At 66.6% G+C, this 219,012-nt stretch carries 242 protein-coding genes and 5 tRNA genes (2 of these 247 only partly in view); 147 read left to right on the top strand and 100 right to left on the bottom strand.

Annotated elements, in window-relative coordinates; genetic code table 11:
- Together VJ162_RS04710 and VJ162_RS04705 are read right to left on the bottom strand one after the other, a co-directional pair.
- A protein-coding gene (locus tag VJ162_RS04710; RefSeq protein ID WP_324662733.1) for a phospholipase D-like domain-containing protein crosses the window boundary here: on the bottom strand, positions 1-1,522 show its 5' portion. The gene continues 113 nt to the left of window position 1, outside the view; 1,522 of the gene's 1,635 nt are visible here — the first part of the coding sequence; it begins with the start codon at positions 1,520-1,522; the stop codon falls past the left edge of the window.
- Positions 1,523-1,559: 37 nt separating this feature from the next.
- Entirely contained in the window at positions 1,560-2,837 is a 1,278-nt protein-coding gene (locus tag VJ162_RS04705) for a HEAT repeat domain-containing protein (protein WP_324662732.1), read from the bottom strand.
- A 301-nt stretch (positions 2,838-3,138) separates the two neighbouring features.
- Between VJ162_RS04705 and VJ162_RS04700 the strand changes: the two genes are divergently transcribed.
- The 14 genes from VJ162_RS04700 (at position 3,139) to VJ162_RS04635 (ending at position 16,795) form a co-directional block, all read left to right on the top strand.
- On the top strand, positions 3,139-4,785 hold the full coding sequence (locus tag VJ162_RS04700) for a uracil-xanthine permease family protein (RefSeq protein ID WP_324662731.1): 1,647 nt from the start codon (positions 3,139-3,141) through the stop codon (positions 4,783-4,785).
- A 3-nt stretch (positions 4,786-4,788) separates the two neighbouring features.
- Positions 4,789-5,181 (top strand): hypothetical protein, encoded by a 393-nt coding sequence (locus VJ162_RS04695; protein WP_324662730.1) that lies wholly within the window; start codon positions 4,789-4,791, stop codon positions 5,179-5,181.
- A 49-nt stretch (positions 5,182-5,230) separates the two neighbouring features.
- On the top strand, positions 5,231-5,890 hold the full coding sequence (locus VJ162_RS04690; RefSeq protein ID WP_324662729.1) for an AIR carboxylase family protein: 660 nt from the start codon (positions 5,231-5,233) through the stop codon (positions 5,888-5,890).
- A gap of 146 nt (positions 5,891-6,036) precedes the next feature.
- The gene (locus VJ162_RS04685) at positions 6,037-6,450 is read left to right on the top strand and encodes an NADH-quinone oxidoreductase subunit A (protein WP_324662727.1); all 414 of its coding nucleotides are present in this window, start codon (positions 6,037-6,039) and stop codon (positions 6,448-6,450) included.
- Positions 6,443-7,135, top strand: a complete 693-nt coding sequence (locus VJ162_RS04680; protein WP_324662726.1) for an NADH-quinone oxidoreductase subunit B — start codon at positions 6,443-6,445, stop codon at positions 7,133-7,135. The genes VJ162_RS04685 and VJ162_RS04680 overlap by 8 nt, the downstream gene beginning before the upstream one ends.
- Complete coding sequence (locus VJ162_RS04675) at positions 7,132-8,808, top strand: NADH-quinone oxidoreductase subunit D (RefSeq protein ID WP_324662725.1); 1,677 nt, start codon at positions 7,132-7,134, stop codon at positions 8,806-8,808. The genes VJ162_RS04680 and VJ162_RS04675 overlap by 4 nt, the downstream gene beginning before the upstream one ends.
- Positions 8,808-9,848, top strand: a complete 1,041-nt coding sequence (locus VJ162_RS04670; RefSeq protein WP_324662724.1) for a complex I subunit 1/NuoH family protein — start codon at positions 8,808-8,810, stop codon at positions 9,846-9,848. The genes VJ162_RS04675 and VJ162_RS04670 overlap by 1 nt, the downstream gene beginning before the upstream one ends.
- Positions 9,849-9,885: 37 nt before the next feature.
- On the top strand, positions 9,886-10,347 hold the full coding sequence (locus tag VJ162_RS04665; RefSeq protein ID WP_262178297.1) for a NuoI/complex I 23 kDa subunit family protein: 462 nt from the start codon (positions 9,886-9,888) through the stop codon (positions 10,345-10,347).
- A gap of 255 nt (positions 10,348-10,602) precedes the next feature.
- Positions 10,603-10,872, top strand: a complete 270-nt coding sequence (locus tag VJ162_RS04660; protein ID WP_262178295.1) for an NADH-quinone oxidoreductase subunit J — start codon at positions 10,603-10,605, stop codon at positions 10,870-10,872.
- Positions 10,869-11,291 (top strand): proton-conducting membrane transporter, encoded by a 423-nt coding sequence (locus VJ162_RS04655; RefSeq protein ID WP_324662723.1) that lies wholly within the window; start codon positions 10,869-10,871, stop codon positions 11,289-11,291. The genes VJ162_RS04660 and VJ162_RS04655 overlap by 4 nt, the downstream gene beginning before the upstream one ends.
- Positions 11,291-11,596 carry an NADH-quinone oxidoreductase subunit NuoK gene (nuoK, locus tag VJ162_RS04650; RefSeq protein ID WP_324662722.1) on the top strand — a complete coding sequence of 102 codons (306 nt, stop codon included), beginning with the start codon at positions 11,291-11,293 and terminating at the stop codon, positions 11,594-11,596. The genes VJ162_RS04655 and nuoK overlap by 1 nt, the downstream gene beginning before the upstream one ends.
- A gap of 3 nt (positions 11,597-11,599) precedes the next feature.
- The gene (nuoL, locus tag VJ162_RS04645) at positions 11,600-13,705 is read left to right on the top strand and encodes an NADH-quinone oxidoreductase subunit L (protein ID WP_324662721.1); all 2,106 of its coding nucleotides are present in this window, start codon (positions 11,600-11,602) and stop codon (positions 13,703-13,705) included.
- Positions 13,706-15,235, top strand: a complete 1,530-nt coding sequence (locus tag VJ162_RS04640) for a complex I subunit 4 family protein (RefSeq protein ID WP_324662720.1) — start codon at positions 13,706-13,708, stop codon at positions 15,233-15,235.
- Complete coding sequence (locus VJ162_RS04635) at positions 15,236-16,795, top strand: NADH-quinone oxidoreductase subunit N (RefSeq protein WP_324662719.1); 1,560 nt, start codon at positions 15,236-15,238, stop codon at positions 16,793-16,795.
- Here the strand turns inward: VJ162_RS04635 and VJ162_RS04630 are convergent.
- Complete coding sequence (locus VJ162_RS04630; RefSeq protein ID WP_324662718.1) at positions 16,787-17,737, bottom strand: MBL fold metallo-hydrolase; 951 nt, start codon at positions 17,735-17,737, stop codon at positions 16,787-16,789. The two genes, VJ162_RS04635 and VJ162_RS04630, sit on opposite strands and share 9 nt — an antisense overlap.
- A gap of 267 nt (positions 17,738-18,004) precedes the next feature.
- On the opposite strand from VJ162_RS04630, the gene VJ162_RS04625 reads away from it, so the two are divergent.
- The 3 genes from VJ162_RS04625 (at position 18,005) to VJ162_RS04615 (ending at position 19,189) form a co-directional block, all read left to right on the top strand.
- Entirely contained in the window at positions 18,005-18,274 is a 270-nt protein-coding gene (locus tag VJ162_RS04625) for a DUF7553 family protein (RefSeq protein WP_324662717.1), read from the top strand.
- Between the two features lie 46 nt (positions 18,275-18,320).
- Positions 18,321-18,395, top strand: a tRNA-Val gene (locus VJ162_RS04620).
- 230 nt (positions 18,396-18,625) lie between these two features.
- On the top strand, positions 18,626-19,189 hold the full coding sequence (locus VJ162_RS04615; protein WP_324662715.1) for a hypothetical protein: 564 nt from the start codon (positions 18,626-18,628) through the stop codon (positions 19,187-19,189).
- Here the strand turns inward: VJ162_RS04615 and VJ162_RS04610 are convergent.
- The 3 genes from VJ162_RS04610 to VJ162_RS04600 all read right to left on the bottom strand — a co-directional run bounded on the left by VJ162_RS04610 (position 19,186) and on the right by VJ162_RS04600 (position 21,076).
- The gene (locus VJ162_RS04610; protein ID WP_324662713.1) at positions 19,186-19,536 is read right to left on the bottom strand and encodes a TRAM domain-containing protein; all 351 of its coding nucleotides are present in this window, start codon (positions 19,534-19,536) and stop codon (positions 19,186-19,188) included. The genes VJ162_RS04615 and VJ162_RS04610 overlap by 4 nt on opposite strands.
- 38 nt (positions 19,537-19,574) lie before the next feature.
- The gene (locus tag VJ162_RS04605; RefSeq protein ID WP_324662712.1) at positions 19,575-19,949 is read right to left on the bottom strand and encodes a hypothetical protein; all 375 of its coding nucleotides are present in this window, start codon (positions 19,947-19,949) and stop codon (positions 19,575-19,577) included.
- Positions 19,950-20,029: 80 nt separating this feature from the next.
- Entirely contained in the window at positions 20,030-21,076 is a 1,047-nt protein-coding gene (locus tag VJ162_RS04600) for a phytoene/squalene synthase family protein (RefSeq protein ID WP_324662711.1), read from the bottom strand.
- A gap of 163 nt (positions 21,077-21,239) precedes the next feature.
- Here VJ162_RS04600 and VJ162_RS04595 point away from each other — a divergent pair, with 163 nt between their 5' ends.
- Both VJ162_RS04595 and VJ162_RS04590 read left to right on the top strand, forming a co-directional pair.
- Positions 21,240-21,473 (top strand): hypothetical protein, encoded by a 234-nt coding sequence (locus tag VJ162_RS04595; RefSeq protein ID WP_324662709.1) that lies wholly within the window; start codon positions 21,240-21,242, stop codon positions 21,471-21,473.
- 138 nt (positions 21,474-21,611) lie between these two features.
- Positions 21,612-22,517: a hypothetical protein gene (locus VJ162_RS04590; RefSeq protein ID WP_324662706.1), complete on the top strand. Its 906-nt coding sequence runs from the start codon at positions 21,612-21,614 to the stop codon at positions 22,515-22,517.
- Positions 22,518-22,565: 48 nt separating this feature from the next.
- Here VJ162_RS04590 and VJ162_RS04585 read toward each other — a convergent pair whose 3' ends face one another.
- The gene (locus VJ162_RS04585) at positions 22,566-22,700 is read right to left on the bottom strand and encodes a hypothetical protein (protein ID WP_324662705.1); all 135 of its coding nucleotides are present in this window, start codon (positions 22,698-22,700) and stop codon (positions 22,566-22,568) included.
- A 138-nt stretch (positions 22,701-22,838) separates the two neighbouring features.
- On the opposite strand from VJ162_RS04585, the gene VJ162_RS04580 reads away from it, so the two are divergent.
- Positions 22,839-23,012 (top strand): hypothetical protein, encoded by a 174-nt coding sequence (locus tag VJ162_RS04580; protein ID WP_324662704.1) that lies wholly within the window; start codon positions 22,839-22,841, stop codon positions 23,010-23,012.
- Between the two features lie 43 nt (positions 23,013-23,055).
- Here the strand turns inward: VJ162_RS04580 and VJ162_RS04575 are convergent, their stop codons facing one another.
- On the bottom strand, positions 23,056-24,156 hold the full coding sequence (locus VJ162_RS04575) for a hypothetical protein (RefSeq protein ID WP_324662703.1): 1,101 nt from the start codon (positions 24,154-24,156) through the stop codon (positions 23,056-23,058).
- A gap of 81 nt (positions 24,157-24,237) precedes the next feature.
- The gene (locus VJ162_RS04570; protein WP_324662702.1) at positions 24,238-24,735 is read right to left on the bottom strand and encodes a FlaD/FlaE family flagellar protein; all 498 of its coding nucleotides are present in this window, start codon (positions 24,733-24,735) and stop codon (positions 24,238-24,240) included.
- A gap of 165 nt (positions 24,736-24,900) precedes the next feature.
- Between VJ162_RS04570 and VJ162_RS04565 the strand changes: the two genes are divergently transcribed.
- The 5 genes from VJ162_RS04565 (at position 24,901) to VJ162_RS04545 (ending at position 28,165) form a co-directional block, all read left to right on the top strand.
- Positions 24,901-25,794, top strand: a complete 894-nt coding sequence (locus VJ162_RS04565) for a ParA family protein (protein ID WP_324662701.1) — start codon at positions 24,901-24,903, stop codon at positions 25,792-25,794.
- Positions 25,791-26,810: a chemotaxis protein CheW gene (locus tag VJ162_RS04560; RefSeq protein WP_324662700.1), complete on the top strand. Its 1,020-nt coding sequence runs from the start codon at positions 25,791-25,793 to the stop codon at positions 26,808-26,810. The genes VJ162_RS04565 and VJ162_RS04560 overlap by 4 nt, the downstream gene beginning before the upstream one ends.
- Before the next feature lie 78 nt (positions 26,811-26,888).
- Entirely contained in the window at positions 26,889-27,722 is an 834-nt protein-coding gene (locus tag VJ162_RS04555; protein WP_324662699.1) for an ion transporter, read from the top strand.
- Positions 27,723-27,764: 42 nt separating this feature from the next.
- Positions 27,765-27,920: a hypothetical protein gene (locus VJ162_RS04550; protein ID WP_324662698.1), complete on the top strand. Its 156-nt coding sequence runs from the start codon at positions 27,765-27,767 to the stop codon at positions 27,918-27,920.
- Complete coding sequence (locus VJ162_RS04545) at positions 27,920-28,165, top strand: DUF7861 family protein (RefSeq protein WP_324662696.1); 246 nt, start codon at positions 27,920-27,922, stop codon at positions 28,163-28,165. Before VJ162_RS04550 ends, VJ162_RS04545 begins: the two co-directional genes overlap by 1 nt.
- On the opposite strand, the gene VJ162_RS04540 is transcribed toward VJ162_RS04545, so the two are convergent.
- Complete coding sequence (locus tag VJ162_RS04540) at positions 28,166-28,693, bottom strand: Rrf2 family transcriptional regulator (RefSeq protein WP_324662695.1); 528 nt, start codon at positions 28,691-28,693, stop codon at positions 28,166-28,168.
- 92 nt (positions 28,694-28,785) lie between these two features.
- Here VJ162_RS04540 and VJ162_RS04535 point away from each other — a divergent pair, with 92 nt between their 5' ends.
- The 3 genes from VJ162_RS04535 to VJ162_RS04525 all read left to right on the top strand — a co-directional run bounded on the left by VJ162_RS04535 (position 28,786) and on the right by VJ162_RS04525 (position 31,675).
- Positions 28,786-29,142: a DUF5658 family protein gene (locus VJ162_RS04535; protein WP_407066826.1), complete on the top strand. Its 357-nt coding sequence runs from the start codon at positions 28,786-28,788 to the stop codon at positions 29,140-29,142.
- A 67-nt stretch (positions 29,143-29,209) separates the two neighbouring features.
- Positions 29,210-31,009 (top strand): L-aspartate oxidase, encoded by a 1,800-nt coding sequence (locus tag VJ162_RS04530; RefSeq protein ID WP_324662694.1) that lies wholly within the window; start codon positions 29,210-29,212, stop codon positions 31,007-31,009.
- 54 nt (positions 31,010-31,063) lie between these two features.
- Entirely contained in the window at positions 31,064-31,675 is a 612-nt protein-coding gene (locus VJ162_RS04525; protein ID WP_324662692.1) for a translation initiation factor IF-2 subunit beta, read from the top strand.
- Between the two features lie 17 nt (positions 31,676-31,692).
- Here VJ162_RS04525 and VJ162_RS04520 read toward each other — a convergent pair whose 3' ends face one another.
- Entirely contained in the window at positions 31,693-32,391 is a 699-nt protein-coding gene (locus VJ162_RS04520) for an SOS response-associated peptidase (protein ID WP_324662690.1), read from the bottom strand.
- Between the two features lie 83 nt (positions 32,392-32,474).
- Here VJ162_RS04520 and VJ162_RS04515 point away from each other — a divergent pair, with 83 nt between their 5' ends.
- Positions 32,475-32,858 (top strand): hypothetical protein, encoded by a 384-nt coding sequence (locus tag VJ162_RS04515; protein ID WP_324662688.1) that lies wholly within the window; start codon positions 32,475-32,477, stop codon positions 32,856-32,858.
- Between the two features lie 65 nt (positions 32,859-32,923).
- Here VJ162_RS04515 and VJ162_RS04510 read toward each other — a convergent pair whose 3' ends face one another.
- A complete protein-coding gene (locus VJ162_RS04510) occupies positions 32,924-33,670 on the bottom strand; it encodes a pirin family protein (protein WP_324662686.1) in 747 nt (248 codons plus the stop codon).
- A gap of 78 nt (positions 33,671-33,748) precedes the next feature.
- Positions 33,749-34,672: an LLM class oxidoreductase gene (locus VJ162_RS04505; RefSeq protein WP_324662685.1), complete on the bottom strand. Its 924-nt coding sequence runs from the start codon at positions 34,670-34,672 to the stop codon at positions 33,749-33,751.
- 107 nt (positions 34,673-34,779) lie between these two features.
- Here VJ162_RS04505 and VJ162_RS04500 point away from each other — a divergent pair, with 107 nt between their 5' ends.
- From VJ162_RS04500 to VJ162_RS04490, 3 genes are all read left to right on the top strand, one after another.
- Positions 34,780-36,132: a hypothetical protein gene (locus VJ162_RS04500; protein WP_324662684.1), complete on the top strand. Its 1,353-nt coding sequence runs from the start codon at positions 34,780-34,782 to the stop codon at positions 36,130-36,132.
- A 174-nt stretch (positions 36,133-36,306) separates the two neighbouring features.
- The gene (locus tag VJ162_RS04495; RefSeq protein ID WP_324662683.1) at positions 36,307-37,536 is read left to right on the top strand and encodes an ornithine cyclodeaminase, nickel-pincer nucleotide-dependent; all 1,230 of its coding nucleotides are present in this window, start codon (positions 36,307-36,309) and stop codon (positions 37,534-37,536) included.
- A 110-nt stretch (positions 37,537-37,646) separates the two neighbouring features.
- Entirely contained in the window at positions 37,647-38,774 is a 1,128-nt protein-coding gene (locus VJ162_RS04490) for a YihY/virulence factor BrkB family protein (protein WP_324662682.1), read from the top strand.
- Here the strand turns inward: VJ162_RS04490 and VJ162_RS04485 are convergent.
- Complete coding sequence (locus VJ162_RS04485) at positions 38,771-39,043, bottom strand: DUF7553 family protein (RefSeq protein ID WP_324662681.1); 273 nt, start codon at positions 39,041-39,043, stop codon at positions 38,771-38,773. The genes VJ162_RS04490 and VJ162_RS04485 overlap by 4 nt on opposite strands.
- Before the next feature lie 111 nt (positions 39,044-39,154).
- Between VJ162_RS04485 and VJ162_RS04480 the strand changes: the two genes are divergently transcribed.
- The 3 genes from VJ162_RS04480 to VJ162_RS04470 all read left to right on the top strand — a co-directional run bounded on the left by VJ162_RS04480 (position 39,155) and on the right by VJ162_RS04470 (position 42,212).
- On the top strand, positions 39,155-40,471 hold the full coding sequence (locus VJ162_RS04480) for a phosphoribosylamine--glycine ligase (RefSeq protein WP_324662679.1): 1,317 nt from the start codon (positions 39,155-39,157) through the stop codon (positions 40,469-40,471).
- A gap of 418 nt (positions 40,472-40,889) precedes the next feature.
- Positions 40,890-41,135, top strand: coding sequence for a DUF7127 family protein (locus VJ162_RS04475; protein WP_324662678.1), 246 nt, complete (start codon positions 40,890-40,892; stop codon positions 41,133-41,135).
- Positions 41,136-41,216: 81 nt separating this feature from the next.
- Positions 41,217-42,212 (top strand): DUF368 domain-containing protein, encoded by a 996-nt coding sequence (locus VJ162_RS04470; RefSeq protein WP_324662677.1) that lies wholly within the window; start codon positions 41,217-41,219, stop codon positions 42,210-42,212.
- Positions 42,213-42,214: 2 nt separating this feature from the next.
- Here VJ162_RS04470 and VJ162_RS04465 read toward each other — a convergent pair whose 3' ends face one another.
- The 4 genes from VJ162_RS04465 to crtD are packed head-to-tail and all read right to left on the bottom strand — an operon-like array spanning position 42,215 to position 46,590.
- Entirely contained in the window at positions 42,215-43,318 is a 1,104-nt protein-coding gene (locus tag VJ162_RS04465) for an NADH:flavin oxidoreductase/NADH oxidase (RefSeq protein ID WP_324662676.1), read from the bottom strand.
- Between the two features lie 53 nt (positions 43,319-43,371).
- The gene (gene cruF, locus VJ162_RS04460) at positions 43,372-44,232 is read right to left on the bottom strand and encodes a bisanhydrobacterioruberin hydratase (protein WP_324662675.1); all 861 of its coding nucleotides are present in this window, start codon (positions 44,230-44,232) and stop codon (positions 43,372-43,374) included.
- A complete protein-coding gene (locus VJ162_RS04455; RefSeq protein ID WP_324662674.1) occupies positions 44,225-45,106 on the bottom strand; it encodes a prenyltransferase in 882 nt (293 codons plus the stop codon). Before VJ162_RS04455 ends, cruF begins: the two co-directional genes overlap by 8 nt.
- Entirely contained in the window at positions 45,103-46,590 is a 1,488-nt protein-coding gene (crtD, locus tag VJ162_RS04450; RefSeq protein WP_324662673.1) for a carotenoid 3,4-desaturase, read from the bottom strand. Before crtD ends, VJ162_RS04455 begins: the two co-directional genes overlap by 4 nt.
- A 208-nt stretch (positions 46,591-46,798) precedes the next feature.
- Between crtD and VJ162_RS04445 the strand changes: the two genes are divergently transcribed.
- Positions 46,799-47,671, top strand: a complete 873-nt coding sequence (locus VJ162_RS04445) for a ZIP family metal transporter (protein ID WP_324662672.1) — start codon at positions 46,799-46,801, stop codon at positions 47,669-47,671.
- 30 nt (positions 47,672-47,701) lie between these two features.
- Here the strand turns inward: VJ162_RS04445 and VJ162_RS04440 are convergent, their stop codons facing one another.
- The 7 genes from VJ162_RS04440 to VJ162_RS04410 form a co-directional block, all read right to left on the bottom strand.
- Entirely contained in the window at positions 47,702-47,944 is a 243-nt protein-coding gene (locus tag VJ162_RS04440; RefSeq protein WP_324662671.1) for a hypothetical protein, read from the bottom strand.
- Positions 47,945-48,214: 270 nt separating this feature from the next.
- Positions 48,215-49,036: a hypothetical protein gene (locus VJ162_RS04435; RefSeq protein WP_324662670.1), complete on the bottom strand. Its 822-nt coding sequence runs from the start codon at positions 49,034-49,036 to the stop codon at positions 48,215-48,217.
- A gap of 258 nt (positions 49,037-49,294) precedes the next feature.
- Entirely contained in the window at positions 49,295-49,612 is a 318-nt protein-coding gene (locus tag VJ162_RS04430) for a transcription factor S (RefSeq protein ID WP_324662668.1), read from the bottom strand.
- A gap of 32 nt (positions 49,613-49,644) precedes the next feature.
- Entirely contained in the window at positions 49,645-50,283 is a 639-nt protein-coding gene (locus VJ162_RS04425) for a hypothetical protein (RefSeq protein WP_324662667.1), read from the bottom strand.
- Positions 50,276-51,175 carry a hypothetical protein gene (locus tag VJ162_RS04420; protein WP_324662666.1) on the bottom strand — a complete coding sequence of 300 codons (900 nt, stop codon included), beginning with the start codon at positions 51,173-51,175 and terminating at the stop codon, positions 50,276-50,278. Before VJ162_RS04420 ends, VJ162_RS04425 begins: the two co-directional genes overlap by 8 nt.
- A 66-nt stretch (positions 51,176-51,241) precedes the next feature.
- Positions 51,242-52,078, bottom strand: coding sequence for an RAD55 family ATPase (locus tag VJ162_RS04415; protein WP_324662665.1), 837 nt, complete (start codon positions 52,076-52,078; stop codon positions 51,242-51,244).
- A 53-nt stretch (positions 52,079-52,131) separates the two neighbouring features.
- A complete protein-coding gene (locus VJ162_RS04410) occupies positions 52,132-53,097 on the bottom strand; it encodes a beta-ribofuranosylaminobenzene 5'-phosphate synthase family protein (protein ID WP_324662664.1) in 966 nt (321 codons plus the stop codon).
- Positions 53,098-53,330: 233 nt separating this feature from the next.
- On the opposite strand from VJ162_RS04410, the gene VJ162_RS04405 reads away from it, so the two are divergent.
- From VJ162_RS04405 to VJ162_RS04390, 4 genes are all read left to right on the top strand, one after another.
- Positions 53,331-53,699, top strand: coding sequence for a DUF7344 domain-containing protein (locus VJ162_RS04405; RefSeq protein WP_324662663.1), 369 nt, complete (start codon positions 53,331-53,333; stop codon positions 53,697-53,699).
- 10 nt (positions 53,700-53,709) lie between these two features.
- Positions 53,710-54,414, top strand: coding sequence for a DICT sensory domain-containing protein (locus VJ162_RS04400; RefSeq protein WP_324662662.1), 705 nt, complete (start codon positions 53,710-53,712; stop codon positions 54,412-54,414).
- A gap of 83 nt (positions 54,415-54,497) precedes the next feature.
- Entirely contained in the window at positions 54,498-56,225 is a 1,728-nt protein-coding gene (ilvD, locus tag VJ162_RS04395; protein WP_324662661.1) for a dihydroxy-acid dehydratase, read from the top strand.
- Between the two features lie 142 nt (positions 56,226-56,367).
- Complete coding sequence (locus VJ162_RS04390) at positions 56,368-56,610, top strand: hypothetical protein (RefSeq protein ID WP_324662659.1); 243 nt, start codon at positions 56,368-56,370, stop codon at positions 56,608-56,610.
- Between the two features lie 7 nt (positions 56,611-56,617).
- Here VJ162_RS04390 and VJ162_RS04385 read toward each other — a convergent pair whose 3' ends face one another.
- Positions 56,618-57,730, bottom strand: coding sequence for a glutamate-cysteine ligase family protein (locus VJ162_RS04385; protein WP_324662658.1), 1,113 nt, complete (start codon positions 57,728-57,730; stop codon positions 56,618-56,620).
- A gap of 356 nt (positions 57,731-58,086) precedes the next feature.
- Between VJ162_RS04385 and VJ162_RS04380 the strand changes: the two genes are divergently transcribed.
- Both VJ162_RS04380 and VJ162_RS04375 read left to right on the top strand, forming a co-directional pair.
- The gene (locus VJ162_RS04380) at positions 58,087-58,545 is read left to right on the top strand and encodes a hypothetical protein (protein WP_324662656.1); all 459 of its coding nucleotides are present in this window, start codon (positions 58,087-58,089) and stop codon (positions 58,543-58,545) included.
- Between the two features lie 88 nt (positions 58,546-58,633).
- Positions 58,634-59,299 carry a 2,5-diamino-6-(ribosylamino)-4(3H)-pyrimidinone 5'-phosphate reductase gene (locus VJ162_RS04375; RefSeq protein WP_324662655.1) on the top strand — a complete coding sequence of 222 codons (666 nt, stop codon included), beginning with the start codon at positions 58,634-58,636 and terminating at the stop codon, positions 59,297-59,299.
- Here VJ162_RS04375 and VJ162_RS04370 read toward each other — a convergent pair.
- From VJ162_RS04370 to VJ162_RS04335, 8 genes are all read right to left on the bottom strand, one after another.
- Positions 59,296-59,580, bottom strand: a complete 285-nt coding sequence (locus VJ162_RS04370) for a DUF7545 family protein (protein WP_324662653.1) — start codon at positions 59,578-59,580, stop codon at positions 59,296-59,298. The genes VJ162_RS04375 and VJ162_RS04370 overlap by 4 nt on opposite strands.
- Before the next feature lie 106 nt (positions 59,581-59,686).
- Positions 59,687-60,583 carry a DMT family transporter gene (locus VJ162_RS04365; protein WP_324662652.1) on the bottom strand — a complete coding sequence of 299 codons (897 nt, stop codon included), beginning with the start codon at positions 60,581-60,583 and terminating at the stop codon, positions 59,687-59,689.
- Between the two features lie 25 nt (positions 60,584-60,608).
- The gene (locus VJ162_RS04360) at positions 60,609-61,550 is read right to left on the bottom strand and encodes a DMT family transporter (protein WP_324662650.1); all 942 of its coding nucleotides are present in this window, start codon (positions 61,548-61,550) and stop codon (positions 60,609-60,611) included.
- A gap of 28 nt (positions 61,551-61,578) precedes the next feature.
- Entirely contained in the window at positions 61,579-62,331 is a 753-nt protein-coding gene (locus VJ162_RS04355; RefSeq protein ID WP_324662648.1) for an ABC transporter ATP-binding protein, read from the bottom strand.
- A gap of 2 nt (positions 62,332-62,333) precedes the next feature.
- The gene (locus VJ162_RS04350; RefSeq protein ID WP_324662646.1) at positions 62,334-63,134 is read right to left on the bottom strand and encodes an ABC transporter ATP-binding protein; all 801 of its coding nucleotides are present in this window, start codon (positions 63,132-63,134) and stop codon (positions 62,334-62,336) included.
- The gene (locus VJ162_RS04345) at positions 63,131-64,282 is read right to left on the bottom strand and encodes a branched-chain amino acid ABC transporter permease (RefSeq protein ID WP_324662645.1); all 1,152 of its coding nucleotides are present in this window, start codon (positions 64,280-64,282) and stop codon (positions 63,131-63,133) included. The genes VJ162_RS04350 and VJ162_RS04345 overlap by 4 nt, the downstream gene beginning before the upstream one ends.
- Before the next feature lies 1 nt (position 64,283).
- Positions 64,284-65,192 (bottom strand): branched-chain amino acid ABC transporter permease, encoded by a 909-nt coding sequence (locus tag VJ162_RS04340; RefSeq protein WP_324662644.1) that lies wholly within the window; start codon positions 65,190-65,192, stop codon positions 64,284-64,286.
- Between the two features lie 8 nt (positions 65,193-65,200).
- Complete coding sequence (locus VJ162_RS04335; RefSeq protein ID WP_407066825.1) at positions 65,201-66,424, bottom strand: ABC transporter substrate-binding protein; 1,224 nt, start codon at positions 66,422-66,424, stop codon at positions 65,201-65,203.
- Positions 66,425-66,592: 168 nt separating this feature from the next.
- On the opposite strand from VJ162_RS04335, the gene VJ162_RS04330 reads away from it, so the two are divergent.
- The gene (locus VJ162_RS04330; RefSeq protein ID WP_324662641.1) at positions 66,593-67,417 is read left to right on the top strand and encodes a proline dehydrogenase family protein; all 825 of its coding nucleotides are present in this window, start codon (positions 66,593-66,595) and stop codon (positions 67,415-67,417) included.
- Here the strand turns inward: VJ162_RS04330 and VJ162_RS04325 are convergent.
- Entirely contained in the window at positions 67,414-68,136 is a 723-nt protein-coding gene (locus VJ162_RS04325; protein ID WP_324662639.1) for a helix-turn-helix domain-containing protein, read from the bottom strand. The genes VJ162_RS04330 and VJ162_RS04325 overlap by 4 nt on opposite strands.
- A 167-nt stretch (positions 68,137-68,303) precedes the next feature.
- Between VJ162_RS04325 and VJ162_RS04320 the strand changes: the two genes are divergently transcribed.
- Entirely contained in the window at positions 68,304-69,827 is a 1,524-nt protein-coding gene (locus tag VJ162_RS04320) for an aldehyde dehydrogenase family protein (RefSeq protein ID WP_324662637.1), read from the top strand.
- A gap of 229 nt (positions 69,828-70,056) precedes the next feature.
- Here the strand turns inward: VJ162_RS04320 and VJ162_RS04315 are convergent, their stop codons facing one another.
- On the bottom strand, positions 70,057-70,407 hold the full coding sequence (locus tag VJ162_RS04315; protein WP_324662635.1) for a type II toxin-antitoxin system PemK/MazF family toxin: 351 nt from the start codon (positions 70,405-70,407) through the stop codon (positions 70,057-70,059).
- A gap of 15 nt (positions 70,408-70,422) precedes the next feature.
- Positions 70,423-70,692, bottom strand: coding sequence for an AbrB/MazE/SpoVT family DNA-binding domain-containing protein (locus VJ162_RS04310; protein WP_324662632.1), 270 nt, complete (start codon positions 70,690-70,692; stop codon positions 70,423-70,425).
- Between the two features lie 222 nt (positions 70,693-70,914).
- On the opposite strand from VJ162_RS04310, the gene VJ162_RS04305 reads away from it, so the two are divergent.
- Entirely contained in the window at positions 70,915-72,330 is a 1,416-nt protein-coding gene (locus VJ162_RS04305) for an FG-GAP repeat protein (protein WP_324662630.1), read from the top strand.
- A 30-nt stretch (positions 72,331-72,360) separates the two neighbouring features.
- On the opposite strand, the gene VJ162_RS04300 is transcribed toward VJ162_RS04305, so the two are convergent.
- Positions 72,361-73,407: an NAD(P)/FAD-dependent oxidoreductase gene (locus VJ162_RS04300; protein WP_324662627.1), complete on the bottom strand. Its 1,047-nt coding sequence runs from the start codon at positions 73,405-73,407 to the stop codon at positions 72,361-72,363.
- A 102-nt stretch (positions 73,408-73,509) separates the two neighbouring features.
- Between VJ162_RS04300 and VJ162_RS04295 the strand changes: the two genes are divergently transcribed.
- The 3 genes from VJ162_RS04295 to VJ162_RS04285 all read left to right on the top strand — a co-directional run bounded on the left by VJ162_RS04295 (position 73,510) and on the right by VJ162_RS04285 (position 75,149).
- Entirely contained in the window at positions 73,510-73,794 is a 285-nt protein-coding gene (locus tag VJ162_RS04295; protein WP_324662624.1) for a DUF357 domain-containing protein, read from the top strand.
- Positions 73,795-73,939: 145 nt separating this feature from the next.
- Positions 73,940-74,923, top strand: a complete 984-nt coding sequence (locus tag VJ162_RS04290) for a transcription initiation factor IIB (RefSeq protein ID WP_324662621.1) — start codon at positions 73,940-73,942, stop codon at positions 74,921-74,923.
- 46 nt (positions 74,924-74,969) lie between these two features.
- Positions 74,970-75,149, top strand: a complete 180-nt coding sequence (locus VJ162_RS04285; protein ID WP_324662619.1) for a DUF7836 family putative zinc-binding protein — start codon at positions 74,970-74,972, stop codon at positions 75,147-75,149.
- A gap of 1 nt (position 75,150) precedes the next feature.
- Here the strand turns inward: VJ162_RS04285 and VJ162_RS04280 are convergent, their stop codons facing one another.
- Positions 75,151-75,561 carry a translation initiation factor IF-2 subunit beta gene (locus VJ162_RS04280; RefSeq protein ID WP_324662618.1) on the bottom strand — a complete coding sequence of 137 codons (411 nt, stop codon included), beginning with the start codon at positions 75,559-75,561 and terminating at the stop codon, positions 75,151-75,153.
- A gap of 175 nt (positions 75,562-75,736) precedes the next feature.
- On the opposite strand from VJ162_RS04280, the gene VJ162_RS04275 reads away from it, so the two are divergent.
- Positions 75,737-75,973: a UPF0058 family protein gene (locus VJ162_RS04275; RefSeq protein ID WP_324662616.1), complete on the top strand. Its 237-nt coding sequence runs from the start codon at positions 75,737-75,739 to the stop codon at positions 75,971-75,973.
- A gap of 43 nt (positions 75,974-76,016) precedes the next feature.
- Here VJ162_RS04275 and VJ162_RS04270 read toward each other — a convergent pair whose 3' ends face one another.
- The gene (locus tag VJ162_RS04270; protein WP_324662613.1) at positions 76,017-76,445 is read right to left on the bottom strand and encodes a DUF555 domain-containing protein; all 429 of its coding nucleotides are present in this window, start codon (positions 76,443-76,445) and stop codon (positions 76,017-76,019) included.
- A 45-nt stretch (positions 76,446-76,490) separates the two neighbouring features.
- Entirely contained in the window at positions 76,491-77,432 is a 942-nt protein-coding gene (locus VJ162_RS04265; RefSeq protein WP_324662611.1) for a DMT family transporter, read from the bottom strand.
- A gap of 225 nt (positions 77,433-77,657) precedes the next feature.
- Between VJ162_RS04265 and VJ162_RS04260 the strand changes: the two genes are divergently transcribed.
- Complete coding sequence (locus tag VJ162_RS04260; protein WP_324662610.1) at positions 77,658-78,446, top strand: helix-turn-helix transcriptional regulator; 789 nt, start codon at positions 77,658-77,660, stop codon at positions 78,444-78,446.
- A 257-nt stretch (positions 78,447-78,703) separates the two neighbouring features.
- On the top strand, positions 78,704-79,213 hold the full coding sequence (locus tag VJ162_RS04255; protein WP_324662609.1) for a universal stress protein: 510 nt from the start codon (positions 78,704-78,706) through the stop codon (positions 79,211-79,213).
- Between the two features lie 257 nt (positions 79,214-79,470).
- On the opposite strand, the gene VJ162_RS04250 is transcribed toward VJ162_RS04255, so the two are convergent.
- A complete protein-coding gene (locus VJ162_RS04250; RefSeq protein ID WP_324662608.1) occupies positions 79,471-80,094 on the bottom strand; it encodes a uracil-DNA glycosylase family protein in 624 nt (207 codons plus the stop codon).
- 143 nt (positions 80,095-80,237) lie between these two features.
- Between VJ162_RS04250 and VJ162_RS04245 the strand changes: the two genes are divergently transcribed.
- From VJ162_RS04245 to VJ162_RS04230, 4 genes are all read left to right on the top strand, one after another.
- On the top strand, positions 80,238-81,788 hold the full coding sequence (locus tag VJ162_RS04245) for an acyl-CoA carboxylase subunit beta (RefSeq protein ID WP_324662605.1): 1,551 nt from the start codon (positions 80,238-80,240) through the stop codon (positions 81,786-81,788).
- A gap of 93 nt (positions 81,789-81,881) precedes the next feature.
- Entirely contained in the window at positions 81,882-83,732 is a 1,851-nt protein-coding gene (locus tag VJ162_RS04240) for an acetyl-CoA carboxylase biotin carboxylase subunit (protein ID WP_324662604.1), read from the top strand.
- 85 nt (positions 83,733-83,817) lie between these two features.
- Positions 83,818-84,456 (top strand): DUF6517 family protein, encoded by a 639-nt coding sequence (locus VJ162_RS04235; RefSeq protein WP_324662601.1) that lies wholly within the window; start codon positions 83,818-83,820, stop codon positions 84,454-84,456.
- Positions 84,457-84,511: 55 nt separating this feature from the next.
- The gene (locus VJ162_RS04230) at positions 84,512-85,453 is read left to right on the top strand and encodes a biotin--[acetyl-CoA-carboxylase] ligase (protein ID WP_324662599.1); all 942 of its coding nucleotides are present in this window, start codon (positions 84,512-84,514) and stop codon (positions 85,451-85,453) included.
- On the opposite strand, the gene VJ162_RS04225 is transcribed toward VJ162_RS04230, so the two are convergent.
- From VJ162_RS04225 to VJ162_RS04210, 4 genes are read right to left on the bottom strand one after another with little or no spacing between them, the layout of a single operon-like run.
- On the bottom strand, positions 85,448-85,906 hold the full coding sequence (locus VJ162_RS04225; RefSeq protein WP_324662598.1) for a universal stress protein: 459 nt from the start codon (positions 85,904-85,906) through the stop codon (positions 85,448-85,450). The two genes, VJ162_RS04230 and VJ162_RS04225, sit on opposite strands and share 6 nt — an antisense overlap.
- 59 nt (positions 85,907-85,965) lie before the next feature.
- Positions 85,966-86,985: an amidohydrolase family protein gene (locus VJ162_RS04220; RefSeq protein ID WP_324662596.1), complete on the bottom strand. Its 1,020-nt coding sequence runs from the start codon at positions 86,983-86,985 to the stop codon at positions 85,966-85,968.
- A gap of 21 nt (positions 86,986-87,006) precedes the next feature.
- Positions 87,007-88,230 carry an HD domain-containing protein gene (locus VJ162_RS04215; protein WP_324662594.1) on the bottom strand — a complete coding sequence of 408 codons (1,224 nt, stop codon included), beginning with the start codon at positions 88,228-88,230 and terminating at the stop codon, positions 87,007-87,009.
- 48 nt (positions 88,231-88,278) lie between these two features.
- On the bottom strand, positions 88,279-88,809 hold the full coding sequence (locus VJ162_RS04210; RefSeq protein ID WP_324662591.1) for a protein-tyrosine phosphatase family protein: 531 nt from the start codon (positions 88,807-88,809) through the stop codon (positions 88,279-88,281).
- Positions 88,810-88,954: 145 nt separating this feature from the next.
- On the opposite strand from VJ162_RS04210, the gene cofD reads away from it, so the two are divergent.
- From cofD to VJ162_RS04180, 6 genes are read left to right on the top strand one after another with little or no spacing between them, the layout of a single operon-like run.
- Complete coding sequence (gene cofD / locus VJ162_RS04205) at positions 88,955-89,947, top strand: 2-phospho-L-lactate transferase (protein ID WP_324662590.1); 993 nt, start codon at positions 88,955-88,957, stop codon at positions 89,945-89,947.
- Positions 89,947-90,693: a tRNA-dihydrouridine synthase gene (locus tag VJ162_RS04200; protein ID WP_324662587.1), complete on the top strand. Its 747-nt coding sequence runs from the start codon at positions 89,947-89,949 to the stop codon at positions 90,691-90,693. Before cofD ends, VJ162_RS04200 begins: the two co-directional genes overlap by 1 nt.
- On the top strand, positions 90,690-91,529 hold the full coding sequence (locus VJ162_RS04195) for a triphosphoribosyl-dephospho-CoA synthase (protein WP_324662585.1): 840 nt from the start codon (positions 90,690-90,692) through the stop codon (positions 91,527-91,529). Before VJ162_RS04200 ends, VJ162_RS04195 begins: the two co-directional genes overlap by 4 nt.
- Positions 91,526-92,113 carry a DUF447 domain-containing protein gene (locus VJ162_RS04190; protein WP_324662583.1) on the top strand — a complete coding sequence of 196 codons (588 nt, stop codon included), beginning with the start codon at positions 91,526-91,528 and terminating at the stop codon, positions 92,111-92,113. Before VJ162_RS04195 ends, VJ162_RS04190 begins: the two co-directional genes overlap by 4 nt.
- A gap of 50 nt (positions 92,114-92,163) precedes the next feature.
- Positions 92,164-92,664: a hypothetical protein gene (locus VJ162_RS04185; RefSeq protein ID WP_324662581.1), complete on the top strand. Its 501-nt coding sequence runs from the start codon at positions 92,164-92,166 to the stop codon at positions 92,662-92,664.
- Between the two features lie 60 nt (positions 92,665-92,724).
- Positions 92,725-92,916, top strand: a complete 192-nt coding sequence (locus tag VJ162_RS04180) for a 30S ribosomal protein S17e (RefSeq protein WP_220587714.1) — start codon at positions 92,725-92,727, stop codon at positions 92,914-92,916.
- A 40-nt stretch (positions 92,917-92,956) separates the two neighbouring features.
- On the opposite strand, the gene VJ162_RS04175 is transcribed toward VJ162_RS04180, so the two are convergent.
- On the bottom strand, positions 92,957-94,054 hold the full coding sequence (locus VJ162_RS04175; RefSeq protein ID WP_324662579.1) for an Mrp/NBP35 family ATP-binding protein: 1,098 nt from the start codon (positions 94,052-94,054) through the stop codon (positions 92,957-92,959).
- 297 nt (positions 94,055-94,351) lie between these two features.
- Between VJ162_RS04175 and moaA the strand changes: the two genes are divergently transcribed.
- Positions 94,352-95,353 (top strand): GTP 3',8-cyclase MoaA, encoded by a 1,002-nt coding sequence (moaA, locus tag VJ162_RS04170; RefSeq protein WP_324662577.1) that lies wholly within the window; start codon positions 94,352-94,354, stop codon positions 95,351-95,353.
- Positions 95,354-95,442: 89 nt separating this feature from the next.
- On the opposite strand, the gene VJ162_RS04165 is transcribed toward moaA, so the two are convergent.
- Positions 95,443-95,748, bottom strand: coding sequence for a hypothetical protein (locus VJ162_RS04165; protein ID WP_324662574.1), 306 nt, complete (start codon positions 95,746-95,748; stop codon positions 95,443-95,445).
- Between the two features lie 177 nt (positions 95,749-95,925).
- On the opposite strand from VJ162_RS04165, the gene VJ162_RS04160 reads away from it, so the two are divergent.
- The 15 genes from VJ162_RS04160 to VJ162_RS04090 all read left to right on the top strand — a co-directional run bounded on the left by VJ162_RS04160 (position 95,926) and on the right by VJ162_RS04090 (position 102,947).
- Positions 95,926-96,010 (top strand) — tRNA-Ser (locus tag VJ162_RS04160).
- 18 nt (positions 96,011-96,028) lie between these two features.
- Positions 96,029-96,556, top strand: a complete 528-nt coding sequence (locus VJ162_RS04155) for a 30S ribosomal protein S13 (RefSeq protein ID WP_262178101.1) — start codon at positions 96,029-96,031, stop codon at positions 96,554-96,556.
- The gene (locus VJ162_RS04150; protein ID WP_324662571.1) at positions 96,556-97,071 is read left to right on the top strand and encodes a 30S ribosomal protein S4; all 516 of its coding nucleotides are present in this window, start codon (positions 96,556-96,558) and stop codon (positions 97,069-97,071) included. The genes VJ162_RS04155 and VJ162_RS04150 overlap by 1 nt, the downstream gene beginning before the upstream one ends.
- On the top strand, positions 97,068-97,457 hold the full coding sequence (locus VJ162_RS04145; protein WP_262178096.1) for a 30S ribosomal protein S11: 390 nt from the start codon (positions 97,068-97,070) through the stop codon (positions 97,455-97,457). The genes VJ162_RS04150 and VJ162_RS04145 overlap by 4 nt, the downstream gene beginning before the upstream one ends.
- Positions 97,458-97,460: 3 nt before the next feature.
- Positions 97,461-98,243, top strand: coding sequence for a DNA-directed RNA polymerase subunit D (locus VJ162_RS04140; RefSeq protein ID WP_324662568.1), 783 nt, complete (start codon positions 97,461-97,463; stop codon positions 98,241-98,243).
- Positions 98,244-98,345: 102 nt separating this feature from the next.
- Positions 98,346-98,430 (top strand) — tRNA-Leu (locus tag VJ162_RS04135).
- A 24-nt stretch (positions 98,431-98,454) separates the two neighbouring features.
- Entirely contained in the window at positions 98,455-98,805 is a 351-nt protein-coding gene (locus tag VJ162_RS04130; protein ID WP_324662565.1) for a 50S ribosomal protein L18e, read from the top strand.
- On the top strand, positions 98,802-99,239 hold the full coding sequence (locus VJ162_RS04125; RefSeq protein ID WP_324662564.1) for a 50S ribosomal protein L13: 438 nt from the start codon (positions 98,802-98,804) through the stop codon (positions 99,237-99,239). Before VJ162_RS04130 ends, VJ162_RS04125 begins: the two co-directional genes overlap by 4 nt.
- On the top strand, positions 99,233-99,631 hold the full coding sequence (locus VJ162_RS04120; RefSeq protein WP_324662563.1) for a 30S ribosomal protein S9: 399 nt from the start codon (positions 99,233-99,235) through the stop codon (positions 99,629-99,631). The genes VJ162_RS04125 and VJ162_RS04120 overlap by 7 nt, the downstream gene beginning before the upstream one ends.
- A gap of 12 nt (positions 99,632-99,643) precedes the next feature.
- A complete protein-coding gene (locus VJ162_RS04115; RefSeq protein WP_166970841.1) occupies positions 99,644-99,844 on the top strand; it encodes a DNA-directed RNA polymerase subunit N in 201 nt (66 codons plus the stop codon).
- A complete protein-coding gene (locus VJ162_RS04110) occupies positions 99,841-100,020 on the top strand; it encodes a DNA-directed RNA polymerase subunit K (protein WP_324662560.1) in 180 nt (59 codons plus the stop codon). The genes VJ162_RS04115 and VJ162_RS04110 overlap by 4 nt, the downstream gene beginning before the upstream one ends.
- The gene (gene eno / locus VJ162_RS04105; RefSeq protein WP_324662558.1) at positions 100,017-101,222 is read left to right on the top strand and encodes a phosphopyruvate hydratase; all 1,206 of its coding nucleotides are present in this window, start codon (positions 100,017-100,019) and stop codon (positions 101,220-101,222) included. Before VJ162_RS04110 ends, eno begins: the two co-directional genes overlap by 4 nt.
- Positions 101,219-102,010, top strand: a complete 792-nt coding sequence (gene rpsB / locus VJ162_RS04100; RefSeq protein WP_324662557.1) for a 30S ribosomal protein S2 — start codon at positions 101,219-101,221, stop codon at positions 102,008-102,010. The genes eno and rpsB overlap by 4 nt, the downstream gene beginning before the upstream one ends.
- A 145-nt stretch (positions 102,011-102,155) precedes the next feature.
- A complete protein-coding gene (locus VJ162_RS04095; protein ID WP_324662556.1) occupies positions 102,156-102,527 on the top strand; it encodes a DUF5518 domain-containing protein in 372 nt (123 codons plus the stop codon).
- Between the two features lie 39 nt (positions 102,528-102,566).
- Entirely contained in the window at positions 102,567-102,947 is a 381-nt protein-coding gene (locus tag VJ162_RS04090; protein ID WP_324662553.1) for a DUF5518 domain-containing protein, read from the top strand.
- Positions 102,948-103,015: 68 nt separating this feature from the next.
- Here the strand turns inward: VJ162_RS04090 and VJ162_RS04085 are convergent, their stop codons facing one another.
- From VJ162_RS04085 to mvk, 3 genes are read right to left on the bottom strand one after another with little or no spacing between them, the layout of a single operon-like run.
- Positions 103,016-104,194, bottom strand: a complete 1,179-nt coding sequence (locus tag VJ162_RS04085) for a hypothetical protein (protein WP_324662552.1) — start codon at positions 104,192-104,194, stop codon at positions 103,016-103,018.
- A gap of 32 nt (positions 104,195-104,226) precedes the next feature.
- Positions 104,227-104,982, bottom strand: a complete 756-nt coding sequence (locus tag VJ162_RS04080) for an isopentenyl phosphate kinase (RefSeq protein WP_324662551.1) — start codon at positions 104,980-104,982, stop codon at positions 104,227-104,229.
- A complete protein-coding gene (mvk, locus tag VJ162_RS04075) occupies positions 104,979-105,962 on the bottom strand; it encodes a mevalonate kinase (protein ID WP_324662550.1) in 984 nt (327 codons plus the stop codon). The genes VJ162_RS04080 and mvk overlap by 4 nt, the downstream gene beginning before the upstream one ends.
- Positions 105,963-106,074: 112 nt before the next feature.
- On the opposite strand from mvk, the gene VJ162_RS04070 reads away from it, so the two are divergent.
- Positions 106,075-106,905 carry a hypothetical protein gene (locus VJ162_RS04070; protein ID WP_324662549.1) on the top strand — a complete coding sequence of 277 codons (831 nt, stop codon included), beginning with the start codon at positions 106,075-106,077 and terminating at the stop codon, positions 106,903-106,905.
- A 36-nt stretch (positions 106,906-106,941) separates the two neighbouring features.
- On the opposite strand, the gene VJ162_RS04065 is transcribed toward VJ162_RS04070, so the two are convergent.
- Both VJ162_RS04065 and VJ162_RS04060 read right to left on the bottom strand, forming a co-directional pair.
- A complete protein-coding gene (locus tag VJ162_RS04065; protein ID WP_324662548.1) occupies positions 106,942-107,316 on the bottom strand; it encodes a ribbon-helix-helix domain-containing protein in 375 nt (124 codons plus the stop codon).
- Between the two features lie 78 nt (positions 107,317-107,394).
- The gene (locus tag VJ162_RS04060) at positions 107,395-108,732 is read right to left on the bottom strand and encodes a cytochrome P450 (protein WP_324662547.1); all 1,338 of its coding nucleotides are present in this window, start codon (positions 108,730-108,732) and stop codon (positions 107,395-107,397) included.
- 387 nt (positions 108,733-109,119) lie between these two features.
- Between VJ162_RS04060 and VJ162_RS04055 the strand changes: the two genes are divergently transcribed.
- The 6 genes from VJ162_RS04055 to VJ162_RS04030 all read left to right on the top strand — a co-directional run bounded on the left by VJ162_RS04055 (position 109,120) and on the right by VJ162_RS04030 (position 115,693).
- Positions 109,120-110,466, top strand: a complete 1,347-nt coding sequence (locus VJ162_RS04055) for an RNase J family beta-CASP ribonuclease (RefSeq protein WP_324662545.1) — start codon at positions 109,120-109,122, stop codon at positions 110,464-110,466.
- Between the two features lies 1 nt (position 110,467).
- Complete coding sequence (idsA3, locus tag VJ162_RS04050; RefSeq protein WP_324662544.1) at positions 110,468-111,508, top strand: geranylfarnesyl diphosphate synthase; 1,041 nt, start codon at positions 110,468-110,470, stop codon at positions 111,506-111,508.
- An 82-nt stretch (positions 111,509-111,590) separates the two neighbouring features.
- On the top strand, positions 111,591-112,802 hold the full coding sequence (locus tag VJ162_RS04045; RefSeq protein ID WP_324662542.1) for a LolA family protein: 1,212 nt from the start codon (positions 111,591-111,593) through the stop codon (positions 112,800-112,802).
- A 397-nt stretch (positions 112,803-113,199) separates the two neighbouring features.
- Entirely contained in the window at positions 113,200-113,571 is a 372-nt protein-coding gene (locus tag VJ162_RS04040; protein ID WP_407066824.1) for an ArsR/SmtB family transcription factor, read from the top strand.
- 1 nt (position 113,572) lies between these two features.
- Positions 113,573-113,884 carry a DUF7521 family protein gene (locus VJ162_RS04035; protein ID WP_324662540.1) on the top strand — a complete coding sequence of 104 codons (312 nt, stop codon included), beginning with the start codon at positions 113,573-113,575 and terminating at the stop codon, positions 113,882-113,884.
- Positions 113,885-113,962: 78 nt separating this feature from the next.
- Complete coding sequence (locus tag VJ162_RS04030) at positions 113,963-115,693, top strand: glutamate--tRNA ligase (RefSeq protein ID WP_324662538.1); 1,731 nt, start codon at positions 113,963-113,965, stop codon at positions 115,691-115,693.
- Here VJ162_RS04030 and VJ162_RS04025 read toward each other — a convergent pair.
- Positions 115,675-118,038 (bottom strand): PAS domain S-box protein, encoded by a 2,364-nt coding sequence (locus VJ162_RS04025; RefSeq protein WP_324662537.1) that lies wholly within the window; start codon positions 118,036-118,038, stop codon positions 115,675-115,677. The genes VJ162_RS04030 and VJ162_RS04025 overlap by 19 nt on opposite strands.
- 205 nt (positions 118,039-118,243) lie before the next feature.
- Here VJ162_RS04025 and VJ162_RS04020 point away from each other — a divergent pair, with 205 nt between their 5' ends.
- Together VJ162_RS04020 and VJ162_RS04015 are read left to right on the top strand one after the other, a co-directional pair.
- A complete protein-coding gene (locus VJ162_RS04020; protein ID WP_407066823.1) occupies positions 118,244-118,615 on the top strand; it encodes an Hsp20/alpha crystallin family protein in 372 nt (123 codons plus the stop codon).
- 81 nt (positions 118,616-118,696) lie between these two features.
- Positions 118,697-119,572, top strand: coding sequence for an alpha/beta hydrolase (locus VJ162_RS04015; protein ID WP_324662534.1), 876 nt, complete (start codon positions 118,697-118,699; stop codon positions 119,570-119,572).
- Between the two features lie 9 nt (positions 119,573-119,581).
- Here the strand turns inward: VJ162_RS04015 and VJ162_RS04010 are convergent, their stop codons facing one another.
- Complete coding sequence (locus VJ162_RS04010; RefSeq protein ID WP_324662533.1) at positions 119,582-120,634, bottom strand: ATP-binding protein; 1,053 nt, start codon at positions 120,632-120,634, stop codon at positions 119,582-119,584.
- Positions 120,635-120,708: 74 nt separating this feature from the next.
- Here VJ162_RS04010 and VJ162_RS04005 point away from each other — a divergent pair, with 74 nt between their 5' ends.
- From VJ162_RS04005 to VJ162_RS03985, 5 genes are all read left to right on the top strand, one after another.
- On the top strand, positions 120,709-121,401 hold the full coding sequence (locus VJ162_RS04005) for a competence/damage-inducible protein A (RefSeq protein ID WP_324662532.1): 693 nt from the start codon (positions 120,709-120,711) through the stop codon (positions 121,399-121,401).
- Between the two features lie 200 nt (positions 121,402-121,601).
- Positions 121,602-122,675, top strand: coding sequence for an ATP-NAD kinase family protein (locus VJ162_RS04000; protein WP_324662530.1), 1,074 nt, complete (start codon positions 121,602-121,604; stop codon positions 122,673-122,675).
- Between the two features lie 110 nt (positions 122,676-122,785).
- Positions 122,786-123,820, top strand: coding sequence for a phosphate uptake regulator PhoU (locus VJ162_RS03995; protein WP_324662528.1), 1,035 nt, complete (start codon positions 122,786-122,788; stop codon positions 123,818-123,820).
- A gap of 64 nt (positions 123,821-123,884) precedes the next feature.
- Positions 123,885-125,246 carry an NAD-dependent succinate-semialdehyde dehydrogenase gene (locus VJ162_RS03990; protein WP_324662527.1) on the top strand — a complete coding sequence of 454 codons (1,362 nt, stop codon included), beginning with the start codon at positions 123,885-123,887 and terminating at the stop codon, positions 125,244-125,246.
- The gene (locus tag VJ162_RS03985) at positions 125,234-125,518 is read left to right on the top strand and encodes a thiamine pyrophosphate-dependent enzyme (protein ID WP_324662526.1); all 285 of its coding nucleotides are present in this window, start codon (positions 125,234-125,236) and stop codon (positions 125,516-125,518) included. Before VJ162_RS03990 ends, VJ162_RS03985 begins: the two co-directional genes overlap by 13 nt.
- 4 nt (positions 125,519-125,522) lie before the next feature.
- Here VJ162_RS03985 and VJ162_RS03980 read toward each other — a convergent pair whose 3' ends face one another.
- Complete coding sequence (locus tag VJ162_RS03980) at positions 125,523-126,641, bottom strand: LEA type 2 family protein (protein WP_324662525.1); 1,119 nt, start codon at positions 126,639-126,641, stop codon at positions 125,523-125,525.
- An 82-nt stretch (positions 126,642-126,723) separates the two neighbouring features.
- Here VJ162_RS03980 and VJ162_RS03975 point away from each other — a divergent pair, with 82 nt between their 5' ends.
- Genes VJ162_RS03975 through VJ162_RS03960 form a run of 4 tightly spaced genes read left to right on the top strand, consistent with a single transcriptional unit; the run spans position 126,724 to position 128,508 of the window.
- A complete protein-coding gene (locus VJ162_RS03975; protein ID WP_324662524.1) occupies positions 126,724-126,951 on the top strand; it encodes a hypothetical protein in 228 nt (75 codons plus the stop codon).
- A 45-nt stretch (positions 126,952-126,996) separates the two neighbouring features.
- Positions 126,997-127,221, top strand: a complete 225-nt coding sequence (locus VJ162_RS03970; RefSeq protein WP_166970245.1) for a DUF7123 family protein — start codon at positions 126,997-126,999, stop codon at positions 127,219-127,221.
- A gap of 52 nt (positions 127,222-127,273) precedes the next feature.
- The gene (locus VJ162_RS03965; protein ID WP_324662521.1) at positions 127,274-127,705 is read left to right on the top strand and encodes an SRPBCC family protein; all 432 of its coding nucleotides are present in this window, start codon (positions 127,274-127,276) and stop codon (positions 127,703-127,705) included.
- The gene (locus VJ162_RS03960; protein WP_324662520.1) at positions 127,702-128,508 is read left to right on the top strand and encodes a carbon-nitrogen family hydrolase; all 807 of its coding nucleotides are present in this window, start codon (positions 127,702-127,704) and stop codon (positions 128,506-128,508) included. Before VJ162_RS03965 ends, VJ162_RS03960 begins: the two co-directional genes overlap by 4 nt.
- A 261-nt stretch (positions 128,509-128,769) precedes the next feature.
- Here the strand turns inward: VJ162_RS03960 and VJ162_RS03955 are convergent, their stop codons facing one another.
- Positions 128,770-130,977, bottom strand: a complete 2,208-nt coding sequence (locus VJ162_RS03955) for an AAA family ATPase (RefSeq protein ID WP_324662518.1) — start codon at positions 130,975-130,977, stop codon at positions 128,770-128,772.
- 137 nt (positions 130,978-131,114) lie between these two features.
- On the opposite strand from VJ162_RS03955, the gene VJ162_RS03950 reads away from it, so the two are divergent.
- Entirely contained in the window at positions 131,115-131,249 is a 135-nt protein-coding gene (locus tag VJ162_RS03950; RefSeq protein ID WP_324662516.1) for a DUF7128 family protein, read from the top strand.
- A gap of 219 nt (positions 131,250-131,468) precedes the next feature.
- On the opposite strand, the gene VJ162_RS03945 is transcribed toward VJ162_RS03950, so the two are convergent.
- The 3 genes from VJ162_RS03945 to VJ162_RS03935 are packed head-to-tail and all read right to left on the bottom strand — an operon-like array spanning position 131,469 to position 134,065.
- On the bottom strand, positions 131,469-131,900 hold the full coding sequence (locus tag VJ162_RS03945; protein ID WP_324662514.1) for a DUF5796 family protein: 432 nt from the start codon (positions 131,898-131,900) through the stop codon (positions 131,469-131,471).
- 51 nt (positions 131,901-131,951) lie between these two features.
- Positions 131,952-132,641, bottom strand: a complete 690-nt coding sequence (locus tag VJ162_RS03940; RefSeq protein ID WP_324662513.1) for a universal stress protein — start codon at positions 132,639-132,641, stop codon at positions 131,952-131,954.
- Positions 132,641-134,065 carry an APC family permease gene (locus tag VJ162_RS03935; protein ID WP_324662511.1) on the bottom strand — a complete coding sequence of 475 codons (1,425 nt, stop codon included), beginning with the start codon at positions 134,063-134,065 and terminating at the stop codon, positions 132,641-132,643. Before VJ162_RS03935 ends, VJ162_RS03940 begins: the two co-directional genes overlap by 1 nt.
- 209 nt (positions 134,066-134,274) lie before the next feature.
- On the opposite strand from VJ162_RS03935, the gene VJ162_RS03930 reads away from it, so the two are divergent.
- Together VJ162_RS03930 and VJ162_RS03925 are read left to right on the top strand one after the other, a co-directional pair.
- A complete protein-coding gene (locus tag VJ162_RS03930) occupies positions 134,275-135,147 on the top strand; it encodes a shikimate kinase (protein ID WP_324662510.1) in 873 nt (290 codons plus the stop codon).
- Positions 135,144-135,431: a chorismate mutase gene (locus tag VJ162_RS03925; protein ID WP_324662507.1), complete on the top strand. Its 288-nt coding sequence runs from the start codon at positions 135,144-135,146 to the stop codon at positions 135,429-135,431. The genes VJ162_RS03930 and VJ162_RS03925 overlap by 4 nt, the downstream gene beginning before the upstream one ends.
- Before the next feature lie 341 nt (positions 135,432-135,772).
- Here the strand turns inward: VJ162_RS03925 and VJ162_RS03920 are convergent, their stop codons facing one another.
- Complete coding sequence (locus VJ162_RS03920) at positions 135,773-136,048, bottom strand: amphi-Trp domain-containing protein (protein ID WP_324662506.1); 276 nt, start codon at positions 136,046-136,048, stop codon at positions 135,773-135,775.
- 211 nt (positions 136,049-136,259) lie between these two features.
- Between VJ162_RS03920 and VJ162_RS03915 the strand changes: the two genes are divergently transcribed.
- A complete protein-coding gene (locus VJ162_RS03915) occupies positions 136,260-136,547 on the top strand; it encodes a PadR family transcriptional regulator (RefSeq protein WP_324662505.1) in 288 nt (95 codons plus the stop codon).
- Here the strand turns inward: VJ162_RS03915 and VJ162_RS03910 are convergent.
- Positions 136,544-137,806 (bottom strand): AI-2E family transporter, encoded by a 1,263-nt coding sequence (locus tag VJ162_RS03910; protein WP_324662504.1) that lies wholly within the window; start codon positions 137,804-137,806, stop codon positions 136,544-136,546. The genes VJ162_RS03915 and VJ162_RS03910 overlap by 4 nt on opposite strands.
- A 147-nt stretch (positions 137,807-137,953) precedes the next feature.
- Between VJ162_RS03910 and VJ162_RS03905 the strand changes: the two genes are divergently transcribed.
- The gene (locus VJ162_RS03905) at positions 137,954-139,219 is read left to right on the top strand and encodes an MgtC/SapB family protein (RefSeq protein WP_324662503.1); all 1,266 of its coding nucleotides are present in this window, start codon (positions 137,954-137,956) and stop codon (positions 139,217-139,219) included.
- On the opposite strand, the gene VJ162_RS03900 is transcribed toward VJ162_RS03905, so the two are convergent.
- Positions 139,216-139,545 (bottom strand): hypothetical protein, encoded by a 330-nt coding sequence (locus tag VJ162_RS03900; RefSeq protein WP_324662502.1) that lies wholly within the window; start codon positions 139,543-139,545, stop codon positions 139,216-139,218. The two genes, VJ162_RS03905 and VJ162_RS03900, sit on opposite strands and share 4 nt — an antisense overlap.
- A gap of 81 nt (positions 139,546-139,626) precedes the next feature.
- Between VJ162_RS03900 and VJ162_RS03895 the strand changes: the two genes are divergently transcribed.
- A complete protein-coding gene (locus VJ162_RS03895) occupies positions 139,627-140,553 on the top strand; it encodes an A/G-specific adenine glycosylase (RefSeq protein WP_324662501.1) in 927 nt (308 codons plus the stop codon).
- Positions 140,554-140,575: 22 nt separating this feature from the next.
- On the opposite strand, the gene VJ162_RS03890 is transcribed toward VJ162_RS03895, so the two are convergent.
- Positions 140,576-141,115 carry a hypothetical protein gene (locus VJ162_RS03890; protein ID WP_324662499.1) on the bottom strand — a complete coding sequence of 180 codons (540 nt, stop codon included), beginning with the start codon at positions 141,113-141,115 and terminating at the stop codon, positions 140,576-140,578.
- A 106-nt stretch (positions 141,116-141,221) separates the two neighbouring features.
- Here VJ162_RS03890 and VJ162_RS03885 point away from each other — a divergent pair, with 106 nt between their 5' ends.
- The 5 genes from VJ162_RS03885 to VJ162_RS03865 all read left to right on the top strand — a co-directional run bounded on the left by VJ162_RS03885 (position 141,222) and on the right by VJ162_RS03865 (position 145,630).
- Positions 141,222-141,800: an NADPH-dependent FMN reductase gene (locus VJ162_RS03885; RefSeq protein ID WP_324662498.1), complete on the top strand. Its 579-nt coding sequence runs from the start codon at positions 141,222-141,224 to the stop codon at positions 141,798-141,800.
- 103 nt (positions 141,801-141,903) lie between these two features.
- On the top strand, positions 141,904-142,536 hold the full coding sequence (locus VJ162_RS03880; protein WP_324662497.1) for a YIP1 family protein: 633 nt from the start codon (positions 141,904-141,906) through the stop codon (positions 142,534-142,536).
- A 21-nt stretch (positions 142,537-142,557) separates the two neighbouring features.
- Positions 142,558-142,821 carry a hypothetical protein gene (locus tag VJ162_RS03875; protein WP_324662496.1) on the top strand — a complete coding sequence of 88 codons (264 nt, stop codon included), beginning with the start codon at positions 142,558-142,560 and terminating at the stop codon, positions 142,819-142,821.
- 64 nt (positions 142,822-142,885) lie between these two features.
- Positions 142,886-145,102, top strand: a complete 2,217-nt coding sequence (locus VJ162_RS03870) for a DHH family phosphoesterase (protein ID WP_324662495.1) — start codon at positions 142,886-142,888, stop codon at positions 145,100-145,102.
- Positions 145,103-145,141: 39 nt separating this feature from the next.
- Positions 145,142-145,630, top strand: coding sequence for a cupin domain-containing protein (locus VJ162_RS03865; RefSeq protein ID WP_324662494.1), 489 nt, complete (start codon positions 145,142-145,144; stop codon positions 145,628-145,630).
- Here the strand turns inward: VJ162_RS03865 and VJ162_RS03860 are convergent.
- Positions 145,615-145,755 carry a hypothetical protein gene (locus tag VJ162_RS03860; protein WP_324662492.1) on the bottom strand — a complete coding sequence of 47 codons (141 nt, stop codon included), beginning with the start codon at positions 145,753-145,755 and terminating at the stop codon, positions 145,615-145,617. The genes VJ162_RS03865 and VJ162_RS03860 overlap by 16 nt on opposite strands.
- Before the next feature lie 107 nt (positions 145,756-145,862).
- Here VJ162_RS03860 and VJ162_RS03855 point away from each other — a divergent pair, with 107 nt between their 5' ends.
- The 4 genes from VJ162_RS03855 to VJ162_RS03840 all read left to right on the top strand — a co-directional run bounded on the left by VJ162_RS03855 (position 145,863) and on the right by VJ162_RS03840 (position 149,850).
- Positions 145,863-147,521 carry a tRNA uridine(34) 5-carboxymethylaminomethyl modification radical SAM/GNAT enzyme Elp3 gene (locus VJ162_RS03855; protein ID WP_324662490.1) on the top strand — a complete coding sequence of 553 codons (1,659 nt, stop codon included), beginning with the start codon at positions 145,863-145,865 and terminating at the stop codon, positions 147,519-147,521.
- A 4-nt stretch (positions 147,522-147,525) separates the two neighbouring features.
- Positions 147,526-147,987 (top strand): SRPBCC family protein, encoded by a 462-nt coding sequence (locus VJ162_RS03850; protein ID WP_324662488.1) that lies wholly within the window; start codon positions 147,526-147,528, stop codon positions 147,985-147,987.
- 53 nt (positions 147,988-148,040) lie between these two features.
- Positions 148,041-148,754, top strand: a complete 714-nt coding sequence (locus tag VJ162_RS03845) for an MBL fold metallo-hydrolase (protein ID WP_324662486.1) — start codon at positions 148,041-148,043, stop codon at positions 148,752-148,754.
- Between the two features lie 61 nt (positions 148,755-148,815).
- Entirely contained in the window at positions 148,816-149,850 is a 1,035-nt protein-coding gene (locus VJ162_RS03840) for an NAD(P)/FAD-dependent oxidoreductase (RefSeq protein WP_324662485.1), read from the top strand.
- A 10-nt stretch (positions 149,851-149,860) separates the two neighbouring features.
- Here the strand turns inward: VJ162_RS03840 and VJ162_RS03835 are convergent, their stop codons facing one another.
- Positions 149,861-150,238 (bottom strand): truncated hemoglobin, encoded by a 378-nt coding sequence (locus VJ162_RS03835; RefSeq protein WP_324662484.1) that lies wholly within the window; start codon positions 150,236-150,238, stop codon positions 149,861-149,863.
- A 98-nt stretch (positions 150,239-150,336) separates the two neighbouring features.
- Between VJ162_RS03835 and rqcH the strand changes: the two genes are divergently transcribed.
- The 5 genes from rqcH (at position 150,337) to VJ162_RS03810 (ending at position 156,610) form a co-directional block, all read left to right on the top strand.
- The gene (rqcH, locus tag VJ162_RS03830; RefSeq protein WP_324662482.1) at positions 150,337-152,475 is read left to right on the top strand and encodes a ribosome rescue protein RqcH; all 2,139 of its coding nucleotides are present in this window, start codon (positions 150,337-150,339) and stop codon (positions 152,473-152,475) included.
- A gap of 106 nt (positions 152,476-152,581) precedes the next feature.
- Positions 152,582-153,283, top strand: coding sequence for a DUF4013 domain-containing protein (locus VJ162_RS03825; protein WP_324662481.1), 702 nt, complete (start codon positions 152,582-152,584; stop codon positions 153,281-153,283).
- Positions 153,284-153,407: 124 nt separating this feature from the next.
- Positions 153,408-154,124 (top strand): DUF4013 domain-containing protein, encoded by a 717-nt coding sequence (locus VJ162_RS03820; RefSeq protein ID WP_324662480.1) that lies wholly within the window; start codon positions 153,408-153,410, stop codon positions 154,122-154,124.
- Positions 154,125-154,231: 107 nt separating this feature from the next.
- Positions 154,232-155,299 (top strand): mRNA surveillance protein pelota, encoded by a 1,068-nt coding sequence (locus tag VJ162_RS03815; protein ID WP_324662479.1) that lies wholly within the window; start codon positions 154,232-154,234, stop codon positions 155,297-155,299.
- A gap of 153 nt (positions 155,300-155,452) precedes the next feature.
- Positions 155,453-156,610, top strand: coding sequence for a sensor histidine kinase (locus VJ162_RS03810; protein WP_324662478.1), 1,158 nt, complete (start codon positions 155,453-155,455; stop codon positions 156,608-156,610).
- Positions 156,611-156,628: 18 nt separating this feature from the next.
- On the opposite strand, the gene VJ162_RS03805 is transcribed toward VJ162_RS03810, so the two are convergent.
- Together VJ162_RS03805 and VJ162_RS03800 are read right to left on the bottom strand one after the other, a co-directional pair.
- A complete protein-coding gene (locus tag VJ162_RS03805; RefSeq protein ID WP_324662477.1) occupies positions 156,629-157,390 on the bottom strand; it encodes an MBL fold metallo-hydrolase in 762 nt (253 codons plus the stop codon).
- Positions 157,391-157,559: 169 nt separating this feature from the next.
- Entirely contained in the window at positions 157,560-158,339 is a 780-nt protein-coding gene (locus VJ162_RS03800; RefSeq protein ID WP_324662476.1) for an ArsR/SmtB family transcription factor, read from the bottom strand.
- A 231-nt stretch (positions 158,340-158,570) separates the two neighbouring features.
- On the opposite strand from VJ162_RS03800, the gene VJ162_RS03795 reads away from it, so the two are divergent.
- The 4 genes from VJ162_RS03795 (at position 158,571) to VJ162_RS03780 (ending at position 164,084) form a co-directional block, all read left to right on the top strand.
- On the top strand, positions 158,571-161,327 hold the full coding sequence (locus VJ162_RS03795) for an ATP-dependent helicase (RefSeq protein WP_324662475.1): 2,757 nt from the start codon (positions 158,571-158,573) through the stop codon (positions 161,325-161,327).
- A 17-nt stretch (positions 161,328-161,344) separates the two neighbouring features.
- A complete protein-coding gene (locus VJ162_RS03790; protein WP_324662474.1) occupies positions 161,345-161,968 on the top strand; it encodes a beta-class carbonic anhydrase in 624 nt (207 codons plus the stop codon).
- 68 nt (positions 161,969-162,036) lie between these two features.
- Positions 162,037-162,498 (top strand): PH domain-containing protein, encoded by a 462-nt coding sequence (locus tag VJ162_RS03785; RefSeq protein WP_324662473.1) that lies wholly within the window; start codon positions 162,037-162,039, stop codon positions 162,496-162,498.
- On the top strand, positions 162,495-164,084 hold the full coding sequence (locus tag VJ162_RS03780; RefSeq protein ID WP_324662471.1) for a PH domain-containing protein: 1,590 nt from the start codon (positions 162,495-162,497) through the stop codon (positions 164,082-164,084). Before VJ162_RS03785 ends, VJ162_RS03780 begins: the two co-directional genes overlap by 4 nt.
- A gap of 4 nt (positions 164,085-164,088) precedes the next feature.
- Here the strand turns inward: VJ162_RS03780 and VJ162_RS03775 are convergent, their stop codons facing one another.
- From VJ162_RS03775 to VJ162_RS03745, 7 genes are all read right to left on the bottom strand, one after another.
- Positions 164,089-166,905, bottom strand: a complete 2,817-nt coding sequence (locus tag VJ162_RS03775; protein ID WP_407066822.1) for an AAA domain-containing protein — start codon at positions 166,903-166,905, stop codon at positions 164,089-164,091.
- Positions 166,906-166,951: 46 nt separating this feature from the next.
- Positions 166,952-167,323 carry a DUF2237 family protein gene (locus VJ162_RS03770; RefSeq protein WP_324662469.1) on the bottom strand — a complete coding sequence of 124 codons (372 nt, stop codon included), beginning with the start codon at positions 167,321-167,323 and terminating at the stop codon, positions 166,952-166,954.
- Between the two features lie 31 nt (positions 167,324-167,354).
- Positions 167,355-168,440, bottom strand: a complete 1,086-nt coding sequence (locus VJ162_RS03765; RefSeq protein WP_324662467.1) for an AAA family ATPase — start codon at positions 168,438-168,440, stop codon at positions 167,355-167,357.
- An 89-nt stretch (positions 168,441-168,529) separates the two neighbouring features.
- Positions 168,530-169,975, bottom strand: a complete 1,446-nt coding sequence (locus VJ162_RS03760) for a DUF7519 family protein (RefSeq protein WP_324662466.1) — start codon at positions 169,973-169,975, stop codon at positions 168,530-168,532.
- Positions 169,976-171,283, bottom strand: coding sequence for a DUF58 domain-containing protein (locus tag VJ162_RS03755; RefSeq protein ID WP_324662465.1), 1,308 nt, complete (start codon positions 171,281-171,283; stop codon positions 169,976-169,978).
- Positions 171,283-172,176: a DUF7269 family protein gene (locus VJ162_RS03750; RefSeq protein ID WP_324662464.1), complete on the bottom strand. Its 894-nt coding sequence runs from the start codon at positions 172,174-172,176 to the stop codon at positions 171,283-171,285. The genes VJ162_RS03755 and VJ162_RS03750 overlap by 1 nt, the downstream gene beginning before the upstream one ends.
- The gene (locus VJ162_RS03745) at positions 172,173-174,254 is read right to left on the bottom strand and encodes a DUF4129 domain-containing protein (RefSeq protein ID WP_324662463.1); all 2,082 of its coding nucleotides are present in this window, start codon (positions 174,252-174,254) and stop codon (positions 172,173-172,175) included. Before VJ162_RS03745 ends, VJ162_RS03750 begins: the two co-directional genes overlap by 4 nt.
- Positions 174,255-174,385: 131 nt before the next feature.
- Between VJ162_RS03745 and VJ162_RS03740 the strand changes: the two genes are divergently transcribed.
- The 5 genes from VJ162_RS03740 to VJ162_RS03720 all read left to right on the top strand — a co-directional run bounded on the left by VJ162_RS03740 (position 174,386) and on the right by VJ162_RS03720 (position 179,597).
- The gene (locus VJ162_RS03740) at positions 174,386-174,931 is read left to right on the top strand and encodes a hypothetical protein (protein ID WP_324662462.1); all 546 of its coding nucleotides are present in this window, start codon (positions 174,386-174,388) and stop codon (positions 174,929-174,931) included.
- A 13-nt stretch (positions 174,932-174,944) separates the two neighbouring features.
- Entirely contained in the window at positions 174,945-175,268 is a 324-nt protein-coding gene (locus tag VJ162_RS03735) for a hypothetical protein (protein ID WP_324662461.1), read from the top strand.
- A 189-nt stretch (positions 175,269-175,457) separates the two neighbouring features.
- Positions 175,458-175,580 (top strand): hypothetical protein, encoded by a 123-nt coding sequence (locus tag VJ162_RS03730; protein WP_324662460.1) that lies wholly within the window; start codon positions 175,458-175,460, stop codon positions 175,578-175,580.
- 346 nt (positions 175,581-175,926) lie between these two features.
- A complete protein-coding gene (locus VJ162_RS03725) occupies positions 175,927-178,878 on the top strand; it encodes a LamG-like jellyroll fold domain-containing protein (RefSeq protein ID WP_324662459.1) in 2,952 nt (983 codons plus the stop codon).
- Positions 178,878-179,597, top strand: coding sequence for a hypothetical protein (locus VJ162_RS03720; protein WP_324662458.1), 720 nt, complete (start codon positions 178,878-178,880; stop codon positions 179,595-179,597). The genes VJ162_RS03725 and VJ162_RS03720 overlap by 1 nt, the downstream gene beginning before the upstream one ends.
- A 51-nt stretch (positions 179,598-179,648) precedes the next feature.
- Here the strand turns inward: VJ162_RS03720 and VJ162_RS03715 are convergent, their stop codons facing one another.
- Together VJ162_RS03715 and VJ162_RS03710 are read right to left on the bottom strand one after the other, a co-directional pair.
- Positions 179,649-180,599 carry a zinc-dependent metalloprotease gene (locus VJ162_RS03715; RefSeq protein ID WP_324662457.1) on the bottom strand — a complete coding sequence of 317 codons (951 nt, stop codon included), beginning with the start codon at positions 180,597-180,599 and terminating at the stop codon, positions 179,649-179,651.
- 43 nt (positions 180,600-180,642) lie between these two features.
- Positions 180,643-180,870 (bottom strand): hypothetical protein, encoded by a 228-nt coding sequence (locus tag VJ162_RS03710; protein WP_324662456.1) that lies wholly within the window; start codon positions 180,868-180,870, stop codon positions 180,643-180,645.
- Between the two features lie 77 nt (positions 180,871-180,947).
- On the opposite strand from VJ162_RS03710, the gene VJ162_RS03705 reads away from it, so the two are divergent.
- The 5 genes from VJ162_RS03705 (at position 180,948) to purF (ending at position 185,174) form a co-directional block, all read left to right on the top strand.
- Positions 180,948-182,006, top strand: a complete 1,059-nt coding sequence (locus tag VJ162_RS03705) for a zinc-binding metallopeptidase family protein (protein WP_324662455.1) — start codon at positions 180,948-180,950, stop codon at positions 182,004-182,006.
- A gap of 149 nt (positions 182,007-182,155) precedes the next feature.
- Positions 182,156-183,298 (top strand): AI-2E family transporter, encoded by a 1,143-nt coding sequence (locus VJ162_RS03700; RefSeq protein WP_324662454.1) that lies wholly within the window; start codon positions 182,156-182,158, stop codon positions 183,296-183,298.
- 71 nt (positions 183,299-183,369) lie between these two features.
- A complete protein-coding gene (locus VJ162_RS03695) occupies positions 183,370-183,552 on the top strand; it encodes an LSM domain-containing protein (RefSeq protein WP_324662453.1) in 183 nt (60 codons plus the stop codon).
- The gene (locus VJ162_RS03690; protein WP_220587618.1) at positions 183,549-183,722 is read left to right on the top strand and encodes a 50S ribosomal protein L37e; all 174 of its coding nucleotides are present in this window, start codon (positions 183,549-183,551) and stop codon (positions 183,720-183,722) included. The genes VJ162_RS03695 and VJ162_RS03690 overlap by 4 nt, the downstream gene beginning before the upstream one ends.
- Positions 183,723-183,731: 9 nt before the next feature.
- Entirely contained in the window at positions 183,732-185,174 is a 1,443-nt protein-coding gene (gene purF / locus VJ162_RS03685) for an amidophosphoribosyltransferase (protein WP_324662452.1), read from the top strand.
- A gap of 64 nt (positions 185,175-185,238) precedes the next feature.
- On the opposite strand, the gene VJ162_RS03680 is transcribed toward purF, so the two are convergent.
- Positions 185,239-185,796, bottom strand: coding sequence for a DUF420 domain-containing protein (locus VJ162_RS03680; RefSeq protein WP_324662451.1), 558 nt, complete (start codon positions 185,794-185,796; stop codon positions 185,239-185,241).
- Positions 185,797-185,904: 108 nt separating this feature from the next.
- Positions 185,905-186,675 (bottom strand): cytochrome c oxidase subunit II, encoded by a 771-nt coding sequence (coxB, locus tag VJ162_RS03675; protein ID WP_324662450.1) that lies wholly within the window; start codon positions 186,673-186,675, stop codon positions 185,905-185,907.
- A 172-nt stretch (positions 186,676-186,847) separates the two neighbouring features.
- On the opposite strand from coxB, the gene VJ162_RS03670 reads away from it, so the two are divergent.
- Positions 186,848-189,115: a DUF6789 family protein gene (locus VJ162_RS03670; RefSeq protein WP_324662449.1), complete on the top strand. Its 2,268-nt coding sequence runs from the start codon at positions 186,848-186,850 to the stop codon at positions 189,113-189,115.
- A gap of 1 nt (position 189,116) precedes the next feature.
- On the top strand, positions 189,117-189,638 hold the full coding sequence (locus VJ162_RS03665; RefSeq protein ID WP_324662448.1) for a hypothetical protein: 522 nt from the start codon (positions 189,117-189,119) through the stop codon (positions 189,636-189,638).
- A gap of 8 nt (positions 189,639-189,646) precedes the next feature.
- Here the strand turns inward: VJ162_RS03665 and VJ162_RS03660 are convergent, their stop codons facing one another.
- From VJ162_RS03660 to VJ162_RS03645, 4 genes are all read right to left on the bottom strand, one after another.
- Complete coding sequence (locus tag VJ162_RS03660) at positions 189,647-190,462, bottom strand: cytochrome c oxidase subunit 3 (protein ID WP_324662447.1); 816 nt, start codon at positions 190,460-190,462, stop codon at positions 189,647-189,649.
- A 405-nt stretch (positions 190,463-190,867) separates the two neighbouring features.
- Complete coding sequence (locus VJ162_RS03655; RefSeq protein ID WP_324662445.1) at positions 190,868-193,129, bottom strand: CDC48 family AAA ATPase; 2,262 nt, start codon at positions 193,127-193,129, stop codon at positions 190,868-190,870.
- Positions 193,130-193,375 carry an Hsp20/alpha crystallin family protein gene (locus VJ162_RS03650; RefSeq protein ID WP_324662444.1) on the bottom strand — a complete coding sequence of 82 codons (246 nt, stop codon included), beginning with the start codon at positions 193,373-193,375 and terminating at the stop codon, positions 193,130-193,132. It abuts the gene before it with no gap.
- A gap of 242 nt (positions 193,376-193,617) precedes the next feature.
- The gene (locus tag VJ162_RS03645) at positions 193,618-194,304 is read right to left on the bottom strand and encodes a protein sorting system archaetidylserine synthase (protein ID WP_324662443.1); all 687 of its coding nucleotides are present in this window, start codon (positions 194,302-194,304) and stop codon (positions 193,618-193,620) included.
- 175 nt (positions 194,305-194,479) lie between these two features.
- Between VJ162_RS03645 and VJ162_RS03640 the strand changes: the two genes are divergently transcribed.
- The gene (locus tag VJ162_RS03640; RefSeq protein WP_324662442.1) at positions 194,480-195,004 is read left to right on the top strand and encodes a DUF7504 family protein; all 525 of its coding nucleotides are present in this window, start codon (positions 194,480-194,482) and stop codon (positions 195,002-195,004) included.
- A 69-nt stretch (positions 195,005-195,073) separates the two neighbouring features.
- Here VJ162_RS03640 and VJ162_RS03635 read toward each other — a convergent pair whose 3' ends face one another.
- A complete protein-coding gene (locus VJ162_RS03635; protein WP_324662441.1) occupies positions 195,074-195,514 on the bottom strand; it encodes an SRPBCC domain-containing protein in 441 nt (146 codons plus the stop codon).
- Between the two features lie 113 nt (positions 195,515-195,627).
- Between VJ162_RS03635 and VJ162_RS03630 the strand changes: the two genes are divergently transcribed.
- Positions 195,628-195,933 (top strand): PRC-barrel domain-containing protein, encoded by a 306-nt coding sequence (locus tag VJ162_RS03630; protein ID WP_324662439.1) that lies wholly within the window; start codon positions 195,628-195,630, stop codon positions 195,931-195,933.
- On the opposite strand, the gene VJ162_RS03625 is transcribed toward VJ162_RS03630, so the two are convergent.
- A complete protein-coding gene (locus VJ162_RS03625) occupies positions 195,930-197,384 on the bottom strand; it encodes a DHH family phosphoesterase (RefSeq protein WP_324662437.1) in 1,455 nt (484 codons plus the stop codon). The genes VJ162_RS03630 and VJ162_RS03625 overlap by 4 nt on opposite strands.
- Positions 197,385-197,543: 159 nt before the next feature.
- On the opposite strand from VJ162_RS03625, the gene VJ162_RS03620 reads away from it, so the two are divergent.
- Together VJ162_RS03620 and VJ162_RS03615 are read left to right on the top strand one after the other, a co-directional pair.
- The gene (locus VJ162_RS03620) at positions 197,544-198,572 is read left to right on the top strand and encodes a hypothetical protein (RefSeq protein WP_324662436.1); all 1,029 of its coding nucleotides are present in this window, start codon (positions 197,544-197,546) and stop codon (positions 198,570-198,572) included.
- Between the two features lie 122 nt (positions 198,573-198,694).
- Positions 198,695-198,768, top strand: a tRNA-Lys gene (locus tag VJ162_RS03615).
- 221 nt (positions 198,769-198,989) lie between these two features.
- On the opposite strand, the gene VJ162_RS03610 is transcribed toward VJ162_RS03615, so the two are convergent.
- Positions 198,990-199,430: a GNAT family N-acetyltransferase gene (locus VJ162_RS03610; protein WP_324662435.1), complete on the bottom strand. Its 441-nt coding sequence runs from the start codon at positions 199,428-199,430 to the stop codon at positions 198,990-198,992.
- Positions 199,431-199,533: 103 nt separating this feature from the next.
- The gene (guaB, locus tag VJ162_RS03605) at positions 199,534-201,018 is read right to left on the bottom strand and encodes an IMP dehydrogenase (RefSeq protein ID WP_324662433.1); all 1,485 of its coding nucleotides are present in this window, start codon (positions 201,016-201,018) and stop codon (positions 199,534-199,536) included.
- A gap of 237 nt (positions 201,019-201,255) precedes the next feature.
- Here guaB and VJ162_RS03600 point away from each other — a divergent pair, with 237 nt between their 5' ends.
- The 12 genes from VJ162_RS03600 to VJ162_RS03550 all read left to right on the top strand — a co-directional run bounded on the left by VJ162_RS03600 (position 201,256) and on the right by VJ162_RS03550 (position 208,428).
- Entirely contained in the window at positions 201,256-201,420 is a 165-nt protein-coding gene (locus VJ162_RS03600; RefSeq protein WP_324662432.1) for a hypothetical protein, read from the top strand.
- Between the two features lie 6 nt (positions 201,421-201,426).
- Positions 201,427-202,314, top strand: coding sequence for a DUF5794 domain-containing protein (locus VJ162_RS03595; RefSeq protein WP_324662431.1), 888 nt, complete (start codon positions 201,427-201,429; stop codon positions 202,312-202,314).
- A gap of 283 nt (positions 202,315-202,597) precedes the next feature.
- Entirely contained in the window at positions 202,598-202,825 is a 228-nt protein-coding gene (locus tag VJ162_RS03590; protein ID WP_324662430.1) for a DUF5795 family protein, read from the top strand.
- 162 nt (positions 202,826-202,987) lie between these two features.
- Positions 202,988-203,167: transfer RNA gene (locus VJ162_RS03585), tRNA-Trp, on the top strand.
- Between the two features lie 86 nt (positions 203,168-203,253).
- Positions 203,254-203,376 carry a hypothetical protein gene (locus VJ162_RS03580; RefSeq protein ID WP_324662429.1) on the top strand — a complete coding sequence of 41 codons (123 nt, stop codon included), beginning with the start codon at positions 203,254-203,256 and terminating at the stop codon, positions 203,374-203,376.
- Positions 203,376-203,582, top strand: a complete 207-nt coding sequence (locus VJ162_RS18585; protein WP_455429315.1) for a DUF7563 family protein — start codon at positions 203,376-203,378, stop codon at positions 203,580-203,582. Before VJ162_RS03580 ends, VJ162_RS18585 begins: the two co-directional genes overlap by 1 nt.
- Positions 203,579-204,685, top strand: a complete 1,107-nt coding sequence (locus VJ162_RS03575; RefSeq protein ID WP_324662428.1) for a hypothetical protein — start codon at positions 203,579-203,581, stop codon at positions 204,683-204,685. Before VJ162_RS18585 ends, VJ162_RS03575 begins: the two co-directional genes overlap by 4 nt.
- Positions 204,682-205,407: a DUF6884 domain-containing protein gene (locus VJ162_RS03570; protein ID WP_324662427.1), complete on the top strand. Its 726-nt coding sequence runs from the start codon at positions 204,682-204,684 to the stop codon at positions 205,405-205,407. The genes VJ162_RS03575 and VJ162_RS03570 overlap by 4 nt, the downstream gene beginning before the upstream one ends.
- A 103-nt stretch (positions 205,408-205,510) precedes the next feature.
- Positions 205,511-205,765 carry a hypothetical protein gene (locus VJ162_RS03565; protein WP_324662426.1) on the top strand — a complete coding sequence of 85 codons (255 nt, stop codon included), beginning with the start codon at positions 205,511-205,513 and terminating at the stop codon, positions 205,763-205,765.
- Complete coding sequence (locus VJ162_RS03560; RefSeq protein WP_324662425.1) at positions 205,758-206,264, top strand: hypothetical protein; 507 nt, start codon at positions 205,758-205,760, stop codon at positions 206,262-206,264. Before VJ162_RS03565 ends, VJ162_RS03560 begins: the two co-directional genes overlap by 8 nt.
- On the top strand, positions 206,264-206,794 hold the full coding sequence (locus VJ162_RS03555) for a hypothetical protein (RefSeq protein ID WP_324662424.1): 531 nt from the start codon (positions 206,264-206,266) through the stop codon (positions 206,792-206,794). The genes VJ162_RS03560 and VJ162_RS03555 overlap by 1 nt, the downstream gene beginning before the upstream one ends.
- Positions 206,791-208,428: a DUF7845 domain-containing protein gene (locus VJ162_RS03550; RefSeq protein ID WP_324662423.1), complete on the top strand. Its 1,638-nt coding sequence runs from the start codon at positions 206,791-206,793 to the stop codon at positions 208,426-208,428. The genes VJ162_RS03555 and VJ162_RS03550 overlap by 4 nt, the downstream gene beginning before the upstream one ends.
- 448 nt (positions 208,429-208,876) lie before the next feature.
- Here VJ162_RS03550 and VJ162_RS03545 read toward each other — a convergent pair whose 3' ends face one another.
- From VJ162_RS03545 to VJ162_RS03485, 13 genes are all read right to left on the bottom strand, one after another.
- Positions 208,877-211,231: a hypothetical protein gene (locus VJ162_RS03545; RefSeq protein ID WP_324662421.1), complete on the bottom strand. Its 2,355-nt coding sequence runs from the start codon at positions 211,229-211,231 to the stop codon at positions 208,877-208,879.
- Entirely contained in the window at positions 211,228-211,500 is a 273-nt protein-coding gene (locus VJ162_RS03540; RefSeq protein ID WP_324662420.1) for a hypothetical protein, read from the bottom strand. Before VJ162_RS03540 ends, VJ162_RS03545 begins: the two co-directional genes overlap by 4 nt.
- Positions 211,497-212,957, bottom strand: coding sequence for a hypothetical protein (locus VJ162_RS03535; RefSeq protein ID WP_324662418.1), 1,461 nt, complete (start codon positions 212,955-212,957; stop codon positions 211,497-211,499). The genes VJ162_RS03540 and VJ162_RS03535 overlap by 4 nt, the downstream gene beginning before the upstream one ends.
- Positions 212,958-213,136: 179 nt before the next feature.
- On the bottom strand, positions 213,137-214,420 hold the full coding sequence (locus VJ162_RS03530; protein WP_324662417.1) for a hypothetical protein: 1,284 nt from the start codon (positions 214,418-214,420) through the stop codon (positions 213,137-213,139).
- Positions 214,417-215,427 (bottom strand): hypothetical protein, encoded by a 1,011-nt coding sequence (locus VJ162_RS03525; RefSeq protein WP_324662416.1) that lies wholly within the window; start codon positions 215,425-215,427, stop codon positions 214,417-214,419. Before VJ162_RS03525 ends, VJ162_RS03530 begins: the two co-directional genes overlap by 4 nt.
- The gene (locus VJ162_RS03520) at positions 215,427-216,017 is read right to left on the bottom strand and encodes a hypothetical protein (protein ID WP_324662414.1); all 591 of its coding nucleotides are present in this window, start codon (positions 216,015-216,017) and stop codon (positions 215,427-215,429) included. Before VJ162_RS03520 ends, VJ162_RS03525 begins: the two co-directional genes overlap by 1 nt.
- 9 nt (positions 216,018-216,026) lie before the next feature.
- The gene (locus VJ162_RS03515) at positions 216,027-216,263 is read right to left on the bottom strand and encodes a hypothetical protein (RefSeq protein WP_324662413.1); all 237 of its coding nucleotides are present in this window, start codon (positions 216,261-216,263) and stop codon (positions 216,027-216,029) included.
- Positions 216,264-216,357: 94 nt separating this feature from the next.
- Positions 216,358-216,639 (bottom strand): hypothetical protein, encoded by a 282-nt coding sequence (locus VJ162_RS03510; protein ID WP_324662412.1) that lies wholly within the window; start codon positions 216,637-216,639, stop codon positions 216,358-216,360.
- A complete protein-coding gene (locus VJ162_RS03505; RefSeq protein ID WP_324662411.1) occupies positions 216,639-216,875 on the bottom strand; it encodes a hypothetical protein in 237 nt (78 codons plus the stop codon). The genes VJ162_RS03510 and VJ162_RS03505 overlap by 1 nt, the downstream gene beginning before the upstream one ends.
- Complete coding sequence (locus VJ162_RS03500) at positions 216,872-217,750, bottom strand: hypothetical protein (protein WP_324662409.1); 879 nt, start codon at positions 217,748-217,750, stop codon at positions 216,872-216,874. The genes VJ162_RS03505 and VJ162_RS03500 overlap by 4 nt, the downstream gene beginning before the upstream one ends.
- Positions 217,747-218,049 (bottom strand): hypothetical protein, encoded by a 303-nt coding sequence (locus VJ162_RS03495; protein ID WP_324662408.1) that lies wholly within the window; start codon positions 218,047-218,049, stop codon positions 217,747-217,749. Before VJ162_RS03495 ends, VJ162_RS03500 begins: the two co-directional genes overlap by 4 nt.
- 3 nt (positions 218,050-218,052) lie before the next feature.
- Positions 218,053-218,601, bottom strand: a complete 549-nt coding sequence (locus tag VJ162_RS03490) for a hypothetical protein (RefSeq protein ID WP_324662407.1) — start codon at positions 218,599-218,601, stop codon at positions 218,053-218,055.
- A gap of 2 nt (positions 218,602-218,603) precedes the next feature.
- Positions 218,604-219,012, bottom strand: partial view of a hypothetical protein gene (locus VJ162_RS03485; RefSeq protein WP_324662406.1) — the 3' portion only. 221 nt of this gene lie beyond the right edge of the window; the window shows 409 of its 630 coding nt (coding positions 222-630); the start codon falls outside the window, past its right edge; the stop codon is at positions 218,604-218,606.

The following is a 219,012-nucleotide window of genomic DNA, read 5'->3' as shown; positions in this document are numbered from 1 at the left end:
CGAACACCCGCCCGAAGTAGTCCGCGACCGCCGTACCGTACAGGAGGAGTACTACCTCCCGGTTGGTCGTGGCGGCCTGTTCGTTCCAGTTGAGGCTCCCGACTATCACCCGGTCGCCGTCGAGTATGGCCCCCTTGGCGTGTATCTTCCCGTAGCGGTCGCCGGGGTCGGCCAGTTTCGCCGTCAGGGGCGAGCCGGTCCGGTCGGCCCACGCGTTGAACCGCTTGACTTTCCCTCGGTTCTCCTCGCGGGCGTACCACGCCGAACTCAGGAGGAGACGGACCTCGACGCCGCGTTTCGCGGCCCGCCGGAGCGCCCGCACAAGCGGCTCGTCCCAGCCGCCGACGGTCGGCTGCACCACGTCGATAGAGTCGTTCGCGGCGTCGAGTTCGGTGACGAGCGCGGGCTGGGCGTTGTCGGGTGTCACCAGCAGTTCGGTCCGCTTGACCGGGACGGTCGTCGCGTCGAACGTCGAGGGATAGCTGGTGTTGGCCGCCTCGCCGCGCTGGAACGACCGGCCCTCGCGGAAGTCGCCCCACGCCACCGCGTCGCGCCAGCCGGCGTCCGCGCGGAAGGTTTCGGTCAGTCCCGAGACGACCCGGGACTGGCTCGTCGCGACACCCCACCCGCGGCTGCTCTGTCCGCCCGTCCCCGCCGGCTTCCAGTTCTCGGTCATGACCACCGCTCGGTCGTCCGCGACGGCGTACTTCGCGTGGTGATAGCGGTACCGCGCCCGGGGGCCGGCGACGACGCGGACCTCGATACCCGCCTCGCGTAGGCGGTCGAGAGTCGTCGCCTCAGTGCGGGTCCGTCCGCCGACGGGCTCGCCCTCCAGCAGGACGCGCACCTCGGCCCCGCGTCGCTGGGCGGCGACCAGCGCGTCGGCGACGCGGGCCGAGGAGAGCGTGTAGCCGGCCAGATACACCCGGGACGTTGCGTTCCGTATCGGCGCGAGCGGCGCGCCCGGGGCGTCGGGGAGAGTGAAAGCCCGGGCCTCGCCGGGGCCGCCGGTGACGACGGGTCGGTCGGTCGCGCCGAGCGGGTGCCAGCGAATCGTCGACCCCGCGATAACGCCCAGTTCACCCTCTTCGGTGTCGCTGTAGCGGACGCGTGCCACGGTACTGCCGTTTCGCTTGAGCCGGACGCTGTCGCCCCCGTTGGCCAGCGCCGGGGCGCTGTCCAGCCCGACGACCGGGTAGTCGGTGAGATTCCTGACGCTCTCGGGGGCGTCGGTCACGGCGACCCGACCGCCCGCCGTCCGGTTCGGCAGGGCGGCCGTCGTGTCGCCGTCGGTGACGGCGTAGTGGCCCAGCGCGGTCCCGTTTGGCAGCGCGAGCACGACGAACTCGCCGCGGTCGCCGCCCCGGACCGGGTCCGGGTAGATGGCGTGGATGGCCGGCCGGTCGCGTGGCCGGTCCACCGACTCCGGCGCGGCGTCGGCCGCCGGTAGCTGGCCGGCGAACCCGGCGGTGACGGTGGTACAGAGTACGAGCGAGACGACGAGCAGACGCCGGAATCGCATCGGCGGGGCTGGCCCCGCCTTCGTACAAAAGAGTTCGCTACGCGCCGGCGGCCTTCTCGGCTTCGGACTGGACGAGATACGCGCGGTCGTCGGTGTACTTCGCGGCCTCGGCCAGCGCGTTCTCGGTCCCTATCTGGCGCAGCGCCCAGGCGGCGGAGGCCCGGACCTCGTCGCTGTCGTCGGTCTCCAGTATGTCCGCGAGCGGCTCGACGGCGCGGGTGTCACCGAGCAGCCCCAGCGTCCGGGCCGCGACCGAGCGGACCTCGTCGCTGTCGGCGGCCAGCCGGTTCGCGACGGGCTGGACGGATTCGGGGCTCCCGATGGCGCCCAGCGCGCGCAGCGTTACCTTCTGGAGCGCGGGGTCGCCATCGCCCTCGATGAACTCGTGGAGAGTCTCGCAGGCGCGGTCGTCGCCGATCTTCCCGAGCACCTTGATCGGGCCCTTGTTGCGTTTCTGGGCGAGCTCGTGCATCTTCTCGAAGGCCGGCTCCGCGTCGCTGCCGAGGTGATAGAAGATGTCGAGGAAGTACTCCTCCATGAAATCGGAGCCCAGCTTGTCGAACGCGTAGAGGACGAGGTCGAGGTTCCCCGCTTTGGCGTGGAGCTTCGCCGCGTTCCACTCCGGCGGGAAGTCCTTGCGGTTCTCGTTTGTCAGGATGTCGTAGAACCCCTTCGCGTCGAGTTGTTCCTGGACGGTGAGGTCGCTCCAGACCTCCGCCGATTCGAGGTCCGATTCCAGCGTCTCGGCGGCCGAAAGCAGGTCCGCGATAGTGTCTTCGTCCGCGTCGGCGTCGAGACCGGCCTCGGAGACGGCACCGGCCACCGAGCCGACCGCGTCGGCGGCCACACTCAGGTCGTCCCCGACGTCGACGTCGCGGTCGAGATAGTCGGCGACCTCCGCGAGGAACGTTTCGACGGCGGCGAGGGCGTCTTCCTCGCCGTCGTCAGTCCACTCGCTGTCGGTCAGCGTCGTCCGTGCGTCTTCGAGAACCCCGACGACGTCCTCGGCGTAGGGCCCCCGCTGTGCTTCGAGGTCGTCCCGGAGGTCGGAGAGCCGGGACTCGATTGCCTCGGCGGGGTCCTCCGCCTCTTCGTCGTCTTCGTCGGGCTCCGGGAGCGCTTCCAGGTCGCTCTCGACGCTGTCGAGGCGCTCTTCGACGCCGTCGAGGGCAGCCTCCGTCTCGGCTGCCTCCAGTTCCGCTTCGGCCTCGTCGAGGCGGTCCTGTAGGTCCTCGGCGGTGACCGTCGTGTCAGGCACGTCGCTTGTTTCCTCGTCGGCGGTGTCGTCCGCCGGCTCGTCGTCCCCGTTGCTCATGTACGCAGGTGTGTGTGTCCGGGCTAAGAGCGTTTTCCTTTCCGGTCCGGTGTCCTCGTCGCTCCGGACGCGTGACGGGCTCCGGCGCCGGCCAGCTTCCGGCCGAGTCTCGCCGTTCCGCTCGAACCCGGGACGCTGTCGTCGGTGCGTGGCACTCCTCGTCCCTCCACGCTCCGGGGCCGCTATCCGGACCGACGAAAACGTCTGTCAAGTGAACTGTCGTACCGGTGAAGAACTGGCGAATGTCGCGCCAACAGGCAAGTGATTTGTGGCGTCGTGGCTACCCCCATCGTAGTTAGGAATGAGTCCCGACGATTCGGACGACTTCGAGAACGCGGAGAGCGATTTCACGCCGGAAGGGTCGGATGGCCCGGGCGACCCCTCAGCCGCCGGGTTCGTGGAGTACGGCATCGAGGACAGACCGCCGAGAGGCGAATCGATTCTGCTCGGCGTGCAACACTATCTGACGATGATCGGCGCCTCCGTCGCGATTCCGCTGGGGCTTGCGGGCGCGATGGGGATGTTCGAGGCGGCGCCGGGACAGGTCGGGCGCCTCATCGGCACGTTCTTCGTCGTCTCGGGCATCGCGACGCTGGCCCAGACGACTATCGGGAACCGCTACCCCATCGTCCAGGGCGGGACGTTCTCGATGCTCGCTCCGGGACTGGCCATCATCGGGGTGCTGGCTCAGCAAGGGGCCGACTGGCAGACGATGCTCGTCGAGTTACAGGGGGCGGTCATCGTCGCCGGTATCGTCGAGCTGGCCATCGGCTACACCGGCGTGATGGGGAAGCTCAAGCGGTACATGGGCCCGGTCGTCATCGCGCCCGTCATCGCGCTTATCGGGCTCGCGCTGTTCAACGTCCCCCAGATCGCGAACCCGAACTTCGAGGCGCCCGGGACCGGGCAGAACTGGTGGCTGCTCGGCCTGACGATGCTCTCGATCGTCGTCTTCTCGCAGTATCTCGACCGGCGCCACCGGGCGTTCAAACTGTTCCCGGTCCTGCTGGGCATCTCGTTCGCGTGGGGTGTCGCCGCAGTCCTCTCCGTGACGGGCGTCTTCGCCGAGGGGTCGGTGAGCTACGTCGCCCTCGGGAGCGTCACGAGCGCGCCCTTGGTCCAGCCCATTTACCCGTTCCAGTGGGGCCTGCCGCAGTTCACGCCCGGGTTCATCGTCGGCATGATGGCGGGGATGCTCGCCTCGGTCGTCGAGAGCTTCGGGGACTACCACTCCGTCGCCCGCATCGCCGGGAAGGGCGCCCCGAGCGCGAAGCGCATCGACCACGGCATCGGGATGGAAGGAGTCGGCAACGTCTTCGCCGGCATCATGGGCACCGGTAACGGCTGTACCTCCTACACCGAGAACGTCGGCGCCATCGCCATCACGGGCGTCGCCTCCCGCTATGTCGTCCAGATCGGGGCCGCGGTGATGATTCTCGTCGGCTACTTCGGCCCGATGGGGGAGCTGTTTGCGACCATCCCCGCGCCCATCATCGGCGGTCTCTACATGGTCATGTTCGGACAGATAGCCGCCGTCGGCCTCTCGCAGCTGAAGTACGTCGACCTCGACGCCAACCGCAACGTCTTCATCGTCGGCTTCGCGCTGTTTGCCGGCCTCGCCGTCCCCGAGTACATGAGCCAGGTCGGACAGGGGCTTGAGGCAAGCGGCTCGGCGGCGCTCCAGCAGGGCCTCGCCGGTGTGCCGGTTCTGGGTGTCGTGCTCGGCACCGACGTCGTGGCGACGACCCTGTTCGTCGTCGGCGGTACCGGGATGGTCGTCGGGGGTATCGTGGCCTTCGTCCTCGACAACACCATCCCCGGCACCCGCGAGGAACGCGGCCTCAGCGCGTGGGCGGCGCTGACCGAGGACGACGACGAGTTCGTCTCCTCCTTTGACCGCCTGCGCGGTCGCGGCGGGGACCGACCGCCGACCTCCGGCGACGACTGACGGATGCCGGACGACCGCGAGACAGTGTACGACGGCGCGTTGCGACGCGGTGGCCGGATCACCGTCACCGACGACCGGGTGCTGGTCGACCGCCCCGACGACGAGTCGGTGACGGTCCCCGTGACGGGCATCGTCGACGTGACGCTGCAGGACATCGACTGGTTTCTGGTCGTGATGAGCCTCGGCCTCGTCGGGTTCGGCCTCGCCTCCATCGGCCGCAGTCTCCCCCTCGCGGCCGGCTTCGTCGTCGCCGGGCTCGCCAGTACCGCCTTCACCTACCGCAAGCGCGGAGCACTCAGAATCAGCGTCGCCGGCGAGACGCGCCCGATACGGTGTTTCCCGGCCGACGCGACGGCGTGTTACGACGCGCTCGAAGCGGTGCTGAGTGAGCCCTGACGGGGCCGAACCGCCTACACTTACACCCCCGCAGGTCGGACACTCGGCCATGACAGCGGACAGCGTCCAGTCGATAATCGACCAGCTCCACGAGGAAGCCGAGATGGACCTCCCGGACGACGAGACGCCCGAGGTGGGCATCGTCATGGGGTCGGACTCGGACCTGCCGACGATGGCGGGCGGGAACGGGAAACGCCCGGGCGCATACGAGGCGCTGGCGACGGAACTCGGGTTCGTCGAACAGACCGACTACACCGACGCGCCCGACGCCCGATTTACCTTCGAGACGTTCGTCTGTTCGGCCCACCGGACGCCGGACCTGATGTACGCCTACGCGGAGACGGCCGAAGCGCGCGGTGTCGACGTCATCATCGCCGGCGCGGGCGGGAAGTCGGCCGACCTCCCCAACATGACTGCGAGCATCGCCTACCCGCTGCCGGTCATCGGCGTCCCGGTCCAGGAGAAGTCCGTCGACAGCGTCATCGGGATGCCACAGGGCGCGCCCATCACCGCCGTCGACGCCGGGAAGTCGTTCAACGCGGCGCTGACTGCCGCCCAGATTCTTTCCCGGGAACACGACGAACTCCGGGACCGCCTCGTCGACTACCACGAGGGGCTACAGGCGGGAGTCGGCGAGGTCTCCCGGGACCTCCACGAACTCGGGACGCCGGGCTTCAAAGACCGGTACTGGGACGACGACGACGAATAACGGTACCGCCTCACCACTGCGGTCCCGATATCCGGCTGTCGCATCGCTGACGGAACGCTCCCCAGACGCCCGAATTCCGGCGCCGTGGTGGTTATCAACCCTTATATGCGAGTACTCCTAACCGTCGCACGATAGGAGATTCCGGAATGAGTAATCCATGGATTGCCATCGGTGCGCTCGCCGTCGTCGCTCTCGCGATACCCATCGCAATGATGGTCGTCTCGAGCCTGCTGCGACCGAGCGTACCCGAGCAAGGCAAAACCGCCACCTACGAGTCCGGTGAGGTCCCGACTGGCAGCAGCCAGAAGATCAAGTTCAATATCCAGTACTACATGGTCGCGCTGCTGTTTGTCGTCTTCGACATCGAGACCGTCCTCATCTTCCCGTGGACGGTCATCTACCGCGACGCCGTCGGCGCGGTCGGGATGCCGAAGATACTCCTGCCGATGGTCGGGTTCATCGGTATCCTCGCCGTCGGACTCGGCTGGGCATGGCGCAACGGCGCGGTCAAGTGGGTGCGCAGTCCGCGCGCCACAAAGGGGGCAGACACGTATGAGTAGTGACCAGACACCACCGGCAGTGCAGGACGTATCGACCCAAGAGGCCCGGATGGGCGAGGGTGCAGACGACCGGTTCAACTCGAAGCTGCGTGAGGCGTTCGGTTCGACGCCGTTCATCCTCACAAAGTTCGACAAGTTCATGAACTGGGTCCGGGGCTCCTCGATGTTCATGCTGCAGTTCGGTATCGCCTGCTGTAGCATCGAGATGATCCACACCTACGCGATCAAACACGACCTGGACCGCTTCCACGCGGGGGTCCCGCGCGCCTCCCCGCGCCAGGCGGACGTGATCATCGTCCCGGGGACTATCGTCTCGAAGTTCGCCCCGCGGATGAAGCGTGTCTACGACCAGATGCCCGAGCCCAAGTTCGTGGTCTCGATGGGGTCGTGTACTATCTCCGGGGGGCCGTTCCAGGAGGGGTACAACGTCATCAAGGGCGCCGAAGAGGTCATTCCGGTCGACATCCACGTGCCGGGTTGTCCGCCGCGCCCGGAGGCTCTCATCTACGGCGTCGCCAAGCTCCAGGAGCGAATCGCCAACGGCGAGTCGTCGCCGGTGACGGTCAAGCCCTACGAGCTCGAACAGTTCGGCGACCTAGAGCGGGACGAACTCGTCCAGCATCTCGCCGACGAGATAGACGAAGACGACCTCGTGATGCGGTACAACTGGGACGATTCGCCATGAGTTTAGAGAAACCCTCCACACCGACCGAAATCGGCGTCACCGAGGACGGACTAGACTATGACGCGCTCGCGGAGCTGCTCGGCGGGCACGTGCTGGAGCGCGAACAGCACGTCAACGCCGAGGGGTTCGTCATCCGTCCCGACGAGGTGCAAGAAGTCCTCTCGACGCTGAAAGAGGAGGCCGGCTTCGACCACTGCGCCTGTGTCACCGCACAGGAGTACGACGACCGGTACGAATCGATCTACCACCTTCGGAAGTACAACGACCCGACACAGGAGCTGTCGGTCATCGTCCCCTCGCCGAAGGACGATCCGCACAACGAGTCGGGCGCTCGCGTCTACGACACCGCCGACTGGCACGAGCGGGAGGCCTATGACCTGGTCGGCATCGACTACGACGACCACCCGGACCTGCGTCGCATCCTCCTGCCCGAGACCTGGCAGGGCCACCCGCTGAGCCAGGACTACAACCAGGACCAGCCACAGATCGTCTCGCTGAGCGAACACGCGAACCCGCTTGAGGACGACAAGCGAAGCGAGGACGACCCGGACACGATGTTCGTCAACATCGGGCCCCACCATCCGGCCACCCACGGCGTGCTCCACGTCGAGACGGTGCTGGACGGCGAGGAGATCGTCGACCTCGAACCCGACATCGGCTACCTCCACCGCTGTGAGGAGCAGATGTGCCAGCAGGGCACCTACCGCCACCAGATAATGCCCTACCCGGACCGCTGGGACTACATCTCGGCCGGGATTCTCAACGAGTGGGCGTACGCGCGCGCCGCGGAGGACCTCGCAGACATCGAGGTGCCCGAGTACGCACAGGTCATCCGGACGATGTCGGCGGAGATGTGCCGGATCGCCTCGCACATGCTCGCGCTGTCGACGTTCGCCCTGGACGTGTTCGGTGACTTCACCGCTACCTTCCAGTACGGTATCCGCGACCGCGAGATCGTCCAGAACCTGCTGGAGGACCTGACCGGCCAGCGCCTGATGTTCAACTATCTGCGCCTTGGCGGAGTCGCGTGGGACCTCCCCGAGCCCCGCGAGGAGTACTTCGAGAAGATCCGTGACTTCCTCGATGACCTCCCGCACAAGCTCGAAGAGGTACACGACCTCGTCACCGGCAACGAGATATTCCAGATGCGGTGTGTTGATACCGGCGTCCTCTCGCCCGAGCAGGTCAAACAGTACGGCGCTACCGGTCCCGTGGCGCGCGGTTCGGGCGTCGACTACGACATCCGGCGAGACGACCCCTACGGCTACTACGACGAACTCGACTGGAACGTCGTCACCGAGGACGGCTGTGACAACTTCAGCCGCGTCCTCGTGCGCCTTCGCGAGGTCGAGGAGTCCGCCCGTATCATCGAGCAGTGTGTCGACCTGCTGGAGCAGTGGCCCGAAGACGACCGCGAGATTCAGGCCAACGTCCCGCGGACGCTCCGCCCCGAGCCCGACAAGGAGATCTACCGCTCCGTCGAGGGTGCCAAAGGCGAACTCGGCATCTACATCCGCTCGGACGGGACGGACAAACCCGCCCGGTTCAAGATCCGCAGCCCGTGTTTCTCGAACCTGCAGACGCTGCCGGAGATGTCCCAGGGCGAGTACATCCCCGACATGATCGCCTCGCTCGGTAGCCTCGACATCGTGCTGGGGGAGGTGGACCGGTAATGCAGTCCGCTCCGCTGCCGGAGACGCTCGCCGATCTCGCTGGCCTCGACCCGAACAGCACGCCGGTGATGATCGTGATGAGCCTGATCGGCGGGGCCCTGATCGGGACGATAATGATGACGAACACGGCGCTTGCCGGCCCGTGGGCAAAGCGGAAGATCACCGCCGCGTTCACCGACCGGATCGCCGTCAACCGCATCGGCCCGTTCGGCCTGGGTACGATCGTTGTCGACGCGGTCCGGCTCCTCTCGAAGGAGCTCATCGTTCCCGAGGGCGTCGACCGCCCGGCCTGGGACCTCGCGCCGCTGCTCATCGCTAGCTCGGCGCTGCTCGGTTTCGCCGTCATCCCGATGGGCAACGGGCTCCATTTGGCCGACCCCGAAGTCGGGCTCGCCTACGTGTTCGCGACGGCCTCGATGGCCTCTATTGGCCTCGTGATGGCCGGCTACGCCTCGAACAACAAGTACTCGTTCCTCGGCGGGCTGCGCGCCGTCGCACAGAACCTGGCCTACGAGATCCCCCTGATTCTGACGGGGGCCTCCGTCGTCATCTTTGCCGGCTCACTCCAGATGAGCGAGATCGTCGCGGCCCAGAGCGCGACGCTCATCGGCCCGATTCCGTCGTGGTACGCCTTCGTCAACCCCTTCGCCTTCGTCCTGTTCATGATAGCGAACCTGGCGGAGGTCGGTCGCAACCCCTTCGACATCCCGGAGGCGCCGACCGAAATCGTCGCGGGCTACCAGACCGAGTACTCCTCGGTGTACTTCGTGCTCATCTACCTGGGCGAGTTCATCCACATCTTCCTCGGTGGCGCCATCATCGCCACCATCTTCTTGGGCGGGCCGGCCGGACCGGTGCTGCCGGGCATCGTCTGGTTCCTGATCAAGATCTGGGCCGTCTTCTTTTTCACCCAGTGGGCCCGCTCGGCCATCCCGCGTGTGCGTATCGACCAGCTCATCGAAATCGGCTGGAAAGGGATGCTCGTGCTCTCGCTCGCGAACCTGCTGTTGACCGCGGCCATCGTCGGGGTGGTCGTCTGATGACTCCCGTACCCGCTACCGCTGGAGGCAGTTACCAATGATTGGCATCATGAAATCCATGGCGACGACGATGAAACACGCCCTCGATGGGGAGACGTTCACGGTGGAGTATCCCGAAGTCGCCCCCGAGGTGAGCCCCCGCTTCCGCGGCGTCCACAAGTTCAGCCAGGAGCGGTGTATCTGGTGTCGGCAGTGTGAGAACGTCTGTCCGAACAACACCATCCAGATCGTCCAGGACGACCAGCGCAACGGCGAGCAGTACAACCTCCACATCGGGCAGTGTATCTACTGCCGGCTCTGTGAGGAAGTCTGTCCCGTCGACGCCATCCTGCTGACCCAGAACTTCGAGTTCACCGCGGACACGAAAGACGAGTTCGCCTACGATAAAGAGCAACTCAAGAACGTGCCGTGGTACAAAGACATCGACCCGCTGGAGTCCCGAGAGCCGGACCGAGGTGCCTGGATCGGCGAGGGCGACGGCGAAGTCGACTATCAGTAACGCGGAATCGGTTTTTCGGTCACGTCTTTCGGCCGGCGTACGTCGACTGCCCGTCAGTGGGCGTTCCGTTCCGGAGAAACGATTCTCCGACTGCCAGACGTACGCGCGACGACACGGGACTGCAGTTACTGTCTGTGAAGTAATTATCACCCATCGATAGCCACGTTTCCGGCAAACGGTGCGGTTTCACGCGCTCGCTCGCGCGAGACGAAAGAGGAATCTTCAAAGGGCCGCCGCCAAGACTCTCCAAGTAAGATGGCACTGTACGAGTCAATCGCGTTCGCGCTGTTCGCTCTGGTGACGGTGGGCAGTGCGGCCGGCGTCGTGTTAGTCCGGGACGTCTGGCACTCGGCGCTGTTACTGGGCGTCTCGTTGGTCAGCGTCGCCGTGTTCTACGTGTTGAACCAAGCGGCGTTCGTCGCAACGATGCAAATCCTCGTGTACGTGGGCGGCGTCCTCATCCTCATCACGTTCGCCGTGATGCTGACCCGTGAGGACGAGTCCGTCGTCGAGGTGACGCCATGACGAACCGACCGCGTCTCAACACCGAGGGGAGCCTGGTGGCCGGACTCGCCGCCGTCGGGCTGTTCGTCGTCCTCGGCGGCGTGTTCCTGACCGCCTCTTTCCCCGTCCCGACGGGGTTTCCCGACGGCGCGGCGATAACGAAGAGCCTGGGTGCGGCGATGTTCGACATCGCACCCGGACAGCTGATGGGCGAGGGGGAGGCGGCCGTCCCGGCTGAGGGCTTCCTCGTCGCGTTTCTCCTGATCGGCGTCCTCCTGGACGCCGCACTGGACGGTGCGGTGATGCTCGCAAAGCGCGAGGAGGACGGCGAAAACGTCGGTCTGGGCTCCGGGACGGACGCCCCCGAGGACGCCGTCGCGGCCGACGGTGGCCCACAGACCGACGGCGGCGCCTCGTCGGCCGACGGGGGTGAGAACTGATGGCGGTTCCGGCCCAGTACTACCTGCTGCTCTCGGCCGCGATATTCTGTATCGGCCTCTTCGGCGTGTTGACGCGGCGCAACGCGCTCATCTTCCTGATGTCGATCGAGCTAATGTTGAACGCGGCGAACATCAACTTCGTCGCGTTCTCGCTCCAGCACGGCAACCTCACCGGACAGGTCTTTGCCCTGTTCGGGATGGCCATCGCGGCCGCCGAGGTCGCCGTCGGTATCGGCATCATCCTCGTCCTGTACCGCAACTTCAGTGACGTGGACGTGACCAAAGCGACGACGATGAGGTGGTAACCGATGGCTGCATTCACATACGCTCCGGCGATTGTCCTGCTCCCGTTCGTATCGTTCCTGGTCGCCCTGTTCCTGGGCGACCGGATGCCGAAAGGCGGCGCCCTCGCCGGTATCGGGGCGACCGGGCTCTCGCTCGCGCTTTCCATCTGGGTCGCGCTCGACGTGGCCGGGTTCGTCGGGTCGACGACGGCCTACAACGAGTTCATCTACACGTGGGTCGCCGGCGTGGGCTCTATCTCGCTGCGCTTTGGCCTGTTGCTCGACCCGCTGTCGGCGCTCATGCTGCTCATCGTCACCCTCATCGCTTTCCTGGTCCACGTCTTCTCGCTGGGCTATATGAACGATGAGGGCGAGACCGGTCTGCCGCGTTACTACGCCGGCCTCGGTCTCTTCACGGCGAGTATGCTCGGCTTCGTCGTGGCCAACAACCTGCTGATGGCCTTCATGTTCTTCGAGCTGGTGGGGCTGTGTTCCTACCTGCTGATCGGGTTCTGGTTCCGCGAGGACGGCCCGCCAAGCGCCGCGAAGAAGGCGTTCCTGGTCACCCGCTTCGGTGACTACTTCTTCCTCATCGGCGTCGTGGGTATCATCGCGACGTTCGGGACGGGTCTGTTCGCGCCCATCCGCGAGGGCGGGGAAGTCGTCGCCGAGAGCTTCCCGGCGCTGGCCGAGGAGGCGGTAGTCAACGGCGCGACCGAACACATCGCCATGCTCGACACCGTTGGCATGGGTCCCCAGGCCTGGTTCACGGTGCTGGGACTGCTCGTGCTGGGCGGGGTCATCGGGAAGTCCGCGCAGTTCCCGCTGCACACGTGGCTCCCCGACGCGATGGAGGGCCCGACGCCGGTCTCGGCGCTCATCCACGCCGCGACGATGGTCGCGGCCGGTGTCTATCTGGTCGCGCGGATGTACGGCTTCTACGCCATCTCCCCGACGGCGCTCGCGGTCATCGCCCTGGTCGGCGGCTTCACCGCCCTCTTTGCGGCGACGATGGGCGTCGTCAAACAGGAGATAAAACAGGTGCTCGCGTACTCCACCATCTCCCAGTACGGCTACATGATGCTCGCGCTGGGGTCGGGCGGCTACGTCGCCGCCGTCTTCCACCTGACGACCCACGCCGTGTTCAAGGCGCTCCTGTTCCTGGGCGCGGGGTCGGTCATCATCGCCATGCACCACAACGAGAACATGTGGGACATGGGCGGCCTGAAAGACCGGATGCCGGTGACCTACTGGACGTTCCTCTCGGGGTCGCTGGCACTGGCCGGCATCGTCCCCTTCGCGGGCTTCTGGTCCAAAGACGAGGTGCTCTACGAGGCGCTAATCCACGGCCTGGGCAGCTCGGGCGGGCTCGGGCCGGTCTACCTCCTCGCGTACGCGATGGGGCTGCTTGCCGTCTTCATGACCGGCTTCTACACCTTCCGCATGGTGTATCTCACCTTCCACGGCGAACCGCGGACCGACATCGCCCGTGACCCACACGAGGTGGGCTGGAACGTCAAGGGACCGCTCTCGGTCCTCGGCGTGCTCGCGGCGACGGTCGGGCTCATCAACATGAAACCGGTCGCCGAGCTCACCGGCGCCCACATCGACTTCCTGCACGCGTGGCTCCACGGCCCCGACAGCGGCGGCTGGCCCGCCCAGCTCGGGACCGGGCTGGTCCGCTACGAGGAGCTGCTCCACGACGTGGCCGGCGTCTCGGCGGGCGAGCCGCTCGGTGCCATCGGGACGCTGCTGGCCTCGGCGGCCCTCTCGCTCGCGCTGGCACTGGCCGGCCTGCTCGTCGCCCGCTCGCTGTACAGCGGGCCCGAGCCGGTCGAACACACGGACAAGCTGGGTGGTGCAAAGACCATACTCATGCACAACTACTATCAGGACGAGTATCAGGTGTGGCTCGCGACCGGACTCACGTACCCGGTCGCCCGCGCGATGGACAAGTTCGACCAGGGCGTCGTCGACGGCGTCGTCAACGGCGTCTCCAGCGTGAGCCTCTTCGGCGGGAGCCGGATTCGGCGCATCCAGTCGGGCGTCGTCAGCAACTACGCGACGCTGCTGACGCTGGGGCTCGTGCTCTTGCTCGTCGTCTTCGGCGTCGCCGGGGGGTGGTTCTGAATGCTGGTCGAGACCCTCCTGCTGGTGACGCTGCTCGGTGCCGGCATCGTCATGCTGGCGCCGGACCGCTACGCCGGGAAGCTCGCGGCCGGCATCAGCGTCATCCCGGTCGCGCTGACGACCTACATGTACTACGTGTTCCTGACCGACTACAACGGCGCCGGGAACGCCCTGCTCTCGCCCGGTGAGGTCGCCTTCGGGACGCAGGTCCCGTGGCTCAACCTGGGCGAGTACACCGTCCAGTACTACGTCGGGCTCGACGGCATCAGCATGCCGCTGCTGGCGCTGACGACCATCCTGACCACGCTGGCCATCGTCTCGGCGTGGACGCCCATCGACGAGCGCCAGTCCCAGTTCTACGGGCTGATGTTACTGATGGAAGTGAGCCTCATCGGCGTCTTCACGGCGCTGGATTTCTTCCTCTGGTTCGTCTTTTGGGAGGGCGTGCTCATCCCGATGTACTTCCTCATCGGCGTCTGGGGCGGCCCGCGCCGGAAGTACGCCGCGATCAAGTTCTTCGTCTACACGAACGTCGCCTCGCTGGTGATGTTCGCGGGGCTCTTTGCCCTCGTGTTCGCGACGGACCTGACGACGCTGTCCCTGCCCGCGATGGCGACGACGTTCCGGGCGGCGACCGGGCTGCCGACCATCGCCGGCTACAGTCTGGCGACGATATCGTTCGTCCTGATGTTCGTCGGCTTCGCGGTGAAGGTGCCCGTCTTCCCGCTGCACACGTGGCTGCCTGACGCCCACGTCGAGGCGCCGACGCCGGTGTCGGTGATGCTTGCCGGCGTCCTCCTGAAAATGGGGACCTACGCGCTGCTTCGGTTCAACTTCACGATGCTGGAGGCCACCGCTCGACAGCTCGCCGTCCCGCTTGCCATCGTCGGCGTCGTCTCGGTCATCTACGGCGCGATGCTGGCACTGGCTCAGCGTGACCTCAAACGTATCGTCGCGTACTCCTCGATCTCGTCGATGGGCTATGTCATCCTGGGGCTGGTGGCTTTCACCCCGCTCGGGATGGGCGGTGCGACCTTCCAGATGGTCGCCCACGGCCTCATCTCCGGGCTGATGTTCATGACCGTCGGCGTCATCTACAACACGACTCACACGCGCATGGTCGGCGACATGTCCGGGCTCGCAGACCGGATGCCCTGGACGGTCGGCATCTTCGTCGCCGCCGCGTTCGGCTACATGGGGCTGCCGCTGATGGCCGGCTTCGCCGCCGAGTTCTTCATCTTCCAGGGCGCGTTCGACGCCGCGACGCTGGGCGCGAGCGCCCCGGTACTGACCTCGCTGGCGATGTTCGGCATCGTCATCGTCGCCGGCTACCTGCTGTGGGCGATGCAGCGGACCCTCTTTGGCGGCTTCAAGCTGGAGACCGACTACGAGGTCGGTCGCGCGGCGTTCCACGACGTGGCGCCGCTTGCGGTCTTGCTCTTGCTCGTCATCGCGCTGGGTGTCGCTCCCGACCTCTCGCTGGACATGATACAACACGCTATCGCCCCGCTCACTGGAGGTGGTGCATAGATGGTCGACCCGACGTGGCTGGCCACCGCGCCCGCACTCGCGTTCGGCGCCGCCGCGCTCGTGCTGTTGCTCGCAGACAGCGTCGACCCCGATACGACGAACACGACGGTGCTGGGCGGTATCGCCGTCGCCGGCTCGCTCGGCTCGCTGGCCGCGGCAGTGTACCTGATCTACGACGGTGTCGGTATCCCGACCGGACAGGGCGGGACCGGCGCGGCCGTCCTCTTTGGCGGCCAGCTGGTCGTCGACCAGATGGCGCTGTTCTTCATGATCATCGTCGCGAGTGTCACCGCGCTGGTGACGCTTGCCAGTATGGACTACGTGCGCGAACACGCCTACCAGGCGGAGTTTTACTCCCTGGTCCTGCTGTCGGCGACTGGGATGAGCCTGCTCTCGACCGCCAACAGCCTGGCGACGGCCTTTGTCGCCTTCGAGCTCGTCTCCCTGCCTTCCTACACCCTCGTGGCCTTCTTGAAAAAGAACCGAGGGAGCGTCGAGGCGGGCCTGAAATACTTCCTGATAGGGGCGGTCTCCTCGGCGGTGTTCGCCTACGGCATCTCGCTTGTGTACGCTGCGACCGGCGTCATGCGCTTTGACGCCGTTGCGACGGCAATCGAGTCCGGGACCATCCAGACCGTCGTCGACGGGAGCGTCGAGGCCGGGGCGAGTGGCGCTTCGGTGCCCATGTCCATCCTTGGGGTCGGTATCGTGATGATTATCGGCGGCCTCGCGTTCAAGATGGCCGCCGTCCCGTTCCAGTTCTGGGCGCCCGAAGCCTACGAGGGCGCGCCCGCACCCATCTCGGCGTTCCTCTCCTCGGCTTCGAAGGCCGCCGGGTTCGTGCTTGCCTTCCGCGTCTTCGCCGTGGCCTTCCCCATCGGTGCGCTGGTCGAGACCGGCGGCGCAGTCGACTGGTTCGTCGTCTTCCAGGTGCTCGCCATCGCGACGATGTTCGTCGGGAACTTCGCCGCGGCGACCCAGGAGACGGTCAAGCGGATGCTTGCCTACTCCAGTGTCGGCCACGCCGGCTACGTCCTCATCGGGCTGGCCGCCCTCACCGCAACCGGTGACGGCATGGCGCTCTCGATGAGCGCCGGGATGGCCCACCTCATGGTCTATGGCTTCATGAACACCGGCGCGTTCCTCTTTATCGCCCTGGCGGAGTACTGGGGCGTGGGTCGACGCTTCGAGGACTACAACGGCCTTGGCAAGGAAGCACCGGTCGCCTGTGCGGCGATGACTGTCTTCCTCTTTAGCCTGGCCGGCCTGCCAATCGGCGGCGGGTTCTTCTCGAAGTTCTACCTGTTCCAGGCGACGCTGAACGTCAGTGCGTGGTCGCTTGCGGCCGCGCTGGTCATCAACAGCGCGCTGTCGCTGTTCTACTACTCCCGGGTCGTCAAGGCGATGTGGATCGAAGAGCCCACGGGCGAGCGCTCTATCGAGTCCTACCCGACTGGGCTGTACACCGCCATCGTCGCCGCGGCGGTCATCACGGTGCTCCTGATTCCCGGGTTCGGCTACATCTCGGAGATCGCCTTCCGCGCCGTCGAGCTACTGTAGCTCGTAGACGAACACGCCGCCGCTCTCGCGTTTTTCGACCCGGCCGCGCGCTTCGAGTACGTCTAGGTGTCCGACGGCCTCGCTCATCCCCGCGAAGTACTCCGTGGCGGGGAGGTCGCCAAAGAGCGCCGTCATGACGTCGACCGGTGTCGTCGTGCCCTCGCTCACGATGTCGGCCACCTCGTCGCTTCGCTGGTCGTGAGCCTCCAGTGTGGCGTCGATGCGTTCCCGTGGCGACTCGACCGGCTCTCGGTGGCCCGTCAGGAAACGGTCGTGGCCCTGCTCGCGGAGCCACTGCAGCGACTCGTTGAACGCCGGCAGGACGCGGGGGCGTTCGCCCCCGTCCTCGGGCGGGGGCTGAAGGAAGGGGTTGGGCGTGATATCGCCCAGGACCGTATCGCCGACGAGGGCCTCTCGTCGCCCCTCGTGGTCATAAGAGAAGATACACTCACCGACGGCGTGGCCGGCGACGCTGTCGACGGTCAGCGGTTCGTCGTCGACCGTGATGGTGTCGCCCGTATCGAGTCGTCGGTCGGTCTCGACGCTCTGTGCGTAGGGCAGAAACGCTTCGGGGAGCTGTGTGACTGCCTCCGCGGTCTCTTTGGAGATACCACACCGTTCGAAAAAGTCCGTGAAGTAGGCCTGCTCGTAGCGCAGGCGGGCACCGAAATCGCGCATGATGGCGGCGCCCGCCGAACTGGCCAGCACTCGTGCGCCCGCATCCCGAAACCGATGTGCCAGCCCGAAGTGGTCCGGGTGGGGATGGGTGACGACCACCTGCGAGATGTCGCCCGGTGCGAGGTCGCGAGCCTCCAGGGCCTCCAGTAGCCGCGACCACGCCTCCTCGCTGTCCGGCCCTGGGTCGACGATGGTCCGGCCCGCGAGGTAGGCGTTGACCGCCCCAATCTGGAACGGCGTCGGAACCGATATCCGTGTGAACATACGCCGTGCTATCGGGCGGTCGGTGAAAACAGTTCGTACACCGGTGACGGTCACGTAAGCCGTTTACCCGGCGGTCACACGCGGCGCTGCCCGTACACCACACGAATGGCTGTAGTTCGCATTGCGGTTACGGCCCATGTGGATGCCGTCGGGAGAACGCTATGTGTGCAAGGGCGCTACCGTGTCGCGTTACTTCTGTGACCGCCCTGCGGGCTGGTAGCAGGTCTCGCCACAAAGGCTATATCTGTCCCCTGCGAAAGGACAGATATGAACAGACACTTCGAAGACGCCCGATACTACCTCAAACGCGCCGGCGAGACGGCAGGTGTGGGTATCAGAGCCGAACTGGAGCCGGTCGAGGCACGGCTCAGGGAGTTCACCGGCGCCGAGGAAGAACCGGAACCGAGTCGACTGGACGCCGTGAAAGCCGACCTGAAAGCCCTCCAAGAGAAAGCGGAGGGTGAAGCCGAAACCGCAATCGGGCAAGCCCGTGAGCGGATCGGGACGTATCGCGGGAAACAGGCGCCGGACGCGTAATCGGAACGCAATTCTTAAAGTAGCCGCTCGTATAGCTACGGGTGTCGGGTTGGTGGTCTAGTCCGGTTATGACATCGCCTTCACACGGCGAGGGTCGGCGGTTCGAATCCGCCCCAACCCATTTTGCTGCGAACAATCCGTGAGCAGCAAATGCGTCCGAATCCGCCCAACCCATTCTGACGCCGCCTGCGACGAACGGAGTGAGAAGCCAGCGGCGTCTGTCTGGGAGACGAGGATTCTGGGTTCTACCAGGCGGAGACAGCGATCGAAGCGAGCGAGAAGAATCCGCGAGCAGCCCGTGGGTCGCTGTGTTGCCCCAAACGGTAATCCGCTGGAACCGAGTGAGAGCGTATGGACGAGGAGCCGCTACACGAACGTATGGAGACCTACGAGCGCCTCGCCAGTGACGTGGCGGAGGCAACACGGGAACGCGACGAGACGGCGAACGAAATCGGTGACCGGCTCGCAGCCGCGATAACCGAGGCGGTCGAACGGGAGGGCGCCAACGTGGTCCAGAGCGGCCAGTCGAAAGACGGGCACCGGTACCGCTTTACTGCCCGGCTCGACCGGGCGGCGCTGGTGGCGGCGCTGACCGAGACGCTGCCGAACGGGTTCGTCGTCTCGCACGTTAACGACGACGGGACGATGAGCGTCGAGTGGACCGGTAGCGACAGGACACCGTCGAAGCGGGAACGCGGTGCCATCCTGAAGGCGATAATCGCCGAGGAGATGGAATTCGACGGCGACGGGCTTATCGAGTCCGTGCCGACCAGAGAGCGGGTTCTGGCCCGGGCGGTCGAGCTCGGTGTCGAGGAAGACGAGGCGGCCAGCCGACTCAGTCGGCTGGCGACTCTGGAGGTAGTGGACCTGGCCGATGGACACGTCTACCCGGACGAGAACTTCTCGCGGTACTAGACTCGCCCCTTGTAGGATGCGTCGGCGGAGGTGTGGCCGCGGTTAAAGGAGGTGACCGTCGCGCGGATTGGGTCGCCGACGGAACACGACTCTGGCACGTCGTCGGTAAAGAGGACGAACCCCTCGACCTTGCCGACGGCGACGCGGTCGCCGGAGTGGTGGTCGGTAAACTCCGTGATGCCGAACTCGTAGGTCCCGCCGATCTCGACGGGCGGGTCCCGTTCCTGAGCGGCGTCGTGGGCGCGTTTCGAGGCGTTGGCGTCGGCGGAGCCGCGCCGCCGGCGGACGGCGACGACCAGCAACAGGACGACGAGACCGGCGCCGCCGGCGAGCAAGGGGAGTTCCATACGATGGGGTGGGCCGTCCGGCCCCTAATAGATTGCAGTCAGAACCCGAGTCGGTCGAGCAGGCCGCCGCCGTCGTCGTTCGACGCCTCGGGCTCCCAGTCGGTCGGTAGCTCCGCGGCCAGTGCGGCGAGTTCGTCGTCGTCGAACCGCGGGTCGTCGCTGGCGTCGTCGAGCCAGTCGCCCCACTCCGCCTCGGTGAGCAACCCGCGCGATTCGGGCTCCCACTGGTCGACCAGCGCTTCGCGGTCGCGAAACGGGATGTCCATCCCGCTGTCGCCCCAGTACAGCGGGGAGAGCTCGAAGGCGTGGTCATCGCCGTCGAGCCACACCAGCCGGTAGGGGTAGTCGTTGTACAGGAAGACGTCCTCGGGCGTCACTTCCTCGCCGGTGGGGAGTTCGAGCGTATCGGGCATGTCGAACGCTTCGGCCAGCCGTGGCTTGAGCGTTGGGTGCGAACGGGGGGAATGTCCGGCCGAGTGTGACGCGGGTGCCGTCAGTACTCGTGGAGGGGCTGTTCTCGGATGCGGCGACGCAGGTCGCCGATTGCCGGCGAGCTATCGCCGATGAACTGCTGACAGACCGCGTGGACCTCGTCGCGGGTTATCTTGACGTTGCCCTGTTCGATGACGTCGGCGGGCCGCTCGCGCAGTTCGCGGATGGTGCCGACAGCGAGCAGGAACGGGATGGCCCACGCCGAGAGGGTGTTGCCCCGCGTCTCGGGCATCGCTTCGAGCCAGGTCTGGGCGCCGTCGAGATACCCCTCGGCACGGGCGGTGACACGCTCTATGACCGGGACCAGCGCGTCGACGTTGTCGGGGTCGCCGACGTCGCTGTGGTCGAGCCCTTCTTCCTCCAGCAGCTCCAGCGGGAGGTAGACGTTGTTCTCCTCCTCGATGTCGGTTGCGGCGTCCTTGGCGACGTTTACGAGCTGGAGCAGGAGGGCGAACGCGCGGGCGTTTGCCTCCATCTGTTCGGTCTGTTCTTCCGTGGCTTCATGAGAGACCAGGGCCGTCACGAGCGTGCCGACGGTGCCGGCGGCGTACCAGCAGTACTCTTCCAGTTCGTCCAGCGTCTTGATGCGCAGGCCGCCGTCGTCGGCGTAGCGGTCGACGAACATCGCCATCCCGTCGACGAGTTCGCGCACCGGGCCGCGGATGCTCTCTAGGGCGTGGTTGTCCAACGAGCGGAAGACGCCCACGGCGCGGGCGGCGTTGTCGACGACCTCCCAGTCGTCGGTCAGCGTGTCCGGTAACCACTCGGCCACGGCGTCGTCGAACGTCCTGACGGACGCGTCGGTGTCCGGGTCCAGTGTCCGACTGTAGAGTGTGAGCAGTTCCGACTGGGCTGCCGGGGGGATGTGGCCGGCGTCCTCGATTGTGTCGGCGACACGGCAGAGAAGATAGCCGACACAGATATCCCGCGCCATCGGCTCGTCGAGTTCCGCAATTGTCAAGCTAAACGTCCGCGACACCTTGTGGACGGCGTCGTAGCACCACTCAATGTCCTCCTGTGACGACCGACCAGTGTGGTTCTGAGACATTCCCGTCACCCGGGATAAGGCATACTGTAATAAAAAGGGTTGGCTACGGAGTCGCCCCCTCCGGCGGCGCCGGGCGCGGGGATGGTGGTCGAAGCGCCACCCCTAAATTCGCCAGGCCCCTCTGTCGGGATATGCACACCGGGCACACTGCGGGGAGCGGTCGATGAACCGCAACGACACCATCGTTCTGGGGTTGACTGTCGCCGCGGTGGTCATCGTCCCCGGACTCGCCAACGGCTTCCTGAGCCAGATGGGGTATCCGTGGGTCGGCAGCGCCGTCTGGGCCATGGGCTACGGGCTCGGCGTCGTCTTCATCTGGTACGAGTGGATTCGCCCGCTCGACATCACCGGCCCCGAGGGCGTCGGCTACGCGGAGGACGACTCGGCGGACGAATAGCGGCGATCAGACCGGCGGCCAACGGCGAACACGGGACTGACAGCGCAGGTCAGTACTGCCGGACGGCGTCTGCGTTCGGTCGGCTCTCGCCCACGTAACTTTAGTCGGCAGGGGTCATACGGGTCTACACTCTGGGCTATGCGAGGAGAACCCGCCGCCGTGCTGGAACAGCACCAGTCGGTGGTCGTCGGCCACGCGGGCGTCGCGAGTGTCGGGGAGACACTCGGACTGGTCCCCGGCATCACGGCGCTGTCCGAGCCGCCCGAACCGTCCCGTGACCGGTCTTCCGTCACGGTGTTTGCGACCGACTTCGCGAACGGGACGGTACCGCCCGCCGAGTGGCTCGAACGCCTGGCCGCACGCGAGGGACTGACCATCGCCGTCGTCGCCGCGCCCGCGACCGCGGCCGAACTCGACCCGACGACGGCACGGGAAATCGCCCGCCTCCGCTCGGCCGTCGACGCGACGGTCGTCGTCCCGCCGGGCTATCACCGGCGGGGCATCCGCTCGGTCGTCACCACGCTGCATGAACTCATCGCCAGGCCCGGCGTCATCAACCTCGACCCGGCAGACATCCGGACCGTTCTGGACGGCAGCGAGGCGGCCGCGATAACGACCGGCACGGCCACGGACACCGGCGACGTGGCCGCCGACGCGGTCCAGGCAGTCGAGGCGGCCCTGGCGGCGCCATACACCGACGTGGACGACTTCGGGGCCATTCTGGTCAACCTCGTGGGCGGCGAGGACCTGACGCTCGCGTCGGCCGTCGACGCCGTCGACGGCATCCAGGCGGCGATACCCGACGACGCGGTGCTCATCTGGGGTGTCGCCGTCGAGGAGTCCGTCTCGGCGGTCCACGCGCAGGTCATCGCCGGCAGCGACACCACGCCGGCGTTCGACCGGGTGCTGTCCGACGCGCGCCAGCCCGAGGCGGGCGAGAACTGCCCCCGCTGTGGGGGCCACGTGGCCGTCTACTCCCTCGGCGACCGCGAGACGGCCGCCTGTGACGACTGTGGCTACAGCGGGACGAGTACGACGCTTTGAGCGCCAGCCAGCCGCACCGTACCGAGAAGTGAGTACCGGTGAGCGTCGTCAGGCCAGCCGCTCGGTCCGTGCGGCGGCCTTCCAGTCGATGACCGTCTCGTGACAGTGCGGGCAGACGAACTCGGTGAGCTTTGTCGTCTCGTCGTTGTACGTCATTCTGGTGCCACAGGCCGAACACTTCATTATAGATAATTATACTCTTTCGATGGGAATAAATCTTGCCGAAGTGTGCTAGCTTGGCCCATACACTGCTATCGAGTCACCCCTCGGCTGACGCGCGTCTGACTTGGCTTTAGGTATCAGGCTCTCTAACGCTATGCCATGGCAGGCGTAAGACAGGGCGCCACAGTAGAGGACAACGAGCCGGAGAGTGCCGGGGCGCCGCCGGCGGTCCGGATCGACACGGATATCTTCGCGACGCTGACTGAGACGGCCGGACGGGAGAGCGACGACGCGCCGACCATCGTCGGCTGGTTCGACTGCTGGCGTCGGTAAACTGTTAGGGCGGGCGTCGGGGCTGTGCGCGTCTCGACAGGCCTCAGCTGTTCTCGACGAGTCTCGCGGCGATGCGCTGGGCCCCGACAGTGGGGGCCTCGTCGGGCTTGTCGGCCGCCGTCGCCTCCACGTCGCGGTTCAGCTCCTCGCTGAGCCGCGCCTCGAACTCCTCGACGATGCCGGGGATACAGGCCATCCCGCCGGTCAGGACGATGGGCCGGTCCAGCGCCAGCTGGTACACCTTCATGTGTTCGTTTGCCAGCTCCGGCAGGAAGGTGTTTGCCAGCTCGTCGACGGCGTCGTCGAGGTACTCGTCGACGGCGTCCATCACCGACCGCTCGATGGTGAACTCGTGGGTGCCGCCGCCGGGCTGCTGGATGATGTCGGTGAAGGGCTCGAAATCGAGGAAGTCGGCGTGTTCCTCCTTGTACTCGCGGGCGGTCTGGGTGTCGATGTTGACACGGCCCTGGGTCTCCTCCTCGACGTAGTTTGCGATCATGCGGTCGACCTCGTTGCCGGTGACCGCACCGGTCGTGAAGGGCGCGAGCTGCTCGCCGCGGCGGTACGCCGAGGCCTCGAGGTTCGTCGACCCCATGTTGACAGAGATGAATATCTCGTCGATGGCTTCGAGGTCGTCGCCGAAGGCGGGGATGGAGCCACACAGTGACTCCGGATAGCTCTCCATGAGACTGAGACCGATACTGGAGTCCTCGATGACGGATTTCAGGTTTTCGAGGCCCGCGGGGTTGTCGATGGTCGGAATCGCGTAGACGACGCCGCTGTTTGCCGGGATGTCGTTTGCCTCGATGAGCGCCTCGAAGAAGGTCTTGGTCATCTCGGCGCGGTCCTTGTCCTCCGGGAGCCCCGAGCGGAGCATGTACTCGACGCGGTCGGGGTACTCCCGTGCCGCTTCCTCGCCGTAGAGGACCTTCTCCTCGCCGGTCAGGGCGTCCTCGTAGGTCGCCATACAGGTCAGCGTCCGGATGATGCGGTTCTCGGTCCCGTGGCTATCGGGGAGGGCGATGACAGTCCGCGTGCTGCCGAGTTTCACCCCGACCGGAACGGTTCCCCCGCTCGTGCTGGTGTCGTCGGAGTCCGCCGTCGACTCCCCGTTGGCGGCCTCCGCCGCGTCGTCGTCACTCATATACGCTCGGCAGTTATCGCTGCCCCGGTATATAACCTCACGTCAAGAATCAGCGCTGATATCGACCCGCGCTCGAACCTGCTACTCCATGGCGGTCAGCTTCGCGACGTACACCAGACTCAGCATGTGGTCGTCCACGCTGAGGTCGTTGCCGTCGTTGGTGGCCGTCTCGTCGATGCCCAGCAGGTAATCCGAGAGGTCCGACTGCACCTGTTCGGTGATCCAGTCGATTGACTCGTAGTACGCCAGTGCCTCGTCGGCGCCCTTGTACCCCGAGTGCATCAGCAGGAACTCGAGCCACTCGAAGACGACGATTTCGGCGGCGTAGGTCTCGGGCAGCGCCGCGAGGTAGGGCTTCTCGTGACTGTCGCCCGAGAGGAACGGAAGCAGTTCGCGGTACAGCCCCGACCGGAAGGAGCCACCGGCCAGCATCTCCTCGTCGGCCTCTTCGAGCCCCATCTCCAGGTTCGACGGGTCGGGGACGTCCTCGTCGTCGGCCAGCCCGCCGTTTCGGTCGCCGCGCTGGCGAGCCATCTTCCGCAGCTCGTCTAGGTCGTAGTCGCGCGGGTTAATAGTCATGCTTACCCTGTTTCATCTGCGCGAAGTTAAATCTTGCAGTCGGTCTGACGGTCGTCTGACGACGGTTCACGGCCGCTCGGCCGCGAATCCGTCGCGCGCGGCCAGTTACGCGTTTGATAATCGGGGGCGTATTTTTATACCGGGCGGCCTCCGAGTTTGGGGCAGATGAACCGGGGTAAAGCGACTGGCCCTGCCCGGATTTGCGTGACCAACGCGAAAGGCGGGACCGGCAAGACGACGATAGCGATCAACGTAGCCGGGGCGCTGAGCGACCGGGGCCGGGACGTGCTCTTCGTGGACCTGGACCCGCAGGGCAACGCGACCGAGGGGCTGGGGCTCGTCGACGCCTACGACGCCCAGCCGCCGTCGCTGTTCGACGTGCTCACGGGCGAGCCCGAGCTACTGGGCGACATCGTGGTCGAACACGAGGAGATGGACGTGGTTCCGTCCAACATCGATATGTTACAGGCGGAACACGAGCTAACCATCGCCGACCTCATCGCCCGTATCGACGCCCGCGGGCTCGATGTCGACCCGGCCGTCCTCTCCCAGTTCGCCATCAACGTGACACCGGAGATGGTGAGCGGGAGCCACGCCCTCGGCTCGCTCGACAGGGCGCTCGATACAGTGTCGGGCTACGACTACATCATCATCGACTCGCCACCCTTCTATGGCAACCTGACCGACACCGGCGTCTTCGCGGCCAGGCATGTCCTCGTCCCGGCGCTGGCGGAGGCCACCTCCGAGCGGGCCATCGAGTTGCTGATGGACCAGATGGTCGCCCTCGAACAGCAGGCCGACATCCAGGTGGAGATGCTTGGCGTCGTCGCCAACCGCATCGAGACGACCTCCGAAGCCGAGACGATGCTGAAGTGGTTCAAGGCCGCCTTCCCCGACAGCCCGGTGTGGCAGGTCCGCAAACGCGTGGCCCTCCAGCGGGCTTACTCCGCGGGGAACTCGATTTTCGGGACCGAAGAACAGTGTGACATGGCAGAGGTGTTCAGCGACATCGCGGCGCAGTTCGACGAGCAGTTCGGCTACAACAAGGTGACAGCATGACCGACGACCGCATGGACCGAGCAGAGCGCATCAGTAACATGCGCTCGGGCAACAGGGGTACCGACGACGCGGACGACGACTCGACCGACGACGGCAAGGAGAGCCAGTCGCCGACCGGCGACGCCGAGTCGTCCGCCGCCGACGAGACCGACGACCGGGACACGAGTGCCGGCGAGTCCGCGACGGCGAACGAGGACACCGGCTCCTCGTCGACCGACAGCGACGACACGTCGACGGGGTCCGACCCGTCGCCCGGCGGGGCCGCCACGTCGTCGTCGCAGGCGGCCGATAGCGAACCGACGACCGACGCACAGGCGGCCGCCCAGCGAGCGGCCGAGTCCGCCGCGGAGGTCATGGGGGCCGGTGAGAGTGGGGCCACAGCGGCCAGCGAGGGCGCCGAGACCGGGGCGACCGGCGACACGCCTGGCGCCACCGGTGCCAGCACGGTCCCCGGCGATATCAGCGGCGTCGAGCTCCCCGACCAGCACCTCCTGGAGGCAGCGATGGCGACCTCCTCCGTCGAGTCCACCGAGGGCGGCGCCCGGGCGGCGATGGAGGGCGAGGCCACCCAGTCCGAGGAGGTCGTCCGCGTTCTGGAGTTCGCGCTGGGCGAGGAGTACTACTGTCTCGACATCGAGTACGTCGAGGAGATCGTAAAGCGGGACGCGGTCACGCGGGTGCCAAACACCCCGGCGTTCGTCGACGGCGTCGTCGACCTGCGCGGCCAGATCACGACTATCCTCGAACCGAAGGAGATGATGGACATCGAGGGCGAGGGCGACCAGAACCTCATCATCGTCTTCGACCCCGACCAGTTCGAGGACCAGGGCGCTATCGGCTGGGTCGTCGACGAGGTCCGGCAGGTCGTCCCGGTGCCCGAGTCGGATATCAACCATCCGCCGGTCGACGCCGAGTACATCAACGGCGTCGTCGACCGCGAGGAGTACGACGAGTTCGTCATCTGGGTCGAACCGGAGGACGCGCTGGCACAGGCGACGGCGACCGAAAACGAGTAGCGCCCTTCTTTCCCTACGTCTGTGGCGTCGGTCCGAACCCGAGCCTCTACGTAGCTGTCCGTTCGAACACCGTGTACGATGGGTGGTTCGACCGCCGCGAGCGACGTGCGAGAGCAGGTGCGGTTCTACCTGCTGGACCACGAGACCCCGTTGGGCAAGGTGATAGACATCGCCTTGCTGGTGTTGAACCTCGTGTTCATCGCGGTGTTTGTCGCCGAGACATACCCGGTCAGTGCCGAGACAGCGGCGCTGCTCTGGCGGGCCGAAGTCGCCATCACGGCCGTCTTCCTCGCCGAGTACGGGCTCCGGCTCTACGGCGCCCGCAACCGGGGCGCGGAGTTTCTCAACGCTTACACGATGGTGGACCTGCTCGCCATCCTCCCGACGCTCGCCATCGTCGTCTTTCCGGTCTCCGCGGTCGGGGTGAACATCGGATTCCTGCGCGTCCTTCGCGTGATTCGCGTGCTCCGGTTCTACCGGTTTACCGACGATGCGGACTTCTTTTTCGGGACTATCGACGACAACACCCTGCGTGCGGCGAAGCTGTTGCTGACGGTGCTTGTCATCTTCTTTATCACCGCCGGTCTGTTCTACAGCGTCGAACACCGTCACAACCCCGGCGTGGCCACGTTCGGCGACGCGTTTTACTACACGGTGGTGACGATAACGACCGTCGGCTTCGGGGATATAATCCCCGTCACGGCTGCCGGTCGGCTGGTGACGGTCGGGGGCATCATCACCGGCATCATCCTGATTCCGTGGCAGGCCGGGAAGATAGTCAAGGAGTGGCGCTCCCGGGAGAAGATAACCGTCACCTGCCCGAGCTGTGGCCTCTCGTATCACGACCCCGACGCCTCCCACTGCAAGGCCTGCGGGCACGTCATCTACCAGGAGTACGACTCCCGGGAGTAGGGTCGCCGAACGGCTTTTCACGATTCCGGGTGAAGCCCCGGTATGGCACTCAGCGACCATCTCGACGAGGCCGGCCCCGGAACGATGCTGCTCGTCGGCTTCGTCCTGTTTGTGTTCCCCGAACCGGCGACCTCCGCTCTCGGCGCCGGGCTCCTCCTGCTCGGTAGCGCCTGGTGGTTCTACGAGTGGGGGCGGTAGTGGCCCACGACCGCATCCACGCGCGGGAGCCGACCCACCACGTCGAGCGGTGGTCGGTCGGAACCGTCGAGTCCGTAGGCGAACGCCACGGTCACTGCGTGGTCGGGGTCGAGACGCCGGACGGCGAGACGGTAGAGCTGGTCGTCACGCTCGCTATCTGCGAGCTCTTCCGTTCCCGTCTGGATATCGACGAGGGGGAGTCACCGGTCGGCGAGCGGGTGTGGTATCGGAAACACGGCGGCTAGCTACTCCGGTTCCTCGACCGGCGCTTCCAGCTGTGCGATGTCGATAATCAGCGTGTTCGAGGTGTCGTCGACGGCCTCTATCGTGCCCGCGACGACCAGGCCCGACAGCGGCGTCGGCCCTGCGGCGACGGCCTGCCCGACGCTGAAGTCGGCGACGGACTGCTGGAGGTGCAACTCGGCGCGGCAGCTCTCGGGGTGGTGGACGCTCTTAAACGTTATGCGGTCGACGGTCACGTCGAGGCGCTCGTAGTCGTGCGCGACGGTGACGGCCGCCGAGTCGGACAGCGGTTCGCGACCGAGCGCCTGGAAGGCCAGGTCTGTCGGTTCGTAGCCGCCGGCCGGCCCGGAGACACCCTCTACGACGCCCAGTTGTGCCAGCCGCTGCATCTGGTTCTGGATGGTGCCGAGGCTGCGGTCGACCGAATCCGCGATCTCCTGTGCCTTGACCGGCCCCTCGTCCGGCCGATGTTTGTTGACCAGCGCAGTCAGTGTCTGTCGCTGACTCGTGGTCAGGTCGATCTGGACCATATCCCGGGTAGCGCCAGCGCACCCATATGTGTGTGGGTAGCGACCGCGTTTGCTTCCGAGCGCTCATGTCGCTGGGGCCCCGATATGAACAGGTGCCGGTCGTTGCAACCTCCGAGGCCGACGACGCACTCCTGACCCTCCGCCGGGAGCGACGCATGACCCGAACTCACGCCGTCCTCTGGGCGCTCATCCTCGCGACCACTGTCGCCGACATCCTGCTGACGATGGTGGGGCTCTCGGCGGGGTTCCGCGAGGGCAACGTCGTCCTCGCGGCGATGCTCGCGGACTTTGGCCTCCTTGGGCTCTGGCTCGTGAAGTTCGCGGCGATGGTCTGGCTGGTCGCAGGCTGGGCGCTGCTTGACGACCGCAACGCCGCCGTCTTCCTGGCGCTGTTTGCGACAGTCACCGGCGCCGTCGTCGTCTCGAACGCCCTGCTGGTGTTCGGGTGACTGCCGGTTTCGCGCGCAAGCGCGCACGCGCGCGAAGCTTATCCGTCTACAGCCCCTACCTGAAATCATGCGAGACCGCCTGCAGACGGCCGACGGGACGGCTGACCGCGACGAGACCACCGACTACGAGACGGTGTCGGTCCCGGTGCTGGTCGTCGGCGCGGGCGCGGCGGGCGCCCGGGTCGCGATATCCCTCGCGGACGCGGGCGTCGAGCCGCTTGTCATCGGCAAGAGCGACCACGGGGACGCCCACACGACGTGGGCGGCCGGCGGTATCAACGCCGCACTGGGGAGCCTCGACCCCGAGGACGACTGGACGGTCCACGCCGCCGACACGCTGGACGAGGGCCACTACATCAACGACCCCGAGGCGGTCGAACTGACGGCGAAACACATGCCCGACCGCATCCGGGAACTGGCCGACTGGGGGATGCCCTTCGACCGGACCGACGCGGGCGAGATCAATCAGCGCTACTTCGGCGCCCAGTCGTTCCGGCGGACCTGCTTCGTCGGCGACCGTACCGGCGAGGCGATACTCGACGCGCTGGTCGCGAAAGCCCAGGACATGGAGATACCCTACCGGGACAACGTGATGGTGACGCGCCTGCTGACCGACGGCGAGCGGGTCGCAGGGGCGATGGGGTTTGACATGGAGAGCGGCGAGTTCGTCTGCTTCCGGAGCGACCACGTGGTGCTTGCGGCAGGGGGGTCCTCGGCGCTGTACGAGCGCCACTCCTCTCGCGAAGACGAGAACAACGCCGACGGGCCTGCCCTGGCTCTCGGTGCGGGAGCGCGGCTCATGGACATCGAGTTCGTCCAGTTCCACCCGACCGGGATGGTCGGCGCCCGCTACGGTGAGGAGTGGGACGGTCGCCTCGTCACCGAGGCAGTCCGTGGCGAGGGCGGGCGGTTGCTCAACGCCGACGGCGAGCGGTTCATGGAGGAGTACTCCCCCGACCAGATGGAACTGGACGCCCGCGACGTGGTCGCCCGCGCTATCGCCCAGGAGATACGCGAGGGGCGGGGCACCGACAACGGCGGCGTCTACCTGGACATCTCCCACCGCGAGGACCAGTACATCCGCGACCGGCTCCCGAGCATGGTCGAGCGGTTCGACTCGCTCGGCGTCGACATCACCGAGGAGCCGATGGAGGTCGCGCCGACGGCCCACTACACCATGGGCGGGGTCGACATCGACTTCTCGACGGGCGAGACAGGCGTGGACGGGCTGTACGCCGTCGGCGAGACTGTCGCGGGGGTCCACGGCGCCAACCGACTCGGCGGAAACTCGCTGGCCGAAACGGTCGCCATCGGCAAGCTCGTCGGCGAACACGTCGCCGGGCAGGTCGACGCCGATGCGGCGCCGGCGCTCACCGACGGCCAGCGCGCGCTCGCCGAGCGGGAGTTCCGCTCGCTCGCGGCGCTGGAAGCCAGCGACGGCGACGTGACCGCCCGCGAGCTGCTTGCCGACCTGGGTGAAATCCTCTGGGAGCACGCCGGTATCCTCCGGGACGAGGCGTCACTGAAACAGGGGCTGGCCGAACTCGACGCGCTCCGGGAGCGGACGGCCGACCTCCGTATCGAGGGCGACCGCACGAGCCGCGACTTCGAGTTCGCCGTCGACCTCTCCTTTAGCCTCCCGATAGCCGAGGCGATACTGCGTGGGGCCCTCGAACGCTCGGAGTCACGTGGCGCACACTACCGGACGGACTACCCCGAGACCGACGGCGACTGGCAGCGAAACATCGTCGCCAGCGAGGAACCGACCGGGCTGGAACTGCGGACTCGCGGCGTGGCCGAACCCAGCCCCGAGGTTCAGGACGCGGTCGATACCGGGTACGAGCTGGACTACCACCACCTGGAGTGACAGTGCCAGTGACTATCACGGAACGCCTTTAATCCCGAACCCCCTCCCTTCCGTATGAACTACGAAGCCGCTCTCGACAGAGCCTACGACGTGCTGCCGGACCAGCCCCGAGAGGCCGGCGACCGCCTCTCGATCCCGGAGCCCGAGGGACAGACGGACGGCGCCTTTACACGCCTGACGAACCTTGAAGCCATCGCCGACGCGCTCTCGCGTGACGCACAGCACCTCCACAGCGCCATCCAGCGCGAGTTCGGGACCAACGGGCAGTTCGACGGCGGCGAGGCCCGCTACAACGGCTCGTTCGACATCGCCGACTTCCAGGCGGCTGTCGACGCCTACGTCGCCGAGTATGTCACCTGCTCGGAGTGTGGCCTACCCGACACTATCCTCAAGACCGAGGACGGCGTCGACATGCTACGCTGTCAGGCCTGTGGTGCCTTCCGCCCGGTCTCGAAGGGGTCGAGTACGACGAGCCAGCAGAACACGCCCACGCTCGAAGAGGGCGAGACCTACGAGGTCAAGATCACCGGCACCGGTCGCGAGGGCGACGGCGTCGCCGAGAAGGGCAAGTACACCATCTTCGTCTCCGGCGCCCGCGAGGGTCAGGTCGTCAACGCCTACATCGAGTCCATCAGCGGCACGCTGGCGTTTGGCCGGGTTCAGTAGCGCGGCCGACTGCGCAACTACACGTCTACTTCTTCGATAAGCGCCGGTGAGTCGTGACTGGGACTGTTGACGGCCGTCGATACCGGGTAGCTCCGCATCGGGCCGTCGTAGGGGGAAAGCAGGTCGGCGACGGTGTCGGTGTCACCAGTGAGCCACGCCGACTCCTCGTCGGGGTCGAGACTCACGGCCATCCGGTGGTGGAGTTCCCGGACGGTGTCGTTTGGCTCCGTCGTGACGATAGTGAACGTCTCGACGACTTCGTCCTGACCGCCGCTCCCAGTGCTACCGAACTCCCCCAGCCCAGTCTGGCGCTGTGGGGGCTCCCACCGCTCGTAGAGGCCCGCCATCGCGAAGAGGGCGTCGTCGGGCAGGGCCACGCGGTAGGGCTGTTTGGTCCCGCCTTCCTCGACCCACTCGTACATCCCGTCGGCGGGCACCAGACACCGCCTCGACTCGTACGCGTCGGCAAACGAACGCTTCTCGGCCAGCGTCTCCGCTCGGGCGTTGATGTAGCCGTGGTCGGTCCGGTCGTCGGCAAAGGACGGCACCAGTCCCCACTCCATGCGCTGGATGGTGTCGGGGTCGTCGCCGGTGATGACCGGGAGCGACTGGCTCGGCGCGGCGTTGTAGCGGGCTTCGAAGTCGAAGTCGAACGCGGCGTCGAAGCGGGCCTCGATGTCGTCAGCGGGTGCAAAGAGACTATAGCGGCCACACATACTCGCCTGGAGGGGACGACAGGGCAAAAGCCCGGGGCCTTCCGCCCGCGATTTTAAACGCTATCGCACCGTAGTCACCACCGATGACGGGTGCCCCCTCGTTCTCGATTCCGGCCCGGCCGACTCGCCGGTACCCCCACGGCAGCGGCGTCGAGTACGAGGGCGGCACGGAGTTCGAACTACGGCCGGACCACCGATACACCGAGCCGGAGCTGGCGGCGGTCGTCACCGACATCCTGGCCGACGGCCCCTATCGGTACGGGGACTTCCACGACCTCCCGATGCCGCTGTGGCTGGTCCGCGACGAGGACACCGCCGACGTGTTCCGCGTGGCGGTCCGGGACGGGACCGTGCGCCTGCACGTCCTGCCCGAGACCGAATCCGCGGGGCTCCGGCGGTTCTACGAGCGGCTCCGTGACGCCGACCCGTCGCTCTCGTGGGCCGTCGACCGCCGGGTCGACGCGTAGCGGTCGCATACTGTCGGCTATAGCAGCAGATAGCGAACGACCTCACACACCTACAGCCGACAGCATCAGCGACCGATAGTGCCCTGTCGCGTGACTCGGGCCGTCGGGTCGACGTTGAACGCGACCACTACGGCGTCACTCGCCGCGGTCATCGTCTCCGTGGCATCCTCCACAAGCAGGCCGCTCTCGGCCTGACCGAACTGCGTGCCAGCGACGGTCACCTCGCCCTCGAAGACGTAGAAGTACGTGTCCCAGTCGTCGACCGTCGGGAGGTCGACGCTGGTCCCCGCACCGAGCCTGACGTCGTGGCAGTGTACCTGGTTGCGGACGGACGCCGGCGCGTCTGTGCCGTCGGGGCCGAACAGGTGGCGCCACTCGCCCTCGACAGGGGCCGGAATCGGCTCGTGCTGTATCCCGGGCTCCAGCCCGAGGCTGTGGGGTCGGACGAATATCTGCAACATCCGCAGCGGCGGGTCGTCGGCCAGCGTGCGCTCCTCGTGCCAGAACTCCCGGCCGGCGTTCATCACCAGCAGGTTCTGGGGGTCGGTGACCAGTTCGTTGCCCTGCCGGTCGTCGTGGCGCATGACGCCCTCGGGGACCCACGAGATTATTTCCTCGTTGCGGTGGGGGTGCATCCCGATGAGCGTGCCCGGGTCCATGAACGACTCGACGACCGTCGCCAGCGGGCCGTAGCCGTGGTCGTCGTGGTCGGGGAGGTTCCGGCCGGGGAAGTTGAAGTGGGTCCGGAACTTCCCCTGGTCCTGCGAGACAGTCGTTCTGGGGGCTTTGTACAGTAGCTTCGACTGAGTCATGATACGACACTTTCGCGCCGGAGCCTGATATACGCGCGGACGGCGGGAGCGGCGCCTGTACAGCCGTCGCCGACCGTCTCAGAACTCGCCGAGGACGTCGGCCGCGAAAGTCTCCATCGCCGCCTCCGGGTCGTCGGCTTCCAGCCCGACGATGGCGTGGTCGAGCCCGTAGGATTCGAGCCGGCCGAAGTAGTCCCGGAACCACTCGACGCCGGCGCGGAACCCCAGGTGGAGCGGGTCGGCGCCGGCCGTCGGGTCGTCGGCGATAGCCACCCGGACGGCGATGGCGAACGGCTTGTCCTCAGTCCGGTCGCGCCAGCGGTCGAGATACGACTGCAGCGTGGACTCGGGCAGGTGATAGAACAGCCAGCCGTCGCCGTGGTCGGCTATCCACGACTCGGACTGGCGGGAGTTGCCCGTCGGCAGGAGCGGCAGCGTCTCCGTCGTCGGTTTCGGAAGCACGTCGAGGTCGCCGTCGAGACGGCCCCACGATCCCTCTATCTCGGGGAACTCCCCGCGCCAGAGAGCCCGCATCGCGGCGACCCGCTCGCGGACGAGCTCCCCCCGCTCGTCGGGGTCGACGCCGAACGCCGGATACTCCGGGTCGCGGTCCCCGGAGGCGACGCCAAGCACCAGCCGCCCGCCGGAGAGCCGGTCGACGGTCGCGGCCGATTTGGCTACGTGGATTGGGTGCCGAAGCGGGAGGACGACACTCGACGTTCCCAGCGCCACGTCGTCGGTGTGAGCGGCCAGATGCGAGAGCAACGGCCACGTGTCGAACGCGCCGCCGGCGTCCCCGAAGCGGGGCCAGAACGTCGGGACGTCCCTCGCCCAGAGCCCGTCGAACCCGAGCGACTCGGCCCGTTTTGCCAGTTCGACCTCCTCGTCTACGGCCGGCGTGGACTCCCGGACCCCAGTCAGTGGCAGTCCAAGCCCGACGGAGAGCCCGTCGCCGTCGAACAGCTTGCGATAGCCGGCGTTCTCGTAGCCGCGTCCGGTCATTGCCGGCCATATCCGCTGGAGACGTTTCCGTGCTGGGGTCGCGGGTTCCGCCGTAAGTCACGACCGACCGCAAATTAATACACCTTGGGCGAATTACATGTGTGTGAATGGACGAGCGGGAAGATGATCACGCCGACGATAGAGAGGCAAAACAGCAACCGAACCCCGTGTCACGACTGGATTCGATCTCGCGCCGTGATATCCTGAAGGTGGGCGGCGCCGGTGTCATCGGTGCCGGAGCGGCCTACGCCGGGTTCACGTTCGTCGATGACGAGGACGCGGACGAGTTCGGCGGCAGTACCGGTGGCTTCACCTGGGACCAGACGTTCACCGACACCTCGTGGGTGACGACCGCGGGCAACGACCTCAACGTCGAGACCGTCACCTCCCTCAGTCCGACGGGCTCCGGGTCGATATCCCGGGCGATGGACAACGCGGCGGGACAGCCGACCGTGGTGGTCTTCGAAGTCGGCGGGGTGATCGACATCGAACGCCTCGGCACGTTGCGAGTGACCGACTCACAGACGTGGTTCGCCGGCGAAACGGCGCCCGCCCCGGGAATCACACTCATCGGCGGGCGGTTCCGCGTCAGTGCCAGAAACGTCATCGTCTCGCACATGTCGTTTCTGTGTGGCGACAACGTGAACAAGCCCGAAAACGGCGAGTCGCTGTCCTCCGACTCGGCGGACGTGCTGTTCGACCACTGTACGGCGATGTGGGGCGTAGACGAGACGGTGGGGACGATAGATGGGGCTGACCGGAACTCGTTTCTCAACTGCATCGTCGCGGAGTCCCTGAGCGATTCGATCCATCCGGAGGGACCACACTCACGCGGCTTTCTGGCCAACGACGAGAACACCGAGCTCTGTATCATGGGGACGTTGTTCGCACACAACCGCCGACGGAACCCGGCGACACGTTCGAACGCCGTGCTGGTGAACAATTACATCTACAACCCCGGTGGACAGATAGTCCACTTCTTCGGAACCAACCCGGACATCACCGCCGCCGGAATCGCCATCGAAGCTGGCCCCGACACCGATTCCGAAGCGGCAGTGTTTCAGAACGGCGGGACCGTCTATGCCGAGGACATCTTGGAGATCGCCGCTCCCCGACCCCTCGACGACGGGAGCGTCATCCACGTCGGGTCCCCGACGCTCGTGCCGTCCGGACTGGACTTACAGACCGACGTTGTCCCGGCAGACGACGTGCGGCAGTTCGTGACGGCAACCGCCGGTTCGCGCCCGGCGAACCGACCGCAGACAGAAGCCGACCTGATCGCCAATCTGTCGAATCACCGCCACGGCATCATCGACAGCCAGGACGCCGTCGGTGGGTATCCACAGTATTCGCCGACGAGCCGACCGCTGGACATCCCGGAACGGGGACTGCTGAACCGCTTCCGGCAGCGTCGCCGGATGGTAGAACGGGGCGCGACGCCGTCGGCACCCACGGAGTGAGTGAGTGCCTGCCATGAGGTGCAATAGCACTGCATCGTAGGGCATCCGCGGGAGACGGGCGAACGCTGACTACGCGCTCTGTCTGCCACAGGGCCGCTGCAACCGTCTCATATGGGGGGCCGTCAGGGCTGGTCCCACCGCAACCGTCTTTGTTTCACGTTACCAAGGGCCGGCATGACGGTTTCTCGCGAGGTGGAGCTGGACGGCCACATCATCGACTCCGGGACGATGGGGACCGCGTTCAGCATCGTGATGGACATGGGCGGTTCCTTCACCGTCGAGGCGTTCGACATCGGCCGGCGCAAGGACGAGGCGTCCTACGCCCGCCTGCTCGTCGAGGCCGACGACGAGGCGACCCTGCAGTCCATCGTCCACGAACTCCACCAGCACGGCGCGAATCCGGCCGACCCGACCGACGCGACACTGGAGCGGGCGCCGGCCGACAGAGTGGTCCCACACGGCTTTTACTCCACGACGAACCACCCGACCTTCGTCCGGTACGACGGCGAGTGGCTCGAAGTCGAACGGATGGAGATGGATTGCGCCATCGTGGTCTCCGAGGGGGAACACGGCCCCCGCGCCTACACCAGGGTGCTCAACGCCGTCGAGGCGGGCGACCGCATCGTCACGGGCGACACCGGTATCAGGGTCGAACCGCCCGAGCGGCCCCGGGACACCGGCGGGACGTTCGGCTTCATGGAGGGCGGCGTCTCCGCCGAGCGGCCCTCGGAGTCGACCATCCGGCAGATAGCGACCGCGATGCGGGAGACGAAAGCCGAGGGCGGCGATATCCTGGCGGTCTGTGGCCCTGCGCTCATCCATTCGGGCGCCCGTGAGGACCTCGCCCGACTCGTCCGCGAGGGGTACGTCGACGCCCTCTCGGCCGGCAACGGCTTCGCCGTCCACGACATCGAGCGGGACCTCTATGGCACCTCGCTGGGCGTCGACACCGAGACGCTGGACCACGCCCGCCACGGCCACAAACACCACATCTACGCCATCAGCGAGGTCATCCGCGAGGGCGGCATCGAGGCGGCCGTCGAGTCCGGAACCATCGAGTCCGGCGTGATGTACGAGTGTGTGGTCAACGACCGGCCCTACGTGCTCGCGGGCTCGATACGCGACGACGGCCCGCTGCCCGACACCATCACCGACGCCGTCGAGGCACAGGCGGCCATCCGCGAGCAGGCCCACGGGGCCGACATGGTGCTGATGCTGTCGACGCTCCTGCACTCCGTCGCCGTCGGTAACTGTCTCCAGTCTACGACGCCGGTCGTCTGCGTGGATATCAGCCCCGCCACCGTCACCCAGCTGCTCGACCGCGGGAGCGCCCAGGCCGTCGGGATGGTCACCGACATCGGCACGTTCGTGCCGCTGTTGGCCGAGGAGCTGGTAGGGGAGTAGGGGACACGAGCGGGGTCGGACGCGGTGGTACGTACCGCACAACAACGTCGGGTCAAGGGCGCGTGGAACTCGCATCACACACTCTTTTCAATCGGCTGACTAGTAGGCGTATGGTCACCCGGTCCGACGCTATCGACTTCGGGAAGCGCATCGCCGCGGACTTCTCCGAGAAGAACATCACCTTCATGGCGGCGGCGCTCGCCTACCACGCCTTTATTTCGCTTGCGCCCATGCTCCTCCTGTTGTTCCTGGTCCTGACGACCTTCGGCACCGGGCTGGAAGACCGTATCGCGGCCGTCGCCGGGACGTGGTTACCGGGCCCGATCGCCGATGTCGTGACACAGCTGTTACGGGGCAACGCCGACGGGGCCGGCGCGTCGATTCTCGGGCTCGTCGTCCTCCTGTGGGGGACCCTGAAGATATTCCGCGGCCTCGATACGGCCTTCTCGGAGATATACGAGACTGTCGACACCAACACGCTGGTGGACAAGTTCCGCGACGGCCTCGTCGTCTTCGTCGCACTCGTCTTGGCGGTCGTCGCGATGGTCGCCTCCAGCATCGTTCTGGGCGGGCTGGTCGAACAGATACCCTACAGCCAGCTGCTGACGCCGGTGGCGCTGATAGCGGGGCTCGTCGTCGCCTTCTACCCGATATACTACGTGTTCCCGGACGCGGACCTCGGTGCCCGGGACGTGCTTCCCGGCGTCGTCGTGGCCGCCGTCGGCTGGGGGGCCCTGCAGGGGCTGTTCCAGCTCTACCTCTCCGTCGCGGAGCCCAGTTCCGGGAGCTTCTTCGGCGGCGTCATCGTGGTCGTCACCTACCTCTACTTCTCGGCGCTGGTCTTGCTACTGGGCGCGGTGGTCAACGCCGTGGTCGGCGGCCACTCTCTGGGGGGCCCCGGTGGCGTCGGTCGGGCACTGTCCCACTTCGAGACGGAACGGTCGGAGTCGTTCGACCGGGCGGCGCTCGTGGCCTACCTCGCCGACCTCCGGACCGAACTGCTCGCCGACCGGGACAGTCAGCGCCGCACGGAGCTTGTGGGGCCGCGACCGAAGCCGACCGGTCCGGTCGAGCTGGTCGAGCGCTCGACGACCGAGGGCGAGGGGAACCAGTGGCTGGTGACGCTTCGCTGGGACTTCTCGGACGACGAACTGGTGGCGTACCTGGCGTCCCGTGCGGGCGGAAAAACGAGCGAACTCCCAGACCGGGACGCGCCGACCGATACCGCCGACGACTAGACGCCGTCGAGGTCCGACCGATACTCGTTGATGGCGTCGTCGGCCTCGTCGATGGCCTCGGCCACGTCGACCCCGTCACCGTGCTGGAGGTCGTTCAGCGCTGACTGGATGCGGGCCAGCCGGCCGTGGTCCGGGCCGCGGTCGGCGGTCGAGAGCCGTTCGAGCTGGCCGGCCAGTTCGCCGAGGCGCTCGCCCGCGCTCTCGCTTTCGGTGTCGTCGGCTGCCGATTCGAGCTGGTCGCTGGCTGTGGCGAGTTCCGCTCGTGTCATATTCGTCAGTTCCCCCAAGAGGAATAAAACAGTTCCTCTGGTGGAAGTTCCTGCAGCTATCTACGATGGCCCGGCGCTCACACTGAAGGCGTTCCGTCCAGAGATACCGCCATGGCAGCCAGCAATTTCCTGTTCGTCTCGGCCGACGCGGCGCTCATCACCGACCTCGCGTGGCAGGTCCACCGCGAGGACCACGACGTGCGCTACTACATCGAGGCCGAGACCGACCGGGAGATCGGCGACGGGTTCGTCCCGAAGACGGACGACTGGCGGGGCGACGTAGACTGGGCCGATGTCATTGTTTTCGACGACATCTGGGTCGGGTCGGAGGTCGGGACCGGCGCCCTCGCCGAGGAGTTGCGCGCCCAGGGCCACGCCGTGGTTGGCGGCACTCCCGCCACAGACCGGCTGGAAGAGGACCGTGGCTACGCGATGGACGTTCTCGAAGCACACGGCGTAAATACCGTCGAACACCACGTCTTTCAGGACTTCGACGCCGGCATCGAGTTCGTCCAGGAGAATCCCGCCCCGTACGTCGTCAAACCGCTCGGCGAGGTCCAGAACGTCAAGCGGTTGCTCTACGTCGGTAACGAGGACGACGGGAGCGACGTTGTCGACGTGTTGCGGGCGTACAAGAAGGCGTGGGGCCACCGGATGAAGGGTTTCCAGCTCCAGCGGAAAGTCGAAGGCGTCGAAGTCGCCATCTGCGGGTTCTTCGACGGCACCGAGTTCGTCGACCGTGTTAACTTCAACTTCGAGCACAAGAAACTGTTTCCGGGAAACATCGGCCCCTCGACCGGCGAGATGGGGACGTCGATGTTCTGGGCGGGCCGGAACAAACTGTTCAAAGAGACCCTCGGGAAGTTGGAAGACTGGCTCGCCAACGAGGGCTACGTCGGCAGTATCGACCTCAACTGCATCGTCAACGATAGCGGCATCTATCCCCTGGAGTTCACGCCACGGTTCGGATATCCGACGATCGCGCTGCAGGAAGAGTCGATCGAGTCGTCTACCGGCGAGTTCTTCTACGACCTCGCCCACGGCAACGACCCCGAGGTAGCGGTTCACAACGGCTACCAGATCGCTGTTCGAATCGTCCTCCCGCCGTTCCCGTTCGACGACGAGAAGACGTACGACGAGAGCTCCCGGAACGCCGTCGTCGTCTTCCAGAGCGAGAGCCGCGAAGGGATCCACCTTGAGGACGCGAAGGAGGTCGACGGACAGTGGCGCGTCGCTGGCGACAACGGGATGCCTATCGTCGTGACCGGCAAGGGCGACACGATGCAGGCCGCGCGCGAGCAGGCGTACGGGCGTATCGACGACATCGTGATGCCCAACATGTACTACCGGGACGACATCGGCGAGCGGTGGATCGACGGCGACGGCGACCGGCTGCAAGCCTGGGGGTATCTCGGGCCCCAACCGTAGTGAGGGGTCGTGTGGTCCTCCCGGGTCAGGTTCAAAACGCGCGGTATCGGTGACCGTAGGCGTTGGGTATTCGGTACTACACCGCTCCTGCGGACTCGATACACCCGGACGGAGGCCACTCTGGCGACGGCAGGCAGTACATACTCCGAGTGACCGGAAGGGGGGTTGGTGGTCAGACGGCCCCGAACGTGAGCCGCTCCGGAGCAAATACCGGCACTTTGTAGCTATCTCGATCGTAACTGTGACCTCCTCGATACTATCTAGTACATAGCCGACGCCAGGCCGGCCCCGTCTGGGTCGACAGGAGCGGCCCCGACCGACGGTCACACGGCGGGACATAGCTCCCGCCGGCGGCAGGGCGTTCGGCGCCTGCCAACCGACCCCCTATGTCGGTAGCGGCCCTACTACTGGTTAACCGATGGACGCGACCCAGCACCAACACGACCTGTACGTCTCTCGCACCGAACACGACGACGGGTGGACGGTCGCCGCCGACCTGCACCCGCTCGCCGACGACGAGGTGACCGTCGAATGCATCGACGAGACGGCCGTCGTCGCCGTCGACACGCCCATGCTCCGGACGGAAATCGACATCGAACTGCCCGACAGCAACGGGACGCCGTCGCTGCACAACGGCGTGCTCGTCGTCGAAAGCGCCGACTGACTCTTTTCCGGCACCGACGCCGCGTGGCGTCACTTGACGACTTCACAAGAGATTTCACCCGCTTGGCGGTAGCTTGGGGCAATGACTACGCCGCCGGAGAAGCTACCGACGCTCAGTGGCTCCGTCCCCCCAGTACGCGAGTGGGCGCGGACGTTCGCCATCGGCCTCTGTATGGGGAGTGCAGACGCCGTCCCGGGCGTTTCCGGCGGCACAATCGCGCTCATCGCCGGCATCTACGGGCGGCTCATCGCGATGATAAACGCCCTCACGCCCGACCGAATCATCACCTTCCTGCGATCGCTGACGCCGCTCGACGGCGGCTTCGACTTCCGCGGGGCGCTGTACGTATTCGACGAGATCGACGGCTGGTTCGGGCTGGCGCTGGTCGCCGGCGTCGGGACGGCCGTCGTCTTAGTCACCAGAGCGGTCCACGTCCTCAACGAGAGCTACCCGACGCTGCTCTTTGGCTTTTTCTTCGGTCTCATCGCCGCCTCGGCGGTGGTCCTCCTGCGGGAACTCACCGTCGGCTCCGCGTTCCAGGCCGTCGCCGGCGTCGTCGGGTTCGCTATCGCGTTCCTGCTGTCCGGGCCCGTCGCCTTCCTCGAAAGCGGTGGGCTGGCTGTGATTTTCGTCGCCGGTGCCGTGGCAGTCAGCGCGATGATACTGCCCGGTATCTCGGGGTCGCTCCTGCTCGTCATCCTCGGGCAGTACACGTTCATGTCGGACACGCTCAGCCGGTTCATCGACGGGCTCATTGCGGCCGTCTCCGGCGGGTCGACTGCGACGCTCGTTGACGACGCTGTTTTGGTCGTCACGTTCATCGCCGGCGGTCTCGTGGGTCTGTTCACCGTCTCACGCGTCGTGCGCCGTTCGCTTGACCGCAACCGGCGGGCCACGATGACGTTCCTCGTCGCGCTCGTCGTCGGCGCGCTCCGGGCGCCGATTCAGGAGGTCGGGAGCGAGGTGGGCTTCTCGCCGGACGTGGTGGTCGCGTTCGCCGGCGCGGCACTGGTCGGCGCCGTCTTCTTGCTGATACTCGACTGGTACGCCGTCGACCTCGACCTGGACTCGGTGTAGGTTTAGAACCCGAACGCCCGCCGGTACTGTGGCGGCCCCTCGATCTCGTCGGTCGCACCGAGCGTCTCTGCCGCGTGTAGCGCGAAGTAGGGGTCCCGCAGATGTTCCCGGCCGACGATAGCCAGGTCGGCTCGCTCGTTGGCGATGACCGCCTCGGCCTGCTCGGGCGTCGTGATGCCGCCGACCGCGCCGACGCCGATGTCGGCGTCGGTCTCGCCGCGGATGCGCTCGGCGTAGGGGAGCTGGTAGTTCGGCCCCGTGTGTTCCGGGCGGGAGTCGGGATGGATGCCGCCGCCGCTGACGTCGATGAGGTCCGCCCCCACGTCGGCCAGGTCGTCGGCCAGCCGGACCGAGTCGTCGACGGTCCAGGCGTCCCGCTCGGGGAGCCAGTCGGTCGCGGAGATGCGGACGAAGACGGGCTTGTCGTCGGGCCAGACCTCCCGCACCGCGGCGGTGACCTCCCGGGTGAGCCGCGTTCTGTTCTCGAAGCTCCCGCCGTAGTCGTCCTCGCGGTGGTTGGTCACCGGCGAGAGGAACTCGTGAAGGAGGTAGCCGTGGGCGGCGTGGACCTCCGCGACCTCGAAGCCGGCGTCACGGGCGCGCTCGGCCGCGTCGCGGAACGACTGGATGACCTCCTCGATGCCGTCCTGGGTGAGCTTCTGGGTCGGCGGGGCGTCGCCGTCCTCGTAGGGCCAGGGCTCCCCGCTCGGGCCGACGACCTCCCAGCCGCCGTCGTCGATGCCCAGGGGCTCGTGGCCCTCCCAGGGTGGTGTCGTCGAGGCCTTCCGGCCGGCGTGGGCCAGCTGGATACCGGGGACGCTCCCCTGGTCGCGGATGAACTCGGTGATCGGTTCGAGCGCCGTCGCCTGGGCGTCGTCCCAGATGCCGAGGTCCTGCGGGGTGATGCGGCCCCGCCCCTCGACGGCGGTGGCCTCCGTCATCACCAGCCCGGCGCCGCCGACGGCGCGGGAGGTGAGGTGGGTACGGTGCCAGTCCGTGGCGATGCCGTCGCGTGCCTCACAGGAGTACTGGCACATCGGAGAGACTGTCACTCGATTGGGTATCGTCGTTTCACGCAGCTGTAACGGCGAAAACAGGGCTGACATCGCTGGCGATTAGTGATGGACGGGTATAACCGCAAGGTTCCCGGAACCGGTCGTTATCGCCAGACGGCGCGGCCGAGTCGGGTCTCTGACAGGTCGAAATCGAACCGGTCGGTCTTCAGCAGGCCGGCCCCCAGCACGGCGGCCAGCGCGACCGGGACCCAGTTCGCATAGAAGAGGTTGATACCGCCCCACAGCAGGACGAAGCTGACCAGGTCATCGAGCATGAACTCGCAGTCGTCGAGCCGACGACGGAGCCCGGCGCGGTCGAAACCGAAGTCGAAACAGAGGACGGCGACCGAGCCCGACAGCAGCCACCCGAGGTAGTTCGACCACGGGACGCCGTAGAACGCCTGGCTCTCGTAGGTCCAGAAGCCGATGGCGACGGCGCCGGGGTCCAACACCAGGTCGACGAGGACGACCGTCGCGAGCGTCGCCGGCAGCCGGACCCACGGGGCCTCGCTGCGTTCGCCGCCCAGCAACAGGACGAGCAGGTAGGCGTTCAGGACGAGCGGGAAGAAGAAGACGGGCAGGCCCAGCGGGACCTCGCCAAAGAGCATCGGGCCGAGGTCCACGCCGTAGGCGAAGTCGCCGTAGGGCCAGCCCGTGCGGACGCCGACGAGTTCGATACCGTAGGAGTACGCCGCCAGCCCGGCGAGCGCGACCGTCGCTCTGCGGTCAAGTAGCGGCGCGACGCCGGCGACGAGCGGCAGTCGCATCACCAGCGTCCCGAAGAGGACGAAAAGCGGGTTGAACGCAAGCGGCGGCGGGAGCACCCCTTCGGCGCTGGCAAGTAGCGTCACCGCGCCGACGAGGGGGAAGACGACGGCGATGGTAAAGCGGTGCTCGCGGACGGCGGCGTCGAGTCGCGCGGCCGCCTCGTGGCGGTCCCGGGGGAGGGCCCACTCCTCAGCCATACAACATCACCCACAGCCCCACGAGGGTAAAGGCCGTGCCGACGAGCGTGTTGATGGCCGGATACCACCAGTAGGCCTCATCGATGTCGACGCCGACGGCGAGGATGCCAAAGACGAGCACCGGATAGACCAGCAGCAGGGCCCCGAACACCCAGTGGGTGAACGTGAAGACGAACGCGGCCGTGAGCCAACACATCACGCAGTAGTAGTAGGTGTTTGACTCCCCCAGAAACGTGGCCGTCGTCTCGATACCTGCCTCGCGGTCGGGCTCTATGTCCGGAATCGCGGAGAAGGTGTGCATCCCCATCGTCCAGAGCCACGCGCCGGCGACGGCACTCGCGGGCGGGGCGACCCCCTCGATGGCGGCGTAGGAGACGATGCCCGGCAGGATGTACAGGCCGTTCGACAGCGAGTCCAGAAACGGCGTCGTCTTGAACCGCAGCGGCGGGGCCGAGTACTCCACCGAGAGGGCGGCCCACGCGACCAGCGCGAGGCTACCGAGCGCCGGGAGCCACGGGAGAAAGCCGGCGGCCAGCAGCCCCGACGCGACGATGGCCGCGACGACGACGCGGTCCCCCCGGTAGCTGACCTCGCGGCCCTCGTCTTTTTTCGGGTTGTGCTCGTCGATGTCCCGGTCGAAGATGTCGTTGACGCCATAGAGGAAGACGTTGGCCGGGACCGTGAAGTACAGAAAGAGCGCGACCGCGAGCGGCGAGAACAGCTCTCCGGGTCCGTCGGCGGCGTACGTGACGGCGACGACGACCGGACCGCCCTGGTAGAGCCAGAACCGGGGCCGTGAGAGCCAGAACAGGTAGCCCGGTCGGCTCCCCTCGTCCGGAAGCACACTGGTGAGGCGGTCCGTCACGGTGCTCATTCGTGGTCGTCGATGAGGCGCTTTGCGGTGTGTTCGCCGCTGATGAGACACATCGGGACGCCGACGCCGGGCGTCGTAAAGGAGCCGGTGAAGTAGAGCCCGTCGACGGCCGAGGACTTGTTGTTCGGGCGCAAGAGCGCGGTCTGGCGCAGCGTGTGAGCCAGGCCCAGGGCGGTCCCCTCGGTGGCGTTGTACCGCTCGCCGAAGTCCGAGACGGCGAACTGCTTCTCGTAGACGATGCGGTCCCGGAGGTCCACGCCGGTGTGTTCGGCGATATCGGCCAGGATCTTCTCGCGGTACTCCTCGCGGACGGCGTCACCGTCGTACAGTCCCGGCGCGATAGGGACCAGCACGAAGAGGTTCGAGTGTCCCTCCGGCGCGACGGAGGGGTCGGTCTCGCTTGGCACACAGAGGTAGTAGGCCGGCTCGTCGGGCCAGTCGGGCTCCTCGAAGATGTCGTCGAAGTGGGGCTCCCAGTCGGTCGGGAGCACGAGGGTGTGGTGAGCGAGCGGGTCCACGTCGCCCTCAACGCCCATGTACATCAAAAAGGCGGAGGGCGCGTAGGTCTTTTCGTCCCAGTAGTCGTCGTCGTACTGGCGTTCGTGCTCGGGGAGGAGTTCCCGTTCGGCGTGGCCGTAGTCGGCGTTGACGACGACCTCGTCGGGGTTGTACGTATCGCCGTTGACCGTCTCGACGAGGAACCCTTCCTTCCGGCGCGATATCTCCGTGACCTCGCTGTCGGTCTCGTAGGTCACGCCCAGCCCCTCGCCGAGTTCGACCAGCCCGTCGACGACGGCGCCGATGCCGCCGTCGGGGTAGTAGACGCCCAGGTTGAAATCGACGTGGCTCATCATGTTGTACAGCGCCGGCGTGTTCTTTGGCGACCCGCCCAGAAAGACGAGCGTGTACTGCATTATCTGCTGGAGCTTGGGGTGGGTGAAGTAGTCGGAGACGTGGCCCTGCATCGAGCCAAGCAGTTGCAGACCGATGGGCGCGGCCGTCATCACGTCCAGGTCGACCCAGTCCCGGAGCCGGGAGCGGTCCTCGTAGACGAACTTGTCCATCGCGGTCTCGTAGTGGCGCTCGCTGGTTTCGAGGTACTCCTCGAAGGCCTCGCCGGCGCCGGGTTCGTAGGACTCGAACAGCTCGCGCATCTCGGCGTTGTCACCGGTCACGTCGAGCCGGTCGCCGTCCTTGAAGAAGATGCGGTAGTGGGGGTCGAGCCGTTCGAGCTCATAGAAGTCCGACGGCTCCCGACCGAAGTACGCGAAAAAGCGCTCGAAGACATCGGGCATCAGATACCAGGAGGGCCCCATGTCGAAGGTAAACCCCTCCGCTTCCAGCCGGGAGGCGCGCCCCCCGACCTGTTCGTTTTTCTCGACGACACGGACGTCGGCGCCGGCGTCGGCCAGATAGCAGGCCGCCGAGAGGCCACCGAAGCCGCCCCCGACCACGACAATCTCGTCTCCGGACAGGTCACTCATTGTTGTTCTCTCGGACCCGGAACGACAATAAAGCCGCGCCAAACAGGTTGGGTGAGAAACCGTCACAGGGAGCGGGCTTGTCGCCGTCCCGGCCGTCTTTCTGTCCCGCCGGTTGGCGAGCCGCGGGAACCGACCGACACTCGACGGGGCCGACCACCACCCGCGAGGACCGACGGTCTTATTGGCAACAACCGAATTGTATCGACTAATGGCTATTAACAACAACTCGGTTTTTAATAATGTGGGGCGGTTCTCCCTCATCGGCCTGGCGAGTGTCGTCGGACTGCTCGTCCTGTCGGGGTTTGCCCTCATCGAGGGCGCTCTGAAGGTACTGGTCATCTCGTGGGTCGCCTTTGCCGCGATGGGGCTGGGCGCCTGGCTCGGCGCGCGCGCGACCTCGACGAGCCCCCACCGGCTGGTGTGGGGCTACGGGCTCGCAAGCGGCGCGATGGTCACCTCGGCGGCGATGTTTCTGGTCCCGCAGGCGATGGGGCTGGGAAGCGCCGCCGGAACCCCCCGAATCGGCGGTATCGGAATCGCTGCCGGCATCGTCGCCGGCTACGGCACCCACACCATCGGTCACCGGCTGACCCACCTCGACACTGGGTTCGACACGACGACAGCGGCCATCACCGCCCACGCGCTGTCGGCGGGACTCATCATCGGCCTTGTCTACGCCTCGATGCCCACGCTGGGGCTCCTGCTGGGCCTGGCCATCGTCTCTCACAAGGGCCCGGCCGGCTACGCCGCGGCCCGCCGGCTGGTCCGGGACGGCAACTCCGCGACTGCACTCTTGCTCCCGTCGGCCGGCGTGGGCCTGACGGCCATCCCCTCGGCGCTGTTGCCGGTCCCCGCGTCCCCCGCGGTCAACGCCGTCGTCTTCGGCTTCGCTGCCGGTATCTTCCTCCACATTGCGCTTGATTTCCTCCCTAACTGCGAGGCCGGCAGCGAGATAGACGAGGTCTGTTCGCTGGAGGAACACTCCCACGACCTGCTGGACGAACTCCGCACCCACGCCGTCGGCTCGACGGTGCTGGGCGCCGCTGTCGTCGTGGCCGCGTGGCTCGTCGTCTCGGCGTGACCGGACTGAGTGCAGGCGAGGCTTCCTGAACTACCGGCCGCGACCGTTGGCCGCGGCTTCGCCGGCGCTGTCCGCGTCGCCCGGCGTGAGACCGCGTATCGTCTCGCCGATGCCCTCCATCGCACCACCGGCCGCCGAACCGATCTCGCCGAGGATATCCACGACGAATCCCGGGACCTGCGACGGGAGGCCCGACGGCGGTCCGACCAGCGCGACTGCCTGAGCTGTCTCGTGTGCGACCGCCACCACGGCGAACGGGTCTGTTTCGAACATTGCGGTTCACCGTCGTCGCTGGACCGATAAAGCCGGGGGCGATACTCGGATCGGTTTTGCCCCGAATTCAGCCCAGTTTCGCCCGGATTCGACGCCGTTGGGCCGAGTACACGGCTGCCCTCCCGCTGGACCCGCACGATTGACCCGCGGCTCCCCGCAGAGGGCGCGCCGCGTCGGCGGAAGACGCTTCGACCGGCTTCGAGAACAGGGGCCGGGACCCGCCGCGGTCACTGTCGAACGCTGCGGGTAGTTAGCCCGGAAGACAGCGGTTCAGATCGGCTCCAGTTGGATGTCTCCCAGGCCACCTTCCAGTTCGACGACGGCCAGCCGCCCCTCCTGGGAGGAACTGCGGACCGTCACGTCCTCGGAGGGCCAACCGGCGTACTTGCTCTCGACCGCGGCGAGATCGATGTCCGCCTCGCCGCCGTACAGCTCGACTACAGTAAACACCAGACTGTCGTTGCGTATCTCCTGGCTGACTGCGGTCTCGAGGAACTCGCTCTCACCGGCTGCCTGTGCGACCGACGGCGCTGGGAGTTCGCCGTAGGCGACGGTCCCGCCCGCTACCCGCGACACCAGCTCCCCGTAGACCGCCGCACTCTCGACGTACCGGTCGCTATCACCGAGGAACGTGTCGACCGCTAGTTCCAGTTCCGTGCGGGTGTCCGAATCGATTCCGTAGGCGCCGCGAGCGGCGAGGACGTACTCGTCTGACTCGGCGAGGAGATATCCTCTCCCGTCGCCGTAGACGGTGAAATCCCGGTATCCCTCCGTTTCGGACAGGCCGAGCCCGTCGGCGAGCGACGCGCCGTCGACGTCGCCGGCGAGACCGACGAACTGGTTCACGGTAAAGGAGTACTCCATGGCCTCTACGTCCTCGACGGTCAGCCGGTCACCGAACATGTCCCGGTAGTACGACTCCAGCTCCGCGCCCGACTTCGCACCGCTGTCGAGCAGCGCCGGAACGTCGACGTATCCGAATCCGGCGCTCTCCGCGTCGATCTCGTCTGGATCGAACATCCAGTCCGCGTACGGCGTCGCCCCGCCGGTCGGGCCGCCGTCGTCGTTATCCTCGGCTGTGTCCGTCGTCACTGGGCCGGTCGACGTGGGGGTCTCTTCCTGGCTACACCCTGCGAGGGCCCCGACACCGCCGACGGCGCCAAACGCCGCTGCCGTCCGTAGTAGATGGCGTCGCAACACTGTGCCCTGATGTGACCGATCTAATACATAAAAATCGAGGTGTATCGATGGGGTGTTCGACGACATACTGGAGTGTGCGGACGGGTCTCGCCGCTGCCCGCCATCTCACGGTTCCCTGGGCTCTGTCAGCCCGGGACAGTGGGTCTCCCGTCAGTTGTACTCGCGCCAGCGGTAGCCACACTCCTTGCACTTGAAAAAGCGCGTCGGTGGTTCGTCGGCCGCCCCGGTCTGTTTGATGGTGTACCAGGCCTCCGTGTGGCCACAGTCGTCACAGACGACATCGTCGGCGGTGGGCTTGCCCTCGAAGTTGTCGCCCTCCTCGGTCTCGATGAGCTCGTCGCCGGACTGCTCCGCCGTGCTCACGAAACTGCTGTCGCTGTCCTGGTCCGCCGTGTAGTCACAGCTCGTACACTGCATCACGCCGTCTTGCTTTTTCATCATCGACCCGCACTCGTCACAGAACTGCATATGCCGTACTCGTCGGCCCCCGCAAAAGTGCCTTACCCCTCGTCTTCGAGTTCGCGCTGCTCGGCCACGACGGGGCAGTTCAGCAGGCGGACCGTCTCCATGTCCAGATACTCGATAATATCGGCCTCCTCGTGCGTACAGTGGGCGTTGGGCGGGCTGGCGAAGTGCTCGCACTGCTCGCAAAAGCGGTGTTTCGACACCTCGACGTATCGGCTGCCCTCGACCGACGGCGTCGACGGCTCCTCGCCCAGGGACTCCCAGACCTCGTCGGCGTCGAGGCTCTCGACGTCGACCGACTCGAAGGCGGTCTCCCCGTCGTCGAAGGGGTCGCCCTCGCGGTCCGCCATCCCGTCGAATGGGTCGTCCGACCCGAGCGGGCCGGCGTCGCTCCCCTCCCGCCCGTCGCTGGTGGTTCCGTCGGCGGGTGACGGGCCGGGCGTGGTCGCGAAGGGGTCGTCCTCGTCGATGAACTCCTCCTCGAAGGCCGGTTCGTCGGGGTCGTCCGTCGACGGCACCGACTCGCTGTCGTCGCCGGCCTCTGCGGGGGCGTCGGCGCTGTCGGCCGTGGCGTCATCGCTCTCCCCGGGCACGTCGCCGAGGCGCTCGAACGGGTCGCCCTCGCGCTCTTCGGGCTCCTCGAACGCCTCGAAGGGGTCCTCGTCGTCACTCATCGGTCGGACCCGCCTCTAGCTGTGCGGCGGTGACGAGGGACGCCTTCTTTCGGATGATACCGCCCTCGGGCTGGACGTCCGAGATCGTCGAGTCGCAGTGGGGACAGTTGGGATCGGTGAGCAGCCCGATTTCGACGCTCTCCCCGCAGTTCTGACAGGACGCCGAGGAGATACCCTCCTGTGCGGCGGCCCGTTTGATGCGGTCGACGGCCTTCTGGTGGGCGTCGCGCCCGCCCTGGTCGTCCCGGAGGTCGTTGACGACCCAGGCGACCCGCCTGAGCTTCTCCTCGGTGTCGTCGAGACGCTCCTCGACCTCGTCGAAGCGTTCTTCTATCTCGTCGACGCGTTCGGTCTGGGCCGCCAGATCGGCCTCGAACTCGTCGCGCACCGCGACGAGTTCGCGGTTCAGTTCGGCGACGCTCTCGTCCAGTTCCGCGACCGTCTCGAAGGCCTCGTGGTCGGCTGGCGCTTTCCCGTCGAGCTCCCGTTTGAGCTGGACGACCCGCTCGCGAACGTCGGTTAGCTTCTCGGTGAACTCGTCTTCGACGTCCTTCAGCCGCCCCTCGACGCGCGACTCGACGGCGTCGGTGATATCGGGCAACCGGTCCCGAACCGTCGAGTCGACGCGGTCGGCGAGGGCGTCGTCGACGGCGGCCGCGACGGTCGCGTCGAGTTCGTCCTGCATCGCGTCCTCGACGCGGCGCTCGACATCGAGCGCCGCCGCCAGGTCGCCGCCGTCCCGCTCCGTCGTGGTCCGGTAGGCCGTCAGGAGCTGTGTCACGAGCTCCTCGCGGGGCTCGCCCAGCTCCCGAGCGCGCTCGTCCAGCCACTCGTCGAGCTCCGGCGGCAGTTCGACGGCGACCACCCCCTCGTCGGTCGGCTCACTGGCCATTATGTACCTTTCATGTAACGGGATAGTTAAGCGTTTGCTGCCTATTTCATGACCCGAGACTCACGGTCACCGTATCTTCCGGACGTCGCTGATGTCGAAGCCGGCCTCGCCGAGCTCGGTCTCGAACTGGACGATGTTTTCCTCCTCTATCTGTGAGAGGACGCCTCTGAACTGCTTGACAACGAGGGTTCTGGCCCGGGTCGACCCCCCAGACTCCCAGGCAAACTCCATAGTGCCGTGGGCGGCCTCGCTCAGCTGTCCCTCGCGGGTGTCGCTGACCGTCTCGTGGTTGAGATGCATGAGGATGAGCCCGCCCCACTGGTGGGCCGCTTTCTGGATGCCCGAAACGAGGAAGGTGATGTCGGCCCAGTCGATGTCCTCGCCCATCGCCGCCACGAGGTCCGACAGCGAGTCGATGACGACGAGGTTGTTCGGGGCGATGTTGCTGAGTCGGGTCCCCAGCGCACCCAGCAGGTCATCGCGCTCGTGGCGGGCCCGGAGGTCCTTTATCGACGGCGTCTCTGTGGCGTACCACTCCCGTGGTACCGGGCTCATGTGGAAGTACCGCTCGGACATGTCGTGGAACTTGACGCCGGCCAGCCCCGCGTCCAGCACTTCGTTGTCCATCGCCAGTCGCATCTCGTCGGCGAGCTGGCCCTCGCTCGCGGTGAGCGAGAGGTAGTGAACCGCCTCGGGGAGTATCGCCTTCTCGGCGGGGTCGCCGTAGTAGAGGTCGAACAGGTCGGGGTCCTCTTCGGCCAACCCGTTGATGATCGCGCTGGTGTGCATGAACTCCCGCGAGCCGGCGCCAGCCTGCCCCGACAGCAACACGACGCTGCCCGTCGGCGCGCCCCCGTTGATGATGGAGTCGAGCTGCTTGACACCGAAGGGGATGCGGTCCATACACGCCAACGCTTCCCCGACCGCTTAAACGCTTGGCCCGGCGGCCGGGGCTGTCACTCCTCCAGGGAGGCCCCGGTGTTGCGCGGGGCGGCCACGTGGACGTCCCCGCCGACGCCCGCCGCTTCGAGCGCGCGGTGGCCGGCTTCTCTCGCCTCGGCCGCGCCGTCGGTGTCGGTCAGCCCCCACACCGTCGGTCCCCACGAGGACTGGCCGGCGCCGGTAACCGCCGGCGAATCTGCGAGCGCTTCGACGATACCGCCCGCGGGCGGACGGTAGACGCCGCCCTGTTCGTCGGCGTACCAGGCGCCGTTGAGCCGACCGAGACGGGCTGCCGCGGCGCCGAACTCGTGGCGGTTCCGGCCGGAGATAGCGGGCAGCAGTCGGCGCGTGAGCAGCGTGGATATCTGATCGGCGATACCCGGGTCGGCCCGCTCGATGGCCGTCCGCATACTGCGGTCCTCGTCGCTGCCGCTCCGGCCGGGGTCGCTGTCGGGGACGACGAGGAGGAACCGCCAGTCCGCGGGGACGTGATGGCTCGCCACGACCGGTGGGACGTCCCAGTCTCCCTCCGTCGGGGGGTTGTGGGTGAACCGCTCGGTCGGGTGGCCACCGTCGACGACGAAGCCGCCACTCTCGAAGGTGGCGACGCCGACGCCGCTGCGCCCGCCCCGGCCGAGCCGTGGCGCCACGGTCCGCGCGTCGGCCGTCTGGTCGTACGCGCGAGCGACGGCGATAAGCGTCGCCAGCGCCAGCTGGGTCCCGCTGCCGAGGCCGACGTGGCGGGGGAACCGCTCGCGGACGCGCAACTCGGCGCCCGGCACGTCGAGCACGTCGAGGACGCGCCGGGCATACGACTCGACCGCGTCGTCGTCACAGTCCAGCGCGTCGGCCGCCTCGGCCTCGACGACCAGCCGCGGTTCGTCGAGCGCGAGCCCGACACCGCCGTACAGGCGCTCGTGGGCCAGCGAGAGGTTCTGGAATCCGAAGTGGAGTCTCGCCGCCGTCGTGACCGTTGGCATTGTCCGCCCTTCGCCGCCGGGCGGAAAGAACCTGCTGGCAGCGGCGTGATTCACCAGTGAACGACCGACCGACACCGCTTGGACAACTGTGTCCGTACTCCACTGGACACCCCCTCGGAACGAAACGCGAGCCGCCGTCTGTGGCCCGCTGACGGCCGGGACGAGAGGTGAGAATACCTTCTTAACTTTATGTGTTCGAAACACTTTAGAGCACGGCCAAAAGATACTTTTATGTGAGAGATAAACAAGCACGCTCAGATCCTCCCGGCGGCCTGCCGTCGCGGTTCGCAGACGACGAGCTTTACCGTGCGCTCTCGTCACGACGACGGCGGCGTGTCCTCGCGTTCCTGCTCGACAAGCCAGAGTGCTCTCTCGACGAACTCGCGACCGTGCTGGCCGGCTGGGAGAGCACCGACACCGGGGGCATGTCCACACCGGACGACCGCGAACGGATACAGCTTGACCTCCATCATATGCAGCTCCCGTTGTTGGCAGAGAGCGGTCTCGTGGTGTACGACCGGGCGCAGGGGGCGGTCACCATCGAAACCCTTGACCCCGACGTCCGCGCGTTGATTCGCCGGAGTGTCGAAGCCGAACGGTAGTGATACCGTCATGTTCGACACCGTCCTGGAGGAGTTCGCGGACGCGGACACGTCGTTCACCGTCTACGCCGAGGCGGACCCCGCTATTACCTCCTGGTTCGAGACACACGGCGTCACGGTCGAGTCCCGCCCCCTGGGCCCGAGCGGGCCGGAGCCGTTTCTGGCCATCGAGAAGCGCGGCGAGTTCGCCGGTGCGCTCCCTCTCGAAGCGGTAGGCGACCTGCTGGCGCCGCCCCTCGCTCGGCCGGGCGATTCGGCCGACGCCTCGGAGGGGTATCAGGTCCTCTTCGAGGCCCTCGACGAGACGGTGTATCGGGCCCTGAATCGCCGACAGCTACTGGCCGTGAGCCGCGAAATCGAGGACCGAGCCTACCGCTCCGGGACCGGGGAGCTCCGCGTGTCGTTCCAGCGGTTCTCGGCGTTCGAATCCCAGCTCCCCGTCTACCGACGCCTCGCCGCCGACACGTCGGTTGATATCCACCTCTACGGCGCGCCCGACTGGACGCCGCCGGAGATAGCGGGTATCACGTACCACGAGGTGGCCGGCGAGCTCGAACGGTACTGGCTCCTCGCCTTCGCTGGCGCCGACCACCCGTGTGGCCTGCTCGCACAGGAGGGTGACGACGGCTACACGGGGTACTGGACCGACGACGGGGCGTTCGTCGGGGCGATACTCGACGAACTGGCGGGGGCCGTCGACGACGAGCGAGGGTGACGGCGGTTGGATAAGTGTTGCGGGCGGAACCACCGACAGAGACCAGTCACGGCGTTTAAGACGCCCCGTAGCCTTCCTGGGGTATGAGCAAGCAGGCCGAACGCGAGGAGTCGGGCAAGGACCCGAACCTGCGAAGCACCGAAGTCACTGAGGGTGTCGAGAAGGCACCTCACCGCGCGATGTTCCGGGCGATGGGGTACGACGACGAGGACCTCGACTCGCCGATGGTCGGCGTCGCCAACCCCGCCGCGGACATCACACCGTGTAACGTCCACCTGGACGACGTGGCCGACGCGGCCTACGACGGCATCGACGCGGCCGGCGGGATGCCGATCGAGTTCGGCACCATCACCATCTCCGACGCTATCTCGATGGGGACCGAGGGGATGAAGGCCTCGCTCGTCTCCCGGGAGGTCATCGCCGACTCCGTGGAACTGGTCTCCTTTGGCGAACGGATGGACGGGCTGGTCACCATCGGCGGCTGTGACAAGAACATGCCCGGGATGATGATGGCCTCCATCCGGACGGACCTCCCCAGCGTCTTCGTCTACGGCGGCTCTATCATGCCCGGCGAGCACGACGGCCGCGAGATAACCATCCAGAACGTCTTCGAGGGCGTCGGCGCCGTCGCCGACGGCGATATGAGCGAAGACGAGTTAGACGAGATGGAACGCCACGCCTGTCCCGGCGCGGGCTCCTGTGGCGGGATGTTCACCGCGAACACGATGGCCTCCATCTCCGAGACGATCGGGCTGGCGCCGCTTGGCTCCTCTGGCGCGCCCGCCGAACACGAGGCCCGCTACGAGATAGCCGAAGAGGCCGGCGCGGTCGCCATCGACGCCATCGAGAACGACCGCAGACCCTCGGACATCCTCACGCGGGAGTCTTTCGAGAACGCCATCGCGGTCCAGGTGGCGACCGGCGGCTCGACCAACGCCGTCCTCCACCTGCTGGCGATGGCCGCCGAGGCCGACATCGACCTCGAAATCGAGACGTTCAACGAGATAAGCAGGCGGACGCCCAAAATCGCGGACCTCCAGCCGGGCGGCACCCGCGTGATGAACGACCTCTTCGAGGTCGGCGGTATCCCGGTCGTCCTCAAGGCCCTGCTCGATGCCGACCTGCTCCACGGCGACGCGATGACGGTCACCGGCGAGACGCTGGCCGAGGGGCTCGAACGCATCGACCCGCCGGCTATCGAGGACATCGACGCGGACTTCCTCTACACCGTCGAGGAGCCGAAAAACGAGCAGGGCGCCATCCGCATCCTCACCGGCAACCTCGCCCCCGACGGCGCGGTCATCAAGATAACCGGCGAGGACCACCTCCGCCACGAGGGCCCCGTCCGCATCTTCGACGACGAGGAAGGCGCCATGCGCTACGTCCAGGAGGGGAACGTCGAGTCCGGTGACGTCATCGGCATCCGCAACGAGGGCCCACAGGGCGGTCCCGGAATGCGCGAGATGCTCGGCGTCACGTCGGCGGTCGCCGGTCAGGGCCACGCCGAGGACGTCGCGCTCTTTACCGACGGGCGGTTCTCCGGCGCCACGCGCGGGTTCTCCATCGGTCACGTCGCCCCCGAGGCGTTCGCCGGCGGCCCCATCGCCGCGCTGGAGGACGGCGACACCATCACCATCGACATCGACGAACTGGAACTCTCCGTCGACCTAAGCGACGAGGAAATCGAGGCGCGCCTGGAGGATTTCGACCCCGAGCCCCAGTACGACAGCGGCATCCTCGCGAAGTACCACCGGGACTTCGGCTCGGCGGCCAACGGCGCCGTGACGAATCCCGGCGCGAAGTGGGACTGAACGCCGGACTTCGGTCGGGCCTCCCAGTCACCGTCTCCCCGGGACGCGTCCGTGGCCACATGGGCCCCTGTCCCCGACGGACCCGACGACGAACCGTTTCAGGCCGCAAGATAGGAGTGGACAGCGACGGAACACGGGGACAGTGACCGAGACGTACGTCTGTTCGCACTGTGAGGCCACCGTCACGCGCCCGTTCGAGATCCGCTCTCTCATCCGGACCTGTGACGAGTGCGACGAGAACGGCCGCTTTCTCCACGAGTCGCTCGTCGAGTCGCTGCACTCGCTGCCCGACGAGGAACTGCCGGACGACTGGGAGACGCTGCCCCTGGACGAGCGGTTCGAACTGGCCCTCAGACAGGGGCTCATCCAGCTGACGCGAAAGTGAACGGGGGTCAGTCGGCCGGCATCGACCGGGCCTCCGTCACGTCCTCTTCGAGCCGCTCGGCGTAGGCGAGTCGCCGCTCTCTCGCCTGGGCCTGTGTCATCATCCCCGGAGTGTCCTGCTGGCGGGAGATGGGGTCGTAGGCATCGACGTCAAACCCCATGCGTTCGAGATAGGCACACAGCGACTCGTCGGCGAGTCCGTCCCTGATCGCGGCGTTGACGTACTCTAGGACGTGGTTGAACTCCGGCAGGACGACCTGACTGTCGGTGACGCGGCCGGTCTCGCCCTCGATGCGGACCTCGGCGTTCCGGAGGTGCGTGACCGTCCTGGCCACGGTGTCGGCGAGGTCGAGGACGCTGCTCGGGAGGGCGGTGTCGGGCGAGCGCCACTCGACAGTCCCGAACTCCTGCCGGAGCTGGACGGGCGTCCAGACCGCGCTCTCGGGGTCGAACGAGGACGCGAACGTCCGCCGGTCGACGCCCGCCTCCAGCGCCGCGCGCTCGAACTCCTCGTACCGGCGCTGGAGCCGACGGTCCCAGTCCTCGCGGGAGTCGATGTACCGCCAGAGGCGACCCTGATGTGCCAGCCCGTCGTAGGCCATCCACCGGTAGAGCTTCGACCGGACGCCGTCGGCCAGGGGCTGTCCGCGAAACCGGCGCGCGGAGTTTACGAGCGCCAGCGCCGGGTCCAGTGCGACCAGGGTGTTCACCTGGTCGATAGCGTGTCCGGGAATCTGTTCGACGTGGATGTGCGTGCCCGCACAGTGGCGGACGTACTCGAAGTCCGAGCCGATTATCTCGTCCTGTATCCGGGTGCGGTCGCTCGGCAGGTCGACTATCTCGTCGGCGTGTAGCGGGGTCGCCAGCGGAACGAGCCCCATGTCGTGTTCGTCGGCGACCGAAAGCACCCGCTCGATGCGGTCGAACAGCTCCGCCCGGAGCTGGGCTGTCGTCTCACACGGTGTCGTCTTTATCTCCAGGACCGGCTCGACGAACTCCCGTTCGACGCCCGGTGCGGCCGCCACGAGCGGGCCGGGTTCGACGAGTCGGCCCTCGTCGTCGACGACCCAGTATTCGACCTCGATACTCCGTCGTATCTGGGGTGAGTCGGGTTCTGACACGGTGAGAGTGGCTGCGTTCGGTCGGTCGCTGTCGGTCCGTCAGTGGGTACCTGCCGTCGCTCTCACGACATACGGTAACACACATTGCGGACAGATAACTGGGAGATATATAAACGTTTGTGCCAGAATCCCACCATATACCTCATGTACCAGAACAATACTCCGATATACTTTGGGAGACGGTCACACCACGCCGGAACCACCGGCCAATATTTTTATATCTGATACTGCGCGTGCATACGGTATGTCGGGGTCGACGGTCAGGGTTGCTCTGTCGGACGCAGCTACGGGTCAGCGTAACAAACGAATCGCGGGAAACACCGCTGCAGAAGCTGATACTCCGGGGGGTCGGTAGCGTGGGCAGTTTCTTCGATTCCAAGCCCTCGGACGCACACGTCATCTGGCGCAGCGGCCGCGACGACGACGGCAAGAAGCGCTTCGATTTCGAGTATCTGGAGCTGTGGGCCGCCCACTTCGGAATCGACTACGAGGAGTGGGAGCGGGTCGACCACGAGCGGGGGGACGAGCCACGCCAGCAACACGTCTGCGTGTTCTCACGGACAGAGGCGGGCGGGGCGGCGGTCTCGCTGGGCGAGGAGTCGTGGTCGATGGGCGCGGCGACGAAACCCCGGACGTTCATCGAGATAGACGAAACCGGTATGGTCCGGTTACAGGGGTGGACGACGAAGGCGACCCTCGACGTGGTCGAACTGGTCATCGACGGGACGACGCTGAAGCTCCGCACGGCCGACGGAGAGCGCAAGTCCCTGGACACGCGCCGTCTCGCCAGCCGGCCCGACAGGGAACCCGCGTGAACCGCCTCGGGGTCAAGCTCCGAGGCACTCCCCTTGCTCATGTGTAGAAACCGAAACCCGTTTTCGACTCACCGCCCGAGACCGCTGTATGCACGTCGTCGTCAACGCCGCGATGAGCGCGGACGGGAAGCTCGCCTCGCGACAGCGCGAGCAGCTTGCCATCTCCGGACCGGACGACTTCGACCGGGTGGACCAGCTCCGGGCGGACAGCGACGCCGTCATGGTGGGGGTCGGGACGGTACTCGCGGACGACCCCTCGCTGACGGTCAAGGACGCTGACCGCCACAGCGAGCGCGTCGAGCGCGGCGAGTCGAAGAACCCGGCCCGTGTCGTCGCCGACTCCCGGATTCGCACGCCCCCGGACGCCGCGGTGCTGGACGACGACGCCGAGACGTACCTGCTCACCAGCGAGGCCGCGCCGACCGACTTCATCGAGCAGATGGAGGAGGCCGGGGCCTACGTGCTGGCGGCTGGCGAGGACCGCGTGGACCTCACGACCGCGCTCGCGAAGCTGGAGGGCGAGGGCGTCGACCGGCTCATGGTCGAGGGCGGCGGCGAACTCATCTTCAGCCTCTTCGAGGCGGGGCTGGTCGACGAGCTACGCGTCTACATCGGCGCGACGGTGCTGGGCGGTCGGGACGCCCCGACGCTGGCCGACGGCGACGGCTTCGTCGAGTCGTTTCCCGAACTCGCCCTGGAGTCGGTCGAGCAGGTCGACGACGGCGTCCTGCTGACCTGGACGGTCGAAAACTAGTGGTCGTGGCCGGTCAGCTCGGCGAAGGAGGCGCCAAAGCGCTCCTCGAAGAGGTCGAGCGTGAGCTCCTCTAGGTCCTGAATCCCCTCGTCGGCCTCGCCCTGGCCGTGGTGGACGGCGCCGTGGATGCGCTGGGCCAGCCCGAACATCGCGATGTCGCCGACGACGGCGGGGTCCGTCTCGTCGTTCTCGCGCAGCAGGTCCAGCAGGTCGCTGGGAACGGTCAGTTCGTCGGCCTCGTCCTCGCCTTCGATAGTGAGCGTGACAGTGGCGTTTGCCATGGCATGCGATACACGGAGCGGACAAAAGGGTCTGTCGGGTTCGTGTCCGCTGTGTGGGGCCTGGTCGGGCGGCGCGGTTCGACGGCCCGCTCGCGGATGCGACCGCTCACCGCTCGGTCGCGGTCACCGCGATACCCGTGAGGACGACGGCGCCGCCGACCACGGTAACGAGGGTCGGCGCCTCCGAAAGCAGGAGGAAGGCAAGCAGTGTCGAGCCGACGGGTTCGCCCAGCAGCGAGACGGAGACGACGCTCGACCGGAGATGTGCGAGCGCCCAGTTGATGACCGTGTGGCCAAAGAGGCCGGGACCGAGCGCCAGGCCGGCAAAGAGGGCCCACTCGCGGGGCGGGTAGCCCGTAAGCGGCGCGCCCTGTGCGACGACGATGCCCAGCAACACGACGCTACAGACGCTGTAGACGACCACGACGTAGGGAACGAGCGAGACGCGCTGGCGCAGCGACCGGCCGGCGAGGACGTAGCCGGCAGCCATCACCGCGCCCACCACTGCGAGGCCGTTGCCGTACAGGGGGTTGGGGCCGACCAGCACGCCGGATACGAGGTCGCCAAGCGCCATCGTCACCATCCCGGCGACGGCGACGAGGATACCGGCGACCGTGCGTCGGGACAGGTGCTCGTCGAGCAGGAGCCACGCGCCCAGCGCGACAAACAGGGGCTGGGACTGGACGAGGGTGACGCTCGCGGCCACGCTGGTCCAGGCCAGGCTCTCGAACCACGACGCGAAGTGGACCGCGAGCGCCACGCCCGAGAGGGTCGCAAAAAGCAGGTCCCGGCCGTCGATGCGTCCGAAGTCGCGCCGGTAGCGCCACAGCGCCAGCGGCACCAGCGGGAGCGTGGTAAAGAGGACGCGGTAGAACGCGGCAACGGTCGCCGGCGCGTCGCTGAGCCGGACGAGAATCGCCCCGGTGCTGATGGCGACGATGGCGACGGTCAGGCCTACCTCGGGCGGTGTCTTGTCGTCGAGCGCGGACAACAGCCCACTCATCGTCGTGTCGTCGGTCGCCGGACGGTCATGTCTCCCCCGGCTGTGGGTTCCGGGCCGCGTCGGTCGCCCGGTCGCGGCTGACTATCCAGACGCTGACGCCGATGAGCAGGCTCCCGGCGACGAACTCAGCCCCGACCTGCTCGCCCAGCAAGAGCGCCCCAAGCGCCGTCCCGACAACGGGTTGGAGGAAATAGAAGACGGCCACGGTGCCCGCAGGGACGAACTCGAGGCCCTTGTACCAGAGGTACCACGCCGCCGCCGTCGACGCGAACCCCAGATAGGCGATCGCGAGCAGCGACGGCGGGGAAAGCGGGATGCTCGCGAGGTCGCGGCCCAGATACCACAGCTCGGCGACGGCCAGCACCCCGAGCATGGGGGTGGCGGCGACGGTGGAGTAGGTCGCGGCGGTGAGCGCCGAGTACCGCCGGACGACCGACAGGCCCCAGACGGTGTAGCCGGCCCACGCGAAACTCGCCACGACCAGCAGGGCCACTCCGGCGGCGTTCCCGACCGCAACGTCACCCAGCCCGTACTGGCCGGCGACGACGACGGCGGTCCCGGCCACGGCAAGCGCGATACCGGCCGCTTTCGCCGCCGTGACGCGCTCGCCAAGCAGCGTCGCACCGAGGACCACGACGAACACCGGCGTCAGCATCGTCAGCAGCGAGCCCTGACTCGCGTTCGTGAGCTCCGTGCCGAGAAACTGCGTGACGATGGTGAGCGTCACCCAGCCGCCGAGGCCGAGCAGGGCCGGCCAGTCGTCCCGTCCCGGTCGCTGCGCTCCGTGGCCGTTGGTACCGGCCACGCGGAGGCCGAACCAGAGGGCGCCCGCGCCGAGTGCGACCCGGAAAAAGCCCATCGTGACCGGCGGGACGAGCGCGAAGCTCCACTTGCTGACGACGTACATCCCGCCCCACAGGGCGGCGGCCGCGAGCGGGCCGAGCGCGAAGACATAGTCCCGGAGCACGCTCAGGGCCGGGAGGTACCTCCCCGGTTCATCCGCCCAGATAGAGCTTCGACACCTCGTCGTTGTCGAGCAGCGAGTCCGCCTCGCCGCTGAACCGGACGGTCCCCTGGTCGAGCACGTAGCCGCGGTCGGAGATGCCCAGCCCCTCAGTGGCGTTCTGTTCGACCATGAGGATGGCCGTATCGAGTTCGTTGACGGCCTCGACGTGGCCGAAGACGTCTTTGGCGGTGTTGGGTGCCAGCCCCGCAGAGGGCTCGTCGATGAGCAACACGTCCGGCTCCATCACGAGCGCACGGGCGAAGGCGAGCACCTGTCGCTGTCCGCCCGAAAGCGTCCTGGCTTTCGCCGTCTGTTTCTCATCGAGCAGGGGGAACCGCTCGTAGAGGTCGTCCATGACCGATTCGAGGCCGCTCTCGCGGGCGACCCCGCCCATGCGGAGGTTCTCGTCGATGCTGAGCGAGCCGAAGACGTTGTCGGTCTGTGGGACGTAGCCGATGCCCTCGCGGACGATCTCCTCGGGCGCCATCCCGCCGATGTCCTCGCCGTGGTACGTGACCGTGCCCTCCCACGGCGTGAGCATGCCAAACACCGTCTTCAGTACTGTGGACTTCCCGGCGCCGTTGGGGCCGATGAGACAGACGATTTCGCCGGCATCGAGATGCAGCGAGCAGTCATCAAGCACCTGCACCTCGCCGTAGCCGCTGTCGACGCCCGATAGCTCGACGATGTGGTCGGTCGCCCCGCCGTCAGGGGTCTGTGTGGTTGTCGTGTTTCCTGCCATGGTTATCCTCCGAGATACGCGTCGATGACGCGGTCGTCGCTCTGGACTTCGTCGGGTCGGCCCTCCATGAGCACGCTTCCCTGGTCGAGGACGATGACCGGGTCGGCCAGGCTCATCACGAACTCCATGTCGTGTTCGATGAGCAACATCGTCGTCCCCTCCTCGTTGAGCCGCCGAATCTGCTCGGCGAGCTTCTTGCGCAGGGTCGGGTTCACGCCGGCTGCGGGCTCGTCAAGCAAGAGGAGTTCGGGCTCCGAGAGCATCGCGCGGGCCAGCTCGACCAGCTTCATCTGGCCGCCCGATATCTTGGTCGCGGGCTGGGTAGCCAGGTGGTCTATCTCGAACTCCTCTAGGATGCGGTCGACGTCGGCCATGTTCTTTGCCTCGGCCTCGCCGACCGCTCCCGGCGAGGTGAACAGCTTCAGGAACGACTCGCCGGGCTGGTTGCGGGGCCCGACGAGCATGGCCTCCCGGACCGTCATTCCCTCTACCTTGCGCGGCGTCTGGAAGGTCCGAATCAGGCCGTGGTCGGCGACCTCGTAGGGCTCCAGCCCCGTGACGTCGGTGCCGTTGACCTCGACGCGGCCCGCGTCGGGCTCGTAAAAGCCCGAGATGAGGTTAAACAGCGTCGACTTCCCGGCCCCGTTCGGGCCGATGAGTCCGGTGATGGTGCCACGTTCCACCTCGAAGGTGGCGTGGTCGGTCGCGACGAGCGCGCCGAACTTCTTCACCATATCGTCGACGCGCAACACCACGTCGTCTTTGGACATCGTTGCCGCCGTCTGGGTGGTCTGCTCGCTCATTTTTCACCTGCTTTGGTCTCTCGCACGCCGGAGTCCGGTTGCTGGGGCGTTTCGTCGACAGTTCCCGGCCAGATGAGCTCTTTCTGTGGGGGCAAGACGCCCTGCGGGCGAAAGCGCATCAGCAGGACGATGACGACCCCGATAGCCAGCAGCCGTATCGGGGCGGCCTCGAAGGGCAGGGCCCGCGTCCCCTCCCGGATGGCGACGATGACGACGCCCCCAAAGAGCGCGCCGCGGTTGGAGCCGCTGCCGCCCAGGATGACGGCGACCCAGACGTAGAACGTCGTGATGGGGTCTAAGTCGCCGGGGCTGACGTAGAGGTTCAGATGCGCGTAGAAGACCCCCGCGAGCGCCATGATGAGGCTTCCGAGGACGAACGCCTGCATCTTGAAGGCGTAGGTGTTCTTGCCCAGCGCGCTGGCGAGGTCCTCGTCGGAGCGGATGGTCCGGAGCACCCGGCCCCACGGCGACCGGTGGGCCCGGCGCAGGACCAGATAGCTCACACCGACGAAGGCAAACACCAGTCCGACGTTCAGCAGGGCCTGCCAGAACGGCGCGTTGAGTATCACGGCGCCGGGACCGGAGCCGAGAACGACAGTCGGCATCGTGTCGGGGAGCGTCTCGAGGACCGGCCACCCCTCGAAAAAGCCCGGGATGCCCCGGACGCCGGCGCTGCCGTTCGTCCAGTCGTCCTGGTTGAGGACGACGAGGCGGACGACCTCGGCCAGGCCGATAGAGGCGATGGCGAGGTAGTCGGCCCGGAGCCGCAAGGTCGGGATGCCGATGAACAGCGCCAGCATCGCCGCAAGCGCTAGCGCGGCGAGCAGCCCCACGGCCGGCGGGAGCCCGCCCGCCACCGGCGAGCTGCTCGCGCTGGCGAGTGCGGTGCCGTAGGCGCCGATACCGAAGAAGGCGGCGACGCTGAAGTTGATGAGCCCGGAAAAGCCCCACTGGGAGTTGAGCCCCAGCGACAGCAGCGCGTACATCCCCGCGAGGCCGACGAGATAGAGGAAGTAGGTCGGGGCGAGTACGCCGCCGAGTAGGCTCACTACGAGCCCGACCGCGAACAGCACGGTGGCCACGCTGACGCCCTTCTCGGCGACCGTGAGACCGCTCCAGTACCCTCTCGGGTCCTCGACGAGCGACATCTCAGGTCGCCTCCCCGGCGATGCCTTCCGGTCGGACCAGCAATACGACCACCATGATGACGAAGGCTATTGCGTTGGCGTACTCGATGCCGATAGGGATACCCACGTCCGACAGCAGCGGGGTCAGCTGGTTTATCATCCCGATGAGAAAGCCCCCAAGCATCGCCCCGTAGACGGAGCCGATACCGCCCAGGATGACGGCGGCGAAGATGAGCAAGAGGAGGTTAAAGCCCATCCGCGGCGTGAGCTGGCTGTACAGGCCCAGGAACACGCCGCCGGCGCCCGCGAGGCCGGCGCCGATGACCCAGGTCCACAGCTTGACCCGGTCGGTCCGGATGCCGCTGACGCGGGCCAGGTCCGGGTTGTCCGCCATCGCGCGCATCTTCCGCCCGAGGTCGCTGTACTGCAAGAGGACGTGCAGACCGGTGACCAACAGGGCTGCGGAGACGAAGATGGCCACGTCGTGTTCGGTGATGCGGACGCCGTAGGGCACCAGCGCCTCGATGGGCCGGAGCGACTGGATGCCGTACCTGGTGGACTGGGCGCCAAAGCCCAGTTGGACGAGCGCCCGGTAGATGAAGGCAAGCCCGATAGAGGCGATGAGCAGCCCGATGGAGTCTACGTCCATCCCGTCGTAGACGAGCTTCTCCGTCACCACGGCGACGAGCGCGGCCACCGCAATCCCGGCGACCAGCGCGACGAAGAAGCCATACGGGAGCCCGAGGACCGTCCCGCCGAGTCCGCCGACCGCCCCGAAGGTGACAAGCGCCGTGTAGGCGCCGATGGTCATGGTGTCGCCGTGGGCGAAGTTCGCGAAGTCGGCGATGCTGTACACCAGCGACAGGCCGATGCTGCCGAGCACGATGATGCTGCTGAACACGAGCCCGCTGGCGAGTTGGTCGAGTACCATCGCTCGGGCTAGGACTCGATGAAGCCGACGCCTTCGTAGCTGTGGTCCTGGACCTCCAGCACCTGCAGGAAGCCCACCGGGTCACCGTTCTCGTCGAAGTCGATGGGACCGCTGACGCCCTGGTAGTCCACGTCGGCGGGGCCGCCGCCGTCGGAGAGAACCTCGCTGGCCGCCTCGAACGAGGTGACCTGCTCGCCCTCGGGGCGGGTCACGTCGCGGACGACCTCGCCAAGCGCCGCGCCGGTGAACTCGTCTGCGGCTTGGATCGAGAGCGCAGCGGTGACCACGCAGTCGTAGGCATAGGCCGCCCACGAGGTCGGTGACTGGTCGTACTCGCTCTCGAAGGCCGAGGCGAAGTCCTTGTAGTTCTGCTGGTCTACCGGGGCGGACGGGACGACGATTTTCATACCCTCCATGCTCCCCTCGGGAGTGTTTTCGAGGACGTTGTCGCCCGAGACCGAGTCGGCCCCGTACAGCATCGCCTCGTAGCCACTGGAGTAGATCTCGTTGACCATCGTGCTGAACTCGGCCTGATAGGTGATGAACAGCCACGCGTCCGCGTCCGATCCGTTCATCTCGGAGATGACGGAGGCGTAGGACTGCTGTTCCTGGTCGTGGGAGTTGTTGTAGGCCACCGACCCTTCCCAGGAGTCGACGAAGGCGTCGGCTAGGCTCTGCCCGTAGTCGTTGTTCACGTACGTCAGCGCCACCTCGTCGTAGCCGTCGTCGGCGATGATGTCCGCGAGCGCGACGGCCTGGGTCCGGCCCGTCGGCGACATCCGGAGCAGTCCGGGGAAGTCAGTCAGCCCGAGCCCGGTCGAGTTCTGGGAGAGCTGGACCACGTCCGTCCCCTCGATGACGCTCTCGTAGATGGCCAGCGAGACGCCCGAGCCGACGGCGCCGATGAGGAACGGGACGCCGTCCTGGTTGACGAGCTTCTGTGCGGCCGAAATTCCGCCCTGGTTCTCGCTCCCGGAGTCCTCGACAGTTATCTCCAGCTCGCTGCCGCCGATGCCGACGTCGTTGACCGCCGACAGGGCGAGATCCTTCCCGCGCTGGTTCCGTTCGCCGAAGGCCGACAGCGACCCCGTCTGGGCGTCGACCATCCCGATGTTGTACGCCTCGTCCCCGCCGCCAAACGAGCTACAGCCGGCCAGACCGACGACGCCGGCACCGCCGGTCAGTTTCAGCATCGTTCGCCGGTCGATCGACTTCATGGTATCTTTTCGCATGGGTGGTTCAATGGTCACCATAGATGAGCCTCAATGGTTTCCCTACCATGGTCGGGCGACATTAGGTTTACTGGTACTATCGGCCGGTGTGAGATAATTTCATGACATTAGTATCAGAAATTTTTGGTAGGGTCCGGATATAGGGTGGTCTGATGCGTGTGACCGTGTATGATACCCCCTATCGCGAGCAACTTTGTGGCCGGCGAGACCGCGACGGAAGCGCTGGACCACGTCGAGGAACTGAACGCTCGGGGCGTGAAAGGTATCCTCAATCTACTGGGCGAACACTACGAGGACCGCGCGGAGGCGGACGAGGACGCCGACGCGTACATCGATCTCGCCGAGGGCCTCGAACGGCGCGATCTCGACGGCTGTATCTCCGTCAAGCCGAGTCAGATCGGCCTGGAAGTGAGCGACCAGGCCTTCGAGGAGAACCTCGCACGCATCGTCGACGCCGCCGACTGCTTCGTCTGGGTCGACATGGAGGACCACGACACGGTCGACGTGACCCTCGACGCCTTCGAGCGCCACGCGCGTGAGACCGGCGGCGAGGTCGGCGTCTGCGTGCAGGCGAACCTCAGACGGACCGGCGAGACCCTCGAACGGCTGGCCGACTGCCCGGGGAAGGTCCGTCTGGTGAAAGGGGCCTACGAGCCGCCGGTCGACATCGCCTACCGGGAGAAGTCGAAAGTCGACGAGATGTACCGGACGCACCTGACCTACATGTTCGAGCACTTCGAGGACGGCATCGCCGTCGGGAGCCACGACCCGGCGATGATCGACCTCGCAAAGGAGCTCCACGAGGAACACGGGACGCCCTTCGAGGTGCAGATGCTCACGGGCGTCCGCGAGAGCGCGCAGTTCGAACTGGCCGAGGAGTACGAGGTGTACCAGTATATCCCCTACGGCACCAAGTGGTTCTCGTACTTCTACCGGCGTATCCGCGAGCGCAAGGCCAACGCGCTGTTCGCGCTCCGGGCCGTCGTGAGCTAGGGGTCGAGCAGTTTCGCCTCGGCTTTCCTGAGGTGCTCTAGCAGAGTGGTCTTCGAAACGTCGAGGTCGGCCGCAAGCTCCCGCGTGTCACACTGGCGGGGCCACTCGTAGTAGCCCGCCTCGCGTGCGTGCTCGAACACGTCCCGCTGTTTGGCAGTGAGCGTGTCGAGTCGCTGGTCCCGGGCGGTCGTGGTGGCGGCCTCGCTCGTCGTGATGGAGTCGATTCTGACCTCTGCACCGGCCTCCTCCCGAACCCGGTCCAGCGCGTCGTCTATCTCGGAGCGCTCGTTGACGAAACAGACCTGCCACTCCTCGCGCCCGTCCTCGATGCGGACCGGCGCGTTGTGGACGAAGCCGTGTTCCAGCAGTGTCGGGCACACCATGTCGTCGGGGTCGTACTCGAGGAAGAACTCCCGGACCACGTTCCCGGGGGCGTTGCGTTCGCGCCCGAACCGCTCCCGGAGTTCGGAGAGTTCGCCGGCGTGTTCGCAGTTCCGGATCGCATCCAGGAGGTCATCGACCGCGGGTTCGTCCTCGGCGAACGCGGTGAACAACCCCTTGACCTTCCCGCTGTGGTTTCCGTCTGTCTTCGGCGAGGTGTAGATTGAGTGAGCCAGAACGCCACCGGCAGTCTCGCTGGTCGCCTTTATCGCCCAGCAGTTCGGGTGCCAGAGGTCGAGGGTGAGCCACGTCGTTGCGGTCTGGTCAATGGCCGCCATAGCTGTAGTACACGTCGAGTTCCTATCCATGTGTCGGTTTACCAAAGCCTGCCCGACCATGGTCGGGTTGAGTCGAAAACCGTCATCTCACCGCCTAGTGTGCCGGATTACGGCCCCCGCCCATGGTCGGACGGGGGTTTTGGACTGGGACCGTCGTATATGGACCAATGGCAGAGACGTACCAACACTACATCGACGGCGAGTGGGTCACCGGCCAGGGTACCGAGACGTTCGAGAGCGAGAACCCGGCGACGGGCAAACCGCTGGCCGAGTTCCAGCGCGGCACGCCGGCGGACGTAGACGAGGCTGTCGCGGCCGCCGACGAGGCCTACGAGGAGTGGCGCGAACTCTCCCGAATCGACCGCGCCGAGTACCTCTGGGACGTGTACCACGAGCTCCGGGACCGGACCGACGAACTCGGCGAAATCGTCACCAAGGAGTGTGGCAAGGAAATAAGCGAGGGGCGGGCCGACGTGGTCGAGGCCGCCCACATGGTCGAGTGGGCCGCCGGCGACGCCCGCCACCCGAGCGGCGACATCATCCCCTCCGAGATCGCCGAGAAGGACGCCTACATGCGCCGCAAACCGCGGGGCGTCACCGGCTGTATCACCCCGTGGAACTTCCCCATCGCCATCCCGTACTGGCACATGGCCGTCGCCCTGGTCGAGGGCAACACCGTCGTCTGGAAGCCCGCCGAACAGACCCCGTGGTGTGCCCAGATCGTCGCGGAGATGTTCGAAGACGCCGGCATCCCCGACGGCGTGTTCAACATGGTCCAGGGCTTTGGCGACGCCGGGGCCGCAATCGTCGACGACGACCGCGTCCCGACGGTCCTGTTTACCGGGTCGGCCGAAGTCGGCCACCAGATAGCCGACGCGGTCGGCGGCGAGTCCGGGAAACGCGCGGCCTGCGAGATGGGCGGGAAAAACGCCGTCGTCATCACCGAGGAGGCAGACCTGGACATCGCCGTCCACTCCGCGGTGATGTCCTCGTTCAAGACCACCGGGCAGCGCTGTGTCTCCTCGGAGCGGCTCATCGTCCACACGGACGTCTACGACGAGTTCAAAGAGCGATTCGTCGACGTGGCCAGCAAAGTCGCGGTCGGTGACCCCTTGGAGGAAGACACCTTCATGGGCCCGCTCATCGAGGCCGAGCACTTGGAGAAGGTCACGGAGTACCGCGACCTCGCCCGCGAGGAGGGCGTCGACGTGCTGGTCGACCGGACCGAACTGGACGCCGACGAGATTCCCGACGGCCATGCCGAGGGTCACTGGGTCGGCCCGTTCGTCTACGAGGCCGACCCGGACGCGGACCTGCGCTGTACGCAAGAGGAGGTCTTCGGTCCCCACGTCGCCCTTCTGGAGTACGACGGCGACATCGAGCGGGCCGTCGAGATACAGAACGACACCGACTACGGGCTGGCCGGCGCCATCATCTCCGAAGACTACCGGCAGATAAACTACTACCGCGACCACGCCGAACTCGGACTGGCCTACGGGAACCTCCCGTGTATCGGCGCCGAGGTCCAGCTCCCATTCGGCGGCGTTAAGAAGTCCGGCAACGGTTACCCCTCCGCCCGCGAGATAATCGAGGCCGTCACCGACCGGACCGCCTGGACGCTGAACAACTCCAAAGAGATTCAGATGGCACAGGGCCTCTCGGCCGACATCATCACCGAGAACAATGAGTGAAACCGTCACGGTCTGCCCGCAGTGCAGTGAACCGATTCGGGGAGACGACGGCGTCGAGGTCTGCGAGCAGTGTGGCTGGATGCCCCACAGCGGCTCGGACTGACGCGCGGTCGGTCGTTTCTCTATCGGACCGGATTCCCCGCTAGTGGCGCTGTCGAAATTCTTGGCAGGTGATTTATCTTGGCCCGGTTACGGTCAGTACAGACTATACACTGACGGAACTTTTCGCTCAAATGCCGAGGCTATCTTTGATTGCCGAGTCGATTTTCACCATGTCTGATGACGGAACAGATCCAATGTTCTTTTGCACACGTCTGTTGATGTCGACAACCCGGATTTGACTTAGATCTGCTACTGAATCGTGATTGAGGGCAGTATCCGAAGCCAGGACTTCCACCTCGAAGGGGTACGTGTCTCCAGACGTGTACTGCTTTGTGAATGGAGCGATGATAGTTGTCGGTGAGTACTGATTCCCAACATCGTTCTGGATGACAACACAGGGCCGGCTCTTTCCTTGCTGTTCACTTCCTTTCGTGGGATTCAGTTCAACGATGACAATGTCGCCGCGACGTACCTGCAAAATTGCCTCCAGAATTCACTTGCTCCAGTCGGGCGCGTCACCGAGATGTCCGGTTGCTTCTGAGGATGTTTCTTCCATTTCTTCGGCCAACTCACGAGACCGCTCGGCTCTCTTTCGATATCCTTCAGCAAGCCGTTCCTCATCTGTTGGCGGTTTGATTATGATCTCGTCATTCATTTCGACGAACTCGACTTCGTCACCGCCTTCGATGCCACGACGGTCCCGTAGTTCCTTCGGAATCGTCACCTGCCCCCGATCTCCGACTTTCCGTTTGTATTTGGGCATATCCGTTCATACTTTTTTCATACTGATATAGATGTCGGTGGCATGGTCATTCAACTCGCATACTTACTGACCGACTGTTCCACGCGGGACCCTCTCTGAAGCATCGAAGTTCAACAGAGCCCCATATCCCCTCAACAGGACTTTAGTGTTAGCGGGCCTGAGAGGCCACTTATTCCTTTGGAAAACAAGGAATTTATGATAGATGTCACAGAGAAAAAGAATATGACGACACATCGGCGCCAATTCATCGGTTCCTGTGTCGCCGCCGGCATTGGTGTCCTCGCTGGCTGTTCGACGAGTTCCGAAGACAGCAGCGAGTCACCGACTGACAGTCGACCAACGGAGACAACGACGCCGGTCCAATCCCCGACCGAAACGCTCGCTTCGACGACACCCACCCCGTCGACACCGGATGGAGACGATTCAAGTACCAGTCCACAACCCAAACTATCCGCAGACGACGTCAACGGGACCACTCTCTTCGGCGGGTCCGTGGCGGTGTCGAACGATGGCGCGACCGCGCTTGCCGGTGCGACATGGGACTCGACCAACGGCAGGATGGCGGGTGCAGCGTACGTCTTCGAGCGGTCGGATGGGTCCTGGAGCCAGCAGGCCAAGCTCCTGTCCGACGACACCGACAGTCGTGACTATTTCGGCAAGTCGGTGGCGCTGTCGAACGACGGGAGTCTCGCCATCGTCGGCGCCAACAGCGACGATGACCCCCACGGCGACGGCGGTGGGGCGGCGTACGTCTTCGCCCGGTCGGACGGGTCGTGGGACCAGCAGGGGAAACTCGCGGCCGACGACGGCACCGGTGGCGTCAAGGCCTCGTCGAGCGGGAACGACCACTTCGGTGAGTCGGTGGCGATGTCGGGTGATGGGGGTATCGCCCTCGTCGCCGCTCCCGACGAAAATGAAAACGGCACTGCTGCAGGGGCAGCGTACGCCTTCGAACGGTCGGATGGGTCCTGGAGCCAACAGGCCAAGCTCCTGGCCGACGACGGTAGCCGTATCGACCAGTTCGGTTCGTCCGTGGGGCTGTCGAGAGACGGGAGCCGCGCCCTCATCGGCGCCTCGCACGACAGCAACGGGGCCGGGTCGGCGTACATCTTCGCCCGGTCGGACGGGTCGTGGAGTCAGCAAACCAAAATCGCGGCCGATGACGGTGACAGTGACGACCAGTTCGGCTGTTCGGTAGCGATGTCGGACGATGGCGAGCACGCTTTCGTCGGCGCCAAGTACGACCGTGCCACCGCTAGTGATGCGGGATCGGCATACGTCTTCGAGCGGTCGGGGGGAGCATGGCGCCAGCGCGCCAAGCTCACGGCCGACGACGGCGACAGTGAGGACCACTTCGGTACGTCCGTGGATATCTCGGGTGACGGAAGCACTCTCCTGACCGGTGCGTACGGTGACGAGGACCCACATGGCGAGGAGGCGGGGTCGGCATACGTCTTCGAGCGGTCGGATGGGTCCTGGAGCCAACAGGCGAAACTCGTGGCCGGCGACGGCGAGAGCGAGGACGAGTTCGGCGGTTCAGTGGCGCTGTCGGGCGATGGGAGTCTCGGCCTCGTCGGCGCCAAATGGGACAACGATCCTGTCAGGCATGCAGGGTCGGCGTACGTGTTCGACATCTGAGCACGTCAGCCAGCCGGACAGCCGACAGACTCAGTCGTCGGCTTCGGCGGCCGCTTCGGCCTCGGCTTCGGCCTCGGGCCGGTCTTCGAGGTACTCGTCGGCGTCGATAGCGGCCTTACAGCCCATCCCCGCCGCCGTCACGGCCTGCTGGTAGTGGTAGTCGACCACGTCGCCGGCAGCGAAGATGCCGGGAACGTCGGTCGCGGTCTGGTCGCCGCCCTTGCCGCCCTTCGCGACGATGTAGCCGGTCTCGTCCAGTTCGACATCGGTGTCTTCGAGGTAGTCGGTGTTTGGCGTGTGGCCGATGGCGATGAAGACGGCGCCGACGTCGAAGTCGAACTGTTCGGTCCCCTCGTCGTCGAGCTTCTCGGAGGGGTACCCCTCGTCGTTCCGGGCGAGCGTGACGTGGTCGACGCCCTCCTCGGGAGAGCCGTGCATCTCCAGCAGCTCGGTGTTTCGCATGATCTCGATGTCGCCCGACTCGACTTTCTTCCCGACTTTCTCGATCCAGTAGTCCTCGGCGCGGAACTCCTCGCGGCGGTGTGCGATGTAGACGGTGTCGGCGAACTTCGTGAGGAAGTGTGCCTCCTCCATGGCCGCGTCGCCGCCGCCGACGACGAGCATGTCCTCGCCGCGGAAGAAGGCGCCGTCACAGGTGGCACACGTCGAGACGCCGTAGCCCATCAGCTCGTCCTCGCCCGGCACCCCGAGCGTGCGGGCGCTGGCGCCCGACGCGGCGATGAAGGCGTCACAGGTGTAGACGGTCCCGTCACGGAGCTCGACCCGGAACGGGCGCTCGTCGGCCTGGATGTCGGTGACGATGCCGTGTTCGAGTTCCGACCCGAACTGCTCGGCCTGCTCTTTCATCTTGTTGATGAGGTCCGGCCCCGACAGCCCCTCCGGGAAGCCGGGGTAGTTCTCGACCTCGCTGGTCAGCGTGAGCTGGCCGCCCGGCTCGTCGCCTTCGAGGACGAGCGGGTCGTTGTTGCTCCGTGCCGCGTAGATAGCGGCGGTGAGCCCGGCGATACCGGTCCCTGCGACGATGAGTCGTCGGTGTTCGATAGCGTCGTCGGTCATAGCTTCCGATTGGGTACGATTCGGTTTGTACGTTGCGCTGTCGTATCGGGCGCACACAGCCGCCCCGACAGGTCTTAAGTCACGGCCGTTGGTTCTCCGGGTATGCCCGCCGACCTGGCAGAGAAGACCGACCGCTACGAGGGACTGCTCGCCGAGGCCGTCGACGCCGCCGAGATTGCGCCACCCGAGGGGACGCCGATGCACGACGCCGCCGAGGAGTGTGCGGAGATGGCGACGGCGTATCTCGAAGACGGCCGACACTTCCGGGAGGACGAGGACCCGGTCAACGCCCTGGCGTCGTTCTCCTACGGGCACGCGTGGCTGGACGCCGGCGCCCGGATCGGCCTGTTCGACGTGCCGACCGAGGGCCATCTGTTCACGCAGTAGCGGGCCTCAGTCGCCCGCAAGCCCGTGCGATTCGGTACCGCGAGTGGCGAAAGTTTTATATACTTTACGCACTAACTATAGGTAAGAGACAGTCGACAAGGGCAATTTGAACATTGTGGAACCGGCAGTAGCGGCCCCAACCATCATGAGTGAATCACCAGTACGAAACACGGTCAAGGAACGAATCCAGAACGAGACAGCCACCGAGGAGGTCGGCGAGGAGACGACAGAGCGACAGGACGTCTGCCCGGAGTGTGGCGGCAAGGTCGCGACCGACACCGAACACGGCGAGACGGTCTGTACGGACTGTGGGCTCGTAATCGAGGAGGACAGTATCGACCGCGGCCCCGAGTGGCGCGCGTTCGACTCGGCCGAGCGCGACCGCAAGTCCCGCGTCGGCGCCCCGACGACGAACATGATGCACGATAAGGGCCTCTCGACGAACATCGGCTGGCAGAACAAGGACGCCTACGGGCGTTCCCTCTCCAGCGAGCAGCGCCAGAAGATGCAACGGCTCCGCACGTGGAACGAGCGGTTCCGCACGCGAGACTCCAAGGAGCGAAACCTCAAGCAAGCGCTGGGCGAAATCGACCGGATGGCCTCGGCGCTGGGGCTGCCCCAGAACGTCCGCGAGACGGCAAGCGTCATCTATCGGCGCGCACTGGGCGATGACCTGCTGCCGGGCCGGTCCATCGAGGGTGTGGCGACGGCCGCGCTGTATGCCTCCGCGCGAATGGCAGGCAGCCCCCGGTCGCTGGACGAGATGGCCGTCGTCTCACGGGTCGATAAGATGGAGCTTACCCGGACCTACCGCTACATCGTCCGCGAGCTGAATCTCGAGGTCCAGCCCGCCGACCCCGAGCAGTACCTGCCGCGGTTCGTCTCGGACCTCGGCCTCACCGACGAGACCGAACGGCGGGCCCGCGACCTCATCGAGGGCGCCCGCCGGGCCGGGCTGCTGTCGGGCAAGTCACCGGTCGGACTCGCCGCCGCCGCCGTCTACGCAGCCGCCCTGCTGACAAACGACAAAGTGACCCAAAGCGAGGTCAGCGACGTGGCCAGCATCTCTGAAGTCACCATCCGGAACCGGTACAAGGAGCTGCTGGAAGCCGACGACGTTCCGGCGTAGAGCCGACGGTATCTTTTTGTGACTTCACTGTGTGACATTGGTACACATGGAGGAAGCCTATGTGCGGCTGGTCTGTCCTGAGTGTGCCAAAGACTGGCAGTCGACCCCCTCTGAGCTGCCGACTCACGACACCGTCTATCACTGCCCGAACTGCCACGCCAGCCGCCGGCTCGCGGAGTTCGCCCGGACCGACCGCGACCTGCAGACGCTAAAAGAGTTGCAGTAGCTCAGTCTTCGCTCGGTGTGGCCGAGCGCGCCCCGCAGGCCTCACAGCGCAGCAGGGTCGCGCCGCCCTCTGTCTCCAGTCGCGTGTCGGGCAGGCCACACTCGGAACAGCGCACGTAGTCGTCGACGTACGCTTCGACGGCGTCACCGACCCGGGCCGCATCGAAGGACCCGGTTACCCGGGCACGGCCGCTCTCGTCGATGTGGCCGCTGGTGCCGACCTCCCGCTGGAGGTATCCGAGCAGGTGTGACGGCTCCCGACCGAGGCTGTCACACAGCTGCTGGAAGTTCTCGACAACGGTGACCGACCCCTCCTGGCGGACCTCGGGGTCGGGAACGGAGAGGCGTTCGTCCGTGCCCGTGACGTCTGCCGTCTCGCTCGCCGCTCTGTCGAGCATGTCGTCGTAGTCCATACACGCTGGTCGTCGGGCCGACCTGAAAAACCTTTCAGCTCGGAGGGTAGTCCATCACCGGCGCTCGATTTCACGGGTCTCTGACCCTGTCTTTCACGTTCTATCATGTCGCCGGAGTGTGTTAACTCCACTCAGGATAGTACTATAACCCCTCGGTTTCTAGCAAGGGATGACCATGAAGAAGCAGGAGCTTATTCACCTTCACGGCCTGCTTGCACAAGTACAGAACCACTACGAAGCCGAGTCGGGTTCCGAAGTGGAACACGACGAGTACGCCGAACTCGGCGTCAAGCCGACATCGATTCACAAGTCGAAGACAGACCACAAGGCCGCCGTCTTCGCCATCGCGAACGGAATCACCTCCGAGATGACTGCCGACGAGAAAGAGCCGGTTTCTGCCGCCGCGGACTGAGATTCGATTTCTCCTCCCGTCAGCGTCCCGCGTAGCCGCCGCCTTACTCGTCGATGAGCTCCTCGAACTCCGGTAGCACGTCGCTTCCCTCGGGTGTGTCCGGGTCGGACGCTTCGTCGCTTTCCGCCTCGTCGTCGGGGAGTTGCTCGATTTCGACGATATCGAGCGGGATGTTCGTCAGCCGTTGCCCGATCTCTTTCCGTGCGATGCGGGAGGCGTGTTCGTCGCGCTCGACGTTGAACACCGTCATCTCCAGTTCGAGCGCGACCAGGCTCTCGTCGGCCGCGATGAAGGCCGGGTCCAGTGTCTCGTGGCAGTGGGGACAGACCCGTTCGCCCATGTTGATCTCGACGTAGTTCAGGTCGGGGTTGAGCATCTCGCCAGTCTTCGAGATGGCGATGCGGACGGCCTCGTCGGCCGTGGCCACGTCGTAGACCGGGACGGCAGCCTCGACGACAACTCTGCAGTCCATGGGGGTATGTTCACTGGCCAATAGTAAGAAGCTTCGCCCGGCTGACTAGTCCGCGTCGACGTGGCCGGTGTTTCGGGGCGGCGGACCGTCCGAGAACGGGCTGGAGATGGACTCGCTCCCGAGTATTGCGAAACCAGCAAAGACGACGAGGAAGCCGACGCCGGCCATCGGGGCGATGGTCTCGCCCAGCAGCGCCCACCCGCCAAGCGTCGAGACCACGGGCACCACGTAGAACACGAGGTTCGCGTTGGTCGCACCAGCACGGTCCAGCAGGCCAAAGTACGCCACGTACGCGACGGCGCCCGCGAAGACGCCGACGTAGCCCAGCGCGACCAGCGCGGGGAGGCTCCACTGGACCGCGCCGACGGACTCGCCAGCACCGAGGCTCAGGGCGTGACTCATCGCCGCCCCGAGCGGGAGCCCCCACGCCGTCCGAACGGTGCTGTCGAGGTCGCCGTCGCTCCACCGGATGAGCACGCTGCCCAGCGCGCCGGTCACCGCTCCGCCAAAGAGGAGTAGCTTCCCGATACCGCCGCTGGTGAACGTGGCGGGGTCGGGGTTGACCACCAGCGCGACGCCGAGCAGGCCGACGGCGAGGCCGACCCAGCCACGCAGTGAGAGGCGCTCGTCGACCAGCAGGAGGGCGGCAAACACCGGCGTCAGGATGGGGTTGAGACTAAAGAGGATAGCGCCGACAGCGCTCGTCGCGTCGGCCTGCCCGACGAACAGGAGGGCGTTGGTCAGCCCGAGCGCGACCAGCCCGGTCGCGAGGATGCCGGCGACGTCGCCCCGCGTCCGGGGGCGCAGCTCCGCGCCCGAGCGGGTGAGCAGGACGTAGCCGCCCAGAACGACCGCGGCCACGTCGTAGCGAAGCGCTACGAACAGCAGCGGGGGAAACTGGTCCAGCCCCGCCTTCGTCGCGACAAAGGTCCCGCCGAAGAGAACGCTTACCAGCGCACCGAGCAGGATAGTCTTTCGTGATACCACTGTTATGTTACCTCCACACACCGCGGGAAGGACGGGGATACTGCACCGAGGAATCGGGAGAGAGCGACTGTTCCATCGTACGCTTTCCTACGGGTCTCACCCGTATAGGTCCGTTCAGAAATTCTTACACGTCGGGGCGGGACTGACGCCGTTCGACGGCTTTTCACGGCATGAAAGGATTTCATCTTACGGAACCTGTTTGTGTGGGGCGGGCGACCAGCCGGTATGGAGGAGACGCTTGCGGAGATAGAGTTCCTCGCGCTGTCGCCCAACCGGGTCACGGTGCTTGAGTCTCTCGCAGAGGGCCGGCGCAGTCGGTCCGAACTGGCCGAGGCGACGGGTGCCTCACAGGCCACGCTCGGCCGGATTCTCGGCGACTTCGAGGAGCGCGACTGGGTGACGCGGGTAGGCGGTGGCTACGAGGCGACGGCGACCGGACGGCTCGTCGCCGACGGCTTTCGCGACCTGCTGGACGTGATGGCGGTCGAGCGGGAACTGCGTGAGGTCGTCGCCTACCTCCCGACCGGGGCGATGGAGTTCGACCTCCGTCACCTGGCCGACGCGAACATCGTCACGCCGAGCCAGACGCGCCCGAACGCGCCGCTCCAGCGGCTGCTGGAACTCGTCCGGGAGGCAGCCTCTGTGACTGCCTTTTCGCACGCGCTTAACGACCAGAGCCTCTCGGTCGTCGCGGACGGGCTCGGTGACCGGGAGTTCGAGGCGGTGCTCACCCGCGAGGCCGTCGACTCGCTGACCGCCGACGAGACGCTCCGGGCCCGGCTCAGCCGCGTTGTCTCGGACCCGTCGGCCGGTATCCGCGTCGCCCACGACGATATCCCCGTGGCCGTCACAATCGCCGACGACGTGGTCAATATCCTGGTCCGGGACGACAGCGGGGTCGTGCAGGCGTCGGTCGACACGACCGACGCCGCCGTCAGGGAGTGGGCCGAACGACGCTACGAACACTACCGCGTTCACTCCGACCCGCTGACGGCCGAGGACCTAAGCGAGTAGTCCCGGACGCCGGCGTCTCGTCCCCCCGGCTGTCCGCTCGGACCGGTTTTCCCCACTCGGCAGGGAGCGGCTTCCGCCAGTTCGTCGACAGCCTGGCCCGGTCTCTCTATCCGGCCGTGCCAGCGCCCGCACACGAGAGATGGGGAGGGCGCTTTGCACGACCTGGAGTTTCCCCCGTCTGTACTGCTCCGACGGTTGATTCCCAACATGAGAGAAAAGCGTAATTAGTTTTTTCTCTACATTGAGAACGTCAAACCATGACACTCGTTGTCCCATTTGACGGCTCAGAACTGGCTGAGGCGGCACTTGTCCGTGCCACCGAGTTCGGGAACGCCTTTGATGAGAACGTGTTAGCTCTGAGCGTCATACCGAAGGAGAATACGGAATACGCCCGAAAACGGGACTGGCTCAGGCCGGGCGAGGAGTTCGATCTGGAATCTGTCGTCTCAACGCTACACGAACAGGTGACCGAGTTATGTCCGGCGGCTAACTTTCGGCATAAAGTGATAGGCCGGTCCGCCCGGTCCGGTGCTATCGCGAAGCGCGTCCGGAAGGGAGCGCGGGAAGAAGACGCATCGATGGTCTTCATCGGCAGTGACAACGCAGGCCATATCGTTACAACGGTGAGTAGCGTCGGGAGCACTGTTGCAGCCGACGACGCCTACGATGTCGTCATTGTACGGCACCGAAGTCCTGCCAAAATCGCCAAACTCAAGGACAGTTCACCACACAGAAAGTCGAAATCCGATTTCTATCTCCCGGAGTAGTCCACCACCGTCCGGTCCACACCGGCCCCATCTGAACAGATCTGCCGGCGCTGCCTGCTACGACAGTCACCCACCCGGAAGTCAACGCGGACGCCGTGTACGTACGCACACTGCCCGGATGAGTCGCGGTGTCCGGAACCAACGACGTCGCCGCGTTGACGGTCCGCGCCGTCGCTTTCCCGGCATCGCCAAGCCTCATCGCGGTAAAGCGGGCGTAGCAGTCGCTGTGCCGACGCTCAGTTTGGTGTGGCCGGTGATTACCGGACGCGCCACACGTCGTCGCCGGGGAGGAACCGGCCGAGTTCGGCCTCCTGGCGGTAGTCGGTCGCCAGCAGCGCCGTCAGGGCGGCCACCAGCGCGTCCTCGTCGGCGTCGGTCCAGTCGGCGGGCTCCTTGATGGGGTAGACCAGCCAGCCGCTCCCCCGGACCTCGGTCGCGTGGAGGTCGTCCATCGCCACGTCGTCGGCCGGCTCTGCGGTCATGTTCGCGAAGACGTGTCTCGTCGCCCGCTCGCCGACGGGCAAGAGGACGTGGGAGGTGATGGCCCGAACCTCCGTGTCGAAGAGGGGCTCGTGGTCCGCGTAGTCCTCGTCGGTGGGGTCGCGGTCCCCACACATGTACAGATAGGAGAGATACGTCTTCTCGACGGTCGGGGGCGTCCCGGCCGCCGAGAGCAGGCCGCCGGCGACGAGCGCCCGCTGGAGCCGCTCGGCGGCGGCTGTACCGGTAAAGGGAATGCCCGACTCGGTCCCCCCGTGGACGCGGGGGTTGTCGCCGATGACGTGGAAGTCGGCGTTGGCGTCGCCATATCCGGGGACGAACGGCTCACACGGCGCCTCGAAGCCAAAGGGGTTGTGCAGCGTTGCCGTGATGTTCTTCACGAGCGGTGTGAGGAGCGAGGGAGTCAAAACTTCGACGGTTTGTGCAACCGTCGGGCACCAGTCGTGACACGCCTGCCGGGCAACGCTTTTCTCATCCGCCCTCCACGCACCGGTATGTTCGGGTCCCGGACGGGTGACCGAAGATGAGCCACGAGGACCGTATCGAAGAGCTCCGCGAGCGCAAGGCCGCGGCCGAAAGAGGCGGCGGCGAAGAGCGTATCGAGGCCCAACACGAGAAGGGGAAACTCACCGCCCGCGAGCGCATCGACTACTTCCTTGATGACGGCAGCTTCGTCGAGATAGACGCCCTGCGGGAACACCGCTCGACGAACTTCGACATGGACGAGAAACACGTCCCCGGCGACGGCGTCGTCGTCGGCTACGGGAAGGTAAACGGCGAGCGCGTCTACGTCTTCGCCCACGACTTCACCGTCTTCGGCGGGTCGCTGGGCGAGGCGTTCGCCCAGAAGGTCTGTAAGGTGATGGACAAGGCCATCGAGAACGGCGCGCCCATCATCGGGCTGAACGATTCGGCGGGCGCGCGCATCCAGGAGGGCATCGACTCGCTTGCCGGCTATGCCGACATCTTCCACCGGAACCAGAAAGCGAGCGGCGTCGTCCCCCAGATATCGGCCATCATGGGGCCGTGTGCCGGCGGCGCGGTGTACTCCCCCGCTATCACCGACTTCGTCTACATGGTCGAGGAGACAAGCCACATGTTCATCACCGGGCCGGACGTCATCGAGACGGTCACCGGCGAGGAGGTGGGCTTTGACGAGCTCGGCGGCGCGAAGACCCACTCGACCGAGTCGGGCGTCGCACACTTCACCGCCGCCGACGAGAAAGACGCGCTCGATGACATCCGTTACCTGCTCTCCTATCTCCCGCCGAACAACGTCGCGGACCCGCCACGGGTCGAGCCCTGGGACGACCCCGAGCGGCGGGACGAGAGCCTGGCCGACACTGTGCCGGACGCCCCACAGAAGCCCTACGACATGACCGACGTCATCGGCAGTGTCCTCGACGAGGACTCCTTCTTCGAGGTCGGCGAGAGCTTCGCCCGGAACATCGTCACCGGGTTCGCCCGGCTGGACGGCCACTCGGTCGGCGTCGTCGGGAACCAGCCGCGGGTCAACGCGGGGACGCTCGACATCGACGCCTCGAAGAAAGGCGCCCGCTTTGTCCGCTTCTGTGACGCCTTCAACATCCCCATCGTCACCTTCGTCGACGTGCCCGGGTTCATGCCCGGGAAAGACCAGGAGAAAAACGGTATCATCACTCACGGCGCGAAGCTGCTCTATGCCTACAGCGAAGCGACGGTGCCGCTGCTTACGGTCATCACGCGCAAGGCCTACGGCGGTGCCTACGACGTGATGGCCTCGAAACACATCGGCGCGGACGTCAACTACGCCTGGCCGATGGCCGAGATCGCGGTGATGGGGCCACAGGGCGCGGTCAACGTCCTCTACAGCGACGAGCTGGAAGACGCAGACGACGTCGAGGCCCGCCGCCAGCAGCTCATAGACGAGTACCGCGACGCCTTCGCGAACCCCTACACCGCCGCCAAACGGGGATTCGTCGACGACGTGCTGGAGCCCGCCGAGACGCGCCCGCGGCTCATCTCGGACCTGGAGCTGTTGCGGAACAAGCGCAAGGACCAGCCCGACCGGAAACACGGCAACATCCCGCTGTAGCGACGGCCAACTCGCGCCGGTCACTTCCCTCATGGGTAATCGGCGGCGGTAAATCCGCCTAGTTTTATGGGGCGAGTCTCAGTATGAGCGAGTATGTTTGATAAGGTGCTCGTCGCCAACCGCGGGGAAATCGCGGTCCGCGTCATGCGCGCTTGCGACGAGTTGGGCATCGGGACAGTCGCGGTCTACTCCGAGGCGGACAAACACTCCGGACACGTTCGCTACGCCGACGAGGCGTACAACGTCGGCCCGGCCCGGGCCGCCGACTCCTATCTGGACCAGGAGGCCATAATCGAGACGGCACAGCAGGCCGACGCCGACGCTATCCACCCCGGGTACGGCTTCCTCGCCGAGAACGCCGACTTCGCCCGCAAAGTCGAGGCCGCGGAGGGGATCACGTGGATCGGTCCCGCGGGCGACGCGATGGAGAAACTGGGCGAGAAGACCAAGGCCCGAAACATCATGCAGGACGCCGACGTCCCCATCGTCCCCGGGACGACCGACCCGGTCACCGAGCCCGAGGAAGTCATCGAGTTCGGGGAGGAAAACGGGTTCCCAATCGCCATCAAGGCCGAGGGCGGCGGCGGCGGCCGCGGGATGAAGATCGTCCACAGCGCCGAGGAGGCCGAGGAGCAACTCGAATCCGCGAAACGCGAGGGCGAGGCGTACTTCTCGAACGACTCCGTCTATCTGGAACGGTACCTTGAGAACCCGCGCCACATCGAGGTCCAGATCATCGCCGACCACGAGGGCAACGTCCGCCATCTGGGTGAGCGGGACTGCTCGCTCCAGCGCCGTCACCAGAAGGTCATCGAGGAAGGTCCCTCGGCCGCCCTCTCGGACGAACTCCGCGAGAAGATCGGCGAGGCCGCCCGCCGCGGCGTCCGCGCGGCCGACTACTACAACGCCGGCACCGTCGAGTTCCTCGTCGAGGAGGATACCGACCGCGGCCCGGACGAGGTGCTCGGTCCCGACGCGAACTTCTACTTCCTCGAAGTCAACACGCGCATCCAGGTCGAACACTGCGTCACCGAGGAGATAACCGGCATCGATATCGTCAAGTGGCAGATTCGGGTCGCCCAGGACGAACTGCTCTCTTTCGACCAGGACGACGTCGAGATCGAGGGCCACGCGATGGAGTTCCGCATCAACGCCGAGAACGCCGCGAAGGACTTCGCCCCGGCAAACAGCGGCGAGCTGGAGGTGTACGACCCGCCCGGCGGCATCGGCGTCCGGATGGACGACGCCCTGCGACAGGGCGACGAGCTCGTCACCGACTACGACTCGATGATAGCGAAGCTCATCGTCTCCGGCGCCGACCGCGACGAGGCCATCGAACGCGGGAAACGAGCGCTGGCCGAGTTCGACGTCGAGGGGTTCCCGACGGTCATCCCCTTCCACCGGCTGATGCTCACCGACGAGGAGTTCGTCAACTCGACACACACGACAAAGTACCTCGACGAGACGCTCGAAAAAGAGCGCATCGAGGCCGCTCAGGAGCGGTGGGGCACTGAGACCGAACCGAGCGACGCCGACGAGGACGAGGAGGTCGTCGAGCGGGAGTTCACCGTCGAGGTCAACGGGAAGCGATTCGACGTGGACCTCGAGGAACACGGCGCACCGCCCATCGACGTCGGCGATGTCGACACGTCGGGCGGCGCCAGTCGGCCGGACCGGTCCGGCGGCGGCGACAGCTCGGGGGGCGGAGGCGGCTCCAGCGTGGAGGGCCAGGAGGTCACCGCGGAGATGCAAGGGACTATCCTGGAAGTGAGCGTCGACGAGGGCGACGAGGTCGCGGCCGGCGACGTGCTCTGTGTGCTGGAGGCGATGAAGATGGAAAACGACATCGTCGCCGAGCGGGGCGGCGTCATCAACGACATCGCCGTCGGCGAGGGCGACTCCGTCGACATGGGCGATCTGCTCTTTGTCATCGGCTCGGAGTAGCGGCTCCGTCCCTATCGCTGTCACCGCTTGCGGTTCCAGCTGCGTCTCAAAAACCCTATAACAGTCACCGGGAGAGTTCCTCGGGATGAGACTCAGACGGACTGGAGCGGTCCTCGCGGTCTGCCTGTTCCTGTCAGTTGCCGGGTGTACTGGATTGGCTCTGGAGGAGGAGAGCGACTTCGTCGCGGGCGAAGCGAACGTAACCGGGGCGGACGAACTGGCTTACACCCACAACACGACTGAGTGGCAAAACGTCACCCGCTCTGTCGAAGCCGCCGGGCAGGAGCGGGAAGTGACGGTCTCGAACCGCGGGGAGCTGTTCGTCGCCCGGACCGCGGACGGCTCGCCCGGGGCGACGTTCGCCGTCGTCAGCTCGCCCCAGGTCCGGCTGGCCGGCCAGGAGATGAACCCGGTCGCCGGCTGGTCACAGCGGGACCTCCTGACGGAGTTCTCCGGGCAGTTCGATCAGTACGGGAACCTGACTGACGTCGAAGAGCGGGAGACGCGACAGGTCACGATGCTGGGGACGGAGGCCGACATGCGGGTGTTCAACGCGACCATGGACGGCGACGACGGCGAGGCCCACGACGTGGTCGTCAGCGTCGCGACAGTCGAACACGAGGGCGATTACGTCGTCGCGGTCGGCATCCGGGGGCTGAACGGCGCCGACCTGTCGGCGACGAGCGGAGACACCGAGGCCCTCGTCCGCGAGGTCGACCACTAGCTCGGCCGTCGGCGATGGCGCGCGCTTTTTGAGGCCACCGGGCCAAGCGGGACCCATGCACGAGACACGCGAGCGGGTGCTCGCCGCCATCGCCGACGGACCGGTCTCCGGGCCCGATATCGCGTCGCGACTCGACGTCTCCCGTGCGGCCGTCTGGAAGCACGTCGAGGCGCTCCGGGAGGCGGGGTTCGCTATCGCGAGCGAGGACGACGGCTACGCGCTCACCGGGGTCCCCGACTTCGGCGGGCCGGCCGTGGCCTACGAACTCGACGCGCCCTTCGAGATAGAGTACCACGACGCCATCCCGAGCACGAACGCCCGCGCCCGGGAGCTCGCCGACGAGGGCGCGAGCGACGTGGTGGTACTGGCCGACGAACAGACCGGCGGCCGCGGCCGCCTCGACCGGACCTGGCACTCCCCCAGTGGCGGCATCTGGCTGTCGGTCCTCTTTCGGCCCGACGTGCCGATGGCGGCGGCGCCGGTGTTTACGCTCGCGGCCGCCGTCGCGGTGACCCGTGCGGCCCGGGAGGCGGGCGTCGAGGCGGTCATCAAGTGGCCCAACGACGTGCTCGTCGAGGTCGACGGCGAGGAGCGGAAACTCGTCGGCATCCTCACGGAGATGGAGGGGGAAGCCGACCGCGTCTCGTGGGTGGTCGTCGGTGTCGGCATCAACGCCAACGTCGACCCCGACGCTCTGCCGAGCGAGGCCAACGCGACGAGTCTCTCGGCTGTCCGGGGCGAGCCGGTCGACCGGCGGCGGTTCACCCAGCGGGTGCTGGAGACGTTCGACACCGTCGGCACCGACCCCGAGACCATCCTCGATGCCTGGCGCGAGTACGCCGCGACGCTGGGGCGGCGAGTCCGCATCGACACCCCCGACGGCGAAATCAGGGGCGAGGCCGTCGACATCGAGTATCCGGGGTCGCTGGTCGTCGACACCGGGGAAAAGCGCGTCACCGTCGCGGCCGGCGACTGCGACCACCTCCGCCCGCTATGACTTCACGTGCTCTCCGGCGCGCTCGGGCTCGCCGACCGGGACCGTCACCACCGGAACCGGGGCAGTGCGAACGACGCGCTCGGCGACGCTGCCAAGCAGCAGTCGGTCGATGCCGCCACGGCCGTGGGTCCCCATGACGACGGTGTCGCAGTCGAACTCGTCGGCGTAGTCGACGATTTCGCGGCTGGGGTTGCCCTCCCTGATGGCGGTTTCGACGGGCACATCGCCGGCCATCTCGGCGAACGCCGAGACAGCTTGCTCCCCCTCTTCCCGCAGCAGTCCCGACACGCCCTCCCACGTCGTCTCGACCGGGAGCGTCGCGAAGCTACCGGTATCGACGACGTACAGCCCGTGCAACGTCGCGCCGTGGACTGCGGCGAGGTCCCGCGCGTGGTCGACGGCGGGTTCCATGCCGTCCGACCCGTCGGTCGGTACCAGTATCCGGTCGTACATGTGTGACTGTTGGACGGCCGACAGCATAGTTGTTGGTGTGATAACACACCGCTGGCAGCTCACACGGACAGGACGGTCCGTTCGACATCGGCGGTCTCGGCCCGCCGGACCACTGCACGGACCGGGTCGCGGACCCCGCTTAAGTTGTCCGAGTCCCCGTCCAGCACGCAGAGGCGGGCGGGCCGGCCGGACTCGACGCCGCCGCCGTCCAGTCCGGCGATTTCGGCGCCGTTGACCGTTGCCATGCGCAGGATTTCGCGGGCGGAGAGGTCATACAGCTGCGAGGTAAGGGCCATCTCGCGGAACATCGAGGGGCTGTTGAGAAAGACGTTGTCCGTGCCCAGCGCGACGGTCGTCCGCTCGGCCAGCGCCTCGACCGGCGGCTGGCCGACGCCGGTGGTGCAGTTCGACCGGGGGCAGACGACGACGGGAATCTCGCTGTCGGCGACCCGTTCCAGGTGGAGCGGCTCGGCGTGAACCATATGGACCAGGAAGTCGGGGTCGAGGTCCAGTGCGGGGTTGATGTCGGCGCTGTCGACCTCGCCCGCGTGGATGCCAAAGAGCTTCCCGGCCTCGCGGGTCGCTCGCCGCTGCGCGGTAAAGTCCGCGTCGGTGGCCCCGCTGGCGCCGAAGCCGTCGGCCAGCTCCATCGCCTCGACCGTCTCGCGGCCCAGCACGACACCCTCCAGGTCCGACCCGGAAAGCGCCGCCCCGATGGCGTCCACGCCGTCGACGCCGCCCTCGCGGAACTCCACGAACGCGCCGGTGCCCGCGTGCTCCATGTAGGACAGCGACCGGGCCATCGCCGCGACCAGCTCCGCTCTGTCGGCCTGCCTGAGCAGGCGGTGTTTCAGCCCGTCGGGCGGGGCGACCAGCTCCTCCAGCGTGAGCCCCTCGCCGGCCTCCTTGGCGATGGAGTCGCCGATGTGAGTGTGGGCGTTGACGAAGGCCGGACAGACGATGGCGTCGCTGTCGACGCCGGCTTCCTCGACGGCCGTTATCTCGCCGCCCTCGACGACGACGCGGCCCTCGACCGGCTCGAACTCGCGCCCGCGGAGGACGGTCCCCTCGATAATCATACACCAATCTCCCCGCGTGGCTCAGTTAAACTCGTCGAGGGTGGCATGGATTCCCCGGCGCGCGTCGCGGACGCGGGTCCCGTCGAGGTCGAGCCCGAGTTCGCGGACGGCGGCCTCGCCGACGCGCTCGCTCTCGTCCGCCGGCGCGTACACCCCGAGGCGCCACTGGTCCGTCCCCGCGGCCCGGATGGCGTTGACGAGTGTCGACTGCTCGCCCAGGCGGCGCACCTCCCCGTTGACGAGCACGCGACTGGACGACTCCGTCATCGAGGGCTCGGCGGGGATATCCAGGACGACGGCCGGCGCCGAGACGTTGGCGGCCTCGGCGATGTCCCGCTCCAGCTCGCGGACCGCGCCGTGGTCCGCCGCCAGTAGCTCGTCCGGGACGGCCTGGCGTTCGGCCCACACCGCCCGCTTGAACAGGTCCCGCTCGCTCAGCCGACGGGCGTACGCGCTCGTGGCGTCGCTACTCCGTAGCCCCACGAGCAGGTCGCAGTCGTCCCACCGGCGTAGCTCCTCGGCCGTCACGTCGGTCTCCCGGAGGAGCCGCTCTGTCCCCCGTCGCAGCATCGACTTCGCGATGCGGGCGACGTGGTGGGCGTAGACGGTCGGGTTCATCAGCGCCCGCGCGAGCAGCAGCGACTCGGCCGTCTGGACGTTCCCCTCGTCAAGCACCAGGTCCCCGTCGACAAAGCGCAGCTCCCGGACCAGCCGCTCGTGGTCGATGGTGCCGTAGGGGACGCCGGTGTGGTGGGCGTCCCGGACCAGATAGTCCATCCGGTCGACGTCCAGCTCGCCCGAGACGAGCTGGCCGAGCTCGCCCTCGCCGCCGACCAGCCCCGCCACTTTCGACGGCGAGAGGTCGTGGTCAGCGAGTACCCGTGCCACCTCCCCGGTGTCGAGCAGCCCGGCCACGTCGTCGTGGTACTTCCCGGTCTTGCGGTGGACTATCTCCTCGATGTTGTGGCTGTAGGGGGAGTGGCCCACGTCGTGTAACAGGGCGGCCGCCCGCACCCGTTCGGCCTGTCGGCCCTCGATGCCGAGGTGAGAGAGCGCGCGGTCGGCGAGGTGATACACACCGAGGGAGTGCTCGAAGCGGGTGTGGTTGGCCGACGGGTAGACCATCGTCACCGTCCCCAGCTGTTTGACCCGGCGGAGCCGCTGGACGGGCGGGGTCTCCAGTAAGTCGGCGGCGACGCCCTCGACCGCGATGTGGTCGTGGACGCTGTCCTTGATGGTGGTCATACGACGCCGTTGGCCGCCACCGGGCAAAACAGTACTCCCGGACTGTGGCTACAACCGGGCGACGGTGCCCAGCAACTCCACGAGTTCCTCTTCCGTCGCGTTGCCCGCGTTGACGGCGTCAGTCGGGTCCCGTCCCTGTTCCCGTACCGTCTCGATGGCCCGCTCGGGGCCGTAATCCCGATTGTAGACGAGCCACGCGGCAAGCGCCTGCCCGGTCCGACCGAGACCGGCCAGACAGTGGACGACGACGGGCTGCTCCCGCTCCCGACTCTCGGCCAGGAAGGGGAGTATCTCCTCGACCAGTATCGGCTCGGGCACCAGGTGGTGGTCCCGGACCGGCGCGTGCAGGACGTCCGACTCGCCAAAGGCGTCCGCGTAGTGATCGAGGATGGCTCCGCGGTCGTCGAGTTGGCAGCCAGTCAGCAGACAGCAGACCCGCTCGATACCCTCCGCTCGCATGAACTCGACCCAGTCGTCGATAGCGGCGTCGTGGCTGGCGGCCGAATGCCAGCCGGGCGTACAGGCCCCGTAGACGAACGTCTCGTCCGGGGCCGCCGGTGCGAAGCGATGTGCGTTCACGGTGGAATGACCCCAACGGGTCAACGGTCAGGGCCGACGGTCTTGAGTCTATCCGCGCAGTTCTCAGCAGTGATTCTAAGACGGCTGATACGACGCCGGGGCCGCAGGGTCACGTTTATACAGTCCGTCTCCCCTACCTCGGCGTATGGTTACGTTCCTCGCCGGCGGGACCGGCACGCCGAAGCTACTGGCCGGCGCCGGCGACGTATTCGCGCCCGAGCGGACCGCGGTCGTCGCCAATACCGGCGACGACATCGAACTGGGCGGTCTCCTCGTCTGTCCGGACCTCGATACGATGCTCTTTCTCGACGGCGGCGAACTCGACCGGGAGACGTGGTGGGGCATCGCCGACGACACCGCGGAGACACACGACGAACTCCACCGACTGGCGACGGCGGCCGACCTCCCGACGGGACCCCAGTATCTCCCGGCCGACGCCCAGACCGCCGGCCGGAATATCGCCCGCCACCGGCGCTTTTCCGGCGTCGCCGAGTTCATGCACATCGGGGACCGGGACCGGGCGGTCCACGTCACGCGGACCTCGCTGCTCGATGCTGGCCACTCCCTGACGGCGGTCACCCGGCGGCTGGCTGACGCCTTCGGACTCGACCGCGAACTGCTCCCGATGAGCGACGACCCCGTCGCGACGATGATTCACACGCCGGACGGGCCGATGCACTTCCAGGAGTGGTGGGTCGGCCGGAGCGGCCAACCGGCGGTCGAAGATGTCGAGTTCCGCGGCGGCGAGGCTGCGTCGGTCACCGACGCCGTCCGCCGGGCCCTCGCCGACCCGGTCGTCGTCGGTCCGTCGAACCCCGTCACGTCGCTGGGGCCGATGCTCGCCGTCGACGGCATCCGCGAGGCGCTTGTCGACACCCCCGTCGTGGCCGTCTCGCCCTTTGTCGAGGACGAGGTGTTCTCCGGCCCGGCCGCCGACCTGATGGCCGGCGTCGGGCGGGAGCCGAGCACGGCCGGCGTCGCCGAGGCCTACCCCTTCGCCGACGCGTTCGTCCTCGACAGCGACGACGGGACCGACCTCGACCGCCCGGTCGTCCGGACGGACACCGCGCTGGACACCGGGGCCGATTCTGACCGTGTGGCTCGCGCCGTCGCTGACGCGCTCGCGGAGGTGGCCTGATGTTCAGCCCGCGGGTCGCGCTGGCGAGTCTCAGCGGCGAGGCCGACGCCGACTGGGCGCGGGCTGTCGCCGACCACGTCGGCTGTGCCTTCCTGGGCGGTATCGCGCTGGACGAGGCCACCCGCGGGGCGGCCCGCGCCATGACCGACCGCGACCGCTCGGAGTTCCTCCCCGAGGACCCGACTGCCTTCGTCGACACACAGCTCGGCGCGCTGGCCGAGGCCCCGCTCCGGGGGGCGTTCAACGTCCGCAGCGCCACGCCCGGCCCTATCGAACGTGTGGCCGCGGTCTGTCGTGACCACGGCGCCGTTGTGGAACTGAACGCCCACTGCCGGCAAGCGGAGATGTGTGCCGCCGGCGCCGGTGAGACGCTGTTGCGGGACCGCGACGCGCTCTCCCGGCAGGTCCGGGCCGCCGCCGACACCGGCGCCGCGGTCTCGGTGAAGGTCCGGGCCGAGGTCGACGGCGTCGACCTGCCCGAGCTGGCTCAGCGTATCGAGGCCGCCGGCGCCGACGCGGTCCACGTCGACGCGATGGACTCCGAGTCCGTCGTCGCCGACATCGCCGAGGCGACCGACCTGTTCGTCATTGCCAACAACGGCGTCCGCGGCCGGGCGACGGCTACCGAGTACTTCGAGTACGGCGCCGACGCCGTGAGCGTGGGCCGGGCGAGCGACGACCCCGAGGTGCTGGGGGCGGTCCGCGAGACGGCCGGCGACTGGGTCGCCGGGGAGGCCACGCCATGAGCGACCGAACGCCGGTTCAGAACGCCGAGCTGGCCCTGCTCTTGGAGGTCACCGGGTCGCCGAAACCCGGAAACGTCGACCGCGAGCGGGACTTCGACGACCTCCGCTTTGAGCACTTCATGGCCGGTGCCGTCGGCGCCCGTCCGGGGCTCGAACGCGCGGCAGCCGGCGAGCGCGTGGGACAGGCATTCGAGCGGGCCGTCGCCGGCATGGCCGACCAGTCGGCCGGGAACACGCAGTTTGGCGCCCTGCTCCTGCTTGCGCCGCTGGTCGCCGCCGCCAGCGAGGGGGACCTGACGCCCTCGGGTGTGGATACCGTGGCCCGCGACACCACCGTCGCCGACGCCGCCGACTTCTATCGCGCCTTCGAGCACGTCGACGTGGCCGTCGACGAGCCGCCCGAGGGCATGGAGCCCCTGGACGTGCGACGCGGGAGCGAGGCGGTCCCGACACTGGAGGCGCGCGGGCTGGCGCTGTTCGATATCATGGCCCGGAGCGCCGACGTGGACGGCGTCGCCGCGGAGTGGGTCGGTGAGTTCGGTCGTGTCTTCGACACCGCCGAGGCGATACTGGCCGACGACGGGCCGGTCCCCGACCGGGTCTCGCGGGCGTTCGTCGAGTTGCTCGCCGAGGACGTCGACACCTTCGTCGTGACGCGCAACGGGTCCGACGCGGCAGCCGAGGTCCAACGTCGGGCACAGGCAGTGCTCGATGGTGACGAAGACGCCGCGGCGCTGGCCGACGAGCTGGTCGACCGCGACATCAACCCGGGGACGACGGCCGACCTGGTCGCTGGCGCGCTGTTTGTCGCGCTCGAACGGGGGCTGGTGGTGTGACTGGGGCGACCGACTGGCCCGTCGAGCTGGCCGGCGTCACCGAGTCCGTCGTCACGACGCTTGGCCCAAACGAGCTGTACAACGTCGCCGCGCTGGGACTACACGAACCCGAGGACGGCGGACCGGTCACGGCGACGACGTGGGGCAGGACACGCACGTGGCGGAATTTCCGCGAGCGCGGCGAGGGGCACGTCCAGTTCACCCGCGACCCGGTCGACTTCGCGGAGGCGGCGCTGTCGGTCCGCGAGGAGGCCGAGCCGGTGCTCGACAGCGCCGACGCGTGGGTGCGAGTCAGCGTCGAACGACTCGACGAGGGCGAGGACGGCGGCACTCCGTGGGTCGAGTGGGCGCTCGTCCCCGAGGAATTCAAAATCGAGCGCCGCGTCGTCCCGACGACCAACCGTGGCCACGCGGCGGTCGTCGAGGCGACCGTCGCGGCCTCGCGGCTGGACGTGCCGGCCTACGACCGCGAGGCGATGCTGGACCGGCTCCGGTACTTCGAGTCGGTCGTCGAGACCGCCGGCAGCGAGCGCGAGCTGGCCGCGTTCGAGCGCGTTCGGGCGCTCGTGGACGCGGAGTGGTAGCACGGTCGCCCGGCCCGAAAATACTCAAGTGGCCACTTGCTTGCCAACCCATGGACAGACGAACGTTCATCGCAGCCGCAAGCGCCTCGACTGTCGCGCTCGCCGGCTGTTCGACGGACTCCGGCTCCGACTCTGACGGGGAAGTACAGCCCGACGACAGCGGTACTGGCGAGACCAACGTCTCACAGACACTTCGCGTCCCAGCCACCGATGCCGTCGCGGGACAGACGCTTGATGCGGTCTCGGCGACGTACCCCCGTGACCAGTTTGTCGTCGAGAGCGCTAGCCACGACGCCATCTCGCTCGGTGTCGACGCCGGGGACACCGGCACCCTCGACGAGGAGTTCGACGCCGGCGCCATCAGCGGCGTCAACAACAACGAGTACTCCTTTACCGTGACCCTCGATACCGGCTACGAGCTGTCGGCCGACGACGTGGTCGTGCTGGACTATCCGGCCGTGACAAACCCCGACGACCCGGGCGAGTACGAGGTCACCGTCGGCCTCAACGACACCACCGAGACGACAGTGACGGTCCAGATAGGCGACTAGACCCCGCCGGCCGTCTGAAAGTCGAACCCTTTTTGAATGCCAGACCGGATACTCTCCATTATGGCAATCAAACCCGCCTACGTCAAGAAGACAGGGCGACTCATCATGGAGAAGTACCCCGACGCCTTCGGCGCCGACTTCGAGCACAACAAGGAGGTCGTCACCGAGGTCACCAACATCGAGTCCAAGGGCGTCCGTAACCGCATCGCCGGCTACGTCACGCGCAAGTACAACCGCCCGGTCGAAGCGTAATCGGTCTTCTCTCTACTGTACTCTGGGGCCCCAGCGACGGCTACTGTTCGGGCTGGCTCTCCGCCTCGCCGTCGCTTGCCTGCCCCGCGGGGGAGGTCCGGCTGTCTGACTGGCGCTTGCGGTGGATGATTCCCTGCATGTTGGCGGTGTTTGCGGTTATCTCGCGGAACGCGTCGCCGGTCGCGCTCTCGTCGTCCATGACGAGCGGCTCGCCGCTGTCGCCGCCCTCGCGGACCGCGGGGTCCAGTGGCACCTCGCCGAGGAACGGCATGTCGGTCTCGTCGGCGAACTCGTGGCCCCCGCCGCTCCCGAAGATGTCGTGGCTGCCCCCGCAGTCGGGACAGACGAACGTGGACATGTTCTCGACGATACCGAGCACCGGCGTCTCGTGGCGGCCGAACATCCGGAGTCCCTTTCGAGCGTCGTCGAGGGCGACCTCCTGTGGCGTGGTGACGATGACGGCCCCCGAGACGGGGACCCGCTGGAGCATCGTCAGCTGGGTGTCGCCGGTGCCCGGCGGCAGGTCCACGATCATGTAGTCGAGCGTGCCCCACAGCACGTCCGACCAGAGCTGGGTGAGCACGTTGTCGACCATCGGGCCACGGAAGATGACCGGGTCGTCCTTGCCGACGAGGAAGTCCATGCTCATCAGCTTCATCCCGTACTTCTCGACCGGGATTATCTCGTCGTCCTCGGTGGCCTGCGGGGACTCGTCGGCGTCTAGCATCCGCGGCACGTTGGGCCCGTACACGTCGGCGTCGAACAGGCCGACGCGAGCGCCGAGGCGCGAGAGGCCGGCGGCGAGATTGACGGCGACGGTCGACTTGCCGACGCCGCCTTTCCCCGAGGCCACGGCGATGACGTTGCTGACGTTCGGGAGCGGGTCTTCCTCCTCGCTGACACCGCGGTCGACGCTCGCCGAGAGGTCGACCCGGCGGTCGAGGTCCGAAAGCGCTTCACGGACCTCGTTGGCCATCCCTGTCTCCGTCGGTGAGTAGGGCGCACCGAGCGCGAGGTCGATGCGTATCTCCTCGTCGTCGATATCGATGCTGTTTACGAGCCCCAGCGCCACGATGTCGTCGCCCAGATCCGGGTCCTCGACGGCCCGGAGCCGCTCGCGCACATCGGCTTCGTTCATACGTCCGGTAGGCCACGGAGGTGCGATAAGGATTGTGACGTAGGAGCCGTCGAACAGCGTGAGACGGCTCCGAACGAGCGAACGGTGTAACCGCGAGCAAGGAGTGACCCGCGAGCAGGGCGAGGGACCGAACGGAGTGAGGTCCCTCGTAGCGAAACGGTGAACGAAGTGAGCCGTGGAGCAGCGAGATGCCTCCCTGCGGTCGGCATCTCCAGAACGCGAGCGGGGCGATAGTCTCCCGGGTCAGATTTAGCACCGTTGTGTCGTTTTAAGCGGCTGCGCGCAGTACCACGGGACGTGCTAGAGGACGGCCACGGCCGCGAAGTCACGCAGGTCCGGGTCTCGCTGACGGACCGGTGTAACTTCGACTGTGTCTACTGTCACAACGAGGGGCTTGGAGACACCCGCGGGCCGATGGACGCGCGGGACCACGAGATGGAGACCGACGACGTGGTCCGGTTCCTCGAAGTCGCCCGGGAGTTCGACGTCGAGGCGGTCAAGTTCACCGGCGGCGAGCCGATGCTGCGCGGTGACCTGGAAGAGATTATCCGCCGGACGCCGGACGGGATGGCGGTGTCGATGACGACCAACGGCACCTTCCTCCCCGGCCGCGCGCCGGACCTCGTCGACGCTGGGCTGGAGCGTGTGAACATCTCTCAGGACGCGCTCGACCGGGAGGCGTTCGCCGAGATAACCCAGAGTGGTGCCTACGAGCGGGTCATCGAGGGGGTCGAAGCGGCGCTTTCTGCCGGGCTGGACCCGGTGAAACTGAACATGGTCGTCTTCGAGCCGACGGCGGGGTACGTCCCGGAGATGGTCGACCACGTCGCGCGAAACGACGGCCTCCGACTGCAGCTCATCGAGTACATGCCCGAACTCGTCGGCCGCCCGGAGTGGGCCATCGACATCGAGCGGGTCCACGACTGGCTGGCCCAGCGGGCCGACCGCGTCGAGAGCCGGGAGATGCACGACCGCACCCGTTACTGGGTACGCGCCGAGAACGGCGACGGCGAGGGGATGGTCGAAATCGTCGACCCCGTGGAGAACACCGACTTCTGTGATAACTGCCATCGCGTGCGCGTGACACACGATGGGAAGCTGAAGGGCTGTCTGAACCGCACCGACGACCTGCGGTCGATGGGCGAGATGACGAGCGACGAGATTCGCGAGACCTTTCGGGAAACAGCCGCGAATCGCGTGCCGTACTACGGCGAGTACCTGGTCCGGAACGAGGCCGGCGAGTGGGTGGTCAACGAGGAGTACGTCGAGCGGGAGCCGCTGGCCGCTGACGACGACTGATACTGGTGGCTGTACCAAACTGACGGAATTTGCCACCGCGACCATCGATACGACCGTACAGCCACCAGTACGAGCTCCGCGGGGTCCGGTCAGCGTGACGGCCGACGGAAGGTGTAACTGACCCGCCCGTCGCCAGATGAGACGTGTATCTCGCCGCTCTCGTCGTCGAACTGGAGTTGGTCCGCGGGCCCGTCGAAACCGTGGAGGGGCATGCCACCCTGTACACGCCCGTCGGGGTCGACCGAGAAGTACGTCGACCCGCTGAACTCGGCGGTGAGGGTCCCGTCCGAGGCCTCGGTCACGCGGTTCTCCCCGGCGAACCGTTCGAGGTGCCGGCGAAGTGTCCCCCTGTCGCTTGGCTCGATTGCCACATTTCCGGGTGTGCTGTCGTCCATATCGTCCGCAGGGCCGGCGGCCACTACTGCCTTGTGACACGGGCTCATGGCCAGCTCTCACGCGCCCGCGCCCCTTCGTTGCGTTTAAATACAACCCCGGGATACGTACGAACAGACTCGTGTAGGGGGGTCGGCTCCCGAGTCCGCGTGCTGCGGGCGCGAGTATCAAGCAAGCGTGTCGTGGTAGCCAAGCCTGGCCCAAGGCGCAGGGTTGCTAACTCTGTGGCGTACAGCCTCCTGGGTTCGAATCCCAGCCACGACGCTCACCCCAATACAAGATATGAGTGCAGAAGACCCAGACGCGGGCGAGGACGCGGATGAGGAGGAGGACATCCGCTACTTCGTTCGCATCGGACAGACAGACCTCGACGGCACCAAGTCCGTCGAGCGAGCACTGACAGAACTGAACGGCATCGGCCACCGCGCCGCCCGCATCATCGCCCAGCGCGCTGACGTGGACCGTCGCGCGGTCTTTGGCAAGCTGGACGACGACGTCATCGACGAGGTCGTCGACCAGGTCCAGAACTTCGCCGACAACGTCCCCGAGTGGATGACGAACCACCAGAAGGACTACTTCACCGGCGAGACCACCCACGAGACGGGTAACGACCTCCAGCTCACCCGCCGGCAGGACATCAACCGCATGAAGATGATCGACTCCTACCGCGGCGTCCGCCACAAGCGCGGCCAGAAGGTACGGGGTCAGCGGACCAAGTCCACCGGTCGTACCGAGGGGACCATCGGCGTCAACGTCGAGGCCATCAAGGAAGAACAGGCTGAGGAAGCCGCCGCGGAGGATGACGAATAATGGCACTCGGTTCCAACACGAAGTTCTACGAGACGCCGAACCACCCCTATCAGGGTGAACGAATCGCCGATGAGAGCAACCTCAAGGGCCGCTACGGCCTGAAAAACAAGGAGGAGCTCTGGCGCGCCCAGTCCGAGCTGCGTGGCTACCGCCGCGAGGCCCGGAAGCTGCTGGGCAGCACCGAGGGGACCGACCTCGAAGCCGAGGAGTTCCTGGCCCGACTCAAACGCTACGGCATCCTCAACGAGCAGGACCAGCTGGACGACGTACTGTCCCTGGACGTCACCGACGTCCTCGAACGCCGGCTCCAGACGGTCGTCTACCGCAAGGGCTACGCGAACACGCCCGAGCAGGCGCGACAGTTCATCGTCCACGGCCACATCGAACTCGACGACGCACGCGTCACCCGGCCGTCGATGAAGGTCGACGTGGCCGTCGAGAGCTCGGTCGGCTTCGACGAGAACAGCTCGCTGTCGGACGAACTGCATCCTGAGCGCGCGGAGGCCCAAGAATGAGCGAGGAAACCGAAGACATCTGGGGCGTCGCCCACGTCCACGCATCGTTCAACAACACCATCATCACCATCACCGACCAGACCGGCGCGGAGACGCTCGCAAAGAGCTCCGGCGGGACGGTCGTCAAGCAGAACCGCGACGAGGCCTCGCCCTACGCGGCGATGCAGATGGCCGAGGTCGTCGCCGAGAAGGCGCTGGACCGCGGCGTCGAAGGCGTCGACGTTCGCGTCCGCGGCCCCGGTGGGAACCAGCAGACCTCCCCCGGCCCGGGCGCCCAGGCCACCATCCGAGCGCTGGCCCGAGCGGGACTGGAAATCGGCCGTATCGAGGACGTCACGCCGACGCCCCACGACGGCACCCGCGCGCCAAAGAACTCCGGATTCTAACCAATGACACAGGACTACGAGGTTGAGTTCGTCGAACGCGGCGAGCGGGAGTCGCTCGTGCTCGTGCGTGGCATCACGCCGGCTTTCGCCAACGGCATCCGCCGGGCAATGGTCGCCGACGTGCCCACGTTCAGCATCGACACCGTCCGCGTCATCGAGAACACCAGCGTGATGTTCAACGAGCAGATCGGCCTCCGACTGGGGCTGGTCCCGCTGACCACCGACCTCGACGACTTCGAGGTCGGTGACGAGGTGACGCTGTCGCTGTCGGTCGACGGGCCGAGTACGGCCTACTCCAGTGACCTCGTCTCCAGTGACTCGCTGGTAGCGCCCGCCGACGACAACATCCCCATCATCGACCTGAAAGACGGCCAGCGCCTCGAAGTCGAGGCCGACGCCGTCCTCGATACGGGGAAAGAACACGCCAAACACCAGGGCGGCGTGGCCGTCGGCTACCGACACCTCCAGCGAACCGAGGTCGTCGGCGACACGGGCGAGTTCGAGGACGAGGAACCGCAGATTCTGCGCGGCGTCATCGAGGAGGGCGCGGCCGACGCGGCCGCCGACCCGGACGCCGCGGACGGCGACCTCGTCCCGACGAGCGAGTTCGACAACGACCTCTCCCAGCGGTATCCGGGCAAGGAGGTCGAAGTCACCGACGTGGAGAACGCGTTCGTGTTCCACATCGAGACAGACGGCTCGTTCGTCACTGACGAACTCTTCGTCCGCGCGGTCGAGACGCTACGCGACCGGGCGACCGAACTGAAAGACGCGGTCCAACTGTAACGCCAATGCCCCGAAACACCCCTTCGACGCCGATGACCGCCCGTGCCCCGAGCGCGAGGACCGAAAGGGGTTTTACGGGGCATCAAGAATCAACTAATGCGAGCAGGGATAGCCAAGTTTGGCCAACGGCGCAGCGTTCAGGGCGCTGTCCCGTAGGGGTCCGCAGGTTCAAATCCTGCTCCCTGCACTTTTCCTACCAAGGAGGAACCCTATGAGCAAGACGAATCCGAGACTCAGTAGTCTCATCGCCGACCTGAAGTCGGCCGCCCGCAACTCGGGCGGCGCAGTCTGGGGCGACGTCGCCGAACGGCTGCAGAAGCCGCGGCGTACACACGCGGAAGTCAACCTGGGCCGCATCGAGCGGTACGCACAGGAAGACGAGACCGTGGTCGTTCCCGGAAAGGTGCTCGGCTCCGGCGTCCTGCAGAAGGACGTCACCGTCGCCGCTGTCGACTTCTCCGGAACCGCCCAGACGAAGATCGACAAGGTCGGAGAGGCTGTATCGCTAGAACAGGCAATCGAGAACAACCCCGAAGGCTCCCACGTCCGGGTGATTCGATGAGCGTCGCCGAATTCGACGCCGACATCGTCGTCGACGCCCGCGACTGTATCATGGGCCGGGTCGCCTCGCAGGTGGCCGAGAAGGCGCTCGACGGACAGACCGTCGCCGTCATCAACGCCGAGGGCGCGGTCATCACCGGCCGCGAAGAGCAGATCAAAGAGAAGTACAAGAAACGCGTCGACATCGGCGCCGACAACCAGTACTTCTACCCCAAGCGACCCGACGGCATCCTCAAGCGCGCCATCCGCGGCATGCTGCCCCACAAGAAGCAGCGCGGCCGCGAGGCGTTCGAGAACGTCCGCGTCTACGTGGGCAACCCACACGACAAGGACAGCGAAGTGCTAGAGGGAACGTCACTGGACCGACTCTCGAACATCAAATTCGTCACGCTCGCGGAAGTGAGCGAGACACTCGGAGCGAACAAGACATGGTAACGAACACGTCTGGCAAGAAAAAGACCGCCGTCGCTCGCGCCACGATCCGCGAGGGCGAGGGTCGCGTGCGTATCGATTCCCAGCCGGTCGAACTGGTCGACCCGGAGCTGGCCCAGCTGAAGATGCTGGAACCGTTCCGCATCGCCGACGAGGACCTCCGCGACGACGTCGACGTCGACGTCTCCGTCGAGGGTGGCGGCGTGATGGGGCAGGCCGACGCGGCCCGCACCGCCATCGCCCGCGGCCTCGTCGACTTCACAAACGACGCCGAACTCCGCGACGCGTTCATGGAGTTCGACCGCTCGCTGCTGGTCAACGACGTTCGCCAGTCCGAACCCAAGAAGTGGGGCGGTCCCGGCGCCCGGGCCCGCTACCAGAAATCCTACCGCTGAGGTGATTCAAGCATGATGGTACCGGTCCGGTGTTTCACGTGCGGTAACGTCGTCGGCGAGCACTGGGAGGAGTTCAAGGCCCGCACCCGCGAGGCCGAAGAGCCCGAGGACCCCGAGATGGTCCTCGACGAGCTCGGCGTCGAGCGACACTGCTGTCGCCGGATGCTCGTCTCTCACAAAGACCTGGTCGACATCGTCGCTCCCTACCAATGAACGCACAGGAAAGCCGATACGAGAAGGCCCGCAAACTGGGCGCGCGAGCGCTCCAGCTGGCCCACGGCGCACCCGTGCTCATCGAGACGGAACACACCCAACCCATCCTCATCGCGGCCGAGGAGTACGACGCCGGTGTGTTGCCGTTTACCGTTCACAGAGGTGACCACAAATGACGCTAATCACAGATATCCGACTCCGCCGCGTACTCGACTCGCGTGGCAACGCGACTGTCGAGGCCGACGTACTCACCGAGAGTGGCGGCTTCGGCCGCGGCAAGGCACCGAGCGGCGCAAGCACCGGCGAATACGAGGCGCTCGAACTGCCGGCTCAGGAGGCCATCGCGAACGCTCGCGAAGACGCGCTCCCGCGCCTCATCGGCGAGGTCCACGCCGGCAACCAGCGCGACGTCGACAACGCGCTGCGTGGCGCTGACGGGACGGACGACTTCTCCAGTATCGGCGCCAACAGCGCGGTCGCCATCTCGATGGCGGCCGCCGCGGCCGGTGCAGACGTGCTGGGCGCACCGCTGTACCAGCACCTCGGTGGCACGTTCCGGGGCAACGAGTTCCCGACGCCGCTGGGTAACATCATCGGCGGCGGCGAACACGCCGCCGACGCCACCAACATCCAGGAGTTCCTGTCGGCCCCCGTCGGCGCGCCGAGCGTCGAGGAGGCCGTCTTCGCCAACGCCGCGGTCCACCAGGAGGTCCACGACATCCTCTCCGACCGCGACCTGCCAGCGGGCAAGGGCGACGAGGGCGCCTGGGCGCCGTCGATCTCCGACGACGAGGCCTTCGAGATCATGGCCGAGGCCGTCGAGAACGTCGCGGACGACGTCGGCTTTGCCATCCAGTTCGGCCTCGACGTCGCTGCGGCCGAGATGTACGACGAGGACGAGGGCGGCTACGTCTACGACGATGGCGCCAAGTCGACCGACGAGCAGATCGACTACATCGCCGAGAAGGTCGAGGAGTACGACCTCGTCTACGTCGAGGACCCACTCGACGAGAACGACTACGAGGGTCACACGGAACTGACCGACCGCGTGGGCGACCAGACGCTCATCTGCGGTGACGACCTGTTCGTGACCAACGTCGAGCGCCTCCAGACGGGTATCCAGCAGGGCGCCGGCAACTCCATCCTCATCAAGCCAAACCAGATCGGGACGCTTTCCGACGCCGTCGACGCCATCGAACTGGCGACCGAGAACGGCTACGAGTCCGTTGTCTCCCACCGGAGCGGCGAGACCGAGGACACCACTATCGCACACCTCGCCGTTGCGACCGGCGCCGCGTTCATCAAGACGGGCGCCGTCGGTGGCGAGCGCACTGCCAAACTGAACGAACTGATCCGTATCGAGGACAACGCAGTATGAGCGGCAACGAGAAAGAAGGTCTCGACGCAGAGGAGTCCGAGTTCGACCCGTCCGAGGACGAGGAAGAGCTAGACGCCGACGCGGAGACCGAAGACGCCGAACAGCCCGCCGACGCCGAGGAGGCCGAGGCCGAGACAGTCGAAGCGGAAGCCGAAGAGGACGAGGGCCCACAGCTCGACGAGGACGTCATGCCCGACGAGCAGAGCGAGGCCGACCTCCTCATCCCCGTCGAGGACTACCTCGGCGCGGGTGTCCACATCGGGACCCAGCAAAAGACCCAGGACATGGAGCGGTTCATCCACCGCGTCCGGACCGACGGGCTCTACGTACTGGACGTTTCGATGACCGACTCCCGGATTCGGACCGCCGCGGACTTCCTGGCCAACTACGAGCCCGAGCAGATCCTCGTGGCTTCCTCGCGCCAGTACGGCCGGTTCCCGGCCGAGAAGTTCGCCGACGCCGTCGGCGCACGGGCCCGTACGGGCCGGTTTATCCCGGGAACGCTGACGAACCCGGACTACGACGGCTACATCGAGCCGGACGTCGTGGTCGTCACCGACCCCATCGGTGACGCCCAGGCCGTCAAGGAGGCCATCACGGTCGGTATCCCCGTCATCGCGATGTGTGACTCCAACAACACCACCTCGAACGTGGACCTCGTCGTTCCGACCAACAACAAGGGGCGAAAGGCGCTGTCGGTCGTCTACTGGCTGCTGGCCAACGAGACGCTCGACCGCCGCGGTGCCGAGCCGTCCTACGGGCTCGACGACTTCGAGTCCGAGCTCTGAGCGGCCGATTTTCCGCTTTCCTGTCACACCAGTGTCCGAGCGGCTGCTGGGCCCGTAGCGGACCAGCTCCATCCTGGCCTGGTGTGTCTCACGGCGTTTTCACCCTCCCCAAACCATAGTAGTCCCGGCAGTGTACGGGACGACGATGGCAGAACACGACACCCTCCTCAACGCCGTCATCGGCGCCGTCGCGAGTATCGTCCTGGGGTTTGTCCCCTTCTCGACCGTGCTCGGCGGGGCAATCGCGGGCTATCTCGAAGGCGGGACCCGCTCGGACGGGCTGCGGGTCGGGGCCATCTCGGGTGTGCTGGGACTGGTCGTCGGCGCGGTTTTTTTCTTCGTCGTCGTCCTGTTTTTCGGCGTCTTCGCCGTCGGCGCGGGCGCGCCGCTGGCCTTTAGCGCCTTTGGGGTCCTCTTCCTGCTGTTCGGGGCTGTGCTGAGTGCGCTCTACACCGTCGGTCTGAGCGCGCTGGGGGGCTGGCTGGGCAACTACGCGAAGTACGAACTCGATATCTGACCCCACAGTATATATCCGGCCCTGCCGACAGCACCCGGTATGCGTGAGACGCTCGTCGACGCCGGCTGGGGGGCGCTGGTCACGCTGGCTCTCTCGATTGTCCCGTTTTCCTCGGTCGTAGGCGGCGCCGTCGCGGCCCACCGGCACGGCGGCGGGTACCGCAGCGGCCTGTGGCTCGGGACCCTGGCCGGCGTGGCCGCGATGGTCCCGCTGCTGGCGCTGTTTGTCCCGTCGCTGTTTATCGCTGGGTTGCTCGGCTTCGGTATCCCGCCGTCGTCGCCGGGGTATGGGCTCTTTCTCGCGCTCGTCTTTACCTTCTTCCTGCTTTACACCGTCGGCCTGAGCGCCGTCGGCGGCCTGGGGGGCGTGTGGACCCGGGCCAACACCGACTGGAATCTCGACCCGGTCCGGTGGCTGTAGCGGCCGGGAATCGACTGTAGAAGGTCGCTTTGCCACACGTGGGCGGCAGGCGGTGCCGACGTGGCCAGCTACGAGTCGTCCAGCGCGTCCGAGAGCGGGTCGCTGTCCGATTTCGGCTCGAACGCCGTCGCGTCCTCGGAGTCGTCGGCCGTCTCCACCTCGTCCGGGTCGGCGGCGTCGTCGTCGGCCGGTTCCCCCTCGCCCGCGTCCTCGGAGTCGCCGTCGAACAGGTCCGAGACATCTTCGACCGGCTCCTCGCCGTCGCCACCCTCGTCGGCCGTCTCGCCGAACAGGTCGTCGGCCGTCCGAGGTCCGTCCGCGGACCCCTCGCCGCCGTTGTCTATCTCCCAGTCGTCGGGCGCCGATTCCGCGGCGGTCGACTCGTCTGTATCGAACTCCGAGGGGTCCGGTGGCGACCACTCTTCGGGCTGTGTCTCCGCCCGCCCGGTCGTCGACACGGGGCCGTCGTCCGCAGTGGGCGTCTCGTCCGCGGGCTTTTCGCTCTCGCCGGGCGCGTCCGGTGTGACCGACTCCTCCGCGGGCTCGTCGGGTGCGTCCCAGGCGTCCGGCTCGCGGTCGTCGTCCGGCGACGAGTCGCTCACGGGGCCCGATTGGCCGTCGTCCGCCGGCTCCGGTGGGTCCTCGACAACGGTCTGTGCGTCGGTAGCCGGCTCCGCCGACGATTCGGCGGTTACGTCACCCTCGGGTGCATCCGCGGTCGGCTCGGCGGGCGCATCGGCGACATCGTCGGCCGTTGCCGCGGCGTCGTCCCCCGGGGCGTTCACAGCTGGCTCGGCGTCGTCCGTCCCGGCGGCTTCCGGTGTCGCGGCCGCCGCTGTGGCCCCGCCAGCGTCGGTGGTGTCGGGGGCCTGCGACACGGCGTCTCCTCCGTCGGCGTCGTCGGTTCTCCTCTCGTCCGCGTCGGTGTCGTCGGTCCCCGTCTCGGTCGCTGCGACGGTTCGCCCCTGTACGACCCCAGCCATCGTAGCGTCGGCGACGAGCTTGTACACCAGTCCGGCGAGTCCCGAAACGAAAAGCAAGACGCCGATAGCGACGAGTGCGATAGCCGCCACGGCGGTCCCGGTCGCGGCCGACCCGGCGCCGCTACCGACGACGTTCGTGAGGACCGGTCTACCGATCGCGGCCCCGCCGGCGACGAAGACGCCGGCGACGAGTGTCACGACGAGGAGGTAGCCAACGAAGCGGACACCGTATCGGTAGACATCTGATAACCCAGCAGCAGACATAGTCGGACAAATGATAACTGCGGCCAAATAGGTTACGACGAATCAGGTCCGCTCTCGCCGGCGACGGTCGTTCCGGGGGCCGAACCGGCGAGGAAGGCCCCGAGCGCCTCGGGGCCGAAGACGTGGGCCGGCGAGTCGAGCCCGAGCAGTGCCCGGACCTTCCCCGCCATCCCGCCGGAGACGTCGGTGGCGTCGCTCCCGCCCAGCGCCGACGCGACCTCGTCGAACGACGTGATGCGGTCGATCACGCTTCCATCCTCGTCGAGCACGCCCGGGACCGTCGAGCAGACGCCGACCCTGTCCGCCCCCACGGCCGGGGCCAGTTCGACGACGAGTTCGTCGCCGCTGCAGACCGTCGCCCCCTCGCCCCGGTGGGCGACAAGGTCGCCATGGAGGACGGGGACAAAGCCCTCCGCGAGCAGTGTCCGGACCTGTTCGGTCGGGAGGGCGAGGCGGCCGTCGGCATCGCGGCTCGCGGCGGAGAACGGGTGGACCGGGACCGCGGGCGCGTCCCTGTCGGTCAGTGCGGTCACGACGGCGTCGTTCAGCCGCTTCATCGCGCCGTGGATGGCGGCGACTCCGGCGGCGTCGTGGGTGCCCTCGGTCGTGCTGACGCCGTACTCGGCGGCGTGGTGGTGACCGAAGCTCCCGCCGCCATGGACCACCACCAGGTCGTTGCCGCTGTCGGCGACGGCGTCGGCGGCGGTCCCGAGGGCGTCGTCGTCGACGGTCTCGGGTTCGTCCTTTGCGGTGACGACGCTGCCGCCGAGTTTCAGGACGACGGTCACTCCGCCCGGACCCCCTCGGTGTCGAGCGCCGCCCGGAAGGCCTCGTCACAGCCGGGCGTGTACTTCAGCGCCGTCAGCGCGGCGTCCGTCTCGTCGAGGGCGACGACACAGCCGCCGCCGCCGGCACCCGTGAGCTTCGCGCCGCTTGCGCCCGCGTCGCGGGCCGCCCACACCATCGTGTCAAGCGAGCGGGCGGAGACGCCAAGCGCGGCCAGCAGCCCGTGGTTGAAGTCCATCAGCTCGCCCAGCGTCTCGGTGTCCCCGCTTCCCAGGACGCCTTCTCCCTCCCGGACGATGTCGCCGATGCTCTCGACGGTATCGGCCGCGAAGTCGTACTCGCCGCGCAGCTCCCGGACGCCGGCGACGAGTTGCCCGGTGTCGCCGGCGCCGCCGTCGTAGCCGACGACAAAGGGGAGGTTCCCGACCCCTTCGAGGCGGCGACAGTCGTCGCCCTCGACCCGGACCGCGCCGCCCATCGCCGAGCAGAACGTGTCCGCCCGGGAGGCTTCCCCGTCCTGGACCGCGGCCTCGACCTGGTAGGCCCGGTCGGCGACCTCTTCGGGGGCGAGTTCGACGCCCAGCTCGCGACAGCCGGCGTCGATGGCCGCACAGGCGACCGCGGCCGACGAGCCCAGCCCCGCGCCCAGCGGAATCGCGCTCTCTATCCATATCTCGAAGCCGGCCTCGGGCGCGTCGGCCGCGTCACGGACCTGTTCGACGGCCTCGTTGACGTAGCCCACGGCGGCCTCAAGCAGCGAGTTCTCCGCGTCGACGTCGGGATGGTCCGTCCCCTCGTCCATGTACTCGACGGTGAACCCGTCGAGCTGGAGGTCCTCGGCGTGGACGACCAGCCCCTCGTCTCGCTTCTCGGCCGTGACCCGGGCCCGGCGCTCGATGGCACACGGGACCGCCGGCTCGCCGTAGACGACTGCGTGCTCCCCGAACAGGTACACCTTGCCGGGAGCGCTCGACGTGACCATACCCGCCCCTGTGAGCGCAGGGGGTTAGGTGTTTTCGGAGACCGGCGGCGAGGCTCAAACAGCCGTTGTACCGACCTGAAAACACTTGTGTAAAACCGCGGAACGGTCGCGTATGAACCGACGACAGTTGCTGGCGACGCTCGGTACGGGTGTCGGCGGCCTCGCGGGGTGTCTCACCGGGACGCCGGGCGAGTCGACAGTGACGCCAGTCGGTGAGGATACCCCCGACGAACCGACCGCCGGCCGGACACCGACACCCGCCGACGGCGAAGGCGTCTCCGACATCATCGTCCGCAAGGCAGTCAGGTACGAATCGTTCCTCGGTTCCGGCGGCGTGCTCGCCGCCGACGGGCGGCAGTACGTGGTCGCCAGCGTCGGTGCCGACAGCAGCCAGCGGGAGTCCGAGTACGTCTTCGAGGCCAGCGGCCAGACCTGGGAAGCCGGCCTGCCCACGACGGCGGGCGGGAACACCCGTTCTGTCGCCGGCCGGGACTGGCCGGTGGTCGGGTTCGAGGTCCCATCACCGCTGCCCGCGTCGGACCCGCAGCTCCGGTCGGACGACGGCGACGGCGCCTGGGCGCTCGGAGCGGACGACACCACGGGACTCGCTGAGCCGGGACCGAGCTACGAACTCGACGAGCTGACCGCGCCCGAGAGCGTCTCTCAGGGCGAGACGATGACCGTCGAACTCACCGCGACGAACGTCTCCGACACCGACGGCCGGTTCCTCGCGGCCGTCTACTGGCCGACCGAGCGCATCGCCGATGACGACGAGTCCCACATCGTCGACCGGACAGTCCCGGCCGGCGACACCGTCACTGCGTCACTCGATATCAACACGGCGTCCACCGCTGACGAGAGCGGACCGGTCACCCTCTCCGTCGAGGGTCACATTGCTGCGAACAGGGACGTTCAGGTAGAAGACATAAAGGGGAACGCGTGAGTCCGCCGGAGGGCTGTCTCGACGGCCGACGACCGGTCACCGATACGCTTCCAGCAGGTCGTCGAGCAGGAGACAGCGCGGGTCGGTCACGGGGTAGGCCGTGTCGATGTACGCTTCGGCCGTCTCGATGTCGCCCCGGACGGCGTACTGCCGGACGCGGGCCGCGTTCTCGTAGAAGGCCTCGTTGAGTTCGGCCTCGCCGGCCTCGGCTGTCGCCGGGCCCTGGTCGAACAGCTCGCCCCGAATCTCCTCGAAATCGACCATCTCGGCCTCGTACTCGCCGAGCTCCGACAGGACGTACTCCACGGCGAACCGCTGGAACTCCGACTTGCTCGAGAAGACGTCGTTCTCGACCATCTCCTCGACGCGGTCCATCACCGCCTCGGGGAACCGGACTGTAGATTTGACCACGTTGTTCGATGCACAGGGTGAACCACTATAAATTCACCTCAGAATGCAAGCTTTCCGACAGATGTGCGAACCGGCGAACTACCGCTTGCGGACCCGCATCGACATCTCCTGGCGTGGATGCGCGGTGAGCGAGGGCATCAGCTCCAGGGGCGTCTCCCCCAGAAAGTCCAGTTCGTACTCCTTTGCCGTCGTCGCGACGATGAGCTGGGCCTCGAGCATCGCCAGGTGTTTGCCGATGCAGTGGCGCGGCCCGCCGCCAAAGGGGAAATAGGCGAACCGCGGCCGCTCCTTGGCCCGCTCTGGCTTCCAGCGCTCGGGGTCGAACGTCTCGGGGTCGTCATAGAACCGCTCGGAGCGATGGACGCCCCACTGGGGAAGCATCAGCGTCATCCCCGCCTCGATGGGGTACCCCGACAGCGTCACGTCCTCGGTCGGCTCGCGGAAGATCGTGTACACCGGCGGGTAGAGCCGCATCGCCTCCTGGATGACCCACTCCAGGTAGTCCAGCTCCCGGACGTGTTCCATCCCGGGGCGGTCGTCGCCGATGACCTCGTCTAGCTCCTCGTGGACCCGCTGTTCGACCTCGGGATGCTCCGACAGCAGGAACCACGTGTAGGTGAGCGTCAGCGCCGTGGTGTCGTGGCCCGCAAGCAGCATGGTCATCATCTCGTCGCGGAGCTGTTCGGGCGACTCCACGCCGTCGTCCCGGGCGCGGATGAGCACCGAGAGGAAGTCCATCGGGCCATCCGACCCGCTGCCGGCGGTCCGCTCGCGCACCGCGATGATGTCGTCGAGAATCGAATCGAGCGTCTCGACGGCCGCGTCGAACTCGGCGTCGTCGGGCATCGGCATCCACTCCGGGGCGGCAAAACGGAGCGGGTCCGGCTCGAAGCGCTGGCCCAGCGGCATGAGCTGTTCCTCTATCTCCTCGACGCGGGCCTCGCTTAGCTCGACGCCCATCATCAGATCGAGGATGACATCGAGCGTCGTCCGTGTCATCACGCGTTCGACGTTGACCACGTCGCCGTCGTCCCAGTCGGCCAGCCGGTCCTCGGCGTGGCCGGTGATGCGGTCTGCCATCCCCGCTAGCCGGCGCATCGAGAACGCCGGGTTGGCGAGCTGGCGCTGTTTCTCCCAGGTGTCGCCCTCCGAGAGCAGGAGGCCATCGCCCAGCAGGTCCCCCAGCGCATCGCCCTGGAAGTCGGGTTTCCGGAAGCGGTCGGCCTCCGAGACCAGCACCCGCTCTATCGCGGCCGGGTCCGAGAGCAGCACCGTCTCCATCGGCCCCATATCGAAGTAGGCCACGTCGCCGTAGGCGTCCTCCAGGGTCGAGATGAACCTGAACGGGTCCGAGGCGTAGGTCCGACTGCTCCCGAACAGCGGTTCGCCCTTCGGTCCGGGTGGCGTTTCTGCCATGGCCCGGGTTAGGACTCAACACGTTTGAATCGTGTGCCAACACCGGTCCCGACGCCGCCCGCTTCGACCCGCTTCAGCCCGGTGAACTGCATCGCCGGCCGGGCACTGACTCCCGGTCTCGAACGCTACGGGCGTCGCCGCGGAACCCACATCGTTTTATGAACTCGCGTTGTAGCTATCGATAACCGAGCGCACGGCCGCCCGCGATGGGGTCGGCGGCCGGCAGACGACGGGAACAGTCGTCGGGACGCGAGTCCCTTCCACTACGGACGTCGAGGCTACGGGCGACACCCGGCCGGCCTCGCCGTCCAAGCGCCGTTGCAGCCGTTACCGTCGTTGCCAGCCCCGACCGCCGCTCGCGGACGGCTCCTACTCGGAGCTACAACCATGGAAGTCGAAATCGCAACAATTGGCGGATACGAGGCTGTTGGCCGACAGATGACGGCCGTTCGAGCGGGCGACGACGTCGTCATCTTCGACATGGGCCTCAACCTCTCGAAGGTACTGATTCACGACAACGTCGAGACCGAGCGGATGCACTCGCTCGACCTCATCGACATGGGCGCCATCCCGGACGACCGCGTCATGTCCGAACTCGAAGGCGACGTGAAGGCCATCGTGCCGACACACGGTCACCTGGACCACATCGGCGCCATCTCGAAGCTCGCACACCGCTACGACGCCCCCATCGTCGCGACGCCCTTTACCATCGAACTGGTCAAACAGCAGATCAAGGGCGAGGAGAAGTTCGGGGTCCAGAACGACCTCGTCAAGATGGAGGCCGGCGAGACGATGCAGATCGGCGAGCGCAACGAACTGGAGTTCGTCAACGTCACCCACTCCATCATCGACGCCATCAACCCCGTCCTCCACACCCCCGAGGGCGCGGTCGTCTACGGGCTGGACAAGCGGATGGACCACACGCCGGTCATCGGCGACCCCATCGACATGAAGCGGTTCCGGGAGATCGGCCGCGAGGACGAGGGCGTCCTCTGTTACATCGAGGACTGTACGAACGCAGGCAAGAAGGGCCGTACCCCCTCCGAGAACGTCGCTCGAACGCACCTCAAGGACGTGATGACGAGCATCGAGGACTACGACGGCGGCATCGTCGCCACGACGTTCTCCTCACACATCGCCCGCGTCAAAAGTCTCGTCGAGTTCGCCGACGACATCGGCCGCCAGCCGGTGTTGCTGGGCCGCTCGATGGAGAAGTACTCCGGCACAGCAGAGCGACTGGACTTCGTCGACTTCCCCGACGATCTGGGGATGTACGGTCACCGCAAGTCCGTCGACCGCACGTTCAAGCGGATTATGAACGAGGGCAAGGAGAACTTCCTGCCTATCGTCACCGGCCACCAGGGCGAGCCGCGCGCGATGCTCACTCGGATGGGCCGAGGCGAGACGCCCTACGAACTGGACGACGGCGACAAGGTGCTGTTCTCGGCCCGGGTCATCCCGGAGCCGACCAACGAGGGCCAGCGCTACCAGTCCGAGAAGCTACTGGGGATGCAGGGCGCCCGCATCTACGACGACATCCACGTCTCGGGCCACCTCCGACAGGAAGGCCACTACGAGATGCTCGACGCGCTCCAGCCACAGCACGTCATCCCGGCCCACCAGAGTCTGAAAGGGTTCGCGCCATACGTCGACCTCGCCGAGGACTTCGGGTTCGAGGTCGGTCGCGACCTGCACATCACCCGTAACGGCAACAGGATCCAGCTCACGGAATAACATGTCCGAACGCCATCAGCAGGTCGAAGCGGCAATCCTCGACCGTCGCGAGCGGGTCAACGAGGCGCTCCCGGAGGAGCTGCCGGTCTCCCGACCGGAGGGGCTCTACGAGGCGACCCGGTACCTGCTCGACGCCGGCGGCAAGCGGCTCCGGCCGACGGTCCTCCTGCTGGTCGGCGAGTCGCTGCTCGATGTCGAACCCCTGGGTGCTGACTACCGGTCGTTCCCGCGGCTCGACGGCGGGGAGGTCGACCTGCTGTCGGCTGCCGTCGCCATCGAGGTCATACAGACCTTCACGCTCATCCACGACGACATCATGGACGACGACGACCTGCGACGTGGCGTGCCCGCCGTCCACAAGGAGTACGACCTCTCGACGGCGATTCTGGCCGGTGACACGCTGTACTCGAAGGCCTTCGAGTTCCTCCTTGCGACCGGCGCGTCCGACGACCGGACCGTGGCCGCGAACAAGCGCCTGGCCGAGACCTGTACCCGGATCTGCGAGGGCCAATCACTCGACATCGAGTTCGAGGCCCGCGGCGCGGTCACGCCCGACGAGTACCTGGAGATGGTCGAGCTCAAGACCGCGGTGCTGTACGGCGCGGCGGCGGCGATCCCGGCTACGCTGCTCGGGGCCGACGACGAGACCGTCGCGGCGCTGTACAACCACGGGCTCGACGTGGGGCGGGCCTTCCAGATTCAGGACGACCTGCTGGACCTGACGACGCCCTCGGAGAAGCTGGGCAAACAGCGCGGCTCGGACCTCGTCGAGAACAAGCAGACGCTCGTCACGCTCCACGCCCGTCAGCAGGGCGTCGACGTGGCGAATCTCGTCGACACCGACTCCGTCGAGGCCGTCTCCGAGGCCGAAATCGACGCGGCCGTCGAGACGCTGCGCGAGGCGGGCTCTATCGAGTACGCCCAGTCTCGCGCCCAGGAGCTGGTCACAAGCGGCAAGGAGAACCTCGAAGTGTTGCCCGACAACGAGGCCCGGGACCTGCTTTCCGGTATCGCGGACTACCTGGTCGAGCGCGAGTACTGACGGCGCTCGCCGGTGGATTTTTACTCCCGAGGCGGTAGTTCCACAGTATAACCGACGATCGCTGGATACCCGTTGCCGACCTATGGACCCTCCCAACCGCCCACAGTACGTCTCGACTGACCGACTCGTAGTTGTGGGCAGTGCACTCGTTCTCGTGGCGGTAGTGGCGGTCGGTCTCTGGTCGGCCGGCCCGGGGAGCGGCGGGACGCCGACCGTCAACGGGAACGTCAGCGAGCAGTACGACTCTATCGACGCGCTGTCGGCGACGCGGACGACCGTCATCGAACGCAACGGGACGGTCAGTTCCAGGGCGGTACACAGCGTGACGCTGGCGCCCGGGACGGGCAAACAGCGGCTCCGCCTCGTCGAGTCGTCGGCGGACCGGTACGACCTCCGGATATCGAACGGGTCGGTGCTGTGGCTCCACGAGCGGGACCGAAACCAGGTGACGCGGATTCCGCTTACCGGGGCGTCGCGGACGGCCGCCAGCGCCGACCGGGTGCACCGTCTGCTCGTGCGTGCGAACCTCACGCCGAACCGCTCGGCGGGGGCCCCGCCCGCGGTCGAGCCACTGCCCGTGGTGCCACAGGAGCGGGGCCAGCCACCCCGGCGGGCGACGGCCGGTTACGCCGTCAGCTACGTCGGCACCGAGAGTATCGACGGCCGGGAGGCGTACGCCATCGAGATCACGCCGCGTGCGGACTCCGCGGCCACGTACCGGCAGACGGTCTGGGTCGACACCGAGTGGCTCTACCCGCTCAAACGACAGACCGCGTGGCGCGATGACGGGGTCCGGACCGAGTTGACGACCACCTACACCGACGTGTCCTTCGACGCCACCGCCGACCCGGGAACGTTCCGCCCCGACATCGGCCCGAACACGTCGGTCGAGACGGCAGACACGCCGGAGACGACGGTGTACCGTCGTCGCGGTGCCCTGGCTGCCAACACCTCGCTTCGGGTCCCCGAGCCGGAGCTGCCGCCGTCGTACGAACGGACCTACGCCACGCGGACCACGGGCGATGTCAGGGGGGTCGGACTCCGGTACGTGAACCGGACCAGCGAGATCACGGTGTCGAAGTACAACTTCACGTACGAGCCGACGGACCCGGACGAGCGGCGCCGCGTCGACGGCCGATCGGCGACGGTCAGCCGCGGGCCGACGCTGTCGGTGTCGTGGAACTGCGACAGGTTCCGTTACACCGTCCGGGGGACCGGTGTGACAGTCGACCAGCTCGTCACCGTCGCCCGGTCGGTCGGCTGTCCCGTGGCCCCGAGCTATAGTAGCCGTTGAAAATCAACGCACACCCGACCGTACGCCAGCGGGCGGTCGGTGTGTAAATCGTTTCAATCGTTACTATAGGCGACCGACTTCTGGGTCAGAAACTCGGCTCCGATTTATATGTCCCCGGCGGTCCACAGACGAGTTGCGGGAGGCGGTGGTCCCCACTGCCTAGCCCTCCTCGCTTCGGGACTCCCGCATCGAAGTTGCCCACTGTGGGTTCCCCACCCGGCCTGCCGTGCCCACGTTCCAGCCGTCCCCGCCGTGCGGTCCCCCCTCCACTCCCTCCAACTCCGTGGTTTCCACCCACCCTCCTTCCCCGCTGACGCGTGGCCGACTGTCGGACGACGGCTTCTGGCTCGGAAAGTGGCAGGACCTTTTATGCAACCGGCGGTGGTTGGTCCCGTACGTGAGTGAGGACCCGGCGTTGGGGGACGTTCTCGACCTGCTTAGCGACGAGTACGCCCGGGACATCCTCGCGGCAGCGAGTGAAAGACCAATGTCCGCAAACGAGCTCGCCGAACAGTGTGGCATGTCGGAGCCGACGGTGTATCGCCGAATCAGCTCGCTTCAGGAACACGAGCTGGTGGCGGCCCGGACAAAAGTAGAGACCGGGGGCAACGACTACAAGCTCTACGTGGCGACGCTTTCGCGGTTCGCGCTCGAACTCGAGGACGGGTCGTTCGAATCGGCTATCGACCGCCGGACAGCGCCGTCGTTTCCCGGGCAAGCGGAGGACGACACGGCCGACCGGTTCACCAAGATGTGGGAGAACCTGTGATATGATTTCGCTACCCACACTGGTCGACTGGCTCATCGTCGGCTTTGCCTTTGGCTCGACCCTGGTTGGAGCGTATATCGGCTACCAGGCCTACCGCGGCTACAGGCGACACGACAGCCCGACGATGCGGTTTCTCTCGCTCGGACTGTTCTTGCTCACGACGGTCGCGTTCAGCATCGCCTTCGTCGGGTCGGTGTTGCTCAGAGAGGGGATTCTCCCGGTCCGATTCCAGCAGTCGCTCACGCTGGTGACGCGCACGCTGCAGTTCCTCGGTGTGGTGTTCATCGCGTACTCGCTCCACCGGCGCGGCTGACCGGGCCCCGCGGTCCTCTCCCGGGACGGTAAACCGAACCCGACGGCGTTTTGAGGCCGCCCGTCGGACCGTTCGACCATGGACGAGGACTTGCGCCAGCGTATCGAGGAGGCCGCCGAGACGAACGCCCTCCTCAACGCGGTCAAACACGACAGCGAGGCACAGGTCGGGGCCATCATGGGGCCACTGATGGGCGAAAACCCCGATTTCCGGGAGTACGGCGACGAGATACCCGGTATCATCGCGCCGGTGGTCGAGCGGGTCAACGGGATGGACGGCGAGGAGCGCAGAGAGCGCATCGCCGAACTCGCCCCGGATCGACTCGACGAGATAGAGAGCGAGGACGAGGGCGACGACCACCCGCTACCGGACCTGCCAAACGCCGACGAGGGCGAGGTGCGGATGCGGGTCGCCCCGAACCCCAACGGGCCGTGGCACATCGGCCACGCCCGCATGGCGGCGGTCATCGGGACCTACAAGGAGCGCTACGACGGCGAGTTCGTCTGTCGCTTCGACGACACCGACCCCGAGACCAAGCGCCCGGACCTCGACGCCTACGACGCCATCATAGACGCAATCGGCTATCTCGGCTTCGAGCCCGACAACGTGGTCAAAGCCAGCGACCGCGTCGATATCTACTACGACCACGCCCGCGAACTCATCGAACTGGGCGGCGCCTACACCTGCTCCTGTCCGCAGGGGGACTTTTCGGACCTGAAAAACAGCGGGGAGGCCTGTCCCCACCGCGAGAAGGACAGCGAGACCGTCGCCGAGGAGTTCGAGGCGATGGTCGACGGGGAGTACGACAGCGGCGAGATGGTCCTTCGGGTGCGGACCGACATCACCCACAAGAACCCCGCCTTGCGTGACTTCGTCGCCTTCCGGATGATAGACACGCCACACCCGCGCGAGGAGGCCGCCGACTACCGCTGCTGGCCGATGCTCGACTTCCAGAGCGGTATCGACGACCACCTGCTGGGCATCACTCACATCATCCGGGGTATCGACCTGCAGGACTCGGCCAAGCGGCAGGGCTTCGTCTACGATTACTTCGACTGGGAGTACCCCGAGGTCGTCCACTGGGGCCACGTCCAGGTCGACGCCTACGACGTGTCGATGTCGACCTCGACCATCGGCGAACTCATCGCCGAGGGCGACCTCGACGGCTGGGACGACCCGCGCGCGCCGACGGTCGCCAGCCTGCGGCGCCGGGGCATCCGCGGTGAGGCACTCGTCGACGCGATGGTCGAACTGGGCACCTCGACCTCCGACGTGGATCTCGCGATATCCTCGGTCTATGCGAACAACCGCGACATGATAGACGACGAGACCGACCGCGCCTTTTTTGTCCGGGACGACCCGTCCCACGGCGGACTGGTCGAGCGTGCCGTCGTCGGCGGACCGGACGCCGGGCACCCGCCGTTACACCCCGACTTCGAGGAGCGGGGCCGTCGCGAGATCCCCGTCACGGCGGGCGTTGCCGTCGAGGGCGACGACCTGCCCGCACAGGGTGAACGGGTCTGGCTGAAGGGCTATGGCTGCGTGCGACACACCGACGACGGCTTCGAGTACGTCGGCGACGATATCACGGCGGTCCGTGAGGAGGGCGTCGACGTGGTCCACTGGGCGCCCGCCGACGGCCCCGACCTCCGACTGCGGACGATGGACGGCGACGTGACCGGCGTGACCGAACCCGGCGTCCTCGACTACGCGCCCGACGACATGCTCCAGTTCGAGCGCATCGGCTTTGCCCGCCTCGACCGCCTGGACGCCGACGGCGAGTCGGTCGCCTACTTCGCCCACCCCTGAACGGCGAACTCGAACCGGGCGCCGCCCGACTCGCTTTCGGTGACAGTGACGCGCCAGCCGTGTGCGTCCGCGATGGTCCGGACGATGTCGAGCCCGAAGCCCGTCCCGTCCTCCGCCGTGGTAAAGCCCGACTCGAACACCTTCTCGGTCTCGCTCTCGGCGATGCCGGCCCCGTCGTCGGCGACGTAGAACCCCTCGTCCAGCCCGCCGACGGTCACGGTCACGGGCGCCGTCTCGGTCCCGCCGCCGTGGCGTATCGCGTTGCTGAACAGGTTCTCCAGCAGCTCCACCACCCGGTCCGGGTCGCAGTCGACGGTCGGCGGGTCCGCGATCGCTATTTGCCCGCTCTCGCTCGCGACGTTCGCCCACGCCTGCTCGGCGAGCGTCGAGAGCGCCGCCGGCTCCGTCTCGCCGATGGCCCGCCCCTGTCTGGCCAGCGACAGGGTGTCGTCGATGAGCTGTTCCATCCGTTTCAGGGCGCTCTCGGCGTCGTCGAGGTGGGACGCGCCGTCACCGTCGGTGTCGCGCGCGAGCTGGAGGTGCCCCGCCGCGACCTGCAGGGGGCTCCGGAGGTCGTGGCTGACGAGGGTGGCGAACTCGTCTAACCGCTCGTTCTGGCGTTCGAGCTGCCGCTCTCTGGCCTTCTGCTCGGTGATGTCCGCGATGATGGCCACGGTCCCGACGATGTCGCCGTCGGTGTCCCGTATCGGGGCCGCCGAAACCCTGGTGGGAACCGTCTGTCCGTCCTTGCGTCGCAGTTCCGTCTCCCACCCCGTGAGGTGGTCACCGGCCTGTATCCGCTCGTGTTGCTCTAGGAGTTGCTCGCTGTTCTCTTCGGGGATAACCGGCAGTTGCTCGCCCCGGACCTCCTCGGCTTCCCACCCGAACAGCGACTCCGCCGCGGGGTTCCAGACATCGACGATGCCCCGTGTGTCGTGGGCGACGATGGCCAGCGGCGAGGCCTCGACGAGTGTCTCCAGGCGCTCTGTCGTCTGTGCCAGCTCGGACTCGATGGCCTTCCGGCGGCTGATATCCCGTATGATGCCGACACGGCCGGTGTCGCCGTCGTCGAGTTCGACCGGGGCGAGGTCGAGTTCGCAGGGGACATCCGTCCCCGACGCCGTCCGGACCGTCGCCTCCGTGCGGTTGCTGAACCCGCCGTCGGTGATCGTCGGCTCCGGCCCCAGGACGGCCGATATCGACTTACCGACGAGGGCCTCGCTGTCGTACCCAACAAGCTCCGCGAACGGGTCGTTGTACCGGACGATGCGGTCGTCGCCGTCGAGGACGTAGACGGGTTCGGTGACCGAGTCGAAGATGAGCTTGTACTGTTCGAGGCGCTGTTCCCGGCGCTTCCGGTCGGTGACGTCGCGAAGCACCACCAGCGTCCCAACCTCGTCGTCGAACCGGTCGGTAAAGGACGTCGTCTCTACCTCCAGGAACCGTTCGTTCACCGAGAGCTCCTCCCAGTCGCGGTGGTCACCGTCCTCGGCCTGTACCCGCTCCCACTCCTCGATGACGCTCTCGATGGGTTGTCCCACGACCCCCTCGTCGCCCAGCAGCGTTCTGGCCGCGGGGTTGACGTCGCTGATCCGGCCGTCGACGTCTAGGACCACAGTCCCGTCGCCCATGGTCTCGACGATGGCAGACTGGGCCGCCGGGACCGGGTCCAGCGTTTTGAACGTATAGAGCCCGACCGTCATCGCGACCCCCGAGATGCCCCAGGCGAATATCGTCGCGTCCTCCGGAACTTCGAGGAAGTACCGCTGGGTGAGAGCGACGGTCCAGGGGGCAAGCGCCGCGACCAGAACGGCCGCGGCCTGTGTCCGGTAGAGGTGCCGCGACCGGACAAACAGCTGGACGAGTACGATGGTCCCGGCCAGCGCGGTGACGAGAATCGTTCCCATGTGGGCGAGAAAAAGCGGCGTGAGCTGCGTGTCCACGGCGTGGAGGAGGGACCCGGCGGTCCCCGTCGACGGAAGCTCGAAGAGGGAGATGCCGGGCAGCAGGAAGCCGACGACCAGAAAGAGCGGGTCAAGCGCCAGCACGGCGACGACACGGCGGGTCAGCGACCGGTCGAAGTTCGCATACTGGAGGGCGCCACAGAGCCACGAGATGGCGACCACGCTCTGTGCCACCGTCGCCACCTGCCTGTAGCGAAGCTGTGTCGAAAGCGTCGTGGCGGTGATATCACTGGCGTACGCGAACGCCCCGACACCGAGCGCGAGGAAAAACACCAGCATGGGGGTCCCGCCCGGCTCCGTCCGCTTGCGCCAGGCGAGCCCGGCGAACAGCGCGGAGACGCCCCCGAGGAGATAGAGCGAGAGAACGAACCGCTCGTACATTGATTCCCTGAACGTGCGTTATTTTTCCTCTTTGTTCTATCGGTACGCCATCGAGAGGGCGGTATCCGCTGTGGCTACAGATTGGTGCCGTAAACGGCGAGACCCGTAGCGAGCGAGCCGGTCTGTGGTACGGTATCTAACCACGCGGTCCGTGGCATTTATTACGAACCGCTGGCAACCACCAAATGGAACCGAGGTGACAGCTATGGCGTTACCCACGACCACACCGAGTTCGTGGATGCGTGAGCTCGACCTGCCAGGACAGTTCTTCGAAACAGGCCGAGACGACTACGAACTGTACGAGGAAGACGGGGAGTTCGTGCTGCGCGTCGAACTCCCCGGCTTCGACGTTGAGGACATCGACCTCACGTGGGACGACGGCATGCTGAACATCGCCGCCGAGACCGAGGACGAACAGCGCAACCAGCGCCGCACGTACCACCGGCGCTTCCGGTTCCCCAAGCGCGTCGACGACGAGGGTATCGGTGCTCGGTACCGAAACGGCATCCTCGAAGTCCGGCTCCCGGTCACACAGGGAGCCACGACGCGGGGCACACCCATCGAAATCGAGGGCTGAGTACCGTGGGCCCGCGCCGGGTCGACGCGGCGCCCCGCGGGCCCCGACGTATTTTTATCGGCCTCGGCCGGAGTACCGTCCGTGAACCCAGCTGACGAGACGACGGTCACGGTCCGTCGGGATATCCCCTTCCACGAGTCCGAGGGCGAGACGCTGTGGCTGGACGCCTACGAGGACACCGCAGCGACCGGGCCGAAACCGGTCGCGGTGCTGGTCCGGGGCGGCGGCTTCACCGTCGGTGACAAGGGCGAGTTCGCCCGCCACGCCATCGACCTCGCCGAGGCCGGCTATCTGGTCGTCGAACCGCAGTACCGGCTTGCACCCGAGTGGACGTTCCCGGCGGCGCTTGTCGACGTGAAGGCGGCAATCGAGTGGTGTCGCACGGAGGCCGAGCAGGTAGACTCACAGCGAATCGCCGCCGTCGGCCACTCCGCCGGCGCGAACCTTGTGGTACTGGCGGCCGCCACGGCCGACGACCCGGCGCTCGAACCCGAGCGCTACCCCGGCGCGTCGTCGGCGCTGTCGGCGGTGGTCGGCTACAGCGGCGTCTATGACTTCCGCATGGGGCTGGACCAGCGCAAGGAACTGTATCTCGGGGGGTCGCCCGAGGAGCGACCCGCGGCCTACGAACTCGCCTCGCCGGTCGAGCAAGCCGACATGTCGATGCCACCCACCCTCTTGCTCCACGGGGAGGACGACAGCGTCGTGTCGCCCCAGCAGTCGGCGGTCATGGCCGAGACGCTCGACCCGCTGACGACGGTCGAACACCGCGAGGTCCCCGGCGGCCACGGCTTCCCGTTTGCCGGCGCTCACTACGACGAGACCTACGACGCGACCGCCGAGTTCCTGGAGCGGCAGCTGTCGGCGCCGAGTGACCACGGTCGAGGGGTGCCCGGTGACGTCCCGGACGGCGCTCCCGATGGCGTTCCGGACGACGCCGATTTCCCGCCGCGATAGCGCCCCCGTTCAGTCGCCGCTCACGTCGCTGGCGCTCGGGCTGTCCCCGCCATGTGGTGTGGCCCGGCGGCGTATCCGCGCCGCGTGGACGGTCTCCGTCGCGTCGTCGACGACGACCACCTGGCCCGGCTCGGTCGGGAGCCGCTCGCCCAGCGACGACTCCATGTAGGTCGGCTGGGCGGCCGCCAGCGAATCGAGGTCCGCCTTGGCGGTCAGCCGATGCGAGATGCGGATGTCCGACTGCGAGATGGCCACCTCGGGCACGACGCTCGGTCGCTGTGTCGCCGCGACGAGGCTCACACCGGGCGCGCGACCACGTGTGAGTATCGTCTCCAGTGCCGACCGCGCCACCCCGTCGAAGAAGGTGTGGGCCTCGTCGACGAGCAGCCAGGGGAGGCGGGGGATATCCCGGTCCACACGGGCCCGATACAGCGTTTCACCTATCGCCCGGACGACTGCGTTCATCGGTGCGGCGTCGAGCCCCGAGACGTCGACGACCGTGATTTCACCACTCCCGAGGTCGGCGGCCGTCATCCCGTCCTCGTCGAAGACGTCCCACGACTCGGCGAGGTCGAGATGGTTCCTCGCGGCCCGCTTGTCCGTCTCGGGCGCGTCGGTGTCCTCGATGCGGGCCCGCATCGCCGCGAGCGACCCGCCCTCCCCGGCGGCCTGCCAGACCAGACTGCCGGCGCCGCTCTCGGGCGAGAGACCGAGCAACGAACACCAGGACTTGGGGTCGAGCGCGTCCGGCGGCACCGCGGGGGCCTCGACGACTGTCGCCGGCACCGGCTCGCCGTCGGCCGCCTCGCACAGCGGGCCGAACGCCCCCATCGGGTCGACGACGACCGGGGCGACACCCTCGGCACGCGCGAGCGCCTCCGCGATGACCCCCAGCGTGTAGGACTTCCCGTAGCCGCGCTTCCCGACGACGAGCATGGCGTGGGGACCGTCGATGTCGATATGTAGTGGCGCGCCCTCGCTCCCGTCGAGGGCGCGATACGACCCCAGGTGGCCGACGGGTCCAGCCTCGACACCGCCGTCCCGTCCGAGTACGAAGCTCACAGCGGGGCTGGTCCCGGGCCGGTATTTCAACCTTGGTCCGACAGTATTTGTAGCCGGCAGCCCTACCCCGGCGCATGCGCGTCGCGGTGGTCACAGTCGGAGACGAACTGCTCGTCGGCGAGACGGTCAACACGAACGCCGCGTGGCTGGGCGAACAGCTCCGGGACCGGGGTGTTACCGTCGAGCGGATGACGACGCTCCCGGACCGGACCGGAGACATCGCCCGCGTCGTCAACGAGTACCACGCCGAATACGACGCCGTCATCGTCACCGGCGGACTGGGGCCGACCCACGACGACGTGACCATCGAGGGCGTCGCCGCCGCCTTCGGCCGGGAGGCCGTCGAGAGCGAGGAGGCCGTCGAGTGGCTCGCCGAACACGGCGGCTACAGCCACGCGGAGCTGGCCGACGGGACCGGGGAAATTCCGGCGGGCAGCCGCCCGCTCCCGAACCACGAGGGCGTCGCGCCGGGCTGTGTCGTCGAGAACTGCTATGTCCTCCCGGGGGTCCCCACGGAGATGAAGCGGATGTTCGCCGAGGTGGCCGACGACTTCGAGGGGGAGACGCGCCACGTCGTCACCGTCGACGCGGCCGAACCCGAGAGCGCGCTGCTTGACCGGATACAGCGGGTCAGAGAGCTGTTCCCGGTGAAGGTCGGCAGCTACCCCGGCGAGTACGTCACCGTCCGCTTCGAGGGGACCGACACCGAGGCCGTCGAGGACGCGGCGGCGTGGCTCCGCGAGCGGGTCGAGCCGGTTGCGGAGTGAGGGATGTTACCGGTAGAGGTACGCCAGCCAGCCAAACGTCAGCGCGAGGCCGCCGAGAGTGATGAAGGCGCCCGAGGCGTTGATGACACCGGGCTGGACGCCCGACGCGAGGGGTTGTAACATACTCGCCCCTTCAGCGGCCGCTGTCTTGAATGACACGCTCCCGGACCCCTTTTGCCGCCGGGTGCAGTATGCCGGGTATGCGCCGTATCGCTGTCGTCGTCAACCCCATCGCCGGGATGGGGGGCCGCGTCGGCCTGAAGGGCACCGACGGGAAAGTCGCGGAGGCACGCGAGCGGGGCGCCGAGCCGAGAGCGCCCGAGCGCGCCCGCGAGGCGCTCGACTCGCTGGCCGGGGTCGGCCGGGACATCGAGGTGGTGACCTACGGCGACCCGATGGGCGAGTCCATTGTCAGAGCGGCGGGCTTTGACCCGACAGTCGTCGGCGAGCCGTCCGACTCCGACGCGACGACGAGCGCGGACACCCGGGCGGCCGTCAGGGCGTTCGCCGACCGGGCGGTGGACTGTATCCTCTTTGTCGGCGGTGACGGCACGGCCGTCGACGTGGCCGCGACGCTCGACGAACTCGACGACGAGACGCCAATCCTGGGCGTTCCGGCGGGGGTGAAGGTGTACTCGTCTGTCTTCGGCGTCTCGCCGCGGGCGGCCGGCCGCATCGTCGCGACTTTCTCGGAGACCGAGCCCGCGGAGGTCAACGACATCGACGAGGACGCCTTCCGCGGCGGCGAGGTGGTGACCGAACTCCGGGCCGTGGCGACGGTGCCTGTCGCGGACCAGCGACAGTCGGCCAAGCAGCTGGGTGGCGGCACCGTCGAGACGCTCGCCGAGGGCGTCGCCGAGAGCGTCGAGGACGGCGTCACCTACGTCCTCGGGCCGGGCAGCACCGTCGGCGCTATCAAGGAGCGGCTCGGCTTCGAGGGGACGACGCTGGGCGTCGACGTCTGGCGCGACGGCGAAGTGGTGGCACTGGACGCCGCCGAATCCGACGTTCTCGCCGCGCTCACCGACCGGAACGTCATCGTCGTCTCGCCCATCGGCGGCCAGGGGTTCGTCTTCGGGCGCGGGAACCAGCAGCTCTCCCCGGCGGTCATCGAGCGCTGTGATGTGGAGGTCGTCGCCTCCCGGCGGAAGCTCGACGAGGTTGGCGCCCTGCGGGTCGACACTGGCGACCCCGACCTCGACGCCGAACTGGCCGGCTGGCTACAGGTCCGTGTGGGCCGGTACGAGCGCCGGCTCGTCGAGGTGCTTGCCTGATACTGACGATTGTGGGGTCTCACTTCGCGGTTCTAAACGATTGTATATGCTCCGGCAGATTATATGCTGTATAGTGAAGATTAAGGTGTTCGATGAGCAACCAAGGGTATATGGAAACGCGGAAAGTCCAACGACTCGGGCCGTCGACGCTGGCGATGACGCTTCCCGCGGAGTGGGCAAGCGCCCACGACGTCGAGAAAGGGGACGAAGTCTCGCTCCGGATGGGTGGGAAGGGGACGCTGACGGTGATGCCCGAATCCGTCCAGAAAGAGGAGTCGGAGGCGGTCATCCACGCGGAGAACCTCGACGCCGACGCCGTAGAGCGGGCCATCGTCGCCCAGTACGTCCTCGGCCGGCGAATCATCCACGTCGAGGCTCCCGACGACCAGACTCTCGAATCGGCCCACATCAACGCCGTCTACAACGCCGAGACCCAGCTGATGGGGCTTGGCGTCATCGAGGAGACGCCCAACAGAATCACGATTCGCTGCTCGGTCGACCCCGAAGACTTCACGCTCGATAACCTGCTCGAACGCCTCGAATCGACCGGCTCGACGATGCGCAACGAGGCCGTCAAGGCGCTGGCCCACGGCAACCCCGACCTCGCCCAGCGGGCGCTGAACCGGGAGCGCCAGGCAAACAAGATATTTGTGCTCCTCCTTCGGCTCATCTTCACCTCCTACCAGAACCCGAACCTCGCCCGTGCGGTCGGGCTGGACGATGGCTTCCCGCTCATCGGCTACCGCTCCATCGCGAAGAACCTCGAACTCACGGCGGACAACGCCGAGGACATCGCCGAGATCGCGCTGGAGACGAACGACCACTCGCTGAACGTCGACAGCTCGACCATGCGGCGCATCCGCGATTTCACCGAGGAGGTAAACGAGATAACCCAGCTCGCGGTGCAGGCAGCCGTCGAGCGCGACTACGACACCGCCATCCAAGTCCGCAAGTCCTACGCCGGCATCGACGACAAGGAACAGGACATCCTCACGGACCTGCCCGAGATGGACAACGAGGACCTGCTCCAGGTCCGTGAAGTGCTCGTGAGTCTCCAGCAGACCGCCGAGTACGCCGTCCGGAACGCCGAAATCGCGACGAACCTCGCGCTCGACGAGGAGTCCGAACACACGACGATTCAGTGAGGCTCCCGGACGAAGTATCGGCGGTTTGAAATTTTATCCGTCTCCGGAACGAACGGTCTCCACTATGCGAGCAACCGACCCGGCGACGGGCGAGACGCTCCGGACCTACGAGGAAGACGGCGAGTCGGCGGTCGATGCGGCCATAGAAGGGGCGACTGCGGCGTTCGACCGCTGGCGGGACCGGCCGCTGCGCGAGCGGACGGAGCTGCTTTCATCGGCGGCCGACGTGCTCAGAGAGAACAAGCGCGACTACGCCGAGACGATGACCGAGGAGATGGGGAAACCGATCGAGCAGGCCATCTCGGAGGTTGAGAAGTGCGCGTGGGGATGTGACTACTACGCCGACCACGCGAGCGCCCACCTCGCGCCCGAGTCCCATCCGAGCCCGCCGGGGTCGTCGGCAAAGACCGTCTACGAGCCGCTCGGCCCGGTGCTGGCCGTGATGCCGTGGAACTTCCCGTTCTGGCAGGTGTTTCGCTTCGCGGCACCGTATCTGACGGCCGGCAACGTCGGCCTGCTGAAACACGCCTCGAACGTCCCGGGCTGTGCGAAGGCCATCGAGGAGGTCTTCGCCGAGGCGGGCTATCCCGAGGACGTCTTCACATCGCTGTTGATACCTTCTGACCGCGTCGAGGACATCGTCGCCGACGACCGCGTGCGGGCGGCGACAGTGACCGGAAGCGGGCCGGCCGGGCGCGCGGTCGCCTCGGTGGCCGGCGACCACCTCAAGAAGACCGTCCTCGAACTCGGCGGCAGCGACCCGTTCGTCGTGCTCGACGACGCCGACTTGGAAGCCGCCGTCGAGACCGGTGCCTGGGCCCGCAACCAGAACGGCGGCCAGTCCTGCATCGCCGCCAAGCGGTTCGTCGTCCACACGGACGTCTACGACGACTTTCTGGACCGCTTCGTCGCGGCGGTCGAGTCGCTCACCGTCGGCGACCCGACGGCGGAGAGAACCGACATCGGGCCACAGGCCCGCCCCGACTTGCTCGCGGACCTCCACGAGCAGGTCGAAGCGAGCGTCGACGCCGGCGCCACGGTCGAGACGGGCGGCCAGCCACTGGACCGGGAAGGCGCTTACTACCCGCCGACGGTCCTCACCGACGTGCCCGAGGGCTGTCCCGCCGACAGCGAAGAGCTGTTCGGTCCCGTGGCGGCCGTCTACGAGGTCGAGGACGAGGCGGAAGCGGTCCGGAAGGCAAACGACACCGAGTACGGGCTCGGGGCCAGCATCTGGACCGAGGACCGCGAGCGGGGCGAGCGGGTGGCAAGACGCATCGACGCCGGCTGTGTCTACGTCAACCAGCTCGTCAAATCCGACCCGCGGGTCCCTTTCGGTGGCGTGAAAGAGTCCGGCTACGGCCGGGAACTGTCGGCCGTCGGCATCCGCGAGTTCACCAACCGCAAGACGGTGTGGGTCGAGTAGTACAGGCCGCCGAACTGGAGACAGCTACCCGGCTGGGTTGTTCGTACACCGTCGTCGTGTTCACTGACGACGACTACGGACTCATCTCGACCAAACAGCGGGACGCGACCGGTGACTCCTTCGGGACCCGGCTGACGAACCCGTCCTTCGGGACGTTCGCCGAGAGCTTCGGCATCGACAGTTATCGGCCGACGACACGGGCGGAACTGCGAGACGACCTGGAGGCGGCCGTCGACGGGGGGATGTCGCTCGTCGAAATCGCCGTCGGGTAGCGGCTCAGATGCCGAGTATACCGCCGTCGTCGGTCGCCGTGCCGTCCGCCGACTCGTCGTCGGTGGGTGTATCGTCCGACGGCGCCGCCGTGCCGTCCGTCGAGCCGCTGTCGCCGCCCTCCGTGTTGTTGTCCGCTGTCGGGTCACCGCTCGGGTCGGCATCTCCGCCGGTCGGGTACTGGTCTTTGGTGCCGAAGAGGTCCGTCTCGATGGCCGTCTCGTAGTCGATGGCGTCGAGGTCGATGCGGAACTGCTCGCCCCCGCCCTCGACGACGAGGTAGAAGTCGACGTACATCGTCGTGTTCTGGTTGCGCTGGAGGTGGGTTACCCACCACTCGTCGAGGCGCTCGTTCCGGATGACGTTCCGGACGCCGATTGTCTCGCGCTCTCCCGGCGTGATGAGCGTCCCGCTGTCGGTCTCGCCCGACCCGACACGGACATCGTTCAGGTACGTCGTGTAGCCGATTTTGCTGACCGCGTACGGCACCGGTTTGGGGTTGTACACGTCAAAGGCCAGCTCCATCGGGGTCTCCGAGCGGGTGACGCCCTCCCGGTCCCAGGACCCGCGCGTCTCGTTGATGTACAGCACCGAGTCGGAGACGAACGCTCTGTCGGCGTCGACCGGGCGCGTCTCCGTGGAGTTGAACGCCCCCAGCATGTCGGTCTCTATGTTCCGGTTCTGCGTGAGCGTGACCGACCGGCCCCCGACCAGCGAGTCTGTGATGTCGGCGTCGACGGTAACTCGCGTCCGCTCGCCGTTCCTGACGTGGCTGACCCACCAGGGCGGAATCTTGCCGTTTTGCATCTCGGTGCTGAACTGGAGCGTCGTGTTTCCGCTCTCCAGGTCGATACCGCGCTTCTGGCCGCTGGCCATGGCCACGTCGTTCATCGAGACGGTGTAGTTGACCGTCGTCCCGCCAAGCGAGACCCCGATGGGGTTGGGGTTCGACACCGTGAGGGCTGTTCCGACGGTTGTCGTGTTCTCCGAGACGCCGGTGAACCGGTTCTCGACGCTCTCGACGGCCGGGGTGCCGATGACGCCGACGGCGAACGCGCCACCGATACTCCCGACCAGGAGGAGAGCGACGATACCGACCCGCTGTATCCGCCCGAGTTCTCTCATTGGCCACTCGTGGCTGCCACACGATATACGTCCTGTGGCCCGGCCCGAATGAACTAAGTGTGCTAGGGCGAAACGGGCGGGTATGACAACCGAGTCGGCAAACGATATGGGCGTTGGCCTGGGCGCGCTCTTCGGGGTCGTCGCGGTCCTGGGAGCGGGCGTGACCGCCGTGAACAGCTACAACTACGCCGTCCGCGACGCACAGGGCCTCGACACCGCGGGCCTGCTGACCAACAGCGGCATCGCCTTCGGGGTCGCGATAGTGGCGGCCTCGCTGGCGCTCGTGGCGCTTCACGTCTACGCCGAGTGATGTGCTAAAAGCAACCATTAATAACGCTCGGCACGTACTCGGGGTATGGTGGATTTCAGCGAGGAGGACCGCCGCATTCTGGAGTACCTCCGTGAGAGCGTCTCGCGTGGGGAGAGTTACTTCCGCGCGAAGAACATCGCCTCTCAGCTCGGGCTCTCGTCCAAGCAGGTCGGCGCCCGACTCCCCCGTCTCGCCGAAGAAGCCGACGAAGTAGACATAGAGAAGTGGGGCCGGGCCCGGTCGACCACCTGGCGCGTCACCACGAGCTGAGCCGCGGCCGCACAGTCGGTGGATTCATCCGGATGCGCTCCCGATTCGGGGTATGACTGTCCGGGTCGAACGAACGATGACAGTAGCGGCGAGCCCCGAGACGGTGTGGGAGTTCATCGGCGACCCCGACCAGCGCGCCCGGCCGATAAGCGTCGTGAAAGACTGGGACATCCACGACGCCGACCGCGCGACGTGGCATGTGCGCCTCCCGATTCCCGTCATCGACCGGACTATCGCCATCGAGACCGAAGACGTCGAGCGACGGGAACCCGAGTACGTCCGTTTCGTCGGCCGGTCGAAGGTGGTCCGCGTTCAGGGCGAACAGGAGCTCGAACCGACCGACGACGGCGGGACGAAGGTGACAAACCGGTTCGTCGTCGACGGCAAGCTCCCCGGCGTCGAGCGCTTTTTCAAGCGGAACCTCGACGCGGAGCTTCAGAACCTCGAAGCGGCGCTCACGGAGTACCTCGAAACCAAAGCATGAAGCTCGGACTCGCCCAGATCACCGTCGAACCGGGCGCGGTCGCGGCGAACCGCCGACGCGCGACCGAGGCCGTCGAGCGAGCCGCCGACGCGGATTGTGACCTCGTCGTCCTGCCCGAACTCTTCACGGTCGGCTATTTCGCGTTCGAGGCCTACCAGCGCAACGCCGAGGGGCTGGACGGGGGGACGGTGACGGCCCTCCGCTCGGTCGCCGCCGAGCGCGACATCGGGATTCTCGCCGGGAGCTTCGTCGAGGACCTCGAACTGAGCGCGGCGGCCGGCCACGACGTGCCGGAGAGCGAGGGACTGGCCAATACGTCTGTCTTCCTCGACCGCGAGGGGACCCGGAAGGCGGTGTACCGCAAGCACCACCTCTTTGGCTACGACTCCGCCGAGTCAGACCTGCTCGTCGCCGGCGAGTCGCTCCCGACCGTCGAGTTCGGGGGGTTTACCGTCGGCGTCACCACCTGCTACGACCTCCGGTTCCCGGAGCTGTATCGGCGGCTGGTCGAGGCGGGCGCGACGCTCGTCGTGGTCCCGAGCGCGTGGCCCTACCCCCGCGTCGAACACTGGCAGCTGCTCCCCCGGGCGCGGGCCGTCGAGAACCAGTGTTACGTCGCCGCGGCCAACGGCGTCGGTCGGTTCGACGACGCGGAGCTGCTGGGCCGCTCGACGGTGTATGACCCGTGGGGGACGACGCTCGCGAGCTCGGACGACGACCCCGCCCTGGTCACGGCCGACATCAGACCCGAAACAGTGGCCGACGTGCGCGAGGAGTTCCCGGCGCTCGCCGACCGGCGCTGACCGCGCCTTTTATATCCGTGGACGCTAACTCACTAACGCCGGCAAGGCGCTTTTCACGTCGATGCCGGTAACTTAGCCCGTCTCGCTGCTCGGCCACACGGCGTCGCTCGTCCGCCAAAGGCTGTCCGGACAGCCTTTCACCGCTCCTCGCCAGCGACGCCGTCTCGCCAGTGTTTCGATCCGTTCGCCACACAGCGACCGCTATGTAGTCCCATTCCGGAGAGAGTCACAGCTGTCAAATCTGCGCCACACGGACGCCCGTCACCGCTCCGTGGCCCGCTCCAGCGCCCGTCGGAAGTGGTCGCCGGTGATACGGACCTCGTCGGCCCGTTCGCTGGCCTCGGCGGGACCGAGGTCGTCGGCCATCTCCCGGATGGCCAGCATCGACGCCTCCCGGACCACGGCCTCTATCTCGGCCCCGGAGTACCCCGACAGCTCCGCGGCCAGCTCCGGGACCGACACGTCCTCGGCCAGTGGCTTCCCTCTGGTGTGGACCGACAGAATCGCCTCGCGGGCCGGGCCGTCGGGATTTGGCACCTCCACGTGTTGTTCGAGCCGCCCCGGCCGCAGCAGGGCGTCGTCGATCATGTCCCTGCGGTTGGTCGCCGCAAGCACCACGAGATTGGGGTTCTCGGTGATACCGTCGAGCTCGGCGAGCAGCTGGGAGACGACCCGCTCGGTCACCTCGTTGCCCCCGCCGCGGTGGCTGGCGATGGCGTCTATCTCGTCTAAGAAGATGATGCTCGGCGCGGTCTGTCGCGCCCGCTCGAACAGCTCGCGGACCGCTTCCTCGCTCTCGCCGACGTAGCGGTCCATGATTTCGGGGCCGGCGACGTGGATGAAGTTGACGTCGCTCTCGCCGGCGACGGCCCGGGCCAGCAGCGTCTTGCCGGTTCCGGGCGGGCCGTACAGCAGGATGCCGCTGGGCGGGTCTGTGTTTGTCGTCTCGAAGAGGTCGCCGTATTCGAGGGGCCACTCGATGGCCTCGGTCAGCGTCTGTTTGACCTCGCCCAGCCCGCCCACGTCGTCAAAGCCCACGTCTGGCGTCTCGGCGACGTACTCCCGCATCGCGCTGGGGTCGACGACCGCAAGCGCCGCGTCGAAGTCAGCCTGGCTCACCGCCGGCCCCTCGCTTTCGGTCTCGTCGCTCTCCTCCGCGCCCTCCTCTGGTTGGCGTTGCTCGCTTGCCGGGTCCGACCGCTCGCTCCGTTCGCGCTCGCGGTCGGCCCGCAGCGAGGACATCGCCGCTTCGGTCGTCAGCGAGGCAAGGTCCGCGCCGACGAAGCCGTGGGTCTGGGCCGCGATGCGGTCCAGGTCCACGTCGTCGGCCAGTGGCATCTCGCGGGTGTGGACGTCCAGAATCTCCCGGCGACCCCCCTCGTCCGGCACACCGATCTCTATCTCGCGGTCGAAGCGACCGCCCCGGCGCAGCGCCTCGTCGACAGCGTCGACGCGGTTGGTCGCGCCGATGACGACCACCCGGCCCCGGTCTTCGAGGCCGTCCATCAGCGTCAGCAGCTGGGCGACGACGCGGTTCTCCATGTCGGCGTCCTCGTCCCGGGAGCCGGCGATGGAGTCTATCTCGTCGACAAAGAGGATGGCTGGGGCCTCGTCCTCGGCCCGTTCGAAGGCCTCGCGCAGCCGCTCCTCGCTTTCGCCCTTGTACTTCGAGACGATTTCGGGGCCGGAGATAGTGTCGAAGTAGGCGTCGACCTCGTTGGCGACGGCCTTCGCGATGAGCGTCTTGCCCGTTCCGGGCGGGCCGTGCAGCAAGACGCCGCTGGGCGGGTCGATACCCAGCTCGCGGAACCGCTCGGGCTCGGCCAGGGGCATCTCTATCATCTCGCGGATGCGGTCGAGTTCCTCGTCCAGTCCCCCGATGTCCTCGTAGCTGACGCCCGTCGCCGTCTCGGCCGTCCCGGCGTTCGCTCCCACGACCGAGGCGGACGGGTCGGCGCTGTCGGCGTCGGTCGGGTCGTCGATGGCCGGCAACACGGACACGTCGGTCCCCGGCGAGACCCGCACCGCGCCGTCGGGCTCGGTCGTCTGCACGACGAACGTCCCCAGCCCGTCGATGTGGGTCCGCTCGCCGGCCTGGACCATCTGGTCGACCAGCCGCGTCCGGACCGTGTGTGCGTACTCGTCCGTGCCGGGCAGTGGCTCTAAGGGCTGGATGGTGATAGCCGTCGCCTCCGTCACCGAACCTGCCCGGACACGGACCGTATCGCCGACGTTGACGCCGGCGTTGGCCCGCGTGTCCGAGTCGATGCGGACCGTGGACCCGTCGCCGTCACCCGGCCACACCTTCACCACGGTCATTTCTTCGCCCTCGACGATGACGGGCGACCCGCTCAACACGCCCAGTTCGCTGCGGACGGACTCGGGAAGGCGTGCGATACCCCGTCCGGCGTCGCGCTTGTGGGCGCCCTCGACCGTGAGTTCCACGCTCTCGCCGCCGTTCCCGCTCATGGTCCGGCTAGCGCTCCGGTCCTCTTGAGGGTTCCCGTTGGACAGGTGCCGGGAGTCGGGTCGCGGGCGACTCGGCCGGCCGCTGCACGGTTCTATCGCGCGAAAGCGATTTACCTCCCGACGATAGAGTATTCCGTATGGTTGTCACTACCGAGCGCGACGAGATGACTTGGTACAAGTGTGAGACCTGCGGTCTCATGTTCGACGACCGGGACGACGCGGCAAAGCACGAGGAGAACTGCGACGACGAGGACCCCTCGTACCTGCAGTAGCTCGTACTGGTGGCTGTACCAAACTGAAGGAATCGTCACCCGGGGTGGCGAATATCTTCACGAACGTACAGCCGCCAGTATCACTCCTCGCTCGGCACGATTTCGAAGCCGCGCTCGCCCGTCTGACGTGCACCTTTTTGGGCTCGGGTGGCCGGTGGCCACCGCTCACCGAAAAACGTGCGCGAAAAACGGCTCACTCACGCTGTTCGCTCGCCGGACTTACTCCTCGCTCGGCACGATTTCGAAGCCGCGCTCGCCCATCTCGTCTTCCTCGAAGACGAACACGCGGCCGTCGGTCACGTCGTAGTCGACAGTCACCTCGACGCGCATCTGGTGGTCCGTGACGGTGACGCCCGGGAACAGTTCGTCTTCCTCCCCGTCCTCCAGGATTACCCGGCCGACACCGCTCTCCTCGATGATCTCGTCGTGGGTCCGGAGGTCGTTGACGTACACCAGAATGCCCGATGTCTCGGTCTTGTCGGTGATGAGGACGTGCGTGTCCTTGCCGGGCGCGGTGGTCACGCTCCCCTCGGCCTTCGTGGGGACGCCGTGGTAGAAGGCGGTGCGGCCGTCGAGATACTCCACGGCGACGCCCTCCTCGCTGAGTTCGACCGAGACGGTGTCGGGCGGGATGTCCGAACGGTTGCTCATACCGCCGGTTTACCCTCCGTCGTCAAAAGCGGCGCGCTGTCGGGCGCGGTGCTACGCCGACTCGTCGCTGGTGCGGTTCCGGACCACGAGTACCGGGCCAACCGACGCCGCGGCCACGCGGTCGGCTTCGTCGCCGAAGACCAGCGACCGCAGCGAGGGTGCCGCCTCGCCCATGACGATGGCGTCGTGGTCCGGGACCGCGTCCATCAGCGACTCGAACGGCTTCCCCGACGTGGTCACCGTCTCGAAGTCGATTCCGGCGTCACCGAGCCGTGTCGCGGCGGCCCCCAGCCGGTCGTCGTCGGTCTCGCCCGCGAGCAACAGCGTGACGCCGATACTGCGGTCACCGATCAGCTCGGTCACGAACTCGAGGATGCGGTCGACGGCGACGTCGCCGGACAGCGAGACGAGCAGGCTGTCGACTCCGCCGGCGGTCCCCGAGACGGCGAACGCTCGCGCACCCACCTCGTCGGCGACGCGCTCGACGGTCTGCTCGCGGTCGTGCGTAAACACGAGCCGGCGGTCGGCCGCCCCGCCGGCGCCCCGGAATGCCTCGCTCAGGTCGTCCAGGGCGGCGGTCGCGCGCTCCTCGTACTGCTGGCGAGCCTGGTCCGGCGGCGTCTGTTCGGGCAGGACGTGATAGCCGAGGACGGTCACGTCTACCGGTCCAAGCAGGTCGATCAGGCCGGCCGATACCGTCTTCCCCTCCAGGATCTCGACGGGAACGAGTACGCGGGTCATTACAGGGCTCCTTTCAATTTTATGTCGCGTGCGTAATAGAGGTACCACCCGGCTGTGGCGGCGATGACCGCGATGCCGACGACGATTGAGGTCGGGTCCATGAACGCGATGAGCCCGAAACTCGCCAGCGCGCCGACGACCGGGATTACCGGTCCGCCCGGGACCGTGAAGTCGGGGTCGTACCACTCCGGTTCGTCCCGGCGGATAGCCACCAGCGCGACACACATCAGGCCGTACATGACGAGATGCAGGAAGGAGGCGACTTCGGCCAGCACCTGGACCTGCCGGGTCGCGGCCAGGACGACCACGGGGCCGCCGGCCATCCCGAGGGCGACGTGTGGCGTCCCGTATTTGAGGTTGATGCGGCTGGCCCACTGGGGGAGCAAGGCGTCCTTCGAGACGCCGTAGATGGCCCGCGAGGTACTGAGAACCGAGGCGTTGGCCGACGACATCGTCGCCAACAGCCCCCCGAGAATGATGACGAGCGCGCCGGGCGTGCCGAGCAGCTCCCGCCCGATTTCGACCATCGCGGTCTCCCCGGCCGCCGCCAGCGCGTCGCGAGTGAAGACACTCGTCGCCACGAAAATCGTCAGTACGTACATCACCGTGACGATGAGCACCGACCCGATCATCGCAAGCGGGAGGTTCCGGCCGGGGGATTTCATCTCGCCCGCGACGGTCGCGACCTGTGCGAAGCCGAGATACGAGGTAAAGACCAGCGCGGCCACGGACATGACTGGGCCGACGGCCCAGACGTTCCTGGCTTCGCCGGGCGGCGTGCCGGCGTCGACGAGGCCGACGGCATCGGCCATCCCGAACGCGAGAAACGCGACCAGCATCGACAGCAACAGTGCGACGATGCCGTTCTGGAGCTTGGCCGCGTTCTCCGTCCCGGTGACGTTCAACACGGTAAAGCCGATGCCGGCGACGACGGCGATGCCCGAGACGATGATACCCGGACTCGAACCGACTGTGATTCCGACCAGCGCGAGCCCGTCCAGCGCGTAGAAACCCAGCCCGACCAGGTAAAACGCCGTCGCAAACACCAGCCCGAGCCACAGCGAGAGCCCGATGACGGTCCCGGCGAGGGTCCCCAGACCGCGGGAGATGAAGTAGTAGCCGCCGCCGCTTTTGGGCATCGCCGTCGCCAGCTCCGAGGTCGGCAGCGCGACAAGCAACGCGATGACGCCGCCGACCCCGAACGACGCCGCCGCGGCCGTCCCCACTTCCGCGCCGGCGAGCCCCGGGAACACGAAGATGCCCGCGCCGATCATCGTCCCGATACCGATGGCCAGACCGCCCGAAAGCCCGAGCGTCCGTTCGAGTTCGGCGTCGTCCGTTATCGTCGCCTCGTCGGTCTCGACGACGGGCTCGGCGTCCGGCGCCGCCCCTTCGATGTTGGTCCCGGTTGGTTCGTTGCTCATCGAGCTGATATTTCATGTCCAGGCCCGTAATAACCGGGGGGCAGCAGCACGACCCGTGTTCGCTGTCTCCCGGTTTCCTGCGGGTGACCGTCAGCCCGAGATGGGCCCCACGGACCGGTCGACTGTTGCTGTCGGCCGTCGGTCGAACGCGTGGCGGTCGGTCGCCGCTTTCGCAGATAGTAAATACCGGCGGGCGGGAGTGTCGAGCGATGGAAGGGCAAGCACGGGCGCCGGCTGCCGGGACCGTCCTGAACGCGCTGGCGACGGGCCGCGGGTCGGCGTTCGCTATCGACGAGTACACGACAGCGACCGTCGAACTCTCGACGGAACGGGAGGACGTGACCGGGGAGGTGGCCGCCGCTCCCGACGCCGACACTCGCCTCGTCGAGCGTTGCGTGGAGTACGTCATCGACGCACATGGCGGGGCCGTGGGGATGCCCGCGGTGTCGGGCGGGTCGGTTCGAACCGAGAGCGAGGTGCCGATGGCCTCCGGGCTCAAGAGTTCGAGCGCGGCCGCCAACGCGACCGTGATGGCGGCCCTCGACGCCCTCGATGCCACCGAACGGATGACCCGCGAGGACATGGCGCGGCTTGGCGTGATGGCCGCCCGCGACGTGGGCGTCACCGTCACGGGTGCGTTCGACGACGCCTCGGCGTCGATGCTGGGCGGCGTCACCATCACCGACAACGAGAGCGACGACCTGCTCGCCCGCGAGGCGGTCGACTGGGACGTGCTCGTCTGGACGCCCCCGGAGCAGTCCTTCTCGGCGGACGCGGACGTGGACCGCTGTCGGCAGATAGCGCCGATGGCCCGGCTCGTCGAGGAGCTGGCCCTCGACGGCGACTACCAGCGCGCGATGACGGTAAACGGGCTAGCGTTCTGTGCGGCGCTTGGCTTCGACACCGAGCCGATAGTCGAGGGCGTCTCGCAGGTCGAGGGCGTCTCCCTGTCGGGCACCGGCCCGTCCTTTACCGCCGTCGGCGAGCGCGAGGCGCTCGAACAGGTCAGAGAGTACTGGGACGAGCGACCCGGAAGAACCTTGCTGACGACCACACAAACGGATGGGACACGGACACTATGAGCTCGAACCCCGAGGAGATGTCACTGGAGGAACTGCGCGAGGAGATACGCACTATCGACCGCGAGATCGTCGAGAAAATCGCCCAGCGGACCTACGTGGCCGACACCATCGCCCAGGTCAAAGCGGAGCAGGGGCTCCCGACGACTGACGAATCGCAGGAACAGGCCGTGATGGACCGCGCGGGCGAGAACGCGGAGCAGTTCGACGTTGATGCGAACCTGGTCAAGGCCATGTTCCGACTGCTCATCGAGTTGAACAAGGTAGAGCAACGCGAGAACCGCTGACGCCGCCACGCGCCGGCGGTGGCAGTTTTGCTCCCGCCGGTCGACGTACGATACACGTGTGTCGCAGCCGACGACTGTTGCTACAGTTCACTCATGGCTACATATAAAACAGCCATCACTCCGCCGCCGGGCCGGTACTTTTAAGTTACTCTCCCACCACCTATCAGGTGACGCTTCGCTTGGAGGGCCGAAGCGTCAGCGGGGACCAATTCAGGGCGGCAAGCGGCCGCATTTTCGGCGGCCGCTTTCCACTTACTTCGCTGCGAAAATCCGTTAACGGCGCTGCTGTGTCCGTACTTCGCGTGTGTCACTGCGACGGGACAGGCCCGCAGCCGGCCCGACTACTCGATAGAGAGGTCGCCGCCCTCGCCCGCGTTCTCGGGCCACTCCAGTTCCAGTTCGATGCTGAGTTCGCCGTCCCCGTCGGTCGGCCCCTCGCGTTCGGCCTTGACCTCGAACTCCACCTCACTCGGCGGCTGCATCGTCAGGGACTGGTCGCCCGCTCGCAGCGTCACGTCGGAGCCGGACTCCAGCGAAGCCGCGAGGGTCCGGAGGTAGTCCGCGACGGCGTCACGGCCCATCAGCTGTTCACTCTCGAACAGGGTTTTTTCTGGCATACTAACAGATGGTCGCGCCGGTAGATAATTCCACCGGCGATTCGGGGCGGGTACGTGACCGAAAACTGACCTGTCTTCCAGGCCGGTGGCTGTGTCTGTTTCGTCGCGTCGGGCCCGCTACGAACTGTTTCGCTCACACGCCGGTGCTGGAAACTCGCCTACCCGACATATTTAAATGGTTCGAACCCTGATATATGAGCGAGAGCAGACGATGTACGACCTGACCGGGTTTCAGCGGGATCTCCTCTACGTTATCTCGGGCCACGACGAGCCACACGGGCTCGCGATCAAGGAGGAACTGGAGGACTACTACGAGAAGGAGATCCACCATGGCCGGCTCTACCCCAACCTCGACACCCTCGTCGACAAGGGGCTCGTCGAGAAGGGCCAGCGCGACCGCCGGACGAACTTCTACACGATGACCCGCCGCGGCCGCCGCGAACTCGACGCCCGCCGCGACTGGGAGAACCAGTACGTCGACAGCGAGGCGGACGCCTAGGAGGGGTCCTCGGTGCCCGACGCCGGCGTCACGTCCTCGCCCGGCGTCGGTCCCTCCCGCTGACTGTCGTTCACGCCGTCTAGCTCCGGGTCCCCCACCTCGTCGCCGACGAGGTTCGTCGGGTCGACGCCGCTGGGGCGGGCCTCACCCTTGACGATGACCGGGAGGACGATTCTGGCGAAGTGGGCGACAAGCACCAGTATCATCGGCGCGAGAAAGAGCCCGTACCAGCCAAACAGGAACGGACCCAGGACGTACGCGAACATCAGGGTCCCCGTGTGCAGTCCGGGGTTCGCGTCCGACTCCGGCGTCGATTTCCGCCTCCCAAACGGGCCAAGCGGGAGCGACCCGCCGCCCGAGACGTACGGTCTGACGACGAGGTCCGGTATCGTGTCCACGACGACGAACGCGACGCCGACGAACAGCGCGACGAACCACCACTCACCGCCGTCCAGGCCCGCGTCGACGGCGATGTACAGCGACATCGGCACGTAGACGATTTTCATGCCGATGATGGGGATGAGACTCGCCGCGCCCGCGAGCAGTCCCGTCAGTGCCGGGTACGGCACCCCGAGGCCGGCCGGCGCGGCGAAGTCGACGAGGCTGAACGCGATGGCGCCGATGGCGCCCGTGACAATGGCGTTCAGGATGTTCCCGTAGAACACCTTATGGAAGCTCCGGTCGACCTCGTGGAAGTACTGGTCGAGCACCCCCCGGCGGTCGAGAAAGCTCTTTGCCCACTCGGCGAGTCGCGGGCCGTCCCGGAGCAGGTAGAACGCGAGCGCGAACATGACGAACGCGTGGACGAGCCCGGTCCCGACGACGCCGAGATAGCCGACGAACTGCCCCAGCGTGTCGACGACCGTCTCCGGTCCGGCCGCGTCCGAGAGCAGCGTCTGTGGGCTCTTGACGACCTCCGAGACGTTGATGTAGGGCCCGACGGCGTCGGCGTAGGGGCCGAGGTCGGTCGTCTCGGCGAACCGGCTGAACTCCTGGACGGCGATGGCGATGGTGTAGTAAAGCAGGGCCAGCACCGGCAGCGCGAGCAGGAGCAGCGAGAGCATCGCCGACAGCGTCCGCTGGCGGATCCGGCCCTGGACCCGGCGGTACAGCGGGCGCGTCGCGTAGTAGATGAAGATGCCGAAGACGAACGTGCCGATAAACGAGTACGTAACGAACACCACTGCGGCAGCGAGTACGACACCAAAGCCGATCCAGAACGCACGCGGCCAGTTGACATCTACGTCGTACTCAGCCATAATACGGGGTTCCGATGGATCGAACAAAAAGCTACCTCGATAGGTGGCGGCCGTATCCGGATGTGCGCCGCCCCGGTTCGGTGTCGCCGACCTCGGTGAGACTTTCGACGACAGTCCGTATTTGTCGCCTCGGGCCGTAAGTAGACCGTGTCGACACCGATACAGCTCGTCGCCGGGATAGACGCCGGCATCCTGCGAATCCTGCTCGCGGGCGCGCTCGGGATGTTCCTCGGGCTGGAGCGGGAGTGGTCCCAGAAGTCCGCGGGCATCCGGACGTTCGCGCTGGTCAGCCTCCTGGCCGCGGTGTTTACCGTCACCGAGCGCGACACCCTGCTGGCCTTGGGCGGGGTGCTCGTCATCGTCCAGGGGATACTGCTGGCCGTCCAGGGGCTCCGGTCGGAGGAGCCGACGCTGTCGCTTACTACCTCCGTCTCGCTGCTCGTGGCGTACGGCGTCGGCGCGGTCGTGGCGGCGGGGTACATCCTCGAAGGCGTGACCGTCGCCGTCTTCTCGTCGCTGTTGCTCGTGTTGAAACGGGAGCTCCACAGCTTCGCCTGGGGGCTGAGCAAGCAGGAGCTCCGGTCGGGGACGGAGTTTGCCATCCTCGCTTTCGTCATCTACCCGCTGTTGCCGGCCGAGCCGGTGGAACTTCCCGGGGACGTGCTCGGCGTCACCCTGGAGCTGCGGGTGGTCTGGCTGATGGTCGTGTTCGTCGCGGGCATCGGCTTCGTCAACTACGCTATCGTCCAGACCTACGGCGGGCGTGGTATCGCCGTCACCGGTTTCTTCGGCGGGCTGGCCTCCTCGACGGCGGTCGTCGGGACGATGATCGACCACGTCCGCCAGGAACCGTCCGCGTCGTCCTACGCCGTGGCCGCCATCATGCTGGCCGACGCGGCGATGGCGCTGCGGAACCTGCTCATCACCATCGTCTTCACGGTCGAGAGCGGGCTTCTGGTCGCACCGCTGCTCCCGCTTGGCGCCGTCATCCTCGGGAGCGTTGCCGTCGCGGCCTACGCCGCCGACTGGTCTCAGGAGGTCGAGATGGACCTCACCAGCCCGTTCTCGCTGCGGGGCGTGCTGGCGTTTGGCGGCGTGTTCCTGCTCGTGGTCGTCGTCGGCGGCGTCGCCAGCGCCCGCTTTGGCACCGCCGGGCTCTACGTCACGTCGGTCCTCTCGGGGTTGGTCTCCAGTGCCGGCGCGACGACCTCGGCCGTGTTGCTGTATCGGGGTGGCGCTATCGGCGAGACCACGGCGATGGTTGCCATCCTGCTGGCGACCGCGGCCAGCATCGCCGTCAAGGCCGGGCTGACGGCGCCGGGTCCAAATCGGAGCTTCGCCGCGCGGGTCGCGCTCTGGAGCTCGGTGGTCCTGGGCGGTGCGAGCCTGCTCGCGGTCGCGATACTTCTCTAGAACTGATAGCGCCGGTCGTCCTTGTCCTGTGCCTGGGGGAACTGGTTGCCGCCGGCCATCTCGTCGAAAGTCATCCCCGAGAGGAACTCGTCGTACGTGCAGTCAAAGCCAGACCGGAGGTGGAAATCGAGCGTCCCGCGCTCGACGGTCGACTGGAACAGCATGTGAATCGCCCGCCGGACGAGTTCGTCGGTGTCCTCGGGGTCCAGCGCGACCGACAGCATCGCCAGCTCGTTGCGCGTCTCGCGGTCCAGCGAGACAGCCAGGTCGTCGTCCAGGTCGGCGTACCGGTCCTGCATCTCCGACTGCAGTTCGTCGAGTGTCATACCAGCGTGAACGGCCAGCCCGCAGAAACGACTTGCGACTCAACCACCACACACAAATCCGGCAGAGCCAAACGCCCGCCAATGAGTGACCAGTCGGGAGACAACGAGTACCTCCCGAGTGCCGTCCCCGCAGTACAGGACGCCCTCGTCGAGTGGTACGAGGCCGACCACCGCGAGTACCCGTGGCGCCGGACCGACGACCCCTACGAGATTCTGGTCTCGGAGGTGATGAGCCAGCAGACCCAGCTGGACCGCGTCGTCGCGGCCTGGGAGGACTTCCTGGAGCGGTGGCCCACGGTCGAGGCCCTCGCGGCGGCCGAGCGGGGCGACGTGGTCGGCTTCTGGACCGACCACTCGCTGGGGTACAACAACCGCGCGAAGTACCTCCACGAGGCCGCCGGGCAAGTGGTCTCGGAGTTCGACGGCGAGTGGCCGACCGACCCCGACGGCCTCTCGGAACTGATGGGCGTCGGGCCCTACACCGCCAACGCCGTCGCCTCCTTCGCGTTCAACAACGGGAACGCCGTCGTCGATACGAACGTCAAGCGGGTCCTCTATCGCGCCTTCGACGTGCCCGACGACGACAGCGCCTTCGAGGCGACGGCACAGCGGCTCATGCCCGAGGGGGAGTCCGAGGTGTGGAACAACGCCATCATGGAACTGGGCGGGGTGGCCTGCGAGAAGACGCCGGACTGCGACGGGGCGCAGTGTCCCTGGCGCGAGTGGTGTTTGGCGTACCAGTCGGGCGATTTCACCGCGCCGGACGTGCCGACCCAGCCCGAGTTCGAGGGGTCGCGTCGGCAGTTCCGTGGCCGGGTCATCAGCGTCCTCAACGAGTACGACGAACTCCCGTTGGACGAACTCGGGCCGCGTGTCCGCGTCGACTACGCGCCCGACGGCGACCACGGCCGCGAGTGGCTGCGGGGCCTGCTCTCGGACCTCGCGGACGACGAACTAGTGACCGTCACGGAGGACGGCGGTGAGACCGTCGCCAGCCTCCGGCGCTGACGAGGCGAGTGACTGACAGCCCCTACTCGACCGTCTCCCGGCCCAGCAGCGGCGCCGCGACGCGGCGGATGGCGCGCCTGACCTTCCGGCGGGTCCGCGAGTTGGCCTCGTAGTCGACGCCGTGGTTGTCGAGCCACTCCCGCATCGCCGCCGACCCTGCCTCGCGGTCGATGTCGAGCTGTCTCGCGTGTTTGAGCGGGTGGCGCAGCCAGTTGTACTCCCAGTGGGCATAGATATCGTGACACTCGGGGGCACGGCGGGTGAGGATGACGTGGAGCTGTCGGTCGGCAAGAGGTGCCCGGCGGAACGTCCAGCTCCCGTTGGGGTCGGAGCCGACTGCGGGCTGGTGGTACCAGCTGACCGGCCCCCAGGCGAAGCCGCCCCGCTCCAGTTCCCGCTCGAACTCGGACAGCGACAGGGCCACCGTCCCGACGTAGCCGTCCCGTCGCAGCCGGAACTCCGGCTGGCCGACCAGCCGCGCGGCGGCGGTCAGCCACGGGCCGACCAGATGCCGGAGGCGATAGGGGAGGTCGGGTCGCAGATCCGCGATGGTTGCTCGCATGGGCGAACCTACGGGCGCCAGACCTACCAAACTACGCTCCGGACCCGGCGGTCTCACCACGGCGGGGTGCGATACCCCTTTGGCCCGCCCCTGTCAGGATGGACACATGGCACGACCGCACGTCGTCGGTGTCGTCGGCAGCCTCCGCGACGAGAGTTACACCCGCATCGCCGTCGAACGCGCCCTCGACGCGGCCGCCGACGCCGGCGGGACGACCGAACTGCTCGACCTGCGGGCGTACGACCTCCCCGTCTTCGACGCGGACGACCCCGCGGCGGGCGACGCGCCCAAGGTCACGCGCCGGCTTCGCGAGGCCGACTCGATACTGCTCGGAACGCCGGTGTATCACGGCTCCTACTCGGCGCCGCTGAAGAACGCGCTGGATTACTGTGGCTTCGACGAGTTCGAGAACAAGACCGTGGGCCTGTTGGCCGTCGCCGGCGGCGGGTTCCCCATCACCGCGCTGGACCATCTGCGGTCGGTCTGTCGGTCGCTGGACTGCTGGGTCATCCCTCACCAGGCGGCCGTCCCGCGGGCCCGAAACGCCGTCGAGAACGGACGGATTACCGACGAGGGCATCGAGGAACGGGTCGCTCGGCTGGGCGAGGAGGCCGTCCAGTACGCGAACATCGAACCCGACCCGCCGTGTCTGGAGGCGGTGGAGAATCTCGGTGCTGACGATTGACCGTGAGAACAATATGTTCGAACTCGGAAGCGTCAGCAGCGAAGGTGCTGGCGACTGACTCCGACTCGGAATTCTCTTACTGACCGAGGACCCATCTACGGGCGTGACACAGTGGGTCGAGACCACCGGGACGGGTCGGGACCGCGGACCAGTGGCCATCGCGCGCGCCTGGGCGGAGGTACTCAGGCGACCGCGTCGGTTCTTCCGGACCGGTATCGCCCCGGGTGACCAGGCGCCGGGGCTCATCTTCGCGTCGCTGGTCGTGCTCGTCGAGGAGCTGGGGCGCTTTCTCGTGGTCGAACTCGCCGCCCGCGGCGTCGTCTCGACCGGCCCGTTCCCGTATCCCGCTATCGGCGGCTTCTCGCCCGGTGTGGCCGTGCTCGCTCTGCTTGCCATCATCGTCTTCGTCGCGCCCATCACGGTCCACCTGACGGCGGCGATACAGACGCTTCTGCTGGTCCCGACCGCGCCCGACCGTGGCGGCATCAGCGAGACGGTCCAGGTCATGTGCTACGCGATGGCGCCCTGTGTCGTCGCGGGACTGCCGTTCCCGACGCTGCGCGTGCTTGTTACGGTCTGGGGCGCGGCGCTGTACGTCGTCGGGACGGCCGTCGTCCACGAACTCAGCCTGCCGAAAGCCGCCGTGGTCGGCGCCCTCCCCGCTGCCATCCTCTTTGGCTACGGTTTCCGGGGCTTCGACGCTGTGACAGCACTGACGAGTGCGAGCGGATTTTAAGCGCGAGCGCGTAGGTCGGGTATGCTCACGCTGGACATCGACGACTTCATGCTCGAACTCAAGGACGGCGCGTTCAAGAACGTCGGCCCGTCGAACAAGGAGGCGACGGTCAAGCTCTACGACGTCGAGGGCGTCGACGTCCGCGAGTACGGCGACAAGCGCGTGAAACTCGCCTTCGAGGACGAACAGGGCAGCGAGATAGAGGTCGCGCTGTTCCCGGAACAGGCCACAGCAGTCCGAGAGGGCCTGGAGCTGCTCGAATCGGAGAGCGAGGTCTTCGAGTAAGCCCGGATTTTCTCGCGCGCGGAATTCGACAACAGTTTTAGGCCCCACCTGCTTGCATCGGGCAATGGGTTCGTGTATCATCTGCGGCACATCCGTCGACGGACACATCTGTGACCTCCACGAGGAGGACGCGTTGTTCGAGTTCCGAGGGAATAGCGCCGACCAGCTCAACGTTGGTCGATACTACCGCGGCAACGTGGACGGCTTCGCCGAGTTCGGCGTCTTCGTCGACATCGGTGACAGCGTCACCGGCCTGCTCCACCGCAGCGAACTGGACCAGCGACTCGACTCGCTGGACTGGGACGCCGGCGACGAGGTGTACGTCCAGGTCAAGAACGTCCGCGACAACGGCAACGTCGACCTGGGCTGGTCCATCCGACAGGCCGAAAGCGAGTTCCGCGGCGTGCTCGTGGACGACCCCGACGTGGGCCACTCCACGCTGCTGGAAGAGGACGAAGACGAGTCGGGAAACGCTGACGGGGACGGAGCGACCGCTCGGTCCCCCGACACGGACGACGAAGCGTCGGACGACACTGACGACGAGGCCGACGAGACAGACGATACCGTCTCTGGAACAGACGACGACGCGGCCGACGCGTCCGAGTCGGGAACGGCGACCGCGGCACCGGAAGCGGGCGCAGTGAGTCAGACGGGCGACGCCGACCGCGTGTCCGAAGCCGGCGGCACAGTCGGTTCGAACAGCGACGCCGACGAGTCGACCGAAACCGAGTCCGCGAGCGGCGACACGGCTGCTGTCGAAGCGGACGCCGAGGACGGACCGACGACGGTTCCCGTCGGCGCCCTCGCCGACCACGTCGGCGAGACCGTCCGACTCGAAGGCGAGGTCGTCGGCATCCGACAGACCTCCGGTCCGACGGTCTTCGAACTGCAGGACGAAAGTGGCACCGTCGACTGCGCCGCGTTCGTCGAAGCCGGCGTCCGCGCCTACCCCGACGTCGACGAGGGCGAGTTCGCCCGACTCGACGGCGAAGTGCGCGAGCGACGGGGCGAACTGCAGGTCGAGACCGAGGCGCTGACGGTTCTCGACGACGACGAGCGAGACGAGGTCGAGCGCCGACTCGCCGACGCGCTCGACGACGAGGCCAGACCCGACGCCGTGGAGCCCCTGGCCGAGGACGACACTGTCGATGCCCTCTCGGCCGACCTGGTCGAGGCGGCCACCGAGATCCGCAAGGCGGTACTCACCGAGCGGCCGGTCATCGTCCGTCACACCAACACCGCCGACGGCTACCTCGCGGGGAGCGCCCTGGAGCGGGCGACGCTCCCGCTGGTCACCGACCAGCACCGGCGGACCGACGCCCAGTACCACTACTTCGACCGCCGACCGCTGGAGGGCGGCGTCTACGACATGGACGACGCCACCAAGGACGCCTCGCAGATGCTCGACAACAAGGAGCGCCACGACGAGGCGCTCCCGCTGTTTGTCTTCGTCGCAGCCGGCGGCACCCGCGAGAGCCTTGACGGCTTCGACCTGCTGAACGTCTACGGCGCGCCCACGGTCGTCGTCGACGACATCGAGGTCGACGGCGCCGTCACCGACGCGGTCGACGCCGTCGTCTCGCCGAGCCTGGCCGACGCCCCCGACACCACCGCGACGACGCTCGCGGCCAACGTCGCCGCCCACGTCAACGAGGACGTGCGCGCGGACCTCCGACACCTCCCCGCCGTGAGCTTCTGGGAGGACGCCCCCGGGGCGTACGTCGACCTCGCGAGCGAGGCCGGCTACGACGCCGAGGCGGTCGCCCAGCTTCGCGAGGCCGTCGCACTGGAGGCACATTACCAGTCCTACGAGGACAAGCGCGAGCTCATCACCGACCTGGTCTTTGGCGACGACGAGAGCGACGTGGGCGGGCTGGCCGGCCACGTGGCAGAGCAGTTCCGCGAGAAGGTCGACGACGAGGTGGCCACCGCCGTGGCCAACCTGGAGTACCACACGGTCGAGGGGGCCGACGTGGCGGTGCTGGACACGGACGCCTACTCCCACCAGTACGAGTTCCCGCCGGAGACGCTCCTGCTTGACGAGCTCCACCGCTCGGTGCGCGACGAGGTCGACGCCGTCGTCGGTGTCGACACGGACACGCTGTACGTCCGGACCGACGCCGACCTCGACCTGCACGAGCTGGTCGCCGACGTCGACGAGGCCGTGCCCGAAGGCGGTGTCACCACCCGAAGCGTCCGAGACGGCTCGGTTCGCTATCTGGCCGGCGAGCGCGACGCGGTACTCGATGCGACGCTCGAACGGCTGGCCGAGGACCTGTAAGGGCACAGGGCTTTTCTCCCCGTGCGCTGTCGCTCCGCCATGAGCGACGGCCCCGTCAACGTTGCCGACCTCGACTGGACCGAACACGACCACGGCGACCGACAGTTCAAACGCAAGCAGTTGGGTTCGGCCGCGGGCGGCGAGCAGCTGGGGACCAGCCTCTACGAGGTCCCCGCCGGCAAGCGCCTGTGGGTCCGCCACTACCACGAGGGCAACGAGGAGTCCGTCTTCGTGCTGGAGGGGAGCGGCACGCTCTTTCTGGGACCGGACGAGAGCGCCCACGACCTCGAAGCCGGCGACTACGTCGCCCTCCCGGCCGGCGAAGAGGGCGCCCACGACATCGAGGCCGGCGACGACCGGCTCCGGCTGCTGATGAGCGGGACGATGGCGGAACCGGATATCACCGTCTACCCGGACCGGGACATGGTCGGACTCTACGCCGGCGCCGCGCCCGGCGGCGACAGCGAGTCGCGGTCGCTGTCGACGTATCTCGACTTACACGCGGAGCTGGACTACTGGGAGGACTGACTGCCCGTGGCCGAGCCTACGGCCTTTTTGGCGCCGTAGTAGGCCCACTCGCCCGCATAACAGAACACGCACCCGCGGAACGTGGGGCGTCCGCTGTCGTCGCCGTCGGCGCTGTCACTGCTCATACAGGACTACTGGGCCGCTCGCGACTTCAACTCTGTGGGCCTGTGCGAACTCCGCGCTCGCCCGAGCGACACGCTTATTCGGCCGTGTCGACCAGTTCGGGTAAGCGATGAGCACGGAGACGACGGAACCGGAGGAGACCGAGGCCTTCCAGCAGGTGTGTGCGGAGCTGGTAGAGCGCATCCTCGCCGGCGAGGTCGAACGCGATGACGTCGAGAGCGCCAAGATAGACGTCTGCCGGGAGTACTCGGCGCCGAAAGTTCCACAGAACTCCGAACTGCTCGACCACGCCCCACAGGAACACCGCGAGGTCCTGGAGGAGGTCCTCCAGCGCAAGCCGGTCCGCACCGCCTCGGGCGTCTCGCCGATAGCCATCATGACGTCGCCACACCGGTGTCCCCACGGGAAGTGCCTCTACTGTCCCGGCGGGCCGGACTCGGAGTTCTCCTCGGCCCAGTCCTACACCGGCCACGAGCCCGCCGCGGCCCGCGGCGAGCAAAACGACTACGACCCCTACGGCCAGGTCACGCTTCGGCTGAACCAGCTCCGGGAGATAGGCCACCCGGTCGACAAGGCCGAACTCATCGTCATGGGCGGGACGATGACCGCGCGGAGCCACGACTACCAGGAGTGGTTCGTCAAGCGGGCCATCGAGGCGATGAACGACTTCGACGTCGACGCCGACCCACAGCCGGCCGAAGATGTCAGCTTCGCGGAGGACGACTACGAGTTCCGGTATCTGGAGGACGTCATCGCGGAGAACGAGACCGCCGACGTACGAAACGTCGCGACGACCTTCGAGACAAAGCCCGACTGGTGTGACCCCGAGCAGATAGACCGGATGTTGCGGTTGGGCGGGACGAAAGTCGAGGTCGGCGTCCAGACGACCTTCGAGCGAATCAACCGCGAGATGCACCGCGGCCACGGCGTTCAGGCGAGCATCGACGCCAACCGCCGGCTGCGGGACTCGGCGTTCAAGGTCGGCTTCCACATGATGCCCGGTCAGCCGGGGATGTCCAAGGAGATGTGTCTGGAGGACTTCCGGCGCATCTTCGAGGAATCGCGCTGGAAACCGGACTACCTCAAGATATACCCCACCCTCGTCGTCCCGGGCACCGTCACCTACGACTGGTGGAAAAAGAACGACTTCGACCCGCTGAACAACGAGGAAGCCGCCGAACTCGTCGCCGAGATAAAGGACATGATTCCCCGCTACACGCGCCTCCAGCGGGTCCAGCGGGACATCCCGGCGGACTTCATCGAGGGCGGCGTCTGGAAGTCCAACCTCCGACAGCTCGCCTGGAAGGAGATGGAGAAACACGGCTGGAGCTGTGACTGTATCCGCTGTCGCGAGGCGGGCCACAAGGACGAGATAGCGGAGGACGTCGAGCTGAACGTGATGACCTACGAGTCCTGTGGCGGCACGGAGCACTTCATCTCCTTCGAGGACTTCGAGACTGACGTGCTGGTGGGCTTTTGCCGGCTCCGGTTCCCCAACAACCCCGTCAGGCGCGAGCTCGAAGACGCAGCGCTCGTCCGCGAGCTCCACGTCTACGGCAACTCGGTGGGCGTCGGCCAGACGGCCGGCGACGACGACCACCAGCACAAGGGGTACGGCAAGCGCCTGCTCGCGAAGGCGGAGGAGCTCGCCCGGGACGCCGGCTTCCCGAAGATAGCGGTCATCTCCGGCATCGGCGTCCGGCAGTACTACCGCGAGAAGCTCGGATACAAGCAGGACGGCCCCTACGTGAGCAAACGGCTGGAGTGACTCCGTGGGCGCAATCGTTCGGGAGACACGGATAGCTGCGCCCCGCGACCGCGTCTTCGACCTCGCGCGCCACGTCGAGGCCCACGTCGCGACGATGCCCGAGGAGCGCGCCGAGGGTGCGACCGGACTGCTGGAACTGGGCGAGCAGGTCACGTTCAAGCAACGGCAGTTCGGCGTCCCGTTCGAACTTACGGCCGAGGTCACCGGAATGGACCGCCCGCGCCGCTTCGTCGACGAGCAGCTATCGGGTGTCTTCGGCTCGCTCGTCCACGAGCACACCTTCGAAGAGGACGGTGACGGGACGCTAATGTCCGATACCGTGAAGTTCACGATGCCGCTGGGCCCGATAGGACGGCTCGGCGAGCCGGTCGCCCGACGGCGGCTCCGGGGGCTGGTCGACTACCACGCCGCCGGGCTGAAAGAACTGGCCGAGGGCGACGGCTGGCGTCGGTTCCTCGACAACTGAGAACTGTCCCCACGATACGGTGCCGTTTTCATCGGCGCCCACCTCCTGTCCCCATGGTCCGAGAACTCCGCCCCGGTGTCTGGCTGCTGGAGCTCGGCCTCGTCCCGCCGCTGGCGTCGAACGCCTATCTCGTCGACGAGCGGCTGGTCGGCACCGGGCGGGCGGAGCTGACGCTCGTCGATACGGGGCTGTGGTGGAACCGGCCGTCTATTGACAGCGAGCTGGCGACGCTGGGGTACGACGCCGGCGACCTCGACCGCGTCCTGCTCACCCACTACGACCTGGACCACGTCGGCGGGCTGAACCGGCTCGTCCCGGCGTTCGACGGGCCCGTCTCCGTCGGGCGGGCCGACCTCGACCTGCTTGCCGGGCGTTCGCAGCCGAAGTTCCTCCACCACAAGGGGCTGTTCCACCGCGTGAGCCGACGACTCTTTCCGCTGCCGGACCTCGCTCTGGAGCCGCTGGAGGACGGCGACACCGTCGGCGGGTTCACCGCCTACCACACGCCGGGGCACAACCCGGGCCACGTCGTCTACCACCACGCCGGCGCGTCGACGGCGTTTCTCGGCGACCTAGTGTGGGCGGGAGACGACGGCGGCCTGACGACGCCCTTCTGGGGGGACTCCTACGACATGGACGAACTCCGGGCGAGCGTCGCTGCACTGGCCGACCGGATTCCGGCCTTCGACGTGGCGGCGATGGGTCACGGCGACCCCGTCGTGACCGGCGGGAGCGACGCCCTGCGTGGGCTCGCCCAGCGGCTGTAACTCGCTGCCACCGCCCCCGCTTTCGCCTGGTTATTTACTCCCACCGCCCTATATGCGAGCCATGACATCGAAGCTTGCCGTCGTCGGTGCCGGCGCGGCGGGCGCCGCGGCGGCGTACGTGCTGCGGGACACCCCTGTCGACGTGACAGTCTTCGAGAAGAGCCGGGGGGTCTGTGGCCGCGCGGCCACCCGCCGGAAGGACGAGTGTACCTACGAGTACGGCGCGAACTACCTGAAGGCCGACGACGACCGTGTCACCGAGCTTGTCACCCAGACGCTCCCGACCGAGGGGCTCGTCGACATCGACGACCCCGTCTACGCCTTCGAGCGCGACGGCGACATCGGCGAGGGCCGTGACGGCGACGAGCACAAGTGGACCTACGAGGCCGGCATCACGCAGCTGGCGAAACGGCTGTTCGCCGAGACCGACGCGACAGTCCACAACGGCGTCCGTGTCGAGACGCTCGACCGCGAGGCCGACGGCTGGCGCGTCCACGCCGCCGACGGGACCGACCACGGCCGGTACGACGGTCTCCTGCTCACGCCGCCGGCGCCACAGACCGCCGACCTGCTGGGCGAGGCCGCGTGGGACCACGACGACTGTCGGGACCTCCGCCAGACCGTCGCGTCGGTCCCCTACCGGACCGTCGTCTCCGGGATGCTCCACTACCCATTCGAACTCGACGTGCCGTGGTACGCCGCCGTCAACACCGACAAGGCCCACGATATCGGCTGGCTCGCCCGCGAGGAGTGCAAGGCGGGCCACGTCCCGGACGGCGAGTCGCTACTGTTGGTCCAGATGAACGAGGGCTGGTCGGTGGCCAACTACGACGCCCACCCCGACCGGCTGCTGTCGGAGATAGCCCAGCGGACGGCCCACCTGCTGGACGACGACCGGCTGACAGAGCCCGACTGGACGGACCACCAGCACTGGCGCTACGCCCAGCCCGAGGAGACGGTCGACCGGGGGGCGCTTGCCCACGCGGCCGACCACGACCTCTACTTCGCCGGCGACTGGGTGGCCGAGGAGCCCCGGCTCCACGCCGCCGTCCGGAACGGGCTGGAGGTCGGCCAGACAGTCGCCGAGCAGCTCTGAGTCGGCAGTATCAGTCGTCCCCGTCCGGGCTCGCCAGCAGCTCCTCCTCGTACGCCGCGACCGCCTCGACGACGGCGTCGGCGTCCTCGTCGGGCACGTCGAACTCCTCGAGGCTCCGGTACAGCAGTTCGACGGCCCGCTCGATGTGTTCCGGGGTGAACGGGACGTCGATGTGGGCCTCGCGCACCGGCGTGGCGTCGTACGTCTCGGGGCCGCCGGCCGCCTCACAGAGGAAGTCAGTCTGTGTCCGCCGCAGCTCCGACACGTCCGCGCCCTCGAAGAACGGCCCCAGCGAGTCGTCGGCCACCAGCCTGTCGTAGAAGTCGTCCACGACCGCGCGGATGCCGTCGTGACCGCCGAGCCGCTCGTACAGCGTGTCCTGCGCCATGTCGGAGGTTCTCTTCTTCTTCCCTAAAAAGTATCTACTCGAACGGGCCGTCTGTGCCGTCCCGATAGGCATTTGGGCGGCCGACGACAGCCATCGACATGGACCACAAGCGGGAGCTGACGAGCGTCGACCTCGCCGCCTTAGAGGCCGAGCTCGCCGAGTACACCGGTGCGAAACTCGACAAGGCCTACCTGTACGCCGAGGACGACCTCGTTCGCCTGAAGCTGCGGGACTTCGACCGCGGCCGCGTCGAGTTCATCATCGAGCTCGGCGACGTGAAAGGCGCCTACGTCGCCTCGGCGGATCACGTTCCGGACGCCCCGGGCCGCCCGCCCGACTTCGCGATGATGCTCCGGAACCGCCTCTCGGGGGCGGACCTCGTGCGGGTCGAGCAGTTCGAGTTCGACCGCATCCTCGAGTTGGAGTTCTCCCGCGGGGACGGTTCGACGACGGTCGTCGCGGAGCTGTTTGGCGACGGCAACCTCGCGGTGCTGGACGGCCACGGGGAGGTCATCGACTGCCTCGAAACCGTCCGCCTGAAATCACGGACCGTGGCGCCGGGGGCGCCCTACGAGTTCCCCTCCGCCCGGTTCAACCCGCTGACCGTGGACTACGACGGCTTTGTCGCCCAAATCCGGGAGTCCGACGCCGACCTCGTCCGCACCCTGGCGACGCAGCTGAACTTCGGCGGGCTCTACGGCGAGGAGCTGTGTACGCGGGCCGGCATCGGCTACCACGAGGCCGTCGAGGACCTCACCGACGACCAGCTCGAACGGCTCTACGAGGTGGTCTCGGAGTTTGCGACCACGCTTCGGGAGGGAACACTGGACCCGCGGGTCTACTACGAGGAATTGGACGGCGAGACCGACGAAGACGGCGAGCCCGAGCGCCGCCGCGTCGACGCGACCCCGGTCGCACTGGAGGAGTACGAACACCGCTACAGCGAGCGCTTCGAGACGTTCAACGACGCCCTGGACGACTACTTCTATAACTTCCAGCGCGAGGAGGAGGTCGAAGGCGGGGAGACCACACGGCCCGACTTCGAGAGCGAGATCTCGAAGTACGAACACATCATCCGCCAGCAACAGGAGGCCATCGACGACTTCGAGGCCGACGCACAGGCCGAACGCGAGAAAGCCGAGCTGCTGTACGCTCGCTACGACCTCGTCGACGACGTGCTCTCTACCGTCCAGAGCGCCCGCAGCGAGGACGTCCCGTGGGACGACATCGAGGCCACATTCCGCGAAGGCGCGGAGCAGGGTATCCCGGCCGCGGAGGCCGTGGCCGGCGTCGACGGCAGCGAGGGCACTGTCACCCTCGACATCGACGGAACCAGTATCACCGTCGACGCCGACACCGGCGTCGAGAAGAACGCCGACGAGCTGTACAAGGAGGCAAAGCGAATCGAGGGCAAGAAGGAGGGCGCCCAGGCGGCCATTGAGGACACCCGCGAGGACCTCGAAGCGGTCAAGCAGCGCCGCGAGGAGTGGGAAGCAGACGACGGGGACGACCCCGACGACGAGGACGAAGCCGACGATGCATCCACCGACTGGCTCGCCGAGCCGTCGATTCCCGTCCGCCACAACGAGCAGTGGTACGAGCAGTTCCGCTGGTTTCGCACCTCCGACGGCTATCTCGTCATCGGCGGCCGCGACGCCGACGACAACGAACAGCTCGTCCAGAAGTACCTGGAGGGGGGTGACAAGTTCTTCCACGCGCAGGCCCACGGCGGGCCGGTCACCGTGCTCAAGGCCACCGGGCCGAGCGAGTCGTCGCGGGAGGTCGACTTCCCGCAGTCGTCGCTCGACCAGGCTGCCCAGTTTGCCGTCTCCTACAGCTCCGTCTGGAAGGACGGAAAGTTCGCCGGCGACGTGTACATGGTCGACCCGGACCAGGTCTCGAAGACCCCCGAGAGCGGGGAGTACCTAGAGAAAGGCGGCTTCGCGGTCAGAGGTGACCGGACGTACTTCGAGGACACCCCCGTCGGTGTCGCCGTCGGTATCACCTGCGAGGACCGGACGCAGGTCGTCGGCGGACCGCCGGCGGCCATCCGGGGCGACGTTGCGACCAGCATCGAGGTCGAGCCCGGACAGTACGCCCAGAACGACATCGCAAAGCGGCTCTACCGTGAGTTCAAGGACCGGTTCACCGACGAGTCGTTCGTCCGCAAGGTCGCAAGTCCCGACCTGATTCAGGAGTTCCTGCCCCCGGGCGGGAGCCGGATGGTCGAGGAGTAGCACCGCTCACGCGGAGCTATATACTTGCCCGACGTAGTTTCGGTAGATACGAGACGGAGAGCCGTGCGGATCGGGCGACTCCCCGCCGTATGTCGGGAGCACAACGATGTTTCAAGAAGCACTGAACTATCCACGGAACAGCGACAGCGCGGTGAAGACCATAGTCATCGGCGGCCTCTTGCTCGTCCTGAGTTTCCTCTTCGTCCCGGTGTTTGCGGTACTGGGATACGTCGTCCGGAGCCTCCGGGGTGTCCTGGCCGGTGTCGAGGAACCCCCGGCGTTCGACGACTGGGGTGACCTGCTGACCGACGGGGCGAAGGCGTTTGCCATCGGGCTGGCGTACTCGCTCGTCCCGGCGGTCATCGCCGTCGTCGCGGTCGTCGCTACCGGCGCGACGCTCGGGGTTACTGGGCCCGGGCGGGGAGCGGGACTCGCTGTCGGACTCGTCGCGCTCGTGGCCGCACTGCTCGTGGTCGTCGTCGCGGTGCTGGCGGCGTACGTCATCCCCGCGGCCGTCGTGGCCTGGGTCCGCGCGGACAGCCTCGGAGCGGCGTTCTCGCCGGCCGAACTGCGCGTCTACGCCTTCAGCAGGACCTACGCGACCGGCTGGCTCGTTGCCGTCGGTATCAGCCTGCTTGGCAGTATCGCCGTCGGCGCGCTGAACGCCGTCCTCATCGGCGCGCTGCTTGCCCCCTTTGTCACGTTCTACGCGAACGTCGCGGGCGCCCACGCCATCGGCTCGGCCGTCCGGGAGATGCCCGCTGTCGAGGACGGGACCGAGGCCCCCGTGAGCCGGCCAGCGGCGTGAGTCCGTCTCGGCGCTCGCGGCCGTCGGAGTCCTTATCAACACTTATGTGTTTCATTCGAAAAGACCCGCTCGTCATACCCGCTGAACCGAACGGCCGCGTACGACGGGGTGTCAACACTGAGCCATGTTCGAGGACGCAATCGAGTATCCGTGGCGGGGCGAACAGCGCGTAGAGACAGTCGTTATCGGCGGCGTGTTGACCCTGCTCGGGATACTCCTCGTTCCGATACTGTTTGTCAACGGCTACCACGTCAGGGTTATCAGACAGGTGTGCGCCGGAGAGAGCGAGGCACCGCCGGTCTTCGACGACTGGGGCGCCCTCCTCGTCGACGGGCTGGTCGCCCTGCTGATCGGGTTCGCCTACCTCCTCGTCCCGGTCGTGTTCTATCTCGTGTCGTGGTTCGCGTTCTTCATCCCGTTTCTGGGGGGTAGTCTCGGCGGCAGCGCCGGCGACGTGTTCGCCGTACTCGGCGTCATCGCGGTGCTTGCGTTCATGCTGGTCGCGTTCCTGGTCGGGCTCGCCGCCGTCTATCTCCTCCCGGCCGCAGTCGCCGCCTACGCGGTGACCGGTGAGATCGGTTCGGCCTTCTCGCCGTCGACGATACGCTCCGTTGGCGGCAACAAGGCCTACCTGACGGGTGTTGTGGTCGCTGTCGCCATCAACTTCCTCGCCCAGCTCGCGGGCAACGTGGTCGTGTTCACCATCATCGGAATCGTCCTGATACCGTTTATCACCTTCTACGGGAACGTCGCCAGCGCGTACGCCATCGGGGCCGGCGTGGCCGACACGCCGCTGGGTGCCGACGAGCCTGAGTCCGCCACGAGCCAGCCGACGTACTGAGGACCCGTTGCGGGGCTGACGAGTCCCGCGAGAGCGGACGTGTCCTCCGGACGGCGGCCACCGATCCGAATAGCAGGGCACTTGTGACCGGCCGGCGCAGTTCGGGTATGCAGATACAGAGCCGGCAGGCCACCGGCGAGGGTCGAGAGCGCGTCGAGGTGGTCCCCGAGACGCTCGACGACCTCTGGCACCTCTCCTATGTCATCGAGCCCGGCGACCACGTCTCCGGCGACACCACCCGCCGCATCCAGCGCAACGACGACAACCTCCGGGACAAGGGCGGGGAACGGGAGCCGATGTGGCTGAAAATCGAGGTCTCGGACGTGGAGTTCGCGAAGTTCGCAAACCGCCTGCGCGTCGGCGGGGAGATAATCGACTGCTCCCGGGAGGACCAGATCGACTTTCACCACACGCTCAACGTCGAGGAACACACCGAACTCACCATCGAGAAGCGCTGGAAGCCCGATCAGAACGACCGGCTGGAGGAGGCCGTCGAGTCCACCGAGAACCCCGACGTGGCCATCGCCACCGTCGAGGAGGGCGAGGCCCACGTCCACACCGTCGCCCAGTACGGAACCGAGGAGCGTGCGACCATCACGTCCACGACGGGGAAAGGCGACTACGCCCGGCCCCGCGACGAGCTGTTCTCCGAACTCGCGGACGTGCTCAAGCGCCAGGACGTCGACGCCTACATCCTCGCCGGCCCCGGCTTCACCAAGCAGGACGCCTTAGACTACTTCGAGGACGCGATTCCGGAGATCGCCGAGCAGATAACTACGGTCGACACCGCGGCCGTCGGCGACCGCGGCGTCCACGAGGTGTTGAAACGGGGCGCCGTCGAGGACGTCCAGCAGCGGACCCGCATCGCCGAGGAGGCCGACCACATCGACGAGCTGATGGCCCGCATCGGCGAGGGCAGCGAGGTCGCCTACGGGCCCGAGGAAGTCGCCAAAGCCGCCGACTTCGGCGCCATCGAGACCCTGCTCGTGCTCGACGAGCGGCTCCGGAAGGAGCGGGCCGGCGAGGGCGACTGGGACATCGACGCCGACGACATCATCGAGACGACCGAGCAGAAGGGCGGCGACGTGACGGTCTTCTCCGCGGAGTTCGCGCCGGGCGAGCAACTCGCGAATCTCGGCGGTATCGCGGCCCTCCTTCGCTACCGGCTCGAATGACACCGGCGATCCTGTTCCCGGCAGCCTGCCGGGTCCGGGGCGGGTCGCTACGGTGGGTTGACCGCCGCCGGAAGTATCGATCAGGGTACTCTTTGGTGTGCCATTTTTATACTGGTACCGACTAAACATACGCAACTCCGGAGCCACGAGAAAATGTCATTCGAAGAACAGCAGGACTTCGCGAGGCAGGTCGCGGACCTCAACAAGTACGGGCAGGCACTCAACCGGTGCGAGTCCGTCGAGGAGGTCGTCTCGCTGACACTCGAAGCGATGTCACTGCTGTTCCAGTTTTCTTACTCCACGTTTATCGAGGTTCGCGACGGCGAGCTCGAAGTGGTCCACAGCACGAACCCGCGCCTGACCCAGGGCGGCACACCCGGACCCGTGGCCCGGGAGGCCCTCGAAACCGGCGAGACCGTCGTCACCACCGGGGCCGAAGCCGGTCTGGACGGCGACTCGGACGTGACCGCGACGCTCGCGGTGCCGGCACAGGTCGGCGGCGAGGTGACCGCTATCCTGGTCACCCGTTCGACCTCCGTCGACACGTTCGGCGACGAGTACAGCCGCCCGCTGGAGATTCTGGCCTCCCACGCGGCGACGGCCATCAGCAACATCCGCTCGCGCGAGCGACTAGAACGGGCCCGTCAGGACCTCGAGACGCGAAAGGAGATGATAGAGATGTACGACCGCCTCCTGCGTCACGACCTGGGCAACGACCTCCAGATCATCGCAGGTTTCGCCGACGCCGTCGCGAACGAGGTCGAGGGCCAGACCGCCGAATACGTGGCCAAGATACAGCGGGCCGCCGAGAGCTCCGCCGACCTCATCGAGCGGGTCGGCAACCTCGTGAGCACATTAGAGGAGCAAAAAGAGCCCGAGCCGCGCGACCTCCGGACGATTCTGGAGGACACCGTCACCGAGGTCTGTGCGAACTTTCCGGAGCTGACCGTCGATTTCGACCCCGAGACGGCCGACTACCGCGTCTACAGCGGCGACCTGCTCGACTCCGTGTTCACGAACCTCGTCTCGAACGCAGCCGTCCACAACGACGGCCCAGTCCACATGGATATCTCGGTGGCGGAGACGGGCAGTGACACCATCGTCGTCACGTTCGCGGACGACGGCACTGGCGTCCCCGAGGAGATCCGCTCCGAGATATTCGAGATGGGTGCGAAAGGACCCGAAAGCTCGGGGACTGGCTTCGGGCTGGGCTTTGTCCGCGCGCTCACGGAATCCTACGGCGGCGACGTCACGGTGGGCGACAGCGAGCTTGGGGGCGCGGCGTTCCGCGTGACCCTCCAGCGGGCCTGACGAGACGCGGCGTCGGTCTCAGACCTCCTCGACCGTCATCGAGAGCCCGTCCTCGGCAAAGCGCACGTCGCCTTCGTAGGCCTCGCCAAGCGACGCCAGCATCTCCTCGTGGTGGCCCTCGGTGTGTGGGTACAGGTGGTTCAGATAGACACGGCCCAGGTCGGCGTCGGCCTCGTCGAGTGCGGCCCCGAGGCTCGTCGGTGTCGGGTGGTTCGAGACGTCGACGTCGTCGGGGAACGAGCAGTCGTGGACGAAGACGGCCGCGCCGTCGGCAAAGGCGGCGAGTTCGGGGAACGCCTCCGAGTCGCCGCTGAACGCGACCGTCGGCCCGCCGGCCGACGGCGTCAGGCGATAGGCGAAACACTGCATCGAGTGGCGGGTCTCGGTCCGCTCGCCGTCGAAGCCCGCCAGCGAGAACGCCGGTTCCTCGATGTCGACCAGCCGGAGGTCCATGCGGTCTTGCATGTACTCGTGGACGGCAAGCAAGTCGGTGACGAGGTCGGCGGTCCCGGGCGGCCCGGCGATCGCCAGCTCGGTCTCGCCGGCCAGCCAGCGTGCCTTCAACAGCACGTCGATGTCCGAGACGTGGTCGAGGTGATGATGGGTCAGCAAGACGGCATCGACGCCCTCATAGCCCGTGTCAGTCCGTGCGAGCGCGTCGAGCACGCCGCTGCCACAGTCGACCAACAGGGCGCTCCCGTCGGTTTCGAGCAGCGCTCCGGACTGTGCGCGTCTTCCGGTGGGCATCGCACTGCCGGTCCCGAGAAAGGTAAGTCGCATATGCCGCCGTTGTGGGGGGAGGGCCAAAGGGGTTGGTGCGCCAGCGGGGTGTCGCGGGGCGGCCGTCGTCGGCGCGGTGACACGTGGGCAGGCGTGTCAGGCGACGGCCTGGATATGGCTACCGCCGGGTCGATAAAAAGTCCATCCGAGGCTCAAAACCGCGTTTGAGCTATCTGGCGTAGGCCCACGTCATCCCGACGACGCCGATGACGAGGAGCCCGCCGAGGAAGAACGCGACGCCCGGTTCGAGGTCGACCCCGCCGCCGCTTGCGACGGTCGTGGCCGTCTCGGTCGCCTCCTGGGCCATCTCGACGGGCGTCGACGGCTCGGGCGTCGGCGTCTCGGGCGCTCGTTCCGTGGCCTCCATGATACCGATGCCGCCGTCATCTTGCGGTGTCGGGGTCGGAGTCGGTTCGGGCGTGGGGGTTGGTTCCGGCGTGCCTGACGTCCCGTTCGTGCCGGCGCTACCACCGGTACCGGAGCCGCTCTCGAGCGATCCGAGCAGTCCCGGTATCGTCCCGAAGACCGCCTGTACCATCACACTGGCCGCCGTGAGCACCCCGACGGCGGGGACGAGCCGCTCGACCAGCGAGCGCAGCGTGCGCTTTCTGTCGGGCGTTCCGACGAAGACGACGAGCGGGTCCTCGGGCGGTTCGTACACCGTCATCTCCTGGCCTTTCTCGGAGTACTGGGTGCCGGCGACGGCGATGAGCTCCTCCTCGTCCAGTTTCTCCAGGTGGTAGGAGACCTTCTGGATGGACATATCGAGGCGGTCGGCCAGTTCGGAGGGCGTTCCGGGGTCTTCGTACACCGCGTTGAGGATGTCACGGGCCGTCTCCGAGGAGAGCGCATCGAGGACGGACGCGACATCTTCGTCGACCCCGACGATCTGTACCTCACCGTCCTGTGAGCTGCTTGCGTCGGGGCCGCGGGAGGGCAGCAGGGACATATCGCACCCAGGGACGGCCAGCGTAATGAATCTCGTGGAGACTGGCTCGGTTCTCCTCACCGTCTCGCCCGGCGTGTGGACGCGGGCGGCGGTGCGGAGCCGAGGCGTAGCCCGGCAACCAGTCAGCGCCACTTACTGGCCCTGAAACGGTCGGTATCGACGTCGCCGCGGCGCCCAACGCGTCGCCGTGCGGAACCCACTTGTCCGTTCGGGCCAACGTCTATCCAGACGATGGACCCGCGCGAGCGACTCGCCGCCACCGATCCCGCCTTCGATGCGGCGTCGGTCACTATCGACGACGCGGACGTACTCGACCGGCTCGAACCGGTGGTCTCGCAGTGGTGGGTCGAGGAGTTCGGCGAGTTTGTCCCCGGAAACGGCGGCTTCTTCACGCCGCCACAGAAGGAGGCGATTCCGCTCATCCACGAGGGGCAAAACGCGCTGGTCTGTGCGCCGACCGGCTCCGGGAAGACACTCGCCTCCTTTACCGCCATCATCAACGAGCTGTTCCGTAAGGCCCGCGAGGACAGCCTCGACAACAGCGTCTACTGCCTCTATGTCTCGCCGCTGAAGTCACTGGCAAACGACATCCACCGCAATCTGACTGTCCCCCTCGACGGCGTCACCGAGAAGCTAGACGACCGTGGCGAGGACGTCGAGATCCGCCACGCCATCCGCCACGGCGACACCACAAGCGCCGACCGGCAGAAGATGCTGGAGACGACGCCACACATTCTCAACACGACGCCGGAGACGCTGGCGATACTGCTGAACTCCCCGAAGTTCCGGGAGAAGCTTGAAACGGTGGAGTACGTCGTCGTCGACGAGATACACAGCCTGGCGGAGAACAAGCGGGGGACACACCTCTCGGTGTCCCTGGAGCGCCTGGAAGCCATGGCCGAGGGGTCGCCCACGCGAATCGGCTGCTCGGCGACGGTCGAGCCCCTGGAGACGGTCGCCGAGTTCCTGGTCGGCCGCGAGGAACCCGGGGGCGAACCGCGACCGTACGAACTCGTCGACACCCGCTTTGTCCGGGACCTCGACGTCGAACTGTCCTGTCCGACAGACGACCTCATCGACACGCCCAGCAGCGTCGTCACCGACCGCTTCTACCGCCAACTGCACGACCACGTTCAGGACCACACGAACACGCTCATCTTCACCAACACGCGGTCGGGCGCCGAGCGCGTCCTCCAGAACCTCCGGGAGCGCTACGACGACTACGACGAGGGCAACTCGGGCTGTCACCACGGCTCGCTCTCGAAAGACAGGCGCCACGAGATAGAGGCGAAACTGAAAGCGGGCGAGCTGGACGTGGTGACGACCTCGACGAGCCTTGAGCTCGGTATCGACATGCCGTACATCGACCTCGTCGTCCAGGTCGGCTCCCCCAAATCCGTTGCCGCCCTGCTCCAGCGCGTGGGGCGGGCCGGCCATCAGCTCGGCGAGACCGTCGAGGGACGGGTCATCGCCTTGGACCGCGACGAACTCGTCGAGTGTGCGGTGATGCTCGGCAAGGCCACCGACGGCTTCGTCGACCGCGTGTTCATCCCCGAGAACGCCCAGGACGTGGCGACCCAGCACGTCTACGGAATGGCCATCAATCGGGTCCGGCCCGAGTCCGAGGTCCGGGGCATCCTCGAACGGGCCTACCCCTACCGGAACTACACGGACGAGCAGTGGGAGCAGCTGTGTCGCTATCTCACCGCCGACTACCCGGGGATGGAAGAGAAGAACGTCTACGCGAAGATATGGCGCGACACCAACGACCCCCCCAACGGCGAGTACCACTACGACGAGTACGACGTGGACGAGCCCCTCGTCGGCAAGCGCGGGCGGCTGGCCCGGGTCATCTACATGACCAACATCGGGACCATCCCGGACTCCTTTACCTGTGACGTCATCACGCGAAGCGGCGACGAGTGGGTGGGACAGCTCGACGAGTCGTATCTGGATACGCTGGAGAAAGGCGACGTGTTCGTGCTTGGCGGCTCGAACTTCGAGTACCGCTACCGGCGCGGGTCGAAGGTGTACGTCGACCCCACGGCGGCCCGGCCCACCGTCCCCTCGTGGTACTCCGAGCGGCTGCCGCTCTCCTATGACCTCGGACGCGAGATACTGGCGTTCCAGCGCGAGTTGCTCGACAGGCTCGCCGCCGGCGGCCTCTCGGAGGTCCGCAACTGGCTGCGGGACTTCCCGCTTGACGAGAACTCCGTCCGCGCTATCGCCCGGATGTTCCGTGAGCAGGTGGCCTACGCGGGCGCCGGGTCGGTCGCGACGGACGGCCGGCTGGTCATCGAGGAGGCGATGGACCACGACGAGTACGAACGACACTACTACGTCCACTCAAACTACGGCCGGCGGTTCAACGACGGCTTCTCCCGCCTGCTGGCCTACCGGGTCGCACAGGCCGCAAGCGCAAACGTCCAGGTCGCCGTCGCCGACAACGGCTTTACCCTCTCGATGCCGCTCAACCGGAAGGTCGACATCGAACGCATCGTCCGGGACATCGACCCCGGCGACGTTCGCGGGGACCTCCGGGCGGCCCTCGACGGGACCGACCTCCTCCAGCGGTACTTCCGCATCAACGCGACCCGCTCGCTGATGATACTCAAACGGTACAAGGGCTACGAGAAGTCGGCCAGCGAGCAGCAGGTCTCGGCGGAGATGCTGCTTGGCTTCGCCGAGGAGCTGGGTGATTTCGCCGTCGTCGAGGAGACCTACCGCGAGATTTTGCAGGACAAGCTCAACGTCGGCGCCGTCGAGGACGTGCTGACCGACATTGAGCGAGGGGCGCTCGACGTGACGACGGTTCGCGTCGATTCGCCATCGCCGCGGGCGTTCGGGCTGGCGACGCTGGCCGCGAGCGACGTGGTGCTCGCCGAGGACGAGTCCGCGGTGCTTGCGGAGTTTCACCGCCGGGTGATGGACGAGATCGAGGGCGAAAGCGCCGTGACCGCAAACGAGTATAAGACTAATCAGGGTTGACCCCCAACAGATAGGGGATGGCACACCATACACACGGTCAGGATTCCGAGCCACCCGAGGCGGGCCACGTTCACGAGTGGGTAGACGAAAACGTCGACGCGCGCGACGACTGGGCGCGACGGCGCCGCAAGGACATCCCGAACGACAAGCAACTGTTCGTCCTCGCCTGTATGGACGAGCGGATACCGGTCGAAGAGGTTCTCGGCCTCGAACTCGGTGACGCACACATCTTCCGAAACGCCGGCGGGAAGGTCACTGACGACGTCATCCGCTCGGCGGCGCTGACGTTGCAGTTTTTCGACACCGCCGAGATAATCGTCGTCAACCACACCGACTGCGGCATGATGAGCGCCGCCGACGAGGACATCGTCGGGGGGCTGGAAGCTGCGGCCGGCGGTGATCTCGACGACGTCGACCTCGACCCGGCGCTTCCGGAGCTGAACATCGGCGACGCCTCTATCGCCGAGTGGGTCCGCATGACCGACGACATCGACGAGGCCTGTGCGGCACAGGTGTCCTATCTGGAGAACCACCCGCTGATTCCGGACGTGCCGGTCACCGGCTACGTCTACGAGGTCGAGAGCGGTCACCTGCGCCGACCCGGCGAGCACGTCGGCGAAGAGATAAGCGAGCGAGTGTAACGCGGCCCGGGCTCTCTGTGCCGGCGGCGGAGCGTACGATTAATCCGGCTCTCGGCCCACTGGCCGGTATGGAGTCGCTGCACCCGCGAGTCAGGTTGCTGTGGACCGGGCGAACCGCTCTCAGTGGCCTGGTTCTCGTCGCTCTGGCCGTCGCTGCTGATCGGTTGTTCGTTCCGGTCCCGATGGAGTTCGTCGTGGCCGGCTGGGTCGTACTCGCCGCCCTGGGCGCCGTACACGCCGTCCTGGCCCAGCGCATCTGGCGGTTCGAGCTACAGGACGACGCGCTCTTTCTCGTCCGCGGGGTAGTGACGCGAACCGACACCTCCGTCCCCTACGTCAGAGTCCAGCACGTCGACACCACCCGCGGCCCCGTCGAACGAACCGCCGGGCTCGCCAGCGTGGTCGTGTACACCGCCGGCTCGCGCGGGGCCGACATCACGATACCGGGGCTGCGACCCGAGCGGGCGACCGAACTGCGCGAACGGCTGCGCGACCTCGCCGGCGAGAGCGAGGCGACGGACGCGGTATGAAACGGCTTCACCCGCTCAGTGGCGCGGTGAGCGTCGGTCGCGGGCTGTTACAGGGCGCGTTCTTCGGGGTCATCGCCGGCACGACGCTCACTGGGGTCCTCGGCCTGCCCGCCGCGGCGGCCCCGCTGTTGATTCCGGCGCTGGCGCTGGTCCTCGGCGGCTTCGCGCTGGCGCGGTACTACCGCTTCACCTACGAGATAGAGGGTGACACGCTACGGGTCGAGTCGGGCGTCGTCGCCCGCCAGTCCCGGGAGATACCGCTGGGACGCATCCAGAACGTCGACGCCAGACAGGGCGTGCTGAACCGGCTGCTGGGGCTCTCGGTGGTGGCCTTCGAGACCGCCGGCGGGGCCGCCACCGAGGCGACGCTGGACGCCGTCAACCAGGCGGAGGCCGACCGACTCCGCCGCCTCGTCCAGCGCCACGGCGAGACGGCGACGGAGCCAGCACGGGCCGCCGAGACGGATACCGACGGCGAGTCGACCGAATCCAGCGATACAGCACCGGACGAGGGGGCTCAGCCGGCGGCCGCCGAGCCGGGGGCTCGCACCGAGGAGCTGTTCCAGTTCACGCTCCGGGACCTCCTCACCTTCGCCGTCGTCTCCGTCCGTCCGGCCGCGCCGGTCCTCCTGCTTGTCGGGCTCCCGCTCGGCATCGACATCCTGACCCGCGTCCTCCGCTTCAATTTGGGGCTGGTTGGCGGCGGGTCCTCGCTCTCGCTGGCCGTTCTGGAGGCCTTCGGTCCGCCCCGGCTGGTCGCGCTGGCGGTCCTCGTCGGCCTGCAGTTCCTCGTGGCCGCGCTCGTCCTGAGCGTCGCGTTGACCGTCGTCGAGTACTACGACTTCCGGCTCGTCCGCGAGGGCGACGACCTGCGCTACGAGCGCGGACTGTTGCGCCGGTACAGCGGGACTATCCCGCTGTCGAAGGTCCAGACCGTCTCTATCCGCGAGAACGCCCTGATGCGTCGCTTCGGGTTAGCCACGCTCGCGGTCGAGACTGCGGGCTACAGCGGCGGGACCCAGGAGTCGGGACAGGGCGTCGCCATCCCGATGGCCCCGCGGTCGGTGGTGTACAAGCTGGCCGGCGACATCGAGCCATTCGGCGAACTCGACTTCGAGCGGTCGCCGACGCGCGCCCGCCGTCGCTACGCCGCCCGCTTCGCTATCGTCGCCGGCGTCGTGGCGGCCGTCGGCTACGCCGTCGACACGTTCCTGCTGGAGAGTGGCTTCTGGTGGCTGTTGCTCGGCCTGTTCGTGCTGGTACCGCCCGCGGCCCACCTCCGGTGGCGACACCGCGGCGTCGCGCTGGACGACGACGTGCTGGCGACGCGGACCGGGTTCTGGCGCCAGACCACCCGAATCGTTCCGTACTACCGCGTCCAGACGGTGTTCGTCGGTCGCTCGCCGTTCCAGCGCCGGCGCGACCTCGCGACGGTCACCGCCGACACGGCCTCGACGAGCAGCATCCTCGGCGGGTCGGCCAGGGTCTATGACGTAGACGACGAGCGGGCCGCACAGCTCCGTGACACGCTCCGGGCGCGGCTCTACACCGACCTGCTCGCGAGAAAGGCCGACCGCGACGGGTGACCGGCTACCGCGCCCACTCGACCATCCGCCCGTAGACGGGGTCGGTCCCGAGCGCGTCGGCGTCACCGACGAGGACGAGCGCCTTCTTCGCCCGGGTCAGTGCGACGTTGATGCGGCGGTAGTCCTCGAAGATGGGGCCCTCCAAGGCACCGGTCGCGACGAAGGAGACGACGATGACCTCCTTGCTCGACCCCTGGAACCGGTCGACCGTGTCGACCGCTACGTCGGGCAGTCGCCGGTTCAGCTCCGCCACCTGCGCGCGGAACGGCGCGATGACGCCGATGTCGTCGGCGGGGACGCCCGCCTCGCGGTAGGCCGCGACCACCTCGGCCACGGCGTCGGCCTCCGCGGGGTTCGTGTTGCCCGTCTGGGTCCCGCCGGGGTCGACGAAGGCCACGCCGTCCCGAAGGTGGGCCGGCAACGCGTCCATCGATACCCCGTCGAGGTCGTCGATGCGCTGGGCGGCCACCTCGCCGGTCGCCGGCCGCAACTGCCCGTCGTAGAACTCCCGCGAGGCGAAAGCCTGGATGCGCTGGGCCATCCGGTACTGGCGGTCCAACATCACACCCGCGTCCGGGAACTCCTCGATGAGCCGCTCGAACAGCGACGTGGTGAGGGTCTCGTCGTTGCTCTGGACCACCGGCGGGAGCTGCTGGTGGTCGCCCACGAGGACGAACCGGTCGGAAAGCGTCGTCGCCGCCAGCGTCCCGGGTTCGGTCAGCTGGCCGGCCTCGTCGACGACGGCGGCGTCGAAAGATTGTGACTGCATGGCGGTCCCGCCACAGGTCGCCGTCGTGGCCGCCACGACCTGCGCGTTCTGCAGGGTCCCGGCACACGTCTCGGGGTCGCCCGACTGCTCCAGGCGGTATTTCTGCATGTCTTCCCGGACGCCGCTTTCGGTGCCGACGCGGACGATGTCGGTAAAGCCCTGGTCTTCCAGCGCCTCGATGGCGTTGTCGACGGCGCGGTTGGTAAAGGCGGAGAGGAGGACCCTGTCGCCCTGCTCGACTAGGGCCCGGACCATCCGCGCCAGCGTGTAGGTCTTGCCCGTCCCGGGCGGGCCATGAACCAGCGCGAAGTCCTCGGCGCCGACGGCAAGCTGGCAGGCCTCGTTCTGGGCCTCGTTGTTGTCGATGAACGTCTTCTGGACGTCTCGCGGGTCGGTCTGCTCACGGCTGTCGCCGTTCGCATCCGAGGCGGTCCCCGCCTCGCTCTCCCCGCTCGACCCTTCCGTGGCGCTTCGCGCCACGCTAAACTCAGGTTCACGCCTGCCGAACAGCACGTCCTTGCGCTCGGGCGGCTGGGTGAGCAGGGCGTCGTGGAGCGCGTTCTGCAGCCGGTCGGTGGTTATCTCGGAGGGGTAGACATCGAGCCGGCGCAACTCGATGGGTTCGTCCGTCGTGACGACGATTTCGCCGTCAGCCAGCCGCTGGACCCGTCCGAGCTCGGCGTCACCGTTGACGGGGTCACCGTCGCTGGCCATCACGTAGTCGCCCTCGCGTATCTTCGAGACGGCGCCGGTGCCCGTCGCCCGCAGCTCCCAGCGGCCGCCGTCGAGTTCCGTCCGGCCGATGGGTTCCAGGTTCACCAGTGCCCGGTCGTCGTCGGCTCGCTCTCCGGGGGACTGCTCCCAGAGCTTGGCGTACTCCCGGTGGACCGCGCGCCGTTCGGCCTCGATGGCGTCGTAGAACCGCTCGAAGTACTCGCGTTCCTCCTCGGGAATGGCGACGCCCACCTGTCCGGCCTTGGACTCCTGGTCCAGGCGGCCGGAGACAGCCATGCAGGTGTCCTGCTCGAAGCAGTACTCACACTTGGCCCCGGCCTCGTACCCCGTCGGCACCCCGGTGTCGTGTTCCATCGCCGCGATGGCGTTGCGGGTCCGGACGACGTACTTCAGCAGACCGGCGCCGATCGAGAACTCCTTCGCCGGCGAGAGGTCGCCGCTCTCCTCGTTCCGGTCGACGGCGGCGTTCTTGGTATACAGGAGCGTCCCGGTGTCGGGCGCCGCGTCGATTGGCGTCTGGCTGGCCCCGCCGTCGCCGGCCATCACCGCGCTCGCGTCCAGTGACTTGGCCGCACGCTCGCCCAGCATCAGGGCGTAGGCCGTCGCCTGAATCTTGTCCTGGAAGCGCGGCTCGCGTTTCGTGTTCTTCCCGGTCTTCAGCTCGACCGGCATCCCGCGGCGGACGGCGTCGGCCCGCCCTTTCATCCCGTAACGCTCGGAGATGAGCGTCATCTCGGAGCGCCACTCGTCAGTCTCGGTGAGCGTTCCCTGATTCAGCCACCCCTCGATGGCTTTGGCGTGGTCGCGGGCGTCCCCGGCCACCTCCTCGGCGGTTCGACCCAGCAGGCCGATGTCAAGCCCCGCCTCGCGGACCTGGTCGTCGATGGCCGTCTCCACGTCACGGCCCCGCAGGAGGTCGCCAAACACCTCGTGGACGACAGTCCCCTTCACGAGCGGGTAGGCCAGCTCCGCGCCGTCGAGCTTTCGCAGGTAGTACATCCGGGGGCACTGCACCCACGCCCGGATGTCGGTCACGTCGACGAGGAAGTCGGGTTCGACGACGACGGTCGCGTCGCCGCCGACGGAGTACTGCGTCTCCCCCCGGTACTGGCGCTCGTCGGCCTCGTAGACGGCCAGTTCCATCCCGGCGTCGAGATAGTCGGCCGTCTCGGTCCACTTCCCCCACAGCGTCACCGTCGTCGGCTCGCCGGCGCCGCGGTCGGGCCGCACGGTGACCTCACACAGTTCGCTCTCGCCGTGCTGTGTATCGACGGTTTTGGGCTTCTCTACGTCGACGACGACACCGCGCAGTTGCACGGCCATAGCAACGACTGGGGCCCGAAAAACGCTGTCGGTCAGCGGGCTACTCGCCCTCGTGGGCGTACTCCCGCAGTGTCTCCATCGATACGTCCTCTAACACGTCCTCGCTCGTGGCCGCCAACACCACCGGCGGCGCCGCGTCGGCCTCGTGGGCCTCTATCCAGCGCGGGACACAGACACACCAGCGGTCGCCCGGGTCGAGGCCGGGAAAGTCCAGCTCGGGCCGGGGCGTGACGAGGTCGTTGCCCTGTGCCTTGCTGTACTGGAGGAACTCGTCGGTCATCACCGCACAGATTTCGTGGCGGCCGGGGTCCCGCTGGAGCGGGTAGCAGTAGCCGTCGCGCATGAATCCCGTCGTCGGGTCGGTCGAACAGGCGGCGAGTTCCCCGCCGAGGACGTTGGCTTCGCTCTCCATACATCGTCCCGGGGCGGCGGCGGGAAACCGTTTAGGACTGCCCGTCGCCGTCAGTGGTCGACTCCTCGGCAGGGGCGTCCACACCCATCGAATCGGGCTCGGTCCCGCCCTCGCCGCTCGACTCGCCGTTTGCCGGCACCGTCGGGGCGTCCGGCGAGACGCCGGGGACGTCCACACTGTCCAGTACCGACCGGACGATATCGTCCGGGTCGACGTTCTCGACGGTGGCCTCGGTCGTCAGGATGAGGCGGTGGCTCATCGTCGCCCGGGCCATCCGTTTGACGTCCTCCGGCGTGGCGTACTCGCGGCCGTCGATGACGGCGCTTGCACGCACCGCCTCGAAGACCCGTTGGACCCCGCGCGGGGAGACGCCGATCTCCGTGCGGTCGTCCTCGCGGGTCGCCCGGGCGAGGTCGACGATGTAGCGACACACCGCCTCGTCGACGCGAACGTCCTCGGCCAGTTCCTGCAGTTCGAGCACCGTCTCGGGCCGCACCACAGCGTCGACGCTCGGCGCGAGAGTCCGTCGGTTGTCCCGCATCTCCAGGAGGTCCATCTCCCCGTCGGCGTCGGGATACCCCATCGCGGTCTTGACGGCAAACCGGTCCCGCTGGGCCTCCGGCAGGCGGAAGGTCCCCTCCTGCTCGACGGGGTTCTGCGTGGCGATGACGACGAAGGGCTCGGGCAAGTCGTGGGTCGTCCCGTCGACGCTGACTTGGCGCTCCTCCATCGATTCGAGCAGGGCGGCCTGGGTCTTCGGCGGCGCGCGGTTTATCTCGTCGGCCAGCGCGACGTTCGTGAAGACCGGACCTTCTGCAAACTCGAAGCGCCCCTCGTGTTCGTTGTAGATGTTCGAGCCGGTGACGTCGGCCGGCAGGAGGTCCGGCGTGAACTGGATGCGGGTGAAGGTGAGCCCCAGCGCCTCCGCGAAGACGCGGGCCAGGACGGTCTTGCCGGTCCCCGGCACGTCCTCGATGAGGACGTGACCCCGGGCGATGACGGCCGCGAGCGTCTCGTACAGTACCCGCCGCTCAACGACGACGGCCTCCTCGACCCGGTCGACGATGTCGCGACAGCGCCCGGCGGCCGCCTCGGGCGTCAGGCTCGCTTCGTCCATAGTCAAGCGTCAAACGCCGCTGTCATGAAACTGTTCTCCCGCCAACGCCGCTTTCGCTGCTTCGACCGGCAGTGCGGACAGCACGCTGCTCAGCCACGCAGCCCGACGGCAACCAGTACCACGCCGAGGACGGCCACCCCCATCGTCGTCGGCGACCCTATCCCCGACCCGACCGACCGCCGGGCGAGGTCGAGCGCGGTCAGGCCGGCGATGCCCACTAGGCCGATACCGACGGCGACGACGCCGTGGTACAGCTCCAGCCGGCGCGTCTCCGGAATGTGGCCCAGCTCGGCGGTCACGCCCAGGCCGAACGTGCCCACGTCCCAGGCGACGAGCCCGCCGGTGACCGCCGCGAAGACGAACAGCGACGGGAACCCGTACAGTGCCCCGCCAAGCCCCATGGCGACCAGCCCGGCAGCGGCGGCGGCCGACGTGGCCGCGCGGCCCGGGAGCACACCGGTGTAAAAGCCAAGCAGGGCCACGACGAGGCCGGCGTAGACGAGCAACGGAAGCACCGGGACGAGGAAGAAAAACGTGACACCGACGTAGCCAAACCGGACGAAGGTCGGGACGGAGACAAGCAGCGCGAGGGAGTAACAGACGGCCGCCACCGCCGCGGCGACCGTCCGCGTCGACAGGCTCTCAAAGCCCGCCGTCGCCCGGCGCACGGTCCAGGCGAGGACCGCCACGAGCAGGGCCAGCGCCGCGACCGCGCCAAGCGGAACCGCAGTCACCCGGGCGAGCAGGGCTATCGGTCCGCCGACCGGCGGCAACGAGAGGACGGCCGGCGCTATCCCGCCGACCAGTCCCAGCAGGCCGACGACGACGGCCCCCCACGCGACCGCCGTCAGCCGGAGCAGTGCGGATTTGAGGCGGCCGTACCGCGCTCTCGCCGACGGTCTGCGGTGGACCGGCGTCAGCTCGATAGCCGGCAGCGCCCGGACCGCGACGTAGAGACAGAGCGCGGCGAGCCCGAGGAGCCCGGCGAGCCCGAAGAACGCGGCGACCGGCCCGGCGCCCTGCGCGAGCGAACTGACCAGCCCCCAGCCGAGCAGACCCACCCCGGCGACGAACGCGAGGACGAGTAGCCAGACGAGAAAGAACACGTAGGAGAGCCCGCTCTGGACCAGCGTCGCCGTGACCGTCTCCCCGTCAAACGCGTCGTTCCAGCCGGCCGCCACGCCGAACATAGCGACAAGCGCCCCCGCGACGAGCGTCGCGACCGCCGGGCTCGCCAGCGCGACCAGGCCGCTGGCGCCCACGAGCGCGGCCAGGACGACCGCTGCCGGGAGAAAGAACAGGTGGCCCAGTACCCTGGGCTGGAGCCGGTCCCGCGACAGCAGGGCCATTCCGGCCGACGCGAGCCCGACGAACAGCGCGAACGAGGTAAACAGGAGCGGCCGTCCGACCAGGAAGCCGGCGGCTGAAAGCACCGCGACGACGACGACGGCGACGACGGTCAGGCTGGCCCCGCGGGGTCTGCCCTCGTCGCCGACGGCGGAGGGCGTGTCGAGCCTGGTGCCCCCGATGGCCATTCAGTCCCCACCTCCCGCGCGGACGCTCTCACCGGCTCGCCGGGCCTCGACGGCGAAGGTCGCGTCCAGAACCGCAGACAGCGGCGTCCCGCGGCGCCAGTCGATAGTTCGGGCGCCGCCGGCCTGACAGCGGGCCAGCCGGGTGCGGCGCCGGACCTGCTCGTACTGGCCGCTGACCGTGTTCGAGGCCACGATGTCGGGCGAGAGCACGGTCCGGGAGCGCCCGAAGGCGGACCACTGTTCGACCATCTCGACCGGCGCGTCATCGAGCAGCGGGGAGACGAGGACAAACTGTGCGTCCCGGTCGACCAGGCCGTCGAGTTTACGCGCCTGCTGCGCGGGGTCGCGGTCTGCTGCCGGCGCTGTGTCGATGGCGTCGCCCAGCACCGCGATGGCCCGCGAGCGCTGCTCGCTCCCGCCGCCCGGGGGCAGCCACACCAGCCCGCCCGGCCCGTCACCGTCGACGCCGACGACGGCGACGGCGACTTCGTGGCCGGCCCCCAGCAGCGTGTTCAGCGCCCGGGTCGCCGCGTAGCCCCCGAGTTCGACCGCCGTGGGCCGCCCCGGTCCGGCAGCGACCCGCGAGGCTCCCCGGGCGTCCAGCACGAACACCACCGTCGCCGAGACCTGCCGGTCGTAGTTGACCGTCGAGAGTTCCCCCTGCTTGGCGTAGCCCCGCCAGTCGATGCGGCCGGCCGGGTCCCCGTGACGGTACTCCCGCGTCGAGTGGAAGGTGACGCCCTCGCCGGGCGCGTCCGTCATGAGCCGGCCCACGCGGGCGTTGCCCATGTCCGACAGGGGCGGCGCGTCGGCGTCCAGCCGGCAGAGCAACCTCGTGTCGCCCGTCGGTTGTCTGTCCGCCGTCGCCACGGCCCCCGCACCGGCCCCACGAACGCGCACGCGGGACGGCGGGAAGTCGAACTCGCCGCGGCGCGCGACGACGGTGTAGGTCACCGTCACCGCCTCGCCCGGTTCGAGCGTCCCTCCGCCTCTCGGCGAGCCCCGCAGGACCGCAAGCTCCGGCGGGACCTGGTCGACGACGCGCAGGTCCGACAGCGTCCGGTCGCCGTCGTTCGTCACCGACAGGGTGACCCGAACGGGCCGTCCCGGCGGTGCGACGCGCGGGTCGACCTCCCGCGTGACGGCGAGCGCCTCGGGTACGGCCGCCGTCGAGACGGAGCCGTAGGCCACGTACGCCAGCGGAATCGTCGCGGCGAGCAGGAGTGTCCCGTTCCCCTCGACACCGCCGACGAAACCCAGCAGGACAGCCGCGACCACCGCGCCGCGCCAGCGGACCCGCCGGGCCATTAGCCGCCACCCCCCGAGCCGGCCGGCCACTCGACGGTCTCGTCACCGGCGCCGGCCGGCTCTGTTTCACCGGACGCGGTCTCGGTGCCCGCAACGGACCCGTCCGTCGCTTCCGACGGAGCGGCCCCCGCCTCCGAACCCGGCTCGACCCCGTCGCTCCCCGACTCGGCCGCGCCGACCGAGGCCGACCCCTCGACGGCGCGACGGAGGCTGCCGTCGGCCGCCCGCTGGAGGGCGTCGACGGTCGGTTCGGCCACCGGGACCGGCCGCGGAGCGCGCTGGCCGAGGACCGGCGGCAGCGCCGCGTCGGCCGCTCTGGCGACGGCCCCGACGGCCCGGGCCGTCCGGTGCCGCAGGGCTCTCCCGGGGAAGAGCCAGGCCCAGATTCGACGCCGCAGGGACCGCTCTGGCGGGACGACGCCCTCGTCTAAGACGGCCGCGGCGACGGGGTCGTCGGTCCACGAGCCGTCTTTCAGCGCCGCTTCGATGCGGTCGCGGTCCCAGCCGCCCCGCTCCAGCGCCGCGACGAGCGCCTCACGGAGCGGCGGCCTGACCGTCGCCAGCCCCGCCTCGACGGTCTCCTCGCGGGCGTCGCTCGCGGCGGACTCGACGAGGCCGGACAGCGCTGTCCCCGAGATCGGGTCCGCCTTCGGCGTCGCCTCGGGCGGCTCGTCGACGATGGCACCGCTCTCGCCCCACGGCGCGGGCGCGAACTCCTCTCCGGGCGGACGGACGAGCTTCCACAGCGCCAGAGCGAACACGAGCAGTCCGCCGCCGACGGCGACCCAGGACGGGACCTCGGCGGCTGGGGCGCCGGACAGCAGTCCGAGCCCGGCGCCCAGGACGACGAGCACCGCCCCGACGCCCACCAGCGCCGTCGCGACCCGTCTCACGGGTTCTCACGCTCCTCCCCGTCTCGCGCACTCGAAATCTCATCGAAGGCCCTTCTGGCCTGTGCGTCTCGTTCCTCCGGCGACTGTCCGCCGTACTCGACGTCGCGGAACGCCTCCGTCAGGGTCTCGACGGGGCCGCGCGGGAGCCCGCGCTCGATTGCCGCCCGTGACACCTCGGCGGGGGTCTTCGTCCGCCAGCGCCCCGGCAGGACCCACCTCGCCAGCCGCCGCCAGAGCCGACGCAGCGTCGGGGCGCCGCCGTCGTCGGGTGCCGCCGCGCTCTCTCCGGCCGTCGACGCCGTCGACTCGGCGACAGCCTCGTCCCCGCCCGCCCGCCGCCGGAGCCACCAGGCCACCGCCGCGACGGCGACCAGTGCGACAGCGAGGAGAAGGCCCGCGGTGCCGTAGCCGTAGGTGGCGACCGCGACGACGGCGCCCGCGACGAGCAGGGCGCCGACAGCGCGGCGCGAGCCGCGGAGTCCGACAAGCACCCGCCCGGGCAGCGAGCGGAGCCATCCCCCGAACCGGTCGGCAAGGGCCGAAACCGAGGTCGGCAGCGAGCGGAGCCACGCCGCGAGCCGAGCGGCCTGTGTGCGACTCCAGTCGACAGCCGCTTCGAGCCCTCCGACGACGCAAAGGATCCCCCGCTTGCACCGCTCGATGAACGCCGCGGTCCGCTCGGCAGCCGTCGCACCGCCGGCACGAACCGCCTGCCGGTGCCGGTAGCTGCCGGCGAGGAGGACGCCGACAGCGGCGCCGCCCAGCCCCGGCAGCTCCCAGACGACGTAGCCCACGAACAGCGCCGCGACGCCGGCCCACCCGCGGGCGACGCGACCGGCGGTCTCACGGTCCCGCCGCCGGGCCGTCGCCCAGGTCGTCGCCGTCGCGAGGGCGACAAGCAGGAGCGACCCGCCGGCGGTGTAGAGATACGCGTACACCACCGGGACCGTCGCGCGCTGGCGTGGCGTGGTGGCCGTGACCGTCCCGCCCGCTCTCAGGGGCGCGGTAAAGCGCATCTGCCCGCGGGAGCCGGTGGTTCCCAGCGTCTCCCCGTCGACCGCCACGGTCGCGTTCCGGACCGGGTCGCCGTTTCGCGTCACGTTCACCGTCACGGTCTCGCCCGGTACCGCAAGCTGTGGTTCGTACCCCACCGCCAGCTGTAACACTGCCACCGTGGTTTGGCCGCGTATCTCGCCGCGGCTGACAGTCACCTGGACGCTGTCGCGGTCGGGGACGGAGAGCCGATAGCGCCCCCGCTCGTCGGTCGTGCCGACCGTCTCCCCGTCGACGGTGACGCCGGCGTCAGCCATCGGAACGCCCTCGACTGTCGCGACGAGCGTGACGGCGGTCCCCGGGTACGGGTCGCCCTCGACGCGGACGCTCGCGTCGCCGGCGACATCGAACTGTGTCGTGTTGTTCACGCCGCCGTCGCGCTGCTGGCGGACCGTCCCGGCGTCGAGTTCGGACGCCGCCGGCCCCGCGCCGTCGGCGGCGCCGCCCGCGAGGGCTGCCGATACTCCCGACCCGACGACGCTGGACTCCCGGGAGCCGACCGAGGGGGTCCGGGAGAACGCACACGGCTCGTCGACCGGTGATTCGACCGTGACGTCCAGTTCGGTCTCGAAGGGGACCTCGCCCGACACGAGCCCTCGGTCGTCCGTACGATCGACGTAGTCGCCGTTGAACCACACCCGAACGTCGCTTGCCGGCTCGCCGTCGACGGCGACGAATACCGCCGCCTGTGTCCCGGGTTTCGGGTCACTCTCGACGTACACCTGACACGCACTCGGGGTCCCGTCACCACCGTTTCCGGTTCCCTCGCCGCTGTCACCGCCGAAGAGGTCCCGAAGCCACTCCGGAACGCTCACACCGCCCCCGTCACCGTCCCCACCGCTGTCGCCGCCTCCCCCGTCCAGCAGGTCCGAGAGCCCCTCGGTCAGGTCGCCAGCGCCGCCCCCGAAGGGGGGATTCTGGCCGGAGACCGGGGCGAGAAAGGCCGCCGTCACGAGACCGAACAGGCAGACGACGACAAGCAGGAGCTGACGGCTGTCGGCGCCGTTGTCGCCTGTCGGTCCCACGTTATCGCCCCCTCATAACGGATGTCGTGTTCGGCCCGTACGGGTATTGTTACGTGTGACCGGGGCGCTAATCAATCCCCGGCATCGGCGGGACCGATGGGTTCATTCTGGCCGGGACCCAAACCGGATGTATGCGCGTTCGCGACTGGCAGGACATCATCGAGGACGTGATGGACAGCAACGCCGACCCCGGCGGGTGGCGCGCCGTCGGGGGCGACCGCGCGGGCGGCATCGGCGAGGACATGTACATCGGTCACCCCTCCGCGGGGGTGTACCAGCTGAAGACCTACGCGAAGAACCCGATGTCGGTCCAGGGTGTCGGGTCGCAGGTCGCACGGAAGATAGACGACGACATCGACCCGCTCTTTCCCGAGCAGGGGACCGGCGTCTTCGGCGTCCAGCAGGGGCCCGAAGACGAGGACGACGCAAAGGAGAAGGCACAGAACCTAGAGACCGTGCTGGAGACACACGCCGACGCGCCGACGACGCCGCGGGCCCTCGTCGAGGACATGCTCGACGCCATGGACTCGCCCGCCTACGGCCCGATGGAGTACGACCAGTACGACCGCCCCGACCGGATGGACGACCTGACCGACACGTTCGAGGAGGCCGAACAGCTACTGGAGGCGGAGTTCGAGGACGTCATCGACGAGGACGTAGAGCGGGGGTTCTACTGATGGGTACCCGCTGATGGTCGGCCCCTCGATAACGCAGGAAGACCGCGAGCGGTTCTTCGTCCGGCTGAAAGTCGGCTTCGCGCTCCTTGTCGGCGTCTCGATGGCGCTGGTGACCCTGTGGGGGTCCGGCGGGGCAGTGGTCGCGCTGGGTGTCGGCGTCGCCGCGACGCTCGTTGGCGGCGCCCTCGCGCAGTTTACCTTCCCCGACAGCATCGCCGAGACGCCATACGAGGACGACCTGGACCGCGGACCAAAGCCCGGAGAGCGGCTGCGGGAGCGCCGCGAGGAATCGGAAGAGCCGGCGGAGCGGACCACGAACCGAGACCGTCGGAAGTAGCCGGTAGTAACGAAACCCGTGTCACAGCGGCGTCCGGGACCGTTCAGTTCTCTGAGATACCGCTGACTTCTCCGGGTAGTGTGAGAGCGAACCTATCGTTCCGTTTTAGGATATGCTTTCCGCGGTGTTGAATACAGGTCGCGAGCGTCGTAGCAACCTTCATAACTGAACTGGTAGCTACATGCTGGTATGGCATCTGAGTGGGACAGTTTCTGGACGGGGCTCAAAGAACGGCTACTGCTAATCACGGTACAACTGCTGGTTCTGGTCGTTCTTGGCGGCGGGTTCGCGTATATCGCTACGAACACATGAGTCAGCCAGCACGGATGACTGCTACATTACCCCGGGGCATCGCCCACTCGGAAGCAGTCAGGAACGAGGTGAACACACCCGCTGTATTCTGCAGGCGGTCCTCGACTGATTCCGAATAGGTTTCGAAACGATGGGATAGACCGCCCCCGTTACCGACTGAACTGAGACGCCACTCGTCCGTCGGGTCTGTCGCCGGCTTAGCTGTTTCACAGCCAGTCGCTCCCCATCTCACGGTCGTTGACAAGTATGGAGTATGTTGGTTCGACCAATACGTTTTTTACACCGCTGATTTGTACCCTGATATGAACGGGACCGCTGAATCCGCCCGCGACCTTACAACGCTCTTATGGATACAGCACCAATGCAGACAGCGGTGATCGGGGAAGAGAACCTGGTGAGCAGATGGCCTTTCAGCGACGGTTTCGCCGATGTCGCCGGAGATCACGACGCGACAGCAGCCAGAGACTCGCCGTCGATAGAGCGCCACAGCGGTCGCGATTGCGTGGCCTTCGACGGTGATGACGCGCTCCGGGCCAGCAGGGGCGGCCATGGGGAGCTTGCCCTCTGTGGCGCGGACCAACCCCGGTTCTGTATCACTATGTGGGCGTATTTCGACTCGGAAACTGGCAACGACCCGTCCGGGGAGTCGGCGGCCGCAAGTCACAGCCTCTACCGGAACGACACCGGAGTCCGCATCGTCGGGCGCGAAGCGGAATCCGGCTCCGGCGTCGGCGTTCGGCTCAGCATCAGCCCCTACAGCGATGGTGACGCCAACGGGTACAGCATGGCCGACACAGACGAGGTCACCGTCCCGGTAGACGAGTGGCATCATCTCGCGTTTCTGGTCACGCCGGGCGAGCATCTGGAGATATACGTCGACGGGGAGGTGGAGTTCACCGACGACGAGATGGACGGATACAACGAGTCCAGCTCCGACTTCTGGACCGACGTGACGATCGGCAGTTGGTACGGCGGCAATCCCGAGGAGTGGGGCCATCTGATGCGGGGGAAACTCGCCGACCTGCGGGTGTACCAACCGGGCCTCGACGAGACACAGATACAGCGAATCTACCGAGAGACTGCTGCTGAAACCGGTGGCAGTATTCTCAGAGCCGACGATCTCATCGCCCGATGGCCGTTTGCGGATGGATTCAACGATACGGTCGGCGACGCCGATGCGTCTATCGGTCAGGGCGACCCCGAGATTGGGACATATAGCGGCCGGTCTGGGGTCGCGATGGACGGGGACGACGGGCTTCTCGTCGGCTCCGGGACCGACAACCCCGAACTCAGCATCGTAGAACCGGAGCGCGGGCCTGTCACTATCACCGGCTGGCTGTATTTCGATAGAGAGGAGGGAGGGAGTCCGAACAACTCTCCGGCCAATCACCACATCTTGCGAAACGACGCGGAATACGTCCTCGAGGCCCTCCCGGCGGCTGACACCAGCGGCTCAGTCGAAATACGGTTCGGCATCAGCTCCCTGGGAGAGGGCGAGTCCTACACCACGGAAGATGCCACTGACGCGGAACTGCTCGTCACGACGGGAGAGTGGCACCATCTCGCCCTCGTCGTCAACGCGGCCGACTATCTGACCTGTTACATCGACGGCGTGGAGGCGTTTCACGACGACGACCTCTCCGGGTACAGCCCCCGGAACACGAACTACTGGTCACACCAGACGATAGGTAGCTGGTACGGGACGAGTAGCCCCGACTGGTACGATCTGCTGGTCGGCAAGCTTTCCGATCTCCGTCTCTACGACGGCCAGCTGTCGGGCGACGAGATAAAAGAGATATGCACGAACACCTCCCAGGAGAGCGCGACCTTCGCTGTGGCTATCACCGCCACCAACGCGCCGGTTACGGCGGGCGCCGAACTCGAAGTCACGGCCGAGGTGGAAAATACGGGCGACGCCACTGGGACGCAGTCAGTCACGTTAGAGCGCTCGTCCGGCACCGAACTGGACGGGACGGAGGTCACCCTCGGGGCAGGCGCGACAGACACGGTTACCCTGACCTGGAATCTCGACCCCTCGGAGACGGGCGACCGGACGGTCAGTGTCGTCACCGACGACCACGTCGCGACGCGGTCTGTCACGCTCCAGTCGGGCGATACACCCACCAGTACGCCGGCGACAGCCACCGACAGCAGGGACCGGCTCCGGGACGCGAACCGCCTCGCCACGGTCACTCTAGAGGGGGAGGACCACTACGTCCTCAACCAGATACCCGAGGAGCCGGATGACAGATATGCCTTTACCACGACATCATACGAGCTATTGGAACCCGAGCGGGCCGCCAGCGTCGCAATCAGCTATCAGTACTGCGAAGAATACCCCCACGACTCACAGGAGCGCCTCGCATCCACCGAACGGGAGTACGAGAAGTGGGAGGACGCAGAACAGTTGGCACGGACCGCGAACCTCTTTACGAAACTAAGCGGCGTCCTGGCGTTGGGCGCTGTCGATACGAAGGCCTCGACGCTACAGCTACTCGACCTCGCGGTGACCACGTTTGATTGGGCACAGCAAGACTTCAACCGACCGTACCACGAAGTGTTCGCGAACATCGGCGGCGCAAGCGCCACACTCGGATGGGCGGAGAATCAGGTTCCGGAGGCCACCCAGTCGTTAGAGAACGTCAGTAACCCGGCGGTCAATGTTGCCCAATCAACCTTGCAGGCGTATGAGCGTGCCGATGACATCAAGACAATCGCAGAGAGCGCAGCAACGGTTCTGGAGGTGTTCCGGCAAGCGGACAGTATCCACACGAACGTCAGTGCGAGTTCTATCAGCAGTTCGGCCGACCTCAAAAGCACCGGCTTCACCGTCCTTGCGACCGCCGCTATCTCTATTACGGTTGAAACGGTCGGTAACGCGGCGGAAGCACAGGCTGAGATCGCAGCCATCGGGAAAGCCGCAGCAGCGGCCCAACAACCGCTGCTCAACAAGCTAATCGGGCTGGAAACGCTCGTGAACAACTACAGTATCGGTCCGTCGGGCATCCTCAGAATGCTGGCGCTCAGACAGGTCGACTACCAGATCGAGGCCAGCGCCAGTTACGGGATTAGCAAGACGTACGAAGACCTCTCTTCCGGAGCGCTGGGTGACGGCTACGATGCAGCGCTTGGGGCGGAGACGAGAGCCCAGGACTGGGAAGACAACGGGAGCACGTGGCTCAATCTGAGTCAGTACACCGCAGCGGCCGTCGGCGCGAGCTTCGGTCGCGGCCTGGACAACTACCAGGAGTCGCTGAATTACGAGGCCTACGGCCCACAATCAACGTTTGACTACTAATGACAGACCGACCCAACACAGCCGACGAGAGCCGAGACGAGCCTGCTGACCAGTCACATCCTGACGCTGCCGACGAGGGGACGAGGTCGGCGGACCCATCTGTCGCCGACTCCGGCGGCGCGACGGTTTCTCGGCGCACCATTATCGGTGGTCTGGCCGCAGTAGGTGCGGTCGCCGGGGTAGGCTACTCCCTCTTTGACGACGGGGCGGTCGAGACGCCGGAGCAGACCGGCCAGAACCAACAGGGCGCGACCCAGGACACCTCCGAGTCGCCGTTCCAGTACGAACGGGAGGTCAGACGGAGCTATCAGTCCGAGTCGATTTCGGTGACACCGACGTTCCTGTCCGCACAGACGAGCGTTACGTCAGACAGCGACGAACAGCCGACGACGGAGATCGTGGGTTGGCCAGCGGATACGGAAAACGGAGACCAGCTACTGTTCGTCGTCGAGGACGGATTCGGGGAGTCGTTGATAGATGCCATGGTGGAGTTCTTCGTCGATGTTACGGAACCGACCCACCAGCCCCGTACTGAGGTGGGCGACAACGAGGTCACATTTGATGTGTACGCTGGCGACTCATATGTGGTCGGCGCGGGTTTACATACCACTAGCGGTGAAGCGACTGAGGAGGTGTATCTGGTTCGCGGTGCGAGTACTGAGACCGTGCTGACCCTCGTAGACTCATATAACGAGACGTACACAAGCGAAACCGCCTGACTACGTCTGTCCTGACTCCGCCGCGATTCTGACAGCCTATCACGCGCCCGGTCAGTCCAGGACGCGTTCGACCCACAGCCGCGGCGTCTCTATCTCCTCGTCCGTCGGCAAGGTCTCCGGCGAGTCCCAGACCCGGCCGGCCGCCGCGACGCCGCGCAGATCTGCCACCTCCTCGAAGAAGGCCTTGCCCCGTTCGTACTGCTGGCGTTTCATCCCGAGCCCGAGGACCCGCCGGACCAGCTGGGCGACGGGGCCCCGGCCCTGCCGGCGCTCGTCGACTTTCCGCCGGAGGTCGTCGTACTCGTCGTCGAAGGCCCGGTCCATCAGCAGTTCGGCGTACCCCTCGACGGCGGTCATCGTGGTGTCGAGCTGACCCAGCGAGGACCGGTCGAGCTCGCCGCTTGAGAGCTTCTCGATGGTCTCTTCCATCGTCTCTTCCATGTACCCGGAGAGCCACGGCGCGGCCCCGAACTCGGCGGCGTGGGTCACCTCGTGGAAGGCGATCCAGCGGCGAAAGCGGTCGCCCTCGACGCCGAGCTGGCCGGCGACGCGCTGGATGTTCGGCCGGACGAAATACAGCGCGTGGTCGTCATTGTCGGCGAGCAAGAGCGGATCGTACTGTCCGAGGACGTTGTTTCCCAGGAAAGAGAGCGCGAAGGCCATCGAACCGGTGTTGACGACCCGGGCGACCCCCGGGATGTACTCGGCCTGCTGTTCGATGGGCGCCATCACGCGCTCGAAGGTGGCGACGTTGGCGTCTATCCAGTGGTGGCGGTTCTGAATCTCGACGGTCCCAGGGAGGTCGAAATCGAGCCCGCCGACCTCGCGGACCCGGTCCCGGGCGTCGCGGACGTCGGTGGTGTACCCTTCCGTTTCCGCGGCCGACAGCGTGAGGTCACCGGGGTCTGTCGACTCCTTGGCGGCGTCGGCCACCGCGTTCCAGTCTATCGGTCCGTCGCCCGTCGCTCCGGCGACGGCGCGGACGCTGTGATATAGTCCCATACGCGAGAAACGGTGGGGGACGTGATAGGCCTTCTCCCGGCGCTTATTCCACGTCGTCCAGCGGGGACGCGTCGTCGCCTCCCCGCAGCTTCTTCGCGGCGACCGCGACGACGACCAGGACGACCAGGGCCAGGACCGCAAGGAGGCCCAGTGGTGCCCCGCCGGAGTCGTCAGTGTCCGTCTCTGCCTCGTCGCTCTCGCCGACTCCGGGCGCGTTGGCGGTAAACTCCGACCCGTCGAGGTGCAGTTCGAAAAGCGTGATGTCGACCATACTGACACATCGCGCGCTCGACTCTTATGGGTTGTGCAACCCCGGATATTCATGTCCGGCGACGGCGAAGGCGGGGTATGGACGACAGACGACGACAGTACCTCGAGGAGTTGCTCTCGACGCCCGGCCCGTCGGGCTACGAGGCCGACAGCCAGCGGGTGTGGGTAGAGTACGTGAGCGAGTTCGCCGACGAGGTCCACACCGACGACTACGGCAACGCCGTCGCCACCCTCTCGGGGGGCGACACCGAGGTCGCGCTGGCGGGCCACGGCGACGAGATCGGCTTCATCGTGCGGGACCTGACCGACGACGGCTTCGTCCGGATTGGCCGCATCGGCGGCTCGGACAAGACCGTCTCGCGGGGCCAGCACGTCACGATACATACAGCCGACGGCCCCGTCGACGGCGTCGTCGGCCAGACGGCCATCCACCTGCGCGATTCCGACGACGACGGGGTCCCGGACGTGGCCGAACAGCACGTCGACGTGGGTGCGACCGACGGCGACGAGCTCGCAGAGTTGGTCGACCGCGGGGACCCCATTACCTTCCAGCAGACCGTCACGGAACTGGCAAACGGCCGCCTGTCGGCCCGCGGGATGGACAACCGCATCGGTATCTGGGCGGCCGCCGAGGGGCTGCGCCGGGCCGCCGAGACGGGCGTCGACGCGACGGTGCATGCCGTCTCCACGGTCCAGGAGGAGGTCGGGCTCCAGGGGGCGAAGATGGTCGGGTTCGACCTCGACCCGGACGTGGCAGTCGCCGCGGACGTGACCCACGCGACGGACTCGCCGGACTCGCCGGGCAAGCGCTCGACCGGCGTCGAGCTGGGTTCGGGGCCGGTCGTCGCCCGTGGCGCCACCAACCACCCGAACGTCGTCGAGACACTGCGGGCGACCGGCGAGGCCGACGACATCGACGTGCAGCTGCAGGCGACCGGTATCCGGACCGGCACCGACGCCGACGCCTTCTACACCTCGCGGGGCGGCATCCCGTCGGTGAACGTCGGCCTCCCGAACCGGTACATGCACACGCCGGTCGAGGTCATCGACGAGGGTGATCTCGACGGTCTGGCCGATCTGCTTGCGGGCTTTGCCGCCCGCGCCGACGAGCACGCCCCGTTCTCCGTCGACGTGTGATCTGACCGGCAGTCGGACCTTACCGCCCCCGGGCGCCGATAACCGCCGTCTAACCAACCGCTTCGCGCCCGACAGGTCAGGTATGGGTTCGCTTTACACCTGGCCCGCTGTGCGTCGGAACCAGTCCCAACGGAGGCGCCCCTGACAGCATGGACTGGCCAACCTCCAGAAGCCGCGTCGCCTGGTGGCTCGTGGCCGTCGTGCTCGGCGCGATCACCGCCTGGATTCTGTTTACCTACGTCGGGACGTTCGTGCTCGGACTGTTCCTCTACTACGTGGCCCGGCCGGCCTACCGGCGGTTCCGGGCGAAGTTCGGGCCCAACGTTGCGGCCGGGACGGCGCTGCTGGCACTCGCCGTTCCGGTGGTGTTGCTCGTGGGGTACACCCTCGCCATCGCGGCGCAGGAACTCGGGCGCCTCCAGCGGACCGTCGACCTCGGCCCCCTGACCGACCAGCTGGAGCCGTATCTGAACGTCTCCGAGGTCGTGCAGGACCCCCAGATGCTGCTCCAGAACTCGGATATCGTCAACGCGGGCCAGCTCGTCGCCGAGGGGGCACTGGGATATGTCCCCATCATCGGGACCGCGCTCATCAACCTCTTCCTGGCTCTTGCCGTGGCGTTCTACCTGCTCCGGGACGGGGAGAAACTGGGCAGTTGGGTCCGGGAGACGTTCAGCGACCAGGAGGAGTTCCTGAGTGTCTACATGGAGGTAGTCGACGCGGACCTCGGGAGCGTCTACTTCGGCAACATCCTCAACGCCTTCGCCATCATCGTCGTCGCCACGTTCGTCTACATCGTCCTGAACGTCTTTGCGCCTGCCGGAGGAATTCCCTACCCCGCGCTACTGGCCGTGCTGGCCGGCGCCGCGAGCCTGATTCCCGTCGTCGGGATGAAACTCGTCTACGTCCCGCTCGCTGTCGGGCTCTTCGCGCGGGCCGTTCTGGAGGGCGACCCGCTGTGGTTTCCGGTGGTGTTTGTCGTCGCCACAGTCGTCTTCGTGGACTTCATCCCCGACCTCGTCTTGCGGCCGTACGTCTCCGGTCGGAACCTCCACGTCGGTCTGGTCATGATAGCCTACGTCATCGGTCCGCTGCTGTTTGGCTGGTACGGGCTCTTCCTTGGTCCCCTCTTGCTCGTGGTCATCTACCACTTCGCGCGGCTGGTCCTGCCGGTACTCATCGAGGGCGACGGCGTCGAGGCGATACCGGCGGGAACCGAGCGGGACCTGGAGAAACGCGCTGAACCCGAGGAAAACGACTCGGAGGACGGTGCCGGAAGCGAGCCGACGTAGCCGGCAGTGCGGGCGACCACGTCCGTCCGGCAAGCGGTACGTTTAAGCGCCCGTCACGATGCGAACCCAACATGAGTGGACGACCGCTGGACGTGCTCGAAGCGTCACTCGGCGAGGCCGTCACCGTACAGTTGAAAGGCGGCGAGATATTCGAGGGGAAGCTGACTGGCTACGACCAGCACATGAACCTCGTAATTGAAGACGAAGACACAACGATTATACGCGGCGATAACGTCGTATCTATTAACCCATGACTGGTGCAGGAACCCCAAGCCAGGGCAAGAAAAACACCACGACACACACGAAATGTCGCCGGTGTGGAAACAAGTCGTATCACACGAAAAAGAAAGTCTGCTCGTCGTGCGGCTTCGGCAAGTCGGCGAAACGACGTGACTACGAGTGGCAGTCGAAAGCCGGCGAATAACTCATCACCATGCACGAGAAGTGCGGCGTTGTTGGCATCGCACTCGAAGACCGAGACGCCGCCCGCCCGCTCTACTACTCTCTGTACGCTCTCCAGCACCGCGGACAGGAGTCCGCGGGTATCGTCACCCACGACGGCTTCCAGCAACACAGCCACGTCGAGATGGGCCTCGTCGGCGACGCCTTCGACCCCGGTGACCTCGAATCGCTGACCGGCTCCAACGGCATCGGCCACGTCCGGTACCCGACCGCAGGAAGCGTCAACTCCTGCTGTGCCCAGCCGTTCTCGGTGTCGTTCAAGTCCGGTTCGCTGGGTCTGTCTCACAACGGGAACCTCGTCAACGCCGACGAGATCCGCGACGAGATAGCGGACCTGGGCCACGCCTTCACCTCCGACGGCGACACGGAGGTCATCGCTCACGACCTCGCGCGCAACCTGCTGGAGGAAGACCTCGTCCGCGCGGTCAAGCGGACCATGGAGCGCATCCACGGCTCCTACTCGCTGACCATCATGCACGACGAGACCGTCCTCGGCGTGCGGGACCCCCAGGGCAATCGCCCGCTGGTCATCGGCGAACTGGAGGACGGGTACGTTCTCACCTCGGAGTCGGCGGCCATCGACACGCTCGACGGGGAACTGGTCCGGGACGTCCGCCCCGGCGAACTCGTCGTGCTCCACGACGACGGCACCGGCTACGACACCTATCAGCTCATCGAGCAGGAGAACACGGCTCACTGCTTCTTCGAACACGTTTACTTCGCCCGGCCCGACTCGACCATCGACGAGAACCTCGTCTACGAGGTCCGGCGCGAACTGGGTCGCAAACTCTGGGCGGAGTCGGGGGTCGACTCCGACGTGGTGTTACCGGTGCCCGACTCCGGGCGCGCCTTCGCCTCTGGCTACGCCGAGGCCGCACAGGACGCTGGGTCGGACATCGAGTTCGCAGAGGGGCTGATGAAAAACCGCTACGTCGGCCGGACGTTCATCATGCCGACCCAAGACGAGCGCGAACGCGCCGTCCGCCTGAAGCTAAACCCCATCAAGTCGACCATTGAGGGGAAGAAAGTCACCATCATCGACGACTCCATCGTCCGCGGGACCACCTCGAACCAGCTCGTGCAGCTGCTGAAAGACGCCGGCGCCGAGGAGGTCAACGTCCGTATCGGCGCTCCGCCGATTATCGCTCCCTGTTACATGGGCATCGACATGGCGTCGCGCGACGAGCTCATCGCCGGCGACCAGTCCGTCGAGGAGATACGCGAGGAGATCGGCGCCGATTCGCTCTCCTATCTCTCCATCGACGCCATCGCGGAGACGCTAGACTCCAGCCGGGCCGACCTCTGTCTGGGCTGTGTCACCGGCGAGTACCCCTACGACATCGAGGGCGAGGAGACCGACCGCGACGTCGTCCGGCCCGACATCGACGGGCAGCCGACGCCGGCCGACGACTGAGCGGCCCCGGTTTGCGTCTGTTTTCCTTCTGTCACCGTCTGACGGTGGCGCCTGCCGCGGCGCGTTACCAGACGACGTACAGCATGAGATAGACGACGACGCCGAGCGAGAACGAGATCAGCCACAGCGTCGCGGCCACTTTCCCCGCACGCGGGTGGTTCGTCCGGCCGAGTTCCGACACGGGATAGCTTACCGCCAGCAGGAGCGTGTAGTAGACCGCCGGGATGGCGACGATGGCAAGCAGGATGTGGATAGCGAGCAGCGGGAAGTAGACGTACGTCTCGACGGCGGCCGGCCCGGTAAATTCGGTCGGGCCCACGAGGGAGATGCGATAGAGGTAGAACACGAGAAAGGCGACAAACAGGCCGAAGGTGGCGACCAGCAGCTGTCGGTGCCGCTCGACGTTTCCGTGGCGAATCGCCCGGATGCCGGCGATGATGGTCACGATGGCGGCGGTACTGATCACCGCGTTGACCGTCGGGATGGCGTCCAGGACCGCATCCGGAGCGCGGGGCAACAATACGGTCGGAATCGCACCGCCCACCGCTGCGAAGACAAGCGCCAGTGAGACGACCGTCAATACAGCGGTGAGTTCGGGGACCCGCTCGCGTGTGTCCAACATGTCTGGCGGTTAGCGATGCCGGATAAAGTGGGTTGTGAACTGTGGCAGTGGCAGCGAGCCGGAAGCCGGTAGCCACCAGTGCCACCGTGGCCCGCCCTATCGAGCCGGCTACGCGGCGGACGCGGTGGTGTTCCCCTCGACGGTCGAGTTCCCGCCGGGCGCGGCTGTGGTGTTCGACCCCGCTTGCTCGTCGAGCCAGGCGTCGTAGTCGGACTGGCTCAGGACGACGACGTCGGCCTGCATCCGCGCGTGTCCCGAGCCACACAGCTCCGCACAGTAGAGCCGATAGGTGCCCGTCTCGGTCGCGCGGGTCCGTGCGACCGTCTCCTGGCTGGGGAAGATGTCCTGTTTGAGTCCCAACCCCGGTACGTAAAACGAGTGGATGACGTCGCTTGACTGCATCGTGAACCGGATGTCCGTGTTGTTGGGCAGGTAGAGCGTGTCGCTCGTCGTCACGTTCGTGTCGGGGTAGCCAAACTCGTACCCCCACTGGTAGGTCAGGACGTCTATCTCCTCCTCGTCGGAGAAGTCGGTACCGGTCGCGTCGGCCGCGGCCGGCGAAATGTAGGGGTTCGCCAGCACGAAAAACCCAGAGACGCCGACGAACACGAGGATAGCGCCGGTCGCTGCGGTCCAGGTGACCTCCAGAGCGGGGTCGTCGACGGTCGGTCTGGGGGCGTCGTTGTTGTAGAACCGGTAGATGGCGTAGACGAGCATCAGTTCCACGAACAGCGTCAGCGGCAGGGCGACATACAGCAGCTGTTCGTTCAGCTCGTCGATGGCCGCCCGGTTGACCGACTGGGCGGCCGCCGGCGTGGTGAACACCACCACACCGAGAGTGAGGACACAGAGCCAGGACAGGACGCGACTGAGACGCATTAGACACTGCTAACGACGGGAGTATCATATAGCTTGGCCAGTCGCCCCACCCTGTCGTCCCGCTGTGCACTCACTGTCGTCGCGTAGTTTTATGTCGATGGGTCCGTGAGAATCGGGTAATGCTTTCACCGACCGAGCTGGGAACTACTGCGGCTCTCTCGACGGCTCGCCGATGCTGAACCGAGCCGTCATCGAGGGGTCGGCACTGGCCGTCCTCGCCCTCGGTATCCTCGCTATCTGGTTCCGGGCCCGACACCGGGCTCGGCCGGCCAGTGACGGCGGCGCCCTCTCGCGCGAGGGGCTTCGGTTTGAACTCGGGCGCCTCCAGGAGGAGACGCTGCGCTGGCTGACGACGACGAACCACCGGGAGATCGGGCTCCTCTACATCGCGTTCGGGACTATCGCCGCCCTCTGGGGCGGGATGGACGCGATGATGCTCCGCACCGAGTTGTTGACGCCGCCCGCGGACATCTGGACGCCCGAGACGTACAACGCCCTCTTTACCACCCATGGGCTGACGATGCTCATCTTCTTTGTCCTGCCCGTCTTCTTCGGCATCGGGAACTACTTCCTCCCGCTGCTCATCGGAGCCGACGATATGGCGTTTCCCCGTGTCAACGCCATCGGCTTCTGGCTGCTACCGCCCGCCCTGTTGATGGCCCGCTTTGGCCTCATCGTCCAGATCGGCGGGCAGGTCCTCAGCCTCTTCCTGCCCGAGGACCAGATCACCTTCTTCCTGTCGCTGCGGGAGGTCAGCGTGGGGTGGACGCTGTATGCGCCCCTCTCGGTGGTCCAGCCCAACCCACAGATAGACCTCCTCCTACTCGGTCTGCACCTGAGCGGTATCGCGACGACGGTCGGCGCCATCAACTTCATCGCGACGGTCGTCTACGAGCGGGCCGACGACGTGACGTGGGGCAATCTCGACATCTTCTCGTGGAACATGATGGTGACGAGCGCCATCGCGCTGTTCGCGTTCCCGCTGCTTGGCAGCGCCCTGGTGATGCTCCTGCTGGACCGGAACCTGGGGACGACCTTCTTCGCGACGGAGGGCGGTGGGCCGATCCTGTGGCAACACCTGTTCTGGTTCTGGGGCCACCCCGAGGTGTACATCCTCTTCCTGCCGGCGACCGGGTTGATGAGCCTCATCCTCCCGAAGTTCGTCGGGCGGAAGCTGTTTGGCTATCAGTTCATCGTCTACTCGACGCTGGGACTGGCCGTGATGTCCTTTGGCGTCTGGGCCCACCACATGTTCACCTCCGGCGTCGACCCGCGACTCAAGGCCTCGTTCATGGCGCTTTCTATCGCTATCGCCGTCCCCAGCGCGATCAAGGTGTTCAACTGGCTCACGACGATGTGGGACGGGAACATCAAGCTCTCGGCACCGTTTATCCTCTGTGCCGGCGGTATCGGGACCTTCATCATCGGCGGCGTCACCGGCGTCTTCCTCGCGGTCATCCCCATCGACATCCTCTACCATGGCACCTACTACGTCGTCGGCCACTTCCACCTGATTGTCGTCGGCATCATCCCGATGCTGATGATCGCCTCCTCGTACTACTGGTACCCGATACTCACTGGCCGGTGGTACGACCGGCGGCTGGCGAAGTTCCAGTCGGGACTGCTCATCGTCGGCGCGTTCGTCACGTTCATGATTCTGCTGGTCATCGGCGGCCTGGGACTGCCGCGCCGGCAGGCCATCTACCCGCCCGAGTACCAGCTCGCCCAGCAGATCGCGACTGTAGGCTCCTACGTCATCGGCCTCTCGGCCGTGATGTGGCTCTACAACATGCTGGTGTCGTACTGGCGCGGCGACGTGGTCCAGACCACTGACCCGTGGGACCTCAAAGCGACCAACCAGTTCACCCGCGAGTGGCAGTGGTTCGAGGAGCGGATGGTCGAAAAGTACGACTTGGAGCCGTCCCAGCCCGAGACCACCCGCCGGTCGTACGCGCCCGAACTGCAGCCGATGGGCCTGTTGGGCGGGGTCGGTAGCGTCGCACAGAACGTCTACCGGAACGCCTCGATGGCGGCTATCGCGGGCTTTATCGGGACGTTCCTGATGACCGGGGGTATCGGGACCGCCGTCGTCATCGGCGTGCTTGACCCCGGCTCCTTCGGTGAAATAGCCGAACTGGTCGGCTTCTCGAAGTCCCCGCTTATCGGCGCGGTGCTTTTCCTCGCCGGGGGGACCATCATCTGGCCGCTGCTTTTCCTCTCGTTTCAGGAGTTCCTGCCGGGCCGTCGGATGTTCGAGACCGGACTGGTGTTTGCGACGCTGGTCGCGACCGGCTTCTCGGTCGCGTTCTACACGGACCAGACCGGACTCGCGTTCGTTGGCTACCTGACGTTTGTCTTCGTCGCCCACTGGGCATACGGGCTCGGCCTGGCAGTGACCTTCCAGTTCCTGCGGTCCCGACGGACCGACGTGGAGGCCTGAGATGAGCGACGAGTCTATCCTCTTTACGTACGTCGCGCCGTTCGTCGGCGTCCTGGTGGTCGCCGTCGGTATCGGTGCCGCGGTCCCCGGCGGCTACGCGCTCATCCAGGAGGACATCACGACCTGTGACCAGCCCACCATAGCAGTCGAGGGCGCCGAGGAGACCGCCGAGCGGTTCAACGACACCGGGCCGCGGAAGCTCCCCAGACTCCACTACGAGAACCTCTCCGAGGCCGAACGGACGGCCTTCGACGAAGCGCTTGCGGACCCCCAGGGCGAGGCCCGCGTCGCCGGGGCGTTCCCGAACGGGAACGCCATCCGGAACGGCTCTATTGTCGTCTACGAGGGCGAGCGCCACTACGCCACGGTCGTCGCTGAGAACCCCTGTTTCGTCGCGCCGGAACTGCAGTTCCCGCTTGGCGTGTTCGCCATCATCTTCGGCGTCATCGGCATCCTCAGCCCGCCGATCTACCGGAAGCTCGTGGAACTGGAGGAGCGAGCGAACGTGGATGAGCGCCGGTAGGGGACAGTTTACACCGACGCGCCGACGTAGAGGACGACGACGAGGAAAATCCACACCGCGTCGACGAAGTGCCAGTACAGCGACGTCGTCTTGATGGCGGTGTCGTGGCCCGGCCCGTACTCGCCCCGCAGCGACCGGCCGAAGGCGATGGCGATGAGCAAGACCCCGAGTGCGACGTGGAGCCCGTGGAGTCCAGTCAGCCCGTAGAACGCGCTTCCGAGGACGCCACTCGTCAGCGAGAACCCCTCGACGACGAGCAGCTCGTAGTACTCGTACACCTGCCCGCCGAGGAAGACGACGCCAAGCGCCAGCGTCGCCCCCAGCAGCCCGAGAAACGTCCGTCGCTCGCCCGCTTCGAGGGCGTGGTGGCTGTAGTGGATGGTGACGCTGCTCGCGACCAGCAGCGCGGTGTTGATGAAGACAAGCGGTGTCAGGAGTTCGTGGGTGGTCTCCCAGGCCCCGGCGCGGACGAACGCGTAGTAGATGAAGCCCGCCGAGAACGTCGCCACGTCCGAGGCCAGAAAGAGTATCATCGTCGTCGTGTAGAGGTCGGCGTGGCCGCCGTGACCGGTCCCCGGCGCGATGAAGGCCTCGTACGCCCAGCCAAACAGGCCGGCGAGTACGCCTAACGCGCCGACGCCAGCCAGTCCCGCGGGGATGACAACAGGGACGAGGTCGAGCCCGACGAAGAAGAAGCCGGCCCCGAGATACAACAGCCCGGCGCCGACAGCTGCGATGAGGGGCCAGCGGCTCCGGTGTTCGTGGTGCTCTCCGTCGTGGTCTTCATCCGCGTGACCGCCAGCAGTGTTCAGCCAACCGGACATTGTGGTACTGTGGGGACGCTGTCGTTAAATAAGTGGCCGGGTGGCTGTTGCCGTACTCGGTAACGATGGCTGAATAAGGCGGTAAGCATCCGCGCGAGCGTAGCGAGGGTGATACTGGTGGCTGTAAGTTCGTAAAGATATTCGCCACCCCGGGGTGGCGAATTACTTCAGTTTGTTACAGCCACCAGTATGAGCAACGCGAACCCCCGATGTGTACGGGGAACACCGTGACCCGTGAGCGCAGCGAGCGGGGTTCACGGCCTGCGAGGCGAAGCCGAGCAGGCCGCCTTTTTAGCGTAGATTTTTGCGGCGAGTGGGTTGCGGGCCGACGGCCCGCAACCAGATGCCGTGGCGGCGAAGCCGCCACGCGGTGAGCGCTCCGCGCTCACCCGAGCCGGAACAGTACTACTGGAACGTCCGGCCGACCTTGTCCTCTTCGAGGTCGGGCTCGGCCGTGTCGAAGCGCTGTTCGATCTCGTCGTACTGCTCGCGGGTCTCCTCGGTGACGCTGGGGCCGACTTCCGAGAGCGCGTGCTCGAAGTGGTCCATCGTCACGCGGACGTTTCCGACCGAGTCACCGATGTCCTCGGGGTCGACGCTGTTGATGAACTCCCGGGTCGCGGCCATCGATGCCTCGCGAGCGACCGCCTCGATGTCGGCGCCCACGTAGCCGTCGGTCCGGCGGGCCAGGCTGTTGAGGTCGACGCCGTCGGCCAGCGGTTTGTCGCGGGTGTGGACCGCGAAGATGGCCCGGCGAGCCTCCTCGTCGGGCACCGGGACGTGGACGTGGCGGTCCAGCCGACCGGGGCGCAGCAGTGCGCTGTCGATGAGGTCGGGCCGGTTCGTCGTCGCGACGACGACCACGTCCTCCATCTCCTCGATGCCGTCGAGTTCGGTCAGCAGCTGGGAGACGACGCGTTCGCCGACGCCGGAGTCGGTCTGGCCGCCGCCGCGCTCGCCGGCGATGGAGTCGATCTCATCGAAGAACACCACCGTCGGGGCGTTCTCCCGGGCCTTGGCGAACACTTCGCGGACGCCCTTCTCGGACTCGCCCACGAACTTGTTCAGCAGTTCGGGCCCTTTCACGGAGATGAAGTTCGACTGGGCCTCGTTGGCGACTGCCTTCGCGAGCAGGGTTTTGCCGGTGCCGGGCGGCCCGTACAGCAGGACGCCCTTGGCGGCGTTGAGGTCCATCGCCTCGAAGACCGAGCCATATTCCAGGGGCCACTGGATGGTCTCGCGGAGTCGCTCTTTGGTGTCTTCCAGTCCGCCCACGGAGTCCCAGGTCACGTCCGGGACCTCGACGAAGACCTCGCGGAGCGCGGAGGGCTCGATGCCCTTCATCGCGTCCTTGACGTCGTCGTCACTGATCTCCAGCTTCTCTAAGACCTCCGCGTCTATCTCCTCGGATTCGAGGTCGAGCTCCGGGCGGATGCGCCGGAGCGCGTTCATGGCGCTTTCTTTCGTCAGGGTAGCCAGGTCCGCGCCGACAAAGCCGTGGGTGTTCTCGGCGTAGCTGTCGATGTCGATCTCCCCGGAGAGGGGCATCCCGCGGGTGTGGACCTGCAGGATCTCCTTGCGGCCCTCCTTGTCCGGGACGCCGATCTCGATTTCGCGGTCGAAGCGGCCACCGCGCCGGAGCGCGGGGTCGATGGCGTCGACGCGGTTGGTCGCGCCGATGACGATGACCTGTCCGCGCTCTTCGAGCCCGTCCATCAGGCTGAGTAGCTGGGCGACGACGCGGCGTTCCACGTCGCCCTGGGTCTCGCCGCGCTTTGGCGCGATGGAGTCGATCTCGTCGATGAAGACGATGGCGGGGGCGTTCTCCTCGGCCTCCTCGAAGACCTCACGGAGCTGCTCCTCGCTCTCGCCGTAGTACTTCGACATGATCTCCGGGCCGGAGATAGTGGTGAAGTACGCGTCGATCTCGTTGGCGACGGCTTTGGCCATCAGGGTCTTGCCGGTCCCGGGCGGGCCGTGGAGCAAGACGCCCTTTGGCGGCTCGATGCCCAACTGCTGGAACAGCTCGGGGTGGCGCATCGGCAGCTCTATCATCTCCCGGACCTGCTCCAGCTCGTCGTCGAGGCCGCCGATGTCCTCGTAGGTCACGTCGGGCGACTCGGGGGCTTCGCCGCCCTCGCCCTCGCGTATCTGTTCGGCGGGCTTCTCGCTGACCTGAATCTCGGTCGAGTCAGTGACGACCACGGTTCCGGACGGGGCCGTCTCCGCGATGCGGAGCGGAATCTTCTGGCCCGACATCGAGGACAGCGGGCCGAGCCCGAAGCTCACGGGCACGGTCTGGCCCTGCGTGACGGCCTGGCCGCTGAGGTTGTTGCGAATCATCGGACCGACGTTGCCCCGAACGCGGAGGTTCTGGGGCAGTGCGACGGTCACGCTGGTCGCGGGCTTGACATCGGCCTTCTCGACGGTGACGTTGTCGTCGATACCGACGCCGGCCTCCTGGCGGAGCTGACCATCGATGCGGACGATGCCCTTGCTGTCGTCCTCGGGGTAGCCCGGCCACACGCGTGCGACCGCTCGGCTCCCCCCTTCGAGGACGATGTAATCGCCGTTCTCTAGGTCCATCTCGTCCATCGCGGCCCGGTCGATGGCCGCGAGGCCACGCCCCGCGTCTTTCTGCTTGAGTGGTTTGACTGTGAGTTTCATTTAGTGTGCCTCCTCCGCTGACAGTTCGATAGTGAGGACGCCGTTGTTGATAAACGCACGTGCGTCGCTGTCGTCGGGCAGGGGCTGTTCGTGTTGCTCGTCACCGGTGACGAGAATTACCGTGTCGTCGACGATGTCCACGCTGGTGTCGTCGGCCACACCCACGTCCGCAGCGAGCACGACGGCGTCGTCGTACTCGAATCGGCGGACGGGAAGTTCGTCGAACAACTGTTGGTCTGTGTTCATGCTAACTACAAGTAAGTGCGGTAAGTATATAAATCCATCGCCGAAAACCGGCATACGACGCCGAATCAGAGTTAGTTGCTTGAATGCGGTTCACACCGGGCCCATACGCCACGCGGCCTTTTATCCGCTGTGTTCGTCCACACTTATCGAAGGCCGTGGCCAGTGCCACGCGTCCGCGTTACCCGGGCGACCGACAGCGGTCACCGGCGCCGCCACAGGGTCCCGGCCGACGCGCTTCCGTACTAGTCCGCCCAGTAGTACCGCGGGCCCAGGGCGAAAAACAGGAGCGCGATAGCGAGCATGAGCCGGGGCGCCGCTCGTCCCAGAGCGGTCGGGACGACGACGGCCCCAAAGAGGACAACGCCCATCGGTCCCACCGTTTTGACCCCCGGCTTGGGGTAGTCGAAGGGCGAGACCTGCGCGACCGCGAGGACGGTCGCGCCGACCGCGATAGCGACGGGGTCGGTGATACCGGCCAGATAGGCCGTCGCCAGCAGTATCGCCCCCAGCGAGTTCGGCATCCCGGGCCGCGCTTCGGCCCCGTCGAAGTACGTGGTGTAGAACGCGGTCCGGAGGATGGAGAAGACGGCATACAGCGAGGCGACGGCGAGCAGCCCGACAGACACGAGGGGGTCAGCCCCGCCGACGCCGCCGTAGCTCTCCCGCAACACGGCGTAGACGAACAGGCTGGGCGTGACGCCGAACGAAAGCACGTCCGTGATGGAATCGAGCAGCGGCCCCACGTCGGAGCTCTCGCCGTTGCGCGCGGTGATACCGTCGAGCGCGTCGACGATGACCGACAGCAGGACGAGCCTTGCCGCCAGGTGAAGGTCGGTAAACGCCACCACACCCGCGGCAAAGCCGACGACCGCGTTACACAGCGTCACGGCGTCGGCCCGGCTGAGTCGCCGATGCACCCTGAAGCTCATGGTTGGCGGTGGACCACCGCCTACATGAAAGAGTCGAAACCGGCTCGCGATGACCCATCCGGAGACACACCACCTTCCCCACACAACTTATTTATACGGCTCAGTAGAGCTTTCTAACAGTAGGGAACGCTAATGTGGGGGAAAGCGGGGGAACCGGCGAGCGGGGTGTCACGCGGTGAGCGCTGACGAGGTATCGAAGCCACTCTCCGTGGAACGAGGGACACAGGTCCTCCTGTCGCTCCGGTCGATGGGGTCGCCCTCTGGCTATCTCCCGGCCAGCGCGTCCCGAAATATCGTCGTCGTCTCCTCGAAGCCGTCGGCGACTGTCGCCGACCGGCTGGCGAGTGCGGGCGTCGAGCTAGACGCCGCCGCACACATCCCCATCTCGGGGGCCGAGACGGCCTACGACGGCCCGATGTGGTCCTGTGACCCGCTGGTGCCGGACGACCTGACAGGGCTGAGTATGCGCCTCTCCCGGGCGTTCAAGTCCATGGGTCGCGGGTATCTCCTGATGGAGAATCTCAACATCTTCCTCATGTACGCCTCGGAAGACCGGGTTGTCCGCTTTCTGGACCACCTGACGGGGCTGGCCGGGGACTACGGCATCACCGGCATCTACACGCTGGACCGGGACTCCGTGGCCGCGGAGACTTACGACCGGCTCCGATTGCCCTTCGACGCCGAACTCGACCGCCGCTGAGACTGCGTCCGACCACGTGGCACTGTTCGTGGCAGCGCATACGTACGACACCATCGCCGGCGGTCGGGCCTACTGCGGTGGCCCGTCACGGAGTTCCACGGCCCGGCGGCACAGTCCGACGTTCATCTGCTCGAACCCGCGACGGATCCGCCGTTCGAGCCGTTCCACTACCCGACCCGCCAGCGGCCCGCTGAACTGTTCGGTCTGGACGAATCGCGTCCCGCCGTCCGCGCGCGGCTCAAGCAGGAAGGCGTGGTCGGCCTCGATTCCAAACAGCCGGGAGCGCCAGCGCAGCGCTCGCTCGGGTTCGACCGCGGTGATTTCCGGCGAGATGGGCACGCTCGGGAGCCCCGGAATCGAGAGCCGGACGGCGACGGTCTCGCCGACGGCGTACTCCCCACGGACCGACAGCAGTGTGTTCCACTGCGGGTAGGCCTCGGTGTCGGTCAACACCGCCCAGACGGTGTCCGGACCGGCCGGGACGTCGACGGCGACGCTGACTTCGGTCATCGACCTGCTATTGGCCGCAGCGGTGAAAAACCCCCGGTCGCTGGGGGACCGACTGCGGACGCCCGTCTGACGCGCAGTGAACATTTAATACCCGCCCGGTACTGCACGTGGGTATGGAAACTGAGAAGATTCCTCAGGAAATCACGACGCTGGTGGGTCGGGAAGTGTATTCGAAAAACGGGGTCTTCGTCGGCGAAGTCGAGGATATCAGGCTCGATCTGGAGCGGCGGACGGTCACCGGACTGGCGCTTCACCAGCTGAACACCGAACTGTTCGACGCCGAGGCGGGGAGCGCCCGCGGGGTCATTCTTCCGTATCGGTGGGTCCAGGCCGTGGGTGACGTGGTCATCGTCAACGACATCGTCGAACGCCTCCGCCAGCCCGAGGAAGAGACGGACGAAGAAGAGGTCCCGGCCTAGCTCCCGTTGGAACCTTCGCCGCTATCGACGCCCATCGCCTCGAACAGTTTTCGTTTGACGGCTTCTTCTGTCAGTTCCAGCAACGTGTCGCGGTTGTCGTCCGAGGTGTCTAGCCCGGTGAAGATACCCAGCGGAATCTCGACGCTGGCGTCCGTGGAGTGGCCCGCCGTCTCCCCCATCTCACCGAAGGCGTCCGCGAGCACCTTGCCGATGTTCATGCGGATGTCCTTCGAGCGGGCGGCCAGATAGATGGTGTCGTCGGCGATGGCGAAGACGGCCGTGGTGGTGATCCCCTCCAAGTTGAGGAGGTGCTGGGCGGCCTGTGAGAGGGCGTCGCGGTCACGGATGAACCCCGCGTTCGAGACGAGGTGGCTTCCCTGGACCTCGCGGTTCCGGATGGCCTCGGCGAGAACGTCCAGCGTCTCCGGGCTCATCGACGGCGACTCCACCTGCTCTAGGGTGTCGTGGTCGGCGAACGGGTAGAGGTACGCGGCGGCGGTCAGGTCCGCCGGAGTCGTGTCGCGCTTGAAATCCAGTGTCTCGGCGCGGATGCCGTACAGCAACGCCGTGGCGACGGTCTGGTCGAGCGTGAGGTCAAGCTCCTGGATGTACTTCGTGAGGATAGTCGAGGTAGCGGAGACGTTGGGGCGGATATCGGAGAACGCGGCGTCGTACTCCTCGTCGTGCTCGTAGTGGTCGATGATGATGTCGATGTCCTCGACGGGCAACTCGCCGCCTTTGGCGACGTCGACCAGGGCGAACGTATCGAAGTCGTCCAGGTCAACCTCCTCACGGGAGGCCAACTCGATGCCGAGCAGGTTCACGAACGCTCGGTTCTCCTGGTGGCCGATCTCGCCCTCGTAGATGATGTCGGCCTCCACGTCCCGGCTCTCCGCGATGGTCCGCAGCGCGGCCGCCGAGGCGATGGAGTCCGGGTCCGGCGAGCGGTGGATGAGAATCGCCATCCGCTCTTCGGTGGCGTCGATAACATCGCCCAGCTGTGAGGCCTTGTACTCCAGTTCGCCCGTTTCGAGGGCCCGCAGCGCCGAGTCGGCGATGACAGCCGAGGGGTTTATCACCACGTCGGCGCCCAGATCGGTCAGTTCGTCGGCCGAGACCGGGTCGTTCGCGCGGGCGACGATGAACTGGTCGCCCTCGGCCGCGCGGATGTTGCGCACCGCCTCGGCGTTGGCGGCCACGTCCGAGGACATGATGAGGATGACATCCCGGTCTTCGACCGTCTCGGCGACGTGTTTGTCGGAGATATCGCCCTGCTGGGCGTTGAGGTCCTGGTCGCGAAGCGCCTCTACGCGCCCCTCGTCGGCGTCCAGAATAAGCACGTCCTTGCCTTCGTCTACGAGTTCCTCCGCCACGGCGTGTCCCACGCTCCCACAGCCCAGGATGGCGTAGGTCGACATCGACGCCATCGTAATGCCACTGGCAGCACTCATTGGAAAGGGGTGTGGTCGGCACGCACTTATATCACACCGTCTCCCGGACGGTGTTCCGAACGGCAACACGGCCGATCTGACGGGGAGTGACCAGCCCCAACCAGTATAATCAGGGTGATTAGTAAGTACTATAAGAGTGTAACCGAACAAAAGTTGACAATGTCTGAAAAGATTACACGACGTAAGTTACTGCGGGTGGGTGCAGGGGCAGCCGCAGTCGGCGCGGTCGGGAGCCTCTCCGGTTGCAGCGCAGTCCAGGACCTCATTCCCGGCGGTGGCGGCGGTCTCGGGAGTTACACGAACTGGGTGTACGAGCCTGACGCCTTCAAGAGCGACCGGGAGGGCGTCAGCGGGTCGGGAACGAGCTACACCAACCTCTTCTCGAACAGCGGGAACCTCAGCGAGCTGGCGGTTCTGCGGGCGAAAGGCACCAGCTATCCGGAGCTCGGTATCGAGGTCGAAGACGTCTCGATGGATCTGGGCCTGCCGGACGGCCGCATCATCACCGGCTCGTTCGACACCGAAGCTGTCAAATCGGAACTCACGGCCGCCCCGGTCGATACGCCGACGCCGTCGGGCTTCGGTAGCAGCTCCGGCAACAGCGGGAGCACCCAGTACGAGTCGGACTCCTCGTACAACAACTACGAGATCTACGTTCAGGCCGAGCCCGACACCTCGCCGGACGCGTTCGCCGTCGGCGACGGGACTATCATCCGGGCGCAGCGAGTCCCGAACGCCACCAACGAATCCTCCCCGGTCGACGCCCCGGACGTAGTCGAGGGGATAATCGACGCCGGCGAGGACGGCACCGACCGCTACGTCGACAGCAACGACACGTTCAGCACGCTCACCGATGCGCTCAACAACGGCGTTCAGGTCAGTTTCACCGTGCGAGCGAACGAGATCGGCTCCGACAACGGCGCGGACGAAAATATCCCCGCCGGCCGGTTCGAGGGTGTTGTCGCCGAGGGACGGGCCGAATCTATCAACGGCGAGACGACGGAATCACAGTACGTCTTCGTCTTCGACAGCGAGGGCGACGTGAACGAAGGCGATGTCCAGGAGTGGATCGAGGCGAACGACACCGGCAACGGCTCGCTGGCCAACCTCAGCGACCTCAGCGTCAACACGAACGGTAACACGGTCACGGTGACCGGGACCCAAGACACGCTCGAATACGGCGTCTGAGGCTGTAGTCCGTCACGGGTGCAGGCCCAGTCGTCTCCCGGCCATGTGCACCCGACGTTCGGCCGCCGTCGGGCGACCGAAAGGAAACGTATATACAAACCCCTCCATAACTGGAGTATGCAGGGCCGGTAGCTCAGTCTGGCAGAGCGACGGCCTCTTAAGCCGTCGGTCGAGGGTTCAAATCCCTTCCGGCCCGCTTTCCTGCGGTGCGAACGAACCCGTAAGCGGCGCGAAACTGATGGGGAAAGTGATTTGAACCAAGAGGGACCGCTGCTCCGACTGTGGTTCAAATTCCGAGAGACGCCGCCGGTGTCTCTCGACCTTCGCAAACGCCTCGCGTTTGCTCAGTCCCTTCCGGCCCGCTTTCCTGCAGTGAGAACGAATCCGTAAGCGGCGCCACCAGACGCTGTAACGCCCTCACTCGTCCAGTTGCTTCACCATCTCGACGTGTGGGATACCGGCCTCCTCGAACTGGTCGCCGACCGTTTCGTAACCGAGTTGCTCGTAGAACGCCGCGACCCGCAGCTGGCCGTGCAGAAACGCCGACGTCGCGCCTCGCTTGTGGGCCGTCGATTCGGCAATCTCCATCACCTTCGCGCCCAAGCCCTCGCCGCGGTATGGCTCGAGAACGGCAACGCGTTCGATTCGGACAGTCGTCGGCTCGACAAGTCTGAACCGCGCCGTCGCGACAGGCTCGCCGTCGTCGGTGACGACGATGTGGGTCGCCACCTCGTCTTTCTCGTCCATCTCGTCGGCCTCGTCGACGCCTTGCTCGTCGATGAAGACCGCACGGCGGACCGTTCGGGCCATCTCACCGACGGCCCCGTCACCGCCTACGTGTGTCTCGTAAGAGGGCATACCTCACTGTCTCGCTACACCGTAGAGTTTCTTGTGTCGGACTCGCGAGGGACCTTCTTATCAGAGATTAAATATAGATTCTCTACAGTCAACCTACCGACAGTTAGCTGTCGGGGCTGTAGTTGGGCGCTTCGTCGGTAATCATCACGTCATGAGGGTGACTCTCCTGCTGGCCGGCCGCGGAGACACGGACGAACTCGGAGCGCTCCTTGAACTCTGGGATGGTCTCGGCACCGACATACCCCATCCCGGACTGCATCCCGCCGACGAGCTGGTGGAGTTCGGAGGCGAGCGAGCCCTTGTAGGGGGTCGCGGCCTCGACGCCTTCGGGGACGTACTCCTCGTTTTCGTCCTCTTCCTTGAGGTAGCGCTCGCCGCCGCCCTCGTTCATCGCACCGACGGAGCCCATACCGCGGTACTGCTTGTACTTCTTGCCGTTCATCTGAATGACGCGACCGGGGGCCTCGTCGGTGCCAGCGAAATACGAGCCAAGCATCACCGCGTCCGCGCCGGCGGCGATGGCCTTGATGGCGTCGCCGGAGTAGCGGATACCGCCGTCGGCGATGACCGGCACGTCGTGCTGGCTCGCCACATCAGCGACCTGTGAGACGGCCGTAATCTGGGGCATCCCGGCGCCGGTGACGACCCGGGTAGTACAGATGGAACCGGGTCCGATACCGACCTTCACGCCGTCGGCGAAGTCGACGACGGCCTCGGCGGCCTCGCTGGTGCCGATGTTACCCACTACGACGTCTGCCTCGACAGTCTGTTTGATCTCGCGGGCGCTGTCGATGACGTTTGCGTTGTGGGCGTGAGCGCAGTCGATAAAGAGCACGTCCGCGCCCGCCTCGTCGGCGGTCTCGGCGCGCTCGACTTCGAACGGGCCGACCGCGGCGCCCACGCGGAGGTGACCGTCCGCGTCGCGGGCGGCGTCGTCGTACTCGCGGCGCTTGAGCACGCCACGCATCGTGATGAGCCCGGCCAGTCGGTTCTGCTCGTCGACGATGGGTACCCGCTCTATCTTGTGGTCGTACATCAGTTCGAGCGCCTCCCGCGGGGTCACGTCCTCGGAGGCGGTGATGACCTCGTCGGTCATCGCTTCGGTGACGGCGTCGGACTCGCCGACCTCGAGATACGGGCGGATGTCGGTCCCGGAGATGATGCCCAGGACCTCCCCGGTCTCGTCGTCGACGACCGGCGCGCCGGAGACGCCTTTGCGGTCCATCATCCGGTCGACCTCCCGGACAGTCTGTTCGGGGTGGGCCGTGACCACGTCGCGGATGATGAGCTCGTCGTAGCGCTTGACGCGCTCGATTTCGGCGGCCATCTCGTCGGCGTCCATGTTGCGGTGGAGGACGCCCAGCCCGCCCTGTCGAGCCATCGCGATGGCCATGTCGCTTTCGGTGACGGTGTCCATCGCGGCCGTGAGCACAGGCACGTTCAGTTCGACGTTCTTCGAGACGCGTGTTGCGGTGTCGGCTTCGTCCGGTTCGACCCGGGACTCCTTGGGTCGCAGCAGTACGTCGTCAAATGTCAACGCTTCCGGGACTCGAAGTTTCTCGGAGAAGGGCTCGGAATCGTTCGCCATGTAAGTCGTCCATGACCGCCGGCAAAAAACGTTGCGAGACTGGTATGCTCTGTGGTGGGCTCGCATACCGCGGGATAGGGATGTGTGCGGCGGTACCCACCCCGAAGTGTGAGGCTTTGCCCTATATTTGCCTGTCCGCCACGGTCGTCCAGTAATAGGCCGGAAATCGGCGGTTTCACGTCGTATGGTCCCGGTTCTCACACAACGCTTATACTCTTATGAAAGTTACTTATAGATATGCGCTGCTCCCAATCCACCAGCGAACTCACCGACCGGCAAACCGCGCGTGCCACGGCGTCGGCAAACACATTTTCGGTGGACTTTGGGAAGCGAAACCGCCAGTCCGGCGGTCTCGACCACGCAGCAGCCACCCGCGGGGAGTCGGGGTATCCCCATCCCTAGTCGTCGATGAGTAGCTCCAGACACCCGGTTGCCCTCGACATAGAGCGACAGGTCGGTCGCGGCGGCCGGCTGCTCGCGACGGTGATGGGCCTCCCGCTCGTGGACGGCATCTTCCCCGTGCTCGTCCTCGCAGGCGCGCTCACGACGTGGACCGGCATGCTCGAAGTCGGACTGCTGGTCTTTGGCGGCTCCGCGATGGTCGCCGTCGTGCTCGCAGAGATGGATGGCTCCCCCCGCCAGCAGGCCAAGGCCGTGTTGCTCATCGGTGCCGTGTTGATTCCGGTGGCGATACTCGAAGCGGCCATCGCGCCGACCATCGCCGGTGTCGTCCGCCTCGCCACGTTCGAGCGCTTTGCCGGTATCGTCATCCTGGCTATCGCGGCCCAGACCGCAAGCGCCCGAATCGGGGAGTTGCTCCCCCGGCCGGCCATCATCGTCGGTCTCGGTCTCCTGGCGAGTGTGGACCCCGCCGGCGCGACGTTCGTCGTCGACGCCGACCCGGAAATGCTCGCTCGCGCAGCTGGGACCGCAGCCATCGGCGTCGGGTTCGCGCTCGTGGTCGCACTCGCTAGCCCGTGGCTGCGCAACGCCGTCGACATCGACCGCTTTCGCTTCGGCAGCGCCGTCGCGCTCGGCGTGCTCGCCCTCTCCGTGCTCGGCCTGCTACCGACTCAGGCCCCGGTCGCGCTGGCGGTGCTCGGCGTCACTGCGTTGCTCTCCTTTGACCCGGAGAACGCCCGCGAACGCCACCAGGAGTACCATCCCGACACTGTCGACCTGACCGCCGCCTTCTCCGACGGCGGGGCCTCCCAGGGTGTCACGGCCGACGAACGGACTGACGACGGCGCCGCCGTGGAGTACGACCCCGACCAGGAACGTGCGCCGTGGCTCTAGGCGTCGCCGTTTTCGTGTAAACCGCCGGTTCGTGTCCGGCCTTCAAGACGGTATCTCGACCAACTCCGACCGGACAGCCCACACTCGGGAGTAGTCCGGACGACGGCGAAACCGTCATTCGCAACTGCGGAGACATCACAAGCCTCGGTCTCTCCAGCGCCCTCGGTGTGCTTTAGGGAGTCCTTGCGTCGACTGTTGGGGCTTTCTGGCTTTGGGATTCCTCACTGCTGACGTCCGACTACTAGAGGGGAAGCTTTAGGCGGCCGACGCTCCGCTGTCCGATATGGCTGACAACCGCGTGGTACAGGGGCGCATGCAGACCCCCGAGAGCCTCGCCGAACTCATTGAAGGCGAGAGTGTGATGGACGCAGAGCCGATCGAAGACGCCGACCGCGAGTGCCCGGACTGTGGCGAGAACGTCCTCGCCGTTGGCTACATGCCGTCGGCACTGGAGTTCGTCACGGGCTATAAGTGCCAGGAATGCGACTGGTCCGAGATAGACCGGGACTGAGCGAACGCGTGGCGTTCGCGAAGGTTGTGAGACGCCATCGGCTTCTCACAGGATTGCGTGGAGCAGAAGGGCCCACGAAGGTCGAGAGACGCATCGGGTCTCGCGGGACTATCGTCCGACAATCGAAATCCCTTTACTACTAATCGGCATACGACGGAGTGCGGGGTCGTGGCCTAGTCCGGGAAGGCGGCTGACTCCAGAGGCCACGCGCCAGGGACGACATCCGAGGGCTGATATACTGAGCGACCGGCTGATCACCGGCCCGCGACGATGACCCTCTGGAGTTCCGAGGCGCTGGACGGAGATATCAGCCGATCGGGGGTTCAAATCCCTCCGACCCCACTCCGTATAAAAGTAAAGCGGTGCATTCTATCGCTTTTCTCACTACACTCCAGAGGGGTTACGCCGTCGATTCGAGGTGATCGCCGATGAGTCGCGTCTCCAAGCGGACGGAGACGCTCCCGCTCATCTGTGAGTTCTGTGGGTCCGTCATCGAGGACGACGAGCAGCGCTGTCCAGCGCTCGACGACGGCCGGAGGTGCAAGGCATAATGCCGCGCTGTGACAGTTGCAGCGCGCACGTCGATCCGCGGTGGTACCGCGTCTTCCAGGGCAACGACGGTGAGCTACACGGGTGTCCGGAGTGTACCAGCCTGGCGACCCGAGCTCGCGATGCCGCCGGCGTCGACTCATCCTACCGCACCCGGACCGATCCAGGCGGCCAGACCATTCCCAGTACCGGGGGTGAGCAGCGGTGACGCTCGGCGAGGACAACATCGGGCAGAAACTCGGAACGGAGAAAGACGGCGAGTTCCGCTGTGAGTCCTGTCGAGCCCGCTGTTCTCGCAGTCCAAACGATGGCACCGAGTACGGCCACCATACCGGCTGCCCGCACCGGCCAGACGAGTTCCCGGCGGGTGGGAAGTACATCGAGAACTGCGACCACGCGCCGGCACAAGTTGGCGACCGCGCCGTCGCGACCGACGGCGGCAACACCGGCGATCGGCAGACCCACCTCGGTGAGTCCGGGCTGTGGATCCCGACCGATCTCCGGGAGTTCGATCAACAGATCGTCTTCCGAACGCCGAAGGGGACGATTCAGCACTTTGGGAGCGAGTCGCTCGACGGCTACTACGGCATGGTCACGGCCGAAGACTTCGGCCCTGCCGAGGACTTTACCGATCCGAAGAACCCCGACCTCGCTCCGAACCGCGTCCGGATCAAGCCACAGGGCGAGGAACCGATCGAGTTCGTCGTCGACCTCGATCCCGATGTTCGGTGTGACGGCGGTATCGATCGCTCGTCACTTTCGATGGCGGAGTTCAACGATTTGTTGAACACCGATGTGGAGAAGGCGAGTCCGACGACTCACGCACCCATAATCCGGGACGACAACGATTTGTTGATCTACGCAGACCGGTCGAGGAACGCTGATTCGGAGTGGGAGATTCGTGCGTACCGTGTCGTCACTCACGGATTGCGGCTCCGATTCGAAGATAGAGATCGGGCTTCGATCGCTGCGATCTTCCTGGAACACTTCGATACTGACGAACTGACCAGAAACGTCGAGAATTCGACTCGCGCGATCCACCACGGCGTTCCAGTCGCCGTGGCAGTCGATGGGAAGCCAGCAGTAGCCGCGTGGCGCTACACTCGCGGTGCGGATCGCGAGGAGTTGGCCAATCAGATGGGCGTCGGCAAGGCGACGGTCAGCGAATATCTGTCGCGATTCCGGCGTCGTGGAGTCGGGATTCCGGATGGCCTCGACTGTCCCGAAGTCGGTGAGATCGTTTCAGAGGTCCCGGAACACCTGAATCCGGGGAGTCAACAAATCGTTGCTGACGGAGGTGACTCGGCGTGAGGTTCGTCATCGTCGGCTGTGGCGCTGCGAAGCGCGACGGATCTCAGGGTCAGACCTACGCCGCGAAGGAGCTGTACACCTCGACGTACTTCCAGAAAAAGCGCGAGTTCGCCGAGACGCGCGGCGATCAGTGGATGATCCTTTCGGCGGAGCACGGACTGATCCCGCCGACTGCCGAACTCCGCCCCTACGAGACGAGCATCGACGATCTCGACGAGGGCGAAATCGACCAGCTGGCTCACGAGGTCGGTATCGATCTCATCGAGTGGCTCGCGTGGGAGCTGGGCAACGGTCGCGACGTCGACGAGATCGTGGTCCTGGCCGGCAAGAAGTACATCGAGCCGCTCCGTCAGCGGGAGACGTTCCACGCCGGCATCGAGCCGACGGTCGTGTTCCCGCTCCAGCAGAACGACCTCGGCGGGATCGGCGAACAGATGGCGTGGCTGGACGCCCGGTGTGAGGGTCACGAGCAGACGACGCTCATCACCGACGGCGGTCAGCCCGTTGACGTTACTTATCAGCGACCTCCTCGATTGGCGCTGAGAAATCACAGTCAGAACAGAGGAAGTTATCGTCCACTTTGTGAACGTAAGTCTCTGCTGAGCCACAGCCTGGGCACCTGTACTCGCTCTCGTCGAGCATACTTTTCGGGGGCATCGAGTCAACGACAACGGCCATCTGTATTAAATTCTCGTCTACTTGAGGTGATTCGGCGTGTCTGAACGCGGTACTGAGTACGTTCTTCAGTGCGTCCGAGAGCGGACCTCGCCCGAACCTGATGGAGTCCAAAACAACCAGTCGAACATCTGGACCGGTCGAAACCGGATGCGTAGCGACGGGAGTAAAGGCCAGACACCGCTCGCGAGAGGGGATGTTGACTCCGTTATCAACAGACTCACCGACGAGCGTGAGGTCTTCGAGTGGCATGGACTCCTCGCCCCGGCGACCGAGGAGCACCTGAAAGCGATTATCGAAAACGAGCGGCTGAGCGACACTCCGCGGGAGATCCTCATCGGCAAAGTGAACCGATGGCTTCAGTCAGCGGATACGGCCACTGACCAGGAGGTCACCGATGAGTAGTGGTCGCGTCGCCCAGGCGAAGGCGATCGGGACCGACGTCGAAGACCTCGTCGCCGACGACGTCGGCGACCTCGACCTCGCCCTCGACGAGGACGCCCATCACGACGCCGTAGTCTCGGACCTGCTGTGTCCGTCGCTCGTTGAGGCCAGCGTGCCCGTCGTCTTCGCCGGCATCCCGCTGGTCGAAGTCGGGACGAAAGTCGAGATCAAGGCCTGTGTGCGTCGCGACGGCCACGATCGACGCGGGCGCTGGGTCATCAAGGGCCGCGACGACGGCCAGCACGCCGCCCTGCTCGATGCCGCCGCGATGTACGCGCTGGCCGTCTACGACGACGCCGGCGCGGCGAAAGAGCTTCTGGCGGTCGTGATCATCCCGGCGTCGCTCCTGGACGAACATCTGCGTGGCAGTTGGTACGGCATCGATCGCCGAGAGGAGACGCTCGCGAAGCTCGGCTGGCCGCACGTTCTCGATAGCAGCGTTGTGGAGGTCGATTGCTGATGCCCTCGCAGAACCAGCCGGCCGACACCTCCCGGCGAATCCGCTGTCCGAGTCTGGTCGAGGACATCGGCGAAGATCCCGCCCGATGGCTCGACTGGGACCTGCTGGCTGACTCGGCACGGGCCGCGATGGTCCGGACGCTCATCGACGGCATCGACACCATCGAGCGGCTGCGAGCGTGGCGCGGCGTCGAGCGGAAGCTCGCTAACGACGACCAGAACGGCGACGCCCGGAACCCGCTGGAGGAGCCCCGCGGCCCGATCATGCAGCGCCTCGATCAGCGCGAAGAGTGGCTCAAACTGAACGGGGAGCGTCCCGATCGGCTGCCCGAAGAGATCGACAAGTCCTGTGACTGCTGCGACGTCGAGGGGTTCCTCACTGCGGCGGAGCTGCGGGAGCGAGACGCCGCAGACATGCGTCGCCGCAGCGAGGGCTACAGCCCCAGCGGCGTCGACACGAGCGAGACCAGCCCGCAGACCGAGGAGGTCGGTCTCGGAGAGTTCGCGACCGATGGAGGTGTTGAAGAGTGAGTCAGGTCGGCCCATCGACCCACGAGGTCGACGCGTGGCTCTACTACGGCCCCGTCGACGCCGGCGAGAGTCAGTCGACCGACTACGACGGGTTAGATCTCTACTACGCCGTCGCCGATCTCCTGCTGAACGAGTGCGACGGCTATCAGGAGGTCAACGACGTCGAGATCGACGGCGAGTCCTGTGACCTCCGACTCAACTACTCGGGATCAGGGATCGCCCCACGGCCGTCGGACCCGATCGACGCCGACACGCTGTACGAGTTCGACGTCCACGTCGACGGCGATGGTGAGCGGAAGGCGAACTTCAACATCTCACCGCGGTTCGAATCGATGCACAAGCCCAGCGGCGAGGGTCTAACCTTCCCGTTCCACCACACGCTGGCCGACGAGGGTGTCACGATCCACATCGAGTGTTCGAACATCGCGCTCGACGACCTTTCGAACCTGTTCGCCCGGGCGCTGTTCGAACTGGCCGATGATGTCGGCATGGGACTGTATCACGGCTACCTCGAAGGCCCGTTCGACGGCCGGATGACCGCGATCGAGCGATATCTTCGGATCACGCGGTCGATGAACGAGAAGCTCATCGGCTCCGGCGGGTTGCTCGACCGGATGGCGATGCTCTTGACCGACCAGGAGGGAACGTCGGGCCACTACCGGTTCGACAACGAGGAGGAGCGCGGCCATCATCACGCGATTCGACACAACTCCGAGGCCGCACGAACGCTTATCTCACATCACAGTCTCGGTGGACAGATCAAGACGTACCTGCCGAAAGACCCAGACGAGCACGATGAAGACGACGACCCGCTGTTTCATCCGAAGGTCGGGACGAAGCTCATCAAGAAGCGCAACGACGGCGGATCGGTCCCCTGGAACGAGCGCGACGACGTGATCCGGGAGCTCGACGAGCGGTTGCTCTCGATCCTCTCGTGGGCCGGCATCCCGACCGAGGCCGGCGGGACGACCTACGTCTCGGACTGGCACTTCGACGCTCAGTCGACTGACGACCCGGTGGCGCTCCACGCCGACCCGCTTCCGCAGCTCGAAGCGCGACAGGAGCACGTCTTGATGACGTGTCTCCGCGACATGACACCGGCCGATGCAGAGCTCACCGAGGAGTTGGCCACCGACGGCGGGATGCACGCCGAGGATCTGTCCGACTCGACTGGCCTCTCGATCTCGACGATCTACCGGATGCTCCAGCGCCTCGACGGCGTCGTCGAGAGCGACAACGGCCACGTCCAGTTCGTCTCGCAGAAGATCCGCGAGGAGGTTCGGTCGCTCGTCGAGTCTGCCGAGTATGCGATCGAGAACGCTGCCGAGCGTGCCGGCCAGCTGGTCAACATGGATATGCGACAGTCGGCCTCATCGGCGTTTGACACCTGGCTCGCGAAGTACGGCGCCGACGTCGACTGGCCCGATCGGGACGGTGGAACCGTTCAGGTCCGCCTCGATACGGTGCTCTCGAAGCTGAAGAGCCTCGACGGTCCGCATCCACGCGAGGTCATCGCCGAGATGTTCGCCGCGTGGGAGCGCGACGGTCGGAACCCGACCATCCTCGACGGCGCCGAGATCGAGGCGAGCGTTCGCAACGAAGGCCGACTCACGTTCATCGCGACCCCACCGTAGCGCCCGACAGTTGAGTGGCAACACTACGTCTCGTGACGGTTGTTTAAGTACGGTATCGCGGGCGAGGTAGGTAACCCCTGTTTCCGCTGGAGTGTTTTGCGAATGTGTCACGTCTCTTAGTGGTTATCTTGCCGGTTCTCTTGCACCACTGGCGGGCATACCCCCTTATGTGTGTGCCTAAGGGCACGCCCCTTGCGGGGCGCAAAAATACACACCGCCCCCGCACCGCTGACTCCAGATGAACCAGTAGAAACGAAGGGGTCTGAGCGGCCTGCGCCGCTGGTCGAGTATTGAAAGCGTCTGTGTCGACGCAGGGGGTAGGTTCGAGTGGCTGAAACTGGCTTCTTCTGGGCTGTTCTCCAGATCTCGAATCAGCGGGTCGTCAATAGCGCGCGCAGTATAGGGAGTACGATGTACCGGGCCCACGCGAAAGGCAACAACGCAACAATCAGCCTGATATCTCGCTCCAGTCGGCGGCGAGTGCCCGTTTTCCGATAGGTGTGATCGAGTAGCCCATCTCCTCATCTTTGACGATACAGGCTCCGAGGTCGCTATCTTCGCCGAGGTAGTTCCCGATGGTGCCACGCTTGACCGAACAGTTCGAGGCGATGTCGGCCTGGATGGAGCACCTGTTGTGTTTCACTGCGCGAAGCACCTCGATCATGTTCTCTCGTTTCGACTCTCTGGCGTAGGCCCACGGCTCCAAGACGGTCGGCAGGTCGTGCTCTTCGAGACCCTCTTGGACGCGCTTCTCCTTGGCCTCCTCGGCGTCGCGGATCGTCGTTGTCCGCTCGGCGCGAGGCTGTCCGGTCGGCTGGAGCGAGAGATCGTTCGGAACCGGGTACTCGCGACGCTTCTCCAACGCGGCCTGGACGAGCTCGGCGTCGACTTCGTCGCGATCAACGTCATCCGGGAAGTCGCTGTCGAGCAGGTACCAGTCAGAGTAGTAGTCGCGCACTTTGGGCCGCTCGTCGCCGTCGTGGATCTCGATATCGTTGACCTCGACCCACCACTCGACGTCCTCGTGGCGACGATGCCAGCCGTCGCGTGGCTCCTCGCGGACACGAGCGCCCCAGGCGATGCCGTACCGGTCGAGCCAGTTCCGGTCCTTATCCGAGAGTCCGCAGCGAGCGCCGGCGAACTCGACCGGCCACCGACGCCACTGCGGCGTCGCGACCAGTCCCTGCCCCGCGTCGAAGTCCTTGATCTGTTCTTCGAGACCATCGAGATTCAGACTCTCTTTGAGTGTGCTGATTCCCTCATCCTCGTTCGAGAGGACGATCTTGTTTCGCATGTTGATCCGTACTGCTCGGTCAACGTCGTTGACCTTCTGTGTCGAGCCGACCTTTAGGATACCGCGTGAGCCACCCTGTGAGGCGATTTCCCGAATCGTGTTGCGAGTGGCTTTCCGCTCGGACGGGTAGCGGTAGCGGTTCGGTTGGGACGGGGCGACGTTCTTCAGCTCACGAATCTCCAGCGCGATTCTCGGGATATTCTTGTACTCATCGGCCGCCTGCCAGATGAGTTGCATCCACAGGTCCATGATGACGAACCGCAGCGATCCGTGGCCACCTTTGAGGAAGTTGCAGTTCAGCGCTGCGACCGTTTCCTGGGACTTCAAGATCGCCGGCATATCGATGTTTGTGGGTGCGTTCGTGTCCTCGATCAGCCCATCGCCGGCGTACTGGGCGATCGTGTTTGCGGCCCGCTGGAGAACCTCGTCTTCCTCCATCTTGTAGGAGATGTCCCGCATCGAATCCTCGTCGTCGAGTTCGGAGACGGTGACAGTCGCCTCCATCTCGCCGGAGAGGTCCTGCAGTTCCTCGACGAGCTGGTCGACGCTGCCGGTACCCCGCCGCGTCGTCTTGATCGCCTGTTTGATCCGGCGCTCTGTCGAGCCCTTCGACGACGTCTTCCCGGCCAGCCGGAGGACAATCTCCGGTGTGAGCGTGTCGACGCCGATGGTGAACAGCTCGAAGTTGCTCGGCAGCCGGTCGGGAAGCCCCGGCATCGCCGGGACGTAGACAGTCGTATCGTAGGCTTTCGGCTCCTGGCCGAGTCGTTCGAGACTCCGGTGGATGACCGGCTCGTCATTCGGCGTCGCGATCATCGGCAGTTCGTTCCGGCCGTCATCGAGAATGGAGACCCACTTGTAGCCGTGTTCGTCCTTGAGATTGCCACAGATCCGGGCGTTCGTCGAGTCCTTCCCCTGGCGTGGGCTCGCCGTCGTCAGGATGTGGTCGCAGGACTCGTGTGGGATGGCGGCGCTCATGTCGCCGGCCGACGCCGTACTCTCGGCAGAGATGCGCTTCCGGCCGATCGGGCTCACCTCGTCCTTGTCGACCATCGAGCGCATCCCCTTCTTATCGATATGCTCCAGCGTGATCGGGGCGTATCTGGTCCGGTCAGCAGCGCCGCCGATGTAGCCCTGCGCTTTCGCGATGGCGTGCAAGACGGCGTGCTCATCGACCGGATCTGGCCGTCGGCCACGGCGGCGGTCGCGGTGCATCCGGTGGAAGGTACTGCGAGCCCACGGTGGCACGTCGTCGCTTCGAAGTACCTCCTCGCGGTCTGGGTCCAGCCAGAGGTACCAGTGGGCTCGCGAGAGGAGTGCCTCGGGGTCATCGTTCGTGTCGCCGACGATCGCGGCCTCGGCGTCGCTGATGAGCGACCTGACCGTCGCCTCGACCTCTCGGTTCTCCCGTTGCAGTTGCTGTTCGATCCAGCTCCGGAGCCGGTTCTCGGCAGCCGTCGCGGTGTCAGTTCGGTCGGTCGCCTGGATGGCGTCGTATCGGTCGCTCATGCTGAATCATCACGCTCCATTTCGGCCCACTTGTCCTCGTACCGTGCTATGAGGAGGAGTTTCAGACAGTAGGAGTGGGAGACGCTCAACAAGAAGATAGCGACAGAGACAGCCAGAAGAACGTATTCGTTTCCTACAACAGGAAATGGCTCATAGAAATCGAACCATCCAAGATACAATATAGGTGCAATAGATGTACAACAGCCAGATATCCACATCCAAAAGAACAGTGTCTCAACTGGGTCGTAAGACAATTTGTTCTCGCTCATGATGGAATCTGGAAGCCACGCTCTTCGGGCTCTGGTTCGGTCTCTGGCAGGTCGTACCGCGTATCCCACTGGCGGACCGGGAACCGGTCCGAGAAGTTCGCCCGCAGGTCGGCGACGCTGGGTGGGAGTGTCTCGGTCCGTGACCTGACAGCCGTCACCTCTCGCTCGCCGTCGGGGCTCGTGATCGACAGCTCGTGCTCGACGAGCGTCGACGGCACCAGGTCGTCGTAACACTCGGCGACGAGATCGGGATCGTACCCCATCCCGACGAATCGGAGCCCCTGCCAGATGTAGCGCCGGTCGTGTTCGATCACACGCTCGGCGAGGAGGTCCTTCGGCAAGATCCCCTCACCGGAGTTGAGCACCTCCGTCGCCAGTTGGTCCATGATGTCCGGTTTCTCCATGTTCTCGCGCCAGCCGTCGAAGTTGAGGACGTAGCGGTCCAGACACCACGCGTAGCGTTCCTCGATGGCCGGCGACGGGTGGTGGCCGTGGGACCGTTCCAAGGCCCGTACTGCCAGCGCGTCAGCCAGCTTCTGCCGGTCTTTCGAGGCGTAGCGCCGGCCTGCGAGATAGCCCATGTGGACCGTCGCGTCCTCGGCCTCGACCGTTTTCACCAGCACGCCGATCTCCTCCCACGTCGTTCCGCTCCGCTCCTGGCGGAGTGACTGTAGCCGTCGCTTGCGACGCCAGCGATCCGCCCGGTACGTGATGATGCCTGCCACCAGTGCGCCAGCTATCAACGGCGGATACAGCCACCACTGGACCCAGAACCGCACGAGGATGAGTTCGGCCATCAGCACCAGTAGTGCCGGGACGCCGAACTTCCAAACCAACTCGCCGGTCCGGAGTGCTGTCGCGAGATCCATCCGCCAGAGTTTGAACCGCTCGGTCCAACTGGCCGGCTCCGAATCGCTCTCCTCGGCTTCGAAGACGGGTTTCGTCTTGTCCGACGGCATCTCGATCGCGTCGCCGTGGCTCTCCTCGGCTGCAGCGTCTTCGAGGTAGATACGGTCGTCGTCGCCGCCGAACGTCGCCAGTATCCGCTCACGCGCTTCCTCACGCGTGTCGTCACCGAAGATGATGGCACGGGTCGTTCCGTCGGTTGTCCGGATCTCGTCGGCCATCCGGGCGATCGTGCGGCCGCTGTAGCCAGTCTCTTTGGCTGCCTGTTTGATGCGAGCGCGACGGAGCCCCCAGACGGTTCCGCGTCCGAACACGAGCGCTGCGAGGACGTAGCCCCACCCAGAGGTCATCCACTCCAACATGGCCGTGATGAGCGGCGCACTGGATGCCTGGACCTCTGTCTCTGTCGACAGCGCTGCGAGGATTCCGATTCCAGCGACGGCCGAGAGGACGACGGCGACGGCAGTCAGCGCGATCGTCGCTGGCGACGCCGATCGGAAGCTAAGAACTCGGCTTGTGACGCCTCGAAGGATGCGGATCGGTAGCAGCACCAGCCAGATGATGGGCGAGACGATTCGTGAGAATGTTCCGTATACAAGGCCGTCTCTGGTGAACACGCCTCTGTAGTAGAGGACGCCCACCACCGCCACTGTAAGAACGAATAGCGCTACCACCAGACCGACGAGTAGGCTGTGATTCTGCGCGATGGATACAACCTCAGATAGTTGCATCAGTCATCACCACCGTGGTGGTTGCCCGGACCGTAGAGCATCTTCTCATCCTCGTTCAGTTGCTCGATCAGGCGGGCGATATCGTCCCGTGCATCGCGGTACAGGTGGCCGAGGTTGTGCTCGGTCTCCATGAACTCCAACGTCGCCTTGATCTCACCGAGTGCCTGCTTCGCCGTCGGGATGCGGTCCTCGCGAGTGACTGGTTCGAGCCACGAGTCGCCGAGGTTGTCGACGTCGAGGTCGGCCGCACCATCGTGGACCTTCTCCAGTCCGTCCTCAGTCTGGCGATGCGCGCCGTGGGCGGCGAGACGGGCGAGCTGGCCAGCGCTGCGGACACCGTGACCGTCGCGCCAGTAGATCGCGTTCGCCCCGACGGCCGGCACATCTTCAAGCGGGACCTCGTCAGCGGTTTGCTTGGACTCCTCGTAGTCGAGTCGGAGTTCGCGGCGCTGTCGTTCCGCCCGACCGACGTCGTTCTGCAGCGCTTCGAGGAAGCCACCGTACCGGCGCTGAATCCACTTTGCGATGAGTCCGATACCGACGAGTGCGATGATCCAGAAGAGCCAGTTCGTGACTGCGGAATAGGCTGTTGCGAGTAGTTGCAATGCCTTCTGGGTCAGGAACCCCTCGATGAGGTCGGCGCGGTCGTTGACCCATTCGAGATACGACTCCAGTTCCTCCGGAGAACTGCCGTAGTCGTGCTCTTCGGCGAGGTCTATCAGTTCGTTGATGACGGGCTGATACTCTTCGAGGTCCGACGCGGCCACGGAGACACCGGTCTTCTGTGCGTACAGATCGATGGTCCTGCTTGAACCGTCTGCGAAGAACAACTCCAGCGTGTAGAGGCTCTCGCCGCCAGTTGGGGCTGCATCCTCATCGTAGTTGACACGGACCTGCCGGCCACCGGCCAGCACCTCGGCCTGTGCCGGCGACTGCGTGATCCGTGCGGCCTCGACGCGCTCGCTGAGGCTAAACACGGCGAACGGCCCCGAAGTCTGGTAGCTACTGTCCGAGGCGTTGACCGTGACGTCGAGGAAGTCCTGCTCGAACGTGACCGGTGTGATTCGAACTTGTGACGCCGTCGTCGGGTCGGTCTCAGTCTCGGCCTCTTGTTCTGTCGGCGTCGCTGCCGGCGTGCCGGACTCGTTGGTGGTGTTCTCGGCCTGCAGTGGTTGGGCGGGTGCGTCGAGCGTCGCGGACTGTGCGGCCGGCTGTGCGGCCGCTGTGGCCGGCCCTGCCACCAACGGGAGGAGCACGACCAGCACCAGAAGGAGTCGCTTCATGCGTTCCCTCCGGATGCGTCGAGATCACGCTGCTCGCTGGGCATCCGTTCCGGTCGGTTGTCGGCCCGTACTTCGACCTGTTTGGTGCCCGTCGGCACTCGTTCGATAGTATCCATGATCTCCTCGCGAGCGTCTTCGACAGAGCGGTACTCACGCGTCTCCAGCCGGCGGCGGAGATCCGTCAACTCGCTCTGTGTCGCGGCCAGGATCGCATCTTTCGTGTCGAGTTTCGTCTCCAGTTTCGAGTTGCGCTCTTTCACGCGCAAGTAGCTCTCGTAGGGCATGTTGATCGGCGACCGGTACGTGTAGTTGGCCGCATCAGACGGGTCGCCCGACGTCTGGTGACCTTGCGTCCGCATCACCCAGTGACCGTCATCGATACGGACTGCGTGGTTGGCGATCTCGTGTGAGACGGCGTCGCTGAGTATCGTCGCCTCCGTGCGGAGTTCTCGGTCATGTGCAACGAGCTTGCGACGCCCGAACAGGCCGAGAATCCGCGTTTCGAAGTGCTCGAAGACGACCGGGTTGCCGTCCTCGTTGGTCTCTGTCCGGCCGCGACCGAACCAGACGATCTCCGTCGAACTCTCGCTGCCGTCGTCGTCTTCGTAGATGATCTCCAGCTTGCCGCGGTTCCGATCTTTTCGGCCACGGTAGGCGACGCCGCCACTGATGCCGATGATCGCGATCGCCATCGACTTGACTGCGTTCGCGTAGGGGACCTCGGCCGGAGCGCCGTTCTTGAGCGTGAAATACGCGTACACACCAGTCGAGATGACGATCCCCCCGATGGCGATGGTCACCACCTTCGCAGGCAGCGTCAGCGTCTTGTGTTTTTTCAGCCACGACACGCTGTAGTCCGCGGCGGCTTTCTCCTCGTGTTTGATGCGGTCTGTCCCGCTGTCTGGGTTCTCTCGGTCGTCGCCGAAGACGTTCCAGCGATCCAGCGCTGCGATGACCAGGATCACGAGGACGACGGCGATGGCACCGACCGCGACGTAGTTGACCATCAGCGCCCCTCCTGGGCCAGTTTCGCTTCAGCTTGTGCCGCATCGTCGGCCGTGTCGGTGTAGCCCAGCTGGACGTGCGTCTCTTCGAGGAGATCGAGACCGTTCTCTTTCACTTCCGTGTGCTCCTCGATCCGGTCGCTCAGTGCCTCGGTGATCTGGTGGCAGCCGACGACCTCAGCGTAGCGTCTGTACGCTCGCTTCGTGGCCGCCATGTCGGAGTCGGCGTGCTCAGCTTCGATGATGCGACGTTTCTCCCGCTCCACCGGGTCGATGAACACGGGGCACCGGCTGCCGTAGTGATCGCAGCCTTTGCAGCTGTCCGGGAAGTCCTCGCGACCGTCGCCATCGACACGCCGCATCGGGAATTCGCCCATGCCCTTGTTGTCGCCGTCCTTCTGTCGGATCTCCGTGAGGTGTGCATCGACGATGCTCATCACGTCGCCGCCGGGAAGATCCTCTGCCCGCCGGAGCCAGTCGAAGATGCGTTGCCGGAGATCGGCGTCGTCGACGTAGCGGACCTCCGTTCCGAGTTCGTTTTTGAGATACGCGATGCTACCGAAGTCGTGGGTGCTGTCGTGTGTACTTGCCATAGGACGTGGTTACTCAGTTGGCAGCGGTTCCGATTCGTCGTCGTACTGCAGTCCGTCGAGAATGTCGGCTGGTGAGACGCTGGCATCTGCCGGCATCAGCAGTAGGCCGACGTCGGCGATGGTGTGGACACAGAACGCATCTTCAGGGTTGAAGACACACTCCTCGTCGGCGCTGACTGTCGACGGGATGTAGAACTGGATGTTCCCGACGCCGACCTCTGTGACCTGGCCCGTATCGCGGGCCATGGCTACAGCCCTCCGTGCGCCGTTACAATCGGCGTTCGTGTTGTAATCCGACCGCGATGAAAAAACGATCCCAGACGGGTGTGCGTGTTCCGTATCATCCTGAGAGTCGTTTCCGCAGGCTGGTACTGTTGTCCAGATTCGAGGCGTGGGCGGAGCCGAGGAACACGGCCAACATGATCAGTAGACCGCCGGCAATCACGAATGGCCAGCTTCCCGTCATCAGCAGGAAGATGCCGATCAGCAGCGTCGACCCGTTCCTGATGAGTCCGAAGGTCGCGATCGCCGTGTCGCCAGCCGTCGAGAAGGCTCTGTACAGCCAAACGCCCAGTAAGATAGCGCCGAAAAACGCGAAGATGACGATGAATGTCTCCGACATCAGTTCCGCCCCCAATCATCGTCGTCGGACCGGCTGAGCGCACTGTTGAGGTCAGCGTAGCTCTTTTTCCCGACGTTCTGGTTCTCGTAGATGCGGCTGGCGTACCGGCCGCCGTAGAACACCGAGATGATGCCGACGGCCAACACACCGGCAACGAGAAAGCCGCTCATCGCCGCGATTGCTGGTGCGAAGGCCAGTACCGCCAGGACCCAGACGGCTCGCTCGAAGTTACTCATGACTCATCTCCAAAGAGATCGCCGATCGAGCCGACGCCCGACCACCAGGATTCCCAGGACGATTTCGCCTTGTCGAACGTCGTCGGGTTGGCGGTAAACCGGAGCTGTGCGTCTGGGTCGTTGAAAACGAACTGGACGCGATGATCTCCGACCTCCCGATAGAAGACTGGGTCCTCGGAATCGGTATGAACGGGACGCCAGTCCGATTCTTGATCGAGACGGTACATCGCTTGCCACTCGGTGACCGTGCGGTCTGTCGAATCATTCTTGAGGTTGATCGTGATGGTGTCTGTCGTGTTGGTCGCGTTGTAGCGGTAGGTTCGCTTCTGGAGCCCGTCCTCGTCTTCGTCGTCGCCGAACGACGGCAGGCCGTCGAAGAGTGAGTCACCGGCGCTCTCGGCGGTGCCTGTCCACGCGAGGCTCTTGATGCGGATGTTCGACGGCGCGATAGTCGTCTGTCCGGCTGGCGGGACCGTGACCAGCACCTCGGTGTAGGTCTCTTCGCGCTCGAAGTCCCGAACGGCGTGCCAGTCGGCGGTCAGGTTGCCGTCGTTGCTCTCGATCGAGCCCAGTTCGGCCGGGTCGACGATTTCCGCACTCAGTTCGACCGTGAACGCCACACAGTAGCCGTTCGGATTCGTCGCGTTGACACGGACGAACCCGCCCGATTGCTCCACTCGGACCTCCGTGTTTCGCGCCGTCGACGTCGCCGACCCGTTGCTGGCCGCCGAAATCGTCTCGTTGTCGAACCGGAACGCGTCGTGGGTGACGGTGTTGTCACACGAGGTCTCGGTCTGTGTGGCGCTGACCGTTCCGAGCGTCGGCATCGCCATTGCGACCAGCACGATCCCGGCCAGCAGTACGGCGCGCTTCATCGAAATCGACCACCGCGTTCTTCCAGCTCCTCGTAGACCTCTTCCCCAGCCTTACCGGTGTACAGCGCTCGTGCCTTCGCTCGGATTCGTTGGACTGGCAGGACGACCATCAGTAGCTGGGCGACGGCGACGCTGGCCAGCACCGACACCAGGAAGATGTCCGCACCGAGGCTCAGCGCGACCAAGAGTAGGAACAGCACGGCGAAGAGCAGTACCGACGCGGCGCTGAACGCCCGTCGCAGCGTGAAATCCTCTCGTGACGGGACCTCCGCTGACCGGAGTCTGCTGCGTAGGTCCATGGATCAATCACGCTTCCATCGAGGGACGTCGTAGTCTCGCCGGATCGGTAGCTTTCCGGTGATGCGGTTCCAGCCCTGGTTGACCGCCGGGACGTGCCGAGCCAGCCCGATTAGGCCCAGGACGCCGACGCCGATGACGATCCCGATCAGGAGGCCGCCTGACGCCACGGTCCCGATGATGGCGAAGATGATGACCGTCATCGCGGCTCCGAGTTGCTGCCACGGCGTCGTGTCGCGGACGCCGAAGACCTTCGGGATCGTCTCGATGAACCACTGGATCAGGCCAGTCAGGCTCGGCGGGAGGACGTTGTCGAAGGTGAGGTAGTTCCAGGCCCGGCCGACGTTGTCCCGCGTTCCTCGGACTTGTCTCGTGCCAAATCCGAGGAGTCGGAACGGTGCCAGCAGCAGCGCCAGCACCAGCCCCCAGAGACGGCCCAGGCCGCTGCGGAGTGCCATCATGCCGCGGCGGAGCCAGCCGCCGGTTGACTGTCGGACTCGGTTCCCGCGCTTTTTCGCGCCGTCGTATCCGTCTTCTAATCTGTCTCGTGGCATGGTCACTCACTCGTTGCGTTCCACATCGAGCTCTCTGGAGGCCCGTACTTCGCGAGCATCTTCGCTCGGTAGCTGTTCGTGATGTCTTCGTTCGGTTCGGCGTAGTCGTCGACGAACGTCTCCAGCTCGTCCTCGGCGTTGCGACTCTGGTACCAGTCGAACGACACCGTCTGGTCGACGGTTCGGTTCCGCTTGTCGAAGGCAGCCTCGTCGAGCACCTCGGACTCGGTGTAGTTCCCGTCTGAAACCGTGCTGACGAGGTACACCGTCGCGTTGCCGTCGTCTCGGTCTGTGAAGTTCAGCGCGAAGACGTCGTGATCCGTATCAGCGGTCAGCCGGTCGTTGGCGTAGGCCTCGATCGTCTCGTTGTGTGCGTTGTACTCCCGTGCGAACTCTCTGGCGTGCTCGTTG

The organism is Haloarcula sediminis (assembly GCF_035656455.1).
In the GTDB taxonomy this organism is placed as follows: domain Archaea; phylum Halobacteriota; class Halobacteria; order Halobacteriales; family Haloarculaceae; genus Haloarcula; species Haloarcula sediminis.
This window is presented reverse-complemented; position numbering and strand designations above follow the sequence as displayed.

Bases quoted from the DNA above. Each gene is read 5' to 3' on its own strand.
- VJ162_RS03490 (WP_324662407.1), bottom strand. From the start codon at position 218,601: ATGCCACGAGACAGATTAGAAGACGGATACGACGGCGCGAAAAAGCGC.
- VJ162_RS04515 (WP_324662688.1), top strand. From the start codon at position 32,475: ATGACGGGTGCCCCCTCGTTCTCGATTCCGGCCCGGCCGACTCGCCGG.
- VJ162_RS04325 (WP_324662639.1), bottom strand. From the start codon at position 68,136: ATGGCGGCCATTGACCAGACCGCAACGACGTGGCTCACCCTCGACCTC.
- VJ162_RS04000 (WP_324662530.1), top strand. From the start codon at position 121,602: ATGCGCCGTATCGCTGTCGTCGTCAACCCCATCGCCGGGATGGGGGGC.
- VJ162_RS03920 (WP_324662506.1), bottom strand. From the start codon at position 136,048: ATGCCAGAAAAAACCCTGTTCGAGAGTGAACAGCTGATGGGCCGTGAC.
- VJ162_RS03940 (WP_324662513.1), bottom strand. From the start codon at position 132,641: ATGACCCGCGTACTCGTTCCCGTCGAGATCCTGGAGGGGAAGACGGTA.
- VJ162_RS03930 (WP_324662510.1), top strand. From the start codon at position 134,275: ATGGAAGGGCAAGCACGGGCGCCGGCTGCCGGGACCGTCCTGAACGCG.
- VJ162_RS04020 (WP_407066823.1), top strand. From the start codon at position 118,244: ATGGCGTTACCCACGACCACACCGAGTTCGTGGATGCGTGAGCTCGAC.
- VJ162_RS04425 (WP_324662667.1), bottom strand. From the start codon at position 50,283: ATGAGTGACGACGAGGACCCCTTCGAGGCGTTCGAGGAGCCCGAAGAG.
- VJ162_RS03500 (WP_324662409.1), bottom strand. From the start codon at position 217,750: ATGAAGCGCGCCGTACTGCTGGCCGGGATCGTGCTGGTCGCAATGGCG.
- VJ162_RS03895 (WP_324662501.1), top strand. From the start codon at position 139,627: ATGAGTGACCAGTCGGGAGACAACGAGTACCTCCCGAGTGCCGTCCCC.
- VJ162_RS03705 (WP_324662455.1), top strand. From the start codon at position 180,948: ATGGACGACAGACGACGACAGTACCTCGAGGAGTTGCTCTCGACGCCC.
- crtD (WP_324662673.1), bottom strand. From the start codon at position 46,590: ATGAGTGACCTGTCCGGAGACGAGATTGTCGTGGTCGGGGGCGGCTTC.
- VJ162_RS04185 (WP_324662581.1), top strand. From the start codon at position 92,164: ATGGACAGACGAACGTTCATCGCAGCCGCAAGCGCCTCGACTGTCGCG.
- VJ162_RS04370 (WP_324662653.1), bottom strand. From the start codon at position 59,580: ATGGCAAACGCCACTGTCACGCTCACTATCGAAGGCGAGGACGAGGCC.
- VJ162_RS03540 (WP_324662420.1), bottom strand. From the start codon at position 211,500: ATGAGCGAGAACAAATTGTCTTACGACCCAGTTGAGACACTGTTCTTT.
- VJ162_RS04155 (WP_262178101.1), top strand. From the start codon at position 96,029: ATGAGTGCAGAAGACCCAGACGCGGGCGAGGACGCGGATGAGGAGGAG.
- VJ162_RS04525 (WP_324662692.1), top strand. From the start codon at position 31,064: ATGAACTACGAAGCCGCTCTCGACAGAGCCTACGACGTGCTGCCGGAC.
- VJ162_RS03925 (WP_324662507.1), top strand. From the start codon at position 135,144: ATGAGCTCGAACCCCGAGGAGATGTCACTGGAGGAACTGCGCGAGGAG.
- VJ162_RS04550 (WP_324662698.1), top strand. From the start codon at position 27,765: ATGGCACTCAGCGACCATCTCGACGAGGCCGGCCCCGGAACGATGCTG.
- VJ162_RS03695 (WP_324662453.1), top strand. From the start codon at position 183,370: ATGAGTGGACGACCGCTGGACGTGCTCGAAGCGTCACTCGGCGAGGCC.
- VJ162_RS04655 (WP_324662723.1), top strand. From the start codon at position 10,869: ATGACGAACCGACCGCGTCTCAACACCGAGGGGAGCCTGGTGGCCGGA.
- VJ162_RS04060 (WP_324662547.1), bottom strand. From the start codon at position 108,732: ATGGCAGAAACGCCACCCGGACCGAAGGGCGAACCGCTGTTCGGGAGC.
- idsA3 (WP_324662544.1), top strand. From the start codon at position 110,468: ATGTCCGAACGCCATCAGCAGGTCGAAGCGGCAATCCTCGACCGTCGC.
- VJ162_RS04260 (WP_324662610.1), top strand. From the start codon at position 77,658: ATGGAGGAGACGCTTGCGGAGATAGAGTTCCTCGCGCTGTCGCCCAAC.
- VJ162_RS04055 (WP_324662545.1), top strand. From the start codon at position 109,120: ATGGAAGTCGAAATCGCAACAATTGGCGGATACGAGGCTGTTGGCCGA.
- VJ162_RS04355 (WP_324662648.1), bottom strand. From the start codon at position 62,331: ATGGCAGGAAACACGACAACCACACAGACCCCTGACGGCGGGGCGACC.
- VJ162_RS03690 (WP_220587618.1), top strand. From the start codon at position 183,549: ATGACTGGTGCAGGAACCCCAAGCCAGGGCAAGAAAAACACCACGACA.
- VJ162_RS04680 (WP_324662726.1), top strand. From the start codon at position 6,443: ATGAGTAGTGACCAGACACCACCGGCAGTGCAGGACGTATCGACCCAA.
- VJ162_RS04115 (WP_166970841.1), top strand. From the start codon at position 99,644: ATGATGGTACCGGTCCGGTGTTTCACGTGCGGTAACGTCGTCGGCGAG.
- VJ162_RS03790 (WP_324662474.1), top strand. From the start codon at position 161,345: ATGGCACACCATACACACGGTCAGGATTCCGAGCCACCCGAGGCGGGC.
- VJ162_RS04005 (WP_324662532.1), top strand. From the start codon at position 120,709: ATGCGCGTCGCGGTGGTCACAGTCGGAGACGAACTGCTCGTCGGCGAG.
- VJ162_RS03955 (WP_324662518.1), bottom strand. From the start codon at position 130,977: ATGAGCGGGAACGGCGGCGAGAGCGTGGAACTCACGGTCGAGGGCGCC.
- VJ162_RS03860 (WP_324662492.1), bottom strand. From the start codon at position 145,755: ATGAGCAGTGACAGCGCCGACGGCGACGACAGCGGACGCCCCACGTTC.
- VJ162_RS04095 (WP_324662556.1), top strand. From the start codon at position 102,156: ATGGCAGAACACGACACCCTCCTCAACGCCGTCATCGGCGCCGTCGCG.
- VJ162_RS04605 (WP_324662712.1), bottom strand. From the start codon at position 19,949: ATGCCCGATACGCTCGAACTCCCCACCGGCGAGGAAGTGACGCCCGAG.
- VJ162_RS03495 (WP_324662408.1), bottom strand. From the start codon at position 218,049: ATGGACCTACGCAGCAGACTCCGGTCAGCGGAGGTCCCGTCACGAGAG.
- VJ162_RS03845 (WP_324662486.1), top strand. From the start codon at position 148,041: ATGGTCCGAGAACTCCGCCCCGGTGTCTGGCTGCTGGAGCTCGGCCTC.
- VJ162_RS03720 (WP_324662458.1), top strand. From the start codon at position 178,878: ATGACAGACCGACCCAACACAGCCGACGAGAGCCGAGACGAGCCTGCT.
- VJ162_RS04195 (WP_324662585.1), top strand. From the start codon at position 90,690: ATGAGCGACCGAACGCCGGTTCAGAACGCCGAGCTGGCCCTGCTCTTG.
- nuoL (WP_324662721.1), top strand. From the start codon at position 11,600: ATGGCTGCATTCACATACGCTCCGGCGATTGTCCTGCTCCCGTTCGTA.
- VJ162_RS03890 (WP_324662499.1), bottom strand. From the start codon at position 141,115: ATGCGAGCAACCATCGCGGATCTGCGACCCGACCTCCCCTATCGCCTC.
- VJ162_RS03885 (WP_324662498.1), top strand. From the start codon at position 141,222: ATGGCACGACCGCACGTCGTCGGTGTCGTCGGCAGCCTCCGCGACGAG.
- VJ162_RS04445 (WP_324662672.1), top strand. From the start codon at position 46,799: ATGGCTATTAACAACAACTCGGTTTTTAATAATGTGGGGCGGTTCTCC.
- cofD (WP_324662590.1), top strand. From the start codon at position 88,955: ATGGTTACGTTCCTCGCCGGCGGGACCGGCACGCCGAAGCTACTGGCC.
- VJ162_RS04480 (WP_324662679.1), top strand. From the start codon at position 39,155: ATGGCAGCCAGCAATTTCCTGTTCGTCTCGGCCGACGCGGCGCTCATC.
- VJ162_RS04270 (WP_324662613.1), bottom strand. From the start codon at position 76,445: ATGGACTGCAGAGTTGTCGTCGAGGCTGCCGTCCCGGTCTACGACGTG.
- VJ162_RS03875 (WP_324662496.1), top strand. From the start codon at position 142,558: ATGCTCACGCTGGACATCGACGACTTCATGCTCGAACTCAAGGACGGC.
- VJ162_RS04200 (WP_324662587.1), top strand. From the start codon at position 89,947: ATGTTCAGCCCGCGGGTCGCGCTGGCGAGTCTCAGCGGCGAGGCCGAC.
- VJ162_RS03700 (WP_324662454.1), top strand. From the start codon at position 182,156: ATGGACTGGCCAACCTCCAGAAGCCGCGTCGCCTGGTGGCTCGTGGCC.
- VJ162_RS04615 (WP_324662715.1), top strand. From the start codon at position 18,626: ATGGACGAGGAGCCGCTACACGAACGTATGGAGACCTACGAGCGCCTC.
- VJ162_RS03625 (WP_324662437.1), bottom strand. From the start codon at position 197,384: ATGAGTGCTGCCAGTGGCATTACGATGGCGTCGATGTCGACCTACGCC.
- VJ162_RS03565 (WP_324662426.1), top strand. From the start codon at position 205,511: ATGCGTAGCGACGGGAGTAAAGGCCAGACACCGCTCGCGAGAGGGGAT.
- VJ162_RS03795 (WP_324662475.1), top strand. From the start codon at position 158,571: ATGGACCCGCGCGAGCGACTCGCCGCCACCGATCCCGCCTTCGATGCG.
- VJ162_RS03805 (WP_324662477.1), bottom strand. From the start codon at position 157,390: ATGCGACTTACCTTTCTCGGGACCGGCAGTGCGATGCCCACCGGAAGA.
- VJ162_RS04340 (WP_324662644.1), bottom strand. From the start codon at position 65,192: ATGGTACTCGACCAACTCGCCAGCGGGCTCGTGTTCAGCAGCATCATC.
- VJ162_RS04085 (WP_324662552.1), bottom strand. From the start codon at position 104,194: ATGTCTGCTGCTGGGTTATCAGATGTCTACCGATACGGTGTCCGCTTC.
- VJ162_RS04145 (WP_262178096.1), top strand. From the start codon at position 97,068: ATGAGCGAGGAAACCGAAGACATCTGGGGCGTCGCCCACGTCCACGCA.
- VJ162_RS03865 (WP_324662494.1), top strand. From the start codon at position 145,142: ATGAGCGACGGCCCCGTCAACGTTGCCGACCTCGACTGGACCGAACAC.
- VJ162_RS03630 (WP_324662439.1), top strand. From the start codon at position 195,628: ATGGAAACTGAGAAGATTCCTCAGGAAATCACGACGCTGGTGGGTCGG.
- VJ162_RS04675 (WP_324662725.1), top strand. From the start codon at position 7,132: ATGAGTTTAGAGAAACCCTCCACACCGACCGAAATCGGCGTCACCGAG.
- VJ162_RS03545 (WP_324662421.1), bottom strand. From the start codon at position 211,231: ATGAGCGACCGATACGACGCCATCCAGGCGACCGACCGAACTGACACC.
- rqcH (WP_324662482.1), top strand. From the start codon at position 150,337: ATGGACCACAAGCGGGAGCTGACGAGCGTCGACCTCGCCGCCTTAGAG.
- VJ162_RS04235 (WP_324662601.1), top strand. From the start codon at position 83,818: ATGAGACTCAGACGGACTGGAGCGGTCCTCGCGGTCTGCCTGTTCCTG.
- VJ162_RS03610 (WP_324662435.1), bottom strand. From the start codon at position 199,430: ATGCCCTCTTACGAGACACACGTAGGCGGTGACGGGGCCGTCGGTGAG.
- VJ162_RS04320 (WP_324662637.1), top strand. From the start codon at position 68,304: ATGGCAGAGACGTACCAACACTACATCGACGGCGAGTGGGTCACCGGC.
- VJ162_RS04665 (WP_262178297.1), top strand. From the start codon at position 9,886: ATGATTGGCATCATGAAATCCATGGCGACGACGATGAAACACGCCCTC.
- VJ162_RS04310 (WP_324662632.1), bottom strand. From the start codon at position 70,692: ATGCCCAAATACAAACGGAAAGTCGGAGATCGGGGGCAGGTGACGATT.
- VJ162_RS04415 (WP_324662665.1), bottom strand. From the start codon at position 52,078: ATGGACCGCATCCCCTTCGGTGTCAAGCAGCTCGACTCCATCATCAAC.
- VJ162_RS04500 (WP_324662684.1), top strand. From the start codon at position 34,780: ATGGACGAGCGGGAAGATGATCACGCCGACGATAGAGAGGCAAAACAG.
- VJ162_RS03515 (WP_324662413.1), bottom strand. From the start codon at position 216,263: ATGGCCCGCGATACGGGCCAGGTCACAGAGGTCGGCGTCGGGAACATC.
- VJ162_RS03755 (WP_324662465.1), bottom strand. From the start codon at position 171,283: ATGGCCCGGCGGGTCCGCTGGCGCGGCGCGGTGGTCGCGGCTGTCCTG.
- VJ162_RS04335 (WP_407066825.1), bottom strand. From the start codon at position 66,424: ATGCGAAAAGATACCATGAAGTCGATCGACCGGCGAACGATGCTGAAA.
- VJ162_RS04275 (WP_324662616.1), top strand. From the start codon at position 75,737: ATGAAGAAGCAGGAGCTTATTCACCTTCACGGCCTGCTTGCACAAGTA.
- VJ162_RS03980 (WP_324662525.1), bottom strand. From the start codon at position 126,641: ATGAGAGAACTCGGGCGGATACAGCGGGTCGGTATCGTCGCTCTCCTC.
- VJ162_RS04635 (WP_324662719.1), top strand. From the start codon at position 15,236: ATGGTCGACCCGACGTGGCTGGCCACCGCGCCCGCACTCGCGTTCGGC.
- VJ162_RS04630 (WP_324662718.1), bottom strand. From the start codon at position 17,737: ATGTTCACACGGATATCGGTTCCGACGCCGTTCCAGATTGGGGCGGTC.
- VJ162_RS04555 (WP_324662699.1), top strand. From the start codon at position 26,889: ATGGGTGGTTCGACCGCCGCGAGCGACGTGCGAGAGCAGGTGCGGTTC.
- VJ162_RS04150 (WP_324662571.1), top strand. From the start codon at position 96,556: ATGGCACTCGGTTCCAACACGAAGTTCTACGAGACGCCGAACCACCCC.
- VJ162_RS04410 (WP_324662664.1), bottom strand. From the start codon at position 53,097: ATGCCAACGGTCACGACGGCGGCGAGACTCCACTTCGGATTCCAGAAC.
- VJ162_RS03525 (WP_324662416.1), bottom strand. From the start codon at position 215,427: ATGGTCAACTACGTCGCGGTCGGTGCCATCGCCGTCGTCCTCGTGATC.
- VJ162_RS03915 (WP_324662505.1), top strand. From the start codon at position 136,260: ATGTACGACCTGACCGGGTTTCAGCGGGATCTCCTCTACGTTATCTCG.
- nuoK (WP_324662722.1), top strand. From the start codon at position 11,291: ATGGCGGTTCCGGCCCAGTACTACCTGCTGCTCTCGGCCGCGATATTC.
- VJ162_RS03635 (WP_324662441.1), bottom strand. From the start codon at position 195,514: ATGACCGAAGTCAGCGTCGCCGTCGACGTCCCGGCCGGTCCGGACACC.
- VJ162_RS04030 (WP_324662538.1), top strand. From the start codon at position 113,963: ATGGACGAGGACTTGCGCCAGCGTATCGAGGAGGCCGCCGAGACGAAC.
- VJ162_RS04575 (WP_324662703.1), bottom strand. From the start codon at position 24,156: ATGAGTGACGACGACGCGGCGGAGGCCGCCAACGGGGAGTCGACGGCG.
- VJ162_RS04565 (WP_324662701.1), top strand. From the start codon at position 24,901: ATGAACCGGGGTAAAGCGACTGGCCCTGCCCGGATTTGCGTGACCAAC.
- VJ162_RS04570 (WP_324662702.1), bottom strand. From the start codon at position 24,735: ATGACTATTAACCCGCGCGACTACGACCTAGACGAGCTGCGGAAGATG.
- VJ162_RS03870 (WP_324662495.1), top strand. From the start codon at position 142,886: ATGGGTTCGTGTATCATCTGCGGCACATCCGTCGACGGACACATCTGT.
- VJ162_RS03730 (WP_324662460.1), top strand. From the start codon at position 175,458: ATGGCATCTGAGTGGGACAGTTTCTGGACGGGGCTCAAAGAACGGCTA.
- VJ162_RS03620 (WP_324662436.1), top strand. From the start codon at position 197,544: ATGTCTGAAAAGATTACACGACGTAAGTTACTGCGGGTGGGTGCAGGG.
- VJ162_RS04625 (WP_324662717.1), top strand. From the start codon at position 18,005: ATGAACAGACACTTCGAAGACGCCCGATACTACCTCAAACGCGCCGGC.
- VJ162_RS04440 (WP_324662671.1), bottom strand. From the start codon at position 47,944: ATGTTCGAAACAGACCCGTTCGCCGTGGTGGCGGTCGCACACGAGACA.
- rpsB (WP_324662557.1), top strand. From the start codon at position 101,219: ATGAGCGGCAACGAGAAAGAAGGTCTCGACGCAGAGGAGTCCGAGTTC.
- VJ162_RS03975 (WP_324662524.1), top strand. From the start codon at position 126,724: ATGACAACCGAGTCGGCAAACGATATGGGCGTTGGCCTGGGCGCGCTC.
- VJ162_RS03835 (WP_324662484.1), bottom strand. From the start codon at position 150,238: ATGGCGCAGGACACGCTGTACGAGCGGCTCGGCGGTCACGACGGCATC.
- VJ162_RS04430 (WP_324662668.1), bottom strand. From the start codon at position 49,612: ATGCAGTTCTGTGACGAGTGCGGGTCGATGATGAAAAAGCAAGACGGC.
- VJ162_RS04220 (WP_324662596.1), bottom strand. From the start codon at position 86,985: ATGATTATCGAGGGGACCGTCCTCCGCGGGCGCGAGTTCGAGCCGGTC.
- VJ162_RS04125 (WP_324662564.1), top strand. From the start codon at position 98,802: ATGAGCGTCGCCGAATTCGACGCCGACATCGTCGTCGACGCCCGCGAC.
- VJ162_RS03595 (WP_324662431.1), top strand. From the start codon at position 201,427: ATGAGTAGCTCCAGACACCCGGTTGCCCTCGACATAGAGCGACAGGTC.
- VJ162_RS03590 (WP_324662430.1), top strand. From the start codon at position 202,598: ATGGCTGACAACCGCGTGGTACAGGGGCGCATGCAGACCCCCGAGAGC.
- VJ162_RS03780 (WP_324662471.1), top strand. From the start codon at position 162,495: ATGAAACGGCTTCACCCGCTCAGTGGCGCGGTGAGCGTCGGTCGCGGG.
- VJ162_RS03815 (WP_324662479.1), top strand. From the start codon at position 154,232: ATGCAGATACAGAGCCGGCAGGCCACCGGCGAGGGTCGAGAGCGCGTC.
- VJ162_RS03645 (WP_324662443.1), bottom strand. From the start codon at position 194,304: ATGAGCTTCAGGGTGCATCGGCGACTCAGCCGGGCCGACGCCGTGACG.
- VJ162_RS04025 (WP_324662537.1), bottom strand. From the start codon at position 118,038: ATGTACGAGCGGTTCGTTCTCTCGCTCTATCTCCTCGGGGGCGTCTCC.
- VJ162_RS04140 (WP_324662568.1), top strand. From the start codon at position 97,461: ATGACACAGGACTACGAGGTTGAGTTCGTCGAACGCGGCGAGCGGGAG.
- VJ162_RS04285 (WP_324662619.1), top strand. From the start codon at position 74,970: ATGGAGGAAGCCTATGTGCGGCTGGTCTGTCCTGAGTGTGCCAAAGAC.
- VJ162_RS04420 (WP_324662666.1), bottom strand. From the start codon at position 51,175: ATGGCCAGTGAGCCGACCGACGAGGGGGTGGTCGCCGTCGAACTGCCG.
- VJ162_RS03825 (WP_324662481.1), top strand. From the start codon at position 152,582: ATGTTTCAAGAAGCACTGAACTATCCACGGAACAGCGACAGCGCGGTG.
- VJ162_RS04485 (WP_324662681.1), bottom strand. From the start codon at position 39,043: ATGACACGAGCGGAACTCGCCACAGCCAGCGACCAGCTCGAATCGGCA.
- VJ162_RS03580 (WP_324662429.1), top strand. From the start codon at position 203,254: ATGAGTCGCGTCTCCAAGCGGACGGAGACGCTCCCGCTCATCTGTGAG.
- VJ162_RS04120 (WP_324662563.1), top strand. From the start codon at position 99,233: ATGGTAACGAACACGTCTGGCAAGAAAAAGACCGCCGTCGCTCGCGCC.
- VJ162_RS04585 (WP_324662705.1), bottom strand. From the start codon at position 22,700: ATGAAGTGTTCGGCCTGTGGCACCAGAATGACGTACAACGACGAGACG.
- VJ162_RS03555 (WP_324662424.1), top strand. From the start codon at position 206,264: ATGCCCTCGCAGAACCAGCCGGCCGACACCTCCCGGCGAATCCGCTGT.
- VJ162_RS03970 (WP_166970245.1), top strand. From the start codon at position 126,997: ATGGTGGATTTCAGCGAGGAGGACCGCCGCATTCTGGAGTACCTCCGT.
- VJ162_RS04520 (WP_324662690.1), bottom strand. From the start codon at position 32,391: ATGTGTGGCCGCTATAGTCTCTTTGCACCCGCTGACGACATCGAGGCC.
- VJ162_RS04230 (WP_324662599.1), top strand. From the start codon at position 84,512: ATGCACGAGACACGCGAGCGGGTGCTCGCCGCCATCGCCGACGGACCG.
- VJ162_RS04400 (WP_324662662.1), top strand. From the start codon at position 53,710: ATGTTCGACACCGTCCTGGAGGAGTTCGCGGACGCGGACACGTCGTTC.
- VJ162_RS04455 (WP_324662674.1), bottom strand. From the start codon at position 45,106: ATGAGCACCGTGACGGACCGCCTCACCAGTGTGCTTCCGGACGAGGGG.
- VJ162_RS04610 (WP_324662713.1), bottom strand. From the start codon at position 19,536: ATGGAACTCCCCTTGCTCGCCGGCGGCGCCGGTCTCGTCGTCCTGTTG.
- VJ162_RS04700 (WP_324662731.1), top strand. From the start codon at position 3,139: ATGAGTCCCGACGATTCGGACGACTTCGAGAACGCGGAGAGCGATTTC.
- purF (WP_324662452.1), top strand. From the start codon at position 183,732: ATGCACGAGAAGTGCGGCGTTGTTGGCATCGCACTCGAAGACCGAGAC.
- VJ162_RS04510 (WP_324662686.1), bottom strand. From the start codon at position 33,670: ATGACTCAGTCGAAGCTACTGTACAAAGCCCCCAGAACGACTGTCTCG.
- VJ162_RS03760 (WP_324662466.1), bottom strand. From the start codon at position 169,975: ATGGCCATCGGGGGCACCAGGCTCGACACGCCCTCCGCCGTCGGCGAC.
- VJ162_RS04240 (WP_324662604.1), top strand. From the start codon at position 81,882: ATGTTTGATAAGGTGCTCGTCGCCAACCGCGGGGAAATCGCGGTCCGC.
- mvk (WP_324662550.1), bottom strand. From the start codon at position 105,962: ATGGTCACGTCGAGCGCTCCCGGCAAGGTGTACCTGTTCGGGGAGCAC.
- VJ162_RS03960 (WP_324662520.1), top strand. From the start codon at position 127,702: ATGAAGCTCGGACTCGCCCAGATCACCGTCGAACCGGGCGCGGTCGCG.
- VJ162_RS04070 (WP_324662549.1), top strand. From the start codon at position 106,075: ATGAACCGACGACAGTTGCTGGCGACGCTCGGTACGGGTGTCGGCGGC.
- VJ162_RS04330 (WP_324662641.1), top strand. From the start codon at position 66,593: ATGATACCCCCTATCGCGAGCAACTTTGTGGCCGGCGAGACCGCGACG.
- VJ162_RS03840 (WP_324662485.1), top strand. From the start codon at position 148,816: ATGACATCGAAGCTTGCCGTCGTCGGTGCCGGCGCGGCGGGCGCCGCG.
- VJ162_RS03910 (WP_324662504.1), bottom strand. From the start codon at position 137,806: ATGGCTGAGTACGACGTAGATGTCAACTGGCCGCGTGCGTTCTGGATC.
- VJ162_RS03715 (WP_324662457.1), bottom strand. From the start codon at position 180,599: ATGGGACTATATCACAGCGTCCGCGCCGTCGCCGGAGCGACGGGCGAC.
- VJ162_RS03660 (WP_324662447.1), bottom strand. From the start codon at position 190,462: ATGTCCGGTTGGCTGAACACTGCTGGCGGTCACGCGGATGAAGACCAC.
- VJ162_RS04110 (WP_324662560.1), top strand. From the start codon at position 99,841: ATGAACGCACAGGAAAGCCGATACGAGAAGGCCCGCAAACTGGGCGCG.
- VJ162_RS04595 (WP_324662709.1), top strand. From the start codon at position 21,240: ATGAACCGCAACGACACCATCGTTCTGGGGTTGACTGTCGCCGCGGTG.
- VJ162_RS04090 (WP_324662553.1), top strand. From the start codon at position 102,567: ATGCGTGAGACGCTCGTCGACGCCGGCTGGGGGGCGCTGGTCACGCTG.
- VJ162_RS03505 (WP_324662411.1), bottom strand. From the start codon at position 216,875: ATGAGTAACTTCGAGCGAGCCGTCTGGGTCCTGGCGGTACTGGCCTTC.
- VJ162_RS03810 (WP_324662478.1), top strand. From the start codon at position 155,453: ATGTCATTCGAAGAACAGCAGGACTTCGCGAGGCAGGTCGCGGACCTC.
- VJ162_RS03650 (WP_324662444.1), bottom strand. From the start codon at position 193,375: ATGAACACAGACCAACAGTTGTTCGACGAACTTCCCGTCCGCCGATTC.
- VJ162_RS03735 (WP_324662461.1), top strand. From the start codon at position 174,945: ATGGTCGGCCCCTCGATAACGCAGGAAGACCGCGAGCGGTTCTTCGTC.
- VJ162_RS03935 (WP_324662511.1), bottom strand. From the start codon at position 134,065: ATGAGCAACGAACCAACCGGGACCAACATCGAAGGGGCGGCGCCGGAC.
- VJ162_RS04465 (WP_324662676.1), bottom strand. From the start codon at position 43,318: ATGTCAGCCCTGTTTTCGCCGTTACAGCTGCGTGAAACGACGATACCC.
- VJ162_RS04540 (WP_324662695.1), bottom strand. From the start codon at position 28,693: ATGGTCCAGATCGACCTGACCACGAGTCAGCGACAGACACTGACTGCG.
- VJ162_RS04350 (WP_324662646.1), bottom strand. From the start codon at position 63,134: ATGAGCGAGCAGACCACCCAGACGGCGGCAACGATGTCCAAAGACGAC.
- VJ162_RS04490 (WP_324662682.1), top strand. From the start codon at position 37,647: ATGGTCACCCGGTCCGACGCTATCGACTTCGGGAAGCGCATCGCCGCG.
- VJ162_RS04705 (WP_324662732.1), bottom strand. From the start codon at position 2,837: ATGAGCAACGGGGACGACGAGCCGGCGGACGACACCGCCGACGAGGAA.
- VJ162_RS03665 (WP_324662448.1), top strand. From the start codon at position 189,117: ATGAGCGACGAGTCTATCCTCTTTACGTACGTCGCGCCGTTCGTCGGC.
- eno (WP_324662558.1), top strand. From the start codon at position 100,017: ATGACGCTAATCACAGATATCCGACTCCGCCGCGTACTCGACTCGCGT.
- VJ162_RS04495 (WP_324662683.1), top strand. From the start codon at position 36,307: ATGACGGTTTCTCGCGAGGTGGAGCTGGACGGCCACATCATCGACTCC.
- cruF (WP_324662675.1), bottom strand. From the start codon at position 44,232: ATGGCTGAGGAGTGGGCCCTCCCCCGGGACCGCCACGAGGCGGCCGCG.
- VJ162_RS03945 (WP_324662514.1), bottom strand. From the start codon at position 131,900: ATGAGCAACCGTTCGGACATCCCGCCCGACACCGTCTCGGTCGAACTC.
- VJ162_RS04255 (WP_324662609.1), top strand. From the start codon at position 78,704: ATGACACTCGTTGTCCCATTTGACGGCTCAGAACTGGCTGAGGCGGCA.
- VJ162_RS04640 (WP_324662720.1), top strand. From the start codon at position 13,706: ATGCTGGTCGAGACCCTCCTGCTGGTGACGCTGCTCGGTGCCGGCATC.
- VJ162_RS04300 (WP_324662627.1), bottom strand. From the start codon at position 73,407: ATGACCGACGACGCTATCGAACACCGACGACTCATCGTCGCAGGGACC.
- VJ162_RS04280 (WP_324662618.1), bottom strand. From the start codon at position 75,561: ATGGACTACGACGACATGCTCGACAGAGCGGCGAGCGAGACGGCAGAC.
- VJ162_RS04130 (WP_324662565.1), top strand. From the start codon at position 98,455: ATGAGCAAGACGAATCCGAGACTCAGTAGTCTCATCGCCGACCTGAAG.
- VJ162_RS04225 (WP_324662598.1), bottom strand. From the start codon at position 85,906: ATGTACGACCGGATACTGGTACCGACCGACGGGTCGGACGGCATGGAA.
- VJ162_RS04165 (WP_324662574.1), bottom strand. From the start codon at position 95,748: ATGGACGACAGCACACCCGGAAATGTGGCAATCGAGCCAAGCGACAGG.
- VJ162_RS04290 (WP_324662621.1), top strand. From the start codon at position 73,940: ATGAGTGAATCACCAGTACGAAACACGGTCAAGGAACGAATCCAGAAC.
- VJ162_RS03510 (WP_324662412.1), bottom strand. From the start codon at position 216,639: ATGTCGGAGACATTCATCGTCATCTTCGCGTTTTTCGGCGCTATCTTA.
- VJ162_RS04560 (WP_324662700.1), top strand. From the start codon at position 25,791: ATGACCGACGACCGCATGGACCGAGCAGAGCGCATCAGTAACATGCGC.
- VJ162_RS04685 (WP_324662727.1), top strand. From the start codon at position 6,037: ATGAGTAATCCATGGATTGCCATCGGTGCGCTCGCCGTCGTCGCTCTC.
- ilvD (WP_324662661.1), top strand. From the start codon at position 54,498: ATGAGCAAGCAGGCCGAACGCGAGGAGTCGGGCAAGGACCCGAACCTG.
- VJ162_RS04180 (WP_220587714.1), top strand. From the start codon at position 92,725: ATGGCAATCAAACCCGCCTACGTCAAGAAGACAGGGCGACTCATCATG.
- VJ162_RS04580 (WP_324662704.1), top strand. From the start codon at position 22,839: ATGGCAGGCGTAAGACAGGGCGCCACAGTAGAGGACAACGAGCCGGAG.
- VJ162_RS04530 (WP_324662694.1), top strand. From the start codon at position 29,210: ATGCGAGACCGCCTGCAGACGGCCGACGGGACGGCTGACCGCGACGAG.
- VJ162_RS04175 (WP_324662579.1), bottom strand. From the start codon at position 94,054: ATGAACGAAGCCGATGTGCGCGAGCGGCTCCGGGCCGTCGAGGACCCG.
- VJ162_RS04245 (WP_324662605.1), top strand. From the start codon at position 80,238: ATGAGCCACGAGGACCGTATCGAAGAGCTCCGCGAGCGCAAGGCCGCG.
- VJ162_RS03990 (WP_324662527.1), top strand. From the start codon at position 123,885: ATGCGAGCAACCGACCCGGCGACGGGCGAGACGCTCCGGACCTACGAG.
- VJ162_RS03560 (WP_324662425.1), top strand. From the start codon at position 205,758: ATGAGTAGTGGTCGCGTCGCCCAGGCGAAGGCGATCGGGACCGACGTC.
- VJ162_RS04045 (WP_324662542.1), top strand. From the start codon at position 111,591: ATGGACCCTCCCAACCGCCCACAGTACGTCTCGACTGACCGACTCGTA.
- VJ162_RS04600 (WP_324662711.1), bottom strand. From the start codon at position 21,076: ATGTCTCAGAACCACACTGGTCGGTCGTCACAGGAGGACATTGAGTGG.
- VJ162_RS04035 (WP_324662540.1), top strand. From the start codon at position 113,573: ATGATTTCGCTACCCACACTGGTCGACTGGCTCATCGTCGGCTTTGCC.
- VJ162_RS04590 (WP_324662706.1), top strand. From the start codon at position 21,612: ATGCGAGGAGAACCCGCCGCCGTGCTGGAACAGCACCAGTCGGTGGTC.
- VJ162_RS03820 (WP_324662480.1), top strand. From the start codon at position 153,408: ATGTTCGAGGACGCAATCGAGTATCCGTGGCGGGGCGAACAGCGCGTA.
- VJ162_RS03655 (WP_324662445.1), bottom strand. From the start codon at position 193,129: ATGAAACTCACAGTCAAACCACTCAAGCAGAAAGACGCGGGGCGTGGC.
- VJ162_RS03520 (WP_324662414.1), bottom strand. From the start codon at position 216,017: ATGGCAAGTACACACGACAGCACCCACGACTTCGGTAGCATCGCGTAT.
- VJ162_RS04295 (WP_324662624.1), top strand. From the start codon at position 73,510: ATGCCCGCCGACCTGGCAGAGAAGACCGACCGCTACGAGGGACTGCTC.
- VJ162_RS04690 (WP_324662729.1), top strand. From the start codon at position 5,231: ATGACAGCGGACAGCGTCCAGTCGATAATCGACCAGCTCCACGAGGAA.
- guaB (WP_324662433.1), bottom strand. From the start codon at position 201,018: ATGGCGAACGATTCCGAGCCCTTCTCCGAGAAACTTCGAGTCCCGGAA.
- VJ162_RS03965 (WP_324662521.1), top strand. From the start codon at position 127,274: ATGACTGTCCGGGTCGAACGAACGATGACAGTAGCGGCGAGCCCCGAG.
- VJ162_RS04365 (WP_324662652.1), bottom strand. From the start codon at position 60,583: ATGAGTGGGCTGTTGTCCGCGCTCGACGACAAGACACCGCCCGAGGTA.
- VJ162_RS04695 (WP_324662730.1), top strand. From the start codon at position 4,789: ATGCCGGACGACCGCGAGACAGTGTACGACGGCGCGTTGCGACGCGGT.
- VJ162_RS04670 (WP_324662724.1), top strand. From the start codon at position 8,808: ATGCAGTCCGCTCCGCTGCCGGAGACGCTCGCCGATCTCGCTGGCCTC.
- VJ162_RS03855 (WP_324662490.1), top strand. From the start codon at position 145,863: ATGAGCACGGAGACGACGGAACCGGAGGAGACCGAGGCCTTCCAGCAG.
- VJ162_RS03800 (WP_324662476.1), bottom strand. From the start codon at position 158,339: ATGTCCCTGCTGCCCTCCCGCGGCCCCGACGCAAGCAGCTCACAGGAC.
- VJ162_RS03680 (WP_324662451.1), bottom strand. From the start codon at position 185,796: ATGTTGGACACACGCGAGCGGGTCCCCGAACTCACCGCTGTATTGACG.
- VJ162_RS03530 (WP_324662417.1), bottom strand. From the start codon at position 214,420: ATGAAGCGACTCCTTCTGGTGCTGGTCGTGCTCCTCCCGTTGGTGGCA.
- VJ162_RS04660 (WP_262178295.1), top strand. From the start codon at position 10,603: ATGGCACTGTACGAGTCAATCGCGTTCGCGCTGTTCGCTCTGGTGACG.
- VJ162_RS03900 (WP_324662502.1), bottom strand. From the start codon at position 139,545: ATGACACTCGACGAACTGCAGTCGGAGATGCAGGACCGGTACGCCGAC.
- VJ162_RS04215 (WP_324662594.1), bottom strand. From the start codon at position 88,230: ATGACCACCATCAAGGACAGCGTCCACGACCACATCGCGGTCGAGGGC.
- VJ162_RS04505 (WP_324662685.1), bottom strand. From the start codon at position 34,672: ATGACCGGACGCGGCTACGAGAACGCCGGCTATCGCAAGCTGTTCGAC.
- VJ162_RS03785 (WP_324662473.1), top strand. From the start codon at position 162,037: ATGGAGTCGCTGCACCCGCGAGTCAGGTTGCTGTGGACCGGGCGAACC.
- VJ162_RS03740 (WP_324662462.1), top strand. From the start codon at position 174,386: ATGCGCGTTCGCGACTGGCAGGACATCATCGAGGACGTGATGGACAGC.
- VJ162_RS03670 (WP_324662449.1), top strand. From the start codon at position 186,848: ATGCTGAACCGAGCCGTCATCGAGGGGTCGGCACTGGCCGTCCTCGCC.
- VJ162_RS18585 (WP_455429315.1), top strand. From the start codon at position 203,376: ATGCCGCGCTGTGACAGTTGCAGCGCGCACGTCGATCCGCGGTGGTAC.
- VJ162_RS03770 (WP_324662469.1), bottom strand. From the start codon at position 167,323: ATGGAGAGCGAAGCCAACGTCCTCGGCGGGGAACTCGCCGCCTGTTCG.
- VJ162_RS04375 (WP_324662655.1), top strand. From the start codon at position 58,634: ATGCACGTCGTCGTCAACGCCGCGATGAGCGCGGACGGGAAGCTCGCC.
- VJ162_RS04470 (WP_324662677.1), top strand. From the start codon at position 41,217: ATGACTACGCCGCCGGAGAAGCTACCGACGCTCAGTGGCTCCGTCCCC.
- VJ162_RS04475 (WP_324662678.1), top strand. From the start codon at position 40,890: ATGGACGCGACCCAGCACCAACACGACCTGTACGTCTCTCGCACCGAA.
- VJ162_RS03600 (WP_324662432.1), top strand. From the start codon at position 201,256: ATGCGCTGCTCCCAATCCACCAGCGAACTCACCGACCGGCAAACCGCG.
- VJ162_RS03995 (WP_324662528.1), top strand. From the start codon at position 122,786: ATGGAAACGCGGAAAGTCCAACGACTCGGGCCGTCGACGCTGGCGATG.
- VJ162_RS04345 (WP_324662645.1), bottom strand. From the start codon at position 64,282: ATGTCGCTCGTCGAGGACCCGAGAGGGTACTGGAGCGGTCTCACGGTC.
- VJ162_RS03710 (WP_324662456.1), bottom strand. From the start codon at position 180,870: ATGGTCGACATCACGCTTTTCGAACTGCACCTCGACGGGTCGGAGTTT.
- VJ162_RS03950 (WP_324662516.1), top strand. From the start codon at position 131,115: ATGGTTGTCACTACCGAGCGCGACGAGATGACTTGGTACAAGTGTGAG.
- VJ162_RS03765 (WP_324662467.1), bottom strand. From the start codon at position 168,440: ATGGACGAAGCGAGCCTGACGCCCGAGGCGGCCGCCGGGCGCTGTCGC.
- coxB (WP_324662450.1), bottom strand. From the start codon at position 186,675: ATGCGTCTCAGTCGCGTCCTGTCCTGGCTCTGTGTCCTCACTCTCGGT.
- VJ162_RS04305 (WP_324662630.1), top strand. From the start codon at position 70,915: ATGACGACACATCGGCGCCAATTCATCGGTTCCTGTGTCGCCGCCGGC.
- VJ162_RS03725 (WP_324662459.1), top strand. From the start codon at position 175,927: ATGGATACAGCACCAATGCAGACAGCGGTGATCGGGGAAGAGAACCTG.